Origin of the sequence: Chryseobacterium oranimense (genome assembly GCF_900129755.1) — a bacterium.
GTDB lineage: Bacteria > Bacteroidota > Bacteroidia > Flavobacteriales > Weeksellaceae > Chryseobacterium > Chryseobacterium oranimense.
In genome coordinates this window covers 1-202,846 of the sequence record NZ_FQWT01000009.1, presented here as the reverse complement: position 1 = coordinate 202,846, position 202,846 = coordinate 1, and the positions used below count along the sequence as shown (strand labels likewise).

Sequence of the window (202,846 nt, the reverse complement as noted above, 5' to 3'; positions counted from 1 at the left end):
GGTCTTGTAAAAAGTCGAAAACCCGTTGTGGGAAAGGCTTTCGCTTAGAGCCGGCTACGGGACTTGAACCCGTGACCTCTTCCTTACCAAGGAAGCACTCTACCGCTGAGCTAAGTCGGCATTGAAGCAAAAAAATCACACTAATTAGCATGATTTTCTTTGAGCGGAAGACGGGGGTCGAACCCGCGACATTCAGCTTGGAAGGCTGACGCTCTACCAACTGAGCTACTTCCGCAATTTTGTTTCCAAAATTATTGGTAACGCTGTGCAAATTTAGGAAAATCCTTTTAAATCTGCAAGACTTTTTCTTAATATAAAATGTGGGGAGAGCAGGATTCGAACCTACGAAGCCGAAGCAACTGAGTTACAGTCAGTCCCATTTAGCCACTCTGGAATCTCCCCTCATGTTTATATTAAAATTGAGCCTCCAGAGGGATTCGAACCCACGACCCCGAGATTACAAATCACGTGCTCTGGCCAACTGAGCTATGGAGGCAATTTTAAATTTGGTCTGAACGCTTTAGAGAAAATCTACTCTACGCTTTTTCAGCAGTGAAAAAAAAATCACCCTCTAAAAGAGTGATCTATTTTGAGCGGAAGACGGGGGTCGAACCCGCGACATTCAGCTTGGAAGGCTGACGCTCTACCAACTGAGCTACTTCCGCAATTTTGTTTCCAAAATTATTGGTAACGCTGTGCAAACTTAGGAAAAATCCTTTAGATACACAAGTTTTTATCTAATATAAAATGTGGGGAGAGCAGGATTCGAACCTACGAAGCCGAAGCAACTGAGTTACAGTCAGTCCCATTTAGCCACTCTGGAATCTCCCCTCATGTTTATATTAAAAAGAGCCTCCAGAGGGATTCGAACCCACGACCCCGAGATTACAAATCACGTGCTCTGGCCAACTGAGCTATGGAGGCAAATATAAAAAAAGAATTCAAAAGATCGCTGTTCCCTTTTTGCGAGTGCAAATATAGAACGGATTTTTTGAATTCTCAAACTTTTCTATAATTATTTTTAACTTTTTTTACTACGCCATTTCTTTTTTCTTGATTAATAGCTTTTTAGCGGTATCAACACATAGGTCCAAACTTTCTTCAAAACTTTCAGATGTCTTTTTCACTACAATATCATCTCCCGGAACAGCTAAAATAAGTTCAGCAGTTTTGTTACTTTTGTCTGAGTTATTTTCAACTTTTAAGAACACCTTACATTCATGAATTTTATCATAAAAGGTTTCCAATTTGCTTACTTTTTTGTCAATGTGTGATTCCAATGGTTCGTGTGGAGTTAAACCAATTGATTGAACTGTGATCTTCATAATTCTTCTTTTTTAGACGCTCGAGGATGAGCCTGATTAAACACTTTTTTCAATTGTTCAATATTGGCATTCGTATAGACTTGAGTACTGGCAAGACTGGAATGCCCTAATATTTTTTTTACTTTGGAGATCTCCGCCCCATTATCCAAAACGTGTGTAGCAAAGCTATGCCGCAGGATGTGAGGACTTCTTTTTTCTTTCGTTGTTACAAGACTAAGGTACTTATTAACTACCACATAAACAAATTTTTCATTGAGTTTTTTGCCCTTTTGATTGACAAAAAAATATGATTGATGTTCGCTGTCAGGTTTCCTTATTTCCAGATAACTTCTTAACAGATCTGACAGGTCGTGGGAGACAGGAATAAAACGTTCTTTGTTTCCTTTACCTATTACCTTAAGCTCATTTCCATTCATATTAACATCCTCAAACATCAGGCCACAAAGTTCGGCTTTACGCATCCCGGTCTGGTACAGGACTTCAATAATACATTTTTCAAGGATATCAGGCTGATCTGCCAGAACACGATCACTCAGCGTCTGCATCTCTTTCTGTGATATAGGAATCTGTTTTTCAGCATAAAACTTAAGTGAAGGTATGCTTTCAGTTGGGGAAACTTTAATTTCACCAATTTTTAAAAGAAAAAGGTAAAAACTTCGGAGTGATGATAATTTTCTATTAATACTTCTTTTTGAAATATTATTTTCACTCAATTCAACGATAAAATTCCTGATTATTTTTTTATCTGCTTTGGAAATATCTCCGGAAGCTTCTGTTTTAAGATAGAAATGGGAAAAATCTTCAAGATCTTTCCTGTAGCTTGTAATGGTGTGAGGTGAATACCTCTTTTCGAGCTGTAAATATTGTAAATACTTTTCTAACATTGCTTAAGGCATAAAAACAAAAATTCACCTCTCAAATATACGTATTTAAGAAGTGAATTTAGTATGTGGTTAAGAAAATCTTAAGCCTGCTCTTCCTTGCTAAGACCTCTTTGTTTGTAAGCGGCCTTTAGTCTAGCTTGTCTTAAAGTTACAGAAGGCTTAATAAACTGCTGTCTAGCTCTTAATTGACGAACTGTACCCGTTTTATCAAATTTTCTTTTATATTTTTTTAAAGCTCTGTCGATGGATTCACCATCTTTTACTGGAATTATTAACATATTTTACATCTCATTTTGGATTGCAAAACTAGGCAATTTTTCTTACAACACAAAATATATTGCCATAAACAATCAATATTCTATCTGGAATTTTCAGAAAAATCCTTTATTAATGGTCATTAACACATGATAATATTTTATCCACAATAACCAAATATTCAGATCCTGACAGCTTTAAAATCATTCATTTCCCTTATTAAAATACCGATATTAATAAAATGTAAACAAAAAGTATTATCTTTGCATCTACTTTATTCATGGGGTTGACTGGTTTCGACAGCAAGATCAATGGGTAAGTAAGCATGCAGAGAACCGTAGCGCGATCTCTTTAATCCCTTGCTACAAAATTTTAACTGGCAACGAAGAGTTCGCTCTTGCAGCTTAATATCGAAGTATAGTAGATCAAGCGTTTTCCCGAAGATAGTAAGGAAGCAAGATATCCCACAAATGCTCTGTTCTGCGGCGTTTGATCCTGGGATATAGGAATGCAGGAATAAGGTTTCAGATGCTTTGGCTGAAACTCGAAAATTTCAGAGGATAAGCTGGAAGTTGGGTGTCTGCCCTCTGCCTCCAGTCGAAAATCAATGGTAGAATAAGCATGTAGAAAGCTTATGTATTGCTTGTTTGGACGAGGGTTCGAATCCCTCCAACTCCACTGAGATGAAAGGTTATGAAACCTTTTGTCAACTAAAAACCCTTTATATCAATGATGTAAAGGGTTTTTTATATAATGTTGATTTCACTTAATTTCAATAGATGTCAATTAGATGGTAGCAACAGTGGTAGCAATGACATTTTCTGTGTAAATCCCGGAACCTTTAAGCTATTTTGATTTAGTTTTGTACTAAACCAACAACTGATATATTTAAAGATTACAAAGAATTTAGGTAGAAATTTAAGTAATAAATGTTTTTTAATGAGGGTGGATTATTTTTACTTAGTAAATCAGATATTTCTTTAAAATTTGAAGTAAATTTAACATCTTTAGAAGCTGCTATATCAGCAATTCCTTTAAAATAGGTGTAAAAATCTCCATCACCGTTCATCACTTCGTTATATTTTTTTATTACCCATTCAACTCCTTTTGAATAGTCTGTTTCTGAAAACTCTGATAAAATATTATCAAATTTTTCAGGATCAATTGCTATCAGTCTGTCTTTAATTTTTTCAAAATCCTGAACGGTTTTATCATTGAGCGGAACCGCATCTGCAAACCTGATTGATTTTATTGAAGCGATTATCGCATCAATTTTGTAGTTGTCCGCTTTGCTGAGAGAATCGTAGAACTCCATTTGTATCCTTTTAAAAAAAGTTTCACCTTTATCAAAGAGTACAGAAGCATTTTTCAGTGATTCAAAACTTACCGGTTTTGCATTATTTCTTGCTGACAGTAACTTCTTTTTGTCGGATTTTTTAATAGAATATTCTTTCAGTAATGTTTGGGAATTTGATGAAATCATATAATCCTGAATTTCCTTACTTCCTATAACACTTTTCCACAAATCTTCCTTCTTTGAGTTCTCAGACAAATCATCACTCGTTGCATTATCTTTTATGACCCGTAAAATAAGTTTCATCAAGTCATAAAAATAGTCATGTGCAGATTCTGTGAGACCTTCATCTTTCCAAATTTTGAAAAAATTAAAGTCATCACCTTTCGAATTATCGGTGTAATGATGAATTACAGAAATTGTATATGGAATTATCGCTGATCTGATCTGGGATATTGCTTTGTCCCTTGTACCGTGAATATCTTCCAATACTTTGAAAAAGATCACTCTACCGATAAGATCTTCAAAAAAGTTTCTTGTTATTTCTTTTGAATCTATATCTTCAATAAATATTCTGAATACCGCTTCACCACCTTTCTTAATCAGATAAGGACTATTTCCCCAAGCAGAATAGTATTTACCCAACTGTTCTTTTGAAAGCCGTTTGTCTCTCGGGTACTGTTTCTCAATACTGTTTTTGTTAGATGACATTCGCAGTAATGTATTGAATTCTCCTCTTGATTTCTCGAAAAACCATTTTTTTGAGGTAGGTGTCATTACACTTTCTGAAAGATTCTTAATTCGTCCTAGCTGAGAATTTCTTGATCTTAAATCAACTATTGAAACTTTTGTCTGTGAATTCGAATATTTACTGATGTTAGAAATCAGATCATCAAGCTCGTCTTCGGTTGAATTTTTCGCAATATTTATTTTAGCTGTTACAAAAACTTTAGAGATGTCAATGCCGTCCTTTTTTGAAAAATAAATAGAAGCAGTGGTCTGACCACCATTTACAATCTGAAAGTCCGTTAAAGTGTCTAAAAAACCATTCTCGTCAAAAGTTTTTCCTGTAGCCGTAACAGTCAGACCATTGTTGTAAGCAATAAACTTCTCAGGTTCTTTTTGCAGAGTCTCTCTCATCCCTTTGTTAGGTCCTTTAAATTGCAGGAACGACCGGACATTCTTCTCTAAAAGTCTGAAACTGTACTTCTGATAAAGTTTTGTGAGTAAAGTCGCAGGAAACACCGTTATAAAAGACTCAAATTTCTCCTCATTTACGGCTTCTGTTAATCTTATACCGGGGAAATCTAATTCTTTAAAGTCTATCACCAATGAGCTTCTGTTACCTGCCATCAGATAATTATTATAAAGGTAATTTAGATTGATAAGATGTTTGTATATTTCTATTTCCTTGGAAAACTGTTCGTATTCATTTTTATGACCTTCTTTCAGTCTCGAAAAATTCAAGGTAACTTTAGAATCTTTAAAATCAAAATCTTTAAGATTTTCCCCACTTCCCAACTTTTGATATGTGATTGTTGGTGATACCAAAAATATATCTATAGCATCGATTTCATGCATTCCATCGGACGAACCCATATAATTTAGAAGCGCATTGATCTGACCTTGGTCTGAAATATTATTCAGCTTCTTCTTAAAGGCAAGATTTATGAAGTTTTCACACAGCTTAAATCTACTGTTGTAATATTCCTGAGTAGACTGTAAAGATTCATCATCTGAAAAAAACAGACCGTCTTCATCAACTATAAAAATTTGAAGCCGCTCACCTGTTTCACTTCTGATATAAGAATTGATTTTAAAATATGTCTTATTCCCCAGCGATTCATTAAATGAACTTATATAGCTGTCATTATTTGATTTGTTGTCGATCAGTTTAGAATCAAGTAAAATATCCAGCGAATAGTCTATAAAATCATTTTCTGTGACAGAATTGTCTTCTGAAAGATCAGAGAAAAGCTGACCTCTATATTTTTTCAGTTCGTAGGTGTTCATATTTGTGTTGTAAAATTCTTGATGGAACTCAGATTAATTCTATATTTTACGTAATTTATCCCTTGAATCAGATTTCCCGGAGTAATCTTTGGGAAATCTTCATGGTCTGTGTTATAGAAAAAGGATTTGGAAATTTCAATCTTGATATCTTCGTAAACATTTTTGTTTTTAAAATCTATATTGAACATATTGAGCTTGTGAAGCAACCTTTCGACGTCACCGTAATTACGGTCAATTATGATCCGTATTTCATCTATGATTTGTGACAGGGAAAAACCTTCATTAGATCTCATAGATTTGTAAACAACAAGTAATACAGGTTTTTCAATGCAGTTTAGCTGATACTCACTTGAAATATCAACAAAATCTTTGGTCGCTTCTATTGTTTTAACCTCATGGTTTATATCTGCAAATATAAAGTCATTTGCCTTTCCATCCGGACCACTCCAAGAATCAAGAGTGTAGTTAATGTCATTTGCATCATTACAATTATTCAAAAATTTTTTCAGATGAAAAAGTTCACCTAACAGACCATACAGTTCCCGCTCTGACAGAAGCTTTTTTGATATTCTGGATTTAAAAAGTTCATTCCATTTTGTAAAAAGTACAACAAACTGCTGAACACTTTGGTATGACTGCATATCTTTGATATGACTGAAGATTGAAACAATTAAATCATTAAAGACCTCTCCAAAATAGATATCGTTAAGTTCAATATATACAAGACTATTTACTCTGTCAATAATTAATGATATATTGGTCTTCTCATTTTGTGCAGAGACGACACCACTTACATCAGCCTTTAGAAATAGACATCTGTTACCAACTTCACTGAAACCGATGTACACATCTGCCAAACTATCACTTGACAATTTCTGCAACATACCTGTAACTTTTTTATCCCCTGATTCGTTTGAGATCCAAAAGTCGTTTATGAATTTTACTATGTTATTCATGGATCATTTCAGTATATTCATCGTCGAATTGAGCGTCATCGGTTCCGGTATCTTCTGTGTCTTCTGATGATTCATCTACAACAAAGTCTTTAATAATATTTCCATGTTCATCCAAGAATCCTTTCTGAACAAAATAATCTTTTTCAAAATCGTCTCCTAAGTCTGGAATTCCTACGGCAAAACCTAAGAACGGAGGAGTATTTTCAGTTATACCTTTCGAAAGGAAATAATTCTCAAGTTCTTTTTTTTCAACTAAGGTTTTTATATCAATTGGATAGATTATTAAAACTCCATGAGTTTTATCCAAACTGTTTCTATAGATTTTTTCAGGATATGTCTTTCTATCTTCATTATCATTTCTAAATTTTTCCTCTGCTGCTAACCGTAGTTCTTCCGTTATCGCAAATGCAAAATCAGAACCCGCTGTTATAATATTTGATGAGTCTCCTGATGCAATAAAAGTATTTTTATTGATTGTATCATCTATTTTACTTTGCTTAATGTTACGTACTGCCGGATCAATATTAAATCCTAACAATTCTTCGACGAATTGTCTTTGTCCATTACCTGTAATCTTAATCCCAACCGACCACTTACTTAAATATCCTTTTTCTTTATTAACATCTTTTATAAAAGAAATTAAAGGATTATAATGGTTTGGATTAGCAAACGAATTAGACATTGACAGTATAGAACAGATTTCTTCGACATCTGAATCAAAATATTTTATTGTCGGCTTATCTTGTTTGCCAAAATTCAAATAATTTTTAGCTTTAAAATAATCTAAAAAATTTGACCAAGCATTTTCTATTCGTATTTTATCTATTTGAAACTTTGTAGTCTGATCTAATTTATCTGAATAAGACCATCTTATTGTCTGTGCATTTTTAAGTATTGACGGGCGTGTAATTTTAATAACATCAGGATCATTCATTACTTTGATGGCAAACTCTGCCGGTGTGCGGTCTTTTGATGACATTTTACTGAATTGCGCCTCGATATCTTCAACAACTCCGGTACTGAAATCAAAACTTTCAATCGTATCACTTGTTGTGAATAATTTGCAGCAGTCTAAGTAACCTGGTCTGTATCCAAACCATCTTCCCATTTGAAGAAGTGAATCCGCATAATTTGTATCGCGAACAAAGTAATTGACAGTAAGTCCTTCCAATGTAAAACCTCTTGAAAGTCTGTTACCACCAACAACTATGTACTGTTTTGCTTCATTAGAGTAATCCAAGGTGAATTTAGATTCACTGTTGGCGCATACAATCTCAATACCATTTACTGCAGCGATCAGGTGGTTCAGAACACCATCAAAATTAACCGGAGTCATAAATTCATCTGTATACCCTTCTGGCAGATAATCTTTGACAATGCCCTGTTCAATACTTTCGATATAATATTTGTTCCAGACCCTCCTTAGATCATTGTAAACCGTTGAATTAACAGGATCATTATTGAGTGCTTTTTTCAATTTGTCAAAATAAGTCTCTAGCAATTCTGTCGTTTTGTTTTGCCAGAATGTAAATCTTGAAATATGAATCAGCATTGAATTATGCTTTTGAAAAAGGACAGAGTCCTTCATGCTTGGCTTTCTTTTCAATCTGACTGCACACGAAATGATAAAGCATTTAACTGCATCTTTAAGAGATTCAGGTAAATCTTTGGGAAAATTATCATATTTTGTTGCTGCTCTCGAATCTATACGGATTTCTTTACGGGCGAGCATATCAGATCCTAATTCCACAGACAATTCTTCAACTGTCTTTGTATAAGGTATATCAGGGTCATCTTTCCTTACACGGTAAGGAAACTCATTGTACCAATCATTTATAACCGTTATTAGTGACGGAATCTTTTTTATTTCAGAAATTTTCGTTTCAAAGAAATTCTTTGGCCCAACATAATTACTCGGTGGACTGAGTAACTCAATAAAATCCTCAGGAAAAAGATTACCAATAGGGGAAAAATTATATTCTTCACCCCTATCTATGATTTTATAACTGTTTTCCGGTTTAGAATTTCTGTCCTGTAAAATATTAGCAAACGGAGTTGCTGTGTATCCTATATAACTGCTTTTTGAAAAAAGACTTAAAATACATCTTATCTGTAAGTTTATTTTTGTTGCTTCTTCTTTACCTTTATGTCCTAAGTTATTCAGTGAGGCGTTATCAGCCTCATCGTCAATAATTAGTAACGGTATATTATCAATAACCTCTTTTGTTGCAAATCGCTTCAGCCATATAAGTATGTTTTTTAATATTGAGGTGTTTTTTTTGCATACAAGAACATTTATCTTATCAAGTGCAAAATCTGCATTTGTCAATCCCAAATTAAAATCCTTCTCAAATGAAGTTGGAATAATTATCTGTTCTTTATTTATATGTTGAGTACCAAACTTTGCAATGTTACCCACTCCGTTCCAAACACCCTGCTTTATTTCTCTGCCTTCAACCTCTTTCTGAATTCTTTCCTGTGTCTGTTTCCTAAGGTCTTCCATACCACCAGAAAGAACCAATATCAGTCTATATCCTAAATCAATACTACTGTTGATCACCGCATTGAAGTTTCCTGTTTTTCCGGACTGCACACTACCCACAACAAGACCTTTCTTTTGAAAAGGGTGGTGAACTAACGGATCTTCAATCTTTTCCAAAATAGACAAAGATGACAGTGCTACTTCATCAACAACTTTGTCAGCTCTGCCGATCTTACGCAGATATTCAAGATATCTGGTACGGTAGGAAGCTAAAGGATTTGAGTCATTAACCCATCCTGCCTTTACTTTCCTCTCTTCGGTTAGCCAATGTTTTCTTTTTTTTACCAAACTTTGAGAGAGATTGACAGTTATAGGATTTTCATGCAAAAATTCATTAAGTGATAAATCGAAATATTTAGTTTCGTCTTCCGGTGACATTACCGTTCCATATACCGACAACATAATCTTGAAATCATCTAAAACTTTTTGTGAAAAGATTTCAGAGTGAACTTCGATAAAATCAAGATCTTTAGAATGTTTGTTAAGTAATAGCTTTAATATATCAATGTGTTTACGGTCCATGAGAATTATAAAATGTGGTTAATATCTTTTTTTGAAACGATGTTGGAGATGTATGTTTTCCTGATACTGTCTTCGTCAATTCCCAACTCTCTTAACTTCGCAATCGCAGTTTCAATTTCATCAAGATTGACAGAATCATTGTCTTCATTTATGATTGTATCAGAATCAAACTGTCTGTTCTTATTGAAGACAGCGTTAATATTTTTTGTAAGAACTTTAAAAATTTTCCGCTGGTCATCGTCAAACGATTCATATAAGAAGTTTAGCAGTGGATTGGAATAGTTTAGATAAATCAAAGACCCTTTGTTAGTGTAAACTTTTCTGAATAATTCCTTGTCCTTATCTTCTTTGGAAGTATTTTTTATTTCTTTCAGACCAACATTATAAAATTCTTTCTGAGCATTTTCTTTGAGGTCTTCCAAGCTCCTGTAAAATTCAGATTTTAACTCAAAAGGAATTTCAATCTGAGATTTTGCAACATTCAGTTTGAGGACATTATCCAAATCATTTCCAATATCAATTTTCATTCTTCCCAGCTGCATTTTACCGGATCTTTTTATAATCCCATGCCAACCGCCATATGATATCAGTCTGTCTCCTCTGTAGATGTATAAGCCTTCCATATCCATTAAACTTTTCTTCGGAGTTGTCCATCTGTTGAAATGTTCCTTCGATTCCTTTATAGCCTCATAGGGAATAACGAAACCTTCAAATTTTATGGATGAATTACTAATGTTTCCAACTCTTTTTGGTAGTCTTATAATTGACTCCACCTCGGGAAATGGATCAAATTCATTTAAAATTTTATTATTAAGTCTGATCTTTAAACCACGTGAAATAAACCTGTGAAAAGAAATTGAAAGATATTCCTCAACATTGTCGGAAAGGTCAGAATTTAAAGCCTTTATCTTATTTTGCTCCTGCAAATAATTTTCATATTTGAAAAGTCCCTGCCAAATCACCAAAGTACTTGGCAGATAGTTTTCAAATTTATTAAGATGTGTGTCTGATGAAGCATGATAGGTCCTGAGCAAAATATTAATTTCATCATCTGTGAGAACTTTAAGTGTCCAATCCTCTGTTTTTTTCAGATATTCGACATCCCATGCAAAACCACTGTATTTATTATCTCCTTCTTTTTTGGAAAGTACTGTAAGGTTTCGGGTTTGAGAAAAAGATGCGGTTTTAAGACCAAGTCCGAAACGACCGAGATCTTTTACCTCTCTTTCATTATCTAAATCAGAGCTTGGGATAGACAATGAATCGATAAGCTGTTCCTTTGTCATTCCTGTACCATTATCTGTAATGAAGACCATAAAACCGCTAGTAGTATCTGTCAGTATTTCAATGTTATTAGCTTCAGCACTGATAGAGTTATCTATTAAATCAGCAAAAGCTGTTTCAAGTGAATATCCTTGTTCAGCTATTGATTTAATCAAATACTGCGGATTCGGACGGCATAAGTGTAGACCCTTATCAATAGGTTTGTTCATATTTTTTTCAAGATGAGTTTTGGTTATTGTTTTAATGAAAATCAGCTTATTTTTTATTCCACATTAAAAACATTTTTTAAAGTCTTAATTTCTTTTGCTATTCCTTCTGCCATTAATACCGGTACAGCATTTCCGATCTGTTTATAAGCTGCTGTTCTATTTGACTCAAAGAAATAGTCATCGGGAAAGGATTGAATTCTTGCTGCCTCTCTAACCGTTATAGAACGGTTCTGAATAATATCTGGATGTATATAATAATGTCCATCTGCACATATATGTGCAACAACAGTATGAGAAACACCTTTATGATTTACAACCTGAAAACGGTTGGTAAATGTTTTAGTATTATTATGTTTGATTAGTCTTGGAGGAAGTTCAGCATAGTTTAAACGCTTACCTTCATTTACCCACTTATCAACAGCAATTCTATATATTTCAAGATCATTTTCATTATTGAATCTGGAAATATGCTGTGTAGTAAATTCAATACCGTTTCTTATACCGGAAGCCTTTAAATAATCGTTAGTATCTTGAATATATGGAGAAACTCCCCACTCACCCTGACCACTTTTAATTTTTGGGAGATCAGAAAAAAGATGTTTTGCTACTTCAAATCTCTGTTCAACTTTGTAAAACTGTGGATATTCTATTTCTAAATTATTTTTCCAACCTATAATGATTACCCTCTTTCTATCTTGCAACACACCAAAATCCTGTGCATTCAACACTTTTTTATCAAGTTCGTAACCTGCTTCTCTTACTGCATCAAAAATTAACTGAAGATAGTGGCCATTATTAGCAGAAAGTATTCCCGGAACGTTTTCAAAGACAAACATTTTAGGCTGGTACTTTTTCAAAAATTCCACATAATGTTTGTAAAGATGATTTCTTGGATCATCTGTCATATCCTTTCTTACTCTTCCGGCTACAGAATATGCTTGGCAAGGTGGACCTCCAATTACCAAATCAACTTTACTACTGCCCAACTCTTCATCAATGTGTTCAAATATCGTGGGTAAGCTTTTTTCTGAAATTTCTGTATTAATTACAGATTTTATAAGATGATCCGGGATTTTAGACCAAAGTTCTTTCCTTGTTGTAATTCCGTGGAGATAATCATAGTATTCACTTATTCGCCCCTCTTCCTTCAACCAATGAAAAGCAGTTCGTGTTCTTAAAGTATCACATGCGTCTTTATTCATTTCAACGTGTGCAACAGGTTTAAACCCCGCTCTCACAAATCCTTCTGAGAGACCACCTGCACCTGCAAATAAATCTATAAATTTTAGTTTTGACATTTTATTAAACTTTAAACAATACCAATAATTGTTTAACTAATTATTTTTTACAATCTACAAAATTACGATGTTTCTGTAAAATAAAATACCGTAAAATTACCTATAATCCTTATTCAAATACATTTTTTGTAAATTTACTTCTATTCTACCCTTTGTAGATACGGGAACCCGTAAATTATATGATTATGAGTGACAGACACACACCGGAGCAGAGAAGATTTAATATGCAGCAGATAAAAGGAACAAATACCAAACCGGAAATAATGCTGAGAAAACTTCTTTTCTCTAAAGGTTTCAGGTATAGAATAAACGATAAGAGTTTACCGGGGAAACCGGATATTGTATTAAAAAAATATAACACGGTAGTTTTTGTAAACGGCTGTTTTTGGCACGGTCATGAAAATTGCAGATATTATGTTATTCCGAAAACAAGAACCGAATTTTGGACTGACAAAATTAACGGCAACAAGAAAAGAGACAAAAAAAACACTGAATTACTACTTCAAAGGGGATGGAAAGTTATAACAGTATGGGAATGTGAATTAAAAAAAGATAAAATAGAACAGACAGTAGATAAATTGATTCATGAACTCGACGATAATCTTTAGCTAACCATTGCAAATTCATTTTTTTGCCAGATATTAGCCTGAAACAGGGCATACATGAGTATAAGATTTTATTTAAGAAAAAAAACCGGAGAAACAAAAATCAGTTTCAGGTACCGTAGAGGCAGAAAAGATGATATTGTTCTTACAACACCTTTTTCAATCATGGCAGAACATTGGGATTCTGAAAGAGAGTGTTACAATGATGGTCTGAAAAAAAGAAATCCCAAAAATGAGATTGAAAAACTACTAAACAGAAATATTGACATCCTTAATAACAAATTAAATGAATTTAAGGTTTCTCTGAACGGTTTTATTTTAAACAATAATTATCAGGTTGACAGTGATAAAATTAAAGATTTCATTGCTAAAAATTATGGTGGTACGCCGGTAAAAAAATCAGTAAAAAAGACGGCACCTTCATTACTTATTTCTGACCTTATTGAAAAATATATTGAAGAGAAAAGTGTGTTTTCTCTCGGAAAACATAAACCTATTACAGAAGCTTCAATTAGTAAATTCCGTGTAATTAAAGGTAAATTAGACAAGATAAATCCACGTCTAACAGTTGGAGATATTGACGATAATTTCAGAGACAAATTTACCAACTGGTGCGGAGTAAAGAAATATGCAGAAGTAACAATCGTAAAAGAACTGAAAATCATAAAGACTTTTATTAAGTTTGCAAAATCAAACAAACATAAAGTCAGTGATGATGTTGCCAATTGGTCATTTTATGTAAAACCAAAAATTTATAAACATCCTATACTGACACTTAGTGAACTCAAAAAAATAGAATCAGTTCCATTACCGTACGACTATCTGGAAAATGCCAGAGATTGGTTACTAATCGGATGTTTTACCGGACAGCGAGTTTCAGACCTTTTAAACTTTAACCATGAAAAAATTGTACAGGAAGATTTTTTAACTTTCACTCAGAAGAAAACAAATGATGAAATTACTATATTTTTAATTCCGAAAGTAAAAGAAATACTTACAAAAAGAAACGGGCAATTTCCAAGAAAAATATCCGATCAGAAATTTAATGATTATATAAAAACTGTCTGTCAGTTAGCCGGTTTGGACGAAAAGTTGGTGGGAGGCAAAATGGTGGGAAACAGAAAAGTAGTAGATACTTACGAAAAATGGGAATTAATATCGTCACATATTTGCAGAAGATCTTTTGTTACAAATTTCCGGCACATTTTAGGTGATGAAGGAATAATGACAAATACCGGACATAAAACTCAGGCAATGGTCGAATTATATGATCAGAATACTCAGCTGGAGAGGGCAATAAAGCAAAAAGATTTAATACTGAAAAAACTCGAATTTTTAGAAGTATAAAAAAAGGATGTCGTGACAGTACGACATCCTTTTTTTCTAAAAGTCTTCAACATCAGACCTTTTATAGTAAACTCTGTTTCCTTTATTATGAGTTACGAGCCGTCCGTCTTTAGTCCATCTGTTTAAAGTTGATTCACTAATATCAAGAAGTTCACATACTTCTTTTCGTGTCAGAAGTGTTTTTTTATTACGGTCTGTATCTTCTAACAACAGTTTTATTTCCTTAACAATAGTATCCCTCAATTCTTGCAGCAATTCCTGTTTCGTTATTTCTAAAATTAATATGTTTTTCATTTCTTTATTTTTTAATTAATTGTATTGGTTGCAGTTTAGATGTAACTAAATTCGGCAATCGTTTAAGTATTGATTGATAAGGTCATCAACACTTTCAAAAGGATCTGAGTTTTTAACATCAAATCTGACCGGAATTCCAGTAATCTTTTCAGTTGCATCTTTAAGATACTTTATCATATACTTCTGATGACTTTTTTTTACAATCACTGAATCATGTATTGTGACCACCGGTTCTTTGGGAAAGTGATCACAGAAATTCTTAACACCAACCTGTAATAAATGGTATGATTCAATTCTTTGAAGTAAAAGAGAAAATGGATTCTTATATTTCAGCCGGAGTTGCGGATCTTCAAATTTTACCCTTAAAAAAAATTCAACAATTCTGTTGACATTTGGAAAATATCTTCTCATACATTTTGAGATAAAGTCTTTATTCCGATCACCTGAATTATTGAGAAATAACTGAAAACGTTCTTTGATCTGTTCCCGGGTCATACTCAAATCCAAATAGTTCGTAAGATGCTGGTAAAAATCTATATGAAAATTCATGCTCTTAAACTCCCTAATATCGGTCATGTCTTCAATTTTTCCACACATATATGAAAGGGGTGGGGAACCAGCATTATATAATAATCTTATATCAGAATATATATAATATTTAATATTGTTATCTGTAGATTTAAATGGATAATATATACTGTTTGTAAAATTATCATTTATCTCATAATTAAAGACTTCTTGTACCCTATTATCATTCATAATATTATTATATAGTAATTCATCTGTATTACTTAAAAGATTAAATTTATTTAGAGTTAATAGATAAGGATGACCTAAAATAAAATTAAAGTTACTGTTATCAATTTTCACCATCTTCTTTGTATTAAACAATTCATTATACAGTTCAGGAAATATTGATTTTAAAGAGATACTATCTGTAGAATCATAAAAATCTGAATTAAGTATCCTGTTAAGAAAGTACGGTTGTGAACTTTTTAAATCAATTTCAATAGTCTCCTCACCATCTATCTCAATAAAATGTCTTAATTCTCTTTTTAAACGTGTAAAAACCGAAGAAAATCTTTGACAGGATTCAGATTCAGTTGCGCCAAAAATACCGTCAGAAATCAGTCCTAAATCATTCCGCCATACTACCTCAATGATCTTACGTTTATTTTCTATCTGATAAATATCAAATTCTTCATTATTGAGGAGGCGTATTCTATCATCAAATTTTTTGAAAAAGTGATCAAGAAAATCTAAGGCACTACCGTTGATGGTGATCCTCTTAGTGAGTTTACTTTGTAAAAAATCTAATTTTGGAAAGATTTTGTTTCGGTTTTGACCTACATTTCTATAATATTTAGTAATAAGTTTACCATATGAATCATACAAGATGGACCCGCCTTTCATAAAATATTCATCAATCAGTTTGTAACCGTAAGATTTTCCCTCATAATATTTATGATCACATTCAATTACCGGAAATGTTTCATCCATAAGAATATCTTTTGCCACTTTGAATTTCTTACCGGTGAGATCATTGAATATTCTACTGTTTAATATTTTAAAATATCCGGTCTTTTCATCCTTTTCAATTCTTAAAGGAAGTAAAAAATGTAACAGAAGGAGTACAGCATCTTTAATATTCGCCAGTTCTGTTGCTGAAATATCTTCACCAAAATATTTTGCGTATTTATTTTCAAAATCCTCAAATATTTCATTAACAGGAACCGAGGAAGGAATTCTAATTTTTTTCATAATAAAAGTATTATTAATAATGTTAATAGTAAAGGGTAATTTTTTTCAGATTATCCACAGCATCACCATTCCAAATTTTAGCAACAGAAGTTCTTGTTACTATTTTTGGCAACATAATTTTTTACATCGAAACTTCTCTGGTTACTGCACCGGAACGGTGACTTTGTGAATACCGATAGGCTACGCTGCCAAATCTACTGTACCTTCCTGATAATTGTAATCATCCTTCATCTGAGTGTAAGTACTGAGATCAAAATCAGACTCACCTTTTTCAAGCATCATTTTAATATTGGGGATATTCTTTCCCAAAAGTTCTGTAATAATTACTTTCCTGTTTAGAGACAGTAATGTCCTGCCTGTTGTGCCAGTTCCCCCGAATGGGTCATAGACTGTGCCGTTCTCGGGTACGAATGACATGACGAATGGAATAGGTAAAAGAGTAGGAAATGAACCGAAAAAGTCCTGTGAAAGATTTTCATCCTGTGATCTTCCTGAACCATGGTTTAACACAAGATAATCAGTAAAATCCTCTTCAAACATAAAATCCCTACACTGGTCAAAAGTATTTGAAATATGAAGTCCTGAAACTTTCTTCCCATTTCCTGACTGTTCCGAACATCCCTTGGAAACACTAGCAGCTTTATCAGAATTGTAAAGTTTAAACTGATTATAGTTATACTTTTTACTCTTACTGAAAATGAGAATGTATTCGAATGAATTCATCAGCCTCTTCACTTTATTCTGCTGTGGTTTTGCATCAGGTTTTACCCACATACATGTCTGAATATAATGAAAGTCTTTTTTCATTTCAGTTATCAACAAAGGTATTATCCCAACACAAACACCTTTTTGGAAAGTTTCATTAATGTTGATCATTATCACACCTTTTTCATCCATTACATCTGCCCCTCTTTTGATCACCGAAATCACATTCTTAACGTATTCTTCCGGAGTCTTTTCCCAGCCCAATTCATTGTTGTATTCAGGATCATTTGGTTTTGAGTATCGGATCTGTTGGTAGTATGGTGGAGAAGTAAATATACCCTGAATTTTTGTACCATCTTTAAATTCAACTTTCCGGCTGTCACAGTGAATAATCTGATAATTGTCGGAAGAGATTTCATCAGGAGTGTTAATTGGAGTAAATCTTTCTGTCGTTTTATGGAAATATGCCTCAATTAATTTTTTTACATCTTTTTTAAATCTGATGTTCCCTTTAATGAATTCTTCTACAATACCACTTTCGAGTTCGTTTTCTAAAGTGTAAGGTAAAAACTCATCATTAAAAAATTCAATTGCATCTTTAGCTTTTCCAACCGTTAATTCGCCGTCAAAGATTTTTTTAATAAGGTTAAGATGAGACGTTGGATTTAGTTTTTCCCACTTATAAACATTAAGAAAATGAAAGATATTACTTCTGCCCCAACCAGGACCGAGAATCTCCGCCAGTTTTTGTACTTTTTGGTTCATTGTACTGTTGTCAAGTTCACTATATTGACTACCCATACGTAAAAAATGAAAGATCATATTCTGAATCTGATTCAAACTGAAATCTGCATTCATTTTAAATTCAATAATCAGATCTTTTACCTCATCTGAGGATTGAGGATCTAATTCTGTCACGAAACAGTTTATTTCGTTTACTCCTAAACCTTGAAGAGCTCTCAGCCTTGAAACACCATCCAAAATGACGTACTTATCATCACATTTAAAAGTGGTAATTGGTGTATAAAAACCATTTTTTTGAATCTGTTCACCCAACTGATTAATAAATTCTGATTCGAAAATTTCACCAAACAGTTGAAGATATTCCTCCGGAATTTCAAGTAAATGCGTTGGGATGATCTCAATTTTTCTTGTTTGTGTTAACACAACTTTTGCTGAATCTTTTAAATTTTTCATTTCTAAAAATTTTTAATTGTTTGTCATTATTGACATTGCAAAGTTGTGGATACCGTTATTTTTTCGGAAAACAAAAAACGTTGCAATAGTTATTTTGCAACGTTGCACGAGTTGATTATCAGCAAATTAAATAAATCATAAAATAAACTTTCCATCTATGAATATATTGTCTTGTTCTATCTTTACCTTATAAACTTTGAGATCATTTTCATTTAAATTATGAATCATATATAATTCCGACATTTTCAAACCTAAGGCTTCTTTAATTTTTCTGTTTATCTTACTTTTTTCTTCCCTAAACCTTTTATTTTCTGTAAGCAGTTTGACTGCTCCTTTAACTTCTTTCATTTTACTTTCCTGTACTGTTGATCTATTAATATTTCTTTCTTTTTCCAAAACGCTTTCAGAAACTTTGACCTGATTTTCCGGATGTTTTAATCTGTAATACAATCTGGATAAAACATCTCTATGTACATCTAAGTTTTGTGTTGGAATTCCTTCGGGAGTTATAAGAAAGAGAAAATAAATTGATTTATTCTGTTCGCCCATCTCAACAGTAACATCTCCAATTTTGAGAACACCATTACTGTCAACTTTTACATGATCTATTTCCATTTCTGTGAGCCAGCTGAAATTATCAACCATTTGTTTTCTGAAATACTCCATGAGGTGGATTAAATGTAGAATGACCGGTACAGCTATTTTTTCTTTTTTTATACGATTTTTACAGGACTCACATATATAGCAGTCACGGAGTTTAAACATTATATCCTCTTTTTTTTGGCAGAGATCATTGATACACCCTGTTGTTTGCCTATGAATATTTGGTTCACTACCTAAAGATTTTATATTCAGATTCATCAACGTCTGAAGGAGATTTTCAACAACAGAAAAGGCAACCCCATATTTTGATTCTTTCTTAGTATAAAAATCCCAGTCATTTGTGTCTACAAAAATATTTTTGCCTTGAAATGCACTGAACCAATTCGGTCTGTTTCTTTTTGGGGTCAGGAGCGTAACGTAATCAGCACTGTCAATCTTATTTAATATTCTGTAATTATTAATAAGACTCCAAAAACCTTCGAAGGTCAGCGGTGAGTCAGACATATAATCCGGTGAAATAATTTGTAAAATATTCTCGTTAACTGATCCACCGTTAACAAAATTTATTGCACCTGGAACAGAATTTAATAAAAACAAAACCTCATTAAATTCACTTTCAGAATAATCAAACGTAGAAGAAACAAGTACTTTCATTAAAAAATTTTAGCAAAAGAAAAAAGATTTTTTTATTCAGGCAAATTTCTTAGCTGATAATAAAGTTTACTGCCAAACTGAAGATGAGAGATATATGCCGGACCGGCTTACAGTAGAATTTACGGCAATTATTTTGCACAAATAGGGGTTTTGAACGAAAAAATGGTCAAAAAACTGTATTTTTTGATACTTTTAAAGACCTTTTTTGCCGTAAATCCTTTTTTAATAGACGATGAACAGTAACATATTTAAATGACTTAATATCAATATGTTAAATATTTTATCGACAGAAATAAAAGGAGATTTACCAAAAAAACCACCGTTACAAACGTGAAATTAACATAACTTTTTTGTCGTAAACCCTAAAACGTAATAATTTACCTGAAATTACTTTTCAAGTTTATCAGCAATTTTTTTCACCTTCTGTACAGTCCTTGTTGAGATGTCACAGATTTTCGCACACTCTCTAATAGTTCTGCCTTTCCTTAATAACTCCAAACATTTTTTACTTGTTAGTTTAGCCATAAAATGTGCATCGGAAATGGTAGATCCTTTTTTACGTCCAAGAGTACCACCACGGGCAAGATATGCGGTAATTCCCTGTGCCGATCTTTCCATAATATTCTGTCTTTCCAATTCGTAGATACTTGCAAGAATTCCTGTTAATAGTTTTGCAATAGGATTTTTTACTCCCTGTGGCATGGTTTCCAGTCCGATATTTTTGATAACTACATTGATTTCTTTTTTTTCCAGCCATTCGAGTGTGGTAAGGACATCAGCGGTATTTCTTCCAAGACGACTCAGCTCAATTACATGAAGTTCTGAAACTTTTTTCTGTTCAATAATTTTAATGAGTTCCTTCGCCTTGGGTCTGTCCTTAAAATTCACCTTACCCGATATTTTTTCAAAGAATTCTATATCGTATTTTTCTTTATCGGTTTCAAGTCTTCCGGCTGTTTGGTGGTGTGTACTTACACGATGGTATCTTACTTTCATAATTTTGTATTCAAATAATTATAAGGGCATAATTACCGCAAAACGTTCATTTTGCCTAATTTTTAAGCTAGATATTAGCTATCAGTGTGTGTGCATTTTTACTACGGTATATTTGAATACAAGTTTTGCATGTGATTAAGCTCTTTTAATAAACTGTGTGTTTCTAATAGAGCAAAACAATTTCCTATGATACTACAGTGAGATAGTCAGTCCGGGGTGGAAATCCCCCCTCCCTGCCGGCGAGTAAAATAACCTTAAAATATAAGGGGGATGATATAGTACAAAAAATTTTTACAAAAATTTTCATTTGAATATTGGACAACTATCACCCCCCCTAATTCATAAAAAAAAATTTACCATTTTTTCTCAAAATTCCGACACTGTTATTTAAAAATATTGTTCATTAGTTTTCAACTTAGAAAAAGACTGCCTATATTTGCTGTAACAAGGATTATAAGAATCCAATTTTAAAGACATTTCGAACACATAGAATGCTTGTCTAACGACATCCTCAAGAAAATCTGGTAAATTTTATTTGGAGGGATTATGTTAGCAACTTCCATGTCATATCTATATGGCATGGGGATGCTACATTTTCGACTCCAACGGTTTACCAGAACCTTCTTGATAGAATTTGTTAGTAGTCCTCATGCTTTCTTTATTTAATAACAATTCTTTTTGGGGCTGAAGAAATAAAAACTTTTAACAATGAAAAAAGTTTCTCTATCAATCTTAACTATCCTATCATTAACATCATGTTCAAATGGTGACTCTGAAACAACAGATGAAAACAAAAATCAATCACAGCAATTCATCGGTAAATGGCACCGTTATAAAACTGTAATCCTAAATGGAAAAACTGATATACCTTTAAATTCATACAATCATGCAAAATGTGAAATAGAGGCAATACATGAATTTACTACCAACAGTAAATATCTTTTAACTAACTACGTCTTAAACTATTCAACTAATCAATGTCAGCAAATTGGAAGCATTGAGACATATCCATATTCTTATAGTTCTTCCACCAACATATTAGATATTGATGGTGAGAAATACTACATAAAGCATAGCGACACAAATGAACTTATTCTTCAAGATTACGACTATTATGACCAAAATGGTGACGGAACGAAAGATAAAAAGTTAGACTATTATAAAAAATAGAGAAGACACCATGAAATTCATTGAATACCTTGAAAATCTTGAGTTTGAGTCACTCATTTCTACAACTTTTCTGTTACCGTTTTTCGGTCTTATTACAATATTAAAAATTTTATCAGTAATACTTTACTCTTTTGCAATAGAAGATGATGAAGACGAATCACCCAAAGTTACGGTGTTTTCAAACTGGTTTGCTTATTTCATTTTTTCATTCGCAGTCTTGATTATGTATGATTATTTTGACAGGAAGGAAAAATTGGATTTCCGGTTTACTAATAAAATTGTAACCGAACATCATAACCAAACATATTCTGTAAATAATGACAGTGAAAATAATGAAACTTTGGAAGGAATCAATATTGATAATGAAACATTTTCATGGAATGATATTGAGATCACACCGGAAGCAGAAAATCTTGTTAACAATGCAAAACTGACCGAAAAATATGACGGCTTATCCTCCGAAGATCTAATCAAAATAAAGAAAATAATGAGTGATCCCAATCCTGATCCATTCATGCGAAATGGCGAAACATGCAGTATGGGAATTAAAGAATGTAAATGGTGCGGAAAAGAAATTAGTATCGATGGTACAATTAATACATCAAAAGATTTATTAAGGTTAGTTGTAAAACCAAAATCCGACGATCCATTAGAAATACTTGCCGCTGTATATGGTGCATTTACCGTTAGTCCAAAATCTTGCATTGAAAGTTACGAATTAGCTGACAATCATAATCGGAAATACCAATGTATTGTAAACAGAGAGAAGGAATTTTGTTCTTTAAAATGTGAGAAAGAATTTAAAAATAACAGAGGATACTAAGTTTTAAACTTCCATTCATATCGGATACATAAAAATTTATAATAATTAATAACTAAATCAATGAAAATACTGTCTTTAACCGGAATTCTGATCAGCATTTTAGGAATTATTCTCTCGTTTGCTGTAATCGACAATCATATTAATTTTTACAATACACTACATGACGCATTGGGAATATCTTTGGAAGATTTTGAAAGTGACACTTTTAAAAATAAAATTTATAAAACGGCATCCACCTTGGATAGTGGAACAAATATGTGTTTCGTTTTAATGGGACTTTTTACATTTCATCTGTTTGTCTGTACGAAAGTTTACCGTTCTAAAGATTAAAAATAATATTCTTAATCTTTTGGTATTAATTTCGAATTTGCTATTATAAAAGAATATATAAAATTTTAACAATAAGTAACTCAAAAGGAACAAACCCAATTATCCAAACAAAATAGGAATACCTATGTAGATAACAGAGGAACATTGCAAAGACATCAAGTCCTAAAAGTAGTTAATAAAAAGTAAATAAAGCCTGAAATATTTTCAGGCTTTATTCATTATTCCTTCAAAGAATATATACAAAAGCACTGCAATTAAAACTTTTCCAATAGACTATTTATAAAGGAATTATCAATTTGGATATATAGTCAGTTTAAAATTAAACGCCTTATAATAAAACTTTATTTATATCTTTAATCAGTTCGGTAAAACCTGAATCCCCGATTTTATCTAAAACCCATTTATAGTTTAATGAACCCTTAAATTCAGCGTTATCCATTCTAAGATCAACCTTTTCATTTTTGTTTGCTGTTTCTTCAATTGTATTATAGCCATCAACAATATGGATTAAATACTCACCTGGATTTTTAAAATATTTGCAATTTTTCCTTACATATTCTACGTCCATTACATTTTCATTAGCTCTTTCAATAACCACAATCGCAAAATTTTCATTTTTCAATTCCGAGACAGCTCTTTTTGCTTGAGATATTGCAATACTAATTGGATCTGTATTTTGAAATTTACAAGATTTTAATTCTATATAAAATGATTTACCTGTTTCCGGACTAGAAACCCTGATATCATATGAACCTCCACCAGCGTGAACAATTTCTTCCCTATTACTTAAAAAATTAAAATCTTTAAGAGTTTCAACAAATAATTGTTCCACTTTTGATCCTACCTTTAATAAATTACTAAATTCCTTTTTCTTACGGGAGTCTTCTTTTGCATAGTCCATTAAATTTTGTGGCAGCCCATTCGGATAAAAATCTAATAAATCTGCCAGTTGCTCTTTAGAGACTTTAGACTCTTTAATCAACCTTAATGTACCTATTGCTTCTTCATCTTTAATTAAAGTAAGAATTTCATTGGTCATAGAAAATTTGACCCATAAATCATTCTTACGTTGTTTGAAATGTTTCAAATAATTTGAACGACTTTCATTTTGATTACACCATTCAATTAATTTAAAAATAGACTCCTTAAAAGAATTAATGTAACCGATTTCGATAGCTTCTTGTTTCTCTATTTCTATTATTGCTGAATCCACTGACACTGCCAATTCTTCAAAAATTTTAGGTTGGCAATCTATATTAATGCCGTCTAATACTAATATTTTATTCCAATCCTGTGATGTATCTAATTTATTTAAAATTAATATAAGATCATCATCTAATGGAGACTCTTTTGTACCGAAATTTTTTAAGTCATCATAAGCACAAAATTCTTCATATCGATTGGGAACAATATTTCCGAATTGTATATGGTGTGAATAATCCTGTTTTGATAGCAATCTATTTAAATAATTATCAAGCCAAAATACAGCAGTAGGCTTATCAATATTTAATTTTTTAGATAAGCCATAGATATTTACAAGACTTTCAATTTCAGAATTAAAATCTTCTATGTAAATATTTAATGCATTACGGAAGTTAAAATTCGCTGTATTAGATACTTTTCTAACATTTTCTTCAAAACGAAAAAGTTGTTTACCTCTCTGGAAAATTTCGATTCTAAAATTTTCAGTATTTTCCAATGATGTAATATTCCGTAATATATCAATAACTATTTTAAAGTAATTGGGTCGTTTTCTAAAATCATCCTTTTTTATGATTTCATTAATTCTATTCGAGGCCAATAATAAATCTTTTTTTTCAATATTTTGGCCAGGCATTTTAACCTCCCGATGAATTAGCTTGTTTTTCCAATCATCCCCTAAGTCATTTAAAACATTTAAAAATTCATCCGGAATATTAAATTCTTTATCTTCTAAATGTAATGTATCCGGAGTTAATTTTTGAAAACAGTTGTTTTGATTAGGAATAATTGCAAATTCTTTTAAGTAGTCAGTTTCTTTATACTCTATTAAAAAAGCGTATAAGCCGTTTAACCAATCAATTGCTTTTATTTCACCTTGTATTCTGCTAGATAAAGCATCAAGGTTTTTCAATCCTTGTAATTCTTCCAGCAACTCAACAATAGAATACCTAATGTTTCTTCCCCAACTTTTTAGCTCATCTTTGGGGCCTGAAGCTTTAATCCAGTTTATTAAAAGCTCTTTTTTAGGTATTTTATCTCTACCGATGAATGGTGCTACAATATTATAAAATTTCAATCTATCATTCTCATTATCGCCGTAAAACGGTAAGCATGCAAAATCTAATTCTATATTTTGTTTTCCATTTTCAAGAAAGTCGGTTTCTATCAAAGTCTTTTTATTTAGAAAACTACGATAATCTTTTTGTAATGATTCATACCAAAGTTTTGATGCCGATTGCCATTTTTCATCAGGCAATCTCGACATAGCACAGACATATAGATTTTGAGCGCCAATATGCAAAAGATAATTAGTAAATACTTTAGCAGCCTCAAAGGCTGATTCTACTAACCTTCTGTTATCAAGGTGATCAGCAGCACTTTCGCTATGTATTGGAATTCCACTACGTTCTTCGGTAGGATGTAGTTTATTCCCATTGAACACAAAAGGAAAATAAAATTTATCCGAACCTATTAACGGAAAATCCCGATACAAATTTGGCGTTTTTCCAAAATGTTCTATTAGTTTTAGGTTCTCAAAATCATTCACCTCCACAGATAATGAAAGTTCTGCTGTGTAATATGTAATGAAATAGCGAGATTTACCATTACTTACTTTAATCTGAATTTTCCTTATCTGTCCGTCATCATAAATATCTTCACTTTTATAAGTACTTATTGTATTTTGTATTTGGTCAATAATTTTTACTTGCTTTATTTTAGAAACATTAACCAATGTAAGAGGCAACGTGTTCTCCACATCTGCAATCCCGTCTTTAGCCGCATCTTTCTTTTCATCATTTGTTAAGATATAGCTGAAAGAAGTATGATAATGTTCTTCTTCTCTGTCATTTTCATAGTTTTCTATAGTTCTAAAAGAAGAGTCTGTATCTATCTTTCTTACTTTCTCTAAAGCATCTTCAATTTTAGGTAGTAATTCTTCAGATGTTCTGCCACTTCTATCTAAAACAACTTCAAACTCTTTATGAGTATTTTTATGATAAACAATTCCATTTACTGTTATAACGTCAGACAGAAGATGTGTTGCAATAAAACCTGTACCGAATTTACCCGTCACCTCCTCATCTGTATTGTTTGAATCTTTCGAACTTACTTGCTGAATTAATCCAGTTACATTAGCCATTTTAAAAGGATCTCCATTATGTCTGAAAACCAATTGATCATTAAACAATTCAATTTCAACAGAAACTTTTCCAAATTTATTTTTTACATCTTTAGCATTCTGCATCAATTCCCATATCCAACGTTTGGCTGATTGTGAAGGATCATTTAATATTTTACTGAGTTTTTCTTTAATTTTATCAGCAGTGAGTTTGTAATTATTTTTTCTGATAATTGCATCAACATCATCCTCATCAACTTTCTCTATTGGTAAATTTTGTTGTTTGTTAATGTTTTCATTAAAATTCATGGTTAGTTTAGTTTTTATGATTAATTCATTAAATTCCTAATTTATGGAATAAGACCTTATTCCTTTTTTTAGCATTTGATAAAACTTGATTAAAAGGCAAAATTTCTATCGTACATTTTAATGTTTTATTGTAACCGTACCATCCAAGTCCATCGAAAGTCTTTTCCAACTGAGCATTTTCAGCATATTCATCTATTTTTTCATTTCTATCACAAACCAAATAGCAATAAAATCTAGTGTGGTCACCTATATCATAGGTTCTTCCATCATTAGTTAGCTTTTTGCCTTTTCTAATTTTTCTAACATAATCGTACAACTGAACAATTGGATTATCATCAGTTTCATTATATCCTTTTCGCATTGGCCGTTTAAATTCGACTAAAACAATAGAGTTAAAAGGTGCTTCATCTCCTTCAACATAAGAAATTGGATTGTTAAATATCATTAAATCGGGACGGTCGGAACTGTCATACTCAAACCCATCAATCGTATTTAATGGTTTATCTGAAGATAGGTAGTGGTGAAAACTTAGTCGCTCGTCAATAATCCAAAGGTTCTGATTATTAAAATCAATTTGATTAGAATCTGTTTTTGTAGGATAAATAATACTGTGAACTGTATCCTCCAGTTCATATTTACCGCTTTGGTTTAAGGCAAGAGATTTTTCGAAAAGTTGTATAATATATTTCCGATGAACTACATATTGAGCAAGTTTCGACTTATTGATATCAGAAAGTTCTTCAAATAATTTTGAATACTTTTCTTTTAATTCATCAGCACTTTCCTCGTCGTTATTATTTAGAACCTCAATCGTTTCTTTTCGGGATTCAAACTCGATATCCTGTAATTTTTTATACAATTTAAGATCTAAATCTTGATCGGAAGTATTTTCAGCTACTGCAATATCTTCGAAAGAATGATTGTACTTATTTAAAATCCTGTATTGAGGTGCTTTTTCTGCAATAAATGCAGAAATACGATTTAACTTCTTTATTTTGAAATTTTCAACTTCTTCTGAAAAATAATTTTTTATTATTGGGCTAAGTGACTCATAAAGCTCTGACTCACTTATCAGTTCTGAATCAAAAATTCCATCTTTACTAAAACGTATTTCTGTCCTTTCGTCATTTTTATTTTCATCAAAATAAACACCTTCAATATAGCAAACGATTAAATATTGACGTCCGGAATCTACATCCTCAATTTTAGTATTAATGTCAGGAAAAACTTTACTTACATTAAAAGAGTTAACCTCCCTATTGTCAGCACACATTGATATTTTATGGGTGGTAAATTGCTCGTGTTCAAACCATTTTAATAAAGTAATGTTAAATGGAAATTTCCCAACCGAAAATTTATCCTTAAAAGTATTTCCTGAAGTAAGTTCAATAAAATATTGATTTAAGTCTATAAGAGATTCGTCGTCTTTTAAAATAATTTCAGGACAGTCCACATTTAAAAAATAGATTAAACAATGTTCTACAATTCGATCTGCAATTGTTTTTATTCTTTTGGGACATTTAGTCTTGTAAGGGTCTTTATAACCTATTAATTTCACGGTGGTTTTTCTACTTTCAATATTTTCAACTGTAGAATATTGATGCTTATCAATTCCATCTTCTGTTTTTAAATTAAAGAAAAAAGACCTTTTTACAGGTTTTTTTTCTTCATAAAAAAAACTTTCAACTTTTACATCTGTAAAAGCTTTCAGCCACATAAAACGTCCAATTCCTAACCCGCCTCTATTAGCCTTATAAGTAGAATATTCTCTTTTAAAAGACTTGTAATTTTCCTCTGTAAAACCAATTCCATTATCCTCGATTGTAAAACCAATAATTTCTGCACTGCGTTTTATTTCTTCTTCAAAACTAATAGAAGACTGAGGGGTCCGTTGTATTGTAATTTCAATTTTACCGTTAGGCACTTTGGTATCTTCAATAGCGTGAATAGAATTTACTATGGCTTCAAAAACAGGAAGCAACATATTTCTTTCGGCTAATTGTAAACGTTTTACTCGACCTTTCAGGTCTATTCCTATCTGTTCTTTTGGAGTTGTTGCCATAGTTTGCAATTTAAAAATGTTTATTAAATAATCATTTTAAGATATGAGAATGACATTTTATATTATATCGGTTTTTAATTTATTAAATCTGATTATATAATTATTCTATTTAGAATGAAATTTCAAAATGACAGATTACTATTTAGTCAAACTCTATTAATATTTAGAATCGCGGTTTTATAAAAATGTCTATTGGGATAGTTATAAAATTCTTTATTATTGAATATTGTGATAACGAATTTGAAATTGATTAGATGGAGAATAATCCTTACATAGCTCGTCATAATATTCCGAAAAGTCATTTGATATCTTTAAGATAAATTCTCTAGCCTCAATTGCACCAGCTGGTGCAATTATTACAGCTTTAGTAATCCAAAATCTGTCAAAAACTCTTACGGTATAAAATCTTGCATGATGATTATAGGTAAAGTTATTTGCCCTATAATCGATTGCGTCTTGATAAGAATCGAAAATTGGTATTTTTTTTTCTTCCATTGTGCTATTTATTAGATGCGTCAGTAATAAGTTGCTCAATTTCTGCAATAGATGACTTTGTCACCATTTCAGTTCCACAGCTTAGAAAGACACGAGATAAAATGACATTTAAATTTTGTTCCATTGGAGTTTCTGGCTTATTCGGTGTATAAATGTGTGTAATTTGGCTTATGTTTACTTTGTAAACCACACCATTCCAGCCCTTAACTTCAATAAAGTTTTTCATGTTTTAAAGTTTTTATCAAATATAGAAAAAAGGATGCGAGAATAATATGGGATTCCATACAAACATCATTTCAATATCTTACTCTAAGGTAATCTTTCTTTAAACATTCAAGAAATACAATATTTCTTCATATAAAAAACTTATTACTTTAAAGTTATGAATACGAATTTATACAATGTACTATATTCAATTAAATGTGGTAGCAAACGTGGTAGCAAAGTTTACAAGTAAACTCAAGGTTCTGATAATCTGATTAGATTCTATATCCTCCAACTCCACAAAAATAAACCGTCCCATAAATCGTGACGGTTTATTTTTTATAACCGACTTGGCGGCAAACCATAATATTTTTTAAAGGCAAATGAAAAATGAGACAGATCTTCAAAGCCAAGGTCAAGATAAATATCAGAAGCTTTATTTCCTTTTTCTAAAAGATAGCGGGCTTCCTGAAGTCTTTTTTCAAGCAGCCATTTTCTGGGAGCCGTTCCGAATATTCTCTCAAAATCACGCTTAAAAGTGGCTAGGCTTCTCCCCGTGAGATAAGCAAAACGGTCCAGCTTTACATTAAAATGATAATTCCTGAGCATAAATTTTTCAAGATCAATTTTGTAAGGATCGGAAATATCATAGAGAATATTTTTCAATGATGGATCGTGCTTAAATAAAAGAATTAAAGCCTCTTTTTGTTTTAACAAGGCCAGTTCAGGTGATCTATTTTCCAGCAGATCCTGATATTGCAGCAAAGATTCCATGAAATACTTTAGGTGATGAGCTGTAGTTAATTCAATAAAGGCAGGTGCTTTCACCCTATCCTGAAGAATAAAATGCTCTTTTTCACTCAATTGTTCAAGCATTTTATCATCAAATCTCATGGATAAGGATTTAAATTCAGATTCTTCACCAGGATTTTTCAGAAATTTCAATAACTGATTTTTCCTCACAAGATAAATATCACCGCTGCGAAACACTTGCCGGTGAGTTCCGTCATTAAGTTCCATTTCTCCTGAAATCACTATACATAATGAATTGTAGGAAGAAAACTGCTCACCTTCACGAAACACTGTAAAATAACAAGAGTAATTGATGTAATTTATACTTTCGGACATTTTGATTAAAGTTAAAGTCAAGCTAAAAGCTTTTAACTTGACTGTTTAATATAATATTTTTTATGCTTTCTCAAATCAAAATTGATTTTGGCTCCAAATATTCTTCCAGGCCATATGTTCCAAACTCCCTTCCAATACCGGATTGCTTAAATCCACCAAACGGCGCCAGCGGATCGTGTTTGAATCCATTAATACAAACTCTTCCCGCTTCAATTCTGGAAGCTACTTTCAAAGCTCTATGCTCATCCGAAGAAGTTACATAAGCAGCCAGTCCATATTGAGTGTCATTGGCAATAGCAATAGCATCTTCTTCATCCTGATAAGAAATAATGGACAGTACGGGTCCGAAAATCTCTTCCTGTGCAATCCGCATATTATTTCGGACATTGGTAAAAATAGTGGCCTTAACATAATTTCCATCTTCAAGTCCTTCAGGCTTTCCCTTTCCACCCACTAATAATTCTGCACCCTCATCCAATCCTAACTGGATATAATGCTGCACCCTCTCATATTGTTTTTCAGAAACCATAGGACCTACATTCGTATTTTCATTAACAGGATCACCTACAACAACCTGAAGAGCGGCCTCTTTTGCCAACTGATTAGTCTCTGCCAGTCTCGATTGGGGCACCAACAAACGTGTTGGGGCAATGCAAGCTTGTCCGCTGTTCATATAAGCACCAAAAACAGCCTGGCGAATGGCTTGTGTAAAATCAGCATCATCAAGAATAATATTTGGTGATTTTCCACCAAGTTCCAATGTCACTCTTTTCATACTGTCCACAGCCCCTTTCGCAATCATCTTTCCCGTTTGGGTAGAGCCTGTGAAAGATATCTTAGCAACATCCGGATGATTTACAATTTCACTTCCTACTACACTTCCAAGCCCGTTGACCACATTGAAGATCCCATCCGCAAGTCCTGCCTCGTGGAAACACTCTATAATAAGTTGTGTCTGAAGCGCACTCATTTCGCTTGGTTTTACTACTACCGTACAGCCTGCAGCCACCGCTGTCGCAAATTTATTGCAAATAAAACTGTTACTGGAATTCCATGGTGTAATAATGCCCACAACCCCTACAGGAACCATCTGAACAAGAGTATTCCCTGCTTTTCTCTCAAATTCGAATTGATGCAATGTTTCTATCATATGCTCAAAAGAGCCAACCATATTCTGAAAACTCATTGTACAGAACTGTCGGGTTCCGCCATATTCCAGGATCATGGTTTCAATAAGTTGCTTTTCTTTGCTTTCTACAGATCTCTTTAATTTTTCAAGGATTTCAATACGCTGTTGTATACTCGTTTTAGAAAATGTTTTAAAAGCAGTTTTGGCAGCAACAATAGCTTTTATTGCGTCACTTTCGTCACCAAGAACCACTTCTCCAATTTTCTCATGATTAACAGGACTAATAAGATTGAATACTTCTGTGCCGTGTAATTCGGCAAACCCTCCATTAATGTAGGCTTTATCTATGCGTCTCATATTGTTTGTTTTAATTGTGACAAAGTTCCCACAATTTCAAAGGAATTGTTTTGTTGTATAGCTCAATTAAACTTTGTTAGAAAGCTCAGGCATTTATATTTTTTTCTATACATTATTGATTAAACATCTAAATCGATCTTTCATCATATATATATATGTCAGACATAAATGACTTTTTCAGAATGATCTTTTTGAATATGATTTACACCCAAACATAAACACCTGAAAACGAAAACACTAAAACTCCATGCTATAAAATAAGTATAGTCTACCCACAAAAAAGACTAAAAAAATGTTTTATCGTGAAGAATTTTATATATTTGCACCATCTAACAATTAAAAAAATAATTTACTATGTCAGACATTGCATCAAGAGTAAAAGCTATCATCGCTGATAAGCTTGACGTTGAAGAAACAGAAGTAACTCCTGAAGCTAGCTTCACAAACGATTTAGGAGCTGACTCATTGGATACAGTTGAGTTAATCATGGAATTCGAAAAAGAATTCAATATTCAAATCCCTGATGATCAGGCTGAAAAAATTACTACTGTAGGACACGCTATCGCTTACATCGAAGAAGTAGTAAATAAATAATATTCTTCAACAAAAAAGAAAATTTTAAAAGTTTATGGAATTAAAAAGAGTAGTTGTAACCGGTTTTGGCGCAATAACACCGATTGGAAATAATGCAAAAGAATACTGGGAAAATCTTCTTAAAGGTGAGAGCGGTGCTGCTCCGATTACTCTTTTTGATGCCACAAACTTTAAAACTAAATTCGCTTGTGAAGTGAAAGGTTTCGATCCGTTGCAGCATTTCGATAAGAAAGAGGCAAAAAAAATGGACCGAAATACTCAACTTGGGCTGGTAGCCGCAAGAGAAGCGGTAGCACACTCCAGAATTATGGAAGACAATGTTGATAAAAACAGAGTCGGGGTAATCTGGGGTTCAGGAATCGGAGGTCTGGAGACTTTCGAAACTGAGGTTTTAGGATGGGCAAACACGGAAATTCCAAGATTCAACCCATTCTTTATTCCTAAAATGATCGCGGATATCACTCCTGGACATATCTCAATTGAGTATGGCTTTCACGGGCCGAACTATACTACGGTATCTGCCTGTGCATCTTCAGCCAACGCTTTGATTGACTCCAAGATGATCATCCAGCTTGGAAAAGCAGACGTTATTGTATGCGGAGGCTCTGAAGCTGCCGTAACAGCAAGTGGTGTCGGTGGATTCAATGCGATGATGGCACTTTCTACAAGAAATGACGATCCTAAAACAGCTTCAAGACCTTTTGATAAAGACAGAGATGGCTTTGTATTAGGTGAAGGTGCAGGATGTATCATTCTTGAAGAATATGAGCACGCCGTAAAACGTGGTGCAACAATCTATGCAGAATTACAAGGTGGTGGTATGAGTGCAGACGCACATCACATGACTGCCCCGCATCCTGAAGGATTAGGCGCTTATCTGGTAATGAAAAACTGTCTGGAAGATGCAGGCTTAACTGCTGATGAAGTAGACCATATCAACATGCATGGTACCTCTACTCCATTAGGAGATATTGCAGAATCCAACGCAATTTCAAAGTTATTGGGCGAGCACGCTTATGATATTCAGATTAATTCTACAAAATCAATGACCGGTCACCTTCTGGGAGCTGCCGGAGTTATTGAAGCTATCGCTGCATTGGGAACTATTATTCATGGTATGGTTCCGCCTACCATCAACCATTTTACTGATGATGAAAATATTGACAGCAGACTGAATTTCACATTCAACACCGCTGTTAAGAAAGATGTAAAAGTAGCCATGAGCAATACTTTTGGATTTGGCGGGCACAACGCTTGCGTTCTATTTAAGAAAATCTAAATTCAATGAATGGAGTTACAGAAATACTTTTCTAAATTCCTTCTCAGACAAAGAAAAAGAAAATTAACGGAGAGAGACTATTTCCTCAGTACCGAACTGAAAAAAATGTTGGGCGCAGAGGTTCAGAATATTGCTCTTTACCGTGAAGCTTTCTCTTTAAAAAGCTCTTCTAAAAATCAAGACAGCAATTACGAAAGACTTGAATTTTTGGGAGATTCTGTTTTGGGTACAATTATTTCCTGTCATCTGTTCCAGACCTATCCTCAGGCCAATGAAGGATATCTGACCCAGATGAAATCTAAAATTGTTAATAGGAAGAACCTTAATAAATTAGGTGAAGACCTGAAGCTGATCGATCTTTTGCAGAAACAGGGATCCGCAGCATTGGGTGAAAACATTTCCGGAAATTTATTTGAGGCACTTATTGGTGCCGTTTATCTGGACTTCCATTATGATGCCTGTAAAAGGATTATTCTGGAAAGATTGCTGACGCCTACAGAAATTAACAAGCTTGAAAATAAAATTGTAAGCTACAAAGGTCTTCTGCTTGAATGGAGCCAGAAGAAAAAAGTAAATATAAAATACGAGACCTGTGAAGAGGTCCAGGGCAATAAAGCAGTTGTATTCAGGTGCCATGTCTGGCTGGGAGAAGAAAAGATCGCCAATGCGACGGAAACTTCCAAAAAGAAAGCAGAGGAAAAAGCAGCACAAAGAGCATTTTATATTTTAAACAAAAAAGAAAACATACTTGGAAATTCAAAAACTTTATGATCTTGATGATATAGAATTTGAAGATATTACCATAGGATTGGTAAGATTAGCAAAAGATATACCTGCCCATGAGTTTTTCTACAAAATAAATCAAATCAACGGCCTTACCTTTTCAAGAAAGAAAGACATGATGATTCATGGGGCTTATTATGATTATTTTTTTCCGAGATTTGAAGCTTATGACAAGTTTACAAAGACATGTTTTACATTCATTTCGAACCGGTCTTCGGAAAGTAAGCAAAAAAAACTGCAGACCGAGCTCTTCACAGAAGAAGAAAACATTAAATTTTTATTAAATAATCAGGTAGATGTGGAATATATTCTTCATACTTCGGAACAAATTCCTGATTTTTCCGTAATTTTGCTCCCTGAAAATCTTGTATTTCCGATACAAGATTATACATTAGGTTCTGAGGAAGAACTTTATCAAATTATCCAGTATTATGAATAAGTATTTAAAGAAGACAAAAATCATCGCAACACTAGGGCCAGCTTCATCGTCGAAGGAGGTAATGTTAGGACTCATGAAAGCAGGTGTTGATATTTTCAGAATAAATTTTTCACATGCAGATTACGAATTAGTTCGAAGTAATATAGAAATTATCAGAGAGCTTAATCAGGAATACGGTTTTTCTGTAGGTATCCTGGGAGACCTTCAGGGCCCGAAACTGAGAGTAGGTGTCGTAAAGGAAGGTTCTTACCTGAATCCTGGTGATATCCTTACCTTTACCAATGAGAAAATGGAGGGAGATTCTACCAAGGTTTACATGACGTACCAGCAGTTCCCTCAGGACGTAAAAGTTGGGGAAAAAATCCTTATTGATGACGGAAAACTAATGTTGGAGGTTATTGAAACCAACGAAATAGACACCGTAAAAGCAAAAACTATTCAAGGGGGACCTCTAAGCTCTAAAAAAGGGGTAAATCTTCCGAATACCAATGTATCTCTTCCTGCCCTTACGGAAAAAGATGTTCAGGATGCCAATTTCATGCTTGACATGGAGGTTGATTGGATTGCCCTTTCTTTCGTTCGTCACGCACAGGATATTATTGACCTTAAAAAGCTGATCGACAGCCATCCGAACGGAAAGTTCAAAACTCCTATTATTGCTAAGATCGAAAAGCCGGAAGGTGTTAAAAATATTGACGAAATCTTATTGGAATGTGACGGACTTATGGTTGCCCGTGGTGACCTTGGTGTGGAAGTTCCGATGGAGGAAGTTCCTGCTATCCAGAAAAACCTGGTAGAAAAGGCAAGATTCTATTCCAAGCCGGTGATTATTGCCACGCAGATGATGGAAACAATGATCAACAGCCTTACGCCAACCAGAGCGGAAGTAAATGACGTTGCCAACTCTGTACTGGACGGTGCGGATGCCGTAATGCTTTCGGGAGAAACTTCTGTGGGAAGATATCCGGTTCAGGTAGTGGAAAACATGGCCAAAATTGTCCAGAATATCGAAAAAACTCATTTTTACCAGCACAAAAATGAGCCTATTGAAAAAGATTATAACTGCATCGATGAAAGGTTCATTACAAACAGGGTTTGTCTTGCAGCTGTAAGAATTGCTAAAACAACAAATGTTTCCGCAATCGTTACTTTAACCCATTCAGGATATACTGCGTTCCAGCTTGCTGCTCACAGACCGAATTCCCATATCATCGTTTACAGTGGAAACAGAAGAGTGATCACCATGCTGAACCTTCTTTGGGGAGTTCATGCCTATTATTACGACATGAAAAAATCTACCGACGAAACTATTATCCAGGTAAATATGCTGACTCACAACCACGGTTATATTGAAAGCGGTGATTTTGTCATCAATATCAATGCGACGCCGTCTTATGAAGGCGGAAAAACGAATACGCTGAGACTGACGACTGTTTAATAAGCAATAAGCAATAAGCAATAAGCAATAAGCAATAAGCAATAAGCAAAATTACTTTTTGACAATCATACAAAAAACTCCCGGAAATAGATTTTTCCGGGAGTTTTTTTATTTAATGATTATATTTTTACATGGTAAATTAATTTCCCACGATTGTTCTTGCTGTCACAAACTCTTTTAAAGCCAATAAAGAAAGCTCCGTTCCATATCCTGAAGCTTTGCTTCCACCGAATGGAAAACGTGGATCAGAACTTGTCATTCTGTTGATATTTACCGTCCCCGATTCCAGGTTTTCGATAAAGAATAACTGACGCTCTGTTTTTTTCGTCCAAACGGAATTGGAAAGTCCGAAAGGAATATCGTTCGCCATTTGTAAAGCTTCTTCATCACTTTTAGCAGTCATGATCATTCCAAGAGGTCCGAAAAGTTCTTCTTTTAAGATAGGATTTCCTTCCTGAACGCGGATTAAACCGGGCTTAAATTCATTCTCAGAAATTCTTTCCAGAGGAATGATGATCTCAGCACCATTTTCCAGCGCCCTGTTGAACTGAGCTTCCAGCTCATCCGCCAGGTCAGGTCTTGCCATTCCTGCTAATTTGGTTTCCTTGTTTAAAGGATCTCCAATTTCATAGGTCTTATATTCTTCAATGAATTTAGGTAAAAATTCATCTTCAATTTTTTCATCAATAATAAACCTTTTGGCCGCAGTGCAGGTTTGTCCGCAATTCTGAAGTCTGGATTTCGCTCCTGCTTTTGCCGCTTCATCCAGATCCGCATCATCGAAAATAATGAAGGCATCACTTCCCCCTAATTCCAATAAAGATTTTTTGATATTTAAACCTGCGATTGAAGCCACTTCTCCACCTGCTTTTCCACTACCGGTAAGGCTTACCCCTTTCACAGCATCGTGCTCAAGAATTTCCTTTACCACTGTATGCCCCACTTCCAGACTCTGGAAAACACCCTCAGGAAAACCGGCCTCTAAAAGAACATCTTCAATGGCATTTCCACTTCCGAAACAAATGGAAGCATGTTTCAACACTACTGTATTTCCAGCCAAAATCGCCGGAACAGCAAATCTCAACACCTGCCAGAATGGAAAATTCCATGGCATTACGCCTAAAATTACACCTTTCGGAACATAATGAACTTCAGAATAAGAAAATTCAGACTGAACTTTTTCGGGTTTTAAAATATTTTCAGCATCTGCATAATAATTCATCATTAAAGCACATTTTTCAACCTCAGCAATCGACTCCGAAATAGGTTTATTCATTTCCGTCGTAATGATCCTGCCGAACTTTTCCGAATTGTTCTTTAAAATTTCTGCCGCTTTTGCAATCAGCTTCTGTCTTTCTTCAAACGGCACTTTTCTCCACTCTGAAAATGTCTTATCTGCTTTAATAAGCTTATTTTCAATTAACTGTTCCATAATATAATTTCTGTTTTAAATTCACAAAATGAATTTATGAATGCTTCTACTCTAAAAGCACGGTGAAAGTAACAAATTTTATTCCTTAAGGCTAATTAAAGCAATGATTTTTCTCTATTGAAATAATATAATTTCTTCTTAAATCATAAACCACTCGTTCACAAGACATGCCGCAAGCCGCGCTGTTCTGTCCTGAATATCCAGGGAAGGATTGACTTCTGCAGCATCGAGGGCGATCAGCTTTTTACTTTTTAAAATATGCCTGTAAAAATGCATAAAAGGGGTATCCGCAAAAATCCCGTTATATGCTGAAGCTGAAACTCCAGGGGCAATAGAGGCATTAAAAACATCCATACAAATGGTAAGATAAAGAACATCTACATTGTTCATCAATTCATCAATCCGCTGATAGATGGAAGGAAGATTTTCAAAAAACAATTCATCTGCCAGGATATATTTCATCCCGTACTGATGCGCAGTATCAAATAGTTTCAGGGTATTGGAGTTTCTCTGGATTCCGATATGCAGTGAATTGATCTGTCCTTCCTGTGCAATCTGCCAGAAACCTGTTCCTGAGCTGGCTCCTACTCCTTCTTCAGGCTTTCTGTTATCGAAATGGGCATCTATATTGATAATTCCAATTTTCTGCTCGGGAAAAGCAGTTTTTACCCCCAGGTAATGAGCATAAGTCACTTCATGACCTCCGCCTAACACAAGCGATCTTCCTCCTTTCAACAAGACTTTTGAAACATTTTTCGCGAGACTGTTCTGAGTACTTTCCAAGTCACCGTCTTCACAGGTGATATTTCCGAAATCCAGAAGGGAAAAATCCGGGCGGATTACCGGGAAATTGGACATATTTTTTCTGATCACATCAGGAGCATCTTTAGCACCCTGACGTCCTTTATTTCGTCTCACTCCTTCATCAACGGCAAAACCATGCAGTACAAAATCATCTGCTTTAATATGGTCGTAGTTACGTTCCTCTTTTACTCTTTGAAATATCCTGTGGAAAAGGAGCTCTTCTCCGTCTAATCTTCCTTGCCAAATCATACATCGATTTTTTAATTTACATTATAGCGTTCAAAACTCTGCCAGTATTTATCTTTATAAATTTCGAGTGAAATTTTATATTCTTTGTTTTCTTTTATAAGGCGGTCCAAAACCTTGGAAGCCTGCCTGAAATCATTGCTTGCAAAATAAATGCTTTTTGAACTGTCTGCTGTTTCTCTTCCGATGTACAAATGACCATCTTCAGAACCAAGAAGTTCTACAGCCTTATCTTCAATAAGATTCATTGCATTGTAATCTTTTTCCTGAGGAAGTCCTTCATGATTTCCTTGGTAATGAATTTTCAAAAGTGAAATCCATGGATATGATGCTTTTGCACTGTATTTTAACAGGGATATATTGATTACTCCCATAAGCGGCATTCCGTTGTTCAGCGTACCTTCAAAAAGAGAAAACTGATCATCAGCGGCTAAAATCCCAACATCTTTATATTTCTCTGTAAACTCTCTTTCACGCCAAAGAAGGAATTCTTTTAATTTTTCTATCGGCACCAGATCTTTCTGTGCTTCGTTTTTACCTATGATACTGAAGGTGTCGATCTGAGTGGCAAAATTCAGTTCTCCCAGGAAATTATCCAGGAAAATACAGATTCCTGTTGTAACTGAGTTTTTATTTTCTTCAGTGAAATCATCATAAACAAACGTAAGGTCAATTTCATCCGGGTAGCCTTCTATTTCATTGGAATAAAAACAGATATTATCTTTCGTGAATTCAAAGCCATTTAACCTGACTTTTACACTTTCTACATCTGTTTCAGGCTTAAGGGCGGTAAATTTCCAGTGATCCAACTCCGGAGCGGCAGCAATCAGCTCTTCTGCAAATGCTATTTTCCTGATGTCTCCTTCTACCGTAACGATAAGTTCTGCTGTATTTTCATCACACATTCCGGACAGGAAATAATAGCCATTGTTTATTTTGGCAAGTTCAGGGGCAAGGACATCAAAAAATTGCTGTTCTATGTTTACCCTGCTTTTAACAACTTCAAAAAATACTTTTTCATGTGTTAAAAACCAATCCCAAAAGGCCTTATATCTGTCCTTTTCCATCATGCTTTTCCTTAACGTTTTATCCGAATTCACATTTTAATGGATCAGGTTTCCATCAATATATACGTTCTCTGCATTCAGGCTTCCCTGATTGTAAAGGACATTCTGAAAATTATCGGTTTTAAAGGTTACAAAATCCGCTTTTTTACCGGGTTCCAGCTTTCCGATATTTTCAAGACTTAATGCGTAAGCAGCACGGAATGTCATTCCGGCTAATACCTCAGCTGTGGTCAGTTTTTCAAAAGTTGCCAGAATAGAGGCCTGTGTAATTAAATTACCCATCGGTGCTGAACCTGGATTCCAGTCACTGGCAATAGCTACAATAGCTCCGGCATCGAGTAATTTTCTGGCTGGAGTGAATTTTTCGCCGAGTCCTAAGCTTGCCCCCGGAAGAGCAGTAGCCACCGTATCTGATTTCGCAAGAAATTCAATATCTTCATCAATAGTTGCTTCCAGATGGTCTGCAGATTTTGCTCCCACTTCTACTGCAATTCTTGAACTGCCCGGTGTAAACTGGTCTGCATGAACAGTAATATCAAAACCTAAATCTTTAGTTTTAAGGAGAAACTCTTTACTTTCTTCCGGCTGGAATGCAGATTTTTCAATAAATATATCTACACGTTGAGCAAGATTTTCGTCTTTTACTTTAGGTAAAATTTCGGTAAGAATATACTCCAGGTATTCCTGATTGCCTCCTTCAAAATCTCTTGGTTTCAGGTGTGCAGAAAGGCATGTAGGAACAAGCTTAGCCGGTGTCTGAGATTGTGCCTTTTTGATTATTCTAAGCATTTTAAGCTCGTTTTCCACATCCAGACCGTAACCACTTTTTATTTCAATGGTTGTAATTCCCAAAGAAATCAGGAATTGGATCCTCTCCAGTAAAGTCTTTAATAGTTCCTCTTCTGAGGCATTTCTCGTATGCTGCACTGAGCTCCAGATTCCGCCTCCGCTTTCTGCTATTTCAAGGTATGTTTTCCCTGCATTCCGCATTGCAAAATCATTAGCACGGTTTCCTCCAAAGCAGATATGGGTGTGGGAATCCACAAATCCGGGAAGGGCAATCTGATCTCCTTCTACGATTACTGTTTCAGCATCCGGATTGTCATTCTTTAATATCTCAAAGTCTCCAACATTATTAATCAAGCCATTATCTATTAAAATTCCACCATTTAATATGATATCAATCTGGTCATCGGATATTTTTCCTCTTAACGGAAGATCTGCCAACGTTACGATCTGCTTGAAAGGGCCTATCAATTTCATTTATCTAAGATTAAAGCTAAAGCTTGTTAATAATTAATTTTTCCTCTCAAAAATACTTAAAATATCTCAATTCTTTAAATCTAAATTGCGGTTCATCCTTACCTGACTCTCTGCTTCAGCCTTAGTATCTTCCTTTTTTTAAACCCTGAAATTTCTCAGCCTAAACCTCAACCTTAGTCTAAATTTGTTATCTTTGAGGTAAATGAAATGAATTAATGCCAGATTTTTTACATCCAGATAAGGAAAACTACTCGCATGAAGAGCTTATGCAGGAGGAGCAGATCCGGCCCCAGAGTTTTAAGGACTTTGCGGGGCAGAGAAAAACTTTGGAAAACCTTGAAGTTTTTGTCAGTGCTGCCAAAAAGCGTGGTGGTGCCCTCGATCATGTTCTTCTGCACGGTCCACCGGGTCTGGGTAAAACCACTTTGGCCAATATTATCGCCAATGAACTTGGGGTAAACTGCAAGATCACTTCCGGTCCTGTTCTGGATAAACCGGGAAGCTTAGCCGGGTTACTGACAAATCTGGAAGAAAATGATGTTCTTTTTATTGATGAGATCCACCGTCTGTCTCCCGTCGTGGAGGAATACCTGTATTCTGCCATGGAAGACTATAAGATAGATATTATGCTGGAAACCGGCCCGAATGCCAGAAGTGTACAGATCGGACTGAATCCTTTTACCCTGGTAGGTGCCACTACAAGAAGCGGAATGCTGACGAAGCCGATGCTGGCCAGATTTGGAATCCAGAGCAGGCTTGAATATTATTCAGTTGAACTTTTATCGATGATTATCCAGAGAAGCTCAAGGGTCTTGGGAAGTAAGATTTATGAGGATGCAGCCATAGAGATCGCCAGAAGAAGCCGTGGAACTCCGAGAATTGCCAATGCTTTATTAAGAAGGGTGCGTGATTTTGCAGAGATCAAAGGAAACGGAGAAATTGAGATCAATATTACAAAATATGCTTTGAACTCCCTTAATGTGGATGAGTTTGGCCTGGATGAAATGGATAATAAGATCATGCGTGTCATGATTGAAAATTTTAAAGGAAAACCTGTCGGAATTTCTGCTCTGGCTACTTCAATTGCCGAGAATCCGGAAACACTGGAGGAAGTGTATGAACCGTTCCTGATTCAGGAAGGATTTATCATCAGAACGCCACGAGGAAGAGAAGTGACCGATAAAGCTTATCAGCATTTAAAAATATCCCGTCCGAAAAACCCGGGAGAGTTATTTTAAGAATCTATGTTTGTTCCAAAATTATACAGAAGTGAAGATTATGATCTGATGAGAGAAATCATCAGAGAAAATGCTTTTGCTTTACTTATTTCTTCCGATGAAAAAATAAGAGCAACCCATTCCATGATGATGCTTAATGAAGATGATCCCGAAAACAGGTATGTGGAAACTCATATTTCAAGAGCAAATCCGCAGGCAAAAATCTTAAAAGACGGTGATGAAGTTTTGTGTGACTTCCTTGGAGCCCACACCTATATTTCAAGCAGCTGGTACGACCATGTGAATGTTTCAACATGGAACTATGAAGCAGTTCAGATTTATGGAAAGGTACAACTTATGAACGATGATGAGCTTTACCACCATCTGGAGAAATTAACTTCCAAGTATGAAAAATTCCAGAAATGCCCTGTTATGGTAAAAGATATGGGAAGGGAATTTGTAGAAAAGGAAATGAAGGGAGCTTTTGGGCTGAAAATAGTTCCAACAGAAATATTTATCAAGCAGAAACTTTCCCAGAACAGAAAAGATCATGATTATCAGAATATTATCTCAGAACTTGAACACTCTGACGAGAATGGAAGAAAAATTGCTGAGAAAATGAGATTAATAAAGAAATAATAATCAAAATATATATATGAAATTATATCCTATACAATGTGGAAAATTTAAACTGGACGGCGGAGCCATGTTTGGAGTCGTCCCAAAGAGTCTGTGGGAAAAAACCAATCCTGCAGACGAAAAAAACCTGATTGAACTGGGAACACGTTCCCTGCTTATAGAAGACGGCAAGAAACTGATCCTTGTAGACTGCGGTCTTGGTAATAAACAAGATGATAAATTCTTCGGACATTATTCGCTTTGGGGAGATGACAGTCTTGACAAAAATTTAAAGAAATTCGGTTTTGTGAGAGAGGATATCACCGATGTTTTCCTTACCCACCTTCATTTTGACCATTGCGGAGGCGCTATTGAATGGAATGATGACAGGACAGGATACAGACCTGCTTTTAAAAATGCACAGTTCTGGACCAATGAAAACCACTGGCAATGGGCTACAGAACCTAATGCCAGAGAAAAAGCTAGCTTTCTGAAAGAGAATATCCTTCCGATGCAGGAAAGCGGGCAATTAAACTTTTTACCTCTTCCTACTACAGGAAATTATGGTTTTGCCCCTGATCTGAAAATGGATGTGATCTTTGTAGACGGCCATACGGAAAAACAGATGCTTCCGGTAATCCAATATCAGGAAAAAACAATTGTCTTTGCAGCGGACCTTATTCCTACTGCAGGACATATCAACCCGGTTTATGTCATGGGATATGATACAAGACCCCTTCTTACTATGGAGGAGAAAGCAAAGTTTCTGAAACAGTGTGTAGATAATGAATATCTGCTATTTTTTGAGCACGATGCCCATAATGAGCTGGCAAGCCTTAAAATGACTGAAAAAGGGGTGAGATTAGATGAAATTCACAGTTTTAATGATGTTTTTGGATATTAATTTTTGATTATGGAAGAGTTACATTCAGAAACACAGAAAGCAGAACCGGAACCAGCACCCAAGGTGATTGGACTTACCGGCGGAATAGGCTCAGGAAAAACTACGGTAGCCCGGTTTATTGAGGAGTTCGGGTTTCCGGTTTATTATTCCGATGACAGAGCTAAAGCAATTGTCAACGAGAGTGAAGATTTGAAGATAAAGATCAAAGAATTACTGGGCGATGAGGCTTATGATTCCAATGGTCTTTATGACCGCAAATTTGTAGCAGAAAAGGTTTTCAATAATAAGGAGCAGCTGCAGGAATTAAATGAAATCATTCATCCTGCCGTTCGGATTGATTTTGAAGAATGGCTGAAAAAACAGACTAAATATTTAGTATTTAAAGAAACAGCCCTTTTGTTTGAATTAAAACTGAACAGACAGTGTTATAAATCACTCCTGGTGACAGCCGAGGATAACATCAGAGCGAAAAGAGTAATGGACAGGGACGGAAAAACCTACCGTGAAGTAGAAGCCGTCATGGAAAAGCAAATGCCCGAAAAGGATAAGATAAAACTGGCTGACTGTATTATCTATAACAATACCAACCTAGAGGATCTTAAGGAACAGACCGAACAGGTCATTTTCGATATTGAATAAATTAAACCTCGCTGAATTTCTCTAGCGAGGTTTTTATTTATATTATTGATTGTTTTGGTAAACGGAGGTTTTGTAGTATCTCAATAAATAATCATAGATTACCATTTCAAATAATCTTTGATTGGAAACAAAAAGTCTGTTGATATTCATATGAAAAATACTTTGGAAAAAATGCTGTAAAGGCATTCCCAAAGATCCATTTTTATTATGAATCAGTATGTTTTGAAAGACAGCATGGCTTTCTTCAATATTGGAAATAACAACATTTCTTTCTTCTGAAAATTCTTCAGACTGGACAAATTCTATAAATTTTGGCTTAAATTCTCTATATTTTTTATCTAATTGACTGTTCACTTTTTTATCCGCGTTAAATTCGGTTTTAAAAGCATGATTATAATTTTTTATCCAATCCAGTTTTTCATCAGCTGCTCTTTTAAGTCGATTTAGCATTTCATCAATATAGTAAAGACTGATTATAATTTTTTCCTCATCATCATAACCCAAGCACAGAAGTGTAAATTCACTGTTTTTACAGAATAACTGTTCAGCATCTTCGATCGTATTTTCGCCATATCTTTCAATCTCCCTGCTATAGGTATCGATTAAAACATTTGAAATTTCACCGCTATTAAGATACTCCAGCAAAGTCATGTTTATTCTGTCAAGCACTGATCCGTAATATTCAATATTCTTTAATCTGAATCTTAGCCTGATATGTGGTTTTGGATCAGTATAACGAATAAAAAACCATTGTGAAATATAATTATTCTTTTGAAAATCTTCCACTAAAGGCAGTATCGCTTCTTCCAAAATTCCATCTGCCGTTTTTATTCCCGTATAAATTTTCAGGTAAAGCCATTCGGTTCCCGGACTAAATTTTCTTGTTACCATTACCTATTTCTTGTCTTTATACATTGGAAAGATAAACTCGCGCTTATAATCATCATTTTCATTCCATAAAAATTCTTCAATTAGAACATACGCCTGATTTTTTATAGCATCAATAAACATTTTTACCAAATCATAATTTTCCAGATTTACAGTAAGCTTATTATCAGATTTTACCCATTGGATCCATTTGGGAATGCATCTTTTATTTCGCCAGTTTCTAAATTCAATAAGAAATTGTTCTTTATGGTTAATTGATGATGAAAATTGCAAAATTTCCTTCTCTGTTATTTTCCACCGGGCCTTTGAAATAATAATATTTTTATATTCTACTCTTGGTAAGAAGTGATAAATTTTGCTCAGTCCACCCCAATCAAAGTATAATCCTGTCCGTACATTTTGAGAATGCAGATCTGACAAGAAATGATACACCGGAAGAGTATTGATAGAATAGTTATGTGCGTTTGTTAAGTATGGTTTTATTTCTTTGTTTAATTTTTTTGACCATAAAACGATTCTGTTATTTTTCAAAGAAATATACAAGTCTTCTATTAATATTTGGTTGTCTTCTGGTAAAACTGATTGTGCAAGATAGGGAATCTCATAATCTCTTAATGTCGATCTTCTTATTACATTTCCAATCCTAGCCTCGGGAAGATGAATTATTTCTGCTAAAATGTAATTCTCATTTAACTCTTTTTCTTTTTGTGTAATGGTTTTGGTAAGTTTTTGTACTTCTGAGTTTTCTGAACAGAATCTTCCTAAAAGGTTAGCAGCAGTGCTTCCGCTAGTGCTTTCAATACATAATTTTTCTCTATTATTTTCAGATATTATTTCTGTCATGAAAGATATGGTATCGGGTACATCCTGCCAGCTTTCTTTAAAATCTTTAAAATCTTCATCAAATAGTTCAATAATATGATGGTTCTCCAATAAAGCTTCCTGCAACTTTTCGTTTAGGATTTTATGAATTTGTGAAAGTTGAATAGTTGCCTGCTTTTTTTGAGAGTTGGGAAGTTGTAAATCTTCCAGGTATGGATGAAGTCCTTCTGCAGGAATACCTTGCCTATAACCAATCCCCATTTCTGTATCTAAAGCGAGTGATAAAGGTATCTCCTGTGTTTCAAATCTTTCTCTAAATATTTTTTTGAATTTTTCTAAATGGGTTTCTTCATTGTATATTGTTAATTTATTTAGAAAAGATATACCTTTTTTGAGCTCTTTTTTCCAATGAGGTGATAATATAAATTTATTTTCATCATAAAGATCAGTCTGGACAAGATATTTCTGTTCGTAAGTAGTACCAAAGGATTTAGCGAGCTCTTCTATTTTTACATATTCCGAGATGGGGTTCCCAATATTCCGATCTAGTTTCTCCAGCCTTTTCTGAATAGAAAATAAAGTTTCGGCCTCATTTACCGCTTCAATTTTATTTAATACAGAAGCAATTATTCTTAGAAAATCAGTACCTGAAACATTCGGATCCAATTCGCTCATCAATACCTGATTGTCTATAAGCTCATCTACAAATTCTGCGGCATCTTCTGCAGTTATTTCAGTATTAATGAGAAGTGCGGCAAGCTGTTCTATGGTTTTTCCCGATTTTGAAAAGTATAATATATGCTTTAGCTCTTCCGAAAGTGGGGCTGATGAAATAATATAGTCTCTTTTCCCATTAGTATATTGATACTCTACATAACGTATTTTGTTACCTGCTCGGTATATACTGTTATTGGGGAAGAATAATAGCCTATTTCTGATTTCTGGTATCGTTACAAAATGCTGTGATAAACCGACTAGATAATGCATGTCAAGCTTGGTATCGCGATGATAGTTGTCAGTATTTATCTGATTATTTATAGAATCTGAACCTGACTGATTAGAAGTTTTACCGGCGAATTTACCCAAACTTACTCCCGAGAACAGACCAAAAGGAGTACATCTTGTACTTATACGGCTGTAGTATTTCAGCAGTGTGTTTTTTAATTTTTCAAGTCCCTTTGAGTAAACTTCTTTTCCCGAAAGCCAATTTTCCAATTCTGAATACAGATAGGGCGAGGCCAGATAAATGGCTTCCTGAAATATTGAATTTTCACAGATTTGTTTTAAAAACTCTTCTTGAGGTTCCGCTTTATCTATTGTTTCCTGAAACTTTTTATATGAAAATAATGGAGTACGAACAACATACTCATCAAAGAACTGGTATGGGAAACGGGACATTTTATTTTTTTATCTCTTTATTTGGTTGATAATCAGGATGACCCAACTGCCAAAAAGCAAACGCAAAAATGTCACTTAAGTTGGAATATCGTTGTTTAATAGGAATAGCACCACCGCCATGACCTCCTTCGTAATCTATCTTTAAGAGAACCGGTTTGTTCGATTTATTATCAGCCAGCAATTTAGCCACAAACTTGGTAGACTGCCAGGGAGCAATTCTAGGATCATTAATTCCGGTACAAATCAAAGTAGCGGGGTATTTTACTCCTTTTTTAATATGCTGGTAAGCATCCATTTCCAGTATTCCTCTAAACTCTTTTGGATTATTGACACTTCCGTATTCTGAAACATCTGTTCCCCCTATTCCATTTTTTTCAGATCTTAAAGCATTCAGGACACCTGCTTCTATTATTACTGCTCCAAACAAATCGGGGCGTTCCGTCATAGCTCTTCCAGTGGTAATTCCACCTGCACTACCACCCAAAATAGCAATTTTTTTGGCGGATGTAAATTTTTTATCTATTAGGTATTGAGCACAAGCAATGAGGTCTTTCCAGGAGTTAGCTTTAGTTTCTTTATAAGCTCCCAAATGCCATTCTTCTCCTTTTTCTCCCCCTCCTCTTACATGAGCCACTGCTATTACACCTCCTTGGTTGGCCCACAATAAAAAACTTTTGGCGAAAAAAGGATTTTTAGACACTCCATATGCTCCATAACTATCCATCAAAACAGGAGCTTTACCATCACGTTTTAAATTTTTATTATAGATTAGAGATAATGGGACTTCAATTCCGTCATGAGATTTTGCGACAACTTCTTCTATTGCAATATCTTTAAATTCAGGATATTCGGCAACAGGAGCCAGATTCTCCAGTTTAAAAGTATTGTTTGCTAAATTATATCTGAACCGCTGCTCTTCGTTTGCCCATCCGGAACAACTAACCCATATATCAGAAAAATTTCTTCCTTTTGATTGTAAATTGATATTACCTGAAACATAAGGAAGCAAAATAGGAATTTCCTTTCCATCTTTATATAAATAGAGTTTGGCTTCTACACCATTTTTAGAGGTAGTGAAGTAAATACCATCTTTGGTAAGGACATATTGTGTAATAACTTCATCCTTTTTTTCAGGAATCAATATTTCAGCTTTTTTAAAATTCAGGCTGTTGACATTAGTCTTACATAATTTAAAATTAGGAGAATCATATCCTGATAAAAAATAAATATCGTCACCTGATAGTCTTACAAAGTAAACTTTGACATCTTTATCAAATAAGATCTTCCAGTTTTTTTTTCCATTCAACAGATCTTTCTTATCGATAATAAATGTTTTTCGAAAATTTTCCGCTCCCACCAACATTCCGAGATAATATTTTTCATCGGAATAAACAGCCGAAATAACAGGAAGTTCTTCTTTTCCGATTTTCAGATCTGGATTATTGATATTTGAGAAAACATCATTTAATTTTTTAGGATCTTCTCCTATTTTATATAATATGGCTTGTGTATTTTTTCCAAATTGATTGGAATTGTTTTCAATAACTGGGTAATACACATAGAAAAAACCTGAATTATCTTCTAGCCATTTAATCCCCCCAATGTTGGCAGGATTTGTATTAGTAATTATTTCTGGATGAATATATTTAGTCTTAACATCCATAATAATGATTTCTGAAAGCTCTTTTCCTTTTTCTGTCAGGGAGATTGCTACTCTTTCTCCATTCCAGCTGGGGCTAATTACATTAATTATAAAATTATTCCCTGTTTTAAAATCAGAAGGATCATACAGTAATTCTTCTCTTCCATCCAATCCTGATTTAAAATATAATCTGGATGTTTTTTCCTCAGCATTTCTTTTTAAGTAGAAATATTTATCATTACCTGTGATTTTCAAATCGGAAACAGAATATCCTTGCCTTTCATCCAGTTTCAATCTTGTTTCAAGATAATATTTCCTGTTTGGAATTTTATCAAGTACCAAATCTGCATAACCTGTCTGGGATTTCATCCAGTTGCTAACTGCAGGATCTTCTAAATCTTCAAGGTTTCTATATTCGTCTACTATTTGAGTTCCAAAATATTTTTCAGTAACAGGTACAGATGGAGCTAAATTAGTATTCTGTGAATAAAAATTCCCTACAAACAAAACGGTAATGATAAATATTATACTTCTCACAATTTAAAAGTTACATGCCGGTATCAACGCCTCCGTGGTTACTACTTGTATTTTCCGGATCACTGCATTCTAATAAAAAATGTTTGGTTCCTCCAAATATTTTGCGTGGATTATTGATCTTAGCCATTTGCAGCTTTTTTAAAGATAGCTTTTTCTCTTTTTTGTTTTCTTTTTTCATTGTCAATTGACTTAAATTATGTACCGCAAAGAAAATAATATTTTCTCAATATAAAATCTAATAGAGCTATAAATTTATAAATTTATAGCTCTATGTGCTTCGTAAATATTTATTCTTATAAGTTCACATCTCCTATTACAAAACGCCCTAATTTAATAAAATAAACAATACTTTTGCATATCTGTAACGAATTTAAGGCACAATGAAAATAAAACTCCTTTTATTATTTATATTTACCGGATATCATTTATTGTATCCCCAGGCCAAAACAGATTCCTTAAGAAACGATTCTTATGAAAAACTGAAAGAAAAATTTTATGATTATAATTATGATGGAAATCCTGCAAAATCAAAACTCATTGCACAATACTATTTAGCGAAAGCAAAACGAGAAAAGGATATTTCACAAATTGCTAACGGATATGCTTTTATGTATGCCAACGAAGATCAAAAAAATGCCTTAAAATACATAGACAGTTTAGCCGAAATAACCAAGAACTTAAAAGATGATGCATATCCTACGCGTATTTATCTTTTAAAAGCAAATGTATATTTTAAATTTAATAATCAAAAAGAAGCACTGAATAATTACATAATAGGTCTAAAATATGCAAAACAAAAAAACAATAAAAGACAAATTGCTTTAGCAGAAACCAATATTGCCTATTTAAACAGTTATATAGGAAAGGACTCGGAAGCTGCTAAAGTATTGAAATATTACATGGATAATGGAAGCTATCTGACTGACAATGAATTAGACAAAATCCGTGTAAACCTTGCAGACTGCTATATTGAACTCAACAAATTAGATTCAGCCAATATATTAATTAATAAAGGTTTGCAGGCTTTTAAAAATAAAGATGATTACCGATATCACCAATACTTGGGTTTATTGGGATTTTATAATTTGAAGCGTAAGAAGTATCAACTTGCCATTAATAATTTATTACCGTGTAAAAAATATTTTCTTGCAGCAGACGATATAAGAGAAAAGAACTATGTCCTTCTATATTTAGGAAAATCTTATGCTTCATTAAATAATAACCAAAGGGCCATAGAAAATTTCACTAAAATAGACTCATTAGTTCAAAAAACGAACTATATTGTTCCTGAATTTGGAGAGGCATATACTTACTTGATAGATTATTACAAAGAAAAAGGAGATAAAGAAAGGCAGTTGTATTATGTTGAAAGATTTTTAAAGATAGACAATATGCTGGATGCTCAATTCGAATATGTATCCCGTGAATTGCCCAGACGATATGATACTCCAAAACTCCTGCATGAAAAAGAAAACATCATCAACGATCTACAAAGCAGAAAAACAATTTTAAATATATCTATTGGCTTTCTATCTATAATCCTTGTATTGCTTTCTTTCTTGTATTCCAGGTCTAAAAAGAGAGAAAGACAGCACAGGAAAATTGCTCAAGACCTTATCAATACTGTTGAGATGAGAAGTTTTGAAACTTCGAAAGCAAAATTAATCACAAATCCTTCTCCAATCCCTATACAAACTGATACTGAGAATAAAGTAATAACAGAGGATAAATCGGCTAAAGCCACTCCAGAAGATATAACTCAATTTATTTTAAAGGAATTGGAAGTTTTTGAGGACAAAGAACTTTTTTTAAAAAAAGGGATTACTTCGGCCAGCTTAGCTAAAAGTATTAAAACCAACACTACCTATTTATCAGAAGTTATCAATACACAGAAAGGGAAAAATTTTGCCACTTATCTTAATGACCTTCGTATAGATTATGCCCTTAACAGGCTGATAAAGGATAAAAAATTCCGTTCATACAAATTATTGGCTATTGCTGAAGAATTGGGTTATAATAATGAACAGTCTTTTTCTCTGGCTTTTAAGAAAAAAACCGGAATTACGCTTTCAGTATACATCAAAGAAATTGAGAAATCTAATAATATATAAAATAAACATTTATAGATCTACGATCCATTCTTTTGGGCTTCTTTCTTACAGAAGTTTGCTTCAGGCAAGAACACAATGATCAAGGTGAAGAAAGAATCAATTTATCTTGTGGATAGAAAATGGATGCATCCTTTGTATCAGTATCCGCAATTTTTAATTCCTGGTGAAACGGCCTCTTCTTTAAATTATTATTATTCAGCCTGCAATTAACAACTATACAAACATCAAAACAACCAGATCCAAACATAAAAAAAGCCCTCATCACTGAGGGCTTCCTTATATTTGAAATTTAATGTTATTCTTTAATAAATTTCTTCTGAACTGTTACTCCATTGTCATCAATATCTATTACATAAATACCGTTGATCAACTTGCTAACATTAACCTGGTTGTTAAGCAGAATACCATCTCCGATAACCTGTCCTGCAGAATTGTAGATCTTATATTTAGCTTTCTTGCTAATATTTTTCACATGCAATACTGTACTTACCGGGTTAGGGTAAATCATGATATCAGTCTGATTAAGAGAATTCGGCACTCCTGGTTTAGAGATTCTTACAGAGTAATCTTCTACTTCACCGTTGGCAAAATTAGTACAGTTCACAGGAATTCCATCTCTCATCAATGCTACTCTCATTACTACATACTTGTGGTTCGTCATGCTTACGTAAGCGTCTACAGGTACGTTGAATGTTCCTGTAACAGGACTTGTAGTATTTGGAGGTGATGTGAATACTCTTTCATCAAGATCAAAATATCCGTTTCTGTTGAAATCGATCCATACCGCGATACCTTCATCATGGTTGGTTCCGTTCCATTTCTTCTCAATCGTAATCTGGTTTCCTGTAGATCCCTGAACCATTTCAATAAATGTATCAGGTACTCCTGTATAGTTTGTATAGCTGGAAGGTCCTGACTCATTCTCCATTTTAGGTCTTCCGCTTGGAACAACCGTAACTTTAGAGATATGCTCGTTAACAGCATTTTGAGAAGCCATCTGACAGTAAACTACTGTAGGTGTTGTGAAATAGTATGGAGGTGTATAGGTACCTGGTGTACCATTACAAACATTTACCACCTGCATTTCATATTTCGTTTCTTCCAATAATCCTGTTATAGTGTAAGTATTCGTTGTTAACGGAACATTTGTCCAGCTTGGAATACCTACTTTTCTGTATCTAAGGATGTAAGTAGCCCCAGGGAAGCCTTCCCATGTAACTTCAGCCCATGTAGGGTTGATCTGAGTGATAGTTAATCCCGGAGGAGGTAGCTCACATGTTCTTTCCGTAGTAAATACTTTCGGATTTGAATATGGGTTAAGAGTAGTTTCTCCAACACATTTATTAGCTACTCTTACTTCATATTTAGTATACGGATCTAAGTTGGTTAATAAGTATGTATTGGTAGGAGGTGCAATGTTAGGAACCTGTGTCCATGTAGCTGCTCCTACTTTTCTCCATTCCAGTGTATATGTTGAGCTTGCCGAAAGCGGTGCCCATGTAATCAGTGCAGAGTTTGTCGTGATATTACTTACTGTAACATTTGGAGGTGTAGGATCACATCTTGTTACAAATGTTTTGATCGCAGTAAATGTACCAGCCACATCTCCACAAACCGTAGCCACCTGAACCTCATAGATAGTAGCAGGAGTTAAACCTGTTAATACAAGTGGAAGGTTGTTTAACAATGCTGAGGCATATACTTCCGTCCACGCTCCCGGAGGAGTTGCCTGAACTCTGTATCTTACAAGATAGGTTACGTTAGTTGCCGAACCTGTTAATGTAAGGGTAGCAGAGTTATGGGTAGCTGTAATCGTAGGCTGGTTTGGTGTTGCATTGCTACAAGGTCTGATTCTTACCGCGTAATCCTCAACTTCACCGTTTACCGCATTCTGGCACAATACCGGAGCACTTGTACGCTTAAGAACAACTCTCATTGTAGTAGTAAGTGCACCTGTGTAAGCAGTTGCCGGAACTGAGAAGGTTGCTGTAATAGGAGTTGTTGTGTTTGCCGGAGAACTTATAATCTGTTCTGATGCTTCAAAAACACCGTTTCTGTTATAATCAATCCAGACTGACACTGCATCATTACTTGTTGCACCCGTCCATCCTTTTGCTACAGAGATCTTATTATTGGCAGAACCTGCATCAAGAGTGATTAACGTTTGAGGGGTTGTATAGCTTGTATAGTTATTCTGTACAGTGGTATTACTCATCACCGGAACTCCAGGGTTGGAAGAAGTAACGGTTACATTTGAAATGTGGTCGTTAGTTCCAGTACCTGTCATCGGACAGTATGAAAGTGGCGGCGTTGTAAACTGTACTGTTGTAGAATATGGTCCTGTAGAAGTTCCACATGTAGTAGAAACCTGTACATCATATTTAGTCTGCTCAGCAAGTCCAGGAATCGTATAATTGTTTACTCCCGGTGCCAAAGTCACAGGCGGGATGGTAAAAGTTGCGGCAGTAGCTAACTTCCATCTAATGGTGTAAGTAGCATTTGCTGCAGCCATCCAATAAACCGTCGCTGTAGAAGCGGTAAGGTTGGTAACGGTAATGTTTGTAGGCGGCGCTGTAGTACAAGCAGGCTGATCAATAAGTTTCACAGCATAGTCTTCTACTTCACCCCAGGTGAAAGTTCCACAAGGAGCAGCCGTAGCACTTTCTCTCAATGCTACACGCATACGGGTAGTAAGGTTTCCTGTGTAAACTCCTCCGGCAACGTTAGGTACCGTGAAAGTAGCAGTCACAGGAGTAGTTGTGTTACTTGGTGAGTTCAATACCTGTTCTGACGCTTCAAAAACTCCGTTTCTGTTAAAGTCAATCCAAACTCCTGTTCCGAAAGACCATTGAGTTCCCGGCCAGGTTTTTTCTACAGTAACAGTATTGGCTCCTAAACCTCTTACCAGGGTAACAAGTCTTGCAGGATCTGTAGTATAATCTGTATAATTACTGAAATCTGAAGTGCTGGTCATTGGGATTGCAGCATTCGGAGTTACAACAACTTTACTGATATAACCATCAATAGTGCTGCTTGTAGAACCAGAATTACAATAAGAAATTGCAGGAGTTGTAAAGGTGGTACTTGCAGAGAATGGTCCCTGGGTTCCACCACAGATTGTAGCAATCTGCACTTCATATTGAGTCTGTTCTGTAAGGTTGTTTATTGTATAATTGCTCGCAAGAGGAGTCGTAATGTTTACTGAAGTCCATGTTGCTGCACTTACAGCTTTATATCTTAATACATAAGTAGCACCTGTAGAAGGCAGCCAGCTTACAAGAGCCGTAGTTGGGGTAACGTTGGAAACCGTAATATTACTTGGAGGTGCGGTAGTACATGGCTGTAATGCCATAACGGTCAATGTAAAGTCTACATAGTTACCATAAGGTGCTGATCCGCACGAATTTACTGTTCCTATGAACGATGTTGCCGTTCTTACCCTGTAATTACCCGGTGCCTGTGATGCAGGAATGACAATTGTTGCCGTTCCGTTTGTAACATAGTTGGGCGTTGCAAGAATTGTTTCACCCGGATCATTAAAGCTCATATTATTATTCCAGTCAACCCAAACATAATAATAGTAAGTACTTGTCCCGGTATTCAGGTTCATTGTTACCGTGTTACTAGGCAATGCGGTAATAACCGGAGAGGCACTGTTAACATAAGCGGTATATGAATTAGCTGTATAGTTTATATTCGTGATTCCTCCTGTTGTATTAACAGTTTTCAGATAGTATGAAGTTGAACTGGAACCTCCTGTTGGTGTACAATATCCTGTAAATATATTCAACGGTCCGATCCATGTACTCTGATCTGTTCCGCTGCATTTTGATCTCACCCATACATAATAAGCCGTATTGGCTGTCAATGGAGAAAGTGTTGTACTTGTCCCCGTAATGTTTTGTGAAGGCGGAGTTGCAGATGTTGGAGCTGTAGCAGATGTACTGTAATAAACATCATATCCTCCTGCCGGTACGGAAGAAGGGGCTGTCCAGCTGATTGCTGCACTCGTTGGTGTTACAGTTCCTAAAGTTAATCCTGAAGGCGGTATACATGAAGGAGCCGCGCCAAAGGTAAACTGAACATTAGGCCTGTTGGAGTTCACGGTTCCTGTATTCGTAGTAGGGGCAGTGTTATCCACCTCTATATACATGTGTCGTGAAGTAGCACTAGAGTAGGTAAAACCACTTCCTGAAGTACTTCCGGTTCCGGTACCTCCATAGTCTGTTTCTACCAGTACCATCAGGTTTTCTGTCCCGTTATAATAATAAGGTGTTTGCAGGGTGATGGTGTTCCAACCTGTCGTTATATTATTGATCGTTCCGGTATACACCAAACTGGCGCCGGCAGTAGTTGTAGGCCAGTCTTGTGATGTAAGGGTGGTTGTTGCAGCCGGAACAGTTTTTAAATAAACCTTTACCGGAGCAGTAGCACTTGTAGCTGTTGTGGCATTCCACGCTACTGACAGTACACTTCCTCCAGCAGGCAAATTAATTTCTGCTGCAGTATAAAGTGATGCATCTCTTTGATACCCGTAGTACACACTCAAAGGATATCTTTGAGTACTTGTACCTGTACCAATGGTAACTGTTTGTGCCTGTGAAAACAGCCCGAAGACCATACAAAGCAATGTTATGAGCACCCTAAAGGGCCGGCTCATTTTACAGAGTAAAAATCCACTCATATTTTAAAAATTTAGTTATAATAACAATAGTAATAAGGTATAGTGTTTCTTATTTGATGATGCTCAAGCACATTCTGAACATCTGTTTTACAGATTATCTGTAATGAAAAAAGTAGTTTTTTAATTCATACGCTAATATTTTAATAATTACACAAATCTAATAATTTTTTCACTATTAATATATTCATTCAAATATTTTTTTGTAAAAATTTCACAATAATAATACATTCTATGTATAAAAATACAAAATCCTCAGGAGGACCTGAGGACTTTATATTGTTTTAATTAGGATTATTTTTTGATGAATTTAGACCTGAACTGATCTTTATCTTTTTCATCTATCGTGATCACATATCCGCCTTTTACAAGAGAAGAAACATTGATCTTTCCGTCATTAATATTTCCATTTCCTACCAGCTGACCTGCAGTATTGTAAATTTTATAGACTGCTTTATCAGACACTTTGGTCACATTCAGAATATCGACTACCGGATTAGGATAAATCTGGATATCATTATTTGGATTGCTGACATCGCTTGTACCCAGAGCAAGCTGAATCTGAACAGGATAATCTTCAATTTCACCATAAGCAAAACCGTTACATCCGTTTTCAGGCTGATCTTCATAAGCCATTACCACTCTCATGATCACTTTTTTGTCTGTGTATGCATTAGCCGGTACGGAGAAGGTTCCTGAAACAGGAGTTACCATGTTGGACGGGCTGGTGAAGATGATTTCAGAATCTGTGAAGTTACCATCCCTGTTGAAATCTATCCAGGCAGTTACTCCTTCATTATATTGGCTGGAAGTCCATGCTTTTGTAACACTGATTGCATTACCTGAACTTCCTTGTCTAAGGGTAATCAATTTTGAAAGGTCTGTTGTATAATCTGTATAAGTGGATGCCGCACTGGTATTGGAAACCGCTGACATTCCAACCGGGGTTACAGATACATTTGAAATATATTCATCATCGGAGCTTCCTGTAGCGTTGGTACAGTATGCATAAGGCAATGTACTGAAGTTTGTACTTGCAGAATAAGTTCCTACGGTACTTCCGCAGATATTGGCAACCTGTACTTCGTACTGCGTAGTATCCTCAAGCCCTGAAATATAGTAAGAGTTTGTAGGAACATTTACCGTAACCCAGTTTGTAGTTCCTGTTTTTCTGTATCTCAGAGTATAAGTAGCTCCCTGAACCGGCGCCCAGGTAATATTTCCTGAAGAAATTGTCAATCCTGAAGCTGCAACTCCTGTAGCAGCTGCGGAAGAACACGTTGCCGTTGAAGCAGCTACTGTAGCATTTCCTATTGCATAGAAAACATTCCCTACAGCACTTACCCTGATCTTTATATTCGTTCCGGTAGGAAGGGAAGAAAATGTAAATGCTTCTGCCCCGTCATTCGGTGTGGATGGTGAAACTACTACCCATGTCAATCCGTTATCTGCCGTGTAATCTATTTTTACATTGGGTGCATTGTATATTCCACTATTGGTATTCACAACATCCCAGGTAACAGCACCTGCAGTATTGTTATAAACGGTAGTTGAAGTCACTTTAAAAGGTCCCTCATTTCCTACATTGATATTCTGAAGCGCTGAATTGGTTTGCTGTTCATTTACAATCGGACTGTTATCTCTTGCAGTAAATACAAAGCTTGAAGATCTTGCTCTGGTGGATACGGTTTCCCAGTCGGCTGAAGAAGAAAGATTCCCTGCGAGAACCGTACTTAGCTTAGGAAAATATCTTGTAGGTGAAGTAGACGGAAGTATAGATCTGAATAGCGGACCTGACCCTGTATTTCCATTAACAGAAGTCACCGGAACGCTGGCATTATCAAACTGCTCCCACGTAAAGGTCATAGGATTTCCTTCCGGGTCAATAGCATTTCCTGTAAGGGCAAATGCTGTCCCCTTCGGAATAGAATAATCATTTAATGCAGCAATTACAGGAGGATTATTGGTAACCGAAGTTTCAACATCACAGGTTTTAGCAACAAGGTTATTCTGAACCTGAAGGATGCTTACAACATGGAAATAAGGATCGGAGTTATCCTGAACATCAGCATTGGTAATCCCTGCATATCCCATAATAGTGGATCCTGATCCCGGTTCCATATTAACTCCTGCACCTTCAAGATTATGAGAGAAGGTATGGTTGGCTCCAAGCTGGTGACCCATTTCGTGCGCTACATAGTCGATATCAAAAGTATCTCCCTGCGGAATGGCATTGGCTGGTGAAGTGTATCCTGAACCTTTGGCTTTGGCTGTTGGTGTCGCAGGGTTTACACAGATACATCCAATACATCCTGCATTCCCTCCGCCACCGCTTCTTCCGAACAGGTGTCCTATATCGTAGTTTTCGTTTCCTACAACACTGGTTAAGGTTTGCTGAAGCTGAACATTCCAGTTGTTCATCTGAGAAGCAGGAGAATATGGATCTGTAGCGGAATCCATATAGACAAGTGTAGGATAGTTTACCATATTAAGATGTATCCCCATATCTTTTTCAAAAACTCCGTTTACCCTTGAAAGTGTAGCATTCATAGCGGTAAGGGCTCCCGCCTGGGTACCACCGAAGTAAGCAGTATATTCTCCGGTTACGGACAGGGCAAGCCTTAGAGTTCTGTACTTTTTATCTGAAGATTTAGAAAAATCCGTATTATTATTGGCAAAGGATTTATGGGTATTGTAAAGTTGGGCAATCTCCTTTTTTGAAAGGATATCTTCATCCATGGAACACAGGAAGCCCTGGGAACCCGAAGGTTTTGTTTTTCCGTGCACTCCATAAATGGTTTTGGAAGCATTCTGAGGTTCAATGAACTGGTATACTCCATCTTTAATAATCATAGACTGAAAGTCATTGGGAGCCAGTGAAAATCTTAAATACTTGGAGGGATCATCAATTCCCACCCCTACATAGGATCCCAGCTGATACTGATCGGCAAGGTCTTTAGCAATAACAGGAAAGCTGTAAACATTGAATCTTTCAATTTTACCGTCTAAAGTAGGAAGCGAAATAGCAATAGGCTTTGCATTCTGCCCCATCTCCTGAGCTCCTGCAAGCTGTGATCTTAATAAGGAAATATCGAGAGCATAATATTCTTTGACATCTGACCGCTGTATTACTTCTCCCGACCGTCCCGTAGACGGAGTCCACTGGGCAGTAGCAGCAGCAAACATACAGAGAGAAAATACTGAAGTAAAAATTTTCTTCATAATTATTTAAATATTAGATTATTTTACAAATATAATATTTCTATTAAGATAAAATCATTAAACTATAAATAATAATAAATAATAATCACCATATTTCCTATTTAAATTATTATTATAAAAAATTAACCCTCAGAAAAATCTGAGGATTAATTATGCTTACAACTTATTTTATATGATGTAATAAGTGCTATTCTGTTTTTATTGAGAAATATCTGCTTTAGAACTTATAGGCAATATTCCATGCAAATCCCATATTGAATTTGGATGAGCTTCTTCCAAATCCGGGAACAATCATTGGGGTAATATCATCCTGTTTTGAGGTATATACTAAGTATCTTGGCTGAAGATTAACATCAATATAAAAATTTGATTCAAAGAGCTGCACTCTTCCCCCCAGAGTTCCTTCTACCCAGGCGGAGGTCTGCGATGAAGACGGAAACGCCACAGATGAAGCACTGCCCCCAAAGCCACGAACCGGAACCGCCATATACTCCTGATTGTAAAATGCCCCTCCTATCTTACCACCGGCATAAAAACCGTTGAATTCATTTTCGAGGTCTTTTGCCAGCATATAAAATGCACCCACCTTTACAAAAGGCCCGCTTGCCTTTGCATCATAGCCGTTCTTTTGATATACATTTTTCTCAAACCCGGCTTCTGCAATAGCATGAATGTTTCCTTTCACCTTAGATGAAATAAAACCCTGATAAAGGACCCTGTCCGAAAAGAAAGAAACACCCGCGTTAAGGATATCAAAACCTACCATAAAGTTCGGCTTGTATTTTTCCTGCACTTTTTTAGCTTCACCGGTTTCCTTTTTTTCCTGGGCGAATCCGGCTATAGATATAATGCTAAAAAATAAGGAAAAGATTAGTCTTGTCTTCATTCTCTATTTGGTTTTGTCCTGCTTCGATTTTCTGTACAGGATTGGGTTGTATTAATTGTGAATTTAAATTCTCATACGTTTTCTTGATTCCGCATCCGGGAGAAACATAGGTCGCTTTTGTGGTATAATTAATCCGTACATGGGATTCTGCTCCTTTATCTGCAAGTCTGAAATAAACATCCGTATAAGGTGAATCATCAACCCTTAAGGGGATAAGCCTGGAATCTGTTTTCTCAGTTTTTCCAAGCTGCACTTTTCCGGAACCGTAATCTACTGCTATATACAATGAATCTAAAGTTTTGGCTTTTCCAGACACTACATCCTTGAATGCCACCTTCATTCTTGGCGTTCCCTCTCCACTTTCGCAGATATCGTCATCTCCGCCGCAGGAAAAAAGCATTCCTACAAAGCAGATCATGATGAGAAATTTAAAATACTTCATATTAAGATTTGAAAGTCAAATTTAAATAATTTTATTTTTTAACAAGCAATGCGATGTTTTCAACGTGGTGGGTCTGCGGAAACATATCTACCGGAAGGATTTTTACCAGAGTATAATGTTCTTTCATTAAAGCAAGGTCTCTTGCCTGCGTCGCTGAATTACAGCTTACATATACTACTTTCTCCGGGGCAAGTTTCAGGATCTGCTCTACCACTTTCTGGTGCATCCCGTCTCTTGGCGGATCGGTAATCAAAACATCTGCTTTCGGATGATTTTCCATGAATTCGTCATTAAAGACATTTTTCATATCTCCACAATAGAATGTGGTATTGGTAAGACCATTTAATTCAGCATGCTCAATAGCAGCATCAATGGCTTCCTGTACAGATTCTATCCCGATTACCTGCTTGGCATTTCTCGCTACATACTGGGCAATTGTTCCTGTTCCAGTATAAAGGTCATAGACTACTTCATCGCCTTTTAAATCTGCAAACTCCAGTGTTTTTCTGTAAAGTTCCAATGCTTGTTTATAATTGGTCTGGAAGAAAGATTTAGGACCTATTTTAAATTTTAATCCATCCATTTCCTCCATCAGGAAGCCTTCGCCGAAGTATACATTGATATCAAGATCATATATGGAATCATTCTGCTTAGGATTGATAGCATAGACAAGTGTTTTGATCTGTGGAAACTGCTCAAGTAAGAACTGGAAAAGCTTTTCCCTGTTTTCTTTTTCTTCTCTGTAAAGCTGGAATAATACCATCCACTCGCCTTTGGAGTTCTGTCTCATCATCAGAGTTCTCAAAAATCCTTCCTGGTTTCTTACGTCAAAGAAGTCCAACCCGTTATCTACCCCAAATTTCTTAACGGCTAAACGGATCGCATTGGATGGGTCTTCCTGCAGGAAACACTCTTTCAGATCTAGGATCTTACTCCACATTCCGGGAATATGGAAGCCCAGAGCGTCTTTATTTCCAAAATTTTCTTCAGAGCTTATTTCATATTGGGTAAGCCATCTCGCATTGGAAAAGGAAAATTCCATTTTATTTCTGTAGAAATACTGTTCTTCAGCGCCCAGAATCGGAAGGGTCTCGAAATCATCAATCCCTCCGATTCTTTTAATATTATTGTATACTTCTTCCTGTTTGAAGTCAAGCTGTTTTTCGTAGCTCATATTCTGCCACTTGCACCCTCCGCACGTTCCAAAGTGAATACATTTAGGATCTACTCTGAATGGCGACTTTTCCAAAATTTCTACCGTTTCAGCTTCGTAGTATTTGGATTTGGATTTTTTAACTCTGGCATTTACTACATCACCGGGAACTGCCCCGGAAACCAATACGGTTTTTCCTTCTTCGGTTTTTCCTATGGCAACACCTTTTGCCCCTGCACCAAACAGCTTAATATTTTCAAGAATTATATCTTTCTTCTTTCTCATCCCTAAACTCAATTTCTTTTAACGTTCAGATGATACCGTCCGGTTTCATCGTAAACTCTATTTTTATTTTTCTAATGTAACCGAAAGAATTCCCCCGGTTTGATTCCGCAAAAATACAATAAAAAAAAACCTTATCCGAAGATAAGGTTTCCATCTATATTAAAGTTTATTATTTTGTTGGAGCTGGCTGAGGATTGGCAGGCTGTGCAGAAGGGTCAACCGGCATTCCCGGCATCATCTGAACATTCGGCTGTACTTTCGGTGCAGAAAGACCTGTAAGCTTGTCCAATATGGTTACGACTTCCTGTTCGCCAAGATTTACAAAAGATCTGCTGGCAATTTTACCATCTTTATCAACAATTACAAAGCAAGGCAGTTTAAATCCATATACTCCATATTTTTTAGCAATATCTGAATCCAGACCTTTTTCTCCATATACATTGGTTCCCGGAATTCCTTTCAGCAATGCACTGCTTGTTTTTACGAACTGGTCTTTTGTATCATCTACGTTCACAAAAACAAAGTTCATTTTAGACTTATAGAAGTTCACCACTTCTTTCAGTACAGGAACTGTAGCTTCACTGATGTAAGGATTCCATGATGCATAGAAAAACAGCATGTATGGTTTTCCTTTATTTTCAGAAAGCTTATAAGATTTACCATCTGCTTTTATTAATGCTGCCTCAGGAGCAGGTTCTCCTACTTTAAGACCATTAACAGCTAACTGCATTTTAACAAGGTCCGCCTTGATACCTGCATCTGTAATATCTGTATCGATGATTTTCTTAACTTTATCCATATTCTTTGCAGGAGCACCCGGATGAATATCCTGAGCCACTACAAATGCCAACAAATAGTCTTTGGCAGTCTGTGAAACTTCTTTTCTGTCTTTCAGGAACTGTGCAAAAATTTCAGAAGTGGTAACATCTGTTTTTCCTTTAGCTTTTGCCTCTGCATATTTTTGAAAGTCAGGACTCATTTTCACAAGAAGGTACTGTCTGTATAACGGAATCGTTTTTACCATTACGTCTTTATCTCCTTCCAGTTTTGTTTCATAATCTTTGAAAGCTTTGGAAACTTTAAATGAAGGGTTTCCTGACATCTGGCGCTGTGACATCTCATAGTTCGCCAGAAGGTTAAGGATCGTTACTTTCACATCATTCTTTTTCCACTCCAGAATTCCTTTGCTTGGATTATTTTTCTGAGCAAGCTCTTCTACATTTTTATTGATATCGGCTTCGATTTTCTGAGCTCCTTTAAGGAATGTTTTCTCGTCACCGGACATTAGCTGCTGAATGTTGATTTTACTTCCGTACTCACCCAGGAATTTTTGGCTTGCCTGAAGGAAATCATTATTTTTCTTGGCGTCTCCTGTTACTACAAATTCATTAGGGAAAGTCATTGCATTTCCTGAGATATTCAGTTTCTGCCCGCCTTCAAGATAAATAAGGTTTTGTCTTCCTGCATAGTTAATGACATACATCCCGTCTTTAGGAGCTTCAAAGCTTCCTGTAAAGTTTCCACCTTTATCTAAACCAATATTAACAAGCGGAAGGGTTGCCACACCAGAAGCTTCAACGAATTCAATTCTTTCGAGTGGTGAACTTCCGGTAATTTTTCCTTTAACTTCAACTTTTTTTGAACAAGACATCACAAAAGCTGTGATGATAAACAATAAAAGATATTTTTTCATTTCAATTTTAATATTACGCAAAAATACGTTTTTTGCGGCTTGTTGATTAACACTATTTATTTTTTTTGAAAATTTTATGGAATACCTATAAAAAGGGAATTCCAAGGTCTTTCCAATGCTATAAAATTTACGTCTGAAAAACAGATCTGGAAAATTCCAATCCTATTTTATACACCTATGTGCTCACCAAATATAGACTTATTAAACAAGGAATGTCTTATTTAAGCAACAACTTAACAAATTTTAACAGCGATAGGGTATGCATAAAAAAATCGTCTCCAAAATGAAGACGATTTTTAATGTATCTGAATAGGATTTTTATCCTTGGTCTACCATAGCAGCCATATATTCTCTGTTCATTCTGGCGATGTTTTCAAGAGAAATTCCTTTCGGACATTCTACTTCACATGCACCTGTGTTTGAACAGTTTCCGAATCCTTCTTCGTCCATAGCTTTCACCATGTTCAGAACTCTTCTTTTTGCTTCTACTCTACCTTGTGGAAGTAAAGCAAACTGAGATACTTTAGCTCCAACGAACAGCATTGCTGATCCGTTTTTACAAGTTGCCACACATGCTCCACAACCGATACAAGCAGCAGCATCCATTGCCTTGTCTGCATCTTCCTTAGGAACCGGAATTGCGTTGGCATCCAGTGTATTTCCTGAAGTGTTCACGGAAATGAAACCTCCGGCAGCCATTACTCTGTCGAATGCGCTTCTGTCTACCATCAAATCTTTGATAACAGGGAAAGCTGCACTTCTCCAAGGTTCAATAACGATAGTTTCCCCGTCTTTGAACATTCTCATGTGAAGCTGGCAGGTAGTGATTCCTGTATCCGGACCATGTGCTCTACCGTTGATGTAAAGGGAACACATTCCGCAGATTCCTTCACGACAGTCGTGGTCAAAAGCGATAGGTTCTTTTCCTTCGTTAATTAAATTTTCGTTCAGAATATCTAACATCTCTAAAAATGAAGAGTCTGTAGAAACATCTGATATTTTGTAGGTCTCAAACTGACCTTTAGTTTTACTATTTTTCTGTCTCCAAATTTTCAGTGTAAGATGAAGGCCTTTTTTTGCACTCATAATGTTGTATTTATAGGTTGGAGATTATTTATAACTTCTAGTTTTAACCTCGATGTTGTCATATATCAGGTCTTCTTTATGCAGAATTTCACTGTTGATATCTGCTCCCTGATATTCCCAAGCTCCGACATATTTATAGTTTACGTCGTCTCTTTCCGCTTCTCCATCCGGAGTGGAATGGTCTTCACGGAAATGTCCACCACAAGATTCGTTTCTATGCAGTGCATCGATAGCCATTAATTGTCCCAGTTCCAGGAAGTCTGCCACTCTGAATGCTTTTTCAAGCTCAGTGTTCATGCCGTCATTGTCACCAGGTACTTTTACATTTTTCCAGAAATCGTTTCTTACTTCTTCGATTTCTCTGATCGCTTCTCTTAAACCTTCTGGAGTTCTTCCCATTCCTACTTTATTCCACATAATGTGTCCTAATTTTTTGTGGAAATGGTCAACTGAATGAGTTCCTTTATTATTTAAGAAGAAATCTATTTTATCTTTAATTCCTTTTTCAGCTTCATCAAATGCTGCGGACTCTGTAGGAATAGTTCCGGTTCTGATGTCTGCAGAAAGATAATCTGCAATCGTATAAGGAAGAACGAAATATCCGTCTGCCAAACCTTGCATCAATGCAGAAGCTCCCAATCTGTTCGCTCCGTGGTCAGAGAAATTAGCCTCACCGATTACGAAACATCCTGGAATAGTAGACTGAAGGTTATAATCTACCCAAACACCACCCATTGTGTAGTGAACCGCAGGATAAATTTTCATTGGAGTTTTATAAGGATCATCTGCAGTAATTTTTTCGTACATCACAAACAGGTTACCATATTTCTCCTCAATCCAGCTTTTTCCCAAGTCATAGATCTGCTGCTCTGTAGGGTTATGGATATGTTTTTCGATAGCGGCTTCTTTACCTTTTTTCATGATCTCTGTAGAGAAATCAAGGTAAACACCTTCCTGTGTATCATTATTTTCGATTCCGAAACCGGCATCACATCTTTCTTTAGCCGCTCTGGACGCAACGTCTCTTGGAACCAGGTTTCCGAATGCAGGATATCTTCTTTCTAAATAATAATCTCTATCTTCTTCTTTAATATTTTCCGGTCTTAGTTTACCTTCTCTGATCGCTACTGAATCTTCAATTTTCTTAGGAACCCAGATTCTTCCGGAGTTTCTTAATGATTCAGACATCAAAGTAAGTTTAGACTGCTGAGTTCCGTGAACCGGAATACAAGTCGGGTGAATCTGTACATAGCAAGGGTTAGCGAAATACGCTCCTTTTTTGTGGATCTTCCATGCTGCAGAAACGTTTGATCCCATTGCATTGGTAGAAAGGAAATAGACGTTTCCGTAACCTCCTGAGGCAATAACAACAGCGTGAGCAGAATGTCTTTCAATTTCACCTGTTACAAGGTTTCTTGCGATGATTCCTCTTGCTTTCCCGTCAACAATAACAAGATCAAGCATCTCATGACGGTTATACATCTTGATTCTACCTTTACCGATCTGACGGCTCATTGCAGAATATGCACCTAATAATAACTGCTGACCAGTCTGTCCTTTTGCATAGAAAGTTCTTTTTACCTGAACCCCACCAAATGAACGGTTATCTAGCTGACCGCCGTAATCTCTCCCGAAAGGAACACCTTGGGAAACACACTGGTCAATAATATTGGCAGAAACCTCAGCCAATCTGTAAACGTTAGCTTCTCTTGCTCTGTAGTCACCACCTTTGATTGTGTCATAGAACAATCTGTAAGTGGAGTCACCATCACCCTGATAGTTTTTAGCGGCATTGATACCTCCCTGCGCTGCAATTGAGTGTGCTCTTCTTGGAGAATCCTGATAGCAAAATGCTTTTACATTATATCCCTGCTCAGCCAGAGTAGCTGCAGCAGAACCTCCTGCCAAACCTGTACCTACAACAATAATATCAATCTTATCTCTGTTGTTTGGTGCAACAAGGTTCATATGGTCTTTATGATGCTTCCATTTATCCTTTAAAGGACCAGCCGGAATTTTTGAATCTAATTTACTCATATTGGTATATTGATATTATTGAGTTACAAAGTGAAAAATTGCGATAAAAATGAAACCTGCAGGAATAAGGATTGAATACCATTTTCCAAAAGCTTTAATTACCGGAGTATATTTCGGATGTCTTGCTCCGATAGACTGGAACGAAGACTGGAAACCGTGAGCAAGGTGTAGTCCCAATAAAACGAAAGCGATTACATACAGTACCACTCTCCAGATATCGGCAAACTTCTCGTGAAGCTCCGGCCAGAAACGTTCTGAATCTGGAGCAAGCCCTTCCACATACTTATAATTGATTTCATGAAGCCAGAAATCATAAAAGTGAAGTACCAAGAAGGCTAAAACAACAGCTCCGGAAATAATCATATTTCTGGACATCCATGAAGAGTTCACAGAAGGGTTGTTGGAAGCATACTTTATCGGACGTGCTTTATTGTTCTTAATCTCCAGTACGAATCCCATGATAAAATGGAAAATAACTGCAAAACCAAGAATAGGCTGCATCAGGAATTGGACAAGCGGATTATAACCCATAAAATCAGAAGCCGTATTAAAGATGTTACGGTTCGGCAATACAGATAATAAGTTTGTCGTCAAATGCAGTATAAGAAAGATCAGCAAAAAAAGAGCTGATAATGCCATCGCATATTTTCTACCTATCGTAGAACTCGTTAAACCTGCCATATAAGTTTAAATTTGAATTTCCCACAAAATTAAGAAATGTTAACAATATCGGGAAGTGAGAAATCTCACAATTAGCCAGTTTGTAATCTTTCTAAATAAGAATCCAATACATTATTTAAAGGGGAAAAATGAAATATCGGTTTATTATTTCAAATCATAAATTCTGCCATTATAAACTACCTTTTCTGCTGACTTGGGAAAGGTTTTTATTTTTATATTTTTTATTCGTCTGGAGGAACAGTAAGGATCAGCTATAAACCTGGAAATTTTCTTTTCATCCGAGTTTTCTGACACCCAAAAACAAACTCTGTTCCCATCTTTTACAGATAATACTTTAGTTTTATTGAAATCATGAAGCATTATTTCTTCTTTCTGATTTGCAAAGATATCAAATCCGGTTCTGAGCAGAGAAAAAACAAGAACCGCCGCAACTGCCCTGACTAAATTTCTGAAATTAATGTTTAAAAATAATGGCCTCAGCATATAAACGATCACAGACAAAGATAAAACTTCAATAAAATTCATCGCTATGTTCGAAAAAAATAATACATCTCTTTCTGCAAACCAGTGAATCAGGCTTAACAAAACCTGGATTGAAGTGTCATATACGGAATCAATCCATGTAAAATCTATATGTAACCCTATGAGAACGGTCATCAGAAAGGAAAACACAATCAGAATTTCTGAAAACGGAACAATCAGGATATTGGCAGGAACAGAAACCAGCGAGAACTGATGAAAATAATACAATACCAATGGCAATGTGGCCAGCTGTGCAGAGATCGAAATAGTAATGGTATTGCAGATAAGTTTTTTAAAGTAACCATCCTGCCGGGGAAAATATTTCAAAAGAGGCTGGTTCAGCCAGAATATTCCCAGCACGGCAAGAAAACTTAGCTGAAAGCCTATATCGAAGAGCTGCTGCGTATCGCTCACCAAAATAATCATTGCTGACAGGGAGAGGGAATGAAGCAGATCCGGCTTTCTCTGAAGCAACACATAGATAAAATATACGGAAAGCATAATACAGGAACGCAGCACTGAGCTTCCGAACCCAATAAATGCTGCAAAAACCCAGATAAAAACAATACTGGTGACAACCGCATATTTCCTGAACCTTAAAGGGCTGAATCTTGTCAGCAAAAAGTAAAACATTCCGAAAATCACTACGATATGTGTCCCGGAAATAGCCAGCAGATGAAGCATCCCGGACCTGTTGAAATCCTGCACGGTCCCTGCATCCATTTCCGTTCTGTCCGCGAGGATAATTCCTTTTAAAAATTCCCGGGTTTTATAGGACATTTCAGATTTGTCAATTTTTTGTAATATGTTCAATCGATGCTGCTGAATCCATTCATTGATATTCAAATCTGCTCTTACTGCTGAAATTATATTTCCGGATATATAGCACTGATATTCAATATTTTTTCTTTTCAGATAGTTGGCGTAATCAAACTGGAAGTCATATTGCGGGGGTTTTGGTTTTGATATATAAGCATCCGCCTTGTAATAATGTTTAAAATCCAGCTCTTCAGCTGTTTTGGGAATATAAATAACAGCTTTGAAGTTTTCTTTTCCTGATTGAACTGATCCCTCATATTTTTTATTTTTCTCTGTAGAATTTAGTTTTTTTGAAACCTTAAAAAATACAGATCCATTTTGAGGCACAGATAAGGGAGCAGACGAAAAAGTATTAAAAGAGTGAAGAATTATTCCGGCTCCGAAAAACATAAGCCCCAGCAATATTGCTTTTATTTTATGAAGAATGTAAGATGTCATAAAATACAAGAGGAAAATCAATAAACAGCCTCCTGCAACTGCGTATATTATGGTTTTATCTATCGGAAAATGATCCTGAAAAAGAATTCTTAAAATAAAACAGAGGCTAAGAATAAGAAGAGGCTGCTTGTTCATCTGGTGTAATTTGGAAATCAAAAAGTAATTAATTTCCTTATGATTCAATAACACTGATTTTGCAGAATTCAGATTTTATATCCCAACATAATGAATAATATAAGGCCTGATTATTTACTATAAAATTAGGTTTTAGTAAAAAAAATAAAAGCCATCTTGAAAGACAGCTTTAAATATTTTTAGGGTTATTTATTCCCGGAAAACTGATGGATCAAACGCCTGGTTTCCTTTATGTAGAACCAGGAATCCTTTCCGTAATCTTCATATTTGAAATCTCCTGATTTTTTAGAGATTGCAGGTTCTATTTGCGTTCCTTCGTGCCATTCATTAAAAGAAGTAATGCCGATGAAGTCCGGATTTACTTTGGCAGCTGCATGAAACATTCTTTCATAATATTTCCCATTTTCACGGCTTTTGAAATTGGCTTCATTCCAGGGTCTTATTCTGGTATCGGAATAGCCAGGCCCTACACAAGGGATGAAGATAAGGTGATGGTCTTTTGCAAATCGGGAAAGATAGCTCCAGTTTAAAGTTGTGCTCCCGAAAACAAAACCTTCACTGGCAAAATAGGTATAAAAACCGTCAAATCCTGATGCTGCAAAAAAATCAGAATGTTCTTTTTCAACCCATAACCCGATATAAAGTCCATCCAGTTCTGTATTCCGTACTGTATTTTCCCCGTTTTTGGAAAGCAGTTTTGACCATTCTGAAGGAGGAATTTTATAACTGTCGTAAACATAGTACAACGGTTTGCCATCTTTTTTGTAAAAAGCATGATGATGAGAGTAAGTATTGATCAGATAAGAAAGCTGCTCCCTGAGTTCAACAATATTTTTGTAGAATGGCTCTATGTGAAAAGCTACTTTTAAACCAAACTGATCGGCAATATCAAGATATTTTGTGATGCTTTTATCTACAAATGAGTCTTTTCCCAGCCAGCTTAAAACGACTACACCAACTCCTGATTCTTTGATCATTTTCATATGTTTTCTAATGATCTCCGGATCGTTGGAACTATAATTTCCTAAAGCGGGATAAAAATTAGCTCCAATATCATCACCTCCTTTGTGATTTCCCAGGTTGTTCCATTTCGGATTGCTCCAGTGAGGTAAAATATCATGATTCCAATGCTCATATTTGCCATCTACCTCAGGATTTGCATACCAGCCGTAGTAGAAAATCTGAAATTTTTCATCCGGCGTATTATTCTGGGCTAAACTTTTTATTGAAGTGCACATCAACAAAATGCATATCAGTAGGCTTCTAAAGTTCATGGTAATTAAATTTAAATCGATAAATTGTATAAAAGGAAGTCTGTTTCAGACAGATCAATTGGAATTATTTAAGCTCAAAACTATCTCGGCAGCTTTTTCGCTGGCTCCTTTTCCACCCAGTTTTTCCCTTAAAAGGCTATAATCTGCCAAAACCTGATTTCTTTTTTCACCTTCAATCATTTTATTAAGCTCTTCAACAAGGTTTTTCGTGTTCAGATCGGCCTGGATGAGTTCCTTTACAACTTCCCTGTCCATAATCAGATTCACAAGAGAAATGTATTTGATGTTTTTCACAAGCCTTTTGGCAATAGCATAGGAAATTTTGCTTCCACGATAGCATACCACTTCCGGAATATTAAGCAGAGCAGTTTCCAGGGTTGCCGTTCCTGAAGTTACCAAAGCGGCTTTGGAACATCTCAGAAGGTCATAGGTCCTGTTCGAGACAAAATGAACATTATCATCCACATATTTCTGATAAAATTCCTTCGGAAGGCTTGGAGCACCGGCAATCACAAACTGGTAATTTTTGAAATGAGGTCTCACTGAAAGCATTATTTCAAGCATTTTTTCCACTTCCTGTTTACGGGAACCGGGAAGAAGTGCAATGATCTCTTTTTCATTAAGATGGTTTTCCTTTTTAAATCCTTCAATGCTGATATCGCTTAGACCGCCTATGGCATCAAGAAGCGGATGTCCTACAAAATGGGAATGCACACCATGTTTTCTATAAAAGTCTTCTTCAAAAGGAAGAATGACCATCATTTCATCCACATATTTTTTGATAATCTCTACCCTTCCTTCTTTCCATGCCCACAGCTGTGGAGAAATATAATAAACTACCTTGATTCCGAGTTCCTTTGCAAATCTTGCGATTCGCAGGTTAAACCCTGGATAATCTATCAGAATCAGGATATCAGGTTTATGTTTTTGAATATCTTCTTTACAGAATTTAATATTGTTCAGGATGGTTCTTAAATTCATAGCCACTTCCAGAAATCCCATGAAAGCAAGATCACGGTAATGTTTTACCAGCGTGCCACCCTGTGCTTTCATAAGATCTCCACCCCAGAATCTTATTTCTGCCTGTGGATCTTTATTCATAAGGGCTTTCATTAAGTTACTCCCATGCAGATCACCGGAAGCCTCTCCTGCAATAATATAATACTTCATTTCTATAGTAAGGATAGAGAACAAATTAAGATCAAGTAAATCTTAATTTGTAAATTTGTCCAAAGATAATGATAAAAAATGTCAGAAGAATTTGAAATCCGAAATAAAGTTGCCGAAAGCGGCCTTGTGAATTTCGACCTGTCCACTCTGGTTCCCAAAGGAGTAAGAAAAGGAATTGACCTTAAAGATTTTCTATTTCAGGAAATAATCCTGAAGGAGAAAGATTTCAGGGAAAAAGTGGATGCCATAGATACGGAAGAGTATAAAGACACTTATATATACATTTATAATTCTGTGGACACCATCGTTCCACTGTGGGCTTACTTTGTACTGACTGCAAAGCTTACAGACGTTGCTAAAAAAATTGTTTTCGGGAACCGTGAAGATCTGGAAGTGATCCTCATGCATAATGCCATCCAGACTTACGATTTTGAAGATATGAGAGGTAAAAGAGTGCTTGTAAAAGGATGTTCGGACAAAGAAATTCCGGAAAATGCATATATAGAACTTGTTGAACAGCTAAAGCCAATGGTAAAATCATTAATGTTCGGGGAAGCCTGCTCTAATGTTCCTATTGTTAAGAATTAAGGTATGCTTAAAAATTTATACGCAGTCTTCATCTTTTTTATCTTTTTAGCAATTTATTATGCCGGAAGTTTTACAAGAATCCCGTTTGCGGACTGCGTAGGCTTTGTACATACAGTTGAGCTAGGCAAATACGCCACAGTTGCTACGGCTATTACTCATTTTCTGTATGTAAATACAGGTATCCTGATTAAAGATATTACCGGGCTGGATGCCATTGCTGCAAGCAGGCTTTTAATTGTAGGTTCTGCCGCCGCTACGGTATCGGTGATTTATCTTACGGTAAAAAGTATTACGAAAAAAGAATGGGTTTCTATCACAACAGCATTTGTTTTTGGGTTTAGTTTTTCTTTTTGGAGAAATGCGGAAATTGTTGAAGTATATACTTATAATGCGTTATGGGTGAGTCTTTTCTTTTTTTCAATGGTAAAGAGCTTTACGGAAAATAAGAAGGTCTATATTATACTAAGCGGACTGTTTCTAGGAATAAGCCTATGGCTGCATATACAGAATGTGTTAATGATTCCGGCTCTGTTTGTCTTTCTATACTATTTTAAAGAGGAGAAAAAATATGTTTACTCTTCACTCTTTATATTCCTGTTTCTTTTCCTGGCTATCAATATTTTAAATCTTGCCCAGGGATTACCGTTGAATTCTCCCTATACTGCGGAAGGAGGACGCTGGATACAAGAAACATTCAAGAAAACACCCAAACAGTATTTAATAGATTTTGTTCAGTCTGTTGCTTATTTGGTTTACAACTTCAATATTTTTATCGTTTTCGGGATTATCGGAATGATACAGTTATACAAGTCGGATAAAAAGATGTTTTTTGTATTCTTCACAGCTGCTGTATGTGTGTACGGATTCTCTACATTCTACGCAGTATCAGATAATTATGTATTTTTCATTCCTTTCAATATGATCTTTGCCCTTTCTATCGGGTATGGCCTTGCATTACCAAAATATGCCCGTTTGAAAAAGTTCTCATGGTTATGTCTTCTTATTCCTCTAGGCTATTTTGCTGTTTACAAAGCGGCATTTTTAACGGAGCCGGGAAGAAAGTTTCACGAGGCTAAAATGTATAAAGGCGGTCTTGATTATTACATGCTTCCCTGGATGAATAACAATGTCGGCATTTTGGAATTTATTATCGAAAAAAAGAAATCTCCCGATCCGATGCACTGGATGATCAATGGAGCCAGGGATTATATAGAGCTTCTGAAAAGCAAAGGATATACAGAGGAAGAGATCAAAAAACTTTAACAATAATTGTGAATACAAAAATTCAGTGAATCACATTTTTTGATATCTTTGATTTACTTAATATTATAAATAAACACAACATGAGTTTAATTGACCTACTTACAGGTAACACCAGCAATCAGGTTGCTGAACAGGCAGAAAACAAATTCGGGATCAGCAAAAATCAGATAATTGCTTTATTGGCAGTCGCTGCTCCTTTGGTTATTTCTTACCTTAGAAACAAATCTCAGGATGCTAAAGAGGCAGAAGCTTTAAATAACGCTTTAGATAAAGACCACGACGGAAGTATTCTTGATGATGCTTCACAGGCTGAAGCCAGACAGGCAGAAGGCGGATCTATCCTTGATCATGTATTTGGCAGCCAGAAAAGTACTGTTGAAAACCAACTTTCTCAGAATACAGGAATCTCTATTGACAAAATAGGACCAGTGCTTGCTATGCTTGCCCCTGTTATCATGGGATATATCGGTAAGGAGAAACAGCAGAATAATGTAGGGGCCGGAGGTTTAGGAGATCTTTTGGGAGGAATTCTTGGAAATGCATCTAACCAGGCTCAGGCACAACAATCTAACCCTTTGAATGACATCTTAGGAAGCGTTCTAGATGGTGGACAGTCTCAGTCCGGAGGTAATCCACTAAACGATATCTTAGGAAGCGTACTTGGAGGTGGCGGTGGCCAGCAGCAGCAAGGAGGCGGATTAGGAAGCATCCTTGGTAATATTTTAGGAGGTAAATAATTTAATTTTGCATATTGAAAAAGGCTGAAGATGAATCTTCAGCCTTTTTATTTTTAGCTTTTTGCTTTAGTTTCAGAAGAACCAACCGGTTTAGAAGCTTTTCTAGGTCTTCTTTTACCATAGCTTCCTGAATTGATCTTTCCTCTTCTTGATTTTTTGTCTCCTTTTCCCATAGTGATAAATATTTATTGGTTGAATACTAAATTATAAAATATGGTATACAGCAGAAAATTCCGGCTGTTAAAATTTTTATAAAACTGATGAATGAAGAAAGTGCAGAGCTGAAAGCAAGAGGTTTTCCGGATCATACAAAGTCAATTCTCCCGGTTTCCATCCTTTATACTTTCACCGTCTTCCATTTCCCTTTTTTAAATAAAATAAAGGCAACGATGGTAATTAAAGTTTCTGCAGCAGGAATCGAGATGAATACCCCTTTCGGACCCATTCCAAAATGCTTGGAAAGAAAATAGGCCAATGGGATCTGAAACAGCCAGAACCCAAAGAAATTGACCCACGTTGGTGTCCAGGTATCACCTGCTCCGTTAAATGCATTGATTAATACCATTCCAATTCCATAGAAAATGAATCCTACACTCATAATATGTAATGCATTTTTGGCAAAATCTTTAATTTCCGCTTCTTGTGTAAAAAATCCTACAAGAAAATCTCCGAGTAAGAAAAATATTAAACTCACAGCCAGCATAAAGATCACATTATATTTTACTGTTTTCATAACAGACTGTTCGGCTCTCAGCATTTCATTAGCCCCCATATTCTGCCCTACCAGTGTAGAAGCAGCATTGCTCAAGCCCCAGGCAGGAAGCATAAAAAACATCATCAGCCTTAAGGCCGTCTGATATCCGGCTGAAGCATTTTCCCCGCCGGTCGTTGCCACCAGCTGGGCAAGAAAGATCCAGCTGCATGAGGCAATTACAAACTGAAAAATTCCCGGAGTTGCAATCTTCACAATAGATTTGATCTGCTTAAAATCAGGGCTGAAATAAGAAAGCGAAATACGGATCTGGGTATCAGCAACCAAAAGATGATACAGCTGGTAAATCACCCCGACACTTCGGCCTATCGTAGTCGCTAAAGCCGCTCCTGGAAGCCCCATCGCAGGAACAGGACCAAAACCTTTGATAAGTACCGGACACATAATAATATTGACAATATTGGCAATCCAAAGCGATTTCATAGCAATAGCTGCATTTCCGGCTCCCCTGAAAATCCCGTTGATCAAAAACAGAAGCATAATAATTACACTGCTGCCCATCATTATCCTTGTGAAATCTTTTCCATATGCCGCAGCTTCAGGCTTCGATCCCATCAGAATCAGAATTTCCTCAGCATAAATAACTCCGAATAAACTAAGAATAAAAGTTATAAGAAATGAGACCAGTAAAACCTGCGCAGCGCTCCTGGAAGCCTGCTCCGGATTCTTTTCCCCGATTCTCCTCGCCACCAGAGCGGTAGCAGCCATGCTCATTCCTATTGCAATAGAATACATTACCGAAAGTACAGATTCCGTTAGACCAACACTCTGGATGGCATATCCGCTTTCCTTCAGATGTCCTACAAAATACAGGTCAACTAAAGCAAATACCGATTCCATAGCCATTTCCAGCATCATAGGGACTGCCAGCAAAAGAACAGCGCTTCTGATCGTGATTTTGGTGTAGTCTACTTCTTCACCGCTGAAAGCTCTTTTCAAAAATACTATATATTTTGTCATTTTCTGATCAATAATTATCTGATTTCCAAAAATACAAATTCAATTCTTATAAAAAATTAGTTACTCATATCAAAAAAATAATTTAGATTTGTATATTCTTAAAATGAATCTTATGAAAAAAATAATCTCTACTGCTTTTCTACTTGTCATCTCGGCATCTGCCAACATGCTTTCTGCTCAGACCCAGAGTCTCAGCAAAGCTCAGATGCAAGCTATTCAATCTGATAATGTTGCTTCATTTAAAAAGAATTTTTCAAAAGCAGATTACAACAAATGCTTTCCACTTAAGGATGAGACTTTCAGCGCATTAGGCTTCAGCTCACTTTATGGCAGAAATAATATTGTTAAATTTCTTCTGGACAACCAGGCAGATGTTAACAAGGAATGTAACGGAAAAACTCCTCTTGCATTAGCTAAATTGGGGAAAAAAGAGCAAACTGTACAATTGCTGATACAGCAGGGAGCTGCTAATAATTAATTAAAAAGCCCTCAAATAATATACAAGACTTCCGAAAGGAAGTTTTTTTTGTTTCTGAAACCTTCAAAAATCCTATCTTTGCATCCTGAATTTAGGGCTGGAAAATTAATGATCAAAAAAGCTCAGCCTTATATCTTAAACATTGAACCTTAAACAAATAATTATGTTTCGATCACACACGAACGGAGAATTATCTCTGAAAAATCTTAATGAAGAAGTTACACTTTCCGGATGGGTACAGACTATCCGTGATAAAGGATTTATGATTTGGATAGATCTTCGGGATCGTTACGGAATTACCCAACTTGTTTTTGATCAGGACCGTTCTTCTGCCCAACTGATGGAAGAAGCCAAAAAACTGGGTCGCGAATTTGTGATCCAGGTTACCGGGAAAGTAATTGAAAGGGTAAGCAAAAACCCCAATATTCCAACAGGAGAAATTGAAATTTTAGTTGAAAAATTAACGGTTCTTAATGAATCCCTGCTTCCTCCTTTTACTATTGAAGATGAAACAGATGGTGGCGAGGAGTTAAGAATGAAATACCGTTACCTGGATATCAGAAGAAACCCTGTAAAAGAAAAGCTGATCTTCCGTCATAAAATGGCTCAGAAGGTAAGAAACTATCTTTCAGACGAAGGTTTTATTGAAGTGGAAACCCCGGTTTTAATTAAATCTACTCCTGAAGGGGCAAGAGACTTCGTGGTTCCAAGCAGAATGAACCCGGGACAGTTTTATGCTCTTCCACAATCGCCACAAACATTCAAACAGCTTCTGATGGTAGGCGGAATGGATAAATACTTCCAGATCGTAAAATGTTTCCGTGATGAAGATTTAAGAGCGGACAGACAGCCGGAATTTACCCAAATCGACTGTGAAATGGCTTTTGTTGAACAGGAAGACATCATGAATGTCTTTGAAGGAATGACAAAAACGCTGATTAAAGACGTTACCGGACAGGAATTCGGAGACTTCCCGAGAATGACCTTCGCAGATGCGATGAGAAAATACGGAAACGACAAACCGGACATCCGTTTCGGAATGGAATTCGTGGAACTTAACGAACTGGTAAAAGGAAAAGATTTCAAAATATTTGATGACGCTGAATTGATAGTCGGAATTAACGTAGAAGGTTGCGCAGATTACACAAGAAAACAGATCGATGAACTTGTAGACTGGGTAAAACGTCCGCAGATCGGAGCTTCCGGGATGGTATGGGCAAAATTCCAGAATGACGGTGTGAAAACCTCTTCCGTCAACAAATTCTACAACGAAGAAGATCTTTCCAGAATAATCGAAAAATTCGGAGCTAAGGAAGGTGACTTAATGCTGATCTTATCCGGAAACGAAAATAAAGTGAGAGCACAGCTTTCTGCCCTGAGAATGGAACTTGGAAACCGTTTGGGATTAAGAAAAGGGAATGTATTTGCCCCGCTTTGGGTAATCGACTTCCCATTACTGGAATTTGATGAAGAAAGCGGACGTTATCATGCGATGCACCACCCTTTCACCTCTCCGAAACCGGAAGATATCCATCTACTGGAAACGGATCCGGGCAAAGCAAGAGCTAATGCCTATGACATGGTTCTTAACGGAAACGAGATCGGAGGAGGTTCTATCAGAATTTTTGACAAAGATCTTCAATCTAAAATGTTTGACCTTTTAGGATTTACCAAAGAAGAAGCGGAAGCTCAGTTCGGATTCCTGATGAACGCTTTTAAATACGGTGCTCCGCCTCATGGTGGATTAGCTTTCGGATTTGACCGTTTGGTAGCTATTCTTGACGGAAACGAAGTGATCAGAGATTACATTGCGTTCCCTAAAAATAATTCAGGGCGCGACGTGATGATCGATGCCCCGGCATCCATCGCTGAAGCCCAGCTGGATGAACTGGAAATACAATTGAATTTAAAAGCATAACGTAAAGCGGAGATTTTTGTCTCCGCTTTTTTTATTTATATACACTTATGATACCGAAAATTGCTATTCTGGGAGACTTCAATCCCAATCATTTCACACTTCATGCACTCAATGATACTACAAGAAGTGTTCAGAAAAAACTAAATCGTGAAATTCAGTTTGATTGGATTGCTACTGATATTTTCGATGCTAAAACTGTGTTTGAAAAACATAAGTACTTAGGATTATGGATTGCTCCGGGAAGTCCGTACCGGGATATGGAAAATGTACTGAATGCCGTACAGTTTACCCGGGAGAATAATATTCCCACTTTTGGTAATTGTGGCGGATTTCAGCATATGATTATTGAATTTGCCAGAAATGTATGCAATATTGAAAATGCAGACCATGAAGAAACAAATCCAGATGCAAAAGATTCATTGATAAAAAAACTTTCATGTTCATTAAGAGGAGAACAGGAAAATCTGAAAATTATTGATAAAAACAGTTTTCTTTACCGAACAATTAATCAGGATACTATTATAGGCAAGTATAATTGCAGTTATGGCATCAGTGAAAAATACGTTGATATTTTAAAAGGCAGAGGATTATCTTTAACTTCAATTTCTGAAGACGGACATTACCGTTCATTTGAAATACAATCCCATCCTTTTTTTGTAGGGACACTATTTCAACCGGCACTTACTTCTACAGAAAATCAGCCTAATCCCATGATCGTAGAGTTTGTGAAAAAATCTCTGGACCGGATTTAATAACCCTTGTAATTAGAAAAAAATGAAAATTGCAGCAGCCCAAATTAATCCTGTAAAGGGAGATATCCCTAAAAATATTGAAAATCACAAAACATTAGTTAAAGCCGCAGCTGATCATAATGTTAATCTGGTGATCTTCCCCGAACTTTCAGTTACCGGCTATGAACCTGAACTGGCGGAACAGCTCTCAATTCATTACGAAGATCCTGTTTTAGACATTTTTCAGAAAATGGCAGATAAGAATAATATTACCATCGCTGTTGGAATGCCTACGAAAGCAGATGACAAATTGTTTATCAGCTCCATCATCTTCCAGCAGGGAAAAGGAAGAGAAATTTATTCAAAACGTCATCTTTTCCCAACAGAGACAGGTGTTTTTTCACGAAGTGAAAATTTCTGCCAGCTGAACATATTACAGAATAAGATTTCGTTAGCAATATGCTATGATTTATCTGATCCAAATCATTCCCTGGAAGCTTATCAGGCCGGATCGAATGTATATGCTGCCAGTGTTCTTAATTCTGTAAACTTCATTGATGATGATCTTTTTAAACTCTCCGATATCGCGAAAAAATATCACATGCATGTTTTGATGGCAAATTTCACCGGAAAATCAGGCGGCTATGAATGTGCCGGAAAATCTTCTGTATGGAATAATAACGGAAGCTTACTCGGACAGCTCAATCGAGAAGATGAAGGACTTCTTATTTTAAATACGGAGAATAATCAGATAGAGGAAATTTATATCCATTAGCACTTAAAAGGTGGAGAAAGTTTCTCCACCTTTTTATTTTACAAACTCCATTTTTTTACTTCAATTCTGGTTCAGCAACAATAAAGTTGAAGAAATCGATCAATTTCAAACAATTATAACTGATATTACTCCATAAGGTTTATAAATTCAAAACAAATACCACATTTGGTAAATATTTTTCACTCGGCACAATCATTGTACTTTCTTACGCAAAACGTAAGACAATGAAAGCAATTTGGAACGGCGCCATTGGATTCGGCTTAGTCAATATTCCTGTTAAGATCTACTCCGCCACAGAAACTACAAAACTTGATCTCGATATGCTCGATAAATCTGATTATTCCAACATTAAATTTAAAAGAGTAAACGAGAGCACAGGGAAAGAAGTGAAATGGGAAAACATTGTAAAAGGTTATCTCATGGATGATAAATACATTGTTCTCGATGAAGAGGATTATGAGGCCGCAAGCCCTGAAAAGACAAAAATACTTTCCATTGACCAGTTTGTACAGGAGTCTGAAGTAGACAGTGTGTACTTTGAGAATCCTTACTTCCTGGAACCTCAAAAAAATGGTGAAAATGCCTACAGGCTTTTATTAAATGCGTTACTGGAAACCGGAATGGCCGGAATCGGAACTTTCGTTCTCCGTGACAGTGAAGCCATAGGAATGATCAGACCTTATAATGACGAAATACTTGTCCTCAACAGGCTTCGGTTTGATCAGGAAATCAGGGACTACAAAGATCTTAAAATCCCTGCCCAGAAAGCTCCCAAACCTGCCGAACTTAAAATGGCGGTAAGTCTTATCAAACAACTTTCCCAGGAATTTGATCCTGCTATGTATAAAGATACTTATTCTGACGAACTGATGAAAATCATCAAACAGAAAGCAAAAGGTAAAAATATAAAAGCTAAAAAGGCCGAGCCAGCCAAAGAAGGTAAAGTAATTGACCTTATGGCCCAGCTGAAAGCCAGTTTACAAAATTCCAAATCCAAATCTGCATCGTAATGGCTCTAAAAGATTATAACGAAAAACGGAAGTTTAACGAAACTACAGAACCGGAAGGCAAAACGAAAAAAAGCAAGGATAAGCTTATCTTCGTCATCCAGAGACATGCGGCATCCCGTCTTCACTATGATTTCCGTCTTGAAATGGATGGTGTTCTGAAAAGCTGGGCTGTTCCCAAAGGTCCTTCACTGGATCCTAAAGATAAAAGGCTTGCCATGATGGTAGAAGACCACCCGTACGATTATAAAGATTTTGAAGGAAATATTCCGGAAGGCAATTACGGTGCCGGGCAGGTGGAAGTATGGGACAGCGGAACCTATGAACCTTTGGAAGAAACGAAACTTTCTGCTGAAAAAGAGCTTTTGAAAGAACTTCATTCAGGGTCATTAAAATTTATTTTACACGGCAAAAAACTTAAAGGCGAGTTTGCTCTTGTCAAAATGAAAAACAGTGAAGATAATGCATGGCTGCTGATCAAGCATAAAGATGAATTTGCAGAAAGCCCTTATGATGCCGAAGAAAATACTTCATCAAAATCTCTGGTGACGAAATTTTTAGAGGAAAAAAAAAGCCTAAAAATAAAGGAAAAAAAGAAGTCATAGCTTCTGAAAAAAGGTTCCAGAGTTTCAATTCTTTAACGAATGAAAAAAAGCTGGCCTCGTTTATCAAACCTATGCTGGCCAAGTCTTATGAAAAGGCTTTCGATGATGAAGACTGGATTTTTGAAATAAAATGGGACGGCTACAGGGCTATTGCCGATCTCAGCCATAAGAATCTCCTGTTCTATTCCCGTAATGGAATTTCATTTTTATCCAAATTTGAAAGGGTCACAGAAGATTTTGAACACCAGAAATATAAAATGATCCTTGACGGAGAAATAGTTGCCTACGATGAGCATGGTAAACCCAATTTCCAGCTGCTACAACAGATCGGTGACAACCCAAACCTTGCTTTAACCTACCAGGTTTTTGATCTTCTCTGGCTGAACGGCCATTCTACGGAAGAGCTTCCTCTTCTGCAGCGTAAAGAGCTTTTAAAGGAAGCTTTGACAGAAACAGATATCATCAAGTACTGCGACCATATTCCTGAAAAAGGAATTGATTTTTTCAACCAGATGAAAGAGATGAAGCTGGAAGGAATGATCGCTAAAAAAGCAGACAGCTTATATGTGGAAAACCACAGAACAACCGACTGGCTTAAAATAAAATTTACGGAAACAGATGAAGCAATTATTTGTGGATTTACAGAACCCAGAGGTTCCCGGAAAAGCTTTGGTGCATTGATTCTGGGGAAATATATTGATGGCGAGCTGATCTATTGCGGCCACACAGGGACGGGATTTAATAATGAATCTTTAGAACAGCTTTATGGAAGGCTTCAAAAACTGATCATTAAAACCTCACCTTTCGAAACCATCCCTAAAACCAATATGCCTGTGACCTGGACAAAACCTGAACTGGTTTGCGAAATTAAATATTCCGAAATTACGAAAGACGGCATTTACCGGCATCCCGTATTTGTTGCCATCCGGGAAGATAAGGAACCGGAAGAAATCACAATCAGTTCAATTAACCCAAAACCTAAAGAAATGAAAACCAAAACTTCAACAAAAAAAGCAGAAAATAGTGAAAAAGAGAAAGAAGTGACCCTGGACAAACATACAGTGAAGCTTACCAATCAAAATAAAATTTATTTTCCTAAAGATGGAATTACCAAAGGGGAGGTCATTGAATACTACCAGTCTGTCGCTTCTTATATTTTACCTTATCTCAAAAACCGTCCGCTTTCTCTGAACCGTTTTCCGAATGGAATTGAAGAACAGGGCTTTTATCAGAAAGATGCAGGGGACAATATGCCAGACTGGATTAAAACAACCAAAGTATATTCCGAATCCAATGATAAATATATTGATTATGTTTACTGTAACGATAAGGCTACTTTAGCCTATCTGAATAATCTGGGCTGTATTGATATGAACCCGTGGAACAGTGCCCTCCCCGACCTCGAACATCCTGATTATCTCGTACTGGACCTCGATCCTTCAAAGAAGAATACATTTGACCATGTGATTGAAACTGCACTTCAGGTAAATGAGGTTTTACAGTCTGTTAAAATTAAAGGGTATTGTAAAACTTCCGGAAGTACGGGAATTCACGTTTATATTCCGATGGGTGGAAAATATGATTTTGACCAGGTGAAAGATTTTGCCCATATCCTGATGAAACAGGTCAATGAAAAACTTCCCAAGCTCACTACTCTGGAAAGAAGCCTGCAGAAAAGAGACGACAAGAAAATATACCTGGATTATCTGCAAAACAGGACAGGACAAACCCTGGCAAGTGCTTATAGCTTAAGACCTAAAGAAGGCGCTTCCGTTTCAATGCCGCTGGAATGGGAAGAGCTTAAGCCCGGCCTGAAGCCCACTGATTTTACGATTGATAATGCTTTGGAACGAATTAAGGAAAAAGGGGATTTATTTAAGCCGGTTTTGGGGAAAGGAATTGATATGATGAAGGCGTTGGAATTGTTACAGAGTATTGAATAATTTTGATACTTTTGAATATAGCCTAAATCCAAATGAAGTTTTTACCTTTAATATTTCTATTAATATTTTTTATAAGCTGTTCTAAAAAAGAAAATCTTGGGAAAGGTAATTCAGGGCAACCCGAATATTCATTTAAAAATATATTTAGTTTCGATAACGAAGACACCATATTCATAAAATCACGGTTTGCTGATTGTGGAGAATGGGGAGGTCATGATGAAATTATTAAAGTTTATCAATCAAAACGCAGAATTGAATTAACTTATATAAAATATAAAGTTAACTGTGGTAAGATGGATAGTTCAGGTTCACTTATCCAAATAAGAGATACTACCCGTCATTTTATTCTATCTGATTCACAACAATTAAGCCTGATGAATTACTTTAACAATCTGATGAAATCGAAATTTATAGATAAAGAATATGGTAATAGTGGAAATTCTTTTTTAATTGAAGACAGTAAAGAGCAATTAAGATTTTCACAATATGGAAATAATACTCTCTTTCTCAACAATTATAATACTTTAATGCAAAGCTTAGGATTTTCAAAAGTGGTTATTAGAAATGAATAATCTAAGGCAGTTTCGCCACCAAACTTTCAGGAAGTATCTTCAAAATCATATAAATCATCTTCCATTTGAAATTCGGGACAATGGTAAATGAATTTCCGGCGTTAACGATGTATTTTGCCACATAATCCGGTTCCATGATCAGGGATTCATTAAGCTGGAGCCCTTCATTGATCTTGGTTCTGATGTAGCCAATCACCAAAGCATTGACTTTTATCTTTCTTGAAGCCAATTCCTGTCTTAAACCAGCCAAATAAGTTGTAAAAGCTGCTTTTGTGCTTCCATACACGAAATTGCTTTTCCTTCCTCTTACCCCCGAAAGAGAAGACAAGCCTATAATTCTTTCCAGATTTTTATTGCTTTCATCCATAGCAATGATATTAAGGATAGAAACGGCTCCCATATAATTAACCATCATCATCTGTTGTGCTCCTTTAAAATTTCTCAGTGCTTTTTCGTTATCCACCAAAAAGCCTGCGGCATACACTACGATATGAGGTTTTACAGGAAGTTCATCATAAAATTTCTGGTGAGAGTCAAAATCTACAGCGTCAAAATAAAGGATGGTAATTTTTGACGGATCAAGGTGATTCTCTCCAATCAATTTCTGAAGCGAAGTAGTATCTCTTGAAGCCGCTACCACAGAAAATCCTTTTTCAAGGTACTGTTTGATACACTGTTTGGCTACATCTGAATTGGCGCCTAAAATGAGAACGGTTTTGCCTGTATTTTGATTCATCCCGCAAAGATATTTTATTTGGTTTTATGAAACATGAATTTTAAAAAGAGTTGAAGGATTTTTAAGATCAAACTGCTTAAAATGTGATGTAGATGAGTTTTTTACGCAAAGTTTAAATTTCCAGCTGTGGTAATCTAAGGAAGCAAAGAGGTGTGACTTCGTCACTGATTAAGCATGCATTTTATTCGCACGTTTAATAGAATCAATCTTTGATTGATTTTTTCTTTGCAAGCTTAGAATATGTAGCACTACAATTAGACTTTGCGTTAAAAAAAATACATTTATACTTATAAAAAAACCGGCGCGGTGAACTTCGTTCACCGCGCCGGATCAATATTTTCAGCTAAAAGATTATTTCTTTTCAGTTTCGATTTCTTTTTTCTCAGCTGTTTTATCAGCCGCTTTTGCTTTATCTCCGAAACGGGCCTCAGTAAATTCTCTTGAAACAGCCGCTTTTTCGAATTTCAGTTTTCCTGATAAAGTTTCGATCACGAATCCGTCATCCTGAACCTGGGCAATTCTTCCGTGAAGACCTGAAGTAAGCACCACTCTGGTTCCAACTTTTAAGGTTTCCTGGAAGTTTTTCTCCTGTTTCTGTTTTCTCATCTGAGGTCTTATCATCAGGAAATAAAACCCGACAAACATCACCCCCATCATGATCAGCATCATTGATGAAGATCCCTGTGGCTGTGCCTGTAAAAAGATTGTCAACATATAATTATGGTTGAATGTTCGCTGTGAACGTTAATTTAATAGGAGCTTTATCTACGTTTGCAAATACATCGGCATACTTCTGAACGTTTCCGTCGAAGCTTGAAGAATCAAAGTGCAAAGTAATTTTTCCTTTTTTACCAGGAAGAATAGGATCTTTTGTAAAATCAGGAGCTGTACATCCGCATCCAGGCTTTACTTCAGAGATTACTAAAGGATTTTTTCCTGTATTTGTGATTTCGTAAACGTGCTCTACTTTATCTCCTTTTTTGATATTTCCAAAATCGAAGTTGCTTTCAGAAAGAGCTACAGATGTTAATGGCTGGTTAGAAACCGGTGCTGCAGCTGCTGTTTCAGCAGAAACCGGTGCCGTTGCAGAATTCGGAGCTAAATTGGTTGCACCCGCTGTAGAGTCTGTAGTATCTGCAACTTCTGTTCCTGTAGCAGCTTGCTGGTTTTCTTTTTTACAAGATACCAAACCTAGGCCTATGATAGACAAAGCGATAATTGATAATGTCTTTTTCATGTTAAATTCTATTTTGATCTTTACAATATTTATCCAAAATTCCGTTAATGAAGATATTGGAACGGTCTGTTGCAAATACTTTTGCAATTTCAATATATTCATTGATAATAACTCTTGAAGGGGTAAAAGGAAAATTATCCAGTTCCGAAATGGCTGTCGACAAAATTACTTTATCCATTAAAGACACTCTTTCCAGATCCCAGTTTTCCAGTCTTTCACTTAGTGTCTTCTCGTTAGCCTCCCAGTTGTTCAGGGTGTCTCTAAGGAGTTTTGCTGCGAAAGTTTTATCTTCTTCATCTTTAATCATTTTAATTAAAGTTCTGCTTTCTTCATCTTCTTTCAGGAAACCGATTGTTTTCTGTACCATTGAGTTGGCAATATGGATATCGTCATACCATGAAAGTTCCTTATCACTAAGATATTCCTGGAAATCATCATTTTCAGCAATATACCTTAAAAACAGTTTTCCGATAAACTTCTGATCGTCTTCAAAAGAATATCCGTCTTCTTTCATGAAATCCTGGTAACGTTTTCCTGCAGTAATCCTCTGGAATGTTTTCACCAATAGATCATCATGCAGATCCCATTTCAACTGTTTGTGCTGGCCTGTAAAAAATAATCTTTCAGGATTTTCCTCTAGCTTGATCAGTACCTGGTTATTGATAAATTTTTGGTTAGGATTGATATCAGCATCGGTTTTGATATATTTGTTTTTACCGATTTCTATTTGAGTCTCTGCCAATTCTTTCAGAGCCACCAAAAAATTAAGCTGATAAATATAGAGGTTATAGATTTTCTCTATTCCTGAGAACATGTTTTTCTCTAAAACATCAAACTTTACAGGATTCTGATAGTATGAATACACTGTTTGTACTACTTTTTCACGGATTTGTCGTCTTCCTAACATTCAAAGAGCTTTTTATGGGTGCAAAGATACAAAAATTAAAATTGATGAAATTCGTAGTGTGTTTACATTTTTGTAAATTTGTAAAACTTTATGAAAGCGCTAAAAACCTTAAACCCTTACTTTTGGAAGCACAAAATATTATTGTTTTGGGGGTTATTATTCATCATTGCCAGTAATTTCTTCAATATTTATAAGGTTCAGTTTGTAGGAAAGTCTGTAGACGAACTTACAAAAAGCGGAAATCTGGGCTTTAACAAACAGGTTTTGGTGTATGTGGCTATTATTGTAGGCTGCTCACTTCTCACGGGATTTTTTACTTTTATGATGCGCCAGACCATCATTGTAGCCTCCAGAAGGATTGAATATGAACTGAAAAATAAAATTTACAGGCATTACCAGGAGCTTTCTCTTACAGATTATAAACAAACCACCATTGGTGACCTGATGAACAGGCTCAGCGAAGATGTTGTAGCGGTAAGGATGTATTTGGGGCCTGGGGTAATGTATGTGGTGAATCTCCTGATCCTTCTTTTGATTACGAGTATTTATATGGTAAAAACAGATGCTTCCATGACTTTATGGACTCTTTTGCCGCTCCCCATTTTATCCTACATCATATTTAAGGTAAGTTCAATCATCAACCAGAAGTCCAAGATTATGCAGAAAAGCCAGTCTGCTATTTCTACTTTTGTACAGGACAGTTTCTCCGGAATCCGGGTGGTGAAGTTTTTTGCCAGAGAAAATTATATCAAGAAAAACTACGGCGTAAAAGTTACCGATTATCAAAACAAAGCATTAGATCTGGCGAAAACCGAAGCCTATTTCTTTACTATTATCTTATTTGTGATCGGATTACTGAATGTAGCCGTCATACTAATCGGCGGACAGAAATATATCGCCGGGCAATTAAGTGTTGGTAAAATTGCTGATTTCTTTATGTATATCAATATCCTGATCTGGCCTTTCTCAATGGTAGGATGGGTAACCTCCGTGAACCAAAGGGCTGAGGCTTCGATGCAGAGGATTAATGAATTCCTGGACAAGAAATCAGAAGTTATCAATACGAATTTCGAGAACTACCCGATCAAAGGGGATATCGAGTTCCGGAATGTTTCTTATGTGTATCCAAATACAGGAATCAGAGCATTGGATAACCTGAGCTTTACAATTAAAGCCGGGGAATCTCTTGCGATCATGGGGAAAACAGGAAGCGGAAAATCTACCATTGCCCTCCTCTTATGCAGACTGATTGATCCTACGGAAGGGGAAATTTTAATTGACGGTAAAAATCTTAAGGACCATAATCTGACAAATTACAGAAATTTCATTGGCTATATTCCTCAGGAAAGCTACTTATTCTCTGATACTATTGAAAATAATATCGGCTTTGCTATCGATCATCCTTCCCATGAAAAAGTGGTGGAATATGCTAAGATTGCAGATGTGGATAAAAATATTATCGGATTTAAAGACCAGTATAAAACACTGGTAGGTGAACGCGGGGTAATGCTTTCCGGGGGACAAAAACAAAGAATATGTATCGCCAGAGCGTTAATTAAGGACCCGAATATCATTATTTTCGATGATTCCCTGTCTGCGCTGGATACTGAAACCGAACAGAATATCCTTGAAAATATTGACCGGAAAATCAGCAATGCTACGTCCATAATCATCACACACAGAGAGTCTAGCGCTCAGAGAGCTGACAAAATCATCAACTTAACCGAAATTACCAATTCTGTAACCGCTTAGCCATTTCGTTCTCAATTGTTAAATAAATCATAAAAAAAATTTTGTGATTAAAAGAATTCTTTTATATTTGTTCTTAACAAGATTAAAAAATATCTAACAATGAGTGAATACAAGGAACGCCATGAAAATGAAATTTTCACTAAGGTGTTAAAAGCAGGAAGAAGAACTTATTTCTTTGATGTGCGCGAGACGAAAGCAGGAGATTATTATCTTACGATTACTGAAAGTAAAAAGAATTTCGGAGAGAATGGGGAAGCTACATTCGAGAAACACAAAATTTATCTTTACAAAGAAGATTTTAAAAGTTTCCAGGAGATGTTTAATGAATCCACAGATTTCATCATTAACGAAAAGGGTGAGGATGTAATATCAGAAAAACATGACAAAGACTTCAAAAGCAAATCATTCACAATTGATTCTGACGACGAAGTTTAAAAAAGAATATTCTAAAAACACAAGCATCTGAAAAAGGTGCTTTTTTTATGCCTAAAATTAACTGAAAGCTCATTGATAAAATAAAAAAGTACACTTTAAAAGTGTACTTTTTTGATGAGTGATAGTTAAAAACCAGACTACATGAGTCTGATGATTAACCTAATTATCCATTTTATTTTTTAATAACTTTCAATGTCTTTACTTCATCATTTGAATTTACTTTAACCAGATAAACTCCTGATGCAAGGCCGGAAAAATCTATTGTGCTTTCATTAGCATTTATTGTCTTATTCAACACTTCCTGACCCAATACATTATAAACCGATACTAAAGAAATTTTCTTATCAGACGAAATAACAAGTTTGTCTTTAACCGGGTTCGGATAAGCCTTCAGAGCATTGTCCGACTTTGTAAAATCATCAACACCTAAAGTCGGACAGGCAATAGCTGTTGGAATATTTTTATCAGCATTAGTACCATCACCTAATTGACCATAAAGGTTTAATCCCCATGTACTCACAGTCCCATCACTTTTTAAGGCAAAAGTATGTGATATTCCGCCAGCAACAGCTTTCCATGTGGTAAGACTGCCTATTTGTACGGGTACATTACTGTTGGTTGTAAGCCCGTTTCCTAGTTGCCCATATTGATTTCTTCCCCAGGCCCAAAGTGTCCCGTTGGATTTTACAGCAGTGGTGTGATTTCCCCCGGAAGCAATAGTCTGCCAGTTAGTAGCTGTTCCGATTTGCGTTGGAACATTCTTATTGGCAGTTGTTCCGTCTCCCAATTGCCCATTAGCATTATATCCCCAGGTCCAAAGTGTTCCGTCTGTTTTTAATGCCGTGACATGAAGCGCTCCAACCCCAAGAGCCTTCCAGTTAGTAGCAGTTCCTATTTGAGTAGGTACTAACCTATTGGTATTTGTAGCGTCTCCAATAGTACCGTAAGTATTGCTTCCCCAGGCCCAAAGTGTTCCGTCTGTCTTCAATGCAATGGTAAAATCCTGTCCGCATTGAACAGCCAACCAGTTAGTAGCAGTTCCTATTTGAACAGGTACTAAGCTCGTAGTGGTATTGCCGGTACCTAACTGCCCATAAGGATTAAGTCCCCAGGCCCATAGTGTTCCGTTATTTTTTATAGCCACCGTATGATACATTCCTGTATCAAAAGTTTTCCAATCAGTAGCGGTTCCTACTTGTACCGGTGAGTGCTGATCTGTATTTGTACCATTACCCAACTGACCTGAATTTGCTCCCCAAGCCCAAAGCGTTCCATCGGTTTTCTGAGCAATGGTGTGATTGCTTCCACCAGCAATTTCCTTCCAGTTATTGCCCGTTCCTATTTGTTTTGGAGTTGAAGAATTAGTGGTAGTACCATTTCCTAACTGTCCTGAATAATTATTTCCCCAGGTCCATAAAGTTCCGTTTGTTTTTATAGCTACACTATGCAGACTACCGGCGTCTATTTTTTGAAAGCACCCTGTCTGAACTGCCCCTGGTGACATTTTTGTCAAGCCAAGCTGCAATGTTCCCAGCCAGATAGTTCCTGAAGATTGTGTTTTAACAGCACTGAAATAGTCATCCGGCAGACCTAAATTCGTATTTGTTCTGGTATAAGTCGTACAATCCGTAAAGTTCTGCAGACCTGCCCCATTAAAACCAATCCACACCTTACTGTTACTGTCAACATCCAAAGCGTTCGGATTATATCCTGCAAGACAAGAAGTGCTTTGGTAGATGAATGTGAGGTTAGTTCCGCTCGTTGTTAATGTAATTAAGCTGTCAGAACCTTTTACATACACCATATTGTTGGCAATTCTCAATATTCTTTCAGTTCCCTGAGCTATAAAATCAAAATCAGTTCCATTAAATTTATACAATACCCCTCCATTTGTAACCCAAACGCCATTATTACTGTCAGTTGCTACAGAATTCAGATTGGTCACAGAAGGATAATTAGCCCACGTAGTACCGTTGAATTTTGTAAGTCCTGAATCTGTTGCAATCCAAAGATTATTCTGTCCGTCAACTGCTATATCATTGATTGTATTGGTCGGCAGCCCTGAATTGGAAGTTGTATAATTAGTCCATGTCGTTCCGTTGTACACAATAATTCCATTAAGTTGGGAGGCAATCCATTTTCTGCCCAAACCATCAATTTGAATTTTTATAATTGAATTAGATGCGATACCGGAATTTGTAGTGTTGTAATTGGTAAAAGCAGTTCCGTTAAAAGTTGAAATCCCGTTTGAAGTTGCCAGCCATAATAAACCATTGGCATCGGCTTTAATATCTGCAATGTAATTGCTCCCTATTTCTGAATTCGAAGTATTGTAAGTTGTGTAACTATACGTTTGTGCAAATGCTGAAATTGAACTCAGTATCAAAAGTAAAAAGTAGAGTTTTTTCATAGTTTTCAGTAAAATAAATTTCTTCATGTTTAAGTTTCGTAATATTTCCTACTCTTTTAGCTTTTCGGTTCCGCTTCGTTTGAATGGTTTCTGAGCTCCATTGAAACTTTCAAAATCAGATTAGCTCGCGAAAAACATGCATTTTCTTTGAACTTTGATTTTTAAAAGTATTTTGTCAGTTGATAATACCGCATCATTACCGACGAGCATACGCAGTTTCTTTCAGTATCGACAGTTATGTGATTACTGAAATAATTAAGATGATTTTATCTTCAAAGAAATCTGAGGATTACTTTAATTCTAAATTGCCGGAAATGAGTATTGATGAATTAACAGAATAAAATTCAGGGTAGTTTTTTCATGGTTTAATTGTTTTTTGAATTCAGGTTTTAGTTTTTATTGACAACAGTTATTATACTGATAATGTATGTTGACACTGCAAAAATATACTTTTCTTGTGGATTATCAAACAATTAACAGAAATTAACACACCAAAAAGTGTTTTCTTAAATTAGTATTTTGAAGTATACGGAAATAAAAAAAGTACACTTTAAAAGTGTACTTTTCTTGGGTGAATGATGGGTCTCGAACCCACGACCTTCGGAACCACAATCCGACGCTCTAACCAACTGAGCTACAATCACCGTTTTGTGAGTGCAAATATAGGAGATATTTTTTAATTATCAAACAATTCCGTCAAAATTTTTCATCGCAATCAACTTCTCAGACGTAAATCCCTCAGCGTAAGTCACTCCCGATAATCTTCCCAAATCCTGAGCACGATAAGTGAGACTTTCCAAAAAATCTTTTGTTGCGATCGGAGTAACAGGTTCGTTGGAGGTAGGATCATAGAATTGCGTTTTGAAGGCCATACAGGCCGCAATCTTTTTATCCAGGTGTTCTGATATGTCAATAACAAATTCCGGCTTGATATCTTTCCATTGAATGTAGTGGAAAATCTGCTTTGGCCGCCACACTTCCTGGTTTTCGCCTTCCAAAACTGTTACGATTTTTCTCAAACCGGATAAAAAGCACGCATCTGACACTAATTTCGCTCCTTTTGCATGGTCCGGATGTCTATCATCAATTGCATTGGCCAAGACGATTTCCGGGCGGTATTTGCGGATCATTTTTACGATCTCTATCTGATATTCTTCAGAATTAACCAAAAACCCGTCTTTCATTCCAAGGTTCTCCCTGGCAGAAACCCCAAGGATCTTTGCGGACTCTCCTGCTTCTACTTTCCTGGTTTCATCTGTACCTCTGGTCCCAAGCTCCCCTCTTGTAAGATCTACGATGACACATGTTTTCCCTTCCGAAATCATTTTGGCAATAGTGCCGCCACATCCAAGCTCTACATCATCAGGATGGGCTCCAAAAGCAAGTATATCTGTTTTCATATTTTCAAAGATAAGATTTAAAATAAAAACTTCCCAAACATTGAGAATGGGAAGTTTTAATATCTATAATTTAAATTTTAAATTACTTGTTGATTTCTGCATTTAGTTTTACAGCATCCTGGTAAGTAGGATCAAGCTGTAAAGATTTAGCTACATAATCTTTAGCTTTAGCAAGGTCAGAATCTTTGCTCATATAAGCTACAGCGAAGTATGCATAGGCTAAAGTCTGCTTGTTTGCTTCCTGATCTGCAGGTTTTACAGTGCTGATGAATTTTTCATATGCCAATTTCGCAGCATCATTATTTCCTGCCTGTTGGTAAGAATACCCCTGGCTGTAGTACGCTGGAGCCCAATCCGGAAGCAAAGCGCTCATTTTCTGCCATGTAAGTATTGCACCGTTCCAGTTCTTGGCATCCTGGTAAGCTGTCGCCAGTTTAAACAGGGAATCTGAATCTTCTTTATTGGCAGCAACTTTTTTCTTCAATGCTTCAATTTCAGGAGTTGTAGGTCCTTTTTCCGCTTCAGCCTGAGAAGCTCCTCCTCCTGCAATATTAGCCAATTCTATATCCCACTTCAATGTTTCATCTTTAGCTGCTTTAGCAATAGCAATTTTTTGCTGTGCTTCTGTATTTAAAGCTGCTTTCTTAGCCGCATCAGTTTCAGTTTTAGCTAAACCTGCTGCAATAAGTCCCTGAAGACCCTGGTCAGCCGGCTGGATTCTTGTTTTCTCAGCCTGCGATACGAAAGTATCCATATTTTGTTTTGCTTCAGCATAATTTCCATCTGCATAAGACTGGTAAGCTCTTAATTTAAATTTGATCGGATCATCAATTTTATCAAAGATCTTATCTAAAACTGTTTTAGAGTTTGCATAATCCTCGTTAGTGAAGTATAGTTTAGCAATTTCTAATTGAGTATATGGATCCTCATCAGCATATTTTGTATAGTTGATCAGGTCTTGAGTAGCTTTTGCATTCTGCTGGTATCTGATATCATAAGAAGCCAAAGCTTTATATGCAGGTGCATAAGTTGGATCTACAGCAATTGCCTTGTCAATACTTTGTTTAGCCTGCTGCCACTGTTGTGCTGCCATCCATAGGGTAGCCATTCTTGTATAAACAGATGCTTTATTTTTAGCTAAAGGAAGCGCTTTGTCATAAGCAGACATAGCGTCACCAGGAACTCTCTTCAATCTGTAAGCATCTCCAAGTGTATAGTAGTAATGAGCAGGAACTCCTTTTTTCTCAGCTTTTTCAATAGCTTTTGTCAGATACTGGATAGCTGCATCAGGTGCACTGTTCTTTTCGAACAATGTTAAAGCTTCTGCTGCTCTGAATAATACTTCAGCATCTTTTTCTTTTGAATCTGCTACAATTTTCTGAATTTCAGCAATTGCACTTTTATCTCCTTTACCTAGCTTAACTGTAGCCAAACCTATTTTATTAAGATAGCTTTTGCTGTCAGCAGCCAAACCTTTGTTAAAGCTTTCAATAGCTTTAGCATAATCAGGTTCTCCCTGCTTCAGGTATGTGTTTCCTAAATAGAAGTAATTTTCAGCTGTTGGTGCTTTGGCAACCATTTCTGTGAAATTGGTTTTAGCCTGAGCATATTTATCACTGTCTATACTGTTAATACCATCCTGCAGTGTTTGTGCAGTGGCTAAACCGGAAAAAAATACTACGGCAGCTCCAAAAGCAATTTTCTTTACATTCATAATCATTATATCTTTCATTTTATATTTTTCTTATATTTTGAGTTATATGCTCCACAATTTTCAGACCAAAATAATATTTTATAAAGTGGGGCTTATTATTTTAATATTTTTTAACGCATTTGTACCTCTCTTTTGTATATATTATAGGGCTGTAAACCTTCTTTTTGTACAATCATCTGTCCTAGCTGGGTACATGAATATCTGATAAATCCGTTTGCTATGTTAAAGTTCCCTTCATTGGTTAAAAAGTAAAGAACACGGGTAAAAGGGTATTCCATTTCACGAAGTCCGGCAGCATCAGCGGTGTATAACTTTCCATTATTTTCCACGGGAAGAATTTTTACCATATCTCGCAGCTTTTCAGAGGTTTTATCATAAGGACGGCTGAAGGTATTTAATCCAATAACTCCAACTTTATCCGGATATTTTCCTAATTCTTCTATAATTTTCTGATTTCCCGGAATAATAGAAAATTTCAGGTCTTTTGGCTGTTTTTTCAGTTTTTGGGCAACAAAATTCAGATTACTTGAATTGGTCCCGTCGAAAATAAAGTTCTTCGCATCGGATTGCAATCCCTTATTAATTTCATCCATAGAGATACTCTGCTTAGGCGAATCTTTAGGAACAACAAATACAACCGCATCAGCAGCGAATTTTGCCGGGAGAAACTTAAGATCTACCTGTTCTTCATATGCTTTTTTCTCTTCCGGGCTAAGATCTCTTGACATTACGGTTATTCTTGCTTTATCTTTCAACAGATCAAGGAAAGCCAGATCTTCTTTCTGCGTTACAATCTTAATATGGGTTTCGGGATAATTAATCATATATCCGTCTGCCAAAGCTTCGGTAACGCTTTTAAAAGATTCATCGGTAAGTATAGTAAGATCTCCTTTATGATAGGATGGAGATTTGTCGTCTTTTTTGCAGCCTACAGCGGCGATGCTCATTACAGAAAGCAACGCAATTTTTAAACTATTTCTCATTTCCTGAATCTTTAATTCTTGAAATTGCTCTATAGATTCTGAAAATTCCATAAAGAATAAGCACTGCGCCCATTGCATAAGCAATAGCAGGCTCTAAAACCGTAAAGAAAAATTTGTAGATAATAACCACAACTCCCAATACGATATAAAATAATCCTGTAACTAAGGATAACCAGTTGAACATCATGTAACAAAAATACCAAAAAAAATAAAAAGAGAAGCATATGCTTCTCTTTTTATTTATAAGTTGAATAAATAAGTCTTATTCAAAGTTCATCGTGAAAGGTACGCTATAGTAAGATCTAACGCTCTCCCCGTTTCTTTTCGCAGGAGTCCATTTTTTCAGTTTCTTAACTACACGTATTGCTTCGTTGTTAAAGTCGCTATTTGGAGATTTCTCTTCAATAGTAACTGCAGAAACAGTTCCGTCTTTTTCTACAACGAATTTAAGCTTAGCTTTAAGTGTACCTTCACCTCCTTCCATCAAAGAAGTATCAAAGTTTTCCCCAAGGAACTTTCTTAATGCTCCCATACCTCCAGGATATTCTGCAGACTGGTCTACATCTTTGTAGATCTCATTAGGGTTGTTTGTTTTTACTTCCACTGTACTTGCTTTAGTACCAGTAGATGGTGGTGGTGGCGGTGGTGTATAAGCCGGAGCTTTTACCCCTTCCTGATTGTTCAAACCAGTCGTCGTTTCTAACTGCTTAGAAATTGGTGGCGGTGGTGTTTCAATCTTCGGAGCTTTTACAGGCTCAGGAACCACGTTCTGAATCACCTCAATTTTTTCCTCTTCTTTTGGAGGAGGAGGTGGCGGTGGTTCTTCTTCTTTCGGTTGCTCAATAATTGGCTCATCTTCAATAATGTTTACCAAGTCTGCCTTTACTTCCTGCTTAGGCGGTTCAGTAAGTCTTTTAATGGTAAGATAAATAAAAGGAGACAAAGCCGCAACCAGGAATAATGCCGTTCCAACAATAAAAGATTTTGTCAGAAGTCTTGGATACTGATGTCTCAGATCATAGGCACCATATTCCTTGTTTCTATTTTCAAATACAATCTCATCTAAAGTAAGATTCTGATTGTATACATTTTCATCTGCCATAGATATACAATTTTATGGTTAAATTACTTTGTAGCTGGTGCAGCCGCAGCTCCATTATTTCCAACTTTCTTGTTATAGATAGCTTTTTCCCAAGGCTTCACATCGGTTACCCCATACTGCTCGCTTTTGGTAATGGCCATTTCGTCAAGAATATCTACAAAGTTCTTATATACAGCATCGTCAGTAGGCTTAATGATCACGGTAAATTTCGTTTGATCTGCAGCCCTAGATTTTGCCTGCTGAATTACTTTTCTAATTCCTTCTCTGTCAAGAGTAGTTTCCATAAGAGTTTGGTCATTCAAGGAAGTAGCATCCTGCTGGTGCCAAAAAACTCTATTGTCTTTTCCTAATAAGACAGAAATTGAGTTAGAAAGTTTAATTTCTGTTGGAGGTGGTTTTTGTTTTTCATCTTTCGGTTTAGCCGGAAGACCCAAATCCATTACATTCGGTTTACTGAATGTGGTTGTGAACATAAAGAAGGTAATCAATAGAAAACCCAAGTCCACCATCGGAGTCATATCTACTCTGGTATTCTGCTTCTTGGAACGGACCTTGCCGCCCTTGCCGCCTTTTTCCTGTACTTGTACTTCTGCCATTTCTAAATGATATTATTATGGTTTACCTTCTTGTGATGTAATCAACCAGAATTTAAGAAAATCAATATCTCTTAAACCTTCAAATAGGCTTTTAACTTTTGGATACTGAGTGGTAACGTCTCCTTTGATTGCTAATTTGTAATCAGGATTTACGCTCAAACTCTGCTGTACCCAGTCTACTAACTGCTTATTTGTACTATCCATAGGAATCCCTGTAGGACTCTTGAAACTTTTCTGTTCCTCATCTGACATATCGAGATAGCCTTTCAGTTGGCTCATAGGAACCCCAATCGCTTGTACTTTCTGAAATGACGCTTTTTGCTGGTTAGTAAAAGTCATATTATACTTTTGCCCCATTTTGTCTAAAAGCTGTAATCTCTCTGATGCATTGTCTACCGGCTGGAAATAGAATTTTCCATCAGGTGTAGCGTTGATAGTCATCAAACTTGCATCAGGAAGTAACTTCTCTGATATTGAAGATGGCGGTTTAATCTGCTCCACGTCAGGTTTTTTAAACTGAGTGGTCAAGATAAAGAATGTAAGTAGTAGGAAGGCAACGTCACACATTGCCGTCATATCCGTCACTACACCATGTCTTTTTGGTTTGACTCTCGCCATTGTTTTGAATTATTTAATATTAAACTTCTTTTTAATTGGAATGCAAATTCCTTGCTAATTCTTAGTTGAATTCAGCGAAAGACTGCTGGATGCTCATAGCGATCTCGTCGATCTTATAAGTTAATCCGTCAATTTTAGATGTAAAGAAGTTATAAAGGATAATCGCGATAGCTGAAGTACCAATACCTAATGCCGTGTTGATCAAGGCTTCGGAGATACCTGTAGAAAGTGCAGCAGCATCCGGAGTACCACCACCTGAACCTAATGCGAAGAATGCTTTGATCATCCCGATTACAGTTCCTAAAAGTGCGATTAGCGTTGCTACAGTACCTAAAGTAGAAAGAATCATCATGTTCTTTTCAAGCATTGGCATTTCAAGAGTTGTAGCTTCTTCGATTGCTTTGTTAAGAGCTACCATTTTCTGCTCTTTATTTAAAGTAGTATCGTGAGAAAGTGCTTTGTAAGTAGTAAGACCTTCTTTCACTACGTTACCTACAGATCCTTGTTGTCTGTCGCACTCTTCTAAAGCTTCATCAATTTTGTTCTGATTCAATAAGCTTCTTACCTGTACTACGAAGTTGTCTAGGTTTCCTTTTCCTGCAGCTTTACCAAGAACGAAATATCTTTCAAAAGAGAAAACGATTACAGTAATCATGAAAGTAATCAAGATTGGTACGATAACCCCTCCTTTGTAGATAATACCTAAAAACGATTCTGGGTGAATGTCTTTTCCATCAACACTTGAGAAAGCTACAGATCCGCTACCTAGCTTTTCTGCGTCTTTAAAGTTTCCTGGGTTCCCAAGAACAAATAAATAAATACAAACTCCTATAACGAATAAAATAGGAATAATAACAGCCGGGTTTAGACCTCCTGCTTTTCTAGCAACTACTTGCTCATCATTTTTTGAAACATTCATTTCCATATTTAACTAAATTATATTGTTTTTAAAATTTTACAGGGTGTAAATTAAAGGCAAAATTAATTAAAATGCAAGAGTCTTAAATAAACATTTTGCATTTTTCTGATAAAGAAATTTTAATACGATTTCGATATAATAATTTTTTTTAGATATTTTATTTATTTTCTCCAAATTTAACATTTAGGTTAGAAATTTAAAAAAATAAGACCCTCATTTTTTTTAATTTCCCAATGTTAACTTTTTTTTAAATTACGATATTCACAATACGGTGATGCACTACGATGATTTTTTTAGGTGTTTTACCTTCTAAAATAGGCTGCATCTTAGCATCCGAAATCACCAAATCTTCTACTTCCTTAGCCGATAACTGGGCAGAAAGTGAAATTTTGAACTTCATTTTACCATTTACGCTTACCGGATATTCAATTTCATCTTCTACAAGGTATTCCTCGTTCAGCACAGGGAATTTCTCAAACTCCACAGATTGTTTATTTCCTAATAAGCTCCAAAGCTCTTCACAGATGTGCGGTGCATATGGAGAGATGATAACGGCTAATGGCTCTAAAATATTGCGTTTGTTACATTTTATTTTTTGCAGCTCGTTCACAGCAATCATAAATGAAGATACGGAAGTATTGAATGAGAAGTTCTCAATATCATAAACCACCTTCTTTATTAAGGTATGCAAAACTTTATATTCTGCCTTTGTAGGTTCCTCATCGGAAACTTCAAAAGTTTCGCCATTGAAATACAGGTTCCAGAATTTCTTAAGGAATCCGTATACTCCGCTTAGCCCTTGTGTATTCCATGGCTTGGACTGTTCTAAAGGTCCCAGGAACATTTCATACAGCCGTAAACCGTCTGCTCCGTATTCTTCACAGATGTCGTCTGGGTTTACAACATTGTATTTTGACTTGGACATTTTTTCCACTTCACGGTCTGTGATGTATTTCCCGTCTTCTAAAATAAATTCAGCATCGGCATAATCCGGTCTCCAGGCTTTGAAGGCTTCAGTATCCAATTCATCAGAGGTTCCTTTTAATAAGGATACGTCAACGTGAACAGGCATCAAAAACCATTTAAGAGCATTAAAATCAACCTGTACTTCTTCAATTTCTGGATATTTTAATTTAAACTTATTTTTGATAATTTCTTTTGCGTGATTAATTTGATTAACAATTTCTAAATCACTTTCTAAATCATAATCTTCATCAAGTTTAAACTTCGCAATAAATTTTCTCGAGATAAAAATAGGAGTTCCATTTATAACTTCTTGGTAATATTGCTTAAATTCTTCTGAATTAAATTCTTCTTTTTTATTGGAAACTGTTACTTTTAAAAAATTTCTATAAACAAACGCGCTCATCCCCAAAATCATCCCCTGGTTGATCAGTTTCTGGAAAGGCTCATCATGAGTAATGTAGCCTCTGTCTTTTAAGAACATGTTCCAGAATCGGGAATATAGTAAGTGGCCGGTTGCGTGTTCGCTTCCTCCGATGTATAAATCTACCTGTCCCCAATAATCCGCCAATTCTTTTTTCACAAAAACCTCCTGATCATTCGGATCCATATATCTAAGGAAATACCATGAGCTTCCTGCCCAACCCGGCATGGTGGATAATTCCAGCGGGAATACCGTTTGATCATCTATAAGATCTGTAGAAACCACTTTCTGATTGGCTTCGTCCCAGGCAAATACTTTTGCATTTCCTAATGGCGGATCACCATCCTCAGTTGGTAAATATTTTTCAACTTCAGGAAGTTCCAGCGGCAAAGCAGAAACCGGAAGCGTATAAGGCATTCCTTCCTTATAATATACAGGAACCGGCTCACCCCAATAACGCTGTCTTGAAAAAATGGCGTCACGCTGCCTGTAGTTGGTGGTTCCGTGGCCAATTCCTTTGTTTTCGATTTCAGAAATTATTTTTGATTTGGCATCATTATAATGTAATCCGTTTAAGAAATCTGAATTGACACAAACAGAATCTTTAGAATCGAAAGATTTCTCCTGAACATCTTCATCGGTCTCAACTACCTTTTTAATAGTAAGATTGAATTTCTTTGCAAATCTGTGATCGCGCTCATCATGTGCAGGAACAGCCATTACAGCACCTGTTCCGTAGCCCATCAATACGTAATCTGAAATATAGACCGGCATTTTCTCGCCACTGAAAGGATTGATGGCATAAGCTCCCGTAAAGGCTCCGCTTACATTCTTCACATCAGACATCCTGTCTCTTTCGGTTTTTTTGGAAGTTTCTTCTATATAAGTATCTACTTCAATTTTCTGAGCGGCTGTAGTAATAGCATCCACTAAAGGATTTTCAGGGGCCAGTACCATAAATGTTGCTCCGAAAATCGTATCAGGTCTTGTTGTGAAGACTTCAATGGTCTCATCATGACCTTCTACCTGAAACTGTACCTGCGCTCCCTGTGATTTCCCGATCCAGTATTCCTGGGCATCCTTAAGCGGCTGTGGCCAGTCAAGGGTATTTAATCCCTGCAATAATCTTTCTGAATAGGCAGAAATTCTCATGCTCCACTGCATCATTTTCTTTTGGAATACAGGGAATCCTCCTCTTTCGGATTTTCCGTCTTTCACCTCATCATTGGCCAATACGGTTCCTAAAGCCGGACACCAGTTTACGGTGGTCTCTGCTCTGTAAGCTAAACGGTAATTTAATAAGATATCTTCTTTATCAAGGTCTGAAGCATTTTTCCATTCTTCTGCCGTGAAAGTTAATTCGTCGTTTTGATTCGCATTTAAACCTTCTGTACCTTTTTCTTCAAAATGCTGAATTAAAGTCCGGATAGGTTCTGCCTTATCAGTATTTTTATTATACCATGAATGATACAGCTCGATAAAGATCCACTGCGTCCATTTGTAATAAGAGGCGTCTGAAGTTCTCACTTCTCTGCTCCAGTCGAATGAAAAACCGATCTTTTTCAGCTGCTCTTCATATCTGTTGATATTTTCCTCGGTTGTGATAGCGGGGTGCTGACCTGTCTGGATCGCATACTGTTCAGCAGGAAGTCCGAAGCTGTCATACCCTACCGGATGGAGAACATTAAAACCCTGATGTCTTTTATATCTCGCATAAATATCTGATGCAATATATCCCAGCGGGTGCCCCACGTGAAGCCCTGCCCCGGATGGATACGGAAACATATCGAGAACATAAAACTTAGGTTTATCTGTGTTGTTGGAGGTTTTATAGGTTTGATTGTCCTCCCAGTACTTCTGCCACTTTTTTTCTATCTGCTGATGATCGTAAAACACTTTATTATAGATATTAGATGTTAGATATTAGATGTTAGATTTTTTTCAGCTTCCATTCTAATTTTCACAAAAATAATGATTTTAAAAGAAATGGAAATTTTAATTTTAATTAATTCGGAAATCCTTTACAATAAAAAATCTCATCCGGAGATGAGATCTGTATTTAGGTATGGAATGTATATTTACTGAGGAATTCTTCTCATTGTATACGTTCTTGTTTTATATACAGTCGGATCCTGGGTCTCTTCTCTTAAGGATAAGTTCAGGGTGGTATCGTCGAGGGTAATTATTTTTCCGTTGGACGGTTCTACAATTCCCTGGAATTTGATCACTATTGTTTTCGCACTTCTATCATACGTATAGGTAAAGTTCTGGTCAGATAAGATGGTACATTGCGGTGTTGTCCCGATTTCTCCGTTCGTGGTTACTTTTCCTGTTGCCTCAGAATTGAATCTCCATCTGCCTTCTTTCTGGCAGTCGGTATAGGTAATAAGATCTGAAACAGGGTCTTCACCCGTCTCTACCGTAGTAACCACTTCTTTCAGTGGCTGCCAAACCCCTACAAGAGGATATTCCATTTCCTTATCATCATCATTACACCCTGTAGCTACAAATAATGATAAACCTGCAAATAGTAATGCTAATTTCTTCATAGATAAAATTTTCAAGGGCTAAAATTATAATTTTTTTGATTTATATCACCATTTTTTGTGAAAAATAATTTCAATAAAGTATATTTCTGAAAATTTTAGAAGATTAACCTTCAAAACAGCCATTATTTAACAAATATTGAATTCAGTTTTTCCTCTATCTATTAAAAAACTATTTTTGCAGAAAGAAACAGAAATGCAGAGTATAACGAAAAATAATTTTGACTTCATCCGTGTTCTCCTTGCTTTCATTGTCTTTGTAGGACATTTGGGAGCCTTAAGCGACTCGAGTCAGCTTGAATTTTTAACCCACAGTCCCGTAGAAGTTGCCGTTTTTTCGTTTTTCATTGTCAGTGGTTTCCTTATTGCAAGAAGCTACGAGAGATCTTCCAGCCTTAAAAGCTACGCGAAGAAAAGATTCAACAGGATTGTTCCTGCTTATTTATTAGTTGTATTTCTCTGCGCTACCCTTCTGAGCCTGGTAAGCACCCTGTCTTTTGCCGAATATTTTGGCAATATACAGGTTTATAAATATCTTTTCTGGAACTCTATTTTCATGAATTTCATGGCTCCTTCCCTTCCCGGAGTATTTGGTAATGAAGCGGTAAACGGAGCTTTATGGACGCTAAAGATTGAAATGTGCTTTTACTTTGCAGTCCCGCTGATATTCTTGCTATTCGGGAAAAACAATAAATACAGGAATTTGAGTTTAATTATACTGTATTTCCTTTCCCTGATATTCCTAAATTATTTTGAAATGACGGGCAGAGCAGCTATATCCAGACAATTGCCCGGATCGCTTTGCTATTTCATAGGAGGAATGCTGATTTATTTTCATTTTGAGAAATTCATTCAATATAAAAATATACTGTTCATCATTGCGATCATAACGGTCTGGATAGACCTGATCCTTCATATCAAGCTGTTCTCTCCTATCATGATCAGTATTATTGTTCTGTATATTGCCTATTCACTGAAGTTCCTGAACAATTTCGGGAAGTACGGAGATTTTACCTACGGCATCTATATATTCCACTTCCCTACTATCAGGGTATTTGCTACGCTTGGGCTGTTTGCCAACTATAATCCTTTTTTCATGGGTTTTGTATGCATGCTGGTAGTGATCGGGATAGGAATTGCATCGTGGCACCTTTATGAGAAAAAATTTTTATAATTTTACCCCAGAAAAGCACACATGAAAGACCTGGTTTCCATCATCACTCCCTGTTATAATTCCGCAGAATTCATCGAAGAGACGATACAGTCTGTTTTAAACCAAACCTATGAAAACTGGGAATGGCTGATCACCGATGATCTTTCCAAAGACAATACGGTCGAAATTATCCGAAAGTATAATGATCCAAGGATCAAATTACAGGTTTTGGAGAAAAACGGAGGTGCCGGAAATGCAAGAAATAAAAGCCTTGAAAGAGCAACAGGAAGATATATTGCTTTTCTGGATTCCGATGACTTCTGGTATCCCGAATATCTGGAAACCATGACAGATTATATGGAGGAACATAATGCAGAACTTGTTTACTGCAATTATTCGCGATGTAATGAGCAACTGCAGCCAGTTCTAAAGGATTTCCTGGCTGACAAGGTCGTAACTTTCTCCAACCTTCTGAAAACATGCAGACTGGCTCCGGTTTCCACCATGTACGACACCAAAAGAGTCGGAAAATTCCTGTTTCCTATAAAAAGCAAGCGTGAAGACCACGTTATGTGGCTGAATCTTTTAAAAGTGATTCCTGAAGGAATGCCTATTAACAAAACTCTGGCAAAATACAGAATGCGTGAAAACAGTGTTTCCCGGAAGAAAAAAAACATCATCAAAGATCAGTATCTGGTATATAAGGACTTTATGGGCTTTTCTACTCTAAAATCCTTTTATTACACTGCCAACTGGGCCATTAACGGGTTTCTGAAATATTCTAAAATATTCAATTAGTGGAGTACTCAAAAGAATTTAAAGCTGCATTGAGTGCTTTTTCCAGCATAGAAAAAGACCGTCTTATTTTCAGGCTCCTGAAAAAGGATAAGCTTCTGTCTAAAAAGCTATATTTTGAGCTGATTGACCCGGAAACAACCGATGATAAGAGAAATGCCATGGAGGAAAATGTTGCAGAAAAAATTCTCCTGGCTTCAAAGTACATCGGGAATGCCAAATATTTCATGAGTACCATCCGTACTATCAGTGCAGATATTACCGAACATGTCAAAATAACAACGGATAAGTTTGGGGAAGTTTCTCTGAACCTTTTGCTGGTGAACAGAATCCTGGATTTCAACAGTGACCTGAGCAGACAAAGGTTTGACAATGTTTATAAATTATACATTTATATCATTAATAAAGTTTTCAAAGCTCTGGTATTAACCAGAAAGCTGGATGAAGATTACTGGATGGAGATTGATGAGTTCCTGGGAGAAATCCGTAGTAAAATTTCTGAAAATCATTACCTGCAGAAACTCTGCATCAATAATGGGCTGGATATCAACTGGCTTGAATCCGATAATATCCCGGAAAATATTGAACAAATTATAAAAGACATTAAAAGTCAGGGGTTTTTAAGATAGAATCTTCTCCAGAATAAGATTGGTGGCATCAGGCTTTTCTTTTATAAACTTTCTTGCATTTCCTGACATTTCCCGCAACTCTTCTTCATTATTAAGAAGGAACAATACAAAATCCGCTGCTGCATATTCTTCTGAAAAAGATTTTCCTCCGCCGGCTGCAATAAGATCGTCTGCCTCAGGATTCTTTTTATAATGATCTCCAAAAATAACAGGAGTTCCAAATGTAGCTGCTTCCAGAATATTATGCAGACCTGCATCATGAAAACCTCCGCCTACTACTGCTACATCTGCATAAGAATATAGTTTTGACAGCAAACCGATACTGTCGATGATTAAAATCTGATATTTGGGAACCGGAAGCACAGAATTTCGTATTTCGCTGTATAATAATGCTTCGGGGAAAAGGTTCTTTAAATGCTCTACCCTTTTCAGATCATGAGGAGCAATAATCAGTTTCAGATCAGCATTCATTCTGGAAACTGTGGCGGCAATTTTTTCTTCCGCATGCCATGAGCTTCCGAATACAACAGATTGATGTGCTCCTATAAAATCTGCAATGAACTCAACGTGATTATCCCTTGCCCGGAGTTGTTTTACTCTATCAAATCTTGTATCTCCTGTTACTGAAGAATTGACTAATCCAATACTCTTGGCTAATGCAAAAGAAAAGGTGGTCTGATGAAAAAACCAGTCCACATCTTTTTTTAGCTGCTTTACAAACCACTTTCCATACGATGTGAAGAAAGCCTGGCTTTCATAAAATAAGGCCGAAATCACATAAATCTTAGCTCCATGTTGCCTGAGCTCTGCCAGAAGGTGATACCAGTAATCATATTTAACTGTAAAAAACAATTCCGTATCAAACCGGGAAATGAACTCTTTTATCATACTTTTTTTATCAAAAGGAAGATAACAGACTAGATCTGCAATGTGCTTTCTTTTTACAACGTTTTCATAGCCTGAAGGGGAAAAGAAAGTGACAAGGATCTTATGGTTGGGAAAATTCTCTTTGAGCTTTTCCAAAACAGGAAGTCCCTGCTCATATTCGCCAAGGCTGGCTGCGTGCATCCAGATTACTTTGTCCGAAGGTAAAAATGCAGCTTTCACTTTGCTTAATGACTGCTTTCTCCCTTCAACTCCTTTTTTAGTTTTATCATTCAACAAAGAAAAAATCTTCATTCCGAAGATAAGAAGGTTGACAAATATGTTGTATAGAAAGGACATCTTAATTATTTTTCAATTTCAATACGGTCATTATGAGTAGATGGGCTTGAAATAACGAGAAACTCGATCCCCTCTTCAGACTCATTGGAAATAAAATGTTTTGATCCGGGCTTAATGGAAATACTTTCCCCGGACTTTACCTGAAATTTTTCGTTATTGATGTGCAGTACAGCTTCCCCTTTTAAAATGTAAAAAACCTGCTCTGCCCTTTCATGGAAATGCAGTTTTTCAGCAGTTCCTGCCGGCATTTTTTCCTGTTTTACAGAAAGATCGTCAGAATCGTTTAATACCCAGCTGTCACAATTGTTCCCCCAGATATAATGTTGTGAATTATTTTTAGAATATATCATTTGAATACCGCTACAAAAATTAAAACAATGATTAAACTTCCTATTACTGATAAAATAGCTGTCGATAATGGAACTTTAGGTTTCACATTTTCATCAAAAGCATATCTGAACGTATAATCCTGCCCATTCATGAAAATAAGCATGATCAGTGTGAACAGCCACCTCAAAAATGCTTCCATAATCAGGAACTGGACATCTTTATTCTGGTCTGTGATTTCTACAGGGAAATTAGCTGTTTCAGGATGCCTTAATGTATAGGCAAACAAAAAATAGAAAAACGTTCCCAGAAGGGGGGTAAAAAAAGAATAGGCTTTATTGCCAAAATTATCAGCCTTCCCGTCAAAATCGAAATGTACAGGAATTCTATTAGGGAGGGTTTTATAATGTTTCAGGGTAAACCACCAGAAAAAAACCACTAATCCGAAATTAAAAATATCAAAAGCTGTAAAAATAACATTCTCCATTTGGAAGGTTTTTAAAGCTAGAGTACGTTTTTAATTACTCTTAGTTTATGAGTGTGCTTGTTCATTTCTTTGTTAAAAATCCCCGTAGAATCAAGAGTATCTATCCTTACTTTTCCTGAAGCATGAATGATTTTTTGGTTATCCAGCATAATTCCTACATGAATAATCTTTCCTTCAGGATTTTCAAAAAAGGCTAAATCGCCAGGCTGGCTTTCCTCTACAAAGGTCAAAGGTACACCCACTTCTGCCTGCTGATAGGTATCTCTCGGCAATTTAATATCATGAATTTTATAAACGAGCTGGGTGAAGCCTGAGCAGTCTACTGCAAAAAAGCTTTTACCACCCCATAAATAGGGCACATTAAGGAATTCTTTTGCCGCCAAAGCAATACTCTCGCGAAGATCATGGCTCCTTCTTGAAGCCACCGCCGGAAATTCCACCTCAGACCCCATGGATAAAAGGGTTTTCCCATCGTTCATGAGTACCGAAGAGAAATCTTCAGTCACTATGGTCACTTTTCTTTTTGCCAGCTCTTCCTCTGTTACAGGTTTCAATTGTTTGGTATCCATCCATCCTTCATAGCCGTCATAATGCATTTTTATTCTGGTCCAGTTTTTATTCACTTCCAAAATATCTGCGCTTTCCCCAAACAGTATTTCCGTAACAATTTCCGCTCTGTCAGAACTATCTGCACGAACCGGTGCTACCGTAACATTACAAATTCCTTTATTCATTTTATTAATTTAGAAATTAGGAAATTCAGAGATTTAGAAATTACATGGTCTCCTAATCTCTAAACTTCTTAATCTTTAATTATTTTTTTAATTACTTTCTTCGCAGGAAGTTTACTCCGTCACGCAAAGGTAAAATAAGATTTTCAAAATCATCATCTTTTGCGATCAAATCATTCAGCTCCCTGATGACCTGTGTGGATTTCTGTTTCGGATTTTCCTCCAGTACTTTTCCGTACCAAAGAACATTGTCAAACATGACCACAGAACCTGATTTTGTCCTGGGCTTGATCAGTCTGAAATATTCCGCATAGTTTTCCTTATCGGCATCTATAAAAACAAGGTCAAAAACCTCATCTGTCTCTCTCAAAAATTGTTTTGCATCCTGAAGCCTGAATTCAATCTGTTCTGCATATTCACTCTCTTCAAAATATTTTTTCGGCAGATATGCAAGATCTTCATTCACGTCCAGAGTCGTTATTTTTCCATCTTTGGCCAGTCCTGCTGTCAGGCAAAGTGTTGCATATCCTGTAAAAGTTCCTATTTCCAGTACATTTTTAGGCTGCATCATTTGGGAAATAATAGTTAAAAGCCTTCCCTGCTGATAGCCTGATATCATGTGCGGCTGTGTGGTCTTCTGATAGGTCTCTCTTCTCAGTTTTTTCAGAATTTCAGGTTCTGAGGAAGCATGGTTCTCCAGATACCTGTCCATTTCAGGATTTTTTTCTTCAAAAAAGCTCATACTGCAATTCTTTTATATTGTCCAAAAGTACTTAAATATAAAGAAAAAATGATTATCAGCCGGTATTTTTCGTTGCATTCCCCGTAAAAACCCCATTTAAAATACCGTAAAAATACGGATACTTTCGTATGGAAGTTAGTGATACATTTGCACAGAACAAAGGGTAAAAACACTAAGAAAAAAGTAATGAATGTAGGGGAAAAACTACTAATTAACACCGAGAATCAGAAGACCGCAGGGCCGAAAGGCAAGGCGGATTCTTCGTCTAAAAAAACTAAAACAGAAATATCCAACTCATTTTTTCATCGGATTATTTCATTATTGAAAAAAGAAGAGCTAATTTGATGAAAAAAATAAATCCCGAATAATTTCGGGATTTATTTTTTGTATGTATGTTCAATTACTTCTTAGGAGCAATATCCATTAATTTCATGAATTCATCCAGCTTCGGCATGATGATGATTTCCGTTCTTCTGTTTTCCGCTCTTCCCGAAACACTCATATTGGTTGCTTTAGGGTTATACTCGGAACGACCTCCCGCTGTCATTCTTGCCGGATCTACACCGAACTGTGTCTGAAGGACTTTAGCAATGGAAGTTCCTCTCAATGCAGAAAGATCCCAGTTGTCTCTTGGCAGGTTCGGAGAATTTAAAGGTGCATTATCCGTGTTACCTTCGATAAGCACTGAATATTTATCATAATCATTAATTACTTTAGCTACTTTTCCTAGCACTTCCTGAGCAGCAGGCAATACATTGTAGTCTCCTGTTTTGTAAAGCATTTTATCGGAAAGCGAGATCATTACCACTCCTTTCAGTACTTTTACCTGTACGTCATCGTCTGCTACATTATCAAGAGATCTTTTAAGCTTGTTGGACAAAGCCAGATTCAGACTGTCATTTTTAGCATTATTAGAGATCAGCTGCTTGATGTAAGAGTTGGAAGCATTGATTTCCCCAACCAGTTTATCAATATTGGCAGAGCTTTTCCCTGTATTGGAAAGACATGCATCCAAAGACGATTTCAAAGCATCATGCTGACTTTTTAAAAGATTATTCTCCCCTGTCAATGCAGAGTTCTGAGATTTTAAATCCTGGATCTCTCTTTGTCTTTCCCCGATATTTTCAATACACTGCTTATAGTTTGTGCTTAATGCGTCATACTGCTTTTTACTGACACAAGAAGTTAGCCCCAACGCCATTGCAGAAATTCCTAAAATTTTAATAATCTTCATATGTAATCATTTTTAGACGAATCAAAGTTAGGAAAATTGAATTGAATTTTATGGATTATCTTTGCATAAAAGAAATCTTCAACATAAGTCTTGGAAAAATTCAGTTTTAAAAATCAGCTTGAAAAGCTTGTCAGAAATCCGGAAAATCACAGCTATCTCCTGGCTGTAAGCGGCGGTGCCGATTCTATGGTTCTGGCCTCTCTTTTTCAGGGTTTGGGGCTTACTTACCAGGTTGCCCATATCAATTACAAGCTACGGGGCGAAGATTCGGATCTGGACCAGAAAACGGTTCAGGATTTTTGTGAGAAAAATCATGTTCGGTTTCATCTGTATGAAGTTTCGGAAAAAGATAGAAAACCGGAAAATTCCATCCAGCTTTGGGCCAGGGAAATCCGTTACCGCTTCTTCAGGGAAATCCGGGAGCAGGAAAACCTTGAGTTTCTTGTTACTGCCCATCACCTGAACGACCAGCTGGAAACATTCATCATCAATCTTTCCAAAGCTTCAGGCATTAACGGACTGAGCGGAATTCCGGCAGGCAGAAATAATACAATCCGCCCACTTTTAAATTTTTCAAAAGAAGAAATTTATGAGTATGCTGAAAAAAATAAGATTGATTTCCGGGAAGATCTTTCAAATAAAAAAAATGATTATCTAAGAAACAAAATCAGGAATGAAATCGTTCCCAAACTTTTAGAAACGAATGAACATTTTCTGGAAAATTTCAAAAAAAGCTCTTCTTATTTAAACCAAACCAGGGATTTTGTAGAAAAACAGATTGAGGAAATTGAAAATAAAATAACTTTATTTAACCCGGAGCACAAAATCTTATCAAAGGAAAAGCTGAGCCTGGAAAGCACTTTCGTACAATTTGAGATTTTAAAGAAATACGGATTTGATCAAGAGGAAGAAATCCCCAAGATTTTCACTGCAGAAAACGGAAGCTCTTTTTTTTCAAAAGATTATCACCTCATCATCAACCGAAATGAGTTAATTCTCGTAGATAAAAACAAGGAACAGGAAACAAAAGATGAAATCCTTTTGATGGAAAGTTTTGATTTATCAGAAGACCTGATGAGTATCAGCCTTGAGGACACAATTGAAAATATTGAAGGAATCAATAACAGTTTCGAGTGGGACTTTGATGCCGCAAAACTTCAGTTCCCACTGCGGTTAAGAAAACAGCAGGATGGTGATGAGTTCTATCCGTCTGGTTTTTCAGGCAGAAAGAAGGTTTCTAAGTTTTTTAGGGACGAAAAATTATCTATTTTAGCGAGGCCAAAAATTTGGATACTGTGTGACAGCAAAAATTCCGTGCTCGGAATTATACCTCTCAGACAAGACAGAAGATATGCAAAGGATGAGAAAACGAAAAGTATTCTCAAAATTTTTAATGAAAAGAAAAAATGAAATTTAGAAACTGGTTTTTAGCAGTTCTGCTCTTCTTAGCGGCAGGAATTAATGCACAGATCAAGAATCCCGTAAAGTTTAAGTTCACCGTCAACGATTTGGGGAACAACCAATATGAAGCTGTTTTAAATGCTACTATGGAAAGCGGCTGGCATATCTATTCCAAAGATCTTCCTGAGGATACGGGAATTCCTACCGAATACAAAGTTTCAGGGAAAAATATTGAGCTGATCGGAAAATTTACTGAAGTTGGCAAGAAACATGAGGAATTTTCAGAGGCTTTCGGGGGAACGATTGTTTTCTACTCCAATTCAGCCGGTTTCAAGCAGAAATTTAAACTGAAAGATCCTGCAAAGCCTGCAGATGTGATCTCTGAAATTACCTACCAGACCTGTGATGACAGGGTTTGTTTAGCTCCGAATACTTTAGAGTTCAATCAGAAAGTAACCCCAAAAGGAGCAGTTGAAGAAGCTACAGAAGAAAAAACTGAGGCTCCGAAAGATTCGGTAAAAACGGTAGAAACTGTTGTCGCAGACCCTGTAAAAGGCGAAGTAACCGTGGCAGAAGCTTCAAAGCTTGATCCGAAACAATTAAAAATAGCAACCATTGATTTCCAGAAACCTTTGACCGATTGCGGAACTGCCGTGGAAAAAGTGGGAGAAAACTACTGGACCTATTTATTTTTAGGATTTGTAGGTGGCTTAATTGCCCTTCTTACCCCTTGTGTATTCCCTATGATCCCGTTAACGGTTTCTTTCTTTACCAAAGGAAATAAAAATAAGGCAAAAGGCAAAAGAGATGCATTGATCTATGGATTTTTCATTCTTCTTATCTTTGTTCTGTTAAGTCTTCCTTTCCATCTGATCGACGGAATTGCCGGAAACATCTTCAATGAGATTTCCACAAGCGTATGGCTGAATATTGCCTTTTTTATCATATTCATCTTTTTCGCGGGAAGTTTCTTCGGATATTATGATATCACATTACCGAGTTCTATTGCCAATAAATCTTCCAAAGCTGAAGAAGCAGGAGGAATTATTGGTATTTTCTTTATGGCATTAACTCTTGTCATTGTGTCTTTCTCATGTACAGGACCTATCCTGGGAAGTTTACTGGGAAGTGCAGTGACAGGATCTACCAATGTTCCTATGCTGCTTACCTTTGCACTGGCAGGATTCGGGCTGGCATGGGCTATTGTTTTTGGTTTGCTGGCTTTATTCCCGCAAGCTTTACAGAGCCTTCCAAAATCAGGAGGATGGATGAATACCGTGAAAGTAGTTCTTGGTTTCGTAGAATTAGCTTTGGCTTTAAAATTCTTATCTAAAGCCGATTTGGTTTCTAAAACATTCCTGCTAAAAAGAGAGCTTTTTATTGCCATATGGATCATCATTGCATTAGGATTGGCACTTTATTTATTTGGGCTGATAAGATTTCCTCATGATGATAAAAAGCCGAAAATATCCATTACCAGAAAGGTATTGGGAGCTTTAGGAATAGGTTTTGTGATTTATCTCATCCAGGGATTAATTCCTTCCGAGCGTCCCAAACTACAATTATTAAGCGGAATTCTGCCTCCATTGAATGTCAGCTATTTCCATGATGAAAAAGACGGCATTCTGGGCATGCATCCGGAACATGACTTCTTTACAGCCGTTGAGCTTGCTAAAAAGGAAAACAAACCTATTTTGATCGACTTCACGGGTTATGGTTGTGAAAACTGCCGTAAAATGGAAGAATTCGTATGGAGCGAGCCGGATATTCTTCCGATTTTACAAAATGATGTTGTATTAGCATCCTTGTACGTAGATGACAAGGAAGAACTTCCTGAAGATCAGAAAACCAAAATCGATCTTGGAGACGGACAGGTGAAAAAGGTAAAAACAATTGGTGACCGATGGAGCTTATTTCAGCAGGTGAATTTTAACAACAATTCCCAGCCGCACTACGTTCTGATCACCCCGGATGGAAAAGTAATCAACACCCCGGTATCCGGATATATGCCGAAAGAGGATTTCAAAAAGTTCTTAGAATGCGGAGTTAATTACTATAAAACAACGAAGTAATTTTTAATTTAAACATAATAAAAAGCCTTATCATTATTTTGATAGGGCTTTTTTAATATTTGTAAAACTAAAATTGCAATATTCTTAAAAATTCACAAAATCTTACGAATATAAAATCTTGTATAACTATTTTATGCCAATCATTTTATAGATTTTAAATTTAATTGCTATTTATTAATTTTAGGTACAAACTTTGTATACACTCCTTCAAATAAGTATCGATACTTTATTTTTTCACCAAAACCGTTTAACATTTAAAAATATGAATTATGGCTGAAGTAATCGCACAAGAAAAACAGGGAGGAAGCAAACAAAGAAAAAAATTAATCCGGGTGGATATGACTCCGATGGTAGATTTAGGATTTCTATTGATCACCTTCTTTATGTTTACCACCAATTTTACAAAACCCAATGTGATGGATCTAGGGCTTCCGGCAAAGGATCCTAATCCACATCCAACAAACATATCTCATATTGGAGATAAAAACCAGGTTACTTTTATCCTCGGGAAAGATAACAGGGTATTTTATCACCAGAGCAATGAGAAGGACCTGAATGCAACAAACCTGAAAGAAACAGACTTCAGCGGGGTAAAAATATCCAAGATCATTTCTGAAGCTTATAAAAATGCACCGGTACCGGAAAATTTCACCGTCATTGTAAAACCTACTGATGACGCCAGTTATAAAAATTTCGTAGACATCCTGGACAATATCGCGATCTCTAAAAAAGAAAGATACGGTATCACAGATATAAAACCATGGGAAAAGAAAATTTATACCGAATTAACCCAATAGAATCGAAGAGCATTTTCATAATGCTCTTTTTTATTTAAATTTGAAGAAACAACTAAGATTATGCTGAACTTTGAAAGAAAAGGAAACGGAAAAGAGACTTTGGTGCTTCTTCATGGTTTTATGGAAAACATCTCTATCTGGAGTGACATGGAGCCTCACCTTTCAGAAAATTTCTCACTACTTAAAATAGACCTTCCTGGCCACGGACAATCTGATATCCTGGCCGAAGTCCACACCATGGAACTGATGGCTGATGAAGTGAAAAAAGTTCTGGACCATGAGAAACTAGGCAAAGTACATCTTTTGGGACATTCCATGGGAGGATATACTTCACTGGCTTTTGCAGATAAATATCCTGAAAACCTTAAAAGCCTGACTTTATTCTTCTCCACCTATTTTCCTGATGATGAAGAGAAAAAACAGCAACGCATCAAAAGCTACAGGATCATCAAAGATGCTTTCGCCCACTACGCCCGTGCCGGGGTTCCCAATCTCTTTAATCCCAATGAAAGAGATGTTCTGGAAGGGAAAATTGAAACTGCACTGGAGACAGCACTTTCAACCAACAATATGGGCGCACTTGCCTGTGTAAAAGGCATGGTGGAAAGAACAGACAAAAAGCACGTCATTGAAAGCCTGGAAGCTAAAATTTTAATCCTGGCCGGAAAACACGATAATGCTGTAAAAACAGATACCATGATCAAGCATCTGCCGGACAGAACGAATATAAAATCTTATATCCTTGACTGCGGGCACAACGGGCATTGGGAAAAACCCAGCATCTGTGCCGAAATCATCAATACCGAACTTCTCCACAATTTGCCAAAAAAATTAGTTCTGTAACAGACGACCGGAATGCCGACTTAAGTCTGTGTATCAAAATTTCTTGTATCTTAGTAAAGATTAATTATTTCAATGGGTTTATTCTCTTTCAAAAAAAAGAAACCGCCGGTCATAGGCCTTACACTTTCAGGTGGAGGCATGCGCGGAATTGCCCATATTGCGGTATTGAAGGCATTGGAAGAATATAATCTGAAACCCCATATTATTTCAGGAACCAGCGCAGGCTCTATTGTAGGAGCATTTTACTCTTTCGGGAAATCTCCGGATGAAATGATGGATATTGTAAAGTATACTACGTTCTTTTCAAGATCCTATCTTAAGCTTTCCAAGAATGGCATTTTCAGCTCCAATTTCATCTTAAAACTGTTCACTGATCATTTCCCTGAAAATGATTTCAGGATCTTAAAAATTCCTGTATATGTAACTGCTACAGAAATGACCCACGGAATTGTGGATTTCTTTTCGGAAGGAGAACTTTTCAGCCCTCTTTTAGCCTCATCAAGTGTTCCGTTCATTCTGCCGCCTGTAAGGATAGGAGAAAAAATATATGTTGACGGCGGCGTTTTAGATAACCTTCCCATAGAACCGATTATTGATAAATGTGATTTTCTGATCGCTTCTCACGTCAACTCCATAAGCTATGATGAATTAAAAAAAATGAGCCTTATGAAAGAATTCGACCGGATTCTCCACTTAGCTATCGCAAAATCAGTTTATTCCAAGGTTAAATCCTGTGATATTTTTTTAGATCCTCCCAAAATGACGAAATTCAGCTTATTCAGCAAGAAAAATCTGGATGTCATGTTCCAGGAAGTGTACGAGTATACATGTGAAGAACTTGAAAGCAAAGGATACACTAAAGGCTTGAGTGTATAAGCGTACGTGTGTATAAGTGTTTTAGAGTCTGAATGTACCAGAAATTGCAAATTACCGTTTTACCCTTTCACAATTTTTGCCCTTTTCCCTTCTTACAGCTCTTCCTGCTGAAGTTTTTTCTTAAATGTTTCAATAGTATCTGCCAGAGATTCATCGGATTTTCCTCCTGCTGCATTGATGTGACCGCCACCGTTAAAATATTTTCTGGAAAACTGGTTGACATCTACATCATCCTTACTTCTGAAAGAAATTTTAATAAAATCCTCATACAGATCTTCCATAAAGAAAGCCGCCATCTTTACCCCGGCAATGCTCAGTCCATAATTCACAAAGCCTTCCGTATCCCCTTTCTGGAAACCAAATTCTTTCAGTTCGTTTCTTGTAAGAGACAAAACAGCCACCTTACCATCATTCACCACTTCTATTCTTCCCAATACCAGAGCAAGAAGATGAAGACGGGAAACCGTATTGGTATCCCATGTATTGGAAGTGATAACGGAAGGATCAGCACCGTTTTCAATTAAATGGGCAATAATCCTGTGGGTGGTTGCGCTTGTGGAACGGAAACGGAAACCGCCTGTATCCGTCATAATCCCGGTATAAAGACATTCTGCAATATTCTGATTGACCAGCTTTTCGTCCTCCATCGCTTCTATAAAATGATAAATCATCTGTGAAGTGGCAGGAATTACAGTATCAGAATAAACAAAGTCAAATTGCTCAGGCTGCTGATGGTGGTCGATAAGAATTTTCTTAGCCTTCGATTTCGTCAGCCATTCGCCCAGCAGTCCTATTCTCGAAGGAGCATTAAAATCAAGACAAAAGATTACATCTGCCCCACTGATGAGGTCGAATGCATATTTTCTTTTATACTCACCGATGATCACCTTTTTAGATTCCGGCATCCATTTCAGAAATTTCGGAAAATCGTTGGGTACAATCACTTCTGCCGGAATTCCTTTTGCTGCCAGGTAATGTTTTAACCCAAGGCTGGAACCTATAGCATCCCCGTCCGGATTATAATGGGTGAGAATAACTATCTTGTTTTCAGGCGTAAGTAATGTATTGATATCTAAAAGTTCTGCTGGTGTAAACATCGTGTGTTTATTTTTCTTTAAATTTGAGTTTCCAAAGATAGAGCTTTTAAATAAATGATCTGCATATTATTTATTTACACCAGATTTCGTTTCGGGGTACAGCTTATAAAATTAGGAATGAAAAACATTTCAAATAATTTCTAAAAAAAGATGGGTAAAGTTTGTAACTTTTAAAAATTTCTATATCTTTGCAACCTGAAAATTAATAGATTAATTACGATTTAAATATATAGTAATGAGTAAAAGAACATTCCAGCCATCAGAAAGAAAGAAAAGAAACAAACACGGTTTCAGAGAAAGAATGTCTACGCCAAATGGAAGAAGAGTTTTGGCAGCAAGAAGAGCTAAAGGCAGAAAGAGTTTAACTGTTAGTGCATCCCGCGCTAAGAGATAATATCTCGGATTATCATATACAAATCATGCTTGAAAAGTAGTTTTTCAGGCATTTTTTGTTGTTAAAATTTCCCAAAGTTTAAGGTTTTTAAGCTTCTTTTTTCTATTTTTAAGATCTGAAAAAATAGGTTAGAAACAGAACCATAAAATTGAATTATGCCGCATACAAATATCTCAGGAGATAATATTATAAGCTTACAGCACGCAAAAATTGCGCAAAAAAACTTCACTGTTCTTTCTGATGTTAATCTTAACATTAAAAAAGGCAGGTTCTGCTACCTTATCGGAAAGACAGGTTCCGGAAAAAGTTCTCTTCTGAAAACTCTTTACGGACACATTCCTTTAGCATCAGGACATGGGGCTGTGGTAGGCTTTGAGCTTGCCAAGCTGAAACCTTCGGATATTCCGAACCTGAGAAGAAAACTGGGCATCGTATTCCAGGACTTCCAGCTTCTTTCTGACAGAACGGTTGAAAAAAACCTGAAATTCGTTCTTGAGGCAACCGGATGGAGCGATAAAGTAAAGATGGAAGACCGCATTAATGAAGTGCTGGGAAGCGTAAACATGAAAAGCAAGAAGCACAAGATGCCGCATGAGCTTTCCGGAGGTGAACAGCAGCGTATCGCTATCGCAAGAGCTTTATTGAACCATCCGGATCTTATTCTTGCTGATGAGCCTACAGGAAACCTTGACCCTGAAACCTCCAACGAAATCATGACCCTTCTGAAGCAGGTAGCCCTAGAAAATGGAGCAGCTGTAGTAATGGCAACACATGATTATCACATGATTCAGAACTTCCCTGGTGAAGCGATCAGATGTGAGGATGGAAAAGTATCTGTGCTGGATACCGCAGAATTATTTGAATAATTAATAGTTCTTGTTTTTAAAGACATGAAACTCCTTGGTGAGTTCAAGATATTGGTCCGAGTATTGTCTCGGACTTTTTTCTATCACGAAATCAGACTCTTTAATCATTCCTTCGGTAAATGAAAATTCAAGAACTAATCTTTTCGTTTTTGACCCCTCTATCCCTTTGATATTGATCTTTCGCTTTAAAAACAACCGGCATTTCAAAGCCGATTCAATAAAGCCGTTTCCAGCTTCGGCAGGAATGATCACCGACAAAACACCTTGTTCTGACAATAACTTTGCAGAGACTTCGATAAGCTGTTTAAAATTCAGTTCAACAGTTTGGCGTGCCAGTTTATCCTTATCGGAAGTGGATTCTTCAAAATAAGGCGGATTTGAAACAATAAGATCAAATCTCCTTTCAGTGTCAAAGGTTTTAAAATCCTGATGAATATTTTTCAGCCTTGAACGAAAAGGGGAATGTTCAAAGTTTGTTTTGGTAAGTAAAACTGCCTCTTCATTGATATCAAGTCCAAGAAAGCAGGCATCCTGGTTTCTCTGGGCAAGCATCAATGAAATCAGGCCGGTTCCGGTTCCTACTTCCAAAACTTCCGAGGCATTTTCCACATCAGCCAGAATCCCCAACAACACACCATCTGTTCCCACACGGAAAACATCTTTTGACTGATGAATTTCAAAATTTTTAAATCTAAAAGGCTTCACTATAAATTGGTAGGGAGTGTAATGGTAAATGTAGATCCTTTTCCTACTTCAGATCTCACGGTGATTTCACCTTTGTAATCTTCGATCATCTTTCTTACCATGGAAAGTCCGAGTCCCATACCGCTGTTTTTAGAGGTAAAATTAGGCTCGAATATTCTTTCATACATATTTTCAGGAATTCCAATACCATTGTCCTGTACGGAAATCATCACTCTTCTCTGGTGCTGCTCCACATCTACATTGATGATCAGTTTACGCTCATCACTCTGTGCCTGTTTCGCATTGGTCACAAGGTTTGTAATGATCCTGGAAAGGTAAATCCTGTCCATATTAATCATAATATTCGACTTGTTGGAGTGCATAAAAATACTGTCATCGTTAAAAACGCGCAGGATATCTTCAACTTCCGTATTCAGATTAATAACCTCATTATTTTTTTCAGGAAGCTTGGCAAATTCCGAGAAAGCAGAAGCAACAGTAGCAATCAGGTCGATCTGGTCCACCATCGTTTTGCTCATCAGTTTTACCCGTTCCCTGATATTCGGATCTTCGGGATCAAATTTTCTTTCAAAGTTCTGAATGGTCAGTTTCATAGGAGTCAGAGGATTCTTAACCTCATGAGCAACCTGTTTTGCCATTTCCCTCCAGGCTTCTTCAGACGCTTTGAAACGCAATCTTTCCTTTTGATCCTGGATCTGGAGGATCATCCTGTTGTACGCTCTTGCCAGCGCATTAAGTTCATCATTCTTATAATATCTGATAGGACGCATTTCATTTTCGAATAAAGTAATGCGGGTAATCATATCAGAAAATTTGGTGATATTTTTCGCTAAACTGTTAGATGTTACCCAGCTAATCCAGATACTGAAAAGAATGAGGAAAATATCTACCAGGAGAATATATTTTACATACTGGTGAAGAACATCCAGATAGGCAGATTCATTATGATATAAAGGAATATATACAATTCCTATAGGTGCAAGCTCATTGTTTTTCAAAAGAAGATAAGAGGAAGTGCGTTCTGCATCTTTGGATTTGTCATATCCTTTAATATCTACCCTTGCATCAGTAGCCAGAATTTTATTGACGATATTGACCGGTATGGTTTTCTGATCAATAAGGCTTTCATCTTTATTGGAGAGCAGGTAATTTCCCTGCAGATCGTAGATTACAATATCATGTTTGTTGATATCCGCTATCTCAAAAATACTGTTGCCCAACACCTGCGGAAGATCTTTGGTCTCCACGAGAGTTCGGCTTACCGCATAATTAAGATAGGTCATCACCGCATTAGTTTTCTCCTGCATATCAATATTACTCTGTTGCAGGGAATTATTCCTTAAAACGAAATAGGGAACCAGCGATGTAGCGACAACACTTAAAAAACATACGAGCAGAAAACCGAAAAACACCCGGTTCCTTAAACTGTATCCTTTGTATTTACTTATTGGCATCCTATTTTTTAATTAACCTAGCAATATACTTACCAATGATGTCAAATTCTAAATTAACTTTATCTCCGATTTTAAGATGTTGCATATTGGTAAACTCCCAGGTATAAGGAATAATAGCTACAGAAAACTGTGTATCTTCGCTTTTTGCCACAGTAAGGCTTATCCCGTTCACTGTAATAGACCCTTGGGGAACTGTTACGAAACTGCCGGTATCTTCATATTTAATAGTAATAAAATAGCTTCCGTCTTTATTTTCAATTCCTGCCACTTCACCCGTCTTGTCAACATGTCCCTGCACGATATGTCCGTCCAGTCGTCCATCCATCTTCATACATCGCTCAAGATTTACCACAGTACCTACCTCCCATTTTCCAAGATTGGTTTTTTCAAGAGTTTCGTTGATTGCCGTTACCACATATTGGTCTTCTTTTATCTCAACAACGGTAAGGCAGCATCCGTTATGGGCAAGGCTTTGATCTATTTTCAGCTCATTTGTAAAAGGACATGTTAATGTAAAATCTATGTTGCTTCCTTTTTCTTCAATCTTTTCAATAACGCCAACTGCTTCAATAATTCCTGTGAACATATTATTTTTTGCTAAATTTGTAAATTATAATCTTCAAAGATAATCAAAATGAGCCCAAAAAACCATAAAGTACGAGTAGGAATTTCAATCGGTGATTTTAACGGCATCGGTCCGGAGATCATCATGAAGTCCCTGAGTGACAAAACCATTACGGATTTTTTCACTCCGGTGATTTTTGGCTCGGGAAAGTTATTCACCTTTCAGAAAAATATTTTCAAGCTGAATCTTAATTTCAACTACATCAATGAAGCATCGCAGGCACAGGCAGGAAAACTGAATATGGTAAACCTTACCAAGGATAATGTGAATGTAGAACTGGGAGTACCAACGGAAGAATCTACCAAAATGGCTATTGATTCTCTGGATCTTGCTACCGAGGCTTTAATGAAAGGAGACATTGATGTTCTTGTTACCGCACCCATCAATAAGGATGAAATGGTAAAGATGGGCTTTAAACATGCCGGACATACAGGATATTTCGAAGAAAAGTTCAGTAAAAAAGGACTTATGTTCCTGGTTACGGAAGATCTTAAAGTAGCTGTTTCTACCCACCATATTCCAATTGCCAGTGTAGCAGAAAATATTTCCAAGGAAAAAATAAAAAAACAGATCAGAGCTCTGAATCAGACTTTGATTGAGGATTTCTGTGTGCAGAAACCTAAAATCGCCGTGTTGGGGCTGAACCCTCATGCAGGCGACGGAGGCGTAATCGGAAAAGAAGAAATAGAAATTATAGAACCGGCAATAAAAGAACTCTCCGATAATGGAATACTGGCTTTCGGACCATATCCTGCGGACAGTTTTTTCCAGCCTAACAAGTATAAAAACTTTGATGCTGTTTTAGCCATGTATCATGATCAGGGGCTTGCACCGTTCAAAACCCTAGCCTACGAAGAAGGTGTAAATTACACGGCCGGACTTCCGTTTATCAGGACTTCTCCAGATCATGGAGTTGCTTATGATATTGCAGGAAAAAACATTGCCGATGAGCAGAGTTTTACGGAAGCCATCTTTACAGCTATTAAAATCTTCAGAAACAGAAGCGAATATAACGATCTGATGAACAACCGTATGCAGCCAAGAAAGATGGCCGTTGATAACGGAGTGGATGAAGATCTGCCGGATGAAAATGAAGGATAACCGGTTAAAACAAATTTTAAATTAATTTGTTATGGATTTTATTTGTTATTATAAAAAAATTGCATATTTTTGCACACTCATTTTATGGACAAGTTAAGAAACTATGACGTAAGCTTTTCCGGACTCAAAAACGGGAAGCACGTGTTCAAATTTGAGATAGATAAAACGTTCTTTCAATTATTTGACACTGAACAGGAATTTACAAATCCTAATATAACCGCAGATGTTTTTCTTGAAAAACATACCACGTTTTTGGAATTTGAGATCAAAGTACATGGGACAGTTACCCTTATTTGTGATATCACAAATGATGAGTTCGAGTATCCTATTGAAAACGAGATCAGAATTTTGGTGAATTTTGGTGAAGAATATGACGACAGCAATGAAGACGTCATTACGATACCAGCTTCAGATCATGCATTCAATGTAGCTCAGCTGATTTACGAAAACGTACAGCTTTCTATACCCATGAAAAAAATTTCACCGAATGTAAGCGATGAAGATCTGGAAATTCTAAACAGGTTCAGTCCGAAAGACATTGAAGAGTCCGAAGAGGAAGAGCATGACAGCGATCCCCGATGGGACGCGTTGAGAAAATTAAAAGACAATAATTAAATAAAATAATTTAAATATGATGAGATGATGAATCTCATCGCTCATCAATTAAAAAAGTTATTCAAAATGGCACATCCTAAGAGAAGACAGTCGTCCACAAGAAGAGATAAGAGAAGAACTCATTATAAAGCAGTAGTTCCTCAATTAGCGAAAGATGCAACAACTGGTGAACTTCACCTTTACCACAGAGCTCACTGGCATGAAGGAAAACTTTACTACAGAGGTAAAGTAGTATTGGAAAAAGAAGTAGCAGCTACAGAAGAAAACTAAGAGTCGCTTTTCAGTGAAAAAGCCTCATTTTAATACAAAAACCGCCCAATTTTGATAAAATTTGGCGGTTTTTTGTTGTTTTTTACGTTTTTTTGGTATCTTTGGGACAAAATCAAATATCAATTTTATGGACATTAAAGACATACAAAATCTTATTAAGTTTGTATCTAAAGCTGAAGTTTCAGAAGTAAAATACAAAACTAAAGATTTCGAAATCACCATTAAAACTCCATTAGCAGGTAGCGATGCGGTTTATGCACAGCCAGCAGTATACCACACAGCACCTCAGGCTGCGGCAGCTCCGGCTCCTGTTGCTTCTCCGGCAGCAGTTTCTGTTGAAAAAACAGAAGCCGCTTCAGATGACAGCAAATATGTGGCTATCAAATCTCCAATGATCGGTACTTTCTACAGAAAACCATCTCCTGATAAAGATGTATTCGTAAACGTAGGTGATGAAATTTCCGTAGGAAAAGTAGTTTGCGTAATCGAAGCAATGAAGTTATTCAACCAGATCGATTCTGAAATCAGCGGAAAAATCGTGAAGATTTTAGTAGACGATGCTACACCGGTAGAATACGACCAGCCTTTATTCTTAGTAGATCCATCTTAAGGAATTTTAGATTAAAGATTATAAATTTTAGATGAATGCTTTCATTTAAAATAATTTAAAATTCAAAATTTATAATTTAAAATTTCGAAGAAGATGTTCAAAAAAATATTAATAGCCAACCGTGGCGAAATTGCAATGCGTATTTTACGTACCTGCAAAGAAATGGGGATCAAAACCGTTGCCGTATACTCTACTGCAGACAAAGACAGTCTCCATGTAAGATTTGCTGATGAGGCAGTTTGTATAGGGCCTGCTATGAGCAAAGACTCCTATCTTAAAATCTCTAATATTATAGCAGCAGCAGAAATTACCAATGCCGATGCTATTCATCCTGGTTACGGGTTTTTATCTGAAAATGCCAACTTCTCCAGAATCTGCCAGAAAAACAACATCAAGTTCATTGGTGCTTCTCCTGAGCAGATCGAAAGAATGGGTGATAAAGCAAATGCCAAAGCGACAATGAAGGCTGCAGGAGTACCATGTGTACCAGGTTCTGACGGATTGATCGAATCTTATGAGCATGCTGTAAAAGTAGCTGAAGAAACAGGATATCCTGTTATGATCAAAGCTACTGCCGGTGGTGGTGGAAAAGGTATGAGAGCTGTATGGAAAGCGGAAGACCTTAAAGATCACTGGGAATCTGCTATTCAGGAAGCTGTGGCTGCCTTCGGAAACGGAGGAATGTACATGGAAAAACTGATTGAAGAACCAAGACACATCGAAATTCAGGTGGCTGGTGACCAGTACGGAAAAGCATGTCACCTTTCTGAAAGAGACTGTTCTGTACAGAGAAGAAACCAGAAACTGACTGAAGAAACTCCTTCTCCTTTCATGACCGACGAACTGCGTGAGAAAATGGGTGAAGCTGCTGTAAAAGCTGCTGAATTCATTGGATACGAAGGTGTGGGAACTATTGAATTCCTTGTAGACAAGCACAGAAATTTCTATTTCATGGAAATGAATACAAGAATCCAGGTAGAGCATCCTATTACTGAGCAGGTAATTGATTATGACCTGATCAGAGAACAGATTCTTCTTGCAGCAGGAACTCCTATTTCCGGAATCAACTATTACCCGAAATTACACTCAATCGAGTGCAGAATCAACGCTGAAGATCCTTATGCTGATTTCAGACCGTCACCGGGAAAAATCACAGGATTAAATATTCCTGGCGGACACGGGATCAGAGTGGACACTCACGTTTACTCAGGATATACAATTCCTTCCAACTATGACTCTATGATCGCTAAACTTATCACTACGGCTCAAACCCGTGAGGAAGCTATCGCTAAAATGAGACGTGCACTGGAAGAATTCTATATTGAAGGTGTAAAAACAACGATTCCTTTCCACAGACAATTGATGGATAATGAAGATTATCTGTCAGGGAACTATACAACAAAATTCATGGAGGATTTTGTAATGGACAGAAAATATGATAATCACTAAGATTATTTACAGATAACATTTTAAACTGCCTCATCCGGGGCAGTTTTTTTATTCAAAAAATCCGGTACAGCTTCTATAAATGTTCAATCTCCCTGTTTATCGGACTTTATCAACTCCATCATCCCAAATCCTATAAAACACTGAGTACCAACAAACAAGTCACCTAACAAGTGTTAGTCGAAGAATTACTACACTTTTTAAAATTTTTCCAAAAACTTTTTCCTGATAATATAATTACTTCTATTTTTGGTGATATAAAAAACAAATCACAAAATATTAACAATTAAAATTTACTAATCATGGCAGAAAGAAATTCAAGAGGAATTTTAAAATTCAACGGCGGTGAGGGACAAAAGTTACTAAAGCTTAACTACAGTGTATCCCGTTCTACAGATGTATCAGGAAGAGTGGCATCAGATCCTTCCAATGCACTCATCAAAATCACAGTGGAAGCTACAGAAAAATCAGACATTCTGGAAAGTCTTCTTAACGGAAAATACAAGCCTACAACCGGAGAGGTTACCTTTAACAAGTCTCACGAAGAAGGAACACTGACTACTTTGAAATGGGAGAACGGATATGTAATCCAGCATGAAGTAGACTTCGACGCAGTAGATGATAACAGCATGTACATCACTTTTGTTGTGAGTGCAGAACAAATTGATCTTGGTAATTCTTCATACAGAGGAGAATGGCCTTCATCTTAAGGATATAATTCCCATATCAAAAAAATAACAACAGACAGAATAGTAGTTTCCGATCGGGATGCTGTTCTGTCTTTTTTTGGCTGTAATGATTGAACTCATATTTCCAGAAATCAATCGGTGAAGATATTGTGGTTAAAGTTAAAAGAAATAGAAATAAAATTTATTGAGATAGAATTGATCTTATAGCAGATAATAAAATTTAGTTTCTAAAATAATATAAAGCTCTCCTGAAAGATATAAAACCTGTTTGACCTTATCAGGCAAAGAAATATTTTCTGAAACACCCCAATCCGGCCCTAAAATACACTTTAAATACTTCCCCGTACCCTATTATGTTTTTGTTCATACATCTCATTAATAATGCTTAAATTTGTCAAAAACCAAAACATATGTCAACAGCAGCAACAGCAAAAAACTCACAGTATTTTATTGACCTTGAAGACCAGCACGGAGCACACAACTATCATCCTCTTCCAGTAGTTCTGGACCGTGGAGAAGGTGTTTTTGTATGGGATGTGGAAGGCAAAAAATATTATGATTTCCTTTCCGCCTACTCTGCTGTAAACCAGGGGCATTCCCATCCCAGAATTGTGTCGGCACTGGTAGAGCAGGCTCAGAAACTTGCCCTTACTTCAAGAGCATTTTACAATTCAAAACTGGGAGAATATGAGCAGAAAATCACTACTCTTTTCGGATTTGATAAGGTACTTCCTATGAATTCCGGAGCTGAAGCCGTAGAGACTGCCGTAAAATTAGCAAGAAAATGGAGCTATGAAGTAAAAGGAATTTCAGAAAACGCAGCCAAAATCATTGTTTGCGAAAACAATTTCCACGGAAGAACCACTACTATTGTTTCTTTCTCAAATGATCCTGATGCCAATCAGAATTACGGACCTTTTACTCCAGGATTTATAAAAATTCCTTACAACGATATTGCCGCATTGGAAGAAGTACTGAACAGAGAAGCAGGAAATATTTCCGCATTTCTGGTAGAGCCTATCCAGGGTGAAGCAGGTGTTTATGTTCCGGACGAAGGCTTCCTTAAAAATGCATCTGAACTATGCAAAAAACACAATGTGCTGTTTATCGCAGACGAGGTTCAGACGGGTATTGCCAGAACAGGCCAGCTTATTGCCTGCCACCACGAGAATGTGCAGCCTGATATCCTGATCTTGGGAAAAGCTCTTTCAGGAGGTATGTATCCTGTATCAGCCGTATTGGCCAATGACAATATCATGAACGTAATCAAGCCGGGACAACACGGTTCTACATTCGGGGGAAATCCAATTGCCTGTGCAGTGGCAGTGGCCGCCCTGGATGTAGTTGAAGACGAAAAGCTATCTGAAAGAGCAGAAAAGTTGGGTCAGCTTTTCAGATCCGAAATTGAAAAAATCATTGCTAAAAATAACCTGATTACCAAAGTAAGAGGAAAAGGCCTTTTAAATGCTATCCTGATTAATGATACTCCGGACAGCTCTACAGCCTGGGATCTATGCTTAAAATTAAAAGAAAATGGTCTCCTTGCCAAGCCAACCCACGGAAATATCATCAGATTGGCACCCCCTTTGGTAATTACAGAAGAGCAGCTGTTAGACTGCGTCAAAATCATTGAAAAAACTATTACAGAATTTCATTAATGAAGTTATCAGTCTGTTATATTGTTTTAAATGGAGAAAGAATCATTGAGAAAAGCATCAGGAGCATCTATGAGATAGCCGATGAGATTATTGTCGTTGATTCTTTTTCCACAGACAAAACCGAGGAAATCTGTACCGGGTTTCCAAAGGTAAAATTTATTCAGAAAAAATTTCTCGGCTTCGGCTGTCAGAAAAACTATACCCTGTCTGAAGCTTCGGGAGAATGGATCCTGTTCCTGGATTCCGATGAAGTTCCGGACCAGAAAGCAGTGCAGGCTATTAAAGAAATTTTAAACAGCTCCAACCCTCCTTATAATGTTTATGAAATCCACTTCAACAACATCCTGCTGAAAAAAACCATTAAGTATGGCGGATGGGGAAACGTATGGAGAGAAAGGTTTTTTAAAAAAGGACATGGAAAATATACTGACGATCTGGTACATGAATGTTTCATAACACAAGATAAAAAAGGAAAATTGCCTGGAAATATCGATCATTATACCTATAAAAGTATTGCCCATCATATTGAAAAAATCAACAGCTATACCCAGCTGATGGCAGAAAAAAAGATTTCCAGCGGGAAGTCGGTATCTCTTTTTAAGATTATTTTTTCGCCTTTTTATGATTTTATGAAAACCTATTTTTTCAAGTTCGGCTTTCTTGATGGGGTTGCGGGATTTTATATTTCTATTACCGGCGCATTTTACACTTTTCTAAAATACATCAAGATCAACGAGATTCTCAAGCTCAAATAATTTATATCTAAAATACAATAGCCGGGCTAATGCTTCCGGCTTTATTTTTTATTTGTGACACCTATTCAAAGGCTTAAATATTATTTTAATATTTTTTTAAGCTAATGCATCTGATATTTAATTATTTTTGAAGATTGTAACAGATCTCTTTTTTTGTAGACTTATCATCATAAAATCAGTCAATCAAATTAAAACAGTAGAATTATTATAAACCGTAAGATCGTTATAGAATATACGTTTTGTAAAATTCAGATAGCCATGTTTAGATTCATTAAAAGGACACTAGGATTTTCGAAAACAGAAAGCGTCCGTATTCTCATGTATCACAAAGTTCTGCCGGAAAAAGAAATTCCAGGTAGAGATTTACTTACTGTGTCTGCAGAAAACCTTGAAAACCAGCTTCAATATATTAAAAGCAATTACAACACTTTATTTTTTAATGATCTGAATACCAGCAACCAGCTGAAGCATAAACTTATCCTGACATTTGATGACGGCTATCTCAATAACCTTCAATACCTGATTCCCTTACTGGAAAAGTATAGGCTGAAAGCAACGATCTTCGTTCCAACTGAGCTTATCGAAAAAAGCGAAAACGAAGAAAACCGCCAGCTGATGACCTTTGACGAGATAAAATCCCTTAATCCCGAATTGGTTGAAATAGCCCTGCACAGCCATGCTCACAGGAACTATTCACAAATCTCCTTACAGGAAGCGGCAGATGATCTCCATAAAAACATCCGTACCCTTGAGGAAAAAGCAATTCCCTTTACAAAGGTACTCGCCTATCCTTATGGTAAATTTCCCAAAAAAGGTAAACAGAAAAAAGAATTTTTCTCTATCCTTGAAAATGCAGGAATCACTTCTGCAGTACGTATAGGTAACAATATTGCCTATTATCCCTGGAAAAATAAATTTGAGATCAAAAGGATTGATATCAGAGGAGACGACAGTTTAAATGTATTCAAGTGGAAACTGAGACTCGGAAAAATTAAATTTTAATTCAGCAGCTCATTATAGAGCTTCTCATAGGCAGCCGCCATCTCAAGATAGCCGAATTTTATTGCCCTGGCTTTTAATTTTAAGGCATACTCATCTTTTCCGGAGCCATAGAGCTGCATTCCCGATGCATACACCTGCTGCATGTGCTCTGCCGAAAAATTATCGAAATAGAAAGCTAAATCTCCTCCAATTTCCGGGAGGCTTGTTAGTTTACTTAGAAAAACAGGTTTCCCGAAATGCATGGCTTCCACAGGCGGAATTCCAAAGCCTTCTGCCAGTGAAGGGTGGCAGTAGGATTCACAATGCTCCAGAAGAAAATACTTTTCATTATTATCTACATTTTCCAAAATATGCACTCTCCTCTCCAGCCCAAGTTTTCTGATTTTTTCTAAAAACTGTTCTTTATAGGCAGACTTCGCAGATGAAGTGATCAATACAAGATCTCTGTCGTTTTTTGAGATAAGGTCCAGAAGCACTTCCTGATTCTTTTTTGGAAAAAGGACCCCGATATTCAGAATGTATTTTTTGCCAATGAAACTGTAAGTGTTGCGGGAACTGAATCCTGTAGTTTCGGGAAAGATAAGTCCGTTATAAATGACTTCAATTTTAACGTTACTTTTCAGTTTGAAAAGTCCCTTATTTTTAAGAAAATCATCCTTCACAAACTCTGAAATACAGACTATTGCATCTGCATTCCCTATATTTTTCTGGACGAGCTTTTTACTTTTATTTACCTTTTTTTCCGAGCTGTTGTCATGTAAGAAATTAAGATCATGAAGCGTCACCACTTTTTTCTGGCCGTTCATTACAGTATGAAAATATTCGGACAGCTGATGAGTGGTATGGATTAGTGAAAAAGGCTTTGTATTGATTGAAAATTTCTTTTGCCAGAGCTTCCAGTCGATGATATTAAAACTTTTTTTTGTGCCTGGAATATTTTTTTTCGGACCGTAAAAAGTATAGTCAAAATCAGACTCTTTTTCGTCCAGACCCTTTATTAATGAAACACATACGTTGGCAATTCCCGACTTTGGGTACTTTAATCTTTCAACATCAATAAGAATTTTCTTTTGCATTCCGCTCAGGGTTTTCATCAAAAATATAAATTTAATTATGAAATTTTTATTTTTGCAGTATGAAAATTTGTTTAATCAGCTTCGATTTCTGGCATTATGATGAACACATAGTGGAAAAACTGAGTGATAAAGGCATTGAAGCATGCCATATCAACATCGGAGCCTTTACCCATAAAAATACTGGTGAGCGTATAAAAAACACTTTCAGCAAGATTTTTCTGGGCAAAAACCCGAAATATCACAAAAGACAAAGTTTCATACTGGAATCTCTGGAAAAAATCGGAAAGCAGGATCAGATTCTGGTCATCAATCCTGAAGCTATTGAGGAAAATATCCATAAGAAGATCAGGGAATATGCAGACCGGAATATTGCTTATCTTTATGACAGCATGGCCAGAAACCCAGCAACACATCTTCATTATTTTGATACGATATTTTCCTTTGATGATAATGATGTGAAAAATTTCGGTTTCGAAAAGATTACCAACTATAATTACCTCGACTATCTTCCTGCCGAAAAGCAGCATCCTAAGCTGGATCTGTTCTACATTACTTCCTATGATAAAAAAAGACTCTCTGCTTTGAATCTTTTGATCAACAGGTTACTGCCCATGAAAATAAAATTTGAGGTGTACATGGTAGGTAAAAAAGGCTGGAAAAATAAGCTGAACCAAATCATTGATCCAAAAAACATTGATATTTTAAAATTCGGAAGAAAAAAAATACCTCATCATGCACTGCCGGATTATTACAAAAATACCAAAGTCATTCTCGATCTGATGCGTGCTAACCAGACCGGGCTCAGTTTCAGGATATTTGAAGCTATGGCGCTGGAAAAGAAAATCATCACCGACAATCCTACGATCAAAACGTATGATTTTTATAACCCCAATAATATTCTGGTTCTGGATAAAAATTTCCGTAATGTAAACAAAGATTTTTTCAATACGCCATACGAAAAGCTGCCTGAAGAAGTTTATAATAAGTATACGCTTGACCATTGGGTGAACACGGTATTTAAACTGAATTCATGAAAGAAATAAAAAATGTACTTATTGTAACCCGGGAATACCAGTCTTCCCGTACTCCCAAAGTAGGCGGTACAGGCGTTTTTTATAAAAATTTGTGTGCAGAACTTGTAAAGAGAGGGATCTCGGTACATGTTTTCCTGATCTCGAAACATGCATTTGATATAGAGGAGAATGGTATAAAGATCCATTCCGTAAAAGATATTTTTAAAGCCAATCCTCTTCTTGAGCTGCTAAGATCGGCTACCGGAAAAGTAAAAGCTCTTGAAAAGATTCATTTTAAAACCTATCTTTCTGAGAAAAAAATAATTTCAGATAAAATAAATACCTGGATCAGGAAGAATAACCTTCATTTTGACATTGCAGAAACCCATGATTTTGACGGTCTGGCACTTTCTATTCCCAAAGAAATCCCTTATGTAATCAGGTGCCATGGTTCCTGGTCTGTTCTGGAGAAGTATTTTGGATATAAAAAAGTTCATAAAGGACGAATCTTCTGTGAAAAAGAAGCCTTTAAAAGCTCGAAAAACATCATTGTGATATCCAAGTACAATGAGGCGATCAATAAAAGCCTTTTCGGCATTAAAAACCCCAAACTCATCTACAACGGTATTGATGAAAAATTCTATAAGCCTTCTGAAAAAGCGGAAGTCATTCACCAATCTGTTTTCTATCTAGGAAATGTATCCTACGAAAAGGGAGCGGAAACTCTTATTAATGCTTTTATTAAACTTAGAAAAAAATATCCCGCAGCATCGCTCCATTTTATAGGTAAGCCCAACCACTACCCTGATTATATAGCCGAAAACATACAGGATCCGGAAAGCAGGAATTCAATTCATTTTTACGGAAACAAACCGGGTGCGGAAATTGTAGAGCTCATAGGCAAAGCAGAGGTGGTCTGCTTTCCCTCCAAAGGTGAAAATTTTAGCTTATCTTTGCTTGAGGTAATGGCTATGCAGAAACCTGTGGTGTGTTCTGCGATAGATTCTTTTAAAGAAATTATAGAAGAACCTGTAAATGGCCTGATTGCCGGGGAAGATCACTTCCACGAAAAGATAAGTCTTATTTTTGAAGACGATGAGCTGAGAAACAGGATTTCAGTGAATGCCCGAAAATTAATAGAATCAAAATTCGGTATTGATAAGATGGCTAATGAAACCCTGGATTATTATAACGGGATTATATAGAACACCTTAACCGATATACCTATTTTTCAGTTCATCCCAAGTTTTAGAATATGAATGCGAAGGAACAAATTGAACATTTAGAAAAGGAGCTTAAAGCACTTAGAAAAAAATATTATATCAAGTCTTTTTTCAGGAAAGCCAAAAGACTCGTAACGGATTTTTTACCACTGGATTCTATCCCTTCTGAATACTGCACGGAAAGAATGACGATCAGTGATAAAGAAGAGTCAGAATTGTTTCTGCCTAAGACGTTTGATACAACTACCCAAGCTACTATAAAAGCCCCTAAAAATGCTATAGAGATTTTTGCCCTTCAGAATGTTTTATGTATTCCCAACTCTACTTATTTTTTAGATCTGAAAAAAGAAAAGATCTACTACGAGAGATGGCATGACGACGACAGGATTACCTATGTCTACAATACCAACAATCTTTTGCAGCATTCGATGACTCTGGCCAAGGTGAAGAACTATAAAGAGGTTTATTATGATGAGGAAGCTATTTTCATGGGTGGAACGTTTACTTTCAATTATTATCATTTCCTGGTAGATATCCTGTCCAAAGTTGAGTATTTCAAATATATTCCTGATGCTAAAAATAAGCTGATCATCATAGATGAAGATGTACAGAAGGTTGAAAACCTGAAGGATCTGCTTATGTTCTTTTTGAAGGATTATAAAATTATGTTCCTCAGCCACGGAAAAAATTATTACCGCTTTAAAAAGCTTTGGCATATCACCAGCAACAATTATGCAGTCCCGAATATTATGCCGGGAATGACTTATGAAGCCGGATTTACCAAACTATCGAAATCATCGCTCCAATATCTCCGAAAAACGGCCTTTGATAATCTGGATCTCGCTAAAGTCCGCATTCAGCCTGTTAAAAGAATATTTATCTCCAGAAGATCTCAGTATAGAAAATACAATGAAGAAGAAATTCTGGCATTAGTACAAAGGCATGGTTTTGAAGAAGTCTTTTTTGAAGATCTGAATATTCATGAGCAAATCTATCTGGTCAACAATGCTGAATATATTATTGGTCCCAGTGGTGCAGCCTGGACGAATGTTTTGTTTGCCAATGAAGGTGCCAAAGGCCTAAGCTGGTTCAGTTCCGTATGGGGAGACTTTGCTATTTTTTCTACCTTAGCTAAACAAGCAGGCTTCGATCTTTATTTCTATATTTATCCGCAGGATTATGAAGGTTTCCATGAGGATTACAGATTGGATCCTGAAATTTTTAATAAGAAGCTGGAGCAGTTACTCAATATTTAAATAGCAGTTAGCCGTCTGATTTTGAATAAAGAACAGAAATCTTATTGCCATACAATGGAAGCTGAGGGTTTATAAATACACTTATATGGTATCCAAAAGAATATTTATGACGAAAAAAATAAAGGATAATCCATTCTTCACATCAATATTTTATACATACTTCCATCTTCAAAAAAGGCAACCTGTTTTAGTAAGAAAATCAGCTGATGAATATTATTATTTTATTTACAGGACCCATCCTTAATTTTAAAAAATTCCATCCAAAAATATGAACAATCCGCCGCTTGTAAGCCTCATTATCATTACCATGAACCATGAAAAGTTCATTGAGCAGGCATGCTTGTCCGCCATTTCGCAGTCCTATCCCAATTATGAAATCATTCTTTTGGATAATGCTTCCAAAGACAAGACATTTGAAAATGCGGAAAAAGTTCTTTCAAAGTTTGACCGCCCTTACAAGATGATCCGGAACACTGAAAGTTTTGGGGTAGCAAAAAATATTAATATTGCCGTTTCACATGCTTCGGGAGAATATGTTTCTCTTCTTTCAGGAGACGACTGGCTCACAGAAGATCATCTTGCAGAGAAGGTTTCATACATTCAGAAGAACCTGGTAGATTTTATCCTTTCGGATGGTTATAAATATTATCAGTCTGAAGATAAAATGACAGATGCCTACAGCCCAAAAGAAAAAAAACAGATCATAGATACCCTTTACCGTTTTTTCCATGAAAATGTTTCTGAAAACAAAACAGCCAATGTAGGGACATTTGTAAAAAAAGAGCTTCTGGTAAAATATCCGTTTGACGAAAACATCAATACCGAAGACTGGGATATGAATCTTAGGCTTACCTCCAAAGGATACAAAATAGGCTTTATCGATAAAAAACTGTTCTATTACAGGATTCTTTCTACAAGTCTTTCACGAAACTGGAAGCTGATGAAAGATTCCTATGAAAAAGTTACTCATAAATACCTCGATTACATCAAAGCCGACAAGGAACTTTATAAAAAATACCAGCTGAAGCTCATTCATTTCAAATATGAAATCCTTTTATCCGAAACAGATTCTGAATCCGAAAAAGAAAGACTAAGAACGGAATGGAAAAAAGAAAAATACAAGGTCAAGTATAAAAATCCTGTCTTATTCTTTAAGCTGCTGATGCTTAAATAAGAGCGAAGTTTGAGGATGAATTAACTCCAGCAGGAACGTTCAGCCCTCCTCTTCGAGCTTCCAGCCCTTTAATCTTAATTTTCTTCACCCGAACTCGGGTAATTTTAAGTAAATTTGCACAAAATTTTTATTGAAATGGAGAAAGTAAGAGTCCGTTTTGCTCCAAGTCCTACAGGACCTTTGCATTTGGGAGGCGTAAGAACCGCATTATATGATTACCTTTTTGCCAAAAACCAGGGTGGTGAATTTGTACTTCGTATTGAAGATACAGATACGGCAAGATACGTTGAAGGAGCTGAAGAATACATCGAGGAAGCTTTAGAATGGTGCGGAATCATTCCTGATGAAAGTCCTAAGAAAGGAGGGAAATTTGCCCCTTACAGACAGTCTGAAAGAAGAGATATCTACGACAGATACACAGAGCAGATCCTGAAAACAGACTATGCTTACATTGCTTTCGATACACCGGAAGAGCTGGATGCCATCCGTGCTGAATTTGAGGCCAACGGAGAGGTTTTCTCTTATGATAATAAAACCAGAAACCGTCTCAGAAACAGTGTTGCACTTTCCGAAGAGGAAGTTCAGAAATTACTGGATGAAAAAACACCTTATGTGGTAAGATTCAAAATGCCGGTAGACAGAACCCTTAACCTTGAAGACATTATCCGCGGACATTCTTCCGTGAATACCAATACACTGGACGACAAAGTTCTTGTAAAGAACGACGGAATGCCAACTTACCATTTTGCCAACATCATTGATGACCATGAAATGGAAATCTCCCACGTGATCCGTGGTGAGGAATGGCTGCCGTCTTTAGGACTTCACACTTTACTATACGAAGCGATGGGCTGGGAAGCACCGCAGTTTGCACACCTTTCCCTGATCCTGAAGCCCGATGTATCAACCTTAATCAATAAAGATAATATCGACAGTATTACAAAATCTTTTGCAGAAGAATTTGTTTTGAAAAACAGTCAGTTTTCTTTTGATGAATCGGCAGAACTTATCAAATCTTTCTTTTCAGAAGTAAAAAGCCCGAGATTTAAATCCATGCTGGGCGAAAACGATAAAGACAACCCGCTAACCGCTTCCGTAAAGCAGTTTTTAAAGAAAGGACTTTCTGGGAAATTAAGCAAAAGAGACGGTGATAAATTCGGGTTCCCTGTATTTCCGTTGGATTTCAAAGATCCTGCAACAGGAGCTGTTTCAAAAGGATACAGAGAAAACGGATACCTTCCTGACGCCTTCATCAATATGGTAGCCTTACTGGGCTGGTCCCCTGCCGACGACAAAGAAGTCCTGTCGCTGGAAGAAATGGCAAAAGAATTTGATCTTCATAAAGTGCATAAAGCAGGTGCAAGATTCAGCAAAGAGAAATCGGAATGGTTCAATCATCAGTATATCCAGATGAAATCGGACGACGAACTTCTTCAGCTGTTAAAAAATACAGATATTAACCTTTCCGGTGTTTCCGATGAAAAATTAATAAAGATCATCGGTCTCATGAAAGAAAGGGCTACTTTCCCTAAAGACATTTACGAAAACGGAAAATTTTTCTTCGAAGCGCCCCTTTCTTATGATGAAAAAGCATCGAAAAAAGCATGGAACGAAGAAACATCTGCTGTTTTAGGTGAATTGGCAGAAAATCTTAGCACTACCGAATTCAGTTCAGAAATCCTGAAGCAGGCAGTCCACGATTTTGCCGAAAACAAAGGCCTGGGCATGGGAAAAGTAATGATGCCGCTGCGTTTATCTTTGGTAGGAGAACTGAAAGGCCCGGACGTTCCGGATATCATGGAACTGATTGGAAAAGAGGAAACTATCTCCCGAATAAACAATGCTATCAATAATTTTAAATAGTTTTTCATAATTTTTCATAAATTTGAAAGATTTAATTTACTTCAAGAAATGGAATATTTAAGTTTCGAACTTCCTATAAAAGATCTGATGGATCAACTTCAGACTTGTTCTTTAGTAGGAGAAGAAAGTGGTGTTGATGTAAAATTAGCATGCAGCCAGATTGAGGATAAGATTTTGGAAAAGAAAAAAGAAATCTACGGAAACCTTACCCCTTGGCAGAGAGTACAACTATCCCGTCATCCGGATCGTCCCTATACAATTGACTATATCAATGGAATGGTAGACAAAGGAAGTTTCCTGGAACTTCACGGAGACAGAAATTTCGCAGACGACCCTGCAATGATTGGTGGTTTAGCTACATTGGATGGTCAGAAAGTAATGATCATCGGAACCCAGAAAGGGAGAACAACCAAAGAAAGACAGCACAGAAGATTCGGAATGCCGAATCCTGAAGGATACAGAAAAGCTTTACGACTGATGAAGCTTGCTGAAAAATTCAAGATCCCTGTGGTAACTTTAGTAGACACACCGGGAGCTTATCCTGGGCTGGAAGCTGAAGAAAGAGGCCAGGGAGAGGCAATTGCCAGAAACATCTTCGAAATGGTTCAGCTTAAAACGCCTATTTTCACTTATATCATCGGTGAAGGAGCAAGTGGCGGAGCATTGGGAATAGGTGTGGGAAACAAAGTATACATGCTTGAAAATACATGGTACACCGTAATTGCACCGGAAAGCTGCTCTTCTATTTTATGGAGAAACTGGGATCACAAGGAAGATGCAGCCAATGCATTAAACCTTACCCCACAAGATGCTTTAAGAGAAAAATTCATCGACGGTATTATTGAAGAACCTCTTGGAGGCGCTCAATATGACCCTGAAGTGGCTTACCTGAATCTTAAGCATTCTATTTTACAGAATATTAAAGCTTTTTCAAAGTTCTCAGGACAGGAACTTGAAACCCAAAGGCAGGAGAAATTCATTGCAATGGGACAGTTTAAAGGATAAAACAAAAAAGCGGTTAAGAAAATTTCTTAACCGCTTTTTATTTATAGTTTAGTTTTAATTGATCTTAATCGGCTACGTTGAGTGCAATTTCTATGTCCTGTGTTACTTTCTTGATTGAAGAATACTTGGCATCACACACCATTGTCGTCAGTACATATTCTCCTTTATCTATCAGAATAAAATTTTGTCCTTTTGCGGGAACGGTTAAATTATAATATTTTTTTCCGCTTATTTTCACAACAAGGTTACAGCTGGATCTGTTCTTGATATTGACGTAAGCCTCATTTTTATTCATGTCATTATTGAAGAGGTGGGTAAGCATTGCTGCCGTTTTTTTATTAGCTTCGCTGGGTCCCGATTTGGCAACCCCGGCAGTTTTGGCGGAACTTACCGAACCAACACTTGCCAGTCTTTCTTCTTTCAGAGCATTGATAGCATCATTGACCTTATCTGTATTCTTGTTTTCAGCAGGTGTTTTATTACTGGCTGCTATTACTTTACCGCTGTTAAGCTCATTATTCTGAACAATTTTTTCTATTTTTTCTTTACTGATTGGTTTAATGGTAGGTTTGGCTTCAGGAGAATTATCGGCCATAATCATTTCAATCAGTTTTCTTTTAAAATAATCGGTTTTGGCATGTCCGGGATTCTGTTTCAGGAAACCTGCAATCACTCTGGCCTCGCTGGAGGCTTCAGCATCCTGCTCTGTGTAGATGATTACTGTTTCTTTTTCTACGACCGCCTTGGATTTCGATTTTTTCTTTTTTTGGGAGAAACCTAAGGCAAAAATGCATAGAAATATAAGGAGAAAGATTTTTTTCATTAATCAAGTCTTTAAAATAGTATTAAATATATCAATAACGTGAAAAGTCATTTTTTAGTTTATCATTAAAATCATTATCTTTGCACTGCTTTAAAATTAAGCTAAAAATTAATACTAATCTTAAATAAAAAAATAATACATATTATGTCTTATACACCAGCTGCTGCAGACGTAGCAAAATTAAGAAACCAAACAGGTGCAGGTATGATGGACTGCAAGAAAGCTTTAGTTGAAGCAGAAGGAGACTTCGAAAAAGCAGTAGATATCCTTAGAAAGAAAGGGCAGAAAGTTGCTGCAAACAGAGCTGACAGAGAATCTTCTGAAGGTGCAGTAATCGCTAGAGTAAACGAGGATAACACTTTAGGTGCGATCATCTCTCTAAACTGCGAAACTGACTTCGTTGCTAAAAACGAAGCTTTCATCGAGCTTGCTTACGAATTAGCTGAAATGGCTATTTTCGCAGCTACTAAAGAAGAGCTTTTAGCTACAGATTTCCACGGACTTACTGTTGCTGATAAATTAATCGAGCAGACAGGAGTTATCGGTGAGAAAATCGAGATCGGAGTATTCGAAAGAATCGAAGGGCCTTACCTTGGAGCTTACATCCACGCTGGAAACAAAATCGCTGCTATCACTGCACTTTCTGCTAAAGTAGACGGAGCTGACGAAGTTGCTAAAGCTGTTTCTATGCAGGCTGCTGCAATGAACCCAATCGCTCTTGACGAAACCAGAGTTTCTCAGGAAACTATCGACAAAGAACTGGAAATCGAAAGACATAAACTTACTGAAGAAGGTAAGCCTGCAAACATTATCGACAATATCCTGAAAGGTAAAATGCAGAGATTCTACAAAGACAATACTTTGATCCACCAGGATTTCATCAAAGACAGCTCTATTTCTGTAGCTGACTATGTAAAATCTGTAAATGCAGATCTTAAAGTAACAGGTTTTGTAAGAGTAAGCCTAGCTTAATTATCCTTCAAAGAATCATACAGATCCCGGTGAAATTCACCGGGATTTTTTTGTACAGCCTATTCATACTGCCAACTTAACCTGAATCTAATCTTCTAATATTCAACAACATGACATTTTTGTTTGATTCAGACAAAACCTTCCGGCAGACATATCCGACAAAATTATATCCGGGATGGAAAAGTAAACGAAAGAAACCTTCCTACGGAACGTATTGTACGTAATTACATGGACGGAGCCTGACACGAAATTACCAGTTTCATATTCCGGATGGCTTTTAATTAAAAATCATGATTAATTTTTAACTTTTGTTATATTTATTTAACACTATTTCAAATATTATTTTAAATTTGTAGAAATCCTAATTCCACACACATGAAAAGATTTCTACTCAGCTTAGTATTATTTCTTTTATCAATTAACCCGCTCTTTGCACAAAGGGATACAGAACACTGGTTTGCTCCTATGGCAGCGAAACCTTCTGCTCTGTCAGTTCCAAAACAGGCTTTATACTTTTCTACGGATTCCACCACACCCTTCCCCGTAGAAATATACAGTAATGGAGTACTTCTTGGAACAGTAACCATTATGAAGGGTGATCCAAAAACCTTTGATATAACAACGGCAACGATGATTACCGATCTGCCTACAGAAATGTTCACCCCCATTGGTAAAGGGATTTATACTAAAGGGACAAAGCCATATTATGTAAATTTCAGGTTTAGTGTTACCAGCCATGGTGAAATATTAACGTCAAAAGGAAAAGCAGGTATTGGAAAAAAATTCTATGTTGCCGCTTCTCCAATGACCGGACAGTCCATTACTTATTTAAATTTTACAGCCGGAGTTTTAGCTACGGAAGACAACACTACAGTTACCGTTTCCGGATATAGTCCGGGATTACAATTTACCAACGGGACTACCGGAACAACCAATCCAACCATGACATTCACCCTTAATAAAGGGCAGGCATATATCATCGAAGGTAGAGACAATGTAGGAACCAATGCCACAGGTTTTATCGGTGCCAAAATAGTATCCGACAAACCGGTATCCGTGACTAACGGTAACTTTAACGGTCAGTTTGCTCTTCCTCCGGGTGCAGGATCGGCCGGTTCAGATATTGTTATGGACCAATCTGTACCAACAGACAGGCTAGGAAACGAGTTTGTCCTTGTAAAAGGAAACGGCGACAGTGATGACGGAGATGAAGATGCATTAATCATAGCAACAGAAGATAATACAGAGGTATTTCTTAACGGCTCTACCACTCCTATTCAGACCCTGAATGAGGGGCAGTGGGTAAGAGTGGGCCAAGGACCAAACAATACTTATGTTTTCCCCTATATTGATCAGGGAAGTTCTCACTTTAATATGCATATCAAAACTTCTAAAAATGCATATGTATATCAGCTTCTTGCAGGACTTCCAAACAGTTCAGCAACAGAAGGGTTCAATTATATCCCTCCTTTGAACTGCTTCCTGCCAAGGAAAATTGACGAAATAGGATTGATCAATCAGCTTCCTGAAACCAATTCCAGCGGTACGAAAAATGTAAAATTAAATATCCTTACTGAAACAGGCGCAATTGTTAATGTTACGATGAACGGAGCTCCTGCTCCAACAGTACAGGGACCTTTTACTGTAACAGGAACTACCGCATGGGTATCTTATTCGGTTCCCAATGTGACAGGAAACGTTACCGTTACCTCTTCAAAAGCCGTAACTGCAGGGATTTCCGCAGGTAGTGGTGCCGTAGGATATGGCGGTTACTTTGCAGGATTCTCATCAATCCCAGTAATTTCAAAAAAATCAGGAGAATGTGCTCCGGGTATCATTCTTGAGGTGGATGACACCTATGAAGGTTACCAGTGGTTTTTAAACGGAACCGCTATCCCGGGCGCAACAGCCAATACTTATTCACCTACAACTTCAGGAAATTATACCGTAAAAGTAACAATGGGTACATGTCCTCCTGTTACAACCTCTATCTATAAGGTATATACCTGTTTAAAACTAACTACCCAAACTCTGAGTGCGTGTTCCACTAAGGTAATTACGCCGGCATTCACTTCTTCAACACAAACTCCGGTACCAGGTACCCTAGTTATTATTACTGCACCAACGCATGGTACTGCTGTAGTAAACTCAAACGGAACCATTACGTACACTCCAACAGCCAACTATTATGGCCCGGATCAGATCGTATATAAGTTCTGTGGTAACGCTACTGAATTTATCGACTGTGAGCAGGTTACTTTAAATCTTACCGTAGTTCCTTTCGTAGTGAGAGATGCAATACTTAAGGCATGCCAGTATGATGTAGATCCTTATGCTTATTTTGATCTTACTAAAGCAAGCGTTACCGACTACAATGCGGTAATAAAAAAATACTATCCTACGATGGCTGACCTTACTGCCGGAACTAACGAAATTACAGTTCCTACAAACTATCCATCTGCCGGAGGATATGTTTATGTAAAAGTTACTACTAACGAAGGATGTACAGCAAATGCAAAAATTCAGCTGATTGCTCTTCCGATAAAAAAATCACCGGTTCTTGTTGACCAGTATATCTGTGCAGACGGCCTTACAAATCTGGATGCAGGTCCCGGATACGATTCTTATCAATGGAATACAGGAGCTACAACTTCTTCCATTCAAAATGTAGGTATTGGAGAATACACTGTTATTCTGGGCAAAAACGGATGTTTACTTCCTCAAATTGTAAGAGTAAGAAAAGCTGAAGATCCGGTAATCACTAAAATTGAAATATCCAACACAACAGCAACAGTAATTGTGAACGGTGGAAAACCTCCTTATAAATTTGCTGTAGATACACCAACCAACTGGCAGGATTCCAACATCTTCACAGGACTTACAAGAGGTCAGCATATTTTCTACGTAAAAGACGCTTACAATTGTGACCCTACTACCGTGGAAGTAACGGTTCCTAACCTGGTAAATGCTATTACTCCTAACGGTGACAATAAAAATGACTTTATCGATTACAGCGAGCTGGCCTATAAAGAAAACCTTTCTTTTGTAATTTACGACCGATACGGAAACATGATTTTCACCGGAAACAAATTCAACAATTACAAATGGGACGGAAAACATTATGACAAAAAGCTTGTAACCGGAACCTATTGGTATCACATCAACTGGAATGAATCTAACAAAGAAAAAACTCCAGTCTATTACACAGGATGGATTTTAGTTAAAAACATTGAATAACCATCTTTAAGCAATAAATAATTAACCGCGATTTGAAATCGCGGTTTTTTTTTAACAAAAAATCAATATTTTTTACATATTTTATAATCTCACTGAAAATATTCTCCTATTTTTGCGCCAATCCTTAATTCCCACATGTATGAAAACATTTTTACTCACTTTTCTTTTGCTGTTTACAGCAGCAAATCCGCTTTTTGCGCAAAGAGATACGGAACATTGGTTTGCTCCGATGGCGGCAAGAAGCACAAACATTATCAGCCCTCAACAGGCATTATATTTTTCTACAGATTCCACGACTCCGTTTCCTGTAGAAATTTATAGCAACAATATCCTGCTGGGAACCGTGACGATAGCCAAAGGGGCTCCCCAGACATTCCCTATTCCTTTGGGAAATATCATTATCAGCAATACTTCCGAAATGTTTGCTCCGGTAAACAAAGGATTGTACACAAAAGGGACAAAACCTTATTTTGCAACCTTCAGATTTTCTGTAAGCAGTCATGGTGAGATCCTGACTTCCAAAGGAAAAGCAGGAATCGGCAAAAAGTTTTATGCAGCTGTTGCCCCCATAGAAAATCCTGTGACGGCCTTGAATTTCACTACCGGTATAATGGCTACGGAAGACAATACTGTAGTTACCGTATCAGATTATTCTGCCAATGTAGAATTCAGCAACGGATGGACCGGTGTAACCAATCCGTCGCTCACATTTACTCTCAATAAAGGCCAGTCCTATATCATTGAAGGGGTTGGTGATAAAGCTGGAAACAAAGAAGGTTTTATCGGTGCCAAAATAGAGGCTGATAAACCTATTTCTGTGACCAACGGAAATTTCAACGGTCAGTTTGCCATCATTCCACCCGGTTCTTTTTTTGACGGAGCAGATATCGTAATGGACCAGTCCGTACCTACAGACAGACTGGGAAATGAATTTGTCCTCGTTAAAGGAAACGGAGACATTAGTGAAAGAATGGAAGACGCCCTGATTGTCGCCACAGAAGGGGGCACACAGGTATTCATCAACAATGGAGCAACACCGGCAATAACCTTAAACGAAGGAGAAAGCTACAGGGTGAACCAGCTCAATAACAATAATTACATCAATCAGGGTAATAATCACTATAACATGTACATTAAAACAACCAAAAATGTGTATGTATACCAGCTTCTGGCAGGCGTGGCCAACAGTAACGCTACAGTGGGATTCAATTATATTCCTCCATTGAACTGCTATCTTCCCAGAAAAATTGATGAAATAGGAAATATTAATATCCTGCCTCCTACGACCAATAATGTTAAATTAAACATTCTCACAGAAACCGGGGCTGCGGTTACCGTAAACGGTGGTACACCTCCTGCAGCACAGGGGCCATATCCTGTACTAGGAACCTCATCATGGGTATCTTATTCTGTACCTAACGTTACAGGAAATGTAACGATCACCTCTTCAAAAGCTGTAACTGCAGGAATATCCGGCGGAAGTGGTGTGGTAGGCTATGGCGGATATTTTGCCGGATTCTCTTCCATTCCGGTGATTGCCAAACAAACCGGAGACTGTATCCCCGGAATTGTACTGGAAGTAGATGACAGCTTTGATTCTTATCAGTGGTACAGAGACAGCACTCCTATCACCGGAGCTGTAACTAATTCCTATACTCCTACACAATCAGGCAATTATACTGTAAAAATAACGGTAGGCTCTTGTCCTCCGATAACGACTCCTGTGTATAAAGTATTCACATGTCTTACGGAAACCACCTTAAATCAAACGGTTTGTGACGGTGTTAAGCTGATTGTTCCCACATTTACCAATTCCACCCAGTCTGTAGTACCGGGCAGCGTAATCATCGTTACACCACCTGTTAACGGTAATGCAGTTGTTGATCCTGCTACAGGAGTTATCAGCTATGCTCCTGCATATAATTATGTAGGACCAGACTCTTTTGTTTACAAATTCTGTGGAAATAACCCTGACTTTACAGACTGTGAGGAAGTAACATTGAATTTAACGGTTTCCGAAAGCCCGGTCGTTACCAATGCATCCTTGAGAGCTTGCTATCTGGAAGCCAATCCGGCCACCGGATTATTTAACCTTACCAATGCTTCAGTCACTACGCAGCCGGGAGTTACAAAAAAATATTATCCTTCTCCTACAGATGCAGACAATAGTACGAATGAAATTTTAAACCCTGCCAATTATATTGCCCCTACAGGAGTTGCCTACGTAAAAGTAATCAACGCGAATGGCTGCTACAGAATTGCGGAAGTTTCCCTTACCGTTCTTCCTCCTGTAACCTCTGCTGTTCTTGTTGATAAAATTATTTGTGTGGAAGATAAAACCACACTTGACGCAGGACCTGGGTTCAATGGTTATGAATGGAGTACGGGAGCCACTACACAGGCAATCAGTAACGTTGGTGTAGGAACCTATTGGGTAAAGCTGAAAACAGGCGACTGTATTACCCTGCAGACGGTAAAAGTATATGCTTCCGAACAGCCTGTAGTATCCAATATTGATGTTTCAAATACTACAGTTACGGTATATGCAATAGGCGGAGCTCCTCCATATCAGTATTCACTTGATAATATCCAGTGGCAGGATTCCAATATTTTCACTGATGTAGCAAGAGGCATATCTGCGGTATATGTAAAAGACAGCTATAACTGTGATCCTATTAAAGTGGAAATTACTATTCCCAACCTTATCAATGCTATTACTCCCAATGATGACGGGGTAAATGATGTTTTGGATTATTCTTTACTGGCAGGTAAAAAGAACCTGGAATTTACTATTTTCGACAGATACGGAAGCAAAATATTCCGGGGAGATCAATCAAACGGTTATAAATGGAATGGAACTTTAGGCGGAAGCAAAAGAGTACCTACCGGAAACTACTGGTTTGAAATTCAGTGGAATGAGCCATCCGGGAAACAGACCGCAGTAAAATATACAGGCTGGATTCTTGTGAAGAGCAGAGAGTAACCCTGAAAATATGCCTTTCTAAACCGCGATTTTACCATCGCGGTTTTTTTATTATTTTTTCAAGGTATAAATCCATTTTATTATTAAATTTGTGTTAAACTCCCTCTACTGAATGAAAAAATTTTTATCTTTTTTATTTATACTTTATTTTTTCACCTTTGCCTTCGGTCAATTGGACAGGGAACACTGGTTTGCTCCCATGGTGGACAGAACCGGAAGTCCCAGTCCGTATCAGAAATTATATTTATCTACCAACAGAACCACTCCCTTCCCTGTAAATATTTACAGTAACAACATTCTGATCGGTACGGTAACCATCAGTAAGAATAATCCCCAGAAATTTGATGTACTCAGAAAATATATTATAACAACTCTTCAGACAGATCTGTTTACTCCCTCTACGAAAGGGCTTTATCTGCAGGCAGACTTCCCTTTTTATGCCAATCTCAGGTTTTCAGTATTCAACCATGCAGAGATTATTACCTCTAAAGGAATACCTTCTACAGGAAAAAATTTTTATGTCGCCAATGCTCCCATAACGGTTGTCAACCCCATCTTAAACTTTATGGCCAGTGTTCTTGCTACTGAGGATAACACAACAGTTACAATAAGCGGATATAAGCCAACAGTGCAGTTTTCCAACGGAACTACCGGCGCTACAAACCCTACCATGACATTTACCCTCAATAAAGGGCAATCCTATATTATAGATGGTTCAGGTTCCACCAATACAGATGGCTTTATTGGTGCTAAAATCACTGCTAACAAACCGGTGAATGTAACCAATGGGAATTTCAACGGCCAGTATTCCGGAAACTTTCCTTCAAGTTCTGATATTCTGATGGATCAGTCTGTCCCTGTGGAAAGGCTTGGAAGCGAGTTTGCCCTTGTCAAAGGAAACGGCAGTGTAGGCTCCAATATGGAAGGAGCCATTGTCATTGCTACTGAAAACAATACCCAGATTTTTGTCAATGATGAAATCCCTCCCCTTGCTACCTTAAATGCGGGGCAGTATTACGTAGTTCCGAACTCAAAATACAAACTGCAGGGAGCATCGCATTATAACCTTTATCTTAAAACTTCCAAAAATGCATATGTTTACCAGGTTCTGGCAGGGGATTCCGTATCAGGAAGTGAAGTGGCAACCGGCGGATTCAATTTTATTCCTGCCCTGAACTGCTATCTTCCCAAACAGATCAATGAATTAGGGTTTATTGATGAAAACTTTGTACATTCCACGGCTAATCCATTAGGGATTCTTAATATTCCCACAAAGCTGAACCTTATTACGGAAAAAGGCGCCAATGTTACAGTAAACGGGGCAGTTCCGCCTGCAACTACAGGCCCTTTCAACATGACAGGTACCAATAACTGGGTGACCTATGGTATTCCTAATGTAACCGGAACGATTACCGTAATTTCTGACAAAGCGGTTACCGCAGGAATTACTGCAGGAAGTAATGCTGTAGGATATGGAGGCTTTTTTGCAGGTTTCCCTACACAGCCTGTTATTTTAAGATCAGGAGGAAACTGTGTTCCGGGAATTGTTCTTACGGTAGACCCGGTAATTTATGATACCTATCAGTGGTATGTGAACGGCAACCTTATTCCCGGAGCTACAGGAGCATCCATCAGTCCCACACAGTCCGGATATTACACCTGTTCGGTAACTATGGGGAGATGTGCCCCTTTGGTAACGGAACAGTTTAAAGTACTGAACTGTACAAAACTGACCACAACAACCTATAATGTCTGTAATACCAAAACCATCACTCCTGCATTCAGCAGCTCTGCACAGGCTCCTGTTCCTTCCACTGTCGCTATTGTGAATGCGCCTACATTGGGAACGGTAGTCATAGATCCCGTGACCGGTGTTATTACTTATTCCGTCAACACACCCGGCACTACCGGAACAGATACTTTTACCTATACTTTCTGCGGGGATGATCCTGTTTTTACAGATTGTGAAACCGTAACCGTCACCATCAATATTATACCTCTTATTGTAACAAATGCCACATTGCATGCGTGTAATATCAACGGGCAGGGAACCTTCAATCTTACTTCCGCGAATGTAACCAACAACTCGCCGGTAACTATTACCTACTATCCTACCCTGGCAGATGCACAAACAGAAAATCCCGGAGCGCTTATTACCTCCCCAAATGCTTATACTGCACCAGACGGAACCATTGTCTATGCAGTGGTAAAAAACAATCTGGGCTGTAAAAGTATTGCCCAGATCACTCTTTCTTTATACAACCTGGCTATTGTAACCAACAATTATAACGGAACATTCTGTGATGATAATATGGACGGAACGGTCACCGTGAACCTTTCCAATATAACAGCTATTGTACTGAATAATCCCAATTATTTTACCAACGTAAGATATTATGCATCCCTTGCTGATGCCAATGCAGGAAATAACAATACACTTCCTAATAACTGGAGCTATACGGCAACAACCACTATTTACATCAGGGTGGAGTCCCCGGACGGCTGTGCCGTTGTAGTGAAGCCTTTACAGTTCAGTATCGGAGCCCGTGTTACTTTATTAACATCAGCAGTGGCCACGAGTCTTTGTGATGATGATCTTGATGGAACAAAAGCGGTCAACCTTACTCAGTTCATCCCGCAATTTACAACAGATCCTTCTGTAACTTATACTTTCTATGGAAGTCTGGGTAATGCTCAGAATAATATCAATCCTTTATCAGGAACAGTTAACGTTACAGGTACACAGACCTACTATATCAGATTTGAGAAAAGCGGGGTTTGCCCTGAGGTAGGATCTGTTAAAATCACTATCAAAACTCCTAAGAAATCAGACATTTTAAAAGATCAGGTTATCTGTTCAAAAGCAACCACTAAACTGGATGCCGGTCCAGGTTTTGAAAAATATCTGTGGAGTACTGGAGCTACCTCTCCTTCTATTTCCAATGTGCCTGTGGGAAGTTACTGGGTAGAGCTTACCTTCAACGGATGTGTTTACAAACAATATGTAAATGTTACAGAAGCTCCTCTTCCTACAATCAGTTCTATTGAAATTAACGGTTCTACTGTAACAGTCGGAGTGACTGGCGGTACCCCTCCTTATGAATATTCCCTGGATGGGGTGAACTGGCAAAGCATCAATATTTTCTACAATGTACCAAGAGGAAGCCATACCGTATTTGTGAGAGACTCCAAATTATGCGGTGAAGTAGATAAGCAGTTTGCTATCATCAATCTCATTAACACCATTACCCCTAACAGTGACGGCCACAATGATACGATCGATTATTCTGCTTTAATGAGCAATCCGAACCTTGAATTCAGAATTTTCGACCGTTACGGTGCTGAAGTTTTCAGGGGAAGCCCAAGTAACCGATACATCTGGGACGGAAGAATGGGCGGAAGACCTGTTCCTACAGCAACTTACTGGTATTTTATTACCTGGACGGAATATGGCACTTCCACTTCCGTAAAGTATACGAGCTGGCTCCTGGTAAAAAATAAAGAATAGAATGATTTTATTCTAAATTTCATCATATCTTTTTACTATTGAAACATTTATAACATTCATTAACAGTTTAATGTTAAAGTTTAATATAACTTTAACCTGTAATCACTATCTAAATAGGTATAAATTGCTGTATTTCTACGTAATTTTGCCCCAATTATATGAAGAAGCTAATTACCCTATTGCTGCTGATTTTTCTGGCAAAAATCAATGCACAGACCTATTCCGGAGAGGTATTTTTAAGAGACAACTCAATCTTGTATCTCAACCAGGTTTACGTAACCAATCTGAACACCCAGAAAACCGTACTTACCGATTATAACGGTACTTATAATATTCCTGCAGTTCCCGGTGATGTGATCCGTTTCACTTCCATTGTCACAGAAAGGAAAGATGTAAAGCTTACTCCGCAGATGATGCAGCAGAAAAACCTCATTGAATTAAAAATTGCCTACTACGAAATTCAGGAGATTGTACTGAACAGGTTCAAACCTACAGGAAATCTCAGGTATGATGTAAATTCTATAAGAAAAGAGGATAAAGGTCTTGCTATTAAAAAAGTAATTGGGCTTCCTGAGCCTAAAGGCGACGGAACTTCCCCAGAGCTTCCGGTTGCCGGATTGAGGGACGGAGGGCTTACCTTCAGCCTGGAAAGCATCTATGATATCCTTTCCGGAGACCGGAAGAAAAAGCAGCGCTATATGGCGTATGAAAGGATGAATAATTCTGTAACGCAGATCAAAAATTATCTTGGTAAGGATTATTTTGCTAAGTTTAAAATTCCGGATAACCTTATTGACAATTTCCTTCAGTTTGTTTATACTTCAGAAAACATTGAAGCTTATGTGCTTTCCGGTAATTTTGAAGCAATAAAGGTTCCTATTGAAAAGTATCTTCCGATCTATCAGAAAAGGCTTAAAACCTCGAATCTTCAGGAAGTTATTAAATAAACTTCTATTCAACATATTTTAAGAAATGTATATTATCTCATAATTTATAATGTACATTTCTTTTTTATTTAAAATTATGTTTAAATTTATCTGACTATTAAGTGTAAAAAATAAAAACAATAGTATTTCGTTATTACCATAAACTAATTGCCTAAAAACATAAATTAAAAAAGAACACCAGCCTTTAATTTAATATTTGTTAATGAAAAAATTACTTTTACTGTTTGTTTCTGTTCTGTTTTTTAATGTGTCTGCCCAAAAAAGAGGGAAAGACTACAGCAATATTTTAAAAAGTAAAAATATCTATGAGATCAATGCTTTTCTCAGAGATGCCCACCCTGATGATCCCAGGAGATCTGTTTTGAAGCCGAGGGTCATGGAAATGATGACGCAGTACATCAAAGATGCCCACCCTGCCGACCAGAAGGTGAAAGATATGCAGGAAATGCTTGCCCTGCTGAAAAGAAGACCTTCTACCAAGATCACTTTCGATGAAATGAATGCCATTATCAAACAGAAACAGATCGCCAAGTACAAGGCAGAGCTTGCCGCCAAACAATCTACAGTAACTTATACTCCAAGTACTGCCCAGAACACCTTTGTGGTAAATACAGCTGCCAATGCTGCTATTCCTAACGCAGAAGCCGAAGAGTTCAATATGCTGATGGCAGAAAATCCCGTGGAACACAAGAACAAAACAGTAAAAATATTAAACTCACTCTTCGATAACGACCCGAATAGCAAAACAAGCATCGTTCTTATCAAAAATAATTCTGACTGTAATATCATCGTAAGAATGGAAAGTGTAGGAAATACCAAATACAGACTTGCCGTTCCCGCCCATGATGACAGCACAATTGTTATAGATAAAGGACAGTATCTTTTCACAAGCCTTGTTTGTGGCGCCCAGTATGCTTCCCAAAAAACAATTGAAAAAGCCATTATGGTTACTTTAGGGAGTTCCGCAACACAGTAAACCGTCCATAAATATGCCCTGAAGCCAGTCTTTTATCTTTAAAAGGCAAGGTAATCTATGCAAAATTCACTATTTTTGCAGGATTTTATAAATAATTCGATGGGCAAAAATAAATTAGCAAGATTCGCTGAAAACAAGATATTACCAAATGTTATCCAACCCACAAGAGAGGATGCCTTAAACGGTTTTTCACTAAAAGGAAACTGGAGAAAGGACTTCTTTAAAAATGATCATCCGATTGTACTGGAACTGGGCTGTGGTAAAGGAGAATATTCAGTAGGACTTGCCAAAACATTCCCTGAAAAAAACTTCATCGGAATAGATATTAAAGGTGCCAGATTCTGGTTTGGTGCTAAAGAAGCTGTAGAAAACGGAATGACAAATGTGGCATTTCTCAGAACCCAGATTGAGCTTGTAGATTATTTTTTTGCAGAAAATGAAGTGGATGAAATCTGGATCACGTTCCCTGATCCTCAGATCAAATACAAAAGAACCAAGCACAGGCTCACTCACCCTGACTTTTTAGAGCGGTACAAAAAATTCCTAAAACCGGGCGGAATTATCCATCTGAAAACAGATTCAGAGTTTCTGCATGGCTATACATTAGGCTATCTACAGGGTGCAGGCTATGAAATCATCTCCGCTCATCACGATATTTATGGTGCTCCTGAATATGATCCCAACACGGAACACCTGAGAGACATAAAAACTTACTATGAAGAACTTTTCTCAGCTAAAGGAAAGACTATAACCTATATAAAATTCCGGATAAGCTAGTGAAATAAAAACAAATTGATGAAAAAAATTTTAACGCCCCTCCTCTTCCTGATCCTTACTTCGGGTACAGCTTCAGCGCAGAAAAAAACCAAAGACATTTTAAAAAGCACAAATATCAAGGAAATTGAAGAGTACCTTAAGAACACACATCCTGATGACCCTAAAAGATATGTGCTAAAACCCAAGCTTATTGCCTTAAAAAATTCGGAATGGACAAAAGGTGCTTCCAAAGCGAAACCTATGGAAGCCAGACCCGTAATGACGGATATTCCGAACAGGTTTATGAGAAATTCCAGTTCCAATGATGCGGAAGAGTTTAAAAAACTTCTTGCCGAAACCTCCGACCAGCATAAAGATAAAACGGTAAAGCTTCTGAACGCTATGTTTGATGAGGATATTACTAAAAAAGAGGCTGTACTCCTGTTCAGAAATAACTCGGACTGCAATATCATCCTGAGAATTGAAGGAAAAGACTTCTATAACCTAGCAGTTCCTGCTCACGGCGAGAATTTTATTGTTCTCAACAAAGGCTCTTATACCCTGAACAGTAATGTATGCGATGTAAAGTACTCTTCTCAGAAAGACATAAAAAAAAGTATATTTGTAGTCATTGAAAATCCGGGTACAAAAAAGCCACCAATAAACAGTGAGCCATCAAAAGAACAAAAAGAAACAGTACCTGTGAATGCTTCAAAAAAGAAAAGATCAAAAAAATAACTGTATGAAAAAGCTGCTCGCTTTCTCCGGAATTTCACTTATCCTTATGAGTTGTAGTGTAAACTATGGCAACTATCCTATAAGAACTTCTTATCCTTCAGTTTCGGGAAATACTTCCGGGAATTCTGCAATGAGTACGGAAAGGGAATATGCTGAGCTTATTAAAACCTATAAACCTGAAACTGCGGCCGTTTTAAATGATCTTCTTAATGAGGATTCTCCTTCCAATCCCAACACCTCCATTTCTGTCGAAAACAAATCGCCCTGCAATATGGTTCTTACAGTGAGCAGCAGTGGTTTCTTTAAAAAGATCCCGATAGGTTCCGGTAAGGTGGGTTACACCATGGTCCCTAAAAACAAAAATTATAGCCTCTCCGGAATGCTTTGCAATTCATCTTATCAGGCTAATAAATTCATTACTACATCATACGCTATAAAGATCAGTAATTAAGATAAAAACCCGCTCTGTAGAGTGGGTTTCTTTTTGGATTGAGTTTTGAGTAGACATCAATAAAAAAACGCTGGACCGAAATCCAGCGTTTTTCCTATATTAAAGAAAATCTTTAATTATTCTGCATCGAAATCAGCATCTTTATCAGCAGATACTACTTCTCCTTCTTCTTTAGATTTTTCTTTATCAGCTTTTCTCTGAGACTGACCTTCTTTGATAGAATCAGAAACGATGTTTAAGATCATATCGATAGATTTAGAAGCATCATCGTTTCCTGGGATAACGAAGTCTACTTTTCTAGGGTCAGAGTTTGTATCAACAATACCGAAAACTGGAATACCCAATTTCTTAGCTTCAGTTACAGCGATATGTTCTCTCATGATATCTACAACGAAGATTGCAGAAGGAAGACGAACCATGTCAGAGATAGAACCTAAGTTTTTCTCTAGGTTAGCTCTTTGTCTGTCAACCTGTAATCTTTCTTTTTTAGATAAAGTTTCGAACGTACCGTCTTTTTTCATTTTGTCGATAGAGTTCATTTTCTTTACAGCCTTTCTGATCGTAACGAAGTTCGTTAACATACCTCCTGGCCATCTTTCTGTAATATAAGGCATATTAAGTTCAGCAGCGTGCTTAGCCACTACTTCTTTCGCCTGCTTTTTAGTCGCTACGAAAAGAACTTTTTTACCTGCAGAAGTTAATTTTTCCAAAGCGCTGCACGCTTCATCCAATTTAACTGCTGTTTTATGTAAGTCTACAATGTGAATACCGTTTTTCTCCATAAAAATGTATGGAGCCATATTTGGATTCCACTTTCTGGTCATGTGACCGAAGTGTACACCAGCCTCTAGAAGGTCTTTTACATTTGCTTTTGCCATGTTTTCTGTTTTTGTTAGTTTACTTTCCGTCTTTTAAACAATCAACAACTTCTTTAGATGGGAGAAGCGTTTGGATGCTAAACGTAACGGGCAATTTTTTTGTTTAGATAAAATAGAACCAAGAACCAGGAGCCAAGATCTGAGAGCAAAGTCTTGAATCTTGTGTCTGATATCTTGAATCTTGATATTAACGTTTTGAGAATTGGAATCTCTTTCTTGCTTTTTTCTGACCTGGCTTCTTTCTTTCCACCATTCTTGCGTCTCTTGTAAGTAAACCAGCTGGTTTCAAAGCTAATCTGAATTCAGCATTGATTTCGCATAAAGCTCTTGAAATACCTAATCTGATAGCTTCTGCCTGTCCTGTATTACCACCACCGAAAACATTTACGGTAACGTCATACTGACCAACAGTCTCAGAAAGGATGAACGGTTGGTTTAATTTGTAAACCATCACGTCTGTAGAGAAATATTCTTTAGCGTCTTTACCGTTTACTGTAATGTTTCCAGAACCTGGTTTTACATAAACTCTAGCTACAGAAGTTTTTCTTCTTCCGATTTTGTGAACTATAGACATAATTAATTATTTAAATTCGTTAACATTAATTGTTTTAGGCTGTTGAGCTTCATGTTTGTGCTCAGTTCCTTCATATAGATAAAGGTTCTTCAATAAAGCAGATCCTAATCTGTTTTTAGGCAACATACCTTTTACAGATTTTTCCAATACTTTTAAAGAATCTTTCTTCTGAAGTTCAGCCGCAGTCATAGACTTCTGTCCACCAGGGTAACCTGTATGCCAGATGTAAGTCTTATCAGCCCACTTATTTCCGGAAAGCGTAATTTTCCCAGCATTCAAAACGATTACGTTATCACCACAATCTACGTGAGGTGTAAAGTTCGTTTTGTGCTTACCTCTCAAAATCTTTGCAACCGTAGAAGCTAGTCTTCCTAACGGCTGTCCTTCAGCGTCTACCACAACCCATTCTTTATTAGCAGTAGCTTTGTTCGCTGAAACAGTTTTGTAACTTAATGTATTCACACGTTTTAGTTAAAGATTAAACATAATTTTCCCCTAAAAGGGTGTGCAAAGGTACAAATTATTTTTGTAACCCAAAAACATATTTTATTTAATCTATACTGTCTCCTGGATTTGTCTTCATTTTAATAGATTCTATCAACTGCTTTGCTTTGGCACAGAACTTGTAAAAATCATGAGCGTTGAAAAAAAACATTTCGAAGATTCTAAAAACACAGGTGATAAAGTAAAGAGTTTAATCACTAAACTCTTACTTTATTAACTTAACATTAAAGATTTCCCTGAAAGCTTATTGATATAATTATTTTATGTCGTGAAATTTTTATATTTGCGACAAACCATATTCCCAATATCCATGAGCCACGGAAAAATCAGAGAAGACAAAACCTGCCAGAATTGCGGGCATACCGTAGAAGAAAGATTCTGCCCGCACTGCGGTCAGGAAAATACCGAAACCAGGCAGCCGTTTTATTTCCTTTTCACACACTTCATAGAGGACTTCACTCATTATGACGGACAATTCTGGGGAACCATCAAAAATCTGCTTTTCAGACCGGGAAGACTTACCAGTATTTATCTGGCCGGCAAAAGGCAGCAATTTGTACCTCCGGTAAAGCTTTACATCTTTGTCAGCTTTATTACCTTCTTCATGTTCGCCTTATTTCCTCTTTTTAATCTTAATTTTAATGAAAAAGAAAAAAATCCAAACGAAAAAAGTCTCTTTGAAAAAATAAAAGCCGCTGAAACCAAGGAAAAACTGGACAGCATAAAAGCTCAGAAAAACATCAGCAAAGAAGATTCAGCTGCCATTCAGAAACTTACCGTCATCGTTCCTGATTCTGCTAAGATAGATGATTTCGAAAGTGCTTTGGAAATGAACAAGAAAATAGACGAATCCACGGCTTATGAAGGCTATAAAACTCAAAAATCCTATGATTCGGCTCTTGCAAAAAACCCTTCAGTTTTTAATTTTATAAAAAAACCATTAGCCCACAAATTTTTCGAACTCAAGGAACAGGGAGTTACGAAAGGGGAAATATTCAAAAAACTTGCAGAAACTTCTTTCCACAACTTACCGAAAGCATTGTTTCTTTACCTTCCGGTGTTTGCCTTCTTTTTATGGATTTTCCATCATAAGAAGAAATGGTGGTATTTCGATCACGGAATTTTCACCCTCCATTATTTCTCTTTTCTGTTACTGAACATACTGCTGACATCGTTCATCATAAAACTGGCAAGTGTAACAGATATCCGGGCAATTAATATGCTTTTGTATTTACTCATAAGTGCTCTGATAATTTACAGCATTCTGTATTTCTTCATTGCACACCACCGTACTTATCATGCACACGGCATTGTGAGTGTTTTTATAGGAGGTATATTATTTATGATTAACTTCTTTGCATTTACATTCCTCGTTATCGGCCTTGCGCTGGTAAGCTTCCTGATGATGCATTAATAAATAAAATAAAAAGAGGCCGTTTGAAACAGCCTCTTTTTTATTATTGATTTCTGAGTGATTTACTTCCCCGAAAGCTGGCAATCAGATAATAGGCAACAAAAACCGTTGAAAATTTAAGTATTGAAGGAATCGCAAGCTCCAGACTGAATAATAGTGTCCCTATTAAAACCAAGACGCCCATTACCGCAAAAGAAATACCTAATTTTTGCGGCAGCGTGAAATTGGGAGTATCCAGATAATAGGCAATTCCCCATGCTATCCCAAAGGCCAGCGCATAATATAGGTCGAGAACAATATTTTCAGAACTGTAAAAAAAATAATTGATAAGGAAACTAATTACTGTTCCTAAACCAAAATACATCAAAGCCTTTTTCATACCATATAATATATAACAATGCAAAAATAGAGATTTTACACATCTTTTTAAACGAATGATTGTTAAGCAGGAGAAAAACTAACCTTCCCATCATTAATAACAGACTTAAAATCAATAAATTAAACAAAATCAAAAGGTTCTTATTTTATTGTTATATTTGGAAATTCAGAAACTTTCTAGATTTTTTATGGAAACCCAAAAATATACTCCAACCAACAAAGTAAGAATCGTAACAGCAGCGTCATTATTTGACGGACATGATGCTGCGATCAATATCATGCGCCGCGTGATCCAGGGAACAGGATGTGAAGTGATCCACCTTGGCCACGACAAATCAGCTGAAGAAGTGGTGAACACAGCGATACAGGAAGATGCCAACGCTATTGCATTAACCTCGTATCAGGGCGGTCACAATGAATATTTCAAATATATCTACGACCTTTTAAGAGAAAAAAATTCCCCGCAGATCAAGATTTTCGGTGGTGGCGGCGGTGTTATCCTGCCTGAAGAGATCACCGATCTTATGGATTACGGTATCGACAGGATTTATTCTCCGGACGACGGCCGTGAGCTTGGTCTTCAGGGAATGATTGATGATCTTGTGAAAAGGTCAGATTTCGCAACCGGAAAAGAGGTTACAGCAAGTGATCTGGATTCCATCAGCTTTGAAAACTCTACAAGCATTGCAAAAATCATTTCTGCGGTTGAAAACTTTTCAGAAGAAAAACCGGAACTGGTAAAAGCGATTGATGAAAAATCAAAAGATTTGAATATTCCTATCATCGGGATCACAGGTACCGGTGGAGCAGGAAAGTCTTCATTAACAGATGAGCTGGTAAGACGTTTTATCCGTTCAAATCCTGACAAAAAAATTGCCATCATCTCTATTGACCCTTCCAAAAAGAAAACAGGAGGTGCACTTTTAGGGGACAGAATCCGTATGAACGCGATCAATGATCCGCGGGTTTATATGCGTTCAATGGCAACAAGAGAAAACAACGTTTCCGTTTCTCCGTTTATCCACTCTGCATTAAATGTGCTGAAATTAGCGCATCCTGATGTTATCATCCTTGAAACTTCAGGTATCGGGCAATCCGGATCGGAGGTTTCTGATTTTGCGGATGTTTCCATGTATGTAATGACTCCTGAATATGGAGCTTCAACTCAGCTGGAAAAAATCGACATGCTGGATTATGCAGACTTAGTGGCTTTAAATAAATCTGATAAAAGAGGGGCGCTTGATGCTCTTCAAGCTGTAAGAAAGCAATTCCAGAGAAACCATTTACTGTGGGAGCAGCCGTTGGACGAAATGCCGGTTTATGCTACAAAAGCATCACAGTTCAATGACCACGGAACCACTGAATTATATAACAAATTGATTTCAAAGGTAAACGATAAGTTTTCCGGCCTGGATCTGAAAACTTTCGTTGAGCAGGAAATAACAGACGAAGTAACGATCATCCCTCCAAAAAGAGTACGCTATCTTTCTGAAATTGTAGAAAACAACAGAATATATGATGAAAACATTGAAAAGCAGGCCGAGCTTGCCAGAAAAATGTATCATATTGACGGTGTTAAAAAAATTATTTCCAATGAAGCTTTAGACGCTGAATATCAAAAGGCTGAAAAGGAACTTCAGCAGGAAAACATCGACTTCCTGAAAACCTGGGAAGATACGAAAAAGGCTTTCCATGAAGAGTTTTATTCCTATTTCGTAAGAGGAAAGGAAATTAAGGTGGAAACCTCAACAGAGTCTTTATCCCACTTAAGAATTCCAAAAATTGCTTTACCAAAATATAATGACTGGGGAGACCTGATCAAATGGAAAGGCCAGGAAAACCTGCCGGGTGGATTTCCTTACACCGCAGGTATTTATCCGTTCAAAAGAACAGGAGAAGATCCTACAAGAATGTTCGCAGGAGAAGGAGGCCCGGAAAGAACGAACAGACGATTCCATTACGTTTCTGCCGAAATGCCTGCAAAACGTTTATCTACAGCCTTCGACTCTGTAACGCTTTACGGCCAGGACCCGGCTTTACCACCGGATATTTACGGTAAGATCGGAAACGCGGGAGTTTCTATTGCAACACTGGATGATGCCAAAAAGCTGTATTCAGGGTTTGACCTTGTGAATGCTCTGACTTCCGTTTCAATGACGATTAACGGTCCTGCTCCGATGCTGCTTGCTTTCTTTATGAATGCAGCCATCGATCAGAATGTTGAAAAATATATCGCTGAAAACGGTCTTGAATCTAAAGTGGAAGCTGTTTTAAAGGCAAAATTTGATGATAAAGGTTTAGAAAGACCAAAATATAACGGTGAACTTCCTCCTTCCAACAATGGCTTGGGATTAAAGCTGTTGGGAATCACAGGAGATGAAGTTATTCCGGCAGATGTTTATGCTGAAATTAAGGCCAAAACTATTGCAACGGTTCGTGGAACCGTTCAGGCTGATATTTTAAAAGAAGATCAGGCGCAGAATACCTGTATTTTCTCTACTGAATTTGCTTTAAGATTAATGGGCGACGTTCAGGAGTATTTCATTAAAGAGAAAGTAAGAAATTTCTATTCTGTTTCTATTTCAGGATATCATATTGCCGAAGCCGGAGCCAACCCGGTTTCCCAGCTTGCATTCACATTGGCAAATGGTTTCACATATGTAGAGTACTATCTGTCAAGAGGAATGAATATCAATGATTTTGCACCGAACCTTTCTTTCTTCTTCTCCAACGGTATTGACCCTGAATATTCAGTGATCGGTCGTGTAGCCAGAAGAATCTGGGCAAAAGCCATGAAAATGAAATACGGGGCAGATGAAAGAAGCCAGATGCTGAAATACCACATCCAGACTTCAGGACGTTCTCTTCATGCCCAGGAAATTGATTTCAATGATATCAGAACGACGCTTCAGGCACTGTATGCAATCTACGATAACTGTAATTCTCTTCACACCAATGCTTATGACGAAGCTATTACCACTCCTACAGAGCAATCCGTAAGAAGAGCAATGGCTATCCAGCTGATTATCAATAAGGAATTGGGATTAGCTAAAAATGAAAATCCGCTTCAGGGATCATTTATTATTGAAGAACTGACAGATCTTGTAGAAGAAGCAGTGTATGCAGAATTCGACAGGATTACGGAAAGAGGCGGTGTTCTTGGTGCTATGGAAACCATGTACCAGCGTTCCAAGATCCAGGAAGAATCCATGCATTACGAATGGCTGAAACATACCGGAGAATACCCGATCATCGGGGTAAATACATTCCTTGGAAAAGACGGCTCTCCAACGGTTCGTCCGGGAGAAGTGATCCGTTCTACTGAGGAGGAAAAACAGGTTCAGATTGAAAACCTACACAATTTCCAGAAATCGAATGCCGATAGGTCTGCGGAAGCTTTAAGACAATTACAACACGCTGCCATCAACCAGCAAAATTTATTTGGAGTGATGATGGATGCTGTAAAATACTGTTCCCTTGGACAAATTACCAATGCTCTGTTTGAAGTGGGTGGTAAATACAGAAGAAATATGTAATCCGTAGCCGTACAGACAATTGTTGGCTACTTAACGTATCAATAATTTACAAATTAAAACCTCAAGGAATTTTCTTTGAGGTTTTAATTTAGATTCAACTTAATAAGTATTATTTTAGCAATTGAAAAATTTATAACCTCAACATTAATGAAAAAAATTTTGAACCCTACTTTAATTTTATTAGGAATCATGTTTTCGGTTTCTATGTATTCCCAAAAAAGAACCGAGGATTTTTCAATCAGTTTTCCTGATAAAAAACTAGACAAAAGTTATTATAAAGCCATAAAACTTATTGATGCCAGAATAGACTCTACATCTTTGGGAATTGTTCAGAAAGGAGCATTCAACACTAAGGCAAGAGTTGTTCCTACAACCAATCTTAATGATCAATTCCAAAATCTGTTAAACAACATTAATGGTGAAAATACAGATGACGGTACAATTGTAATGTATCTAAAACAGTTGTATTTTGCCGAAATTACAGGAGCCTTTAGTGAACACGGTTACTGCTACTTCCAGGCTTATTTGTTTGCTAAAAACGAAGACGGAACTTATTCTTATCTCGACAAAATAGATTCAGTTATCGATCATTCATCTATGGATGTTACCAAAGCTACGATGAAAAAAGGAAGCGAAATGGTAAGTGACTTTATAAGCAGAAACGTTTCTAAAAAAGCAATACAAACAGACCGATACACTTTTAATGATCTCAAAAATTTTGATGAAATTGAAAAACAAAAATTAAGTTTATATAATTCTCCGGAACTAAAGGAAGGAATTTATCCTGATTATAATTCTTTTAAAAACCTTCAACCGTCTGAAAAAACAATTTCCAGTGCAAAATTCTACGGAAAAACCAATAAAATCATTAAACTTTACGAAACAATAGAAGGTAAAGAAAAGGAAATTAAAAAAAATGATGTATTTGCCATTGTTTATAATGGTTCTCCATATATTTATTTGCCTGTGGAAAATGCTCTCGTGAAGGCTGAAAAAAGAGATGGAGATTTTTATTTTACCGGAAAAATAAAATCAACTGCAAAAACAGGAGATGTGGTTCTTGCTTCTGCATTCTTCGGGATTATTGGCGGGTTACTGGCTTCACAGTCTACTTCGGTTCCGTTTGAGCAAAAACTTGACTACATCAATGGAGGATTTATTCCTATCAAAGAAGTTAAATAATAATTCACAGAATCTCTCTATTTTTGGGAGATTTTTTATTTTCAAATGAAATCGAAAGCCGTATTCAACTGGAGCAGTGGAAAAGATTCTGCCCTTGCCCTTTATAAAATCCAGCAAGAAAACAAAACTGAAATTACCACTTTACTGACCACCATCAATAAAGAGTTTCAGCGGATTTCCATGCATGGTGTTCATGTATCTTTACTGGAAAAGCAGGCTGAAAGTATGGGAATTCCTTTAATTAAAATGGAACTTCCCAAAGAACCGTCTATGGAGGAATACCGTGATATCATGAGTAAAACGATGACCGATATTCAGTCTTTGGGAATTACCCGGTCCGTTTTTGGTGATATTTTCCTGGAAGATCTCAGACAATATCGTGAAGACCAGTTGAAAGCCATCGGAATGGAAGCTGTATTTCCGCTCTGGAAACAGAACACGACAGACCTTATCCATGAATTTCTGAACCTTGGATTCAAAACTATCGTAACCTGCGTGAATGAAACGTATCTCGATAAAAGTTTTGCAGGAAGAATCATTGATCGGGATTTTATCAATGATCTTCCGGAAAATGTTGATCCATGCGGAGAAAATGGAGAATTTCACACCTTTACTTTTGACGGACTCATTTTTAAAGCTCCTGTTCACTTTGAAATCGGCGATACTGTAAAGAAAACCTATCCTAAACCTAAAGCCAGTCCAGAAGAGGAAGATGGCGAATACGTTTTCTGGTTCTGTGATCTGATTCTGAAATAACAACTAATAGCCTACCCTACCGTTGCTGCTATTTTGTTCATGAGGTCAAATATCAGTTCAATATCCTTTTCCTGAGTCTGCCAATTGACAAAAGCTGCCCTTATTCCTGTATGGCTGTTATAAAAAGTAGGGGTCATAAAGACTTTTCCCGTCTCATTAAGCGATTCCAGGAATCTACTAACCTGATCCTGCTTTGTATCATCTTTTAAAGTAAAACATACGGTATTCAGCCTTACCGGAGCTAACAATTTGAAAGCATCACTATTTTCAATCATTTCCCCAAACTGCTCTGACAGTTTAATATTATTTTCCACGATAGCCTTATATCCGTCTCTGCCATATGCCATCATTGAAAACCAGGCCGGCAGCGCTTTCAATCTTCTGGAATTTTCAGGAAGGAAATTGAGGTAACCGAAATTATCCAAAGGATCTCCCAAATAAGGTGCATTTGAGTTCTGAAAGGTTTCTACCTGTAAAATCCTGTACTCTTCTTTTACAAAAAACACAGCGCTTTCATAAGGAACGTTAAGCCACTTATGACAGTCCACTGTAATACTGTCTGCATCTTCCCAGCCTTCGACAAGATGTTTATGGGTGTCTGAACAAGCGGCAAAACCACCGAATGCTGCATCTATATGCCACCAGAATTTATATTTTTCTTTCAGCTTACGGATTTCTGAGAAATCATCAAAATCAACGGTATTGACTGTTCCTCCGCTCGAAATTAAAATAAAAGGCTCATCATTTAACTGCACGATCTGATTTTCAAGGTCTTTCAAACAAATGGCTTCCCGGTTGTCTCCTGCTGTTTTTATCCTGACGATATTTCCGCTTCCCATCCCCAGAAGAGACAGGGATTTTATGGACGACGAATGAGGCGTGGCTGTCAGTACTTTAACGGTTCCTGAGATCCCGTCTTTGGCAAAGTCTTTTCCCAGCTCCTTCCCAATCCATTGCCTTGCGACGGCCAGACCGGTAAAATTGGACATGGTGGCTCCGGTTACAAAGCCTCCCAGGAAGTTTTCCGGCAGCCCGAGAAGATCCAGCAGCATTTTTATGGTTTCCAGCTCTATACCGGCAGAAATATCTCCCTGACCTTTCACCGACTGGGTATTCTGATCATAAACTGTGGCCAGCCAGTCGCCTGCGATGGAAGCCGGCGTAGTCCCTCCGGTTACGAAGCCCAGATATCTCGGTCCTGACGACCCTACCATAATGGGTTCAAATCTCTCATTGAATATTTTTAAAGCTGATTCAGTACCCATACCGGACTCCGGCAGATCCATTTGCTCTGAAATCAGATCATTGTTTACAGATGTTGGTCTATCTGCAAGGGTATTAAGGTATCCGGTTCCCTGTTCTTTTATAATGTTCAGGATATGGTCAATTTGTTCTGAATCGCTTTTCAAATATTCTTTCATGATGGTTATAAAATTATCTATTCAAAAATATTAAATACTTATAAAGGAAGCACGCTGGCTTAGCACAAATTTTGCTACTCTTTGAGACTTCAAGGGATTTTCTTATATTTAAGTATACATTGATCCCTGCTCAGTAACTTTTAATCTAAATAAAACACCTGTGATAAAAAATTTCACCTTCTTTTTGCTTTCCTTGTTTCTGTTCTCCTGTAAAACTGAAGTTTCTCAAAAACCGGTTGACAAAAATGCAGTGATAGACTCTACCATTACTGCTTTCCAGAAAACTCTTCTGGAACAACAGATCGATTCCGTCTTCAAAAAATATAATTTCAACGGAAGTATTGCCGTATTTAAAGATTCCCTGCAACTATACAGGAAAGAGAACGGCTATTCCGATTTTAAAAACAAAGTAAAGATCGACAGCAGTACAATTTTTGCCATAGGTTCGGTAAGCAAACAATTTACCGCGGCACTTATCCTTCTCCAAATGGAACAGGGGAAACTAAATGTGAACGATAAGGCATCCAAATATCTGAAGGCGTTTCAAAATAAAGACTATGAGAATATCACCATTCATCAGCTTTTAAACCATACTTCAGGATTAAATACGTTCGGGGGGAAGCTGATGTTCAAAAGTGGTTCCGATTTTTTCTATTCCAACGACGGATTTAATGCACTGGGACAAATCGTAGAAGTAGTTTCGGGAAAATCATATGATGAAAATGTTCTGGAACTGTTCAAAAAAGCGGGAATGAAAAATTCTTCTACCGGAAATATTTTTAAAGGTAAAAATTTCGCCAGCGCCTATCTGGGTAATGCTGCCAGATTTTCTGTAGTTCCGGATATGCCTAAACGATTGGGTGGAAAAGACATAGGAACTCCTGCCGGCGGTATTCTTTCAACTATAGATGATCTTCACACGTGGAACAATGCTCTTTACGGAGGAAAAATTTTAAAACCCGAAACGTTAAAGCAGTTTGTGTCCAAAAGTTCGGAAAGGCATCACGCTATTCTGGGAAAAATGGGTTATGGCTATGGAATTATGCTGCGTATCGGAAGTCCGGAAAGCTATTTTCACAGCGGTTATGTAAAGGGCTCCCCTTCTCTGAATATTTACTATCCAAAGACCAAAACATCGGTTATTATTTTATCTAATATTGCCGATGAAGAAAAGGGCAAAAGCTGGGCTTTCAAACCTCATGTGGAAGTTAAAAAGATAACGGATAACCTGGAAAATACCCTGTTGCAGCTTAAAGCAAAACAGTAATTTAGCGATATGAAAAAAATGTATTTCATTGCCATCTATCCTCCTCAGGAAATCATCGACGAGATTAAAGTTTTTAAACAGGATTTCGCCCTGAACTACGGAAACTCGATGGCGTTAAAGAATGATGCCCATATTACTTTACTTTCACCTTTTGACAGAGAACTGGAGCTTGAAGCTGATATCCACACTGCTTTTCAAAAAATAAATACAGAGATTCCTCCTTTTGAAATTATATTGAACGGCTTCGGAGGGTTCCCCAATCCCAATAACCCGGTCATTTTTGTACATCCTGAAGCTAATGAAAGCTTAAATCTTTTACACCAAAGTGTTATACAGCAGTTCAGTTTTGGTAAGAAATCTTTCACCCCACATATGACGGTGGGGTACAGAAATCTCACTTTTGAAAATTATGTTAAGGCATGGGAAGTCTACAAGGGTAAAATCTACAAAACTAAATTTTTAGTCGATAAAATCCTGCTTCTCCGCCACGATGGAAAATGGGTTCCCATCGCTGAAAAACATCTAGGTAATCCCGATACGGACAACTCATAATTTTAACATTAATAAATCTTATCTTTGAACCATGATTTCAGAGAAGATAATTTTAGGTATTGATCCGGGGACGGCTATTATGGGTTTCGGTATTATTTCCGTAACGAAAAGTAAAATGGAAATGATTTCCATTCACGAACTAATCCTGAAAAAATACCCCAACCACGAAACAAAGCTGAAATATATTTTTGACAAAACATTAGCATTAATTGATGAATACCATCCTGATGAAGTAGCCCTGGAAGCTCCATTTTATGGTAAAAATGTCCAGAGTATGCTTAAACTGGGCCGCGCGCAGGGAGTTGCAATGGCCGCCAGCCTTTACAGAAATATTCCTATCACAGAATATTCTCCGAAAAAGATTAAAATGGCGATCACCGGAAACGGAAATGCCAGCAAGGAACAGGTAGCCGGAATGCTTCAGAACCTTTTAAAACTGAAGGAATTTCCTACCAAATATCTGGATGCCTCGGATGGTCTGGCTGTTGCGGTTTGTCATCATTTCAACTCCGGAACTATTGCAGATACCAAATCTTACAGTGGATGGGATAGTTTTTTGAAGCAGAATCCGGGGAGGGTGAAGTAAATAAGCGTAAAAATATTTTCTTACTTATTAAACTTATTTTTCAGAAAAGTATTGCACTATGAAATACAAAACTCTCACAAATTGCGAGGGTCCATTTTTTATTTACTTAAAAGTTAGCAGTACTTCATTTAAGTGTCTTTTCTCTTCTTGCTGTCTCAAATAAATTATTTTGAATAACACTATCTCCTCTAAAAATATACTCTATGGAATCTCCTTTTTTTTTGAAATAGAATCTCCAATTTTATAGGGATAATCTAACAGCTCGACTGAGCCATTAGAATATTTTACAAACAAAAAATTGTGCTCTTTTCTATCTCTATAAATACTAGTAACTTTTGCAGATATTTCATAATCAAGCAAACTATCATTAGTTGTTTTCCGCAAAAAAATAACTAAAATGATAATAAGTATAAATAAAGAAGAAAAAATTATGAAATTTTTGATGTTATAATTCATCTTAATAATTTTTATTTCTCATTTACCCAAGTATTTGTTTTTGCCCAATATATGCACCAAAGTGAATTTTCTTCATCTGTTTGTGTATTTAGTAATTTCGGGTAAATTTAACATTTTTTAACATATATACAAATCTCATTGCGGAGATTTAACATAGATAATGTCATTTTCATGTGCTCTTTATAGTATTTTCAATGATTAATTATATAGTAGTATCGATGGAAAGCGACAAAACTTGTCGTATAAAAAAATAGACAAAACAATTTTTGTAAATAATAAATAACATATTATAAATCAAACTATTAAATAAAAACACACAATTACTTGGCAAAACATAATACTATCTTTTACATTGGTATGATTTTTAATACTACATTTGTATAAATTTTCAGTTATGAAAACAAACCAACAAACTATAAATCAAACGAATCATAAAATAAACTGGTTCCAGAAGTTTCTGATGGTATGCTCCGGAGGAAATATTCATATTTTAAGAAAGACTCCGAGCGAATGGAATAAATTTTCAGGGATCGGAGGAATCGTATTATTTACGGCCGTATTCGCAACTTTATCCGCAGGATATGCTATGTATACTGTATTTGATAATATCTGGGCTTCTGTAGGATTTGGAATCCTGTGGGGATTGATGATTTTCAATCTGGACCGCTATATCGTTTCTTCCATTAAAAAAACAGGAACGTGGTGGAATCAGATACTGATGTCTATTCCCCGTCTGATTTTAGCAACATTCTTAGGAATTATCATTTCTAAGCCATTGGAGCTTAAAATCTTCGAAAAAGAGGTCAACAAGCAGCTTAATACCATCATTCAAAGAAACAAAAAACAGCTTCAGGGCGAAATGAACGGCAGAATTCTGCAGCAAAGCGGCCCGTTTGAGGCAGAAAAGAAACAGATTGCCGAAAAAACAGTACAATATCAAAAAGCTTACGACTCGGCAGCTGTGGAACTTGAAAAGGAAATTCTTGGGAAGCAATCCGGGCTTACCAGCGGAAAAGAAGGTTATGGTCCGAATGCAAAACGTAAACAGGAACTGAAGGAACAACGCCGTAAAGATCTTGAGGATTTCCAGAAGCAAAATGCTCCCAGACTGGAGTATTTAGATAAAGAAATCTCCAAAGTTTATACTAACCTGGAAACAGAAAGAAAGTCTTCAGATACCTTTGAAGATAAATTCAATGGTTTTGCGGCAAGGCTTCAGGCTTTGGATGAGCTAGGCAAAAATTCAGCAATTATAGGACTGGCAGCAGCTTTTATCATGGGACTGTTTATCTGTCTGGAGATCTCCCCTGTTCTGGTAAAATTAATTTCTCATGTCGGACCTTATGATTACCTGTTAGAAAAAACAGAAAATGATTTCAGGCTCTATTCTAAAGAAAAAATTGAAAAAGGAAATGCCCTGACGGATTTCAGAATTGATGATTTTAAGGATAATTTAAAAAAATAGCGTATTTTTCACGCATGATTATTGATAAAGAAGAAATCCGGAAGAAAAAGAAAAAGCTGGACGACTGCAAAATATTCCTTAAAAAAGAATTCATCGGAATTGATAAGATTATTGATGATTTAATGGAATACATTCAGATCTGGTACCTCATGCCTGAAATCCTGACCCGTCCCGTAGTAATCAATTTATGGGGGATGACCGGTGTAGGGAAAACAGATCTTGTGAGAAAAACAGTGCGATTCCTTGAATTTCAGAACCGCTTTGTTGAGATAGAGCTTAGCAACAGCGATGAAACCTCATGGAGCAAAAGTGTTTCCGATATTTTCCAGAGCAATCGTCTCAACGATGAAAAACCAAGTATAGTCCTTTTTGACGAAATCCAGCGGTTCAATACGATTGATCCCGACGGCACTCCGGTACCCCAGACAAAGTTTACTGATTTCTGGGAACTATTAAGCGACGGCAAATTAAGCAAAAGAGAACGTGATGATCTTGAACATTACCTGTTCTCTTATCTTTTACGCAAAAAGGAAAATGAACGGCGCAAGAAAAACGGTGAAACGGAAATGGATGAAAATCCTTACCTGAACCTTTGGGATGCCAAAGAACTGAAAAAGTACCTCAGCATGGAAGATGATGTGATGAGCATCATCGATATGAAGGAAGAGGATATGATCAAGCTAATCCTGAAAAAGCAGAAAGAAAAGAAGATCTATGAGCCGGTAGATTACAGCAAAATGCTGATCATCATCAGTGGAAACCTGGATGAAGCTTTCCAGATGTCCCGTGAGACCAGCGAGGCAGATATAGATGCCAATATTTACCATGCATTCACAAAGAAAATAACCGTTGTTGATATAAAAAATGCACTATCAAGGAAATTCCGCCCGGAGCAGGTAGCCCGGTTTGGAAATATTCATTTGATTTATTTTTCATTAAAAACAGAGGATTTCCAGCAGCTTATCCAAAGAGAAATCAACAATCTTAGAACCAAAACAAAATCAAAATTTGGCATCAGTTTAAAAATCAATAAAAATATTAATGAGCTGATCTATAGGAACGGTGTTTTCCCTGTACAAGGTGTACGTCCTGTGTTCAGCAGTGTGGTAGATATTCTGGACACAAACCTCAGCAAATTTCTGTTTGAAGCTATCATCAATGATGATAAAAGCATTGAAATAGATTACCCGGTAAACCAGAAAACCATTACCGGGAAAATTGGAAAGCGTATCATTGAGATTCCTTACACCGGAAGAATCGACAGTATCCGCCAGTCCAACCAGCTTGATGCAGTAGCCAACATCAGTGTTCATGAATGCGGACATGCCGTTTGCTATATACTTTATACAGGCTTCGCACCTTTACAGCTGAAAAGCAAGGTTGCCAGCAGCTATGCCGCAGGATTTACATTCCCGCACCAGATTCATGATACTAAAGAAAGCATTCTCGACAAAATTAAGATTTATCTTGCCGGTGGTATCGCTGAAGAAATTGTGTTTGGAGAAAATAATGCAAGCATAGGAAGAAGTCACGACAGGGAACAGGCGACCATGCTTGCCACCGATTATATAAGGAAATACGGATTTGATGAGGAATATCAGGCTTCCTATAACCTGGAAGATTATCCACACCGTATGCAGCATGATATCACCGATAAAAAAATTGAAAAGCTGATACAGGATCTTGCCAAAAAAACAAGAGAAGACCTGATTCTTCATTTAGACCTCCTGAAAGACATGAGTGTGGAACTCAGCAAAAAAGGAAGCATGTCGCCTAAAGACATTTATATAATAGCCGGAAAATATCAGCTTGATGTCACTATTAAAGAAGAAGGATACCTTCATATTGCAGAATATCATAAGATGCTCGGGCAATAGAGAAAAAATCTAATATAATAGAAATCAACATTAATAAAATCTTACCTTTCAGTGAATTTTGAAAGGTTTTTTCTATATATAATTATTTTATACGAAATATTTTATAATTTTACATCACTAAACTAATCATTATGAAAAATTTAATTTTAGCATGCACACTGCTTATCGGGAGTGCGTTTACCGCTACCCTGAAAGCACAATCAGAACCTTTCCTCGGACAGATTGCTTTTGTACCCTACAACAGAGCGCCAAACGGATGGGCAGACTGTAACGGACAGCTCTTGCCTATCGCTCAGAACCAGGCCCTTTTCTCTTTATTGGGAACCACCTATGGAGGAAATGGAACAACTAACTTTGCACTGCCCGATATGAGAGGAAGAGTTTTAGTTTCCCAGGGGCAAGGACCGGGCATATCACAGAATTATTTTATAGGGGAAATGGGCGGCAGTGAAACTGTTACACTGACCCAGCAACAGATGCCTGTTCATAGTCATACCGTGAATGCTGTAACCGCAGAGGGTAATCAGAATACGCCTACAGGCAATCTCCCTGCAGACACAAAGCTTTTAGATAAAGAATATTCTGATACGAATGCCAATACAACAATGAAATCTACCATGCTGAATCCGGCAGGAGGATCTCAGCCACATGAAAACAGACCTCCGTTTGTTACGATGAGATGCATTATAGCTTTACAGGGGATTTATCCATCTTTTAATTAATAAGTTATGAAAATTCTCTACTTGTTAATCATAGCATTTGGAAGTTCAGTGGCTGCACAGACCATTACTTTCAACGGATGTCATAATTTATTTGATAACCAGAACTTTATATTCAATAAAACCGGAGTAGATTCATACAATAAAGGGATCTATATTACCACACCGGTTGACGGTCAGCCTTGCGGAGGGCTGGGAACCTGCGAATTTAAAATCCAGTGGAACAATACTCTGACGAGATGGGAATTTCTTGCTGATGAAGGTAACGGAACTTTTGCCAGCCCTTTGCTGATTTATTATAATTCAACAGGGAACACCGGCAGCCAGAGACCACCCAGCAACACATTCGGAACATGGGTAGAAAACACAGCAGTAACCAGCGGACAGTGCGGAGGAAATCTTACAGGCAGCAATTCTACCATGACAGGGGATGTACATAGTTCTTCACTGGCCACATCGGAAGTTACAAAATCTAAAATCCAGGTTTTTCCGAATCCGGTTTCAGATGTAATCCATATTTCCGGAATTAATAACGGACAGAAGGTACAAATTTATAATGCAGACGGACAGCTGGTAAGATCTGAAAAATTCGATCAGAAGATCAATGTTTCTCTTCTTTCTACAGGAGTTTATGTTCTGAAAATCATTACTGAAAATTTTGAATCTTATGAGTTTAAATTTGTGAAAAAGTAAAAAGCAATGCCTTTATAGCATTAATTGATTATTGATATAGCTTTCAGAGATTCTGAAAGCTATTTTTTGGGAATATTTTTTGCTGATTATTTCCTATGCCATCAAGTGTTGTCAACAGCTATATTTACACTCCCGAGACTGAGATATTAAGGATTATCTATCAGTCCGGAGCTGTTTATGATTATCTTAAGGTACCGGCATCAATAGCTGAAAAATTCAGGGAAGCCAGGTCGAAAGGGAGATTTCTGAACAGTGTTATCAAGCCAAGATTTAAATATATTAAAATAAGCTGACGGTAATAGTAATATAAAATGCCCCCATTGCTGGAGGCATTTAGTATTTTGTATGACCAAATTTTTATTTAATGATCAGTTTAGACGTCTTACTGTCTTTTCCGTTGGAAATCTGAACCATGTAAACTCCTTTTTCAAGCTGTTGGTTTACTTTATAAACTCCGTTTCCTTCTTCAGTTACAGATGGACTTGCTACCAGTCTTCCTGACATATCGGAAATAGAAACTTTCAGATTTTTGCCGTCCTTAGCCTTAATGAATACATTATCACCTGTTGCCACCGGATTAGGATAAATAGCAAGATCAGTATTATCCACCTTAACTTCGCTTGTAGCAAGGTTGTTGACTAACATTACAGAATAATCCTCTGCCTGCCCGTATCCAAGCTGGCCACACGGCGCGTATGAACTTGGTGACTCAGCATCAGCAATAACCCTCATTCTTAATGGAGTATTCAATGTTGCTGTAGCCGGCGGGGTAAAGGTTCCGGTAAAAGTTCCGTTACCATCTGCTCCAATTGCCACATCATCACCAGAAGCTACTAATTCATTGGCTTCAAAAGTTCCGTTGTTATTATAATCTATCCAAACACGTACAAATTGTGGATTCCCAAAAATCCCAACATCAATAGTCTGTGACTGGTTCACTACTAGAGGAGTATATATTTTCATTGTACAAGCTTTTGTAGTATAATCCACATAGTAATACGGATGCGCAGCCCAATATCCTGGAGAGGCGTTATCTATTTGTCCTAATTTAACAGAAACAGGACCTACTAAATAGTTTCCTGGATTTTGTACGCTTGGAGGCACACAACCTACAGCAGGTACAACAGACGGAGCTGGAGTTGCAGGTAAAGCGGTCCCTGCTTTTGAAGTTGTAAGGCTGCTTCTAAGCAACATGAATGAATCATTAATTCTCTGCCCCTGCCCGGCAGTAAACTTCTGAGCAACAGAATTGGAGTAATTCATCATATTATATTGTACTCCTTGGTAGTTTGTACCGGTACATGAGTTGATGGCTGAATTGGAAGGAACGGGCCATGCATAGTAACCGCTTCCTGATCTTTCCGTATCGCAAACTTGATCATCATCATCATCACAAACTCCCGTTGTAGGTGGGCAAAAATCTGAATCTGCAGGAACAGCATCATATCTGCCACCTTGGAAAGTATGATATAATCCCATTGCGTGCCCAAATTCATGAGCAAATGTAGTATCGTGAGCTTTGGTTACCACCCCGGTTTTCATGAATGATTCGTAGTTGGAATCGAGGTTATTCGGAAACGCTGCAAATCCCATCAAACCAGCATTAGGAGTAGTACTTCCGTCAAATGTAGTGATGACATAAATATTAAAATAAGAAGCTTCCGGCCAGTGCGGAGCTAAACCTTTAATTGCAGCTCTGGAAGCGCCGCTTGTCGTTTGGTAAGCCATCCCGGATGTATTATAGCCGCTCAATGTACTCCCGTTATATCTTACAATACCTGTTGTAGCATTACAGTTCGGATCCCTTTTGGCTAAAACCAGCTTAATAGGGAATACTGCTGATGTTCCGAAATCTGCCGGCAAACCACTGGCCGGCCATGGATAAGTTCCCGCATACATCTTGTTAGCATTTTCCAGCCATTGCTGGATCTGGGCATCTGTTCTTGTATACGAAGGATTATTCCCTTCAATAACGTGAACCACAACAGGAATTTCATAAACTCCATTGACCATACCCTTAGCAGCTGATAAAGGATCTGACTGTCTTTGAGCCTGGATATTTCCGATAATTTTATCAAACATCTGTCTAATTCCAGGAAGTGTTCTGTCCTGTAACTGTAACTCCTGCTCAAAGCCACAGGTTTTTTGCTCCTGCTGCTGTTGGGCAACTAATGAAAGTGAACATAGCATTGCTCCATAAAGGAAAGTTTTCTTCATAACTTCAAATATTTCATTTTTTTTAAAATTTCAATGAAAATCATCTCCGTAAAGAGATGGTTTATCAAAATATATCTTCTATTAGTAGCAAAAAACAGTTTTTGTTACTAATATTTCATACTTTTTTATCAATATTTAATAAAAAATCATTTTTATTGAGTTAATTATTCATAATTTTCCAATATAAAATTTCATTATTTTCAACGATTAACAAGCTAAAGTGTTATTTTCAGACAAAATAACAACCTGTTTTTTATCAATAAATTATTTGTAAATTATTTAAAATTAGTAGACTTAAATTAAAAAAATAAGCTGTACAGATTGTGTACAGCTTACTTTATATTAAATTGATTTTATCTTACAAAGAATAATTCGGAGCTTCCTGGGTGATGATTACATCGTGTGGATGGGATTCTTTTAATCCGCTTCCGGTGATCATTACCATTTTGGTGTCTTTCTGTAAAGCTTCGATATCTTTAGCTCCACAATAACCCATACCGGCTCTTAGACCTCCGGTTAACTGGAAGATCACATCTTCTAATTTACCTTTATGTGGTACTCTTCCTTCGATTCCCTCCGGAACGAATTTTTTAGCCTCACTCTGGAAATATCTTTCTTTTCCTCCTCTCTTCATGGCAGAAAGGCTTCCCATTCCCTGGTAAGACTTGAATTTTCTTCCCTGGAAAATAATTTCTTCTCCCGGAGCTTCATCGGTTCCGGCTAAAAGAGATCCCAGCATTACTGCTCCAGCACCGCTTGCGATAGCTTTTACAATATCCCCGGAAAGTTTAATTCCTCCATCAGCAATAACACTTACATTTTTGGATGCTGCATATTCGTATACGTTATAAATAGCAGATAATTGTGGAACTCCAACTCCGGCAACAACTCTTGTTGTACAGATAGAACCTGGTCCCACTCCTACTTTAAGAACATTAGCTCCGGCTTCAATAAGGTCTCTCGCGGCTTCTGCCGTTACGATATTTCCGCCTACGATATCAAGATCCGGATATGCTCTTCTGATTTCAGCAATTTTATCCAGAACTCCTTTTGAATGTCCGTGAGCAGAATCGATACCGATGATGTCCACTCCGGCCTTTACTAAGGCAGCTATCCTGTCTAAAGTATCTTCACCTACTCCTACTCCGGCTCCTACGATAAGGCGGCCGTTCTCATCTTTATTGGCATTCGGATATTCCAGCTGGTTGTCGATATCTTTAATGGTAATCAATCCAACTAATTTGTTGTCTTTATCTACGATAGGAAGTTTTTCAACTCTGTTTTTAAGAAGGATTTCTTTTGCTTTCTCAAGGTTGGTATTTTTATCAGAAGTGATCAGATTATCTTTGGTCATGATCTCTTCAACCTTCATATCCAGGTTTTCCTGATATTTTACATCCCTGTTGGTGATAATTCCGATCAGTACATTGTCAGCATCCACTACAGGAAGGCCGGAAATTTTATATTTGGCCATAGTTTCCTTAGCCTGAGCCAAAGTATGGTCTTTTGAAAGGGTAACAGGATCAGAGATCATTCCGTTTTCTGAACGCTTTACACGGTTTACCTGTGCCGCCTGCTCAGCGATCGTCATGTTTTTGTGAATAAAACCCAAACCTCCTACTCTTGCCAGGGCAATAGCGAGATCTCCCTCAGTAACTGTGTCCATCGCAGCAGAAACTATCGGAACATTCAGTGTAATTTTGTCGGTAAGTCTTGATTTTAATGATACCTGGTTAGGTAAAACTTCTGAATAAGAAGGGACTAGAAGAACGTCATCGAAAGTGATGGCTGTCTCTACAATTTTGTTATGAATAGACATCTTTACTTTCTTTGCAAAATTAGGCTATTTTGACGAGATATGAAAATCCTTTTCAATAGTTTAAATAAAATTTAATAATCAATAACTTAAATGAAAAAAACCGTTCTTTTTCAGAACGGTCTCTCTCGGTACAAAATAAATTTAGTATATGAAACTACTTGTTTTCAGTTATTGAATAATTTTTCCGTTTTCATCCAGCTTGTCCATATGGGTCTGATTGTTTTTATCCACATAAATTTTAAGGCGCACATTTCCTTTGGTATCTTTAATGAAAAGTCCTACGTCACCATCTGCTGTTTTTCCGGCAAAGAATCTTTCCTGTGTAATCTTCCCTTCACTTCTCAGCTTTGCATATGCTTTTTTTGAGGCAACAGGATCATTGAGTTTTTTTAATGAGTCTTCAAATTTGATGATATCTTCTAAAGGAAAATCATCCGGCCTGTCCCAAAGTTTAAGACCATAGGTCCTGTTCTTTTTATTCCCGGTTCCTTCCATATACTGAAGCTGCATGATCTGGTCCGTATTTCTCTGATCTACGGAATACACCATTCCAGAACCGTCTTTATCAGCGCCATACACAAGCCCTCCGCATTCGTCCCCAAGTTCATTGAAAAAAATCATTCCGGCTTCTCTTTCCCGCGGCTTCAGCTCTTTCTTATTGAACATTCCCGGGTGCTGGCGGCTTTTGTTGCTGATCACCATTTTCAGTGTACCGTCTTTTTCAATGATATTGATACGTTCTACATCTATCTCTTCAAATCGCTGGGTGGTTTTCTGGTTTTTAAATCCAAAAAAGAAAAACAGGATAAACACAACGGTAAGCGAAACGGCATATATTTTAAGGATACGTACTTCTCTGATGAGTTTTTCCATAATAAATAAGTGATTGGTGATGAATTATTTATCTGTAGCTGCGTTTATCATTTTTGAAATATCATTTGCCGTAAAGTTCCCTCTAACATCCACAAATACAAGTTCTTTATCTGAATTTACGGTGATCATCATGTTTTTAATGGTTTCACCGTTCTGCTTTACCCTTACATTGACGTTTTCACCGTTGTGCTTTATGGTAGCCCATTCTTCAAAATCATTATTGTTCAGGTATTTGGAATATTCATTCAGCATTTCTTTGTTCCCGTTATCTACTGTCATTATTTTTATTTTGGAAACTTTTTTGATCAGATTGATCACCTCTTCACTTTCACCATCTTCCCTCAAAGCTTTTTTAATAAAAGGTTTTGCCATAAATACAGGGACATTGAAGCTGACAAATTTTGCTCCTTTGAAATCATGCTCCGACTGTCTGACAAAGTCCATATTCGGTCTTCCTGAAGGAAGGCAGGATTGAAGCATCCACAAGATAAAGGTTCCGAAAAAAATGTTTTTTAGAGTTTTCATGGTGATTATTTTTTAGTCGATAGGTTTTAGGGCTCCTCCCGATGTTTTGCTGATATTGGATTCTATTTCCGGTCTTCCTTTGTATTTTACCAATCCTCCTGATGAAGCTTTTACTTTCAGTCTGGTAGAGACATTCACAGACAGGTTTCCTCCGGATGTTGCTTCTGCCTCAAGATTATTTAATCTTAACTCATCGGCTTTACAAAGGGCACCACTGCTGATGTCTATAATTCCTGAGTTTGCTTTTCCTTCAATGGCGGTATTGGATCCGCTTGATGCTTTTACAGTAATAGTTCCCGCTGTAACTCCCGCTCTGATATTTGCCCCTGATGAAGTCCCGATATCTAATGTATTGTCGACCCTAAAATCTCCTTTTACATTTGCTCCTGATGATACATCAATAGCCATGTTATTTTCTTTGATAGAGTTCACCACGTTGAAGTTCGCTCCTGAAGACACTTTGATATTGTCCATTCTCGGAGAAGAAATATTAACGCTTAAGTTCTTAAACTTCAGGCTCTTTGTCCCTTTATTGTCTACATAGACTTTTAACACACCATTTTCAACTTTTGTGATGATATACTGGAGTTTATCCGCATCAGCAATTACTTTTACGTTGGTAGGGCTTTCCTGTTTGAAAACCACGTTAACGCCTGTGCTTACATTAATTCCGGAGAATTCACCTACGTTTCTTGCTTCTCCGTTAAGGTATGAGGAGGTATTATCAGAAGTAAGGCTGTTTCTCAGGTTGGTTACAGGATTGGTTTTGGTTTCGCTGGAATTGATGATCTTATTCACATCATCCATAGAAAGCTTTCCATCCAGCATTACCAGAATGTTTTCACCTTTTCCTCCGTCGATACTTAATAAAAGGTCATCCAATATTCCGTCCTTTGCGTCGGAAGAAAGAAATTTAATCTTCGCTCCTGAATTATTAACGGACATGATCTCGTTGTAGTTAAGGTTTTTTAAATAGACCGAAACATCTTTGCTTAGCCTGGCAAGATTATCCTGAACCTTACGCCCTTCCGTGGTATTGATATTTTCAGGGTTTTCTGTAATAAGGATTTTCAATCCGTTAATCTTCGAAAGCAGGGGTTTAATCTGGTCCAGCTGGGAATCGTCAATATTAAGACTGCTGAGCATTCCGAACATGGGTTTGGCAATTTTTATAGAGGTAACCCCTTCTACTTCCTGATATCTGTCGAAAAGCATATCGAATTTATCCCTCTGACCATACACGGTAAAGAAGTGGGAAAAAGCGAGCGCGAATATTATAAACATTTTTTTCATGAGTCAATTTTTATTTAAGCTTGATTATTTGTGCCTGATCAGAAGCATAATCTATTTTTTTGTTTAATAATCATCGTTTACCACTGCCGGCTGAACCAATTTTTCACTGACATTATTCGCAAATACCTGGAATGAATATTTAGTGATATTGATTGCTTCATCTACGTTATCGATCCTTTTACCGTTTACAATAACATAAGAGTCTTTGTAACCCGTGGAATCATTCAACGTTTTCTTAGTTTTATATGAGGAATTATCTACAAACCTCGGCTTTGATTCTTTTTTCAGCCTCCCTCTTTTTGGCAGGATTTCATCCATCACATCCTTTTCCGCTACTGAATTTTCCTGGAAAAGAGAGTCTTTTTTGGCTCCGGAAATTGAATCGGTATGGTTAACCGCTACCTGCTCCTGGTGATCGTTATTCTCTTCAATAAACCTGGATTTTTGCTTTAAAACCTCATCTTTTACCAGCTTTTCTCTTTCAGCAACTCCTATACGGTAATTGTTCATCAAGAAACCGACACTGAAAAGAAGCACTAATCCGGCTGCCATCCAGAACCATTTCGGAAAGGAAGGCTTATTCTTTTGAAGCGGGATAATGGGAGCTTCATTCGATCCTGAATCTCCGCCTTCTGCCTTCTGAAGAAAATCTTCAAAACTCCACTCCATCTTTTCTTCCTTTATTTCGTGGAAGATTTCATCGTATTTATTCTGAAATTGATCTTTGCTCATAGCTCATCAGTTGTGATATTTGTTCTTTTACTTTTTGTCTCGCCCTCATCAGGTTTACCCTGACTGCATTTTCTTCCATTTCCATCATTTCGGAGATTTCCGAGACCTCATATTCTTCTACATCCTTCAGATGGATTACCATTTTCTGTTTTTCCGGGAGCTGGTTGATAAACCCTATAATATGCTCCTTCAGATTATTGATGTCCATGCTGTACAATTCCGAGCGGTGAAGCTGCAAATCTGCAAATCCTAACTTCACATCGTGGTGCTTCAGGCGGTTCAGGCATTCGTTCCGGACGGATTTCAAAGCGTAGGATTTTAAATTTCCAAACTGCCCGAGCTCCTCTTTCTTCTGCCAGAATTTTACCATCAGGTCCTGCACCACATCTTCTGCCTCATCACTGCTCATAACGAATCTTTTCGCAAAACGATACATCTCGTCTTTGAGAATAAACACCGTATTCTTGAAAGTTTCCTGGGTCATGAGTTTTGTTTCTATAGGTAAGACAATTAAAATCTTAATTCTATTACATTACATTTAAAAAAAAGTAATGATTTTCTGTTTTTCTTCTTCTGAATGCTCATAAAACCACCTTATAAAGGAGTTTCTATGATGTGTATAAAGCTAACTATTTTTTATCCAGGATGAATGATATTCTGGGAAAATAAATAATAAAAGCCTCCGAAATGGAGGCCTTCAATATTAATAATTATCAAAAATATGTTTCAATATCGCCTTATCTTCTTCCGCTAAAGCCACTTTTCTTCTTCCCATTGCCCTTTCCGCAACTTCATAAGCTTTATCAAGTTTAAACTTTTCATCATCTTTACCTCCGCCCCATGAGAAGTTTTCCACAAGGTTGGGCGGAAAACCGGGTTTAAATATATTAGAAGCAACCCCCACTACAGTTCCCGTATTCAATTGGGTATTGATCGCTGTTTTGGAATGATCTCCCATAATGAGACCTGCAAACTGAAGGCCGGTATCTTCAAAAGCTTTTGTTCTGTAATTCCAAAGCTTCACCGGGCTGTAATTATTTTTAAGGTTGGAAGAATTGGTATCTGCACCGAAATTACACCATTCACCAATCACCGAATTCCCGACAAATCCTTCATGCCCTTTGCTTGAATATCCGAATATAATGATGTTATTGACCTCGCCTCCTATTTTACAGTGTGGGCCAATCGTTGTAGCACCATAAATTTTCGATCCTAGATTAAACTTGGAATCTTCCCCCAGTGCTATAGGTCCGCGAAGGTTACAGCCTTCCATTACCTCAGCATTTTTACCAATATAAATCTTTCCGGTTTTTGTATTGATGGTAGAGAATTCTATCTGGGCTCCCTCTTCAATGAACAGGTCTTTTTTATCCCCTAAAAATCCGTTGGTAGAAGATAGTTCCTGTGAAGTTCTTCCGGCAGTCAGCAGATTAAAGTCAAAATCTATGGCAAGATGATTATAGGTAAACAGATCTGAAGGTTTTTTAAAGAAAGTTAAATCCTCTTTGATATCCGTCATCTTTTCGATCTGGTTCAGGGAGAATCCTTTCATATTGATCCTGGCTGCGATCAGTTCATCTTCATAAACAAGAGCTTCACCCGGCTTAAGCTCCTTGATTTGCCGGATCACCGTTTCTGTTGGTAAAAAATTAGTAACCAGGAAAAGACTCTCTTTTTCTTCGGGATTCCTAAATTTATTCTGAAGATAGTTTTCGGTGAAGTAGGAAACTTCATCATTTTCCAGAATTTTCTGCCATCGTTCGGAAAAAGTCAGGATTCCGCATCTCATGGCGGCAACAGGACGGGTAAAAGTAAGCGGAAGAAAATCTTCCCAGTATTGGGCATCTGAAAATACTAATTGCATTGTGTAAAGGTTAAAAATTAGAAGTCAGAATTTAGAAGATGAAATATAAAAGTTTTCTCCTTCTCATTTCTGTTCAGAACAAAAATACAAAAATAGCCCGAAAGAAATATCAGAAAATCCGAATCTGAAGGCTGGATGATCCGAGCTTATATCTTATTATTACAAAAAAGCCTCCCAATAAATTGGAAGGCTTCGTATGTTTAGGTAACAAAAAATTACTTAGCGAATTTTTTGTATTTGTTCATGAACTTATCAACTCTACCTGCAGTGTCAACTAATTTCACTTTACCAGTGTAGAAAGGGTGAGAAGTTGAAGAGATTTCCATTTTGATCAATGGATATTCTTGTCCTTCATATTCGATAGTATCTTTAGTTTCCGCAGTTGATTTGCAAAGAAACACCTCGTCGTTACTCATATCTTTGAAAACAACAAGTCTATAATTTTCTGGGTGGATTCCTTTTTTCATAATACAATTTTTAAAAAATTAAAGTTTGCTTTCGAAATAGTAATGGTATTTCTCTGCTAATTTTAGGTTGCAAAAGTACAACATTTTTTCAAATATACAAATACCCAATTCAATATTTTTTCTTGATAAGAAATTCAAAGTATTTTCGTTAAATTTGGAATCTTAAACTTTAATTTCGATGAAATTCAAACTATTACTGGCTTTTTCATTTTGGATGCTTCTTGTAGCAGTATCGTGTAATAAGGATGATATTACCTTTGATGCTCCTTCGCAGCAGCTGAGTTTCTCAAAGGATACCGTATTCTGTGACACGGTTTACCACCAGGTACGTTCCGAAACTTATGTTGTAAAAGTATATAATAATGAAGACAAGGATGTTCTGATTCCGAGAATTAATCTGGAAAAAGGAAGCTCATCACTATACAGGATCAATGTAGACGGAAAGCCGGGCTTTGATTTCAAAGATGTTCCGTTAAGAAAGAAGGACAGCATGTATATTTTTGTGGAAATAGCCCCTGAAGCTACGGGCCCTGAAGCTATTGCCGAAGACAAAATCCTTTTCAGCAGCGGTGCGGGACAACAGCATGTGACGCTATTCTCAGTCGTGCAGGATGCTGAATTTTTCATCGAAACCCCTACCAATCCCAATGTAATTTCCACCCACACCACATGGAATAACAATAAGGCTAAGATCATCTACGGAAATCTTACCATCGATCCTAATATTACCCTGGATATCCAGCCGGGAACCAAAGTTTACTTCCATAAAAACAGCGGCATGAAGGTATCATCCGGTGCAACCCTGAATATCAACGGGGTTTTTGACAATGAGGTAATCCTTCGCGGAGACAGAAATGATCCTTATTACGACACCATTCCTAAAAACTGGAACTCTATACGGATGGAGCCCAACTCTATCCTCAATATGAATTTTGCAAGACTTTTCGGAGGGACAAGAGGATTTGATATGAAACAGAATACGGCCAATATCAGCAACTCATTCATCCATACTTTCTTTGAATATGGTATTTATGCAGTAGGATCAACAGTTACCGCCAAGAATCTGGTGATGAACAATTGCGGTGAGTCATGTATCGGGATCTTTAGAGGTGGAAACCACAGCTATACCCATGCTACCATTGCGAACTATTCTAAAACCATGGGATCATTCAACAGAAACGGGATCACAGCCACCAATGAATGGAAAAATGCGGCCGGAACCACGGAACAGGGAGCGCTTCAGCGTCTTGATATAAAAAACAGCATTGTATTTTCAGACAGGGATAATTCTGTTAATTTTGAACAGACTCCGGGACAGCAGTTTGAGTTTCTGATCCAGAATTCACTGATAAAATATTCTGGTGTACCGGAAGCCGGCTTTCCTTTCGACAATAATGTGAATGTAGTACAGAGCATTAAAAATGAAGATCCGCAGTTCCTCAATTATTTTGCCGCGAAGATGAACCTGAGGGTAAAAACCACATCTCCAGCAAGAGGAAAAGGAAATGTGACGGTAGCAGGAACAGTACCTTTTGACATTGTGAATGTATCGAGAACAACAAACCCTACTTTAGGAGCTTATCAATAATGGAAATCACACAGCTGCAGCAACAGGTTAACGAATGGATCAAAACCATAGGAGTCCGCTATTTTAATGAACTGACCAATATGGCCATGCTGACCGAAGAAGTAGGTGAAGTAGCCCGCATCATTGCCAGAAGGTATGGCGAGCAAAGCGAAAAAGAAAGTGATAAAAGCAAAGATCTTGGTGAAGAGCTGGCAGATGTATTGTTTGTTACTTTATGTTTAGCCAACCAAACCGGAGTGAATCTGCAGGAAGCTTTCGACAAAAAAATGAAGATTAAAACGGACCGTGACAAGGACCGGCATCAAAACAACGAGAAGTTGAAATAATATATAGATATCAGATCACAGATACCAGACTTTTTTTATAATCCGATATCTGAAATCTAACATCTGATGTCTTAAACTGAAGAAATAATGAAGTTAGAAAAATCAAAATTAGCATCAGGAAAAACAGTTCAGATCAGCGGTTCGAAGAGCATTTCGAATCGTTTGTTGATTTTGGAAAGTTTATTTAAAAATATACAGATCGGAAACCTGTCTAACTCCCAGGATACCCAGCTGCTGAAAAAAGCACTGTCCGAAAACACAGAAACCGTAGACATCCACCACGCAGGAACAGCTATGCGTTTCCTTACTTCCTATTACTCAATATCTGAAGGAAAAACAACCATCCTTACCGGGTCTAAAAGAATGAAGGAAAGACCGATCAAAAACCTGGTCAACGCTTTAAAAGACTTAGGGGTTGACATTGAGTATCTGGAAAACGAAGGCTTCCCGCCTTTAAAGATCACAGGAAGGAAGATCACCCAAAAACAGGTGAATGTTCCGGCCAATATATCCAGCCAGTTCATTACCTCTCTTCTTTTGATTGCCGGAAAACTTGAAAACGGGCTGGAGATTCATTTGGTTGGCGAAGTTACTTCAAGATCCTATATAGAAATGACACTGGATATCCTGACAAGATTCGGGATCAGGAACAGCTTTGAAGGAAACACCATTAAAGTGGAGCCATTTGATTCAAACAGTGAATCATCAACAGTACATTACGAAGTGGAAAGCGACTGGAGCTCGGCTTCATACTTCTACTCGATCTGTGCATTGGGAAGAGAAACCATCCACCTGAAAAGTTTTTACAAAGAATCTACTCAGGGAGACTCTGCCATTGCTAAAATCTATGAAGAATTTTTCGGAATCAAAACCATCTTCACAGAAGATGAGCATAAGATTACCCTTCAGCCGGTGCCCGATTTTATTTTCCCGGAAAAAATTGTTCTGGATATGAATAACTGCCCGGACATTGCACAAACACTTTGCGTAACGGCCGCTGCATTAAAAATTCCATTTGATATTTCCGGCCTGGGAACATTAAGAGTCAAAGAAACCGACAGGCTGCAGGCTTTATATAACGAACTAAAAAAACTGGGCACAGAAACAGACATAACAGACCTTACCATCAAATCCGTAAGCTTTGGAGAACCGGAAGAGCATATTTCCATCGGAACCTACCAGGATCACAGGATGGCGATGAGCTTTGCCCCGTACTGCCTCATTAAAGAACTCAATATCGAAGAAGAGGATGTGGTAGAAAAATCTTATCCTATGTTCTGGAAAGATTTAAACGACATAATGGTTAGAGGATAAAAAAATTCCAATATGATAAGAAAGTATTTATTCTTTTTTTCTCTGTTAATCCCTATTTTTTCCTGGGCGCAATATCTGCTGCCCAATGAAGAAACGGTTTTCTCGTTTAAAACAAATAATGGGAAGACCATGGCTTTGGTTAAAGATAAAAAGAATGAATATATCCAGTACAGATTCGGAAGCAAGGACCATGTAGATATGGAATTCCCAATGACCAGGACAAAAGAAAGCTGGAAACAGTTTAAATACAACTCCTACTTTAGAGGCGGCGGGAAGCAGAATGCAAGCATGGAGGTAGACAATCTTTCCTTTACCAACAATGGATATCAGTATCTGTTGTACAGAACTTATTTTGCCGAAAACAGGAACTTTGCCGCCGGAATCATCATTACAGACAGCAAAGGAAAAAAAACACGTATTTCAGGGAATTACAAAACCGTTGAAGGCTGTATCTGCAATCTGGAAGATACGGGAATGATTCAGAAAGAGGATACCGGCCTGGAATTTTAACCCTATTGCAGATGAAATTCCTTTTCTCTTTTCTATGTATTGCATGCGTCTCAGGATATTATGCACAAAACCTGAAAGACTTCTCTGTTCCGGAAGGATATAAAAAAATTACCGAAGCTAAAGGAGATCTGGACAGAGACGGAAAAGATGAAACCGTAATCATTTTCAACACGGATAAAAACACGCCCCTGAATGACCGCGATGATTTCGCGAGATCATTATTTATCCTGAAAAACATCAACGGAAAACAAAAAGTCTGGAAAGAAAACAAAACCTTTATTTTTTCAAGCGGAACAGGATTTTATCCGGAAGAGAATACTCCACCTGAAATATCAATCAAAAACAACAGCTTTTCTGTAACCCAGGTATTCAACACCAATTCGAGGCATACCCAGACTTATACACATACATTCAGGTTTCAGAACGGTGATTTCTACCTTATCGGCTCTCATGACAGGTTTGAAGACACCTGTGATTTCAATTATCTGAACGAAATTAATTTTTCAACAGGAAAAGTAATTATAGACGAGGAGCATTCATCCTGCGATGATGAAGAGAGGGTTATTCCAAAAGATATCCACAAGGAGTTTATCCACCCGTTTAAAACACTGATCAAAATGAACAATTTCAGGATTGGGGAAAACAAATTGAAAATTCCGGATTCGGACAAAGAAATTCACTACTGATAATCAACAACATAATGAAGATAACTAAACTACTGTTCATTGCTCTATAATTTTACTCACCTACTTATCCACAGAGTTATCCACAATTTATCAATATCTTTTTGAAACAAATTCAGAAAACAGGGGCGGATTTTGTTTCTGAGCAATTTATATACCAATAAATAATAGAGTTCCTATTTCTTTTTTTACATTTGCTGAAAATACGGTTGGTGCTGAAACACAGCAGCCGGAGGAAAAAACAAAAGTCTAAAATCATAAATAATCCAATGACTATTATTATCACCGGAACCTCATCGGGAATAGGGTTTGTGCTCGCCGAATATTTCGGAAAAAAAGGCCATAAAGTATACGGTTTAAGCCGGAAACATACAGAAAGCCAATACTTCATATCTATTCCAACCGATGTTACCGATAATACAGCCGTTCAGAATGCCATTGCTGAAGTTTTAAAAACAGAATCAAGGATCGACGTCCTGATCAATAACGCCGGAATGGGAATGGTAGGCGCTGTGGAAGATTCTACAAAAGAAGATATTCTGAAGCTGTTCAACCTGAATCTTGTAGGCGCTGTCCAGATGATGAGTGCCGTTCTTCCGAAAATGCGGGAAAACAAATTTGGGAAGATCATTAATATTTCAAGTATCGGAAGTGAAATGGGACTTCCTTTCCGTGGCTTTTATTCTGCTTCCAAATCTGCCCTGGATAAGGTAACAGAAGCGATAAGATATGAAGTATACCCATGGAATATTGACGTATGCTCCTTACATCTTGGTGACATCAAAACAAATATTGCAGAAAACAGAGTAAGAACACAGGTTTCGGAACCTTACAAAAATATATTTGATAAAGTGTATAACTTGATGAATTCGCATGTAGGTGACGGAACCGATCCTCTTGAGGTGGCAGCGTACGTGGAAACACTTTTGAATAAAAATAAATGGAAAGCCCACTATTATTTCGGTAAATTCGGACAGAAAATCGGCGTTCCTTTGAAATGGATTCTTCCGCAGGGAACCTACGAAAATCTGATGAAAAAATATAATAAACTGGACTAAATTCAGTTATTTAAAAAATTATTAAATCTGCTGTTAAACCATTAAGACGTATTGAGATTCATATAAGATCTTATCTCAGTTCGTAAAGCGTCTTTATTGGGTATATAAATTGAACATTGAAGTTATTTCTGAAAATATTCTTTATCCTGTTCTGCGTTTTTGTACAAGCGCAGAAAAAACAGTATTGGCTTATTGACACGGAAACCAAAGTCAGAAAAAAAGTAAAGGATTCCCTTTCTGCAGCCAAATTCCTGGACTCTTTATCCCAGAGCAATTATTTCTTCACAAAACTGAAGGATGTAAAAGTGAAAGGCGACAGCACGGAAATTTTCTACGATAAAGGGAAAAATTTCAATGAAACCTATGTAGACCTTTCTGATTCCGTTGCTTTGAAACTAAAGATCCAGAAGGATTTTTTCACTAAAAATTTAGATTCAACTAAAAAAAGCATCAACAAAAGGTATATAGATGACGGATATTCTTTCAGCCGTCTTAAATCTAAATATAAAGGCCAGAAAAACGGCTATCCTGTCATAGAGCTGGATGTCAACAAAAATGATAAGCGTACCATTGATAATTTTGTAGTAAAAGGCTACGAAAGGGTTCCTAAAAGGTTTATGAAAAACCTGGAAAAGGAATTCAAAGGAAAGACTTACGATGACAAAAATCTTCTGGCCATCAGCAAGAATTTTCAGAGCCATGCTTTTGTCACTCTCGAACGGCCTCCTCAAACTTTATTTACTAAAGACTCCACTAGCATTTACCTGTTTATGGAAAAGAAAAAGACCAATACGTTTGATGGGGTAATTGGTTTTGGAAATGACAAGACGGAAAAATTTACCCTGAACGGAACCCTGAATGTAAACTTCAGGAATATGTTCAATGGTTTTGAGACCGTTAACCTTTACTGGCAGAGAAACCCGGACAAAGGCCAGACTTTTGATCTGCAAACAGATATTCCTTACCTTTTTAAATCTAATGTCGGGATGAACCTGAAAGTCAATATTTTTCGACAGGATTCCACTTTTGCCAATGTGAAGTTCCTGCCGGCTTTTTATTATCATATCAATTCCCGCAACAGGATCGGGCTCAGAGCAACTTTGGAATCATCCAGCATCATAGACACACTGTATGTTCAGGGTAAGGATTATAATAAAAGAGGGCTCGGGATCTGGTTTGAAATGACAGAACCTACGGATATTGACCTTTTTCTTTATAAAACCAGGATCAATGCCGGTTATGATTATCTGACGACCACCTATACCAAAGATAATATTAAAGCCAACCAGAACCAGTTTTATTTCTTCGGTGAACATAATTATCATATTTCCGGAAACCATTTTCTCAATATAAAAGCGGAAGGAGCCATGATGGATTCCAAGGTTGAATTCTCTGCCAATGAACTTTACCGTTTCGGGGGATGGAATTCCATGCGGGGTTTCAATGAGAAATCCCTGGCCGGCGACTTCTATTATTATGCAGGCTTAGAATACCGGTATCTCATCGGAAGCCAGGCCTTTTTTGATTTCTTCGGACAATACGGACAGCTCAATAACAAATCCTTAAATGTAAAACCTAAACTTTACAGTGTAGGACTTGGGTTCAATTTCTTTATTCCTATCGGGCTGATGAGCTTCCAGCTCTCTAATGGTAATGAATTCGGAAACCCTTTTAAGTTTAATGACATCAAAATCCATTGGGGAATCCTGAGTAGGTTTTAAGAGTTTCTTTTGTGTGAAAACTCTGGACTTATTATTAAGAGTTTGCGATAAAAACCTATGTTCTTTTCTTTTCACGCAAAGTTTAAAAAAATAGCATTCAGAAAGAAACTACTGCATACATACAAGGATTATTATAGTATAAAAAAGCAAAATAATAAAATAAAGCAGCCCTTTCAGTTTATTATTATGTTAAATATTCATGTTAAAAAATATTAAAAAGTATTTTTCTTTTAATACCACATTAAAATTCAGGTAACAGTACTCCGCTAAATTTGCTCTCAAAAAAAATGAAGAAGACTTTAGCTACTTTTGCTGTTTTTTTACTCCCCCTTTATCTCACTGCCCAGGAAATTAGCATTACCGGAAATGTAAGATCCGAAAACGGTTCCAGCGTTTCCGGCGTGAGCATCACTGACAAAAATACCGGAAAAACAACAGTGACCGACGAAAGCGGTAACTTTACCATATCTGCCAATCCAAAGGATATCCTTGAATTCTATGCCCCGGATTTTTCAATGTATACGGTAGAAGTTTCTTCCAGAAGACAATATTCTGTTGTTTTAAAAAAAGCTAATGAAAAGCAAATTGAAGGTGTAGTTATTACAGCTTTGGGAATTGCCAAAAAGAAGGAAAAGATAGGCTATGCCACTCAGGAAGTAGGAACAAAACAATTTGAAACTATTACCACACCGAGTATAGGAAATTTATTTTCCGGACAGGTAGCCGGGCTTAATGTATCCAATCCTACAGGAATGCAGCAGGCTCCGCAGTTTACGCTGAGAGGAAATTCCAATTTGGTTTTCGTAATTGATGGCGTGATTGTGGAAAAAGAAGTTTTCCAGAACCTGGATCCCAATAATATTGAAAATATCAACGTCCTGAAGGGAGCAACCGCTTCTGCACTCTATGGTTCCAGAGGCAGATACGGAGCCGTCCTGATTACGACAAAAAATGCCAGAAAAAAAGGCTTTTCTGTAGAGTTTTCACAAAATACCATGATAACGGCAGGATTTACCAACCTCCCGAAAACCCAGAACGAATACGGTAACGGATCTCACGGAAAATACGAATTCTGGGATGGTGCCGACGGCGGTGTGAATGACGGTGATATGATCTGGGGGCCTAAATTTGTTCCCGGGCTGAAAATTGCCCAATGGAACAGCCCGATCAGGGATAAAATGACAGGCCAGATAATTCCGTGGTATGGAGCAGTGACAGGAAGCCAATATAACGACAAATCAAGATACGAAAGAGTTCCTATAGACTGGCAGTATCATGATAACCTTGATATTTTCTTAAAGCCTGCAGTTATTAACAATAACAGTTTCGCGGTAAGCTATAAAAACAACAAAGATATTTACAGGCTGTCCGGAAATTTCATGAATTACGACGACAGAATTCCCGGTTCCTATCTGCAGCGTTACGGCGTCAACTTCTCTTCTGAAAATCATCTGGGAGAAAAATTAACCTTTGATACTAAATTTAATTTCAACCAAACCTTCACGCCCAATATTCCCAACTACGAATATAATCCAAGCGGCCATATGTACACCATCCTGATCTGGATGGGAGCAGATGTAGACGGCAGGGATCTTAAAAACCACATGTGGATCCCTGGAAAAGAAGGAACTGCCCAGGCTAACTGGAACTATGCCTGGTACAATAACCCTTGGTTCGGAGCCGAATATTACAAGAATAAAAACAGAACCAATATCATCAATGCCCAGACCGGCTTGGAATATAAAGCCACTGAAGATTTTTCCGTAAAAGGAAAGATATCTATTGTGGAAAACCACAACAAACAAGAGATATTGAGTCCGTATTCTTATTTTAACTACAGCGCTCCGAGAAGCGGAGGTTATCTCCTGAATGATACCAAAACATGGAACCTGAACTCCGACATCCTTGCTACCTACAAGAAAAAAATATCTGATAACTTTGATTTTACGATCAATGCCGGAGGTTCTACTTTTTACTATAAAAACAATGTTGATAATGCTTCAACAGACGGATTAAAAATCCCGGAATTATACACACTGGAAAATTCAACCGGAGCGGTAAAGTACTACGATTACCTTAAGGAAAAGCTGATCTACAGTGCTTACTCAACCATCGATATAGGATTGTATAATGCTTTTTTCATCAACGTTTCAGGGCGTAATGACTGGTCTTCTACCCTTCCGAAAGCCAACAGGTCTTACTTCTATCCTTCCGCCTCGGTAAGTGCAGTTGTTTCAAACCTTGTTAAAATGCCGGAAGCCATTAATCTTTTAAAACTTTCAGCTTCATGGGCGAAGGTTGCCTATGACTTCCAGCCATATTCCATAAGAAATTATTATCTGAACAATAAAGGAGCGACGTTTAACGGGAATCCTATGTATAATTATCCTACTATCCTGAACGTTGAAAATTCTTTAAAACCTGAACAGACCAAATCTTATGAACTGGGATTGAGCGCAGGATTATTTAAAAACAGGGTTACTTTGGATGTTACTTATTTCAGAACACTGGATTATAACAATATTCTTGAATTCCCGGCCGCACCGTCATCAGGATTTACCTCTCAGTATGTAAACGGAAACGAGTATATCACGAAAGGTCTGGAGATCTCTTTAGGATTGGTTCCTGTAAAAACAGCCAACTTTACCTGGAGGTCTTTAATCAACTGGAGTACTTATGAACAAAAGCTGACTTCCATTTACGACAATATGCCGAATTACAATAATATCAGGCTTGGCGAAAGAATGGACAGCTACTATGATTATACCTGGAAGAAATCCCCGGACGGAAAAGTAATCCTGAATGCCGCTACGGGTATGCCTACAAGAGCAGATGCACCAAGCAATCTCGGCCACTTCAATCCGGACTGGACGTTTGGCTTTAACAATACCTTTAAATATAAAAAGTTTACGCTGAATATCGGAATCGACGGAAGCATAGGAGGCGTCATGAGGTCCCAGGTCGTAGAAAAAATGTGGTGGGGAGGAAAACATCCGAACTCAACAGCCTACAGAGATCTTGAATATGCCAATCCGGGAACCTACTATTTTGTACCGGACGGAGTAAATTACAATGCCGCTACCGGAACCTATACACCCCACACAAAACCGATCAGTTTTCAGGATTGGGCACAGAATTATCCCTATCAGGCAAGGGTAACGGAAGATGAGAGTGAACTGTTTGCAAATGTTTTCGACAGAACTTTCATTAAGCTGAGGTCTGTAGTTCTGGAATACGATTTCTCGTACCTCCTGAATCCTAAAGGAATGATCAAAAATTTCACCGCCAATATCTCCGCTTATAATCTGGCGATGTGGAAAAAGTCTAAAAACCTTTATTCCGATCCCGATTACCAGCTCAAGAAAGACAGCAATGATATCCAGGACCCTTCCAGCAGATGGATAGGAATAGGTTTTAATCTTAAATTTTAATTAACAAGTATCCTGAACAATGAAAAATAATATAAATGTTGCAGCGAAATCGCTAAAAAAATTCAGTATAAAGACTATTGCGGTGGCAGGACTTCTGGTCCTCGCCTCATGCGAAACCGACCTTGACAAAATCAATGAAAACCCTAATGACCAGGCAAGTGTAGATCCCAAAGTCCTTTTGACCTATGTTTCAAAAGACGCTTTCCAGGTAAACGGTGACAATATGTATGCTTCCAGAATGATGATCGGTACGGATGGAGAAAACACTTACCAGTACATGAAATGGAACGATGCCTCCTTCGAAGTATACACAAAAGGTATTCTGAATACGGTAAAAATGATGCAGGAAGCCGAAAAGATCAACAATAAGAACTATAGTGCCATCGGTAAATTCTACAGAGCCTATTATTTCTTTAATTTAAGCTTAAAATTCGGTAGTATCCCTTACACCGAAGCTGCCAAAGGGGAAGCCGGAATTACCCAACCGAAATACGACAGCCAGGAAACAGTAATGGCAGGAATTTTATCCGAATTGAAAGAAGCCAATGACCTGATTAATTCCAATGATAAAATTGAAGGTGACATTATCTACAACGGTGACGCCACAAAATGGAAAAAGCTGATCAATTCTTTCCGCCTAAAAATTTTAATCACCATGTCTAAAAAAACGACACTGGGAAGTTATAATATCGCCAATGAATTTGCTTCAATCGCAGGAAGTCAGGCTTTAATGACCTCTATTTCCGATAATGGAGAGCTTAAGTTTGCCGATGCGGCAGACAGCAGATATACTATGTTCAACAACAGCGGTTACGGATCAAGTTTATACATGGCCGATTACTTTATTAATCTTTTTAAAGCAAGGCAGGACCCACGTCTTTTCACTTTTGCCGCACAGACTACAGCCGCAAAAGAAGCCGGAAAACCCATCACCGATTTTACAGGCTACAACGGAGGAAATCCTACTTCTTCCTATTCAGACAATGCAGCTCTGATCACTGCAAAAAATATTTCCAAGGTCAATGACCGTTTTTACAAAGATCCTACCAATGAACCTTCTTCCGTACTGAGCTATCCGGAGCTGGAATTTATCCTTGCCGAAGCCGCTGCCAGAGGATGGATCTCCGGATCGGCAAAGCCACATTATGACAATGCTGTTAAAGCAAGTTTCAGCTTTTACCAGACCTACGTAAAAAATCCGGGACAATATTTTTCAGGATTTGATGTGAATCAGTACCTGGCATCTCCATTAGTGGCTTACAATGATGCAGATCCGCTTCAGAACCGCCTCGAAAAAATCATGACCCAGAAATATATGACGATGTTCCACCAGAGCCAGTGGACATCCTATTATGATTATTTAAGAACAGGATATCCAAACTATCCTTTACAGACAGGAGTTTCTGCCCCGTTCAGATTCAGATATCCGCAGGCAGAATATAGCTATAACAGCACCAATCTGAAAGCGGCACTGGCTGCCCAATACGGAGGAAATGACAATATCAATTCCAAACCGTGGTGGCTTCAGTAAAAAAATAAATAGTATATAAAAAAATGTAAACCGCAGGAAAATCCAATTAACTTGCGGTTTATTTCTTATTAAGATTGAATATGAACAGAAGAGAATTTTTAGAAAAATCAAGCCTTTTGCTGGCCGGGCTGGGAACTTCAAGTGTTCTTCACCCTGCTATTTTAAAAGCACTGGCCATTGAACCTGCCGCAATGTCTACCTTTTATGATGCAGAGCATGTGGTGATCCTGATGCAGGAAAACCGTTCTTTTGACCATGCTTTCGGAGCATTAAAAGGAGTTAGGGGATTTCTTGATAAAAGAGCTTTCGTTAAAGAAGACGGCCATTCCGTTTTTTTTCAAAAAGGTGATAGCGGAAAATATGCTTCCCCTGCAAGATTAGATCTTAGAAATACAAAATCTACATGGATGAGCTCACTGCCACATTCATGGGGAGATCAGCAGAAAGCTTTAAATAAAGGAAAATACGACAAATGGCTTCAGTTTAAAGCCTCCGGAAATAAAGATTATAAAAATATTCCCCTTACTTTAGGCTATTATAACCGGGAAGACCTTCCGTTTTATTATCAGCTGGCAGATGCATTTACAATATTTGACCAATATTTCTGCTCTTCACTTACAGGAACAACACCCAACAGGCTTTTTCACTGGTCGGGAACGCTCCGTGAACATCAGAACGGCAAAGCAAAAGCTAACGTATACAATGAAAATATTGACTACGACAAGGCAAGACAAGCACACTGGAAAAGCTTTCCAGAAATTTTAGAGGAACAGAATGTTTCCTGGAAAATTTATCAGAACGAGATCAGCCTTCCCAAAGGAATGTCAGGTGAACAGGAAGCCTGGCTGAGTAATTTCACAGATAATCCGATTGAATGGTTTTCAAAATTTAACGTTAAATTTTCAAAAGGATACCATCAGAATATTCCTAACATCATTGCTTCCCTGAAAAAGGAAATTGAAAAAAATCCTGATCAGAAGAAGAGATTGGAAACGATGATCGCTGAACTGGAAAAAGATCAGAAAAAATATACTCCTGAAAACTATTCCAAACTTTCGCAGTTTGAAAAAAACCTTCACGAAAAAGCTTTTACCACCAATATCAACGATCCCGATTACTGGAATCTGGAGATCGGAAACGATGAAAACGGAGAAAGACTGGTTGTTCCGAAAGGAGACGTCCTGTTCCAGTTCCGAAAAGATGTGGAAGAGAAAAAACTTCCATTGGTTTCCTGGCTGGTAGCTCCCGAGCATTTCTCTGATCATCCCGGATCACCATGGTATGGAGCATGGTATATTTCAGAGGTTTTAAATATATTGACCAAAGATCCTGAGACCTGGAAAAAAACAATTTTCATAATCAATTATGATGAAAACGACGGATATTTTGATCATGTCCTTCCGTTTGCCCCTCCAGCCAACCCAAGCCAGCCTGTAGATATGAACAGTAAGGAAGGAGCCGAATATGTTGATCAGTCGCAGGAATACATGTCTGTTCTTCCGCTGAAGGATCATGAAAGAATAGAAGGAGCTGTCGGATTGGGGTACAGGGTTCCGATGATCATCGCATCTCCCTGGACGAAAGGCGGCTTTGTGAATTCCGAAGTTTCGGACCATACTTCTGTTCTGCAGTTTCTGGAGAAATTTATCAGGAAAAAATATAATAAAGACGTTACAATTGATAATATCAGTGACTGGAGAAGGGCTATTTGCGGAGATTTAACTTCTGCTTTTAATTCTTCAAACTCCAAAGTACCAAAGATGGATTACCTTGATCAGAAAGATTTTGCAAAAACCATCAACGCTGCCAGGAGCAAACCTGTTCCCAATCTGAAATGGTATTCTGAAAATGAGCTGAATGAAAATCTACTTGACATTCAGGAAAGGGGAACTAAACCGTCCAACCCGCTTCCTTATCATTACCATGTCAATATGGAAAACGGTAAGATTAGAATGACTAATTTAAAAGAGGCAGGCGTTCCGCTTTTAATTTATGACAGAGCACAGTTGAGCAGCGGCAGTTATTATTTTTCCTACGCTCTGTATTCAAAACAGGAACTTTTACACACTGTGAACCCCGGAAAATATGATTATGAAGTTTTTGGTCCTAATGGTTTTTTCAGGAAATTCAGCGGAAACAATATACCTGAAATAGAGGTTCAGCTGATCTGCAGCAGTTCTAAAAATGAAGCCGAACTTGTTTTCAAAAAGAAAAACGGAGACTTATCTGTCGTGGTGGAAAACCTGTATGAAAAGAATAAAAACACAGTTTCTTTACATCAAACAGAAGAAAAAATAACGGTTGATCTCAACAAAAATAAAGGCTGGTATGATTTAAAGGTAATGTTTAACGATCATATCTGGCATTTTGCCGGAAGAACAGAAACCGGAAAAGTTTCCATATCGGATCCACACTGGATGTAATCCAAAAAAACTAATAAAAATAAAGCCTTGCCCTATATGGGTAAGGCTTTTATTATGATGAGCATAGCTTAAAAGATCCGTTTTACATAATTTTCATATAGATATTTTAATACATAAAGTAATATTATAAAGAAATAGTTAATAATATTTAAAAATAACAATTTTATTACTATAATTTGTTGAATTTCATTAAATTCACATAACTAATTAACAACATCATGAAAAAATTAAACCTAAGCCTTACGGTATGTCTAATTGCTGCCGCATTCTCTGGCAGCTTAAAGGCACAAGACACTAATACTGACAATCATACCATTACTATTTCAATTCCTGAAGTTGCACTGGTAGATATTGAACCAGCTGCAACGAAAAACATTACATTAGGTTTTACAGCTCCTACCGAAGCAGGTAATCCTATAACGCCTTCCACATCCAACAGTACACTCTGGCTGAATTATTCATCCATCAAATCTGTTGCAGACCCTACACGTAATGTATCTGTAAAAGTAAATGCGCTTATTCCGGGAATCGACATCAATGTGACAGCTGCCGCCGCCACAGGCAGTGGGGCCGGTACATTAGGAACACCTTCTGCCCAGCTTACCCTGAGCGCCGCAGACCAAACCATTATCTCTGGGATCGGAAGTGCTTATACCGGGAATGGAGCCAATAATGGACATAATCTTACCTATGCCCTGGCGGCAGGAAGCGGCCCCGGAGGAGTAGCTGCCTATGCAGATCTACAGGCAACGGCTAGTACTGTGGCTACAGTTACATATACGATCTCAGACAACTAGTTTAAGCTTTTATTCTATAAATAAAGCCGGAGGAAGTCGCTCATCAGTTTCTTCCCGGTTTTATATTGCCAGTAATTTAATTTCAAACTTTACATGATTATGATAAAGCGTGTTTTTCTTTTAATATTCCTAATGCTGCAGTTTGGTTTTCTGCAAGCCGGTATTGTCGTTCTAAACGGCCTTACCCATACTTACAAAGTGGAAAACGGAAAAGTTTATAAAGGAAAAATCGCCATTGAAAATACAGGCAATAGCTCTCAAAACGTGAAATTATTTCTACAGGACTTTACCTACAAGGCTGACGGATCGATTTACTATACTGCCATTCACACCAATAACAGAAGTAATGGAGAGTGGATCAGACTTAATACCAATCTGATCACTTTAAAAGCAAAAGAAAAAACTGAGGTTTTTTATGAAATTACAGTTCCCGATCAATCACCCAACCCCGGAAGTTACTGGAGTGTTATTATTGTGGAACCTGTAGAAGACATAAAACCAAGTGACGATAAGGCAGGAGTAAATATTACTTCGGTCATCCGGTATGCCATCCAGGTTATTACCGATTTTGAACCCGAAAAGGCAAAGCCTGACCTTAAGTTTGAAAGCGTGAAAATTGAAAAGGAAGACGGAAAACAAACAGCAAAAATTGCAATAGCCAACAACGGCAACCTGTACTGTAAACCATCCGTAACAATTGAAATTTACAACAGGCAAACCGGGGAACGGCTCGGTAGCTATACAAGCACTGCAATGGGATTATTACCACAGACCTCCAAATCATTTCATATTGACATCAGCAAAGTTCCGGCAAACCAGTACAAGGCTGTTCTTATAGCCACGGATGAAGAAGACAATGCCTTTGCACTCAATGTGGAATTAGAAGTAAAGAATGATTAAAAACTGTATTTTATATATCGTCCTTCTATCCATATTCCCGGCACATATTTTTTCTCAGCAGCAGTCCAATTCTTTGGCTGCCAAAAAAGATAGCCTGATGCCCGGAAGGTCTACTTCTATTTCTTTTCCTTTAGAGAACAGTTCGACAGAAAATAAAGTATATACCATTACCGTTACTTCATCCAGCCCTTTTATTACCCCTATCTTATCAGGAACAGAACTTAAAATTGCTGCCGGTGAAAAAACCGTCTATATTGTTCCAATCCGTATCGCACCAGAGGCAGCACAGGGGATCTATTCCGTCATTCTTCAAGGAAATGATCAACATGATGGAACATCTTTCGTAAAAACATCATCCATCACTGTTTCCGGGAACAGAAAACTTAATCTTACTGCATTGGAATCGCCGGAATTTATCCGTGCAGGCGAAACAATCCGGGCGTTTTTTCTTCTGAAAAATAATGGGAATATCACCGAAAAACTGATTCTGGAAAGTAAAAATGCCGTAGTGGATAACGACGCTTCTCTAACTTTATCCCCAAACGAATCAAAAACGATCAGCATTTATAAAAACACCGATCCGGAGCTTGGGCAAAATGAATTTCAGAATCTCAGCCTGTTCGTTTACTCCCCGGATAACCCAAAAGAAAACCAAACGGCTTATGTAAGTGTTAAAGTAATTTCGGTAAAGCCTGTAGAAGATGATATATACCACAGGCTTCCCGTTTCAGCATCTTTATCTTTTATAGGGATGAAAAACATGGGTGTTTATAAGGATGGCTTTCAGGGTGAACTTTATGGAAAAGGGAGCCTGGATAAAGAAAATAAGAATCAGGTTGAATTTCATGCTGTATCTGCCAATCCAGTTGAGTTCAATTCTTTTACCCAATATGAAGAATATTTTATCAATTATAAAAGGAACAACTTTTTTGTTCACCTCGGGGATAAAATGTACTCAGCTTCCTACCTAACCGAGTTTGCAAGATATGGCCGCGGTGCAGAAGTCCGGTATGATTTAAAAAAGATAAGCTTAGGCGGGTTTTATAATCATCCAAGATTTTTCCGGGATATTAAAGATGAATTCAATGTATATTCCACATTTAAAATCCGTAAAGAGTCCGAAGTTACGGCAGGATATCTTTACAAAGTTCCCAGGAAAGGAGAAGTAAACTTCGGGAATATCAGGCTTTATTCTGAAACTCATCTTCCTTATGCCGCAGGGAAATTCAAACTTTCAAAAAACATTAGCCTTTCCGGTGAAGCCGCATACAGTAAAAATGATGAAGTGGAGGGCACAGCTTATCTGGCCCAGGCCCAGGCTTCTTTTGAAAGACTTAACGGTAATGTAATGTATATGAGAGCCAGTCCGGAATTTGCAGGTTATTTTACCAATACCAGCACATTTAACGGGAATTTTCAATATACTTTTTCGAAAAGAATCAATGTATTTGCCAACTATATCCAGGATGCCAGAAATTTTCAAAGAGATACTTTATTTCTTGCGGCTCCTTACAGACGCTTTCTTCAGTATGGAATCCAATATAAATATCTTTCCAATGGTCTAATTACTTTTTATAATGGCTTTCAAAAATACCAGGACCGCCTGGAGCCTAAACAGTTTGACTATTATGAGCAGTATTTTAAATTAAGCATCGATCAGAAGATAGGAATATTCCAGGTGAATCTTCAGGGACAGTTAGGAAAAACAAATAATTACCTGAGTGGATTTAATGGAAATTCCAGTTTCTACACCACCAATATTGCCTTCGAAAAATTTAAAACATCTTTCAATGTTTATGCTAGCTATGCTGTTACTTCAAGGTATCAGCTTCAAAACCAAAGACAGATTTATTATGGAGCTAGAATTTTCAGCCGTTTTTCCGATAAAAGCAGTCTGAGTCTTTTTTACCAGAACAATTATATGCCTGAGGAGTATTTCAGGGACAGAAACCTGTTTGAAGTTCTATATCATCAGCAACTTTTTCCAGGAAGTGAGCTTGATCTGTCAGGAAGGTACTCATTACAGCGTGGTGAGCTTGGTGATAAGGATTTTATATTCTCGTTAAGATACACACTCCGCCTCAATGTTCCGGTACAAAAAACCACCGAGTATATTTCTTTATCAGGAAACATCAGCAATCTGGGAGTCAGAAAAACAGAAGGAATTAAACTAATGCTGGGCAGCAATTTATCCGTCACAGACAAAGATGGCAATTACTCCTTCAAAAATGTTGTTCCCGGAGATTATTTTCTTGAGATAGACCGTTCCACAACAGATATTAATGATATTTCCGATATTTCTTTGCCTGCATCATTACATCTTATCAACAAAGAAAATACGTTTAATTTCGGTTTAACAACAGCATCCATGATTAAAGGAATTATTCTGCTTTCTGAAGAAAATACCAATCAGTACAGCTTTGTCCATCTTCAGCCTAAAAAAGAAAAAAAGAACAAACAAAGCATCATTGTTGAGATATCAGATGGGGAGCATACTTACCGGAAAATAGTATTTCTCGGGGAAACATTTGATTTTACTTATTTGCGTCCGGGAGAATGGAAAGTTAAGCTTTACAGAAACGGCCTGGACAAACGGTATAAAATAGCAGCAGATTCCTTTCAATTCGAGCTTAAACCATCCCAGACCCAAAATATAACTATTCATATTGTCAGACAGCAAAGTGAAATTAAGTACCAGCAGGAAACAATAAAGGTGGGATACAACGAAATAAAAAAGAAAAAATGATAGTAAAAGAGCATATAATTGGTCTGATTCTCTGTATGATAACCGGTACGTTATATTCACAGACGCTTATTGCTGTGACACTTCCTGTTGTTACTTTACTGGATGTAGAGCCAACAGGAACAATTACATTGAATTTTACAGCCCCTACAGAAGCAGGACAGGCTTTAACTGCTCCTGCAGCCAATACTACAAAATGGATCAATTATACTTCTGCAATTGCATCCGGAGGCCTTACGAGAAGAATTACGGCTTCTATTAATCAGGTTATCCCGGGAGTTAATATAGGAATTCAGGCTGCAGCTGCATCAGGTGCTGGCGGTGGCACATTAGGTACATCATCCGGACTGGTCATATTATCGACAACAGCTGCCACCATTATTACAGGAATAGGAGGTGCTTTTACAGGAACCGGAGCTAATAACGGGCACAGACTTACAATAAGTCTTTCTGTAAATACTTATGCTAATCTTTCTGCCAGAACAAATACTCCTGTAGTCATAACTTATACGATTACCGAATAAATATAAAAAGATGAAATTAATCTGTATTATTACCCGCAATAAAGAATGTATAACAAAATGTATTTGTTTTATTCTTTTTATGCTTGGTATGAGCTTAAAGGCACAAACGGTATCTGTTTCAGGAACCAATTGGACGGTAAGTATTCCTGCTATTACAGAAGCCGGCAGCGATTATGCAGGAACCTATGCCAGCGCTACCAACCAGTCTATTCTAAATGTGGGTTTACCTGCTTTATTGGGAAGCGTAAAGGTTTATGTCCATTATGAGCCCAATCCCATCTGGAATAGCTCTTTGGTTTTATCCGCAAAAAGAACAAACAATGGAACCACATTATGTGTGGGATGCAGCATATCCGGCGGAACTGCTTATCAGACTGTAACCCAAACTGCTCTCGAATTATTCCGAATATCTACTATCTTATCAGTTACTTCCTATACCGGGATCAATATCCAATATCAGTTAAGCGGTGTATCTGTAACTATTCCTGCTGCAACTTATAATAGTAAAATTGTGTTTACGGTAAGTAATTAGACTGATATAATTAATGATCAGTTGATATTTCAAACTACTGCCTCACAGATTTCCACGTACTGCTTATTGCTTATTGCTTATTGCTTATTGCTTATTGCTTATGCAAAGATAATGAGTAATGAGTAATGAGTAATGAGTGATAGGTGATAGGTGATGTCCAGGTAAAGGCTGGGTTGGGTATAGAATAGGTATAGGTACATACCGTATATAACAAAAAAAAGTCTCACACAAACATGTTGTATGAGACTTTTAATAAAAACTGGCGGCGGCCTACTCTCCCGCTTGTCGCAGTACCATCGGCGCTGGTGG

The 202,846-nt window shown here is 37.0% G+C and carries 171 protein-coding genes, 8 tRNA genes and 1 other RNA gene; 90 read left to right on the top strand and 90 right to left on the bottom strand.

Features of this window, described 5'->3' with window-relative positions; translation table 11 throughout:
- Nucleotides 1-48: 48 nt before the first annotated feature.
- The 10 genes from BUB03_RS21150 to rpsU all read right to left on the bottom strand — a co-directional run bounded on the left by BUB03_RS21150 (nucleotide 49) and on the right by rpsU (nucleotide 2,487).
- Nucleotides 49-120 (bottom strand) — tRNA-Thr (locus BUB03_RS21150).
- Nucleotides 121-162: 42 nt separating this feature from the next.
- Nucleotides 163-235, bottom strand: a tRNA-Gly gene (locus BUB03_RS21145).
- A gap of 86 nt (nucleotides 236-321) precedes the next feature.
- Nucleotides 322-402, bottom strand: a tRNA-Tyr gene (locus BUB03_RS21140).
- 20 nt (nucleotides 403-422) lie between these two features.
- A tRNA-Thr gene (locus BUB03_RS21135) sits at nucleotides 423-496 on the bottom strand.
- Nucleotides 497-592: 96 nt separating this feature from the next.
- Nucleotides 593-665: transfer RNA gene (locus BUB03_RS21130), tRNA-Gly, on the bottom strand.
- A gap of 85 nt (nucleotides 666-750) precedes the next feature.
- Nucleotides 751-831, bottom strand: a tRNA-Tyr gene (locus tag BUB03_RS21125).
- A gap of 19 nt (nucleotides 832-850) precedes the next feature.
- Nucleotides 851-924: transfer RNA gene (locus BUB03_RS21120), tRNA-Thr, on the bottom strand.
- A gap of 110 nt (nucleotides 925-1,034) precedes the next feature.
- Nucleotides 1,035-1,325 (bottom strand): HPF/RaiA family ribosome-associated protein, encoded by a 291-nt coding sequence (locus tag BUB03_RS21115; protein ID WP_040997429.1) that lies wholly within the window; start codon nucleotides 1,323-1,325, stop codon nucleotides 1,035-1,037.
- Complete coding sequence (locus tag BUB03_RS21110; RefSeq protein ID WP_073066870.1) at nucleotides 1,322-2,209, bottom strand: tyrosine-type recombinase/integrase; 888 nt, start codon at nucleotides 2,207-2,209, stop codon at nucleotides 1,322-1,324. Before BUB03_RS21110 ends, BUB03_RS21115 begins: the two co-directional genes overlap by 4 nt.
- An 80-nt stretch (nucleotides 2,210-2,289) precedes the next feature.
- Nucleotides 2,290-2,487, bottom strand: coding sequence for a 30S ribosomal protein S21 (rpsU, locus tag BUB03_RS21105; RefSeq protein ID WP_034679125.1), 198 nt, complete (start codon nucleotides 2,485-2,487; stop codon nucleotides 2,290-2,292).
- Between the two features lie 259 nt (nucleotides 2,488-2,746).
- On the opposite strand from rpsU, the gene ssrA reads away from it, so the two are divergent.
- Nucleotides 2,747-3,145, top strand: a transfer-messenger RNA (tmRNA) gene (ssrA, locus tag BUB03_RS21100).
- A gap of 214 nt (nucleotides 3,146-3,359) precedes the next feature.
- On the opposite strand, the gene BUB03_RS21095 is transcribed toward ssrA, so the two are convergent.
- The 5 genes from BUB03_RS21095 to BUB03_RS21075 all read right to left on the bottom strand — a co-directional run bounded on the left by BUB03_RS21095 (nucleotide 3,360) and on the right by BUB03_RS21075 (nucleotide 12,582).
- Nucleotides 3,360-5,771 carry an AIPR family protein gene (locus BUB03_RS21095; RefSeq protein ID WP_073066868.1) on the bottom strand — a complete coding sequence of 804 codons (2,412 nt, stop codon included), beginning with the start codon at nucleotides 5,769-5,771 and terminating at the stop codon, nucleotides 3,360-3,362.
- The gene (locus BUB03_RS21090) at nucleotides 5,768-6,655 is read right to left on the bottom strand and encodes a PD-(D/E)XK motif protein (RefSeq protein WP_175547529.1); all 888 of its coding nucleotides are present in this window, start codon (nucleotides 6,653-6,655) and stop codon (nucleotides 5,768-5,770) included. The genes BUB03_RS21095 and BUB03_RS21090 overlap by 4 nt, the downstream gene beginning before the upstream one ends.
- Nucleotides 6,656-6,719: 64 nt before the next feature.
- Nucleotides 6,720-9,791: a Z1 domain-containing protein gene (locus tag BUB03_RS21085; RefSeq protein WP_073066864.1), complete on the bottom strand. Its 3,072-nt coding sequence runs from the start codon at nucleotides 9,789-9,791 to the stop codon at nucleotides 6,720-6,722.
- Nucleotides 9,792-9,796: 5 nt separating this feature from the next.
- On the bottom strand, nucleotides 9,797-11,284 hold the full coding sequence (locus BUB03_RS21080; protein ID WP_073066861.1) for an ATP-binding protein: 1,488 nt from the start codon (nucleotides 11,282-11,284) through the stop codon (nucleotides 9,797-9,799).
- Between the two features lie 53 nt (nucleotides 11,285-11,337).
- Complete coding sequence (locus BUB03_RS21075; RefSeq protein WP_073066858.1) at nucleotides 11,338-12,582, bottom strand: DNA cytosine methyltransferase; 1,245 nt, start codon at nucleotides 12,580-12,582, stop codon at nucleotides 11,338-11,340.
- Nucleotides 12,583-12,767: 185 nt separating this feature from the next.
- Between BUB03_RS21075 and BUB03_RS21070 the strand changes: the two genes are divergently transcribed.
- Both BUB03_RS21070 and BUB03_RS21065 read left to right on the top strand, forming a co-directional pair.
- Complete coding sequence (locus tag BUB03_RS21070; protein ID WP_073066881.1) at nucleotides 12,768-13,190, top strand: very short patch repair endonuclease; 423 nt, start codon at nucleotides 12,768-12,770, stop codon at nucleotides 13,188-13,190.
- Nucleotides 13,191-13,244: 54 nt separating this feature from the next.
- Entirely contained in the window at nucleotides 13,245-14,534 is a 1,290-nt protein-coding gene (locus BUB03_RS21065; protein WP_073066855.1) for a phage integrase SAM-like domain-containing protein, read from the top strand.
- 36 nt (nucleotides 14,535-14,570) lie between these two features.
- Here BUB03_RS21065 and BUB03_RS21060 read toward each other — a convergent pair whose 3' ends face one another.
- From BUB03_RS21060 to BUB03_RS21040, 5 genes are all read right to left on the bottom strand, one after another.
- Complete coding sequence (locus BUB03_RS21060) at nucleotides 14,571-14,828, bottom strand: helix-turn-helix domain-containing protein (RefSeq protein ID WP_073066854.1); 258 nt, start codon at nucleotides 14,826-14,828, stop codon at nucleotides 14,571-14,573.
- 45 nt (nucleotides 14,829-14,873) lie between these two features.
- Entirely contained in the window at nucleotides 14,874-16,589 is a 1,716-nt protein-coding gene (locus tag BUB03_RS21055; RefSeq protein ID WP_073066851.1) for a hypothetical protein, read from the bottom strand.
- Nucleotides 16,590-16,769: 180 nt separating this feature from the next.
- The gene (locus tag BUB03_RS21050) at nucleotides 16,770-18,491 is read right to left on the bottom strand and encodes a DNA methyltransferase (RefSeq protein WP_073066848.1); all 1,722 of its coding nucleotides are present in this window, start codon (nucleotides 18,489-18,491) and stop codon (nucleotides 16,770-16,772) included.
- A gap of 135 nt (nucleotides 18,492-18,626) precedes the next feature.
- On the bottom strand, nucleotides 18,627-19,748 hold the full coding sequence (locus tag BUB03_RS21045; protein WP_073066845.1) for a hypothetical protein: 1,122 nt from the start codon (nucleotides 19,746-19,748) through the stop codon (nucleotides 18,627-18,629).
- Nucleotides 19,749-20,135: 387 nt separating this feature from the next.
- Complete coding sequence (locus tag BUB03_RS21040; protein ID WP_073066840.1) at nucleotides 20,136-20,744, bottom strand: recombinase family protein; 609 nt, start codon at nucleotides 20,742-20,744, stop codon at nucleotides 20,136-20,138.
- A 708-nt stretch (nucleotides 20,745-21,452) separates the two neighbouring features.
- Here BUB03_RS21040 and BUB03_RS21035 point away from each other — a divergent pair.
- From BUB03_RS21035 to BUB03_RS21025, 3 genes are read left to right on the top strand one after another with little or no spacing between them, the layout of a single operon-like run.
- Complete coding sequence (locus BUB03_RS21035) at nucleotides 21,453-21,914, top strand: hypothetical protein (RefSeq protein ID WP_073066837.1); 462 nt, start codon at nucleotides 21,453-21,455, stop codon at nucleotides 21,912-21,914.
- A gap of 10 nt (nucleotides 21,915-21,924) precedes the next feature.
- Nucleotides 21,925-22,737 carry a hypothetical protein gene (locus BUB03_RS21030; protein WP_073066835.1) on the top strand — a complete coding sequence of 271 codons (813 nt, stop codon included), beginning with the start codon at nucleotides 21,925-21,927 and terminating at the stop codon, nucleotides 22,735-22,737.
- A 60-nt stretch (nucleotides 22,738-22,797) separates the two neighbouring features.
- Complete coding sequence (locus BUB03_RS21025; protein WP_073066832.1) at nucleotides 22,798-23,067, top strand: hypothetical protein; 270 nt, start codon at nucleotides 22,798-22,800, stop codon at nucleotides 23,065-23,067.
- 328 nt (nucleotides 23,068-23,395) lie between these two features.
- Here BUB03_RS21025 and BUB03_RS21020 read toward each other — a convergent pair whose 3' ends face one another.
- From BUB03_RS21020 to BUB03_RS20995, 6 genes are all read right to left on the bottom strand, one after another.
- Nucleotides 23,396-26,698, bottom strand: coding sequence for a sacsin N-terminal ATP-binding-like domain-containing protein (locus tag BUB03_RS21020; protein WP_073066829.1), 3,303 nt, complete (start codon nucleotides 26,696-26,698; stop codon nucleotides 23,396-23,398).
- A gap of 28 nt (nucleotides 26,699-26,726) precedes the next feature.
- Complete coding sequence (locus BUB03_RS21015; RefSeq protein ID WP_073066828.1) at nucleotides 26,727-28,760, bottom strand: ATP-binding protein; 2,034 nt, start codon at nucleotides 28,758-28,760, stop codon at nucleotides 26,727-26,729.
- Nucleotides 28,761-28,976: 216 nt separating this feature from the next.
- Nucleotides 28,977-29,255: a hypothetical protein gene (locus BUB03_RS21010; RefSeq protein WP_073066825.1), complete on the bottom strand. Its 279-nt coding sequence runs from the start codon at nucleotides 29,253-29,255 to the stop codon at nucleotides 28,977-28,979.
- Nucleotides 29,256-29,259: 4 nt separating this feature from the next.
- Complete coding sequence (locus tag BUB03_RS21005) at nucleotides 29,260-29,481, bottom strand: hypothetical protein (protein WP_073066822.1); 222 nt, start codon at nucleotides 29,479-29,481, stop codon at nucleotides 29,260-29,262.
- A 317-nt stretch (nucleotides 29,482-29,798) separates the two neighbouring features.
- On the bottom strand, nucleotides 29,799-30,587 hold the full coding sequence (locus tag BUB03_RS21000) for a helix-turn-helix domain-containing protein (RefSeq protein ID WP_073066819.1): 789 nt from the start codon (nucleotides 30,585-30,587) through the stop codon (nucleotides 29,799-29,801).
- A 70-nt stretch (nucleotides 30,588-30,657) separates the two neighbouring features.
- Nucleotides 30,658-32,073, bottom strand: a complete 1,416-nt coding sequence (locus BUB03_RS20995) for an aldehyde dehydrogenase family protein (RefSeq protein WP_073066816.1) — start codon at nucleotides 32,071-32,073, stop codon at nucleotides 30,658-30,660.
- Nucleotides 32,074-32,427: 354 nt separating this feature from the next.
- Here BUB03_RS20995 and BUB03_RS20990 point away from each other — a divergent pair, with 354 nt between their 5' ends.
- The 5 genes from BUB03_RS20990 to pyk are packed head-to-tail and all read left to right on the top strand — an operon-like array spanning nucleotide 32,428 to nucleotide 36,606.
- Nucleotides 32,428-32,667, top strand: coding sequence for an acyl carrier protein (locus BUB03_RS20990; RefSeq protein ID WP_002976354.1), 240 nt, complete (start codon nucleotides 32,428-32,430; stop codon nucleotides 32,665-32,667).
- 34 nt (nucleotides 32,668-32,701) lie between these two features.
- Nucleotides 32,702-33,946, top strand: coding sequence for a beta-ketoacyl-ACP synthase II (gene fabF, locus BUB03_RS20985; protein WP_040997450.1), 1,245 nt, complete (start codon nucleotides 32,702-32,704; stop codon nucleotides 33,944-33,946).
- Between the two features lie 9 nt (nucleotides 33,947-33,955).
- The gene (gene rnc, locus BUB03_RS20980) at nucleotides 33,956-34,717 is read left to right on the top strand and encodes a ribonuclease III (protein WP_040997452.1); all 762 of its coding nucleotides are present in this window, start codon (nucleotides 33,956-33,958) and stop codon (nucleotides 34,715-34,717) included.
- A complete protein-coding gene (locus BUB03_RS20975; RefSeq protein WP_040997454.1) occupies nucleotides 34,695-35,168 on the top strand; it encodes an IPExxxVDY family protein in 474 nt (157 codons plus the stop codon). The genes rnc and BUB03_RS20975 overlap by 23 nt, the downstream gene beginning before the upstream one ends.
- A complete protein-coding gene (gene pyk / locus BUB03_RS20970) occupies nucleotides 35,161-36,606 on the top strand; it encodes a pyruvate kinase (protein ID WP_040997455.1) in 1,446 nt (481 codons plus the stop codon). The genes BUB03_RS20975 and pyk overlap by 8 nt, the downstream gene beginning before the upstream one ends.
- A gap of 139 nt (nucleotides 36,607-36,745) precedes the next feature.
- Here the strand turns inward: pyk and BUB03_RS20965 are convergent, their stop codons facing one another.
- From BUB03_RS20965 to hutI, 4 genes are all read right to left on the bottom strand, one after another.
- Nucleotides 36,746-38,038, bottom strand: coding sequence for an aldehyde dehydrogenase family protein (locus BUB03_RS20965; RefSeq protein ID WP_073066813.1), 1,293 nt, complete (start codon nucleotides 38,036-38,038; stop codon nucleotides 36,746-36,748).
- Between the two features lie 138 nt (nucleotides 38,039-38,176).
- Nucleotides 38,177-39,091, bottom strand: coding sequence for a formimidoylglutamase (gene hutG, locus BUB03_RS20960; protein WP_073066810.1), 915 nt, complete (start codon nucleotides 39,089-39,091; stop codon nucleotides 38,177-38,179).
- Between the two features lie 11 nt (nucleotides 39,092-39,102).
- Nucleotides 39,103-40,188, bottom strand: coding sequence for a DUF695 domain-containing protein (locus BUB03_RS20955; protein WP_228417956.1), 1,086 nt, complete (start codon nucleotides 40,186-40,188; stop codon nucleotides 39,103-39,105).
- Nucleotides 40,189-40,191: 3 nt separating this feature from the next.
- A complete protein-coding gene (gene hutI, locus BUB03_RS20950) occupies nucleotides 40,192-41,418 on the bottom strand; it encodes an imidazolonepropionase (protein WP_073066805.1) in 1,227 nt (408 codons plus the stop codon).
- 215 nt (nucleotides 41,419-41,633) lie between these two features.
- On the opposite strand from hutI, the gene ruvB reads away from it, so the two are divergent.
- From ruvB to coaE, 4 genes are read left to right on the top strand one after another with little or no spacing between them, the layout of a single operon-like run.
- Nucleotides 41,634-42,656 carry a Holliday junction branch migration DNA helicase RuvB gene (gene ruvB, locus BUB03_RS20945; RefSeq protein ID WP_040997463.1) on the top strand — a complete coding sequence of 341 codons (1,023 nt, stop codon included), beginning with the start codon at nucleotides 41,634-41,636 and terminating at the stop codon, nucleotides 42,654-42,656.
- Between the two features lie 6 nt (nucleotides 42,657-42,662).
- Nucleotides 42,663-43,274, top strand: coding sequence for an FMN-binding negative transcriptional regulator (locus BUB03_RS20940; RefSeq protein WP_073066802.1), 612 nt, complete (start codon nucleotides 42,663-42,665; stop codon nucleotides 43,272-43,274).
- 16 nt (nucleotides 43,275-43,290) lie between these two features.
- Nucleotides 43,291-44,157 (top strand): MBL fold metallo-hydrolase, encoded by an 867-nt coding sequence (locus tag BUB03_RS20935; protein WP_048502718.1) that lies wholly within the window; start codon nucleotides 43,291-43,293, stop codon nucleotides 44,155-44,157.
- Between the two features lie 9 nt (nucleotides 44,158-44,166).
- Entirely contained in the window at nucleotides 44,167-44,796 is a 630-nt protein-coding gene (gene coaE / locus BUB03_RS20930) for a dephospho-CoA kinase (protein ID WP_040997469.1), read from the top strand.
- Nucleotides 44,797-44,838: 42 nt separating this feature from the next.
- Here the strand turns inward: coaE and BUB03_RS20925 are convergent, their stop codons facing one another.
- Genes BUB03_RS20925 through BUB03_RS22000 form a run of 4 tightly spaced genes read right to left on the bottom strand, consistent with a single transcriptional unit; the run spans nucleotide 44,839 to nucleotide 50,261 of the window.
- Complete coding sequence (locus tag BUB03_RS20925) at nucleotides 44,839-45,687, bottom strand: thiopeptide-type bacteriocin biosynthesis protein (RefSeq protein ID WP_073066799.1); 849 nt, start codon at nucleotides 45,685-45,687, stop codon at nucleotides 44,839-44,841.
- Nucleotides 45,688-45,690: 3 nt separating this feature from the next.
- On the bottom strand, nucleotides 45,691-47,904 hold the full coding sequence (locus BUB03_RS20920) for a lantibiotic dehydratase family protein (RefSeq protein ID WP_073066797.1): 2,214 nt from the start codon (nucleotides 47,902-47,904) through the stop codon (nucleotides 45,691-45,693).
- A 1-nt stretch (nucleotide 47,905) separates the two neighbouring features.
- On the bottom strand, nucleotides 47,906-50,083 hold the full coding sequence (locus BUB03_RS20915; protein WP_073066794.1) for a prolyl oligopeptidase family serine peptidase: 2,178 nt from the start codon (nucleotides 50,081-50,083) through the stop codon (nucleotides 47,906-47,908).
- Between the two features lie 10 nt (nucleotides 50,084-50,093).
- Complete coding sequence (locus tag BUB03_RS22000; RefSeq protein ID WP_175547528.1) at nucleotides 50,094-50,261, bottom strand: hypothetical protein; 168 nt, start codon at nucleotides 50,259-50,261, stop codon at nucleotides 50,094-50,096.
- A gap of 202 nt (nucleotides 50,262-50,463) precedes the next feature.
- Between BUB03_RS22000 and BUB03_RS20910 the strand changes: the two genes are divergently transcribed.
- Complete coding sequence (locus BUB03_RS20910; RefSeq protein WP_073066791.1) at nucleotides 50,464-52,194, top strand: helix-turn-helix domain-containing protein; 1,731 nt, start codon at nucleotides 50,464-50,466, stop codon at nucleotides 52,192-52,194.
- Between the two features lie 295 nt (nucleotides 52,195-52,489).
- Here the strand turns inward: BUB03_RS20910 and BUB03_RS20905 are convergent, their stop codons facing one another.
- From BUB03_RS20905 to lpxB, 12 genes are all read right to left on the bottom strand, one after another.
- On the bottom strand, nucleotides 52,490-56,815 hold the full coding sequence (locus BUB03_RS20905) for a GEVED domain-containing protein (protein WP_073066789.1): 4,326 nt from the start codon (nucleotides 56,813-56,815) through the stop codon (nucleotides 52,490-52,492).
- A 354-nt stretch (nucleotides 56,816-57,169) separates the two neighbouring features.
- Entirely contained in the window at nucleotides 57,170-60,097 is a 2,928-nt protein-coding gene (locus BUB03_RS20900; RefSeq protein ID WP_073066787.1) for a reprolysin-like metallopeptidase, read from the bottom strand.
- Nucleotides 60,098-60,314: 217 nt separating this feature from the next.
- Nucleotides 60,315-60,983 carry a DUF6048 family protein gene (locus BUB03_RS20895; protein WP_040997488.1) on the bottom strand — a complete coding sequence of 223 codons (669 nt, stop codon included), beginning with the start codon at nucleotides 60,981-60,983 and terminating at the stop codon, nucleotides 60,315-60,317.
- Nucleotides 60,949-61,425 (bottom strand): DUF6452 family protein, encoded by a 477-nt coding sequence (locus BUB03_RS20890; protein ID WP_073066784.1) that lies wholly within the window; start codon nucleotides 61,423-61,425, stop codon nucleotides 60,949-60,951. The genes BUB03_RS20895 and BUB03_RS20890 overlap by 35 nt, the downstream gene beginning before the upstream one ends.
- A 31-nt stretch (nucleotides 61,426-61,456) precedes the next feature.
- Nucleotides 61,457-62,863 (bottom strand): 23S rRNA (uracil(1939)-C(5))-methyltransferase RlmD, encoded by a 1,407-nt coding sequence (gene rlmD, locus BUB03_RS20885; protein ID WP_073066781.1) that lies wholly within the window; start codon nucleotides 62,861-62,863, stop codon nucleotides 61,457-61,459.
- A 169-nt stretch (nucleotides 62,864-63,032) separates the two neighbouring features.
- On the bottom strand, nucleotides 63,033-64,556 hold the full coding sequence (locus BUB03_RS20880) for a TlpA family protein disulfide reductase (RefSeq protein WP_040997494.1): 1,524 nt from the start codon (nucleotides 64,554-64,556) through the stop codon (nucleotides 63,033-63,035).
- A 318-nt stretch (nucleotides 64,557-64,874) separates the two neighbouring features.
- Nucleotides 64,875-65,642 carry a succinate dehydrogenase/fumarate reductase iron-sulfur subunit gene (locus tag BUB03_RS20875; RefSeq protein WP_040997496.1) on the bottom strand — a complete coding sequence of 256 codons (768 nt, stop codon included), beginning with the start codon at nucleotides 65,640-65,642 and terminating at the stop codon, nucleotides 64,875-64,877.
- A gap of 24 nt (nucleotides 65,643-65,666) precedes the next feature.
- Nucleotides 65,667-67,679, bottom strand: coding sequence for a fumarate reductase/succinate dehydrogenase flavoprotein subunit (locus tag BUB03_RS20870; protein ID WP_040997497.1), 2,013 nt, complete (start codon nucleotides 67,677-67,679; stop codon nucleotides 65,667-65,669).
- A gap of 15 nt (nucleotides 67,680-67,694) precedes the next feature.
- Nucleotides 67,695-68,360, bottom strand: a complete 666-nt coding sequence (locus tag BUB03_RS20865; RefSeq protein WP_040997499.1) for a succinate dehydrogenase cytochrome b subunit — start codon at nucleotides 68,358-68,360, stop codon at nucleotides 67,695-67,697.
- A gap of 144 nt (nucleotides 68,361-68,504) precedes the next feature.
- Nucleotides 68,505-70,274, bottom strand: a complete 1,770-nt coding sequence (locus tag BUB03_RS20860; protein WP_073066778.1) for a ComEC/Rec2 family competence protein — start codon at nucleotides 70,272-70,274, stop codon at nucleotides 68,505-68,507.
- A 185-nt stretch (nucleotides 70,275-70,459) separates the two neighbouring features.
- A complete protein-coding gene (locus tag BUB03_RS20855; protein ID WP_073066775.1) occupies nucleotides 70,460-71,548 on the bottom strand; it encodes a glycoside hydrolase family 99 protein in 1,089 nt (362 codons plus the stop codon).
- A 54-nt stretch (nucleotides 71,549-71,602) separates the two neighbouring features.
- A complete protein-coding gene (lpxB, locus tag BUB03_RS20850; protein ID WP_073066773.1) occupies nucleotides 71,603-72,718 on the bottom strand; it encodes a lipid-A-disaccharide synthase in 1,116 nt (371 codons plus the stop codon).
- A gap of 78 nt (nucleotides 72,719-72,796) precedes the next feature.
- Between lpxB and BUB03_RS20845 the strand changes: the two genes are divergently transcribed.
- The 3 genes from BUB03_RS20845 (at nucleotide 72,797) to BUB03_RS20835 (ending at nucleotide 75,306) form a co-directional block, all read left to right on the top strand.
- Nucleotides 72,797-73,306: a DUF2480 family protein gene (locus BUB03_RS20845; protein ID WP_073066771.1), complete on the top strand. Its 510-nt coding sequence runs from the start codon at nucleotides 72,797-72,799 to the stop codon at nucleotides 73,304-73,306.
- A gap of 3 nt (nucleotides 73,307-73,309) precedes the next feature.
- The gene (locus tag BUB03_RS20840; RefSeq protein WP_073066768.1) at nucleotides 73,310-74,569 is read left to right on the top strand and encodes a protein O-mannosyl-transferase family; all 1,260 of its coding nucleotides are present in this window, start codon (nucleotides 73,310-73,312) and stop codon (nucleotides 74,567-74,569) included.
- Nucleotides 74,570-74,649: 80 nt separating this feature from the next.
- Nucleotides 74,650-75,306, top strand: a complete 657-nt coding sequence (locus BUB03_RS20835) for a DUF937 domain-containing protein (RefSeq protein ID WP_073066766.1) — start codon at nucleotides 74,650-74,652, stop codon at nucleotides 75,304-75,306.
- Nucleotides 75,307-75,359: 53 nt separating this feature from the next.
- On the opposite strand, the gene BUB03_RS20830 is transcribed toward BUB03_RS20835, so the two are convergent.
- Together BUB03_RS20830 and BUB03_RS20825 are read right to left on the bottom strand one after the other, a co-directional pair.
- Complete coding sequence (locus BUB03_RS20830; RefSeq protein WP_073066763.1) at nucleotides 75,360-75,479, bottom strand: 30S ribosomal protein THX; 120 nt, start codon at nucleotides 75,477-75,479, stop codon at nucleotides 75,360-75,362.
- 164 nt (nucleotides 75,480-75,643) lie between these two features.
- Complete coding sequence (locus tag BUB03_RS20825; RefSeq protein WP_073066760.1) at nucleotides 75,644-77,038, bottom strand: MATE family efflux transporter; 1,395 nt, start codon at nucleotides 77,036-77,038, stop codon at nucleotides 75,644-75,646.
- A gap of 112 nt (nucleotides 77,039-77,150) precedes the next feature.
- On the opposite strand from BUB03_RS20825, the gene BUB03_RS20820 reads away from it, so the two are divergent.
- The 8 genes from BUB03_RS20820 (at nucleotide 77,151) to BUB03_RS20785 (ending at nucleotide 85,067) form a co-directional block, all read left to right on the top strand.
- On the top strand, nucleotides 77,151-77,516 hold the full coding sequence (locus BUB03_RS20820) for an ankyrin repeat domain-containing protein (RefSeq protein ID WP_175547527.1): 366 nt from the start codon (nucleotides 77,151-77,153) through the stop codon (nucleotides 77,514-77,516).
- A gap of 163 nt (nucleotides 77,517-77,679) precedes the next feature.
- The gene (gene aspS, locus BUB03_RS20815) at nucleotides 77,680-79,434 is read left to right on the top strand and encodes an aspartate--tRNA ligase (RefSeq protein ID WP_073066759.1); all 1,755 of its coding nucleotides are present in this window, start codon (nucleotides 77,680-77,682) and stop codon (nucleotides 79,432-79,434) included.
- Nucleotides 79,435-79,481: 47 nt separating this feature from the next.
- Complete coding sequence (locus BUB03_RS20810) at nucleotides 79,482-80,186, top strand: glutamine amidotransferase-related protein (protein ID WP_073066757.1); 705 nt, start codon at nucleotides 79,482-79,484, stop codon at nucleotides 80,184-80,186.
- A gap of 22 nt (nucleotides 80,187-80,208) precedes the next feature.
- The gene (locus BUB03_RS20805) at nucleotides 80,209-80,940 is read left to right on the top strand and encodes a carbon-nitrogen hydrolase family protein (protein WP_073066755.1); all 732 of its coding nucleotides are present in this window, start codon (nucleotides 80,209-80,211) and stop codon (nucleotides 80,938-80,940) included.
- A 224-nt stretch (nucleotides 80,941-81,164) separates the two neighbouring features.
- The gene (gene ku / locus BUB03_RS20800; protein ID WP_073066753.1) at nucleotides 81,165-81,950 is read left to right on the top strand and encodes a non-homologous end joining protein Ku; all 786 of its coding nucleotides are present in this window, start codon (nucleotides 81,165-81,167) and stop codon (nucleotides 81,948-81,950) included.
- Nucleotides 81,950-82,552, top strand: a complete 603-nt coding sequence (locus BUB03_RS20795) for a DNA polymerase ligase N-terminal domain-containing protein (RefSeq protein ID WP_073066750.1) — start codon at nucleotides 81,950-81,952, stop codon at nucleotides 82,550-82,552. The genes ku and BUB03_RS20795 overlap by 1 nt, the downstream gene beginning before the upstream one ends.
- 71 nt (nucleotides 82,553-82,623) lie before the next feature.
- Nucleotides 82,624-84,495 carry a DNA ligase D gene (ligD, locus tag BUB03_RS20790; RefSeq protein WP_073066748.1) on the top strand — a complete coding sequence of 624 codons (1,872 nt, stop codon included), beginning with the start codon at nucleotides 82,624-82,626 and terminating at the stop codon, nucleotides 84,493-84,495.
- 32 nt (nucleotides 84,496-84,527) lie between these two features.
- The gene (locus tag BUB03_RS20785) at nucleotides 84,528-85,067 is read left to right on the top strand and encodes a hypothetical protein (RefSeq protein ID WP_073066745.1); all 540 of its coding nucleotides are present in this window, start codon (nucleotides 84,528-84,530) and stop codon (nucleotides 85,065-85,067) included.
- Nucleotide 85,068: 1 nt separating this feature from the next.
- Here the strand turns inward: BUB03_RS20785 and BUB03_RS20780 are convergent, their stop codons facing one another.
- From BUB03_RS20780 to nusB, 4 genes are all read right to left on the bottom strand, one after another.
- A complete protein-coding gene (locus BUB03_RS20780) occupies nucleotides 85,069-85,803 on the bottom strand; it encodes an SDR family NAD(P)-dependent oxidoreductase (RefSeq protein ID WP_073066742.1) in 735 nt (244 codons plus the stop codon).
- A 351-nt stretch (nucleotides 85,804-86,154) separates the two neighbouring features.
- Nucleotides 86,155-86,517 carry a preprotein translocase subunit YajC gene (gene yajC, locus BUB03_RS20775; protein WP_040997530.1) on the bottom strand — a complete coding sequence of 121 codons (363 nt, stop codon included), beginning with the start codon at nucleotides 86,515-86,517 and terminating at the stop codon, nucleotides 86,155-86,157.
- Nucleotides 86,518-86,521: 4 nt separating this feature from the next.
- Complete coding sequence (locus BUB03_RS20770; protein WP_073066740.1) at nucleotides 86,522-87,040, bottom strand: DUF1573 domain-containing protein; 519 nt, start codon at nucleotides 87,038-87,040, stop codon at nucleotides 86,522-86,524.
- A gap of 1 nt (nucleotide 87,041) precedes the next feature.
- Nucleotides 87,042-87,947: a transcription antitermination factor NusB gene (gene nusB, locus BUB03_RS20765; protein WP_040997534.1), complete on the bottom strand. Its 906-nt coding sequence runs from the start codon at nucleotides 87,945-87,947 to the stop codon at nucleotides 87,042-87,044.
- Nucleotides 87,948-88,037: 90 nt separating this feature from the next.
- Between nusB and BUB03_RS20760 the strand changes: the two genes are divergently transcribed.
- Nucleotides 88,038-89,699, top strand: a complete 1,662-nt coding sequence (locus tag BUB03_RS20760; protein WP_073066737.1) for an ABC transporter ATP-binding protein — start codon at nucleotides 88,038-88,040, stop codon at nucleotides 89,697-89,699.
- Between the two features lie 99 nt (nucleotides 89,700-89,798).
- Nucleotides 89,799-90,134: a DUF3276 family protein gene (locus BUB03_RS20755; RefSeq protein ID WP_034701927.1), complete on the top strand. Its 336-nt coding sequence runs from the start codon at nucleotides 89,799-89,801 to the stop codon at nucleotides 90,132-90,134.
- 172 nt (nucleotides 90,135-90,306) lie between these two features.
- Here BUB03_RS20755 and BUB03_RS20750 read toward each other — a convergent pair whose 3' ends face one another.
- From BUB03_RS20750 to BUB03_RS20695, 12 genes are all read right to left on the bottom strand, one after another.
- Nucleotides 90,307-92,544 carry an RCC1 domain-containing protein gene (locus BUB03_RS20750; RefSeq protein ID WP_175547526.1) on the bottom strand — a complete coding sequence of 746 codons (2,238 nt, stop codon included), beginning with the start codon at nucleotides 92,542-92,544 and terminating at the stop codon, nucleotides 90,307-90,309.
- Nucleotides 92,545-93,113: 569 nt separating this feature from the next.
- A tRNA-His gene (locus tag BUB03_RS20745) sits at nucleotides 93,114-93,189 on the bottom strand.
- 38 nt (nucleotides 93,190-93,227) lie between these two features.
- The gene (gene bshB1 / locus BUB03_RS20740) at nucleotides 93,228-93,944 is read right to left on the bottom strand and encodes a bacillithiol biosynthesis deacetylase BshB1 (RefSeq protein ID WP_073066732.1); all 717 of its coding nucleotides are present in this window, start codon (nucleotides 93,942-93,944) and stop codon (nucleotides 93,228-93,230) included.
- An 82-nt stretch (nucleotides 93,945-94,026) separates the two neighbouring features.
- Nucleotides 94,027-95,676: a tetratricopeptide repeat protein gene (locus BUB03_RS20735; protein ID WP_040997540.1), complete on the bottom strand. Its 1,650-nt coding sequence runs from the start codon at nucleotides 95,674-95,676 to the stop codon at nucleotides 94,027-94,029.
- A gap of 92 nt (nucleotides 95,677-95,768) precedes the next feature.
- Nucleotides 95,769-96,641: a PstS family phosphate ABC transporter substrate-binding protein gene (locus BUB03_RS20730; RefSeq protein WP_073066730.1), complete on the bottom strand. Its 873-nt coding sequence runs from the start codon at nucleotides 96,639-96,641 to the stop codon at nucleotides 95,769-95,771.
- On the bottom strand, nucleotides 96,631-96,828 hold the full coding sequence (locus tag BUB03_RS20725) for a DUF308 domain-containing protein (protein ID WP_175547525.1): 198 nt from the start codon (nucleotides 96,826-96,828) through the stop codon (nucleotides 96,631-96,633). Before BUB03_RS20725 ends, BUB03_RS20730 begins: the two co-directional genes overlap by 11 nt.
- A 75-nt stretch (nucleotides 96,829-96,903) precedes the next feature.
- The gene (locus tag BUB03_RS20720) at nucleotides 96,904-97,743 is read right to left on the bottom strand and encodes an energy transducer TonB (protein WP_040997545.1); all 840 of its coding nucleotides are present in this window, start codon (nucleotides 97,741-97,743) and stop codon (nucleotides 96,904-96,906) included.
- Nucleotides 97,744-97,766: 23 nt separating this feature from the next.
- Complete coding sequence (locus BUB03_RS20715; RefSeq protein WP_040997546.1) at nucleotides 97,767-98,339, bottom strand: ExbD/TolR family protein; 573 nt, start codon at nucleotides 98,337-98,339, stop codon at nucleotides 97,767-97,769.
- Between the two features lie 15 nt (nucleotides 98,340-98,354).
- Entirely contained in the window at nucleotides 98,355-98,957 is a 603-nt protein-coding gene (locus BUB03_RS20710; RefSeq protein ID WP_040997549.1) for an ExbD/TolR family protein, read from the bottom strand.
- 61 nt (nucleotides 98,958-99,018) lie between these two features.
- Complete coding sequence (locus BUB03_RS20705) at nucleotides 99,019-99,882, bottom strand: MotA/TolQ/ExbB proton channel family protein (RefSeq protein ID WP_040997551.1); 864 nt, start codon at nucleotides 99,880-99,882, stop codon at nucleotides 99,019-99,021.
- A gap of 241 nt (nucleotides 99,883-100,123) precedes the next feature.
- Nucleotides 100,124-103,159: a leucine--tRNA ligase gene (locus BUB03_RS20700; protein ID WP_073066728.1), complete on the bottom strand. Its 3,036-nt coding sequence runs from the start codon at nucleotides 103,157-103,159 to the stop codon at nucleotides 100,124-100,126.
- A gap of 182 nt (nucleotides 103,160-103,341) precedes the next feature.
- Nucleotides 103,342-103,812 carry a lipocalin-like domain-containing protein gene (locus tag BUB03_RS20695; protein ID WP_040997555.1) on the bottom strand — a complete coding sequence of 157 codons (471 nt, stop codon included), beginning with the start codon at nucleotides 103,810-103,812 and terminating at the stop codon, nucleotides 103,342-103,344.
- 175 nt (nucleotides 103,813-103,987) lie between these two features.
- On the opposite strand from BUB03_RS20695, the gene BUB03_RS20690 reads away from it, so the two are divergent.
- The 3 genes from BUB03_RS20690 to BUB03_RS20680 are packed head-to-tail and all read left to right on the top strand — an operon-like array spanning nucleotide 103,988 to nucleotide 106,386.
- Nucleotides 103,988-104,983 carry an acyltransferase family protein gene (locus BUB03_RS20690; protein ID WP_083539035.1) on the top strand — a complete coding sequence of 332 codons (996 nt, stop codon included), beginning with the start codon at nucleotides 103,988-103,990 and terminating at the stop codon, nucleotides 104,981-104,983.
- 21 nt (nucleotides 104,984-105,004) lie between these two features.
- The gene (locus BUB03_RS20685; RefSeq protein ID WP_040997557.1) at nucleotides 105,005-105,760 is read left to right on the top strand and encodes a glycosyltransferase family 2 protein; all 756 of its coding nucleotides are present in this window, start codon (nucleotides 105,005-105,007) and stop codon (nucleotides 105,758-105,760) included.
- The gene (locus tag BUB03_RS20680; protein ID WP_073066725.1) at nucleotides 105,760-106,386 is read left to right on the top strand and encodes a deoxyuridine 5'-triphosphate nucleotidohydrolase; all 627 of its coding nucleotides are present in this window, start codon (nucleotides 105,760-105,762) and stop codon (nucleotides 106,384-106,386) included. The genes BUB03_RS20685 and BUB03_RS20680 overlap by 1 nt, the downstream gene beginning before the upstream one ends.
- On the opposite strand, the gene BUB03_RS20675 is transcribed toward BUB03_RS20680, so the two are convergent.
- The 6 genes from BUB03_RS20675 to BUB03_RS20645 form a co-directional block, all read right to left on the bottom strand.
- A complete protein-coding gene (locus BUB03_RS20675; protein WP_073066723.1) occupies nucleotides 106,378-107,610 on the bottom strand; it encodes a 3-deoxy-D-manno-octulosonic acid transferase in 1,233 nt (410 codons plus the stop codon). The two genes, BUB03_RS20680 and BUB03_RS20675, sit on opposite strands and share 9 nt — an antisense overlap.
- Before the next feature lie 5 nt (nucleotides 107,611-107,615).
- A complete protein-coding gene (locus BUB03_RS20670) occupies nucleotides 107,616-107,960 on the bottom strand; it encodes a cupin domain-containing protein (RefSeq protein WP_073066720.1) in 345 nt (114 codons plus the stop codon).
- A complete protein-coding gene (locus BUB03_RS20665; protein ID WP_073066717.1) occupies nucleotides 107,957-108,424 on the bottom strand; it encodes a DUF1648 domain-containing protein in 468 nt (155 codons plus the stop codon). The genes BUB03_RS20670 and BUB03_RS20665 overlap by 4 nt, the downstream gene beginning before the upstream one ends.
- 17 nt (nucleotides 108,425-108,441) lie before the next feature.
- Nucleotides 108,442-109,158, bottom strand: a complete 717-nt coding sequence (locus BUB03_RS20660; protein WP_073066715.1) for a C40 family peptidase — start codon at nucleotides 109,156-109,158, stop codon at nucleotides 108,442-108,444.
- A gap of 91 nt (nucleotides 109,159-109,249) precedes the next feature.
- Nucleotides 109,250-109,897, bottom strand: coding sequence for an O-methyltransferase (locus BUB03_RS20655; protein WP_040997570.1), 648 nt, complete (start codon nucleotides 109,895-109,897; stop codon nucleotides 109,250-109,252).
- A gap of 400 nt (nucleotides 109,898-110,297) precedes the next feature.
- Nucleotides 110,298-111,131 (bottom strand): OmpA family protein, encoded by an 834-nt coding sequence (locus BUB03_RS20645; RefSeq protein WP_040997574.1) that lies wholly within the window; start codon nucleotides 111,129-111,131, stop codon nucleotides 110,298-110,300.
- Nucleotides 111,132-111,221: 90 nt separating this feature from the next.
- On the opposite strand from BUB03_RS20645, the gene tilS reads away from it, so the two are divergent.
- From tilS to BUB03_RS20620, 5 genes are all read left to right on the top strand, one after another.
- On the top strand, nucleotides 111,222-112,541 hold the full coding sequence (tilS, locus tag BUB03_RS20640; protein ID WP_073066712.1) for a tRNA lysidine(34) synthetase TilS: 1,320 nt from the start codon (nucleotides 111,222-111,224) through the stop codon (nucleotides 112,539-112,541).
- The gene (locus BUB03_RS20635) at nucleotides 112,538-114,604 is read left to right on the top strand and encodes a protein-disulfide reductase DsbD family protein (RefSeq protein WP_073066709.1); all 2,067 of its coding nucleotides are present in this window, start codon (nucleotides 112,538-112,540) and stop codon (nucleotides 114,602-114,604) included. The genes tilS and BUB03_RS20635 overlap by 4 nt, the downstream gene beginning before the upstream one ends.
- 269 nt (nucleotides 114,605-114,873) lie before the next feature.
- Nucleotides 114,874-115,401, top strand: coding sequence for a biopolymer transporter ExbD (locus BUB03_RS20630; RefSeq protein WP_073066707.1), 528 nt, complete (start codon nucleotides 114,874-114,876; stop codon nucleotides 115,399-115,401).
- 60 nt (nucleotides 115,402-115,461) lie between these two features.
- Nucleotides 115,462-116,244, top strand: a complete 783-nt coding sequence (locus BUB03_RS20625) for an alpha/beta fold hydrolase (protein ID WP_073066702.1) — start codon at nucleotides 115,462-115,464, stop codon at nucleotides 116,242-116,244.
- A 72-nt stretch (nucleotides 116,245-116,316) separates the two neighbouring features.
- Nucleotides 116,317-117,120, top strand: a complete 804-nt coding sequence (locus tag BUB03_RS20620; protein WP_040997585.1) for a patatin-like phospholipase family protein — start codon at nucleotides 116,317-116,319, stop codon at nucleotides 117,118-117,120.
- 92 nt (nucleotides 117,121-117,212) lie between these two features.
- Here the strand turns inward: BUB03_RS20620 and BUB03_RS20615 are convergent, their stop codons facing one another.
- The gene (locus BUB03_RS20615) at nucleotides 117,213-118,217 is read right to left on the bottom strand and encodes a DHH family phosphoesterase (protein ID WP_040997586.1); all 1,005 of its coding nucleotides are present in this window, start codon (nucleotides 118,215-118,217) and stop codon (nucleotides 117,213-117,215) included.
- A gap of 235 nt (nucleotides 118,218-118,452) precedes the next feature.
- On the opposite strand from BUB03_RS20615, the gene rpmH reads away from it, so the two are divergent.
- The gene (gene rpmH, locus BUB03_RS20610) at nucleotides 118,453-118,611 is read left to right on the top strand and encodes a 50S ribosomal protein L34 (protein WP_040997588.1); all 159 of its coding nucleotides are present in this window, start codon (nucleotides 118,453-118,455) and stop codon (nucleotides 118,609-118,611) included.
- Nucleotides 118,612-118,766: 155 nt separating this feature from the next.
- Nucleotides 118,767-119,477 carry a cell division ATP-binding protein FtsE gene (locus tag BUB03_RS20605; RefSeq protein ID WP_040997590.1) on the top strand — a complete coding sequence of 237 codons (711 nt, stop codon included), beginning with the start codon at nucleotides 118,767-118,769 and terminating at the stop codon, nucleotides 119,475-119,477.
- Here BUB03_RS20605 and BUB03_RS20600 read toward each other — a convergent pair whose 3' ends face one another.
- Genes BUB03_RS20600 through BUB03_RS20590 form a run of 3 tightly spaced genes read right to left on the bottom strand, consistent with a single transcriptional unit; the run spans nucleotide 119,478 to nucleotide 122,222 of the window.
- Nucleotides 119,478-120,182, bottom strand: coding sequence for a tRNA1(Val) (adenine(37)-N6)-methyltransferase (locus tag BUB03_RS20600; protein WP_073066699.1), 705 nt, complete (start codon nucleotides 120,180-120,182; stop codon nucleotides 119,478-119,480).
- Nucleotides 120,182-121,636, bottom strand: coding sequence for a sensor histidine kinase (locus BUB03_RS20595; protein ID WP_040997593.1), 1,455 nt, complete (start codon nucleotides 121,634-121,636; stop codon nucleotides 120,182-120,184). Before BUB03_RS20595 ends, BUB03_RS20600 begins: the two co-directional genes overlap by 1 nt.
- A 1-nt stretch (nucleotide 121,637) precedes the next feature.
- Nucleotides 121,638-122,222 carry a riboflavin synthase gene (locus tag BUB03_RS20590; RefSeq protein ID WP_040997595.1) on the bottom strand — a complete coding sequence of 195 codons (585 nt, stop codon included), beginning with the start codon at nucleotides 122,220-122,222 and terminating at the stop codon, nucleotides 121,638-121,640.
- A gap of 48 nt (nucleotides 122,223-122,270) precedes the next feature.
- Here BUB03_RS20590 and pdxA point away from each other — a divergent pair, with 48 nt between their 5' ends.
- The 9 genes from pdxA (at nucleotide 122,271) to BUB03_RS20545 (ending at nucleotide 130,407) form a co-directional block, all read left to right on the top strand.
- Complete coding sequence (gene pdxA, locus BUB03_RS20585) at nucleotides 122,271-123,362, top strand: 4-hydroxythreonine-4-phosphate dehydrogenase PdxA (RefSeq protein WP_040997597.1); 1,092 nt, start codon at nucleotides 122,271-122,273, stop codon at nucleotides 123,360-123,362.
- An 84-nt stretch (nucleotides 123,363-123,446) separates the two neighbouring features.
- Nucleotides 123,447-123,977, top strand: a complete 531-nt coding sequence (locus BUB03_RS20580) for a YceD family protein (RefSeq protein WP_073066696.1) — start codon at nucleotides 123,447-123,449, stop codon at nucleotides 123,975-123,977.
- A gap of 66 nt (nucleotides 123,978-124,043) precedes the next feature.
- Nucleotides 124,044-124,247, top strand: coding sequence for a 50S ribosomal protein L32 (gene rpmF, locus BUB03_RS20575; protein WP_002976251.1), 204 nt, complete (start codon nucleotides 124,044-124,046; stop codon nucleotides 124,245-124,247).
- A 127-nt stretch (nucleotides 124,248-124,374) separates the two neighbouring features.
- Nucleotides 124,375-124,857 (top strand): acetyl-CoA carboxylase biotin carboxyl carrier protein, encoded by a 483-nt coding sequence (gene accB / locus BUB03_RS20570; protein WP_040997601.1) that lies wholly within the window; start codon nucleotides 124,375-124,377, stop codon nucleotides 124,855-124,857.
- Between the two features lie 93 nt (nucleotides 124,858-124,950).
- Complete coding sequence (gene accC, locus BUB03_RS20565; protein WP_040997603.1) at nucleotides 124,951-126,306, top strand: acetyl-CoA carboxylase biotin carboxylase subunit; 1,356 nt, start codon at nucleotides 124,951-124,953, stop codon at nucleotides 126,304-126,306.
- 299 nt (nucleotides 126,307-126,605) lie between these two features.
- On the top strand, nucleotides 126,606-127,013 hold the full coding sequence (gene tssD / locus BUB03_RS20560) for a type VI secretion system tube protein TssD (RefSeq protein WP_048502793.1): 408 nt from the start codon (nucleotides 126,606-126,608) through the stop codon (nucleotides 127,011-127,013).
- Between the two features lie 389 nt (nucleotides 127,014-127,402).
- Nucleotides 127,403-128,650 (top strand): ornithine--oxo-acid transaminase, encoded by a 1,248-nt coding sequence (gene rocD / locus BUB03_RS20555; protein WP_073066694.1) that lies wholly within the window; start codon nucleotides 127,403-127,405, stop codon nucleotides 128,648-128,650.
- The gene (locus BUB03_RS20550) at nucleotides 128,650-129,405 is read left to right on the top strand and encodes a glycosyltransferase family 2 protein (protein ID WP_040997609.1); all 756 of its coding nucleotides are present in this window, start codon (nucleotides 128,650-128,652) and stop codon (nucleotides 129,403-129,405) included. Before rocD ends, BUB03_RS20550 begins: the two co-directional genes overlap by 1 nt.
- A gap of 258 nt (nucleotides 129,406-129,663) precedes the next feature.
- Complete coding sequence (locus BUB03_RS20545) at nucleotides 129,664-130,407, top strand: polysaccharide deacetylase family protein (protein ID WP_083539032.1); 744 nt, start codon at nucleotides 129,664-129,666, stop codon at nucleotides 130,405-130,407.
- Here the strand turns inward: BUB03_RS20545 and BUB03_RS20540 are convergent.
- Nucleotides 130,404-131,501 carry a glycosyltransferase family 4 protein gene (locus BUB03_RS20540; protein WP_228417954.1) on the bottom strand — a complete coding sequence of 366 codons (1,098 nt, stop codon included), beginning with the start codon at nucleotides 131,499-131,501 and terminating at the stop codon, nucleotides 130,404-130,406. The two genes, BUB03_RS20545 and BUB03_RS20540, sit on opposite strands and share 4 nt — an antisense overlap.
- Before the next feature lie 41 nt (nucleotides 131,502-131,542).
- Here BUB03_RS20540 and BUB03_RS20535 point away from each other — a divergent pair, with 41 nt between their 5' ends.
- The 6 genes from BUB03_RS20535 (at nucleotide 131,543) to BUB03_RS20510 (ending at nucleotide 139,017) form a co-directional block, all read left to right on the top strand.
- Nucleotides 131,543-132,517 (top strand): WaaS/CpsH family glycosyltransferase, encoded by a 975-nt coding sequence (locus BUB03_RS20535; RefSeq protein ID WP_073066688.1) that lies wholly within the window; start codon nucleotides 131,543-131,545, stop codon nucleotides 132,515-132,517.
- Nucleotides 132,514-133,701 carry a glycosyltransferase family 4 protein gene (locus tag BUB03_RS20530; protein ID WP_073066686.1) on the top strand — a complete coding sequence of 396 codons (1,188 nt, stop codon included), beginning with the start codon at nucleotides 132,514-132,516 and terminating at the stop codon, nucleotides 133,699-133,701. Before BUB03_RS20535 ends, BUB03_RS20530 begins: the two co-directional genes overlap by 4 nt.
- Nucleotides 133,702-133,751: 50 nt before the next feature.
- Nucleotides 133,752-134,975, top strand: a complete 1,224-nt coding sequence (locus BUB03_RS20525) for a glycosyltransferase family 61 protein (protein WP_073066683.1) — start codon at nucleotides 133,752-133,754, stop codon at nucleotides 134,973-134,975.
- A 268-nt stretch (nucleotides 134,976-135,243) separates the two neighbouring features.
- On the top strand, nucleotides 135,244-136,149 hold the full coding sequence (locus tag BUB03_RS20520; protein WP_073066680.1) for a glycosyltransferase family 2 protein: 906 nt from the start codon (nucleotides 135,244-135,246) through the stop codon (nucleotides 136,147-136,149).
- A gap of 135 nt (nucleotides 136,150-136,284) precedes the next feature.
- The gene (gltX, locus tag BUB03_RS20515; RefSeq protein WP_073066677.1) at nucleotides 136,285-138,012 is read left to right on the top strand and encodes a glutamate--tRNA ligase; all 1,728 of its coding nucleotides are present in this window, start codon (nucleotides 136,285-136,287) and stop codon (nucleotides 138,010-138,012) included.
- Nucleotides 138,013-138,060: 48 nt separating this feature from the next.
- A complete protein-coding gene (locus BUB03_RS20510; protein WP_040997623.1) occupies nucleotides 138,061-139,017 on the top strand; it encodes an acetyl-CoA carboxylase carboxyltransferase subunit alpha in 957 nt (318 codons plus the stop codon).
- A 64-nt stretch (nucleotides 139,018-139,081) separates the two neighbouring features.
- Here BUB03_RS20510 and BUB03_RS20505 read toward each other — a convergent pair whose 3' ends face one another.
- The gene (locus BUB03_RS20505) at nucleotides 139,082-139,840 is read right to left on the bottom strand and encodes a DUF6759 domain-containing protein (protein WP_073066675.1); all 759 of its coding nucleotides are present in this window, start codon (nucleotides 139,838-139,840) and stop codon (nucleotides 139,082-139,084) included.
- A gap of 144 nt (nucleotides 139,841-139,984) precedes the next feature.
- Here BUB03_RS20505 and tsf point away from each other — a divergent pair, with 144 nt between their 5' ends.
- From tsf to BUB03_RS20460, 9 genes are all read left to right on the top strand, one after another.
- Entirely contained in the window at nucleotides 139,985-140,812 is an 828-nt protein-coding gene (gene tsf, locus BUB03_RS20500) for a translation elongation factor Ts (protein WP_040997627.1), read from the top strand.
- 375 nt (nucleotides 140,813-141,187) lie between these two features.
- On the top strand, nucleotides 141,188-144,049 hold the full coding sequence (locus tag BUB03_RS20495) for a T9SS type B sorting domain-containing protein (protein ID WP_073066672.1): 2,862 nt from the start codon (nucleotides 141,188-141,190) through the stop codon (nucleotides 144,047-144,049).
- Between the two features lie 139 nt (nucleotides 144,050-144,188).
- Complete coding sequence (locus BUB03_RS20490) at nucleotides 144,189-147,032, top strand: T9SS type B sorting domain-containing protein (RefSeq protein ID WP_073066669.1); 2,844 nt, start codon at nucleotides 144,189-144,191, stop codon at nucleotides 147,030-147,032.
- A gap of 112 nt (nucleotides 147,033-147,144) precedes the next feature.
- Nucleotides 147,145-150,540 (top strand): T9SS type B sorting domain-containing protein, encoded by a 3,396-nt coding sequence (locus BUB03_RS20485; RefSeq protein WP_073066666.1) that lies wholly within the window; start codon nucleotides 147,145-147,147, stop codon nucleotides 150,538-150,540.
- A 158-nt stretch (nucleotides 150,541-150,698) separates the two neighbouring features.
- On the top strand, nucleotides 150,699-151,487 hold the full coding sequence (locus tag BUB03_RS20480; protein ID WP_040997634.1) for a hypothetical protein: 789 nt from the start codon (nucleotides 150,699-150,701) through the stop codon (nucleotides 151,485-151,487).
- Between the two features lie 202 nt (nucleotides 151,488-151,689).
- Nucleotides 151,690-152,463, top strand: a complete 774-nt coding sequence (locus tag BUB03_RS20475) for a DUF6759 domain-containing protein (RefSeq protein ID WP_073066664.1) — start codon at nucleotides 151,690-151,692, stop codon at nucleotides 152,461-152,463.
- Between the two features lie 99 nt (nucleotides 152,464-152,562).
- Nucleotides 152,563-153,240 carry a tRNA (guanosine(46)-N7)-methyltransferase TrmB gene (gene trmB, locus BUB03_RS20470; RefSeq protein ID WP_040997637.1) on the top strand — a complete coding sequence of 226 codons (678 nt, stop codon included), beginning with the start codon at nucleotides 152,563-152,565 and terminating at the stop codon, nucleotides 153,238-153,240.
- Nucleotides 153,241-153,258: 18 nt separating this feature from the next.
- Entirely contained in the window at nucleotides 153,259-153,957 is a 699-nt protein-coding gene (locus BUB03_RS20465; protein ID WP_175547524.1) for a DUF6759 domain-containing protein, read from the top strand.
- Between the two features lie 4 nt (nucleotides 153,958-153,961).
- Nucleotides 153,962-154,408 carry a DUF6759 domain-containing protein gene (locus tag BUB03_RS20460; protein WP_040997772.1) on the top strand — a complete coding sequence of 149 codons (447 nt, stop codon included), beginning with the start codon at nucleotides 153,962-153,964 and terminating at the stop codon, nucleotides 154,406-154,408.
- Nucleotides 154,409-154,524: 116 nt separating this feature from the next.
- Here the strand turns inward: BUB03_RS20460 and rpsB are convergent, their stop codons facing one another.
- The 3 genes from rpsB to rplM form a co-directional block, all read right to left on the bottom strand.
- Nucleotides 154,525-155,286, bottom strand: coding sequence for a 30S ribosomal protein S2 (rpsB, locus tag BUB03_RS20455; protein WP_040997639.1), 762 nt, complete (start codon nucleotides 155,284-155,286; stop codon nucleotides 154,525-154,527).
- 187 nt (nucleotides 155,287-155,473) lie between these two features.
- Complete coding sequence (gene rpsI, locus BUB03_RS20450) at nucleotides 155,474-155,860, bottom strand: 30S ribosomal protein S9 (RefSeq protein WP_007843277.1); 387 nt, start codon at nucleotides 155,858-155,860, stop codon at nucleotides 155,474-155,476.
- A gap of 6 nt (nucleotides 155,861-155,866) precedes the next feature.
- A complete protein-coding gene (rplM, locus tag BUB03_RS20445) occupies nucleotides 155,867-156,322 on the bottom strand; it encodes a 50S ribosomal protein L13 (protein WP_034706094.1) in 456 nt (151 codons plus the stop codon).
- A 352-nt stretch (nucleotides 156,323-156,674) separates the two neighbouring features.
- Here rplM and BUB03_RS20440 point away from each other — a divergent pair, with 352 nt between their 5' ends.
- Nucleotides 156,675-157,778: a DUF3667 domain-containing protein gene (locus BUB03_RS20440; protein ID WP_040997645.1), complete on the top strand. Its 1,104-nt coding sequence runs from the start codon at nucleotides 156,675-156,677 to the stop codon at nucleotides 157,776-157,778.
- Nucleotides 157,779-157,821: 43 nt separating this feature from the next.
- On the opposite strand, the gene BUB03_RS20435 is transcribed toward BUB03_RS20440, so the two are convergent.
- Nucleotides 157,822-158,157: a hypothetical protein gene (locus BUB03_RS20435; RefSeq protein ID WP_073066661.1), complete on the bottom strand. Its 336-nt coding sequence runs from the start codon at nucleotides 158,155-158,157 to the stop codon at nucleotides 157,822-157,824.
- Nucleotides 158,158-158,344: 187 nt separating this feature from the next.
- Here BUB03_RS20435 and BUB03_RS20430 point away from each other — a divergent pair, with 187 nt between their 5' ends.
- From BUB03_RS20430 to BUB03_RS20420, 3 genes are all read left to right on the top strand, one after another.
- Nucleotides 158,345-161,692, top strand: coding sequence for a methylmalonyl-CoA mutase family protein (locus tag BUB03_RS20430; protein ID WP_073066658.1), 3,348 nt, complete (start codon nucleotides 158,345-158,347; stop codon nucleotides 161,690-161,692).
- Nucleotides 161,693-161,839: 147 nt separating this feature from the next.
- Nucleotides 161,840-162,874 (top strand): hypothetical protein, encoded by a 1,035-nt coding sequence (locus BUB03_RS20425; RefSeq protein WP_073066656.1) that lies wholly within the window; start codon nucleotides 161,840-161,842, stop codon nucleotides 162,872-162,874.
- 45 nt (nucleotides 162,875-162,919) lie between these two features.
- Nucleotides 162,920-163,630 carry a Dph6-related ATP pyrophosphatase gene (locus tag BUB03_RS20420; RefSeq protein ID WP_073066653.1) on the top strand — a complete coding sequence of 237 codons (711 nt, stop codon included), beginning with the start codon at nucleotides 162,920-162,922 and terminating at the stop codon, nucleotides 163,628-163,630.
- A gap of 11 nt (nucleotides 163,631-163,641) precedes the next feature.
- On the opposite strand, the gene BUB03_RS20415 is transcribed toward BUB03_RS20420, so the two are convergent.
- Nucleotides 163,642-165,051 (bottom strand): pyridoxal phosphate-dependent decarboxylase family protein, encoded by a 1,410-nt coding sequence (locus BUB03_RS20415; protein ID WP_040997655.1) that lies wholly within the window; start codon nucleotides 165,049-165,051, stop codon nucleotides 163,642-163,644.
- Nucleotides 165,052-165,211: 160 nt separating this feature from the next.
- Here BUB03_RS20415 and BUB03_RS20410 point away from each other — a divergent pair, with 160 nt between their 5' ends.
- The 8 genes from BUB03_RS20410 to BUB03_RS20370 all read left to right on the top strand — a co-directional run bounded on the left by BUB03_RS20410 (nucleotide 165,212) and on the right by BUB03_RS20370 (nucleotide 172,959).
- Complete coding sequence (locus BUB03_RS20410; protein WP_073066650.1) at nucleotides 165,212-166,318, top strand: serine hydrolase domain-containing protein; 1,107 nt, start codon at nucleotides 165,212-165,214, stop codon at nucleotides 166,316-166,318.
- 9 nt (nucleotides 166,319-166,327) lie between these two features.
- A complete protein-coding gene (locus tag BUB03_RS20405) occupies nucleotides 166,328-166,870 on the top strand; it encodes a 2'-5' RNA ligase family protein (protein ID WP_073066647.1) in 543 nt (180 codons plus the stop codon).
- A 31-nt stretch (nucleotides 166,871-166,901) separates the two neighbouring features.
- Nucleotides 166,902-167,456, top strand: coding sequence for a crossover junction endodeoxyribonuclease RuvC (gene ruvC, locus BUB03_RS20400; protein WP_040997663.1), 555 nt, complete (start codon nucleotides 166,902-166,904; stop codon nucleotides 167,454-167,456).
- Between the two features lie 850 nt (nucleotides 167,457-168,306).
- A complete protein-coding gene (locus BUB03_RS20390) occupies nucleotides 168,307-169,377 on the top strand; it encodes a DUF4407 domain-containing protein (protein WP_073066641.1) in 1,071 nt (356 codons plus the stop codon).
- A gap of 14 nt (nucleotides 169,378-169,391) precedes the next feature.
- Nucleotides 169,392-171,254 (top strand): AAA family ATPase, encoded by a 1,863-nt coding sequence (locus BUB03_RS20385; RefSeq protein ID WP_073066639.1) that lies wholly within the window; start codon nucleotides 169,392-169,394, stop codon nucleotides 171,252-171,254.
- A 131-nt stretch (nucleotides 171,255-171,385) separates the two neighbouring features.
- Nucleotides 171,386-171,976, top strand: a complete 591-nt coding sequence (locus BUB03_RS20380) for a phage tail protein (RefSeq protein WP_040997671.1) — start codon at nucleotides 171,386-171,388, stop codon at nucleotides 171,974-171,976.
- 6 nt (nucleotides 171,977-171,982) lie between these two features.
- The gene (locus BUB03_RS20375; RefSeq protein ID WP_073066636.1) at nucleotides 171,983-172,666 is read left to right on the top strand and encodes a T9SS type A sorting domain-containing protein; all 684 of its coding nucleotides are present in this window, start codon (nucleotides 171,983-171,985) and stop codon (nucleotides 172,664-172,666) included.
- 95 nt (nucleotides 172,667-172,761) lie between these two features.
- Nucleotides 172,762-172,959 (top strand): KTSC domain-containing protein, encoded by a 198-nt coding sequence (locus tag BUB03_RS20370; RefSeq protein WP_040997675.1) that lies wholly within the window; start codon nucleotides 172,762-172,764, stop codon nucleotides 172,957-172,959.
- A gap of 64 nt (nucleotides 172,960-173,023) precedes the next feature.
- On the opposite strand, the gene BUB03_RS20365 is transcribed toward BUB03_RS20370, so the two are convergent.
- The 9 genes from BUB03_RS20365 to BUB03_RS20325 form a co-directional block, all read right to left on the bottom strand.
- Nucleotides 173,024-174,883 (bottom strand): zinc-dependent metalloprotease, encoded by a 1,860-nt coding sequence (locus BUB03_RS20365; RefSeq protein ID WP_073066633.1) that lies wholly within the window; start codon nucleotides 174,881-174,883, stop codon nucleotides 173,024-173,026.
- A gap of 358 nt (nucleotides 174,884-175,241) precedes the next feature.
- A complete protein-coding gene (gene guaB / locus BUB03_RS20360; protein ID WP_040997677.1) occupies nucleotides 175,242-176,702 on the bottom strand; it encodes an IMP dehydrogenase in 1,461 nt (486 codons plus the stop codon).
- A gap of 168 nt (nucleotides 176,703-176,870) precedes the next feature.
- A complete protein-coding gene (locus tag BUB03_RS20355; protein WP_073066631.1) occupies nucleotides 176,871-177,575 on the bottom strand; it encodes a hypothetical protein in 705 nt (234 codons plus the stop codon).
- Between the two features lie 24 nt (nucleotides 177,576-177,599).
- Nucleotides 177,600-178,100 (bottom strand): DUF4252 domain-containing protein, encoded by a 501-nt coding sequence (locus BUB03_RS20350; RefSeq protein WP_073066628.1) that lies wholly within the window; start codon nucleotides 178,098-178,100, stop codon nucleotides 177,600-177,602.
- A gap of 12 nt (nucleotides 178,101-178,112) precedes the next feature.
- Nucleotides 178,113-179,384, bottom strand: coding sequence for a DUF4252 domain-containing protein (locus BUB03_RS20345; RefSeq protein ID WP_228417952.1), 1,272 nt, complete (start codon nucleotides 179,382-179,384; stop codon nucleotides 178,113-178,115).
- A 72-nt stretch (nucleotides 179,385-179,456) separates the two neighbouring features.
- Nucleotides 179,457-180,125, bottom strand: a complete 669-nt coding sequence (locus tag BUB03_RS20340) for a hypothetical protein (RefSeq protein ID WP_073066622.1) — start codon at nucleotides 180,123-180,125, stop codon at nucleotides 179,457-179,459.
- A complete protein-coding gene (locus tag BUB03_RS20335; RefSeq protein ID WP_040997687.1) occupies nucleotides 180,100-180,609 on the bottom strand; it encodes an RNA polymerase sigma factor in 510 nt (169 codons plus the stop codon). The genes BUB03_RS20340 and BUB03_RS20335 overlap by 26 nt, the downstream gene beginning before the upstream one ends.
- A 219-nt stretch (nucleotides 180,610-180,828) precedes the next feature.
- On the bottom strand, nucleotides 180,829-181,989 hold the full coding sequence (locus BUB03_RS20330) for a GlmU family protein (RefSeq protein WP_073066619.1): 1,161 nt from the start codon (nucleotides 181,987-181,989) through the stop codon (nucleotides 180,829-180,831).
- A 215-nt stretch (nucleotides 181,990-182,204) separates the two neighbouring features.
- Nucleotides 182,205-182,456 (bottom strand): type B 50S ribosomal protein L31, encoded by a 252-nt coding sequence (locus BUB03_RS20325; protein ID WP_040997690.1) that lies wholly within the window; start codon nucleotides 182,454-182,456, stop codon nucleotides 182,205-182,207.
- Between the two features lie 178 nt (nucleotides 182,457-182,634).
- Between BUB03_RS20325 and BUB03_RS20320 the strand changes: the two genes are divergently transcribed.
- From BUB03_RS20320 to BUB03_RS20250, 15 genes are all read left to right on the top strand, one after another.
- Nucleotides 182,635-184,044, top strand: coding sequence for a hypothetical protein (locus BUB03_RS20320; protein WP_040997693.1), 1,410 nt, complete (start codon nucleotides 182,635-182,637; stop codon nucleotides 184,042-184,044).
- Nucleotides 184,044-184,370: a nucleotide pyrophosphohydrolase gene (locus BUB03_RS20315; protein ID WP_073066617.1), complete on the top strand. Its 327-nt coding sequence runs from the start codon at nucleotides 184,044-184,046 to the stop codon at nucleotides 184,368-184,370. Before BUB03_RS20320 ends, BUB03_RS20315 begins: the two co-directional genes overlap by 1 nt.
- A gap of 87 nt (nucleotides 184,371-184,457) precedes the next feature.
- Nucleotides 184,458-185,684 (top strand): 3-phosphoshikimate 1-carboxyvinyltransferase, encoded by a 1,227-nt coding sequence (locus BUB03_RS20310; RefSeq protein ID WP_073066614.1) that lies wholly within the window; start codon nucleotides 184,458-184,460, stop codon nucleotides 185,682-185,684.
- A 12-nt stretch (nucleotides 185,685-185,696) separates the two neighbouring features.
- Nucleotides 185,697-186,194: a hypothetical protein gene (locus tag BUB03_RS20305; protein ID WP_073066611.1), complete on the top strand. Its 498-nt coding sequence runs from the start codon at nucleotides 185,697-185,699 to the stop codon at nucleotides 186,192-186,194.
- Between the two features lie 11 nt (nucleotides 186,195-186,205).
- Nucleotides 186,206-186,880 (top strand): hypothetical protein, encoded by a 675-nt coding sequence (locus BUB03_RS20300; protein WP_073066608.1) that lies wholly within the window; start codon nucleotides 186,206-186,208, stop codon nucleotides 186,878-186,880.
- A 266-nt stretch (nucleotides 186,881-187,146) separates the two neighbouring features.
- On the top strand, nucleotides 187,147-187,935 hold the full coding sequence (locus BUB03_RS20295; RefSeq protein WP_073066872.1) for an SDR family oxidoreductase: 789 nt from the start codon (nucleotides 187,147-187,149) through the stop codon (nucleotides 187,933-187,935).
- A gap of 116 nt (nucleotides 187,936-188,051) precedes the next feature.
- Nucleotides 188,052-189,656 (top strand): BamA/TamA family outer membrane protein, encoded by a 1,605-nt coding sequence (locus BUB03_RS20290; RefSeq protein ID WP_073066605.1) that lies wholly within the window; start codon nucleotides 188,052-188,054, stop codon nucleotides 189,654-189,656.
- 287 nt (nucleotides 189,657-189,943) lie between these two features.
- Nucleotides 189,944-193,087: a SusC/RagA family TonB-linked outer membrane protein gene (locus BUB03_RS20285; RefSeq protein ID WP_073066603.1), complete on the top strand. Its 3,144-nt coding sequence runs from the start codon at nucleotides 189,944-189,946 to the stop codon at nucleotides 193,085-193,087.
- 19 nt (nucleotides 193,088-193,106) lie between these two features.
- Nucleotides 193,107-194,618 (top strand): SusD/RagB family nutrient-binding outer membrane lipoprotein, encoded by a 1,512-nt coding sequence (locus BUB03_RS20280; protein WP_073066600.1) that lies wholly within the window; start codon nucleotides 193,107-193,109, stop codon nucleotides 194,616-194,618.
- 80 nt (nucleotides 194,619-194,698) lie between these two features.
- Nucleotides 194,699-197,041: a phosphocholine-specific phospholipase C gene (locus BUB03_RS20275; RefSeq protein ID WP_073066599.1), complete on the top strand. Its 2,343-nt coding sequence runs from the start codon at nucleotides 194,699-194,701 to the stop codon at nucleotides 197,039-197,041.
- Between the two features lie 218 nt (nucleotides 197,042-197,259).
- On the top strand, nucleotides 197,260-197,838 hold the full coding sequence (locus tag BUB03_RS20270) for a hypothetical protein (protein ID WP_040997708.1): 579 nt from the start codon (nucleotides 197,260-197,262) through the stop codon (nucleotides 197,836-197,838).
- 99 nt (nucleotides 197,839-197,937) lie between these two features.
- Nucleotides 197,938-198,738, top strand: a complete 801-nt coding sequence (locus BUB03_RS20265; protein WP_040997776.1) for a WxL protein host-binding domain-containing protein — start codon at nucleotides 197,938-197,940, stop codon at nucleotides 198,736-198,738.
- Nucleotides 198,731-201,484 carry a COG1470 family protein gene (locus BUB03_RS20260; RefSeq protein WP_073066596.1) on the top strand — a complete coding sequence of 918 codons (2,754 nt, stop codon included), beginning with the start codon at nucleotides 198,731-198,733 and terminating at the stop codon, nucleotides 201,482-201,484. Before BUB03_RS20265 ends, BUB03_RS20260 begins: the two co-directional genes overlap by 8 nt.
- Nucleotides 201,481-202,005, top strand: a complete 525-nt coding sequence (locus BUB03_RS20255) for a hypothetical protein (RefSeq protein WP_040997712.1) — start codon at nucleotides 201,481-201,483, stop codon at nucleotides 202,003-202,005. The genes BUB03_RS20260 and BUB03_RS20255 overlap by 4 nt, the downstream gene beginning before the upstream one ends.
- Nucleotides 202,006-202,015: 10 nt before the next feature.
- Nucleotides 202,016-202,537 carry a hypothetical protein gene (locus BUB03_RS20250; protein WP_228374915.1) on the top strand — a complete coding sequence of 174 codons (522 nt, stop codon included), beginning with the start codon at nucleotides 202,016-202,018 and terminating at the stop codon, nucleotides 202,535-202,537.
- Nucleotides 202,538-202,846: the final 309 nt, after the last annotated feature.

Coding starts and splice junctions, on each gene's coding strand:
- BUB03_RS20280 (WP_073066600.1), top strand. CDS start 193,107: ATGAAAAATAATATAAATGTTGCAGCGAAATCGCTAAAAAAATTCAGT.
- BUB03_RS20660 (WP_073066715.1), bottom strand. CDS start 109,158: ATGAATAAAGGAATTTGTAATGTTACGGTAGCACCGGTTCGTGCAGAT.
- BUB03_RS21090 (WP_175547529.1), bottom strand. CDS start 6,655: ATGTTGCAGAAATTGTCAAGTGATAGTTTGGCAGATGTGTACATCGGT.
- BUB03_RS20825 (WP_073066760.1), bottom strand. CDS start 77,038: ATGACAAAATATATAGTATTTTTGAAAAGAGCTTTCAGCGGTGAAGAA.
- BUB03_RS20385 (WP_073066639.1), top strand. CDS start 169,392: ATGATTATTGATAAAGAAGAAATCCGGAAGAAAAAGAAAAAGCTGGAC.
- rnc (WP_040997452.1), top strand. CDS start 33,956: ATGGAGTTACAGAAATACTTTTCTAAATTCCTTCTCAGACAAAGAAAA.
- BUB03_RS21075 (WP_073066858.1), bottom strand. CDS start 12,582: ATGTCAAAACTAAAATTTATAGATTTATTTGCAGGTGCAGGTGGTCTC.
- accC (WP_040997603.1), top strand. CDS start 124,951: ATGTTCAAAAAAATATTAATAGCCAACCGTGGCGAAATTGCAATGCGT.
- BUB03_RS20545 (WP_083539032.1), top strand. CDS start 129,664: ATGTTTAGATTCATTAAAAGGACACTAGGATTTTCGAAAACAGAAAGC.
- rpsI (WP_007843277.1), bottom strand. CDS start 155,860: ATGTCTATAGTTCACAAAATCGGAAGAAGAAAAACTTCTGTAGCTAGA.
- BUB03_RS20925 (WP_073066799.1), bottom strand. CDS start 45,687: ATGGTAACAAGAAAATTTAGTCCGGGAACCGAATGGCTTTACCTGAAA.
- BUB03_RS20750 (WP_175547526.1), bottom strand. CDS start 92,544: ATGAAAAAACTCTACTTTTTACTTTTGATACTGAGTTCAATTTCAGCA.
- BUB03_RS20635 (WP_073066709.1), top strand. CDS start 112,538: ATGAAATTTAGAAACTGGTTTTTAGCAGTTCTGCTCTTCTTAGCGGCA.
- BUB03_RS20430 (WP_073066658.1), top strand. CDS start 158,345: ATGGAAACCCAAAAATATACTCCAACCAACAAAGTAAGAATCGTAACA.
- BUB03_RS20780 (WP_073066742.1), bottom strand. CDS start 85,803: ATGAATCAAAATACAGGCAAAACCGTTCTCATTTTAGGCGCCAATTCA.
- coaE (WP_040997469.1), top strand. CDS start 44,167: ATGGAAGAGTTACATTCAGAAACACAGAAAGCAGAACCGGAACCAGCA.
- lpxB (WP_073066773.1), bottom strand. CDS start 72,718: ATGAAGTATTATATTATTGCAGGAGAGGCTTCCGGTGATCTGCATGGG.
- BUB03_RS20730 (WP_073066730.1), bottom strand. CDS start 96,641: ATGAGAAATAGTTTAAAAATTGCGTTGCTTTCTGTAATGAGCATCGCC.
- BUB03_RS20305 (WP_073066611.1), top strand. CDS start 185,697: ATGATAAGAAAGTATTTATTCTTTTTTTCTCTGTTAATCCCTATTTTT.
- BUB03_RS20440 (WP_040997645.1), top strand. CDS start 156,675: ATGAGCCACGGAAAAATCAGAGAAGACAAAACCTGCCAGAATTGCGGG.
- BUB03_RS20590 (WP_040997595.1), bottom strand. CDS start 122,222: ATGTTCACAGGAATTATTGAAGCAGTTGGCGTTATTGAAAAGATTGAA.
- BUB03_RS20390 (WP_073066641.1), top strand. CDS start 168,307: ATGAAAACAAACCAACAAACTATAAATCAAACGAATCATAAAATAAAC.
- BUB03_RS20480 (WP_040997634.1), top strand. CDS start 150,699: ATGAAGAAGCTAATTACCCTATTGCTGCTGATTTTTCTGGCAAAAATC.
- BUB03_RS20695 (WP_040997555.1), bottom strand. CDS start 103,812: ATGAAGAAATTAGCATTACTATTTGCAGGTTTATCATTATTTGTAGCT.
- BUB03_RS20905 (WP_073066789.1), bottom strand. CDS start 56,815: ATGGTCTTCGGGCTGTTTTCACAGGCACAAACAGTTACCATTGGTACA.
- BUB03_RS20890 (WP_073066784.1), bottom strand. CDS start 61,425: ATGAAGTATTTTAAATTTCTCATCATGATCTGCTTTGTAGGAATGCTT.
- bshB1 (WP_073066732.1), bottom strand. CDS start 93,944: ATGAAAACAGATATACTTGCTTTTGGAGCCCATCCTGATGATGTAGAG.
- ligD (WP_073066748.1), top strand. CDS start 82,624: ATGCTGGCCAAGTCTTATGAAAAGGCTTTCGATGATGAAGACTGGATT.
- BUB03_RS20830 (WP_073066763.1), bottom strand. CDS start 75,479: ATGGGAAAAGGAGACAAAAAATCAAGAAGAGGAAAGATCAATTCAGGA.
- BUB03_RS20580 (WP_073066696.1), top strand. CDS start 123,447: ATGGACAAGTTAAGAAACTATGACGTAAGCTTTTCCGGACTCAAAAAC.
- BUB03_RS20710 (WP_040997549.1), bottom strand. CDS start 98,957: ATGGCGAGAGTCAAACCAAAAAGACATGGTGTAGTGACGGATATGACG.
- hutI (WP_073066805.1), bottom strand. CDS start 41,418: ATGAAATTGATAGGCCCTTTCAAGCAGATCGTAACGTTGGCAGATCTT.
- BUB03_RS20295 (WP_073066872.1), top strand. CDS start 187,147: ATGACTATTATTATCACCGGAACCTCATCGGGAATAGGGTTTGTGCTC.
- yajC (WP_040997530.1), bottom strand. CDS start 86,517: ATGTTGACAATCTTTTTACAGGCACAGCCACAGGGATCTTCATCAATG.
- BUB03_RS21080 (WP_073066861.1), bottom strand. CDS start 11,284: ATGAACAAACCTATTGATAAGGGTCTACACTTATGCCGTCCGAATCCG.
- BUB03_RS20310 (WP_073066614.1), top strand. CDS start 184,458: ATGAAGTTAGAAAAATCAAAATTAGCATCAGGAAAAACAGTTCAGATC.
- rpmF (WP_002976251.1), top strand. CDS start 124,044: ATGGCACATCCTAAGAGAAGACAGTCGTCCACAAGAAGAGATAAGAGA.
- rpmH (WP_040997588.1), top strand. CDS start 118,453: ATGAGTAAAAGAACATTCCAGCCATCAGAAAGAAAGAAAAGAAACAAA.
- BUB03_RS20615 (WP_040997586.1), bottom strand. CDS start 118,217: ATGTTTACACCAGCAGAACTTTTAGATATCAATACATTACTTACGCCT.
- BUB03_RS20540 (WP_228417954.1), bottom strand. CDS start 131,501: ATGAAAACCCTGAGCGGAATGCAAAAGAAAATTCTTATTGATGTTGAA.
- BUB03_RS21115 (WP_040997429.1), bottom strand. CDS start 1,325: ATGAAGATCACAGTTCAATCAATTGGTTTAACTCCACACGAACCATTG.
- BUB03_RS20365 (WP_073066633.1), bottom strand. CDS start 174,883: ATGAAGAAAACTTTCCTTTATGGAGCAATGCTATGTTCACTTTCATTA.
- BUB03_RS21030 (WP_073066835.1), top strand. CDS start 21,925: ATGAAATTCATTGAATACCTTGAAAATCTTGAGTTTGAGTCACTCATT.
- trmB (WP_040997637.1), top strand. CDS start 152,563: ATGGGCAAAAATAAATTAGCAAGATTCGCTGAAAACAAGATATTACCA.
- accB (WP_040997601.1), top strand. CDS start 124,375: ATGGACATTAAAGACATACAAAATCTTATTAAGTTTGTATCTAAAGCT.
- BUB03_RS20705 (WP_040997551.1), bottom strand. CDS start 99,882: ATGGAAATGAATGTTTCAAAAAATGATGAGCAAGTAGTTGCTAGAAAA.
- BUB03_RS20370 (WP_040997675.1), top strand. CDS start 172,762: ATGCCATCAAGTGTTGTCAACAGCTATATTTACACTCCCGAGACTGAG.
- BUB03_RS20490 (WP_073066669.1), top strand. CDS start 144,189: ATGAAAACATTTTTACTCACTTTTCTTTTGCTGTTTACAGCAGCAAAT.
- aspS (WP_073066759.1), top strand. CDS start 77,680: ATGTTTCGATCACACACGAACGGAGAATTATCTCTGAAAAATCTTAAT.
- BUB03_RS20465 (WP_175547524.1), top strand. CDS start 153,259: ATGAAAAAAATTTTAACGCCCCTCCTCTTCCTGATCCTTACTTCGGGT.
- BUB03_RS20495 (WP_073066672.1), top strand. CDS start 141,188: ATGAAAAGATTTCTACTCAGCTTAGTATTATTTCTTTTATCAATTAAC.
- tssD (WP_048502793.1), top strand. CDS start 126,606: ATGGCAGAAAGAAATTCAAGAGGAATTTTAAAATTCAACGGCGGTGAG.
- BUB03_RS20325 (WP_040997690.1), bottom strand. CDS start 182,456: ATGAAAAAAGGAATCCACCCAGAAAATTATAGACTTGTTGTTTTCAAA.
- BUB03_RS20375 (WP_073066636.1), top strand. CDS start 171,983: ATGAAAATTCTCTACTTGTTAATCATAGCATTTGGAAGTTCAGTGGCT.
- BUB03_RS20675 (WP_073066723.1), bottom strand. CDS start 107,610: ATGTCCTTTCTATACAACATATTTGTCAACCTTCTTATCTTCGGAATG.
- BUB03_RS20875 (WP_040997496.1), bottom strand. CDS start 65,642: ATGAGTGCAAAAAAAGGCCTTCATCTTACACTGAAAATTTGGAGACAG.
- ku (WP_073066753.1), top strand. CDS start 81,165: ATGAAAGCAATTTGGAACGGCGCCATTGGATTCGGCTTAGTCAATATT.
- BUB03_RS20665 (WP_073066717.1), bottom strand. CDS start 108,424: ATGGAGAATGTTATTTTTACAGCTTTTGATATTTTTAATTTCGGATTA.
- BUB03_RS20940 (WP_073066802.1), top strand. CDS start 42,663: ATGTTTGTTCCAAAATTATACAGAAGTGAAGATTATGATCTGATGAGA.
- BUB03_RS20530 (WP_073066686.1), top strand. CDS start 132,514: ATGAAAGAAATAAAAAATGTACTTATTGTAACCCGGGAATACCAGTCT.
- BUB03_RS20345 (WP_228417952.1), bottom strand. CDS start 179,384: ATGTTTATAATATTCGCGCTCGCTTTTTCCCACTTCTTTACCGTGTAT.
- BUB03_RS20835 (WP_073066766.1), top strand. CDS start 74,650: ATGAGTTTAATTGACCTACTTACAGGTAACACCAGCAATCAGGTTGCT.
- BUB03_RS20520 (WP_073066680.1), top strand. CDS start 135,244: ATGAACAATCCGCCGCTTGTAAGCCTCATTATCATTACCATGAACCAT.
- BUB03_RS21020 (WP_073066829.1), bottom strand. CDS start 26,698: ATGAATTTTAATGAAAACATTAACAAACAACAAAATTTACCAATAGAG.
- tsf (WP_040997627.1), top strand. CDS start 139,985: ATGTCTTATACACCAGCTGCTGCAGACGTAGCAAAATTAAGAAACCAA.
- BUB03_RS21065 (WP_073066855.1), top strand. CDS start 13,245: ATGAGTATAAGATTTTATTTAAGAAAAAAAACCGGAGAAACAAAAATC.
- BUB03_RS21040 (WP_073066840.1), bottom strand. CDS start 20,744: ATGAAAGTAAGATACCATCGTGTAAGTACACACCACCAAACAGCCGGA.
- BUB03_RS20315 (WP_073066617.1), top strand. CDS start 184,044: ATGGAAATCACACAGCTGCAGCAACAGGTTAACGAATGGATCAAAACC.
- BUB03_RS21110 (WP_073066870.1), bottom strand. CDS start 2,209: ATGTTAGAAAAGTATTTACAATATTTACAGCTCGAAAAGAGGTATTCA.
- ruvC (WP_040997663.1), top strand. CDS start 166,902: ATGATTTCAGAGAAGATAATTTTAGGTATTGATCCGGGGACGGCTATT.
- BUB03_RS20990 (WP_002976354.1), top strand. CDS start 32,428: ATGTCAGACATTGCATCAAGAGTAAAAGCTATCATCGCTGATAAGCTT.
- BUB03_RS20735 (WP_040997540.1), bottom strand. CDS start 95,676: ATGAAAGATATAATGATTATGAATGTAAAGAAAATTGCTTTTGGAGCT.
- BUB03_RS20320 (WP_040997693.1), top strand. CDS start 182,635: ATGAAATTCAAACTATTACTGGCTTTTTCATTTTGGATGCTTCTTGTA.
- BUB03_RS20810 (WP_073066757.1), top strand. CDS start 79,482: ATGATACCGAAAATTGCTATTCTGGGAGACTTCAATCCCAATCATTTC.
- BUB03_RS21095 (WP_073066868.1), bottom strand. CDS start 5,771: ATGAACACCTACGAACTGAAAAAATATAGAGGTCAGCTTTTCTCTGAT.
- BUB03_RS20645 (WP_040997574.1), bottom strand. CDS start 111,131: ATGAAGATTATTAAAATTTTAGGAATTTCTGCAATGGCGTTGGGGCTA.
- pdxA (WP_040997597.1), top strand. CDS start 122,271: ATGAGCCCAAAAAACCATAAAGTACGAGTAGGAATTTCAATCGGTGAT.
- BUB03_RS21025 (WP_073066832.1), top strand. CDS start 22,798: ATGAAAATACTGTCTTTAACCGGAATTCTGATCAGCATTTTAGGAATT.
- BUB03_RS20350 (WP_073066628.1), bottom strand. CDS start 178,100: ATGAAAACTCTAAAAAACATTTTTTTCGGAACCTTTATCTTGTGGATG.
- rocD (WP_073066694.1), top strand. CDS start 127,403: ATGTCAACAGCAGCAACAGCAAAAAACTCACAGTATTTTATTGACCTT.
- BUB03_RS20995 (WP_073066816.1), bottom strand. CDS start 32,073: ATGAGACGCATAGATAAAGCCTACATTAATGGAGGGTTTGCCGAATTA.
- BUB03_RS20285 (WP_073066603.1), top strand. CDS start 189,944: ATGAAGAAGACTTTAGCTACTTTTGCTGTTTTTTTACTCCCCCTTTAT.
- BUB03_RS20715 (WP_040997546.1), bottom strand. CDS start 98,339: ATGGCAGAAGTACAAGTACAGGAAAAAGGCGGCAAGGGCGGCAAGGTC.
- BUB03_RS20870 (WP_040997497.1), bottom strand. CDS start 67,679: ATGAGTAAATTAGATTCAAAAATTCCGGCTGGTCCTTTAAAGGATAAA.
- BUB03_RS20935 (WP_048502718.1), top strand. CDS start 43,291: ATGAAATTATATCCTATACAATGTGGAAAATTTAAACTGGACGGCGGA.
- rpsB (WP_040997639.1), bottom strand. CDS start 155,286: ATGGCAAAAGCAAATGTAAAAGACCTTCTAGAGGCTGGTGTACACTTC.
- BUB03_RS20910 (WP_073066791.1), top strand. CDS start 50,464: ATGAAAATAAAACTCCTTTTATTATTTATATTTACCGGATATCATTTA.
- BUB03_RS20250 (WP_228374915.1), top strand. CDS start 202,016: ATGAAATTAATCTGTATTATTACCCGCAATAAAGAATGTATAACAAAA.
- BUB03_RS20335 (WP_040997687.1), bottom strand. CDS start 180,609: ATGACCCAGGAAACTTTCAAGAATACGGTGTTTATTCTCAAAGACGAG.
- BUB03_RS20625 (WP_073066702.1), top strand. CDS start 115,462: ATGCTGAACTTTGAAAGAAAAGGAAACGGAAAAGAGACTTTGGTGCTT.
- BUB03_RS20860 (WP_073066778.1), bottom strand. CDS start 70,274: ATGAACAAGCAGCCTCTTCTTATTCTTAGCCTCTGTTTTATTTTAAGA.
- BUB03_RS20275 (WP_073066599.1), top strand. CDS start 194,699: ATGAACAGAAGAGAATTTTTAGAAAAATCAAGCCTTTTGCTGGCCGGG.
- BUB03_RS20755 (WP_034701927.1), top strand. CDS start 89,799: ATGAGTGAATACAAGGAACGCCATGAAAATGAAATTTTCACTAAGGTG.
- BUB03_RS21055 (WP_073066851.1), bottom strand. CDS start 16,589: ATGAAAAAAATTAGAATTCCTTCCTCGGTTCCTGTTAATGAAATATTT.
- BUB03_RS21005 (WP_073066822.1), bottom strand. CDS start 29,481: ATGAAAAACTTTATTGAAGTTAAGGGCTGGAATGGTGTGGTTTACAAA.
- BUB03_RS21000 (WP_073066819.1), bottom strand. CDS start 30,587: ATGTCCGAAAGTATAAATTACATCAATTACTCTTGTTATTTTACAGTG.
- BUB03_RS20405 (WP_073066647.1), top strand. CDS start 166,328: ATGAAAAAAATGTATTTCATTGCCATCTATCCTCCTCAGGAAATCATC.
- BUB03_RS20525 (WP_073066683.1), top strand. CDS start 133,752: ATGAATGCGAAGGAACAAATTGAACATTTAGAAAAGGAGCTTAAAGCA.
- BUB03_RS20605 (WP_040997590.1), top strand. CDS start 118,767: ATGCCGCATACAAATATCTCAGGAGATAATATTATAAGCTTACAGCAC.
- BUB03_RS20845 (WP_073066771.1), top strand. CDS start 72,797: ATGTCAGAAGAATTTGAAATCCGAAATAAAGTTGCCGAAAGCGGCCTT.
- gltX (WP_073066677.1), top strand. CDS start 136,285: ATGGAGAAAGTAAGAGTCCGTTTTGCTCCAAGTCCTACAGGACCTTTG.
- BUB03_RS20535 (WP_073066688.1), top strand. CDS start 131,543: ATGAAAATTTGTTTAATCAGCTTCGATTTCTGGCATTATGATGAACAC.
- BUB03_RS20725 (WP_175547525.1), bottom strand. CDS start 96,828: ATGATGTTCAACTGGTTATCCTTAGTTACAGGATTATTTTATATCGTA.
- hutG (WP_073066810.1), bottom strand. CDS start 39,091: ATGATTTGGCAAGGAAGATTAGACGGAGAAGAGCTCCTTTTCCACAGG.
- guaB (WP_040997677.1), bottom strand. CDS start 176,702: ATGTCTATTCATAACAAAATTGTAGAGACAGCCATCACTTTCGATGAC.
- BUB03_RS20920 (WP_073066797.1), bottom strand. CDS start 47,904: ATGTCCCGTTTCCCATACCAGTTCTTTGATGAGTATGTTGTTCGTACT.
- BUB03_RS20435 (WP_073066661.1), bottom strand. CDS start 158,157: ATGAAAAAGGCTTTGATGTATTTTGGTTTAGGAACAGTAATTAGTTTC.
- BUB03_RS20460 (WP_040997772.1), top strand. CDS start 153,962: ATGAAAAAGCTGCTCGCTTTCTCCGGAATTTCACTTATCCTTATGAGT.
- BUB03_RS21060 (WP_073066854.1), bottom strand. CDS start 14,828: ATGAAAAACATATTAATTTTAGAAATAACGAAACAGGAATTGCTGCAA.
- BUB03_RS20630 (WP_073066707.1), top strand. CDS start 114,874: ATGGCTGAAGTAATCGCACAAGAAAAACAGGGAGGAAGCAAACAAAGA.
- BUB03_RS20355 (WP_073066631.1), bottom strand. CDS start 177,575: ATGGAAAAACTCATCAGAGAAGTACGTATCCTTAAAATATATGCCGTT.
- BUB03_RS22000 (WP_175547528.1), bottom strand. CDS start 50,261: ATGAAAAAAGAAAACAAAAAAGAGAAAAAGCTATCTTTAAAAAAGCTG.
- BUB03_RS20485 (WP_073066666.1), top strand. CDS start 147,145: ATGAAAAAATTTTTATCTTTTTTATTTATACTTTATTTTTTCACCTTT.
- BUB03_RS20550 (WP_040997609.1), top strand. CDS start 128,650: ATGAAGTTATCAGTCTGTTATATTGTTTTAAATGGAGAAAGAATCATT.
- rlmD (WP_073066781.1), bottom strand. CDS start 62,863: ATGAGAAAGAAGAAAGATATAATTCTTGAAAATATTAAGCTGTTTGGT.
- BUB03_RS20265 (WP_040997776.1), top strand. CDS start 197,938: ATGATAAAGCGTGTTTTTCTTTTAATATTCCTAATGCTGCAGTTTGGT.
- BUB03_RS20260 (WP_073066596.1), top strand. CDS start 198,731: ATGATTAAAAACTGTATTTTATATATCGTCCTTCTATCCATATTCCCG.
- BUB03_RS20965 (WP_073066813.1), bottom strand. CDS start 38,038: ATGGAACAGTTAATTGAAAATAAGCTTATTAAAGCAGATAAGACATTT.
- BUB03_RS21045 (WP_073066845.1), bottom strand. CDS start 19,748: ATGAAAGTACTTGTTTCTTCTACGTTTGATTATTCTGAAAGTGAATTT.
- BUB03_RS20330 (WP_073066619.1), bottom strand. CDS start 181,989: ATGCAATTAGTATTTTCAGATGCCCAATACTGGGAAGATTTTCTTCCG.
- BUB03_RS20770 (WP_073066740.1), bottom strand. CDS start 87,040: ATGAAAAAGACATTATCAATTATCGCTTTGTCTATCATAGGCCTAGGT.
- BUB03_RS20270 (WP_040997708.1), top strand. CDS start 197,260: ATGAAAAAATTAAACCTAAGCCTTACGGTATGTCTAATTGCTGCCGCA.
- BUB03_RS20895 (WP_040997488.1), bottom strand. CDS start 60,983: ATGAAGACAAGACTAATCTTTTCCTTATTTTTTAGCATTATATCTATA.
- BUB03_RS20425 (WP_073066656.1), top strand. CDS start 161,840: ATGAAAAAAATTTTGAACCCTACTTTAATTTTATTAGGAATCATGTTT.
- BUB03_RS20510 (WP_040997623.1), top strand. CDS start 138,061: ATGGAATATTTAAGTTTCGAACTTCCTATAAAAGATCTGATGGATCAA.
- BUB03_RS20805 (WP_073066755.1), top strand. CDS start 80,209: ATGAAAATTGCAGCAGCCCAAATTAATCCTGTAAAGGGAGATATCCCT.
- BUB03_RS21050 (WP_073066848.1), bottom strand. CDS start 18,491: ATGAAAAATTTAAAAGATTCAGCAAAAGTTGTGTTAACACAAACAAGA.
- fabF (WP_040997450.1), top strand. CDS start 32,702: ATGGAATTAAAAAGAGTAGTTGTAACCGGTTTTGGCGCAATAACACCG.
- pyk (WP_040997455.1), top strand. CDS start 35,161: ATGAATAAGTATTTAAAGAAGACAAAAATCATCGCAACACTAGGGCCA.
- BUB03_RS21085 (WP_073066864.1), bottom strand. CDS start 9,791: ATGGACCGTAAACACATTGATATATTAAAGCTATTACTTAACAAACAT.
- BUB03_RS20300 (WP_073066608.1), top strand. CDS start 186,206: ATGAAATTCCTTTTCTCTTTTCTATGTATTGCATGCGTCTCAGGATAT.
- BUB03_RS21015 (WP_073066828.1), bottom strand. CDS start 28,760: ATGGCAACAACTCCAAAAGAACAGATAGGAATAGACCTGAAAGGTCGA.
- BUB03_RS20840 (WP_073066768.1), top strand. CDS start 73,310: ATGCTTAAAAATTTATACGCAGTCTTCATCTTTTTTATCTTTTTAGCA.
- BUB03_RS20855 (WP_073066775.1), bottom strand. CDS start 71,548: ATGAACTTTAGAAGCCTACTGATATGCATTTTGTTGATGTGCACTTCA.
- BUB03_RS20595 (WP_040997593.1), bottom strand. CDS start 121,636: ATGCCAATAAGTAAATACAAAGGATACAGTTTAAGGAACCGGGTGTTT.
- BUB03_RS20255 (WP_040997712.1), top strand. CDS start 201,481: ATGATAGTAAAAGAGCATATAATTGGTCTGATTCTCTGTATGATAACC.
- BUB03_RS20720 (WP_040997545.1), bottom strand. CDS start 97,743: ATGGCAGATGAAAATGTATACAATCAGAATCTTACTTTAGATGAGATT.
- BUB03_RS20865 (WP_040997499.1), bottom strand. CDS start 68,360: ATGGCAGGTTTAACGAGTTCTACGATAGGTAGAAAATATGCGATGGCA.
- BUB03_RS21010 (WP_073066825.1), bottom strand. CDS start 29,255: ATGGAAGAAAAAAAAATACCAATTTTCGATTCTTATCAAGACGCAATC.
- ruvB (WP_040997463.1), top strand. CDS start 41,634: ATGCCAGATTTTTTACATCCAGATAAGGAAAACTACTCGCATGAAGAG.
- BUB03_RS21070 (WP_073066881.1), top strand. CDS start 12,768: ATGAGTGACAGACACACACCGGAGCAGAGAAGATTTAATATGCAGCAG.
- BUB03_RS20785 (WP_073066745.1), top strand. CDS start 84,528: ATGAAGTTTTTACCTTTAATATTTCTATTAATATTTTTTATAAGCTGT.
- BUB03_RS20880 (WP_040997494.1), bottom strand. CDS start 64,556: ATGAAAAAATATCTTTTATTGTTTATCATCACAGCTTTTGTGATGTCT.
- BUB03_RS20795 (WP_073066750.1), top strand. CDS start 81,950: ATGGCTCTAAAAGATTATAACGAAAAACGGAAGTTTAACGAAACTACA.
- BUB03_RS21035 (WP_073066837.1), top strand. CDS start 21,453: ATGAAAAAAGTTTCTCTATCAATCTTAACTATCCTATCATTAACATCA.
- nusB (WP_040997534.1), bottom strand. CDS start 87,947: ATGTTAGGAAGACGACAAATCCGTGAAAAAGTAGTACAAACAGTGTAT.
- BUB03_RS20420 (WP_073066653.1), top strand. CDS start 162,920: ATGAAATCGAAAGCCGTATTCAACTGGAGCAGTGGAAAAGATTCTGCC.
- BUB03_RS20475 (WP_073066664.1), top strand. CDS start 151,690: ATGAAAAAATTACTTTTACTGTTTGTTTCTGTTCTGTTTTTTAATGTG.
- BUB03_RS20415 (WP_040997655.1), bottom strand. CDS start 165,051: ATGAAAGAATATTTGAAAAGCGATTCAGAACAAATTGACCATATCCTG.
- BUB03_RS20820 (WP_175547527.1), top strand. CDS start 77,151: ATGAAAAAAATAATCTCTACTGCTTTTCTACTTGTCATCTCGGCATCT.
- BUB03_RS20505 (WP_073066675.1), bottom strand. CDS start 139,840: ATGAAAAAAATCTTTCTCCTTATATTTCTATGCATTTTTGCCTTAGGT.
- BUB03_RS20760 (WP_073066737.1), top strand. CDS start 88,038: ATGAAAGCGCTAAAAACCTTAAACCCTTACTTTTGGAAGCACAAAATA.
- BUB03_RS20340 (WP_073066622.1), bottom strand. CDS start 180,125: ATGAGCAAAGATCAATTTCAGAATAAATACGATGAAATCTTCCACGAA.
- BUB03_RS20670 (WP_073066720.1), bottom strand. CDS start 107,960: ATGATATATTCTAAAAATAATTCACAACATTATATCTGGGGGAACAAT.
- BUB03_RS20655 (WP_040997570.1), bottom strand. CDS start 109,897: ATGAGCTTTTTTGAAGAAAAAAATCCTGAAATGGACAGGTATCTGGAG.
- BUB03_RS20685 (WP_040997557.1), top strand. CDS start 105,005: ATGAAAGACCTGGTTTCCATCATCACTCCCTGTTATAATTCCGCAGAA.
- rpsU (WP_034679125.1), bottom strand. CDS start 2,487: ATGTTAATAATTCCAGTAAAAGATGGTGAATCCATCGACAGAGCTTTA.
- BUB03_RS20620 (WP_040997585.1), top strand. CDS start 116,317: ATGGGTTTATTCTCTTTCAAAAAAAAGAAACCGCCGGTCATAGGCCTT.
- BUB03_RS20900 (WP_073066787.1), bottom strand. CDS start 60,097: ATGAAGAAAATTTTTACTTCAGTATTTTCTCTCTGTATGTTTGCTGCT.
- BUB03_RS20380 (WP_040997671.1), top strand. CDS start 171,386: ATGAAAAATTTAATTTTAGCATGCACACTGCTTATCGGGAGTGCGTTT.